At 62.7% G+C, this 230,023-nt stretch carries 200 protein-coding genes, 2 tRNA genes and 6 pseudogenes (2 of these 208 running past the window's edge); 112 read left to right on the forward strand and 96 right to left on the reverse strand.

Features of this window, described 5'->3' with window-relative positions:
• Window positions 1-247, forward strand: the 3' end of a protein-coding gene (locus tag ARC39_RS11470) for an ABC transporter substrate-binding protein (RefSeq protein WP_068114565.1). 581 nt of this gene lie to the left of the window's left edge; 247 of the gene's 828 nt are visible here — the last part of the coding sequence; its start codon lies beyond the left edge, outside the window; its stop codon occupies window positions 245-247.
• A 215-nt stretch (window positions 248-462) separates the two neighbouring features.
• On the opposite strand, the gene ARC39_RS11475 is transcribed toward ARC39_RS11470, so the two are convergent.
• The 4 genes from ARC39_RS11475 to ARC39_RS11490 are packed head-to-tail and all read right to left on the reverse strand — an operon-like array spanning window position 463 to window position 2,911.
• Window positions 463-939 carry a DUF6505 family protein gene (locus tag ARC39_RS11475; protein ID WP_068114567.1) on the reverse strand — a complete coding sequence of 159 codons (477 nt, stop codon included), beginning with the start codon at window positions 937-939 and terminating at the stop codon, window positions 463-465.
• Window positions 936-1,652 carry a biotin/lipoate--protein ligase family protein gene (locus ARC39_RS11480; RefSeq protein WP_068114568.1) on the reverse strand — a complete coding sequence of 239 codons (717 nt, stop codon included), beginning with the start codon at window positions 1,650-1,652 and terminating at the stop codon, window positions 936-938. Before ARC39_RS11480 ends, ARC39_RS11475 begins: the two co-directional genes overlap by 4 nt.
• Entirely contained in the window at window positions 1,649-2,716 is a 1,068-nt protein-coding gene (locus ARC39_RS11485) for an Mrp/NBP35 family ATP-binding protein (protein ID WP_068114571.1), read from the reverse strand. Before ARC39_RS11485 ends, ARC39_RS11480 begins: the two co-directional genes overlap by 4 nt.
• A gap of 3 nt (window positions 2,717-2,719) precedes the next feature.
• The gene (locus ARC39_RS11490) at window positions 2,720-2,911 is read right to left on the reverse strand and encodes a DUF6494 family protein (RefSeq protein ID WP_068114572.1); all 192 of its coding nucleotides are present in this window, start codon (window positions 2,909-2,911) and stop codon (window positions 2,720-2,722) included.
• 62 nt (window positions 2,912-2,973) lie between these two features.
• On the opposite strand from ARC39_RS11490, the gene ARC39_RS11495 reads away from it, so the two are divergent.
• Window positions 2,974-3,714, forward strand: a complete 741-nt coding sequence (locus ARC39_RS11495; RefSeq protein ID WP_236545245.1) for a c-type cytochrome — start codon at window positions 2,974-2,976, stop codon at window positions 3,712-3,714.
• Here the strand turns inward: ARC39_RS11495 and ARC39_RS11500 are convergent.
• Window positions 3,708-5,657, reverse strand: coding sequence for a 4Fe-4S binding protein (locus ARC39_RS11500; RefSeq protein WP_068114576.1), 1,950 nt, complete (start codon window positions 5,655-5,657; stop codon window positions 3,708-3,710). The two genes, ARC39_RS11495 and ARC39_RS11500, sit on opposite strands and share 7 nt — an antisense overlap.
• Before the next feature lie 372 nt (window positions 5,658-6,029).
• On the opposite strand from ARC39_RS11500, the gene ARC39_RS11505 reads away from it, so the two are divergent.
• The 10 genes and pseudogenes from ARC39_RS11505 (at window position 6,030) to ARC39_RS11545 (ending at window position 15,852) form a co-directional block, all read left to right on the forward strand.
• Window positions 6,030-6,563, forward strand: a complete 534-nt coding sequence (locus ARC39_RS11505) for a DUF3305 domain-containing protein (protein WP_068114578.1) — start codon at window positions 6,030-6,032, stop codon at window positions 6,561-6,563.
• A pseudogene (locus ARC39_RS11510) lies at window positions 6,542-7,207 on the forward strand (DUF3306 domain-containing protein); the annotation flags it as partial. The gene ARC39_RS11505 and the pseudogene ARC39_RS11510, both read left to right, overlap by 22 nt.
• A gap of 14 nt (window positions 7,208-7,221) precedes the next feature.
• Entirely contained in the window at window positions 7,222-7,827 is a 606-nt protein-coding gene (locus tag ARC39_RS11515; protein WP_149866418.1) for a TorD/DmsD family molecular chaperone, read from the forward strand.
• A gap of 55 nt (window positions 7,828-7,882) precedes the next feature.
• Window positions 7,883-8,074 (forward strand): twin-arginine translocation pathway signal protein, encoded by a 192-nt coding sequence (locus tag ARC39_RS11520; protein WP_068114583.1) that lies wholly within the window; start codon window positions 7,883-7,885, stop codon window positions 8,072-8,074.
• A gap of 116 nt (window positions 8,075-8,190) precedes the next feature.
• Window positions 8,191-11,088 carry a formate dehydrogenase subunit alpha gene (locus ARC39_RS11525; RefSeq protein WP_068114586.1) on the forward strand — a complete coding sequence of 966 codons (2,898 nt, stop codon included), beginning with the start codon at window positions 8,191-8,193 and terminating at the stop codon, window positions 11,086-11,088.
• 11 nt (window positions 11,089-11,099) lie between these two features.
• On the forward strand, window positions 11,100-11,693 hold the full coding sequence (gene fdh3B / locus ARC39_RS11530) for a formate dehydrogenase FDH3 subunit beta (protein WP_068114587.1): 594 nt from the start codon (window positions 11,100-11,102) through the stop codon (window positions 11,691-11,693).
• A 138-nt stretch (window positions 11,694-11,831) separates the two neighbouring features.
• Entirely contained in the window at window positions 11,832-13,067 is a 1,236-nt protein-coding gene (locus ARC39_RS11535; RefSeq protein WP_068114589.1) for a formate dehydrogenase subunit gamma, read from the forward strand.
• Between the two features lie 97 nt (window positions 13,068-13,164).
• Complete coding sequence (locus ARC39_RS11540) at window positions 13,165-14,343, forward strand: c-type cytochrome (protein WP_438273263.1); 1,179 nt, start codon at window positions 13,165-13,167, stop codon at window positions 14,341-14,343.
• Between the two features lies 1 nt (window position 14,344).
• Window positions 14,345-14,470 (forward strand): hypothetical protein, encoded by a 126-nt coding sequence (locus tag ARC39_RS26395; protein ID WP_268874336.1) that lies wholly within the window; start codon window positions 14,345-14,347, stop codon window positions 14,468-14,470.
• A 14-nt stretch (window positions 14,471-14,484) separates the two neighbouring features.
• Window positions 14,485-15,852 carry a sigma-54-dependent transcriptional regulator gene (locus ARC39_RS11545; protein WP_068114590.1) on the forward strand — a complete coding sequence of 456 codons (1,368 nt, stop codon included), beginning with the start codon at window positions 14,485-14,487 and terminating at the stop codon, window positions 15,850-15,852.
• A 408-nt stretch (window positions 15,853-16,260) separates the two neighbouring features.
• Here the strand turns inward: ARC39_RS11545 and ARC39_RS11550 are convergent, their stop codons facing one another.
• Together ARC39_RS11550 and ARC39_RS11555 are read right to left on the reverse strand one after the other, a co-directional pair.
• Complete coding sequence (locus ARC39_RS11550) at window positions 16,261-16,626, reverse strand: Rap1a/Tai family immunity protein (protein ID WP_068114593.1); 366 nt, start codon at window positions 16,624-16,626, stop codon at window positions 16,261-16,263.
• 74 nt (window positions 16,627-16,700) lie between these two features.
• Window positions 16,701-18,986, reverse strand: coding sequence for a hypothetical protein (locus ARC39_RS11555; RefSeq protein WP_201455746.1), 2,286 nt, complete (start codon window positions 18,984-18,986; stop codon window positions 16,701-16,703).
• Window positions 18,987-19,264: 278 nt separating this feature from the next.
• On the opposite strand from ARC39_RS11555, the gene ARC39_RS11560 reads away from it, so the two are divergent.
• The 4 genes from ARC39_RS11560 to ccmI are packed head-to-tail and all read left to right on the forward strand — an operon-like array spanning window position 19,265 to window position 23,979.
• Entirely contained in the window at window positions 19,265-20,044 is a 780-nt protein-coding gene (locus tag ARC39_RS11560; RefSeq protein ID WP_068114596.1) for a Crp/Fnr family transcriptional regulator, read from the forward strand.
• Window positions 20,041-22,020 (forward strand): heme lyase CcmF/NrfE family subunit, encoded by a 1,980-nt coding sequence (locus tag ARC39_RS11565; protein WP_068114598.1) that lies wholly within the window; start codon window positions 20,041-20,043, stop codon window positions 22,018-22,020. The genes ARC39_RS11560 and ARC39_RS11565 overlap by 4 nt, the downstream gene beginning before the upstream one ends.
• A gap of 10 nt (window positions 22,021-22,030) precedes the next feature.
• Window positions 22,031-22,549: a cytochrome c-type biogenesis protein gene (locus tag ARC39_RS11570; protein WP_078059243.1), complete on the forward strand. Its 519-nt coding sequence runs from the start codon at window positions 22,031-22,033 to the stop codon at window positions 22,547-22,549.
• Window positions 22,549-23,979: a c-type cytochrome biogenesis protein CcmI gene (ccmI, locus tag ARC39_RS11575; RefSeq protein ID WP_068114600.1), complete on the forward strand. Its 1,431-nt coding sequence runs from the start codon at window positions 22,549-22,551 to the stop codon at window positions 23,977-23,979. The genes ARC39_RS11570 and ccmI overlap by 1 nt, the downstream gene beginning before the upstream one ends.
• Before the next feature lie 15 nt (window positions 23,980-23,994).
• Here the strand turns inward: ccmI and selD are convergent, their stop codons facing one another.
• From selD to ARC39_RS11595, 4 genes are all read right to left on the reverse strand, one after another.
• Window positions 23,995-25,059: a selenide, water dikinase SelD gene (selD, locus tag ARC39_RS11580; protein ID WP_068114601.1), complete on the reverse strand. Its 1,065-nt coding sequence runs from the start codon at window positions 25,057-25,059 to the stop codon at window positions 23,995-23,997.
• A gap of 279 nt (window positions 25,060-25,338) precedes the next feature.
• Window positions 25,339-26,721, reverse strand: a complete 1,383-nt coding sequence (locus ARC39_RS11585; protein ID WP_068114603.1) for a DEAD/DEAH box helicase — start codon at window positions 26,719-26,721, stop codon at window positions 25,339-25,341.
• Window positions 26,722-26,953: 232 nt separating this feature from the next.
• A complete protein-coding gene (locus tag ARC39_RS11590; RefSeq protein ID WP_068114605.1) occupies window positions 26,954-28,879 on the reverse strand; it encodes a cation:proton antiporter domain-containing protein in 1,926 nt (641 codons plus the stop codon).
• Between the two features lie 212 nt (window positions 28,880-29,091).
• Window positions 29,092-32,103: a hypothetical protein gene (locus ARC39_RS11595; protein ID WP_068114607.1), complete on the reverse strand. Its 3,012-nt coding sequence runs from the start codon at window positions 32,101-32,103 to the stop codon at window positions 29,092-29,094.
• Window positions 32,104-32,269: 166 nt separating this feature from the next.
• Here ARC39_RS11595 and ARC39_RS11600 point away from each other — a divergent pair, with 166 nt between their 5' ends.
• Window positions 32,270-33,001, forward strand: a complete 732-nt coding sequence (locus ARC39_RS11600) for an SIMPL domain-containing protein (protein ID WP_068114609.1) — start codon at window positions 32,270-32,272, stop codon at window positions 32,999-33,001.
• Between the two features lie 89 nt (window positions 33,002-33,090).
• Window positions 33,091-34,293, forward strand: coding sequence for a hypothetical protein (locus ARC39_RS11605; RefSeq protein WP_068114611.1), 1,203 nt, complete (start codon window positions 33,091-33,093; stop codon window positions 34,291-34,293).
• A gap of 365 nt (window positions 34,294-34,658) precedes the next feature.
• On the opposite strand, the gene ARC39_RS11610 is transcribed toward ARC39_RS11605, so the two are convergent.
• The 6 genes from ARC39_RS11610 to ARC39_RS11635 form a co-directional block, all read right to left on the reverse strand.
• Window positions 34,659-35,951: an O-acetylhomoserine aminocarboxypropyltransferase/cysteine synthase family protein gene (locus tag ARC39_RS11610; RefSeq protein WP_068114613.1), complete on the reverse strand. Its 1,293-nt coding sequence runs from the start codon at window positions 35,949-35,951 to the stop codon at window positions 34,659-34,661.
• Window positions 35,952-36,079: 128 nt separating this feature from the next.
• The gene (locus ARC39_RS11615; RefSeq protein WP_068114615.1) at window positions 36,080-36,931 is read right to left on the reverse strand and encodes an ATP-binding protein; all 852 of its coding nucleotides are present in this window, start codon (window positions 36,929-36,931) and stop codon (window positions 36,080-36,082) included.
• Window positions 36,931-37,833 (reverse strand): twin-arginine translocase subunit TatC, encoded by a 903-nt coding sequence (tatC, locus tag ARC39_RS11620; RefSeq protein WP_068114617.1) that lies wholly within the window; start codon window positions 37,831-37,833, stop codon window positions 36,931-36,933. Before tatC ends, ARC39_RS11615 begins: the two co-directional genes overlap by 1 nt.
• Window positions 37,834-37,843: 10 nt before the next feature.
• A complete protein-coding gene (tatB, locus tag ARC39_RS11625) occupies window positions 37,844-38,347 on the reverse strand; it encodes a Sec-independent protein translocase protein TatB (protein ID WP_068114619.1) in 504 nt (167 codons plus the stop codon).
• Window positions 38,348-38,405: 58 nt separating this feature from the next.
• Window positions 38,406-38,630 carry a twin-arginine translocase TatA/TatE family subunit gene (locus ARC39_RS11630; RefSeq protein ID WP_068114621.1) on the reverse strand — a complete coding sequence of 75 codons (225 nt, stop codon included), beginning with the start codon at window positions 38,628-38,630 and terminating at the stop codon, window positions 38,406-38,408.
• A gap of 289 nt (window positions 38,631-38,919) precedes the next feature.
• Window positions 38,920-39,999 (reverse strand): ABC transporter ATP-binding protein, encoded by a 1,080-nt coding sequence (locus ARC39_RS11635; RefSeq protein WP_068114624.1) that lies wholly within the window; start codon window positions 39,997-39,999, stop codon window positions 38,920-38,922.
• A gap of 196 nt (window positions 40,000-40,195) precedes the next feature.
• On the opposite strand from ARC39_RS11635, the gene ARC39_RS11640 reads away from it, so the two are divergent.
• Window positions 40,196-42,016 (forward strand): ABCB family ABC transporter ATP-binding protein/permease, encoded by a 1,821-nt coding sequence (locus tag ARC39_RS11640; RefSeq protein ID WP_201455747.1) that lies wholly within the window; start codon window positions 40,196-40,198, stop codon window positions 42,014-42,016.
• Window positions 42,017-42,099: 83 nt separating this feature from the next.
• On the opposite strand, the gene ARC39_RS11645 is transcribed toward ARC39_RS11640, so the two are convergent.
• Both ARC39_RS11645 and ARC39_RS11650 read right to left on the reverse strand, forming a co-directional pair.
• Window positions 42,100-45,861 (reverse strand): efflux RND transporter permease subunit, encoded by a 3,762-nt coding sequence (locus ARC39_RS11645; RefSeq protein ID WP_078059216.1) that lies wholly within the window; start codon window positions 45,859-45,861, stop codon window positions 42,100-42,102.
• Between the two features lie 29 nt (window positions 45,862-45,890).
• Window positions 45,891-47,156 (reverse strand): efflux RND transporter periplasmic adaptor subunit, encoded by a 1,266-nt coding sequence (locus ARC39_RS11650; RefSeq protein WP_068114627.1) that lies wholly within the window; start codon window positions 47,154-47,156, stop codon window positions 45,891-45,893.
• Between the two features lie 291 nt (window positions 47,157-47,447).
• Between ARC39_RS11650 and ARC39_RS11655 the strand changes: the two genes are divergently transcribed.
• The 3 genes from ARC39_RS11655 (at window position 47,448) to der (ending at window position 51,524) form a co-directional block, all read left to right on the forward strand.
• Window positions 47,448-48,107 (forward strand): tetratricopeptide repeat protein, encoded by a 660-nt coding sequence (locus ARC39_RS11655; protein WP_068114628.1) that lies wholly within the window; start codon window positions 47,448-47,450, stop codon window positions 48,105-48,107.
• Between the two features lie 70 nt (window positions 48,108-48,177).
• Window positions 48,178-49,527: a PQQ-like beta-propeller repeat protein gene (locus ARC39_RS11660; protein WP_068114629.1), complete on the forward strand. Its 1,350-nt coding sequence runs from the start codon at window positions 48,178-48,180 to the stop codon at window positions 49,525-49,527.
• A 539-nt stretch (window positions 49,528-50,066) separates the two neighbouring features.
• Complete coding sequence (der, locus tag ARC39_RS11665; protein WP_068114631.1) at window positions 50,067-51,524, forward strand: ribosome biogenesis GTPase Der; 1,458 nt, start codon at window positions 50,067-50,069, stop codon at window positions 51,522-51,524.
• 25 nt (window positions 51,525-51,549) lie between these two features.
• Here der and ARC39_RS11670 read toward each other — a convergent pair whose 3' ends face one another.
• The 5 genes from ARC39_RS11670 to ARC39_RS11690 all read right to left on the reverse strand — a co-directional run bounded on the left by ARC39_RS11670 (window position 51,550) and on the right by ARC39_RS11690 (window position 56,397).
• Window positions 51,550-52,515, reverse strand: coding sequence for a homocysteine S-methyltransferase family protein (locus ARC39_RS11670; protein WP_068114633.1), 966 nt, complete (start codon window positions 52,513-52,515; stop codon window positions 51,550-51,552).
• Window positions 52,516-52,707: 192 nt separating this feature from the next.
• The gene (locus tag ARC39_RS11675) at window positions 52,708-53,448 is read right to left on the reverse strand and encodes a TspO-related membrane protein (protein ID WP_236545246.1); all 741 of its coding nucleotides are present in this window, start codon (window positions 53,446-53,448) and stop codon (window positions 52,708-52,710) included.
• Window positions 53,445-54,737 carry a serine--tRNA ligase gene (gene serS, locus ARC39_RS11680; protein ID WP_068114635.1) on the reverse strand — a complete coding sequence of 431 codons (1,293 nt, stop codon included), beginning with the start codon at window positions 54,735-54,737 and terminating at the stop codon, window positions 53,445-53,447. The genes ARC39_RS11675 and serS overlap by 4 nt, the downstream gene beginning before the upstream one ends.
• 120 nt (window positions 54,738-54,857) lie before the next feature.
• Window positions 54,858-55,589, reverse strand: coding sequence for a DUF6639 family protein (locus ARC39_RS11685; protein WP_068114637.1), 732 nt, complete (start codon window positions 55,587-55,589; stop codon window positions 54,858-54,860).
• A gap of 85 nt (window positions 55,590-55,674) precedes the next feature.
• Window positions 55,675-56,397: a trypsin-like serine peptidase gene (locus ARC39_RS11690; RefSeq protein ID WP_068114639.1), complete on the reverse strand. Its 723-nt coding sequence runs from the start codon at window positions 56,395-56,397 to the stop codon at window positions 55,675-55,677.
• Between the two features lie 183 nt (window positions 56,398-56,580).
• On the opposite strand from ARC39_RS11690, the gene yajC reads away from it, so the two are divergent.
• From yajC to ARC39_RS11745, 11 genes are all read left to right on the forward strand, one after another.
• The gene (gene yajC / locus ARC39_RS11695; RefSeq protein WP_068114641.1) at window positions 56,581-56,913 is read left to right on the forward strand and encodes a preprotein translocase subunit YajC; all 333 of its coding nucleotides are present in this window, start codon (window positions 56,581-56,583) and stop codon (window positions 56,911-56,913) included.
• Between the two features lie 24 nt (window positions 56,914-56,937).
• Window positions 56,938-58,599 carry a protein translocase subunit SecD gene (secD, locus tag ARC39_RS11700; protein ID WP_068114643.1) on the forward strand — a complete coding sequence of 554 codons (1,662 nt, stop codon included), beginning with the start codon at window positions 56,938-56,940 and terminating at the stop codon, window positions 58,597-58,599.
• Between the two features lies 1 nt (window position 58,600).
• Window positions 58,601-59,569 (forward strand): protein translocase subunit SecF, encoded by a 969-nt coding sequence (gene secF / locus ARC39_RS11705; protein ID WP_068114645.1) that lies wholly within the window; start codon window positions 58,601-58,603, stop codon window positions 59,567-59,569.
• Window positions 59,562-60,311 (forward strand): sulfite exporter TauE/SafE family protein, encoded by a 750-nt coding sequence (locus ARC39_RS11710; RefSeq protein WP_068114646.1) that lies wholly within the window; start codon window positions 59,562-59,564, stop codon window positions 60,309-60,311. The genes secF and ARC39_RS11710 overlap by 8 nt, the downstream gene beginning before the upstream one ends.
• Before the next feature lie 7 nt (window positions 60,312-60,318).
• Entirely contained in the window at window positions 60,319-60,672 is a 354-nt protein-coding gene (locus tag ARC39_RS11715) for an Mth938-like domain-containing protein (protein WP_068114648.1), read from the forward strand.
• Between the two features lie 98 nt (window positions 60,673-60,770).
• Entirely contained in the window at window positions 60,771-61,391 is a 621-nt protein-coding gene (gene ccmA, locus ARC39_RS11720) for a heme ABC exporter ATP-binding protein CcmA (RefSeq protein ID WP_068114650.1), read from the forward strand.
• Window positions 61,388-62,044, forward strand: a complete 657-nt coding sequence (gene ccmB, locus ARC39_RS11725; protein WP_068114652.1) for a heme exporter protein CcmB — start codon at window positions 61,388-61,390, stop codon at window positions 62,042-62,044. The genes ccmA and ccmB overlap by 4 nt, the downstream gene beginning before the upstream one ends.
• A 55-nt stretch (window positions 62,045-62,099) precedes the next feature.
• On the forward strand, window positions 62,100-62,828 hold the full coding sequence (locus ARC39_RS11730) for a heme ABC transporter permease (RefSeq protein WP_068114654.1): 729 nt from the start codon (window positions 62,100-62,102) through the stop codon (window positions 62,826-62,828).
• Entirely contained in the window at window positions 62,825-63,067 is a 243-nt protein-coding gene (locus ARC39_RS26490) for a heme exporter protein CcmD (protein ID WP_078059218.1), read from the forward strand. The genes ARC39_RS11730 and ARC39_RS26490 overlap by 4 nt, the downstream gene beginning before the upstream one ends.
• Window positions 63,060-63,608, forward strand: a complete 549-nt coding sequence (locus ARC39_RS11740) for a DsbE family thiol:disulfide interchange protein (RefSeq protein ID WP_078059219.1) — start codon at window positions 63,060-63,062, stop codon at window positions 63,606-63,608. Before ARC39_RS26490 ends, ARC39_RS11740 begins: the two co-directional genes overlap by 8 nt.
• Window positions 63,609-63,773: 165 nt before the next feature.
• On the forward strand, window positions 63,774-67,610 hold the full coding sequence (locus tag ARC39_RS11745) for a calcium-binding protein (protein WP_068114657.1): 3,837 nt from the start codon (window positions 63,774-63,776) through the stop codon (window positions 67,608-67,610).
• A 33-nt stretch (window positions 67,611-67,643) separates the two neighbouring features.
• On the opposite strand, the gene ilvN is transcribed toward ARC39_RS11745, so the two are convergent.
• The 4 genes from ilvN to ARC39_RS25605 all read right to left on the reverse strand — a co-directional run bounded on the left by ilvN (window position 67,644) and on the right by ARC39_RS25605 (window position 72,283).
• The gene (gene ilvN / locus ARC39_RS11750) at window positions 67,644-68,207 is read right to left on the reverse strand and encodes an acetolactate synthase small subunit (protein ID WP_068114659.1); all 564 of its coding nucleotides are present in this window, start codon (window positions 68,205-68,207) and stop codon (window positions 67,644-67,646) included.
• Between the two features lie 67 nt (window positions 68,208-68,274).
• Window positions 68,275-69,996 (reverse strand): tetratricopeptide repeat-containing sulfotransferase family protein, encoded by a 1,722-nt coding sequence (locus ARC39_RS11755; RefSeq protein WP_068114661.1) that lies wholly within the window; start codon window positions 69,994-69,996, stop codon window positions 68,275-68,277.
• Window positions 69,997-70,115: 119 nt separating this feature from the next.
• Complete coding sequence (locus tag ARC39_RS11760; RefSeq protein ID WP_068114663.1) at window positions 70,116-71,870, reverse strand: acetolactate synthase 3 large subunit; 1,755 nt, start codon at window positions 71,868-71,870, stop codon at window positions 70,116-70,118.
• A gap of 86 nt (window positions 71,871-71,956) precedes the next feature.
• Window positions 71,957-72,283 carry a hypothetical protein gene (locus ARC39_RS25605; protein WP_149866400.1) on the reverse strand — a complete coding sequence of 109 codons (327 nt, stop codon included), beginning with the start codon at window positions 72,281-72,283 and terminating at the stop codon, window positions 71,957-71,959.
• On the opposite strand from ARC39_RS25605, the gene ARC39_RS11765 reads away from it, so the two are divergent.
• Window positions 72,282-74,198 carry a DUF3604 domain-containing protein gene (locus ARC39_RS11765; RefSeq protein ID WP_068114666.1) on the forward strand — a complete coding sequence of 639 codons (1,917 nt, stop codon included), beginning with the start codon at window positions 72,282-72,284 and terminating at the stop codon, window positions 74,196-74,198. The two genes, ARC39_RS25605 and ARC39_RS11765, sit on opposite strands and share 2 nt — an antisense overlap.
• Window positions 74,199-74,460: 262 nt before the next feature.
• Window positions 74,461-75,507 (forward strand): cytochrome-c peroxidase, encoded by a 1,047-nt coding sequence (locus ARC39_RS11770; RefSeq protein WP_068114667.1) that lies wholly within the window; start codon window positions 74,461-74,463, stop codon window positions 75,505-75,507.
• A gap of 90 nt (window positions 75,508-75,597) precedes the next feature.
• Here the strand turns inward: ARC39_RS11770 and ARC39_RS11775 are convergent, their stop codons facing one another.
• The 4 genes from ARC39_RS11775 to ARC39_RS11790 form a co-directional block, all read right to left on the reverse strand.
• Window positions 75,598-75,990 (reverse strand): VOC family protein, encoded by a 393-nt coding sequence (locus ARC39_RS11775; RefSeq protein ID WP_068114669.1) that lies wholly within the window; start codon window positions 75,988-75,990, stop codon window positions 75,598-75,600.
• Window positions 75,991-75,992: 2 nt separating this feature from the next.
• On the reverse strand, window positions 75,993-76,838 hold the full coding sequence (locus ARC39_RS11780) for an arginyltransferase (RefSeq protein WP_068114671.1): 846 nt from the start codon (window positions 76,836-76,838) through the stop codon (window positions 75,993-75,995).
• A 103-nt stretch (window positions 76,839-76,941) separates the two neighbouring features.
• Window positions 76,942-77,394: an RDD family protein gene (locus ARC39_RS11785; RefSeq protein ID WP_078059244.1), complete on the reverse strand. Its 453-nt coding sequence runs from the start codon at window positions 77,392-77,394 to the stop codon at window positions 76,942-76,944.
• A 94-nt stretch (window positions 77,395-77,488) separates the two neighbouring features.
• Window positions 77,489-77,926 carry a DUF2852 domain-containing protein gene (locus tag ARC39_RS11790; protein WP_068114673.1) on the reverse strand — a complete coding sequence of 146 codons (438 nt, stop codon included), beginning with the start codon at window positions 77,924-77,926 and terminating at the stop codon, window positions 77,489-77,491.
• 467 nt (window positions 77,927-78,393) lie between these two features.
• Here ARC39_RS11790 and ARC39_RS11795 point away from each other — a divergent pair, with 467 nt between their 5' ends.
• A complete protein-coding gene (locus tag ARC39_RS11795) occupies window positions 78,394-79,044 on the forward strand; it encodes an outer membrane beta-barrel protein (protein ID WP_068114674.1) in 651 nt (216 codons plus the stop codon).
• Between the two features lie 4 nt (window positions 79,045-79,048).
• A complete protein-coding gene (locus ARC39_RS11800; RefSeq protein ID WP_068114676.1) occupies window positions 79,049-79,957 on the forward strand; it encodes a cytochrome c in 909 nt (302 codons plus the stop codon).
• A gap of 18 nt (window positions 79,958-79,975) precedes the next feature.
• On the opposite strand, the gene ARC39_RS11805 is transcribed toward ARC39_RS11800, so the two are convergent.
• The gene (locus ARC39_RS11805; RefSeq protein ID WP_161470958.1) at window positions 79,976-81,727 is read right to left on the reverse strand and encodes a PHA/PHB synthase family protein; all 1,752 of its coding nucleotides are present in this window, start codon (window positions 81,725-81,727) and stop codon (window positions 79,976-79,978) included.
• 284 nt (window positions 81,728-82,011) lie between these two features.
• On the opposite strand from ARC39_RS11805, the gene ARC39_RS11810 reads away from it, so the two are divergent.
• Together ARC39_RS11810 and ARC39_RS11815 are read left to right on the forward strand one after the other, a co-directional pair.
• Entirely contained in the window at window positions 82,012-83,154 is a 1,143-nt protein-coding gene (locus tag ARC39_RS11810) for an efflux RND transporter periplasmic adaptor subunit (RefSeq protein WP_161470959.1), read from the forward strand.
• Between the two features lie 4 nt (window positions 83,155-83,158).
• Window positions 83,159-86,299: an efflux RND transporter permease subunit gene (locus tag ARC39_RS11815; protein WP_068114680.1), complete on the forward strand. Its 3,141-nt coding sequence runs from the start codon at window positions 83,159-83,161 to the stop codon at window positions 86,297-86,299.
• A 133-nt stretch (window positions 86,300-86,432) separates the two neighbouring features.
• Here ARC39_RS11815 and ARC39_RS11820 read toward each other — a convergent pair whose 3' ends face one another.
• Window positions 86,433-86,855, reverse strand: coding sequence for a DoxX family protein (locus ARC39_RS11820; RefSeq protein ID WP_068114682.1), 423 nt, complete (start codon window positions 86,853-86,855; stop codon window positions 86,433-86,435).
• Window positions 86,856-87,001: 146 nt separating this feature from the next.
• On the opposite strand from ARC39_RS11820, the gene ARC39_RS11825 reads away from it, so the two are divergent.
• A complete protein-coding gene (locus tag ARC39_RS11825) occupies window positions 87,002-87,898 on the forward strand; it encodes a LysR family transcriptional regulator (RefSeq protein WP_068114684.1) in 897 nt (298 codons plus the stop codon).
• 275 nt (window positions 87,899-88,173) lie between these two features.
• Here ARC39_RS11825 and ARC39_RS11830 read toward each other — a convergent pair whose 3' ends face one another.
• The gene (locus ARC39_RS11830; protein ID WP_068114686.1) at window positions 88,174-89,634 is read right to left on the reverse strand and encodes an L-fucose/L-arabinose isomerase family protein; all 1,461 of its coding nucleotides are present in this window, start codon (window positions 89,632-89,634) and stop codon (window positions 88,174-88,176) included.
• A 430-nt stretch (window positions 89,635-90,064) separates the two neighbouring features.
• Here ARC39_RS11830 and ARC39_RS11835 point away from each other — a divergent pair, with 430 nt between their 5' ends.
• The 10 genes from ARC39_RS11835 (at window position 90,065) to ARC39_RS11880 (ending at window position 100,483) form a co-directional block, all read left to right on the forward strand.
• Window positions 90,065-90,508, forward strand: coding sequence for an RbsD/FucU family protein (locus tag ARC39_RS11835; RefSeq protein ID WP_068114688.1), 444 nt, complete (start codon window positions 90,065-90,067; stop codon window positions 90,506-90,508).
• A 570-nt stretch (window positions 90,509-91,078) separates the two neighbouring features.
• Window positions 91,079-91,462: a c-type cytochrome gene (locus ARC39_RS11840; protein ID WP_068114690.1), complete on the forward strand. Its 384-nt coding sequence runs from the start codon at window positions 91,079-91,081 to the stop codon at window positions 91,460-91,462.
• 637 nt (window positions 91,463-92,099) lie between these two features.
• Complete coding sequence (locus ARC39_RS11845) at window positions 92,100-93,140, forward strand: substrate-binding domain-containing protein (RefSeq protein ID WP_068114693.1); 1,041 nt, start codon at window positions 92,100-92,102, stop codon at window positions 93,138-93,140.
• A gap of 156 nt (window positions 93,141-93,296) precedes the next feature.
• Window positions 93,297-94,778, forward strand: a complete 1,482-nt coding sequence (gene pstC / locus ARC39_RS11850; RefSeq protein WP_068114695.1) for a phosphate ABC transporter permease subunit PstC — start codon at window positions 93,297-93,299, stop codon at window positions 94,776-94,778.
• On the forward strand, window positions 94,775-96,139 hold the full coding sequence (gene pstA, locus ARC39_RS11855) for a phosphate ABC transporter permease PstA (protein WP_068114697.1): 1,365 nt from the start codon (window positions 94,775-94,777) through the stop codon (window positions 96,137-96,139). The genes pstC and pstA overlap by 4 nt, the downstream gene beginning before the upstream one ends.
• A 14-nt stretch (window positions 96,140-96,153) precedes the next feature.
• Window positions 96,154-96,951, forward strand: a complete 798-nt coding sequence (pstB, locus tag ARC39_RS11860; protein ID WP_068114699.1) for a phosphate ABC transporter ATP-binding protein PstB — start codon at window positions 96,154-96,156, stop codon at window positions 96,949-96,951.
• A 14-nt stretch (window positions 96,952-96,965) separates the two neighbouring features.
• Window positions 96,966-97,685, forward strand: a complete 720-nt coding sequence (gene phoU / locus ARC39_RS11865) for a phosphate signaling complex protein PhoU (RefSeq protein ID WP_068114702.1) — start codon at window positions 96,966-96,968, stop codon at window positions 97,683-97,685.
• A 1-nt stretch (window position 97,686) separates the two neighbouring features.
• Window positions 97,687-98,379, forward strand: coding sequence for a phosphate regulon transcriptional regulator PhoB (gene phoB / locus ARC39_RS11870; RefSeq protein WP_068114704.1), 693 nt, complete (start codon window positions 97,687-97,689; stop codon window positions 98,377-98,379).
• 223 nt (window positions 98,380-98,602) lie between these two features.
• On the forward strand, window positions 98,603-99,094 hold the full coding sequence (locus ARC39_RS11875; RefSeq protein ID WP_068114705.1) for a CBS domain-containing protein: 492 nt from the start codon (window positions 98,603-98,605) through the stop codon (window positions 99,092-99,094).
• A gap of 24 nt (window positions 99,095-99,118) precedes the next feature.
• Window positions 99,119-100,483, forward strand: a complete 1,365-nt coding sequence (locus tag ARC39_RS11880) for an ArsB/NhaD family transporter (RefSeq protein WP_201455748.1) — start codon at window positions 99,119-99,121, stop codon at window positions 100,481-100,483.
• 207 nt (window positions 100,484-100,690) lie between these two features.
• Here ARC39_RS11880 and rquA read toward each other — a convergent pair whose 3' ends face one another.
• Window positions 100,691-101,446, reverse strand: coding sequence for a rhodoquinone biosynthesis methyltransferase RquA (gene rquA / locus ARC39_RS11885; protein WP_068114708.1), 756 nt, complete (start codon window positions 101,444-101,446; stop codon window positions 100,691-100,693).
• 398 nt (window positions 101,447-101,844) lie between these two features.
• On the opposite strand from rquA, the gene ARC39_RS11890 reads away from it, so the two are divergent.
• On the forward strand, window positions 101,845-102,681 hold the full coding sequence (locus ARC39_RS11890) for a helix-turn-helix transcriptional regulator (protein WP_078059223.1): 837 nt from the start codon (window positions 101,845-101,847) through the stop codon (window positions 102,679-102,681).
• 440 nt (window positions 102,682-103,121) lie between these two features.
• Here ARC39_RS11890 and tsf read toward each other — a convergent pair whose 3' ends face one another.
• Together tsf and rpsB are read right to left on the reverse strand one after the other, a co-directional pair.
• Complete coding sequence (gene tsf, locus ARC39_RS11895; RefSeq protein WP_068114709.1) at window positions 103,122-103,997, reverse strand: translation elongation factor Ts; 876 nt, start codon at window positions 103,995-103,997, stop codon at window positions 103,122-103,124.
• 90 nt (window positions 103,998-104,087) lie between these two features.
• Window positions 104,088-104,891, reverse strand: a complete 804-nt coding sequence (gene rpsB, locus ARC39_RS11900; protein ID WP_068114712.1) for a 30S ribosomal protein S2 — start codon at window positions 104,889-104,891, stop codon at window positions 104,088-104,090.
• Between the two features lie 220 nt (window positions 104,892-105,111).
• Between rpsB and ARC39_RS11905 the strand changes: the two genes are divergently transcribed.
• The 4 genes from ARC39_RS11905 (at window position 105,112) to ARC39_RS11920 (ending at window position 108,408) form a co-directional block, all read left to right on the forward strand.
• The gene (locus ARC39_RS11905; protein ID WP_068114713.1) at window positions 105,112-105,459 is read left to right on the forward strand and encodes a cupin domain-containing protein; all 348 of its coding nucleotides are present in this window, start codon (window positions 105,112-105,114) and stop codon (window positions 105,457-105,459) included.
• Between the two features lie 273 nt (window positions 105,460-105,732).
• Window positions 105,733-106,620 carry a PfkB family carbohydrate kinase gene (locus ARC39_RS11910; RefSeq protein ID WP_068114717.1) on the forward strand — a complete coding sequence of 296 codons (888 nt, stop codon included), beginning with the start codon at window positions 105,733-105,735 and terminating at the stop codon, window positions 106,618-106,620.
• A 1-nt stretch (window position 106,621) separates the two neighbouring features.
• Window positions 106,622-107,536, forward strand: a complete 915-nt coding sequence (locus ARC39_RS11915; protein ID WP_068114719.1) for a pseudouridine-5'-phosphate glycosidase — start codon at window positions 106,622-106,624, stop codon at window positions 107,534-107,536.
• Between the two features lie 86 nt (window positions 107,537-107,622).
• Window positions 107,623-108,408: a DUF502 domain-containing protein gene (locus ARC39_RS11920; protein ID WP_078059224.1), complete on the forward strand. Its 786-nt coding sequence runs from the start codon at window positions 107,623-107,625 to the stop codon at window positions 108,406-108,408.
• Between the two features lie 19 nt (window positions 108,409-108,427).
• Here the strand turns inward: ARC39_RS11920 and ARC39_RS11925 are convergent, their stop codons facing one another.
• Both ARC39_RS11925 and ARC39_RS11930 read right to left on the reverse strand, forming a co-directional pair.
• On the reverse strand, window positions 108,428-109,471 hold the full coding sequence (locus ARC39_RS11925; RefSeq protein WP_068114720.1) for a patatin-like phospholipase family protein: 1,044 nt from the start codon (window positions 109,469-109,471) through the stop codon (window positions 108,428-108,430).
• Between the two features lie 105 nt (window positions 109,472-109,576).
• A complete protein-coding gene (locus ARC39_RS11930) occupies window positions 109,577-110,350 on the reverse strand; it encodes a 3-hydroxybutyrate dehydrogenase (protein WP_068114722.1) in 774 nt (257 codons plus the stop codon).
• A gap of 365 nt (window positions 110,351-110,715) precedes the next feature.
• Between ARC39_RS11930 and ARC39_RS11935 the strand changes: the two genes are divergently transcribed.
• On the forward strand, window positions 110,716-112,539 hold the full coding sequence (locus ARC39_RS11935) for an extracellular solute-binding protein (protein ID WP_068114723.1): 1,824 nt from the start codon (window positions 110,716-110,718) through the stop codon (window positions 112,537-112,539).
• A 43-nt stretch (window positions 112,540-112,582) separates the two neighbouring features.
• Here ARC39_RS11935 and olsA read toward each other — a convergent pair whose 3' ends face one another.
• From olsA to ARC39_RS11950, 3 genes are all read right to left on the reverse strand, one after another.
• Window positions 112,583-113,428 carry a lyso-ornithine lipid O-acyltransferase gene (gene olsA, locus ARC39_RS11940; RefSeq protein ID WP_068114725.1) on the reverse strand — a complete coding sequence of 282 codons (846 nt, stop codon included), beginning with the start codon at window positions 113,426-113,428 and terminating at the stop codon, window positions 112,583-112,585.
• Window positions 113,425-114,201: an L-ornithine N(alpha)-acyltransferase gene (gene olsB, locus ARC39_RS11945; RefSeq protein ID WP_068114727.1), complete on the reverse strand. Its 777-nt coding sequence runs from the start codon at window positions 114,199-114,201 to the stop codon at window positions 113,425-113,427. Before olsB ends, olsA begins: the two co-directional genes overlap by 4 nt.
• Before the next feature lie 167 nt (window positions 114,202-114,368).
• Window positions 114,369-114,548: a DUF3553 domain-containing protein gene (locus ARC39_RS11950; protein ID WP_068115173.1), complete on the reverse strand. Its 180-nt coding sequence runs from the start codon at window positions 114,546-114,548 to the stop codon at window positions 114,369-114,371.
• 29 nt (window positions 114,549-114,577) lie between these two features.
• On the opposite strand from ARC39_RS11950, the gene ARC39_RS11955 reads away from it, so the two are divergent.
• Window positions 114,578-115,189, forward strand: coding sequence for a histidine phosphotransferase family protein (locus ARC39_RS11955; RefSeq protein WP_068114729.1), 612 nt, complete (start codon window positions 114,578-114,580; stop codon window positions 115,187-115,189).
• A gap of 2 nt (window positions 115,190-115,191) precedes the next feature.
• Here ARC39_RS11955 and ARC39_RS11960 read toward each other — a convergent pair whose 3' ends face one another.
• The 8 genes from ARC39_RS11960 to ARC39_RS12000 all read right to left on the reverse strand — a co-directional run bounded on the left by ARC39_RS11960 (window position 115,192) and on the right by ARC39_RS12000 (window position 124,181).
• Window positions 115,192-116,448: a glutamate-5-semialdehyde dehydrogenase gene (locus ARC39_RS11960; protein ID WP_068114731.1), complete on the reverse strand. Its 1,257-nt coding sequence runs from the start codon at window positions 116,446-116,448 to the stop codon at window positions 115,192-115,194.
• A 112-nt stretch (window positions 116,449-116,560) separates the two neighbouring features.
• A complete protein-coding gene (gene proB / locus ARC39_RS11965) occupies window positions 116,561-117,679 on the reverse strand; it encodes a glutamate 5-kinase (RefSeq protein WP_438273264.1) in 1,119 nt (372 codons plus the stop codon).
• Entirely contained in the window at window positions 117,676-118,725 is a 1,050-nt protein-coding gene (gene obgE / locus ARC39_RS11970) for a GTPase ObgE (RefSeq protein ID WP_068114734.1), read from the reverse strand. The genes proB and obgE overlap by 4 nt, the downstream gene beginning before the upstream one ends.
• A 231-nt stretch (window positions 118,726-118,956) precedes the next feature.
• The gene (locus ARC39_RS11975; protein WP_068114737.1) at window positions 118,957-119,499 is read right to left on the reverse strand and encodes a GNAT family N-acetyltransferase; all 543 of its coding nucleotides are present in this window, start codon (window positions 119,497-119,499) and stop codon (window positions 118,957-118,959) included.
• Window positions 119,500-119,972: 473 nt separating this feature from the next.
• Complete coding sequence (gene rpmA / locus ARC39_RS11985) at window positions 119,973-120,242, reverse strand: 50S ribosomal protein L27 (RefSeq protein ID WP_068114741.1); 270 nt, start codon at window positions 120,240-120,242, stop codon at window positions 119,973-119,975.
• Between the two features lie 19 nt (window positions 120,243-120,261).
• The gene (locus tag ARC39_RS11990; RefSeq protein ID WP_068114743.1) at window positions 120,262-120,936 is read right to left on the reverse strand and encodes a 50S ribosomal protein L21; all 675 of its coding nucleotides are present in this window, start codon (window positions 120,934-120,936) and stop codon (window positions 120,262-120,264) included.
• A gap of 162 nt (window positions 120,937-121,098) precedes the next feature.
• Window positions 121,099-123,153, reverse strand: a complete 2,055-nt coding sequence (locus tag ARC39_RS11995; protein ID WP_068114745.1) for an acyltransferase family protein — start codon at window positions 123,151-123,153, stop codon at window positions 121,099-121,101.
• 167 nt (window positions 123,154-123,320) lie between these two features.
• A complete protein-coding gene (locus ARC39_RS12000; RefSeq protein ID WP_068114746.1) occupies window positions 123,321-124,181 on the reverse strand; it encodes a DUF2059 domain-containing protein in 861 nt (286 codons plus the stop codon).
• Window positions 124,182-124,335: 154 nt separating this feature from the next.
• Between ARC39_RS12000 and ARC39_RS12005 the strand changes: the two genes are divergently transcribed.
• The 10 genes from ARC39_RS12005 to ARC39_RS12050 all read left to right on the forward strand — a co-directional run bounded on the left by ARC39_RS12005 (window position 124,336) and on the right by ARC39_RS12050 (window position 131,574).
• A tRNA-Ser gene (locus tag ARC39_RS12005) sits at window positions 124,336-124,425 on the forward strand.
• 679 nt (window positions 124,426-125,104) lie between these two features.
• A complete protein-coding gene (gene atpD / locus ARC39_RS12010) occupies window positions 125,105-126,514 on the forward strand; it encodes a F0F1 ATP synthase subunit beta (protein WP_149866403.1) in 1,410 nt (469 codons plus the stop codon).
• Window positions 126,511-126,978: a F0F1 ATP synthase subunit epsilon gene (locus tag ARC39_RS12015; RefSeq protein ID WP_068114750.1), complete on the forward strand. Its 468-nt coding sequence runs from the start codon at window positions 126,511-126,513 to the stop codon at window positions 126,976-126,978. Before atpD ends, ARC39_RS12015 begins: the two co-directional genes overlap by 4 nt.
• Window positions 126,975-127,259 carry an AtpZ/AtpI family protein gene (locus tag ARC39_RS12020; RefSeq protein ID WP_068114752.1) on the forward strand — a complete coding sequence of 95 codons (285 nt, stop codon included), beginning with the start codon at window positions 126,975-126,977 and terminating at the stop codon, window positions 127,257-127,259. Before ARC39_RS12015 ends, ARC39_RS12020 begins: the two co-directional genes overlap by 4 nt.
• Complete coding sequence (locus ARC39_RS12025; RefSeq protein WP_201455749.1) at window positions 127,256-127,528, forward strand: N-ATPase subunit AtpR; 273 nt, start codon at window positions 127,256-127,258, stop codon at window positions 127,526-127,528. The genes ARC39_RS12020 and ARC39_RS12025 overlap by 4 nt, the downstream gene beginning before the upstream one ends.
• Complete coding sequence (locus ARC39_RS12030) at window positions 127,525-128,226, forward strand: F0F1 ATP synthase subunit A (protein WP_201455750.1); 702 nt, start codon at window positions 127,525-127,527, stop codon at window positions 128,224-128,226. Before ARC39_RS12025 ends, ARC39_RS12030 begins: the two co-directional genes overlap by 4 nt.
• Window positions 128,223-128,471 (forward strand): F0F1 ATP synthase subunit C, encoded by a 249-nt coding sequence (locus ARC39_RS12035; RefSeq protein ID WP_068114755.1) that lies wholly within the window; start codon window positions 128,223-128,225, stop codon window positions 128,469-128,471. Before ARC39_RS12030 ends, ARC39_RS12035 begins: the two co-directional genes overlap by 4 nt.
• A 13-nt stretch (window positions 128,472-128,484) precedes the next feature.
• Complete coding sequence (locus tag ARC39_RS12040; RefSeq protein ID WP_068114756.1) at window positions 128,485-129,219, forward strand: F0F1 ATP synthase subunit B family protein; 735 nt, start codon at window positions 128,485-128,487, stop codon at window positions 129,217-129,219.
• Entirely contained in the window at window positions 129,212-130,729 is a 1,518-nt protein-coding gene (locus ARC39_RS12045; RefSeq protein WP_068114758.1) for a F0F1 ATP synthase subunit alpha, read from the forward strand. Before ARC39_RS12040 ends, ARC39_RS12045 begins: the two co-directional genes overlap by 8 nt.
• Complete coding sequence (locus ARC39_RS12050) at window positions 130,726-131,574, forward strand: F0F1 ATP synthase subunit gamma (RefSeq protein ID WP_068114760.1); 849 nt, start codon at window positions 130,726-130,728, stop codon at window positions 131,572-131,574. The genes ARC39_RS12045 and ARC39_RS12050 overlap by 4 nt, the downstream gene beginning before the upstream one ends.
• Window positions 131,575-132,406: 832 nt before the next feature.
• Here the strand turns inward: ARC39_RS12050 and ARC39_RS12055 are convergent.
• Entirely contained in the window at window positions 132,407-132,829 is a 423-nt protein-coding gene (locus tag ARC39_RS12055; RefSeq protein WP_068114762.1) for a hypothetical protein, read from the reverse strand.
• An 864-nt stretch (window positions 132,830-133,693) separates the two neighbouring features.
• Between ARC39_RS12055 and ARC39_RS25300 the strand changes: the two are divergent.
• Window positions 133,694-133,929, forward strand: a pseudogene (locus tag ARC39_RS25300) (transposase); the annotation flags it as partial.
• A gap of 66 nt (window positions 133,930-133,995) precedes the next feature.
• Here ARC39_RS25300 and ARC39_RS26400 read toward each other — a convergent pair.
• Window positions 133,996-134,127 (reverse strand): hypothetical protein, encoded by a 132-nt coding sequence (locus ARC39_RS26400; RefSeq protein ID WP_268874337.1) that lies wholly within the window; start codon window positions 134,125-134,127, stop codon window positions 133,996-133,998.
• Between the two features lie 24 nt (window positions 134,128-134,151).
• Window positions 134,152-134,319, reverse strand: a pseudogene (locus ARC39_RS26495) (transposase); the annotation flags it as partial.
• A gap of 656 nt (window positions 134,320-134,975) precedes the next feature.
• Between ARC39_RS26495 and ARC39_RS12060 the strand changes: the two are divergent.
• A complete protein-coding gene (locus tag ARC39_RS12060) occupies window positions 134,976-136,322 on the forward strand; it encodes an FG-GAP-like repeat-containing protein (RefSeq protein ID WP_268874338.1) in 1,347 nt (448 codons plus the stop codon).
• A gap of 365 nt (window positions 136,323-136,687) precedes the next feature.
• On the opposite strand, the gene ARC39_RS12065 is transcribed toward ARC39_RS12060, so the two are convergent.
• Window positions 136,688-136,918, reverse strand: coding sequence for a thermonuclease family protein (locus ARC39_RS12065; RefSeq protein ID WP_268874341.1), 231 nt, complete (start codon window positions 136,916-136,918; stop codon window positions 136,688-136,690).
• A gap of 80 nt (window positions 136,919-136,998) precedes the next feature.
• On the opposite strand from ARC39_RS12065, the pseudogene ARC39_RS26190 reads away from it, so the two are divergent.
• Window positions 136,999-137,598: pseudogene (locus tag ARC39_RS26190) on the forward strand (aldo/keto reductase); the annotation flags it as partial.
• A 78-nt stretch (window positions 137,599-137,676) separates the two neighbouring features.
• On the opposite strand, the gene ARC39_RS12075 reads toward ARC39_RS26190, so the two are convergent.
• The 4 genes from ARC39_RS12075 to ARC39_RS12090 all read right to left on the reverse strand — a co-directional run bounded on the left by ARC39_RS12075 (window position 137,677) and on the right by ARC39_RS12090 (window position 141,466).
• Window positions 137,677-138,495: an aldo/keto reductase gene (locus ARC39_RS12075; protein ID WP_068114770.1), complete on the reverse strand. Its 819-nt coding sequence runs from the start codon at window positions 138,493-138,495 to the stop codon at window positions 137,677-137,679.
• Window positions 138,496-138,562: 67 nt separating this feature from the next.
• Window positions 138,563-139,459 carry an NAD-dependent epimerase/dehydratase family protein gene (locus tag ARC39_RS12080; RefSeq protein ID WP_068114771.1) on the reverse strand — a complete coding sequence of 299 codons (897 nt, stop codon included), beginning with the start codon at window positions 139,457-139,459 and terminating at the stop codon, window positions 138,563-138,565.
• Between the two features lie 549 nt (window positions 139,460-140,008).
• Entirely contained in the window at window positions 140,009-140,239 is a 231-nt protein-coding gene (locus tag ARC39_RS26560) for a hypothetical protein (RefSeq protein WP_068114774.1), read from the reverse strand.
• A 540-nt stretch (window positions 140,240-140,779) separates the two neighbouring features.
• The gene (locus ARC39_RS12090) at window positions 140,780-141,466 is read right to left on the reverse strand and encodes a fumarylacetoacetate hydrolase family protein (protein ID WP_068114775.1); all 687 of its coding nucleotides are present in this window, start codon (window positions 141,464-141,466) and stop codon (window positions 140,780-140,782) included.
• Window positions 141,467-141,676: 210 nt separating this feature from the next.
• On the opposite strand from ARC39_RS12090, the gene ARC39_RS12095 reads away from it, so the two are divergent.
• The 8 genes from ARC39_RS12095 to ARC39_RS12130 all read left to right on the forward strand — a co-directional run bounded on the left by ARC39_RS12095 (window position 141,677) and on the right by ARC39_RS12130 (window position 150,233).
• Entirely contained in the window at window positions 141,677-142,324 is a 648-nt protein-coding gene (locus ARC39_RS12095) for a FadR/GntR family transcriptional regulator (protein WP_068114777.1), read from the forward strand.
• A gap of 87 nt (window positions 142,325-142,411) precedes the next feature.
• Window positions 142,412-143,377, forward strand: coding sequence for an ABC transporter substrate-binding protein (locus ARC39_RS12100; RefSeq protein ID WP_068114780.1), 966 nt, complete (start codon window positions 142,412-142,414; stop codon window positions 143,375-143,377).
• Window positions 143,378-143,451: 74 nt separating this feature from the next.
• A complete protein-coding gene (locus tag ARC39_RS12105; RefSeq protein WP_068114781.1) occupies window positions 143,452-144,213 on the forward strand; it encodes an ABC transporter permease in 762 nt (253 codons plus the stop codon).
• Window positions 144,200-145,000: an ABC transporter ATP-binding protein gene (locus tag ARC39_RS12110; protein ID WP_068114783.1), complete on the forward strand. Its 801-nt coding sequence runs from the start codon at window positions 144,200-144,202 to the stop codon at window positions 144,998-145,000. Before ARC39_RS12105 ends, ARC39_RS12110 begins: the two co-directional genes overlap by 14 nt.
• 3 nt (window positions 145,001-145,003) lie before the next feature.
• Window positions 145,004-145,756: an ABC transporter permease gene (locus ARC39_RS12115; RefSeq protein WP_068114785.1), complete on the forward strand. Its 753-nt coding sequence runs from the start codon at window positions 145,004-145,006 to the stop codon at window positions 145,754-145,756.
• Between the two features lie 884 nt (window positions 145,757-146,640).
• The gene (locus tag ARC39_RS12120; protein WP_068114787.1) at window positions 146,641-147,807 is read left to right on the forward strand and encodes a hypothetical protein; all 1,167 of its coding nucleotides are present in this window, start codon (window positions 146,641-146,643) and stop codon (window positions 147,805-147,807) included.
• 94 nt (window positions 147,808-147,901) lie between these two features.
• Window positions 147,902-149,608 carry a tetrathionate reductase family octaheme c-type cytochrome gene (locus ARC39_RS12125; RefSeq protein WP_068114790.1) on the forward strand — a complete coding sequence of 569 codons (1,707 nt, stop codon included), beginning with the start codon at window positions 147,902-147,904 and terminating at the stop codon, window positions 149,606-149,608.
• Window positions 149,601-150,233, forward strand: coding sequence for a cytochrome b/b6 domain-containing protein (locus ARC39_RS12130; protein ID WP_068114791.1), 633 nt, complete (start codon window positions 149,601-149,603; stop codon window positions 150,231-150,233). The genes ARC39_RS12125 and ARC39_RS12130 overlap by 8 nt, the downstream gene beginning before the upstream one ends.
• 458 nt (window positions 150,234-150,691) lie before the next feature.
• On the opposite strand, the gene ARC39_RS12135 is transcribed toward ARC39_RS12130, so the two are convergent.
• Window positions 150,692-151,051 (reverse strand): hypothetical protein, encoded by a 360-nt coding sequence (locus ARC39_RS12135; protein WP_068114794.1) that lies wholly within the window; start codon window positions 151,049-151,051, stop codon window positions 150,692-150,694.
• 1,707 nt (window positions 151,052-152,758) lie between these two features.
• On the opposite strand from ARC39_RS12135, the gene ARC39_RS12140 reads away from it, so the two are divergent.
• A complete protein-coding gene (locus ARC39_RS12140) occupies window positions 152,759-153,460 on the forward strand; it encodes an SDR family NAD(P)-dependent oxidoreductase (RefSeq protein WP_068114795.1) in 702 nt (233 codons plus the stop codon).
• 180 nt (window positions 153,461-153,640) lie between these two features.
• On the forward strand, window positions 153,641-154,837 hold the full coding sequence (locus tag ARC39_RS12145) for a winged helix-turn-helix domain-containing protein (RefSeq protein ID WP_068114797.1): 1,197 nt from the start codon (window positions 153,641-153,643) through the stop codon (window positions 154,835-154,837).
• Between the two features lie 128 nt (window positions 154,838-154,965).
• On the opposite strand, the pseudogene ARC39_RS26200 reads toward ARC39_RS12145, so the two are convergent.
• The 3 genes and pseudogenes from ARC39_RS26200 to ARC39_RS12155 all read right to left on the reverse strand — a co-directional run.
• A pseudogene (locus tag ARC39_RS26200) lies at window positions 154,966-155,232 on the reverse strand (DUF3604 domain-containing protein); the annotation flags it as partial.
• A pseudogene (locus ARC39_RS26205) lies at window positions 155,219-155,863 on the reverse strand (DUF3604 domain-containing protein); the annotation flags it as partial. The pseudogenes ARC39_RS26205 and ARC39_RS26200, both read right to left, overlap by 14 nt.
• 20 nt (window positions 155,864-155,883) lie before the next feature.
• On the reverse strand, window positions 155,884-156,498 hold the full coding sequence (locus ARC39_RS12155; protein WP_068115177.1) for a TetR/AcrR family transcriptional regulator: 615 nt from the start codon (window positions 156,496-156,498) through the stop codon (window positions 155,884-155,886).
• Between the two features lie 97 nt (window positions 156,499-156,595).
• Between ARC39_RS12155 and ARC39_RS12160 the strand changes: the two genes are divergently transcribed.
• Complete coding sequence (locus tag ARC39_RS12160; protein ID WP_161470961.1) at window positions 156,596-157,762, forward strand: efflux RND transporter periplasmic adaptor subunit; 1,167 nt, start codon at window positions 156,596-156,598, stop codon at window positions 157,760-157,762.
• A gap of 1 nt (window position 157,763) precedes the next feature.
• Window positions 157,764-160,904, forward strand: a complete 3,141-nt coding sequence (locus ARC39_RS12165; RefSeq protein ID WP_068114800.1) for an efflux RND transporter permease subunit — start codon at window positions 157,764-157,766, stop codon at window positions 160,902-160,904.
• 81 nt (window positions 160,905-160,985) lie between these two features.
• On the opposite strand, the gene ARC39_RS12170 is transcribed toward ARC39_RS12165, so the two are convergent.
• Complete coding sequence (locus ARC39_RS12170; protein WP_068114802.1) at window positions 160,986-161,750, reverse strand: SdiA-regulated/phytase-like domain-containing protein; 765 nt, start codon at window positions 161,748-161,750, stop codon at window positions 160,986-160,988.
• A gap of 1,145 nt (window positions 161,751-162,895) precedes the next feature.
• Between ARC39_RS12170 and ARC39_RS12180 the strand changes: the two genes are divergently transcribed.
• Window positions 162,896-164,107 carry a lytic murein transglycosylase gene (locus ARC39_RS12180; RefSeq protein ID WP_068115178.1) on the forward strand — a complete coding sequence of 404 codons (1,212 nt, stop codon included), beginning with the start codon at window positions 162,896-162,898 and terminating at the stop codon, window positions 164,105-164,107.
• 760 nt (window positions 164,108-164,867) lie between these two features.
• Window positions 164,868-165,209 (forward strand): hypothetical protein, encoded by a 342-nt coding sequence (locus tag ARC39_RS12185; RefSeq protein WP_149866405.1) that lies wholly within the window; start codon window positions 164,868-164,870, stop codon window positions 165,207-165,209.
• A 292-nt stretch (window positions 165,210-165,501) separates the two neighbouring features.
• On the opposite strand, the gene ARC39_RS12190 is transcribed toward ARC39_RS12185, so the two are convergent.
• The 4 genes from ARC39_RS12190 to ypfJ all read right to left on the reverse strand — a co-directional run bounded on the left by ARC39_RS12190 (window position 165,502) and on the right by ypfJ (window position 170,296).
• Window positions 165,502-167,283, reverse strand: a complete 1,782-nt coding sequence (locus ARC39_RS12190) for an SLC13 family permease (RefSeq protein ID WP_068114806.1) — start codon at window positions 167,281-167,283, stop codon at window positions 165,502-165,504.
• Window positions 167,284-167,754: 471 nt separating this feature from the next.
• A tRNA-Leu gene (locus ARC39_RS12195) sits at window positions 167,755-167,840 on the reverse strand.
• A 168-nt stretch (window positions 167,841-168,008) separates the two neighbouring features.
• Window positions 168,009-169,298: a flavin-dependent oxidoreductase gene (locus tag ARC39_RS12200; RefSeq protein ID WP_068114808.1), complete on the reverse strand. Its 1,290-nt coding sequence runs from the start codon at window positions 169,296-169,298 to the stop codon at window positions 168,009-168,011.
• A gap of 140 nt (window positions 169,299-169,438) precedes the next feature.
• Window positions 169,439-170,296, reverse strand: coding sequence for a KPN_02809 family neutral zinc metallopeptidase (gene ypfJ, locus ARC39_RS12205; protein ID WP_068114810.1), 858 nt, complete (start codon window positions 170,294-170,296; stop codon window positions 169,439-169,441).
• Between the two features lie 71 nt (window positions 170,297-170,367).
• Between ypfJ and ARC39_RS12210 the strand changes: the two genes are divergently transcribed.
• The gene (locus ARC39_RS12210) at window positions 170,368-170,946 is read left to right on the forward strand and encodes a YqaA family protein (protein ID WP_068114812.1); all 579 of its coding nucleotides are present in this window, start codon (window positions 170,368-170,370) and stop codon (window positions 170,944-170,946) included.
• Entirely contained in the window at window positions 170,943-171,407 is a 465-nt protein-coding gene (locus ARC39_RS12215) for a disulfide bond formation protein B (protein WP_068114813.1), read from the forward strand. Before ARC39_RS12210 ends, ARC39_RS12215 begins: the two co-directional genes overlap by 4 nt.
• Window positions 171,408-171,482: 75 nt before the next feature.
• Here the strand turns inward: ARC39_RS12215 and ARC39_RS12220 are convergent, their stop codons facing one another.
• Both ARC39_RS12220 and ARC39_RS12225 read right to left on the reverse strand, forming a co-directional pair.
• The gene (locus ARC39_RS12220) at window positions 171,483-171,917 is read right to left on the reverse strand and encodes a GNAT family N-acetyltransferase (RefSeq protein ID WP_161470962.1); all 435 of its coding nucleotides are present in this window, start codon (window positions 171,915-171,917) and stop codon (window positions 171,483-171,485) included.
• 160 nt (window positions 171,918-172,077) lie between these two features.
• Window positions 172,078-172,344 (reverse strand): usg protein, encoded by a 267-nt coding sequence (locus tag ARC39_RS12225; protein WP_068114817.1) that lies wholly within the window; start codon window positions 172,342-172,344, stop codon window positions 172,078-172,080.
• A gap of 191 nt (window positions 172,345-172,535) precedes the next feature.
• Here ARC39_RS12225 and gyrA point away from each other — a divergent pair, with 191 nt between their 5' ends.
• The 5 genes from gyrA (at window position 172,536) to gluQRS (ending at window position 178,929) form a co-directional block, all read left to right on the forward strand.
• A complete protein-coding gene (gene gyrA / locus ARC39_RS12230; RefSeq protein WP_068114819.1) occupies window positions 172,536-175,295 on the forward strand; it encodes a DNA gyrase subunit A in 2,760 nt (919 codons plus the stop codon).
• A 305-nt stretch (window positions 175,296-175,600) separates the two neighbouring features.
• Window positions 175,601-176,167: a hypothetical protein gene (locus tag ARC39_RS12235; RefSeq protein WP_149866406.1), complete on the forward strand. Its 567-nt coding sequence runs from the start codon at window positions 175,601-175,603 to the stop codon at window positions 176,165-176,167.
• A 188-nt stretch (window positions 176,168-176,355) separates the two neighbouring features.
• Window positions 176,356-177,738, forward strand: coding sequence for a methylenetetrahydrofolate--tRNA-(uracil(54)-C(5))-methyltransferase (FADH(2)-oxidizing) TrmFO (trmFO, locus tag ARC39_RS12240; RefSeq protein ID WP_068114823.1), 1,383 nt, complete (start codon window positions 176,356-176,358; stop codon window positions 177,736-177,738).
• Window positions 177,735-177,923: a hypothetical protein gene (locus tag ARC39_RS12245; protein WP_068114824.1), complete on the forward strand. Its 189-nt coding sequence runs from the start codon at window positions 177,735-177,737 to the stop codon at window positions 177,921-177,923. Before trmFO ends, ARC39_RS12245 begins: the two co-directional genes overlap by 4 nt.
• A gap of 154 nt (window positions 177,924-178,077) precedes the next feature.
• Window positions 178,078-178,929, forward strand: coding sequence for a tRNA glutamyl-Q(34) synthetase GluQRS (gene gluQRS / locus ARC39_RS12250; protein ID WP_068115180.1), 852 nt, complete (start codon window positions 178,078-178,080; stop codon window positions 178,927-178,929).
• A 31-nt stretch (window positions 178,930-178,960) separates the two neighbouring features.
• Here the strand turns inward: gluQRS and hisI are convergent, their stop codons facing one another.
• Complete coding sequence (gene hisI / locus ARC39_RS12255; protein ID WP_068114825.1) at window positions 178,961-179,320, reverse strand: phosphoribosyl-AMP cyclohydrolase; 360 nt, start codon at window positions 179,318-179,320, stop codon at window positions 178,961-178,963.
• A 66-nt stretch (window positions 179,321-179,386) separates the two neighbouring features.
• On the opposite strand from hisI, the gene ARC39_RS12260 reads away from it, so the two are divergent.
• The 4 genes from ARC39_RS12260 to ubiV all read left to right on the forward strand — a co-directional run bounded on the left by ARC39_RS12260 (window position 179,387) and on the right by ubiV (window position 182,496).
• Complete coding sequence (locus ARC39_RS12260; RefSeq protein WP_068114826.1) at window positions 179,387-179,833, forward strand: iron-sulfur cluster assembly scaffold protein; 447 nt, start codon at window positions 179,387-179,389, stop codon at window positions 179,831-179,833.
• A 194-nt stretch (window positions 179,834-180,027) separates the two neighbouring features.
• On the forward strand, window positions 180,028-180,549 hold the full coding sequence (gene ubiT, locus ARC39_RS12265; RefSeq protein WP_078059227.1) for a ubiquinone anaerobic biosynthesis accessory factor UbiT: 522 nt from the start codon (window positions 180,028-180,030) through the stop codon (window positions 180,547-180,549).
• A 20-nt stretch (window positions 180,550-180,569) separates the two neighbouring features.
• Window positions 180,570-181,568 (forward strand): ubiquinone anaerobic biosynthesis protein UbiU, encoded by a 999-nt coding sequence (ubiU, locus tag ARC39_RS12270; protein WP_068115182.1) that lies wholly within the window; start codon window positions 180,570-180,572, stop codon window positions 181,566-181,568.
• A gap of 4 nt (window positions 181,569-181,572) precedes the next feature.
• Window positions 181,573-182,496: a ubiquinone anaerobic biosynthesis protein UbiV gene (ubiV, locus tag ARC39_RS12275; protein ID WP_068114828.1), complete on the forward strand. Its 924-nt coding sequence runs from the start codon at window positions 181,573-181,575 to the stop codon at window positions 182,494-182,496.
• A gap of 129 nt (window positions 182,497-182,625) precedes the next feature.
• Here ubiV and guaB read toward each other — a convergent pair whose 3' ends face one another.
• A complete protein-coding gene (gene guaB / locus ARC39_RS12280; protein ID WP_068114830.1) occupies window positions 182,626-184,080 on the reverse strand; it encodes an IMP dehydrogenase in 1,455 nt (484 codons plus the stop codon).
• A gap of 359 nt (window positions 184,081-184,439) precedes the next feature.
• Between guaB and ARC39_RS12285 the strand changes: the two genes are divergently transcribed.
• The gene (locus tag ARC39_RS12285) at window positions 184,440-185,222 is read left to right on the forward strand and encodes an SHOCT domain-containing protein (RefSeq protein WP_068114832.1); all 783 of its coding nucleotides are present in this window, start codon (window positions 184,440-184,442) and stop codon (window positions 185,220-185,222) included.
• Window positions 185,223-185,250: 28 nt separating this feature from the next.
• Here the strand turns inward: ARC39_RS12285 and ARC39_RS12290 are convergent, their stop codons facing one another.
• From ARC39_RS12290 to ARC39_RS12310, 5 genes are all read right to left on the reverse strand, one after another.
• Window positions 185,251-186,345, reverse strand: a complete 1,095-nt coding sequence (locus ARC39_RS12290; RefSeq protein WP_068114834.1) for an ABC transporter ATP-binding protein — start codon at window positions 186,343-186,345, stop codon at window positions 185,251-185,253.
• An 18-nt stretch (window positions 186,346-186,363) separates the two neighbouring features.
• The gene (locus ARC39_RS12295; RefSeq protein WP_068114835.1) at window positions 186,364-188,034 is read right to left on the reverse strand and encodes an alpha-glucosidase family protein; all 1,671 of its coding nucleotides are present in this window, start codon (window positions 188,032-188,034) and stop codon (window positions 186,364-186,366) included.
• Window positions 188,035-188,054: 20 nt separating this feature from the next.
• Window positions 188,055-189,200, reverse strand: coding sequence for a carbohydrate ABC transporter permease (locus ARC39_RS12300; RefSeq protein ID WP_068114837.1), 1,146 nt, complete (start codon window positions 189,198-189,200; stop codon window positions 188,055-188,057).
• 11 nt (window positions 189,201-189,211) lie between these two features.
• A complete protein-coding gene (locus ARC39_RS12305) occupies window positions 189,212-190,417 on the reverse strand; it encodes a carbohydrate ABC transporter permease (protein ID WP_236545247.1) in 1,206 nt (401 codons plus the stop codon).
• A gap of 84 nt (window positions 190,418-190,501) precedes the next feature.
• The gene (locus tag ARC39_RS12310; RefSeq protein ID WP_068114838.1) at window positions 190,502-191,851 is read right to left on the reverse strand and encodes an ABC transporter substrate-binding protein; all 1,350 of its coding nucleotides are present in this window, start codon (window positions 191,849-191,851) and stop codon (window positions 190,502-190,504) included.
• Between the two features lie 261 nt (window positions 191,852-192,112).
• On the opposite strand from ARC39_RS12310, the gene ARC39_RS12315 reads away from it, so the two are divergent.
• From ARC39_RS12315 to ARC39_RS26580, 10 genes are all read left to right on the forward strand, one after another.
• Complete coding sequence (locus ARC39_RS12315; RefSeq protein ID WP_068114840.1) at window positions 192,113-193,144, forward strand: LacI family DNA-binding transcriptional regulator; 1,032 nt, start codon at window positions 192,113-192,115, stop codon at window positions 193,142-193,144.
• Window positions 193,145-193,154: 10 nt separating this feature from the next.
• Entirely contained in the window at window positions 193,155-194,474 is a 1,320-nt protein-coding gene (locus ARC39_RS12320; RefSeq protein WP_068114843.1) for a GH1 family beta-glucosidase, read from the forward strand.
• A gap of 9 nt (window positions 194,475-194,483) precedes the next feature.
• Entirely contained in the window at window positions 194,484-195,455 is a 972-nt protein-coding gene (locus ARC39_RS12325) for a glucokinase (protein ID WP_068114845.1), read from the forward strand.
• A 111-nt stretch (window positions 195,456-195,566) separates the two neighbouring features.
• Entirely contained in the window at window positions 195,567-195,848 is a 282-nt protein-coding gene (locus ARC39_RS12330) for an STAS domain-containing protein (protein WP_068115186.1), read from the forward strand.
• A gap of 4 nt (window positions 195,849-195,852) precedes the next feature.
• On the forward strand, window positions 195,853-196,233 hold the full coding sequence (locus tag ARC39_RS12335) for a response regulator (RefSeq protein WP_068114847.1): 381 nt from the start codon (window positions 195,853-195,855) through the stop codon (window positions 196,231-196,233).
• Window positions 196,230-198,425: a chemotaxis protein CheA gene (locus ARC39_RS12340; protein WP_078059228.1), complete on the forward strand. Its 2,196-nt coding sequence runs from the start codon at window positions 196,230-196,232 to the stop codon at window positions 198,423-198,425. The genes ARC39_RS12335 and ARC39_RS12340 overlap by 4 nt, the downstream gene beginning before the upstream one ends.
• Window positions 198,426-198,432: 7 nt before the next feature.
• Window positions 198,433-198,903 carry a chemotaxis protein CheW gene (locus tag ARC39_RS12345; RefSeq protein WP_068114849.1) on the forward strand — a complete coding sequence of 157 codons (471 nt, stop codon included), beginning with the start codon at window positions 198,433-198,435 and terminating at the stop codon, window positions 198,901-198,903.
• A complete protein-coding gene (locus ARC39_RS12350; RefSeq protein ID WP_068114851.1) occupies window positions 198,900-199,790 on the forward strand; it encodes a CheR family methyltransferase in 891 nt (296 codons plus the stop codon). Before ARC39_RS12345 ends, ARC39_RS12350 begins: the two co-directional genes overlap by 4 nt.
• 14 nt (window positions 199,791-199,804) lie before the next feature.
• Window positions 199,805-200,191, forward strand: a complete 387-nt coding sequence (locus ARC39_RS12355; protein WP_068114852.1) for a response regulator — start codon at window positions 199,805-199,807, stop codon at window positions 200,189-200,191.
• Window positions 200,188-200,589 carry a DUF8776 family protein gene (locus tag ARC39_RS26580; RefSeq protein WP_068114854.1) on the forward strand — a complete coding sequence of 134 codons (402 nt, stop codon included), beginning with the start codon at window positions 200,188-200,190 and terminating at the stop codon, window positions 200,587-200,589. Before ARC39_RS12355 ends, ARC39_RS26580 begins: the two co-directional genes overlap by 4 nt.
• Window positions 200,590-200,982: 393 nt before the next feature.
• On the opposite strand, the gene ARC39_RS12365 is transcribed toward ARC39_RS26580, so the two are convergent.
• From ARC39_RS12365 to rsxA, 18 genes are all read right to left on the reverse strand, one after another.
• Window positions 200,983-202,077: a PLP-dependent cysteine synthase family protein gene (locus ARC39_RS12365; RefSeq protein WP_068114855.1), complete on the reverse strand. Its 1,095-nt coding sequence runs from the start codon at window positions 202,075-202,077 to the stop codon at window positions 200,983-200,985.
• A 74-nt stretch (window positions 202,078-202,151) separates the two neighbouring features.
• Window positions 202,152-206,483: a M10 family metallopeptidase gene (locus ARC39_RS12370; protein WP_068114856.1), complete on the reverse strand. Its 4,332-nt coding sequence runs from the start codon at window positions 206,481-206,483 to the stop codon at window positions 202,152-202,154.
• A 250-nt stretch (window positions 206,484-206,733) separates the two neighbouring features.
• The gene (locus ARC39_RS12375) at window positions 206,734-208,167 is read right to left on the reverse strand and encodes a tetratricopeptide repeat protein (protein WP_068114857.1); all 1,434 of its coding nucleotides are present in this window, start codon (window positions 208,165-208,167) and stop codon (window positions 206,734-206,736) included.
• An 85-nt stretch (window positions 208,168-208,252) separates the two neighbouring features.
• On the reverse strand, window positions 208,253-209,089 hold the full coding sequence (locus ARC39_RS12380; protein ID WP_068114858.1) for a hypothetical protein: 837 nt from the start codon (window positions 209,087-209,089) through the stop codon (window positions 208,253-208,255).
• Window positions 209,090-209,115: 26 nt separating this feature from the next.
• Window positions 209,116-209,457: a hypothetical protein gene (locus ARC39_RS12385; protein WP_149866407.1), complete on the reverse strand. Its 342-nt coding sequence runs from the start codon at window positions 209,455-209,457 to the stop codon at window positions 209,116-209,118.
• Between the two features lie 139 nt (window positions 209,458-209,596).
• On the reverse strand, window positions 209,597-210,490 hold the full coding sequence (locus ARC39_RS12390) for a dynamin family protein (RefSeq protein WP_068114862.1): 894 nt from the start codon (window positions 210,488-210,490) through the stop codon (window positions 209,597-209,599).
• Entirely contained in the window at window positions 210,490-212,586 is a 2,097-nt protein-coding gene (locus ARC39_RS12395; RefSeq protein WP_161470963.1) for a dynamin family protein, read from the reverse strand. Before ARC39_RS12395 ends, ARC39_RS12390 begins: the two co-directional genes overlap by 1 nt.
• Before the next feature lie 228 nt (window positions 212,587-212,814).
• On the reverse strand, window positions 212,815-214,020 hold the full coding sequence (locus tag ARC39_RS12400) for a hypothetical protein (RefSeq protein WP_068114865.1): 1,206 nt from the start codon (window positions 214,018-214,020) through the stop codon (window positions 212,815-212,817).
• 11 nt (window positions 214,021-214,031) lie between these two features.
• On the reverse strand, window positions 214,032-214,973 hold the full coding sequence (locus ARC39_RS12405; RefSeq protein ID WP_068114868.1) for a PP2C family protein-serine/threonine phosphatase: 942 nt from the start codon (window positions 214,971-214,973) through the stop codon (window positions 214,032-214,034).
• Window positions 214,957-216,396 carry an FHA domain-containing protein gene (locus ARC39_RS26210; protein WP_068114870.1) on the reverse strand — a complete coding sequence of 480 codons (1,440 nt, stop codon included), beginning with the start codon at window positions 216,394-216,396 and terminating at the stop codon, window positions 214,957-214,959. The genes ARC39_RS12405 and ARC39_RS26210 overlap by 17 nt, the downstream gene beginning before the upstream one ends.
• Complete coding sequence (locus tag ARC39_RS12415) at window positions 216,393-217,820, reverse strand: serine/threonine protein kinase (protein WP_068114872.1); 1,428 nt, start codon at window positions 217,818-217,820, stop codon at window positions 216,393-216,395. The genes ARC39_RS26210 and ARC39_RS12415 overlap by 4 nt, the downstream gene beginning before the upstream one ends.
• A 1,064-nt stretch (window positions 217,821-218,884) precedes the next feature.
• Entirely contained in the window at window positions 218,885-219,142 is a 258-nt protein-coding gene (locus tag ARC39_RS12420; RefSeq protein ID WP_068114874.1) for an RnfH family protein, read from the reverse strand.
• Complete coding sequence (locus ARC39_RS12425) at window positions 219,139-219,873, reverse strand: electron transport complex subunit E (protein ID WP_068114876.1); 735 nt, start codon at window positions 219,871-219,873, stop codon at window positions 219,139-219,141. The genes ARC39_RS12420 and ARC39_RS12425 overlap by 4 nt, the downstream gene beginning before the upstream one ends.
• Window positions 219,870-220,550: an electron transport complex subunit RsxG gene (rsxG, locus tag ARC39_RS12430; protein WP_236545248.1), complete on the reverse strand. Its 681-nt coding sequence runs from the start codon at window positions 220,548-220,550 to the stop codon at window positions 219,870-219,872. The genes ARC39_RS12425 and rsxG overlap by 4 nt, the downstream gene beginning before the upstream one ends.
• Window positions 220,547-221,629 carry an RnfABCDGE type electron transport complex subunit D gene (locus ARC39_RS12435; RefSeq protein WP_068114877.1) on the reverse strand — a complete coding sequence of 361 codons (1,083 nt, stop codon included), beginning with the start codon at window positions 221,627-221,629 and terminating at the stop codon, window positions 220,547-220,549. The genes rsxG and ARC39_RS12435 overlap by 4 nt, the downstream gene beginning before the upstream one ends.
• On the reverse strand, window positions 221,626-223,221 hold the full coding sequence (gene rsxC, locus ARC39_RS12440; RefSeq protein WP_068114879.1) for an electron transport complex subunit RsxC: 1,596 nt from the start codon (window positions 223,219-223,221) through the stop codon (window positions 221,626-221,628). Before rsxC ends, ARC39_RS12435 begins: the two co-directional genes overlap by 4 nt.
• A gap of 12 nt (window positions 223,222-223,233) precedes the next feature.
• Window positions 223,234-223,788 (reverse strand): electron transport complex subunit RsxB, encoded by a 555-nt coding sequence (rsxB, locus tag ARC39_RS12445; RefSeq protein WP_068114881.1) that lies wholly within the window; start codon window positions 223,786-223,788, stop codon window positions 223,234-223,236.
• Window positions 223,789-223,806: 18 nt separating this feature from the next.
• Window positions 223,807-224,388, reverse strand: a complete 582-nt coding sequence (gene rsxA / locus ARC39_RS12450; protein WP_068114883.1) for an electron transport complex subunit RsxA — start codon at window positions 224,386-224,388, stop codon at window positions 223,807-223,809.
• Window positions 224,389-224,952: 564 nt separating this feature from the next.
• Here rsxA and ARC39_RS12455 point away from each other — a divergent pair.
• The 6 genes from ARC39_RS12455 (at window position 224,953) to ARC39_RS12480 (ending at window position 229,694) form a co-directional block, all read left to right on the forward strand.
• Window positions 224,953-226,260, forward strand: a complete 1,308-nt coding sequence (locus ARC39_RS12455; protein WP_497006548.1) for an FprA family A-type flavoprotein — start codon at window positions 224,953-224,955, stop codon at window positions 226,258-226,260.
• Between the two features lie 37 nt (window positions 226,261-226,297).
• Window positions 226,298-226,585: a 2Fe-2S iron-sulfur cluster-binding protein gene (locus ARC39_RS12460; RefSeq protein ID WP_068114884.1), complete on the forward strand. Its 288-nt coding sequence runs from the start codon at window positions 226,298-226,300 to the stop codon at window positions 226,583-226,585.
• 102 nt (window positions 226,586-226,687) lie between these two features.
• A complete protein-coding gene (locus ARC39_RS12465) occupies window positions 226,688-226,885 on the forward strand; it encodes a 4Fe-4S binding protein (protein ID WP_068114886.1) in 198 nt (65 codons plus the stop codon).
• Entirely contained in the window at window positions 226,864-227,391 is a 528-nt protein-coding gene (locus ARC39_RS12470) for a SoxR reducing system RseC family protein (RefSeq protein ID WP_161470964.1), read from the forward strand. Before ARC39_RS12465 ends, ARC39_RS12470 begins: the two co-directional genes overlap by 22 nt.
• On the forward strand, window positions 227,388-228,497 hold the full coding sequence (locus ARC39_RS12475) for an FAD:protein FMN transferase (RefSeq protein ID WP_068114890.1): 1,110 nt from the start codon (window positions 227,388-227,390) through the stop codon (window positions 228,495-228,497). The genes ARC39_RS12470 and ARC39_RS12475 overlap by 4 nt, the downstream gene beginning before the upstream one ends.
• A gap of 174 nt (window positions 228,498-228,671) precedes the next feature.
• Window positions 228,672-229,694 carry an FAD-dependent oxidoreductase gene (locus tag ARC39_RS12480; RefSeq protein ID WP_068114892.1) on the forward strand — a complete coding sequence of 341 codons (1,023 nt, stop codon included), beginning with the start codon at window positions 228,672-228,674 and terminating at the stop codon, window positions 229,692-229,694.
• An 81-nt stretch (window positions 229,695-229,775) separates the two neighbouring features.
• On the opposite strand, the gene ARC39_RS12485 is transcribed toward ARC39_RS12480, so the two are convergent.
• Window positions 229,776-230,023 carry the 3' portion of a 2Fe-2S iron-sulfur cluster-binding protein gene (locus ARC39_RS12485; protein WP_068115194.1) on the reverse strand. Its footprint extends 121 nt past the window's final position, so the window shows 248 of its 369 coding nt (coding positions 122-369); its start codon lies beyond the right edge, outside the window; its stop codon occupies window positions 229,776-229,778.

The raw sequence follows: 230,023 nt of genomic DNA on the forward strand, positions 1-230,023 counted from the left end.
GCTGAATTTCGGCAACAAGGGCGACCTGGCGCTGCTCTATTCGGGCGACCCGGTGCTCTTCAATCAATACGCCTTTCTTCCGGTCAATCCGGAGCGGCATGGCCATGTCAAGAATGACCTGGCGATGAAACTGGAGGGCTGGCTGACCTCGGACAAGGCCAAGGGCCTGATCGACACCTACAAGATCGGTGGCGAAACGCTGTTTGTCTTCAACGCGGCGCAGGTGCAGGCTGTCGCGGCCCAATAGCCGCTTTCCCGCGCGGCACAATGCCGTCTGGCCACCGCGCATCGCCGGTCCGCTCCGTCGGGCCGGCGGTTAGGTGCCGTCGGCGCAATGCTACCAGGATTTTCGGGGTGGAGGGATAAAGCTCTGCCGTCCGGAAGGCCTGCCGCCGCCCCGCGGACCGACCATGCGCCGCGCGCAGCCACGGCTTCACGCCATGGGCCGGACCTGCTTCTTCTCTATTCCAGCGAGCCGTGAATGGCGAATTGATCGAGCCCTGCGTCATCGGGTTTGATCACGCGATAGGCCTCCCGTACCCCTGCCGGCGTCAGTTCGCGCGCCACGGTCAGCAGCGTATTGGGGTCATGGTCTTCGCAGAGGTCGGCCATATGGGTGATCTCCTCTGCCGCCACCGGATGCGCGGCCTCCGCCGATGGCGCTCCGTAGAAGGTCACGAAATGCGCGGCCAGCAGATCGGTCAGCGTTTCCAACTCGGCCGGTTCGAGTGTCGTGACCGCGACAAAGGTCGCGCGGCCGCCGGTTTCAAGGCCGAACCAGCCGTTCGCGAAGGCCTGGCGTGCCTTTCCGGTCAGGTCGCCTTCGGTCCAGTTGGAAAACTCGAACCCGCCGGAGATGCACCACTCGCCAGTGCGGGCAGGGACGGCATAGACACGCTGGTCGCTCTCGTCGAAGTGGATCGCCCGGGCGAGTTTCATTGGCTCGTCTCCAACAGATAGGTGAGGGGTATGACTTGGGTCGTTTCGGTATCGCGCAGCAACATGCCGAAGTCTTCGTCCACGCCGAGAAACGTGCCGGACCGCCCTTCAAAGGTGACATCCTCACCAATTCCGTGTGCCAGCCCTCGCCATTCGGAATGAAGCGCCCGCGGCCCCTCGGATTCCCAGCGGGCGATCCAGTTCAGCGTGTGGCGTGCCCAGGCTTCCAGAAGATGGGGGGCGGATACATCGGCGCAGCCCTCGGCATAGAGTGCTGTTTGATCCGGGGTTTCCCCGGGATCGTCGCTGCCGGGTAACAGCGGCAGGGTGAATCCGACCACCATCCAGTCCGGTACGACTTCGGGATCATCGGTGGCCGCGCGGACATCGAAACCGCCACAACGCGCGCCGTTTATCCGGATGCCGCCGTGCCAATCCAGATGCACCGCGACCTCGGGCGGGGCGAGCGCCCCCAGGGCATTCTGGAGACTTACACCGCAGAGCGGCAACATCGCCATTGCACGCGCCAGCGGCACGTCTGGGGTCAGAACCAACGCCGCCTGCATGATTGACGCTTGAACGTTGTGGGCGATCAGCCCCGCCTCACAACCCAGCGTGGCCCGCATAACGGCGTGGTCCATCACGTCGTCGCGGGTGGCCTCGCCCCACAGCAGCGGCGGAAATGTCAGCTCCGCGGTCTCGGTCGATGTCATGCAACCTCCGCGTCGATCATCTGCCGGGCGATATCCGAAAACGCGCGCGCCTGGGCGCTGTCGGGCTGGCTCACGACAATCGGTGCGCCGCCGTCCCCCGCCAACCGGATCTGAAGGTCCAGCGGGATTTCGGACAGCAGCGGAACGCCAAGCTTCTCGGCCTCCGCAGCGACGCCACCATGGCCGAACACATGCTCCTCGTGCCCGCATTGGGAACAGATGTGGGTGCTCATGTTCTCGATCATCCCCAGGATGGGCACGTTCAGTTGCCGGAACATGTCGATTCCCTTGCGCGCGTCCAGTAGCGCCACGTCCTGCGGGGTGGAGACGATGATCGCCCCGTCCACCTGCGCTTTCTGGCTCAGGGTCATCTGCACGTCGCCGGTGCCCGGGGGCAGGTCGACGAGCAACACGTCCAGCGCGCCCCATTGCACCTGCATCATCATCTGCTGCAAGGCGCCCATCAGCATCGGCCCGCGCCAGACCACCGCCTGGTCCTCGTTGGTCATGAGCCCGATGGACATCATGGTGACGCCGTGGTTGCGCAGTGGCAGGATCGTCTTGCCATCCGGGCTGGCCGGGCGGCCCGAAACGCCCAGCATACGGGGCTGCGATGGCCCGTAGACATCGGCATCCAGCAGCCCCACACGCCGCCCCATCTGCGCGAGGGTGCAGGCGAGGTTGGCGGCGACGGTGGATTTCCCGACACCGCCCTTGCCGCTGGCAATGGCCACGATGTGGGCGACACCCGGGATCTTCTCGGGCCCCTTCGCTTCGGCTGGCCGCTGCGGGCGCAGATCCGGCGGCGCCTTCTCCGTATGGCCGGTCATGACGATCGACACCGCCGAGACCCCATCCAACGCGCCAAGCGCCGCCTCGGCCTCCGCCTTGGTACCGGCGTAGGCCTCCGCATTCTTCGGCGCGACCTCGAGCACGAACCGAACCGCTCCGTCCGGGGCCACGTTCAACGCCCGCACGATTCCGCTGGCGACGATGTCGGTACCGGCAACCGGATCGGCGATACGCTTGAGTGCTGCAAGCACCGTCTCTCTATCGGCTGTCACCGACTACCCCCGACCCGAGATTTCGCCGGACACCTCGTGAACCATTCCCAACTCCTCGATGGTCACAACAGCCTTTACCTTGAAACTCTTTCCGTCCGAGTCCGTGCCGCGCAGTGCGTCTTCTATGGCCTGCTGGGATGTGACACCGACCTGTTTCAGGAACTTTCTCATCGACATGTTGAAGTCGTCGCTCATGACCTTCTTCCTCTCACTAGATTGACGTGCAGAACCGCGGGGACCTAAGCTGACCCATGGGAATGCGTGTTCTGATCTTGATCATTCTGCTTTTCCTGCCGCCAGTCAAAGCGATGGCGCAGGAACGTAAGGTGCGCCTTCACGCACCGGAAACGCTCGTTGATACGGGGCTGATGCGGCATATCCTTCCGAGATTCTCGCTCAAGACACAGATCCGGGTCGAACTCGTCGACACGCCGGACCAAGCGGACATCGTGCTGGGCTCCACCGGAATACCGCTCTTCGAAGGGGCGGGGCAGGTGTGGCACCTGGAAATGCGCGCTTCGGACGACGGCCCGCCCACGCGGTTCTCCGACTGGCTGCAATCCGACGTCGGACAGCGAACGGTCATCGGCTTCGCGCCTGAGGGCGAGGCGCTTTTTGCCCCGCCAACGGCACAGGAGGCCGAGGCGGTGGTCGTTACACTTGACGGGGATGCCGCGCTCGGCCAGCGCGTATCGCGGCAGAAGTGCATCCGGTGCCACAGCGTCGACGACGAGACGCGGATGGCGGGCATCGGGTCGACGCCGAGCTTCTCGGTGCTTCGCAGCCTGTCTGACTGGCAGGACCGCTTCGCGGCCTTCTTCGCGCTCAATCCGCACCCGGCTTTTACAATTGTCGAGAACGTCACGCCGCCCTTCCCGGACAATCGCCCGCCGCCCATTGCCCCCATACGCCTCTCTCTCGAAGAGGTTGAAGCCGTCGTGGCGTATGTCGCGGCGATGGAGGCCGCGGATCTTGGGGCACCCTTGCAGCATCAGTGATCGCGGCGTTTCTTGATGTAGTCCGCAGTCGTTCTCGGGCGGGGCCGGGAGCCGAGGGTGAACGGGTTGTCGTCCGAATGGAACTGGGCATTCACCCGGCAATTGTCGCACATCTGGATCATGCGCAACTTGTCGCCGCCTGCGAACATCGAATGGCTCTCAAGCTGGGCGGTGATCCGGTCGATCGTGGATTTCACGCCAAACGGGGCGCCGCATTCGATACAGTTGAACGGCTCTTCCTCGTTGAGGATCTCCTGCCGCAAAGCACTGTCCGACAGGTTCATTTGCGGTGCGTAGGCGATGGCATCCTCCGGGCAGACCCTCGCGCAGAGACCGCATTGCAGGCAGGCATCCTCCTGGAAACGAAGCTGCGGCAGGTCCGGATTGTCGCCAAGCGCACCAGATGGGCAGAGCGAGACGCAGGAAAGGCAGAGAGTGCAGGCATCCGTATCCACGAGCACCGCGCCATAGGGTGCGCCCTCGGGCAGTGGGATCGTCTCCTTGCCGGGATGGAGTGCCTTCGCGGCCTGCCGTGCAATCTGCCGCCGCGTGCCCATGGGGCGAACGGGGGTTTCAAGCGGTGCCGGGGCCACCTCGGCATAGAGCGCATCGGACATCGCCTCGGGGTCGGAGGTGTCAAACAGTCTGACCTTCTCCTCTCCGGCAATCGCGCGCGCCAGCGCGAGTTGCGCTTCCATCGCGTCCCGGTCCGCGCCCGGCCCGGGCATGAGCGTCACGGAGGCGAAACCGGCGGCAAGCGCGGCAACGGCCTCCGCATGGCCGAAAGTGCCAATCGACGGGACGTTCAGCGGGATGACATCGGCGGGCAAACCGCGGCCGTAGCGGGCGGCAAGCTGGACCATCTCCTGCCCGTGGCCGTCATGCACCAGCAGGCGTGGCGCGGTGCCGCCGGCGTCCAGAAAGGCCTTGGCGAGCGTCTGGATCCGGCGGAACGTCAGGTCGACCGCCGGGGCGTCGTAAGAGATCGCGCCGGACGGGCAGGCAGCCGAACAGGCGCCGCATCCGGCGCAAACCATGGGATCGACCGTGACGTAATCTCCGTTGGGCGTGATTGCACCCGTGGGACAGAGGTCGAGACACCGCGTGCAACCCGTCTGTTCGGCGCGGGAATGTGCACAAAGGAGCGGCTCGGTGCGCACGTAGAGCGGTTTCTCGAACGTTCCGGTAAGATGCGAGGCGGCCAGCACAGCCGCCGCCACCGCAGCCGGATGTCCCGGATCCGCGCGCAGGTAGCCTTCGCGTTTCTCCGGCGCCGGGAAGAGCGCCGGTCCGCCGCGCAGATCTAGGATAATGTCGCATTCCGATTGCCCACCGTCGCGCGGCGCAGAGAGCGAATGCACACCGCGCCCGCCCGGTTCAATTTGCTGTAGGGCATCGATCACGACGTGAAACTGCCCCAACGCCCCGCTTGCGCGCCGCAGACGACCGACGATGACGTCGAAGTCGCGCGTGGTCGGAAGGTCGAAAGCGGTCTCCAGAAGGACTGTAACGCCAAGATGATCCTTCAACTGGTCTGCGGCCGACAGCGCGACATCCGGCGCGCCGATGATGAGACAAAGCCCTTCGGAAACGATGTCGATGGTCTTGTCCGGTGCAGCAGGAAGCAGCGACTCGGCGACGAGCGCGGACATTTTGGGCAACGCAGAGGCGGTGTCGGCGCTCCAACCCGCCCGGTCGCGCAGGTCCAGCTTCGGCGCCGGATCAACGTTCAATTCCAATGCCAACTCGTCGAAAACCCGGGCCTCCTGCTCGCAACAAAAAATTGCATCGCCGTTTGTCAATGCTGTAGCAGCGCGGTCGATCTGCGTGGTGCAAAGCGCCGTGCAGGGCCGTTTGACTTCCAGTCCGGTGGCCTCGGAAAGGCTGTCTGCATCGATTGGTGAAGAGCCCAGGCAATCGCATGTTATCAACGTCTTGGGCATCGTTCCTCCAGTGGCGCGGCAGGGTATTTGACCCCAAGCCTGGCTGCATTGCGCAGCTAGCCTAGCCGTGATTCGCGACGGACGACAACCGGTTTTGCGTCGACGGAGTCCCACAATGGGAAGGCCACGTTGTGGCCGCAGGGGCCGAATTGATTCGCGTTCACTGAGTGAGGAAAATCCGCACAAAAACACTCGGATTGGACATTTCGTCCCTGTGGGGCATTTGGTGCCATTCGTTGCGGGCAAAATGTCCTCTTCGCCCGAAAGTCGTGCGTTTCGTTGAGAAAAGTCTTTCCGCGGCGGCGGTTGCTGTCCCACTCTGAGGTGGGAGGACGAAGCCGCGTGTACAACAATCCGAGTCAGTATCGGACCATGCCACTTGGCGTGGTTGTTCGACGCTCACCCGGCGTCACGCGATGGGCGTCGTGGAACTGGACCGCGACATCCGTGCTGCCCGGTGCCGCTTCTGCATCGTGGCGCGAACTCCGCCGAGACGGCGATACCGTAGAATTCCACGCCGCAACCGTGCCGCTCGAACTCCACGGCGCGGAAACCGAGGCATACCTCCACGGGCTGACCGCCGCGGTGCCGAGCATCTACGTCGTTCTGCGCGAGACGTCCGGAGAATGGCCGATCGAAGTGCTTCTGGCGACGGCATCGCCCTACGAAGCCCAGGATTACACCGACAGTGGCGAAGAGATCGTCGAGAAAGTGCCCATGACCCGGGGTCTGACTGCCTGGGTTCGGGAGTTCGTGGACATGTTCCACGAGGACGAGGTCTTCGTGAAGCGGAAGCGCGACAAGGCTCGGATCGACCTGAAGGACGATGGCATCGGCGATCCGCGCATCGGCAAGCCAGCCGATGTCTACGCTTCGCCGGCGCTCAAGCGGAGGCGTCTGCAATGAGCGCTCGGGATTTCTGGAGCCGACGCAAGGCCGCTGTGGAGGCCGAGGGCCGCGCCGACGAAATCGCGGCTGACGCTGCGCGTGCCGACGCGTTGGAATCGGAATTCGCGGATCGGGACGACGACGAGATCCTTGCTGAGCTTGGGCTCGCGGAACCCGAAATGCTTGAGAGCGCGCAAGAGGTCCGGGCATTCATCGCCGAGGCCGTGCCGCAGCGGTTGCGGGCGAGGGCGTTGCGTCGGCTGTGGACGTTGAACCCGACGCTTGCCAACCTGGATGGTCTTGTCGATTACGGCGAAGATTTCACCGATGCGGCCACCGTCGTGGAAAACCTTCAGACGGTTTACCAGGTCGGGAAAGGGATGTTCGACCGCGTGGTGAATGAGACCGAGCCCGAGGCCGCGGAAGACGTGCCACCCGCCGCGACCGGCGGGCAGGCGTTGGCGCTGGAGGAAGATGCGCCGGAGGATGCCGGCGGAGACGAGAGCGGCACGGAGACATCCGTGCCTGATTTTCGCCCAGGGGAAGCGCCCCAAGAGCGGCAGGCGCAAGACGCCTTCGTGAACGAGATGACAGATGACGATGCCGGATTACTGCCGCCCGCGTCCCGACGGATGCGCTTTCGCTTCGAGGCCGCAGGATGATGGACAATAAGGGGATGGACGCAGTCTTGGAGCAGAACATTGCGGCGGAGGACCGGCTGCGGGCGGATCTCTACAATTTCCTCGGCGCGATTCTGTCTGCGCCCCCCGATGAGACGTTGTTGCAGCAAACCGCCGGGTTGACCGGTGAAAGCAGCGAGCTGGGGCAGGCGATCGACGCGCTGGCGCGGATTGCGAAGGTGACGAAACCCAAGAAAGCCGAGAGCGAATTCGGGCGCCTTTTCATTGGGCTGGGCCGCGGCGAGTTGCTGCCCTACGCGAGTTACTACCTCACCGGCTTTCTCAACGAAAAGCCGCTGGCGGCGTTGCGCCGGGACATGGTGGCGCGCGGCATGGCACGTTCGGAGAACGTGTTCGAGCCCGAAGACGGTATCGCGAGCCTGATGGAAATGATGGGAGCCATGATCGTGGGGCGCTTCGGCAATCCTGCGAACCTGTCAACGCAGAAAGATTTCTTCAACAAGCATGTCGGGCCCTGGGCCGGGCATTTCTTCACGGATTTGGAGGGTGCGAAGAACTCGGTCTTCTATGCGCCGGTCGGCACGGTCGGCCGGATCTTCATGGAGATCGAGGCGGAAGCCTTCCGGATGAGCGCGGCGTGAAACCCGCAAGCCCAAGGCGGCGCGCCGCCAAACAACCAAGGGAGGAGACGTATCCATGACACGGAAAACCGAGGAGACCGCGAGTCGCCGCGATTTCCTGAAACTGGCCGGGACGACCGCGCCAGTGGCCGCCATCGCCGTGGCGGCGGGCACGACCGGGGCCGAAGCGGCCGAACCCGACCTGTCATTGGAGAAGATGCAGGATACCGCGCATACCCGCGCCTATTACAGCAGCGCCCGGTTCTGACCGGACGGTGCCGACCCGGCTACGAGCAACTGGTTGCGTGACGCCCGACCGCCCGTGCCATCAACGATAATCCAAGCGAGCGGGGCAGTGGCCCGAGCAAGCAAGGGAGTGAAACCATGTTGAGGAAGAAGACCAACGGGGTTGCGAGACGCCCCCAGCGGACCACCCTCCTGACCGAGGCCGCAAATGCCTCCGTCGATCGCCGCGCGTTCCTGCGCGGATCCGGACTGGCAATCGGGGGCCTCTCGGCCATCGCCGCAACAGGCGGCACCGTCACCCAGGCCACGGCTCAGACCGCCACCCCGCGGCCCGTGGAACTCAAGAAATCCGTCTGCACCCATTGTTCGGTCGGCTGTACGGTCGTCGCCGAAGTGTCCGACGGTGTCTGGATCGGGCAGGAGCCCGGTTGGGACAGCCCGTTCAACCTCGGCGCACATTGTGCGAAGGGCGCGGCGGTGCGCGAACACGCGCACGGTGAACGCCGGCTCAAGTACCCGATGAAGAAAGAGGGCGGCGAGTGGAAGCGCATTTCCTGGGAAGAGGCGATCAACGAGATCGGCGACCAGATGATGACGATCCGCGACGAGAGCGGGCCTGACAGCGTCTACTGGCTCGGCTCGGCCAAGCACAACAATGAGCAGGCCTACCTGTTCCGCAAGTTCGCCGCCTACTGGGGCACGAACAACGTGGATCACCAGGCCCGGATCTGTCACTCCACCACTGTTGCCGGGGTTGCGAACACATGGGGCTACGGCGCCATGACCAATTCCTACAACGACATCCACAACTCCAAGGCGATCTTCATTATCGGCGGCAACCCGGCCGAGGCGCATCCCGTCTCCCTGTTGCACGTGCTGCGCGCCAAGGAGACCAACAATGCCCCGCTGATCGTCTGCGATCCACGTTTCACCCGCACCGCCGCCCATGCCGACGAATATGTCCGCTTCCGGCCCGGCAGCGACGTGGGCCTGATCTGGGGTATTCTCTGGCACATCTTCGACAATGGCTGGGAGGACAAGGAGTTCATCCGTACCCGTGTCTGGGGCATGGACCAGATCCGCGAGGAAGTGGCCCGCTGGACACCCGAGGAGACGGAGCGCGTTACCGGCGTGCCCGGCAGCCAGCTGCGTCGCGTGGCGCGGACCATGGCCAACAACCGGCCCGGCACGGTGATCTGGTGCATGGGCGGCACCCAACATACCAACGGCAACAACAACACCCGGGCTTATTGCGTGCTGCAGCTCGCGCTCGGCAACATGGGCGCGTCCGGCGGTGGCACCAACATTTTCCGTGGCCATGACAACGTGCAGGGCGCGACGGACCTGGGCGTGCTCAGCCATACACTGCCCGGCTATTATGGCCTTTCGGCCGGTGCCTGGGGCCACTGGGCACGCGTCTGGGAAGAGGACCCGGAGTGGCTGGCGGCACAATTCGCCAAGACCACGGGCGCCGACGGCAAGGAGAAGTCGCTCCAGAACCTCACCGGCATCCCGGTCAGCCGCTGGATCGACGGTGTGCTGGAAGACCCGGCGAACATGGACAACCCCGACAAGGTTCGGGCCATGGTGCTCTGGGGCCACGCGCCAAACTCCCAGACTCGGATGACCGAGATGAAGAAGGCCATGGAGATGCTGGACATGCTGGTCGTGATCGACCCGTATCCCACTGTGTCTGCCGTGCTTCATGACCGGACCGACGGCGTTTACCTGCTGCCGGCATGTACGCAGTTCGAGACCTACGGGTCCGTCACGGCCTCCAACCGTTCCATCCAGTGGCGCGAGAAGGTTGTCGAACCGCTCTTCGAGTCCAAGACCGATCACGAGATTATTGGCCTGTTCTCGCAGAAGTTCGGATTCCATGACAGGATCTTCCGCAACATCGCCCTGGAGGATGACGGCATAACGCCGAACATCGAAGACACGCTGCGCGAGATCAATCGCGGCATGTGGACGGTGGGGTATACCGGCCAGTCGCCGGAGCGGTTGAAACTCCACATGGAAAACCAGCACACCTTCGACCGCACGACTTTGCAGGCGGTTGGCGGTCCGGCGGATGGCGACTTCTACGGTCTGCCATGGCCTTGCTGGGGCACGGCGGAGATGGGCCATCCGGGTACACCGAACCTCTACGACATGTCCAAGCCTGTCGCTGAAGGTGGTCTCACCTTCCGTGCGCGCTTCGGCGTGGAGCGTGAGGGCCAGAACCTTCTGGCGGACGGCGTCTACTCGGTGGGGTCGGAGATCCAGGACGGGTATCCGGAATTCACCATGCAGATGCTGATGGACCTCGGCTGGGACGGTGACCTCACGGAAGACGAGCGCGCGGCTATCGACGCTGTGGCGGCCGAGAAGACCAACTGGAAGACCGACCTTTCGGGCGGTATCCAGCGGGTTGCCATCGAGCACGGGTGCGCACCCTTCGGTAACGCGAAGGCGCGGGCAGTGGTCTGGACGTTCCCGGATCCGATCCCGATACACCGCGAGCCGCTCTACACCAACCGCCGCGATCTCGTGGCCGACTACCCGACCTACGAGGACCGGAAGTTCTATCGTCTGCCGACGATGTATGCCTCGATCCAGAAGCAGGATTTCAGCAAGGACTATCCGATCATCCTCACCTCGGGACGCCTCGTCGAATACGAGGGCGGGGGCGACGAAACTCGTTCCAACCCATGGCTGGCCGAGTTGCAGCAGGACATGTTCGTCGAGATCAACCCAAGGGACGCCAACAACCTTGGCGTGCGGGACGGCGCACAGGTCTGGGTCGAAGGGCCCGAGGGCGGCAAGGTCAAGGTCATGGCGATGGTCACGCAGCGGGTTGGCGAGGGCGTTGCCTTCATGCCGTTCCACTTCGGCGGCCATTTCCAGGGCGAAGACCAGAGGTCGAAGTATCCGGATGGAGCGGATCCATACGTTCTCGGGGAATCGACCAATACCGCGCAGACCTATGGTTACGACTCGGTCACCCAGATGCAGGAGACCAAGGCGACCCTCTGCAAGATCATGCCAGCGTAAGGAGATAGAGAATGGCAAGAGCGAAATTTCTCTGCGACGCCGAGCGCTGCATCGAGTGCAACGCCTGCGTCACGGCCTGCAAGAACGAGCATGAGGTGCCATGGGGCATCAACCGCCGCCGCGTGGTGACCATCCAGGATGGTCAGCCCGGCGAACGGTCGATCTCGGTGGCCTGCATGCATTGCTCGGATGCGCCGTGTATGGCGGTCTGCCCGGTGGATTGCTTCTACCAGAACGAGGAAGGGGTGGTGCTCCACTCCAAGGACCTCTGCATTGGCTGCGGCTATTGCTTCTACGCGTGCCCCTTCGGCGCGCCGCAATATCCGCAGGCGGGCAACTTCGGCTCGCGCGGCAAGATGGACAAATGCACCTTCTGCGCCGGCGGTCCCGAGGAGACCCATTCCAACGCGGAATTCTCCAAGTACGGCCGCAATCGGATCGCAGAGGGCAAGCTGCCGCTTTGCGCCGAGATGTGCTCGACCAAGGCGCTGTTGGCGGGCGACGGTGACGTCGTCTCCGCGATCTACCGCGAACGTGTGGTGGCGCGCGGCTTCGGCTCCGGCGCCTGGGGGTGGGGCACCGCCTACGACCAGAAGGGCGGCTGACAGGTTTCGCGGCCATCGGGCTTCAAGTCCCAATGGCCGCGGCCCTGTAACCTCATGAACCGCAAGCCACCGGGGCACCAAGTCCCGGTGGTTTGGCAAAGGCACATCTAATCCCTTGCAAGGGTCGGGTAAGATACGATGAGTAATCGAAATTCCGGGTTCGGCGCATTTCTGGCACTGATACTGGTCGTCGTGATCGCCGCGCTTGTGTTTTCGCTGCGCGCGCCCGATCCGGATGGCGTAGACGAGACACAACTCGCTGAAGCTCGGGAAGCAACGGGCGGTGCGCAGACCCGTGAGGACATCATGGCGCGCCAGCGAGGGCTGAACATCGACGATACGTTCCGCAGCGGAGCGACGGGTGATCCCAACAGCGCAGCAGCTGCGAACGCGCAACTCGGAACGCTGGGCGGCGTCTCCGATGCCGAGATGTGGCGCGCATTGCGCTACGGATCGGCGAACACCAGCGCGACCTCACGTGGCCCGGCGGCCGACGTGCTGATCCAGGACGGCGGCATGAGCTGGCTCACGCTCCGCGACGCCCGCGTCGGCAAATGGGGGGGATGGCTCCTCCTCGGCATGATCGGTGTGCTGGCCTTCTTCTACCTCACCCGCGGCCGCGTGCCGATCGCCGGCGAAAAAACCGGGCGCAAGGTCCTGCGGTTCGGCAATATCGACCGGTTTGCCCACTGGATGACCGCCGGATCCTTCATCCTGCTGGCGGTGACCGGATTGATTTCCATGTACGGGCGACCCTACCTGATCGCGGTCATGGGCAAGGAGGCCCATGCGACACTCGCTTACTGGTCGAAACTCGTCCACAACAACGTGAGTTTCGCCTTCATGCTCGGCGTTCTGCTGATCTTCCTCAAATGGGTGCGTTTCAATATCCCGAACTGGAACGACGTCAAATGGCTTACGGTCATGGGCGGGCTTTTCGACGATTCCATTCATCCGCCTGCCGGCAAGTTCAACGCCGGGCAGAAGATCATCTTCTGGTCGGTGATGCTCATGTCGATTGGTGTGGTGGCGACCGGGTTTAGCCTGCTCCTGCCATTCCGCGTCGAGGTGTTCGGCGATATCTTCGCGTGGATCAACGGCCTCGGCGTGTTGTCCTGGTTTGGGATTGCCGACCTTCCCGTTGCGCTCTCCCCGCAAGAAGAAATGCAATATACCCAGCTCGTCCATGCCGGCTTCGCCTTCCTCTTCATTGCGATGATCATCGGCCACATCTACATCGGCACGCTCGGGATGGAGGGCGCGTTCGATGCCATGGGCACCGGATACGTGGAGGAGCAATGGGCACGCGAGCACCATTCGCTCTGGCTCGACGAGGTGAAGGCGCGGGACGGTGCGGCCAGTCCGGCGGAATAGGCTGTCCAAGCATGTCGCAGCCTTGGTTGTGACGGTCTGTGCCGGGGGCCTCTCGGCGCAGGAGTTCCAGACGTTGAAGGGGCACGGAGGCCCGATCATGGGAATCGCGGTCGCGCCCTCCGGCGAAGTCGCGACGGCGAGTTTCGACAATTCGGTCGGTGTCTGGAACGGTGCAGATCCAACCTGGCTGGAGGGGCACGATGCTGCGGTAACGGCCATAGCATTCGGTCCGAACGGCACGCTCGCGACGGGTGGCGACGACTTTGCCGTGCGGCTGTGGGGCGACGATCCCAAGCTGCTGGGCAGGCATCTGGGCAAGGTTACGGGCGTCGCGGTTGCGCCCGACGGGCATTCGGTTGCCAGCGGCAGTTGGGACGGAACCATCCTCATCTGGCCGCTCGACGAAGGCGAACCGCGCGAGCTTCCGGCGCCGGGAGCCGGCGTCAACGATGTCGCGTTCGACCGGAGCGGTGCGCGCCTCTTTGCCAGCACGACGGACGGCGTTCTGCTGCGCTATGATCCCGACGGCAGCGCGCCGGTGGCGTTGGCGCGGCACGGTTTTGGAATCAATTGCCTTGTTGTCGGAGACGGGTGGGTCGCTTATGGCGCCGTGGACGGCGGAACGCGGGTGATCGACGCGGAGACCGGGGCGCAGATTGCCGATTTCACGCTTGAGCGCCGCCCGATCCTCGCAATGGTCCATCATGCTGAGTCGGGTCAGATCGCGGTCGGCGATGGCCACGGTTACATCATGATCCTCGACACGGCGGACTGGCGGATCGCGCGGGATTTCCGCGCGACGCGGCAAGGGCCTGTCTGGGCGCTCGCCTATTCGTCGGACGGTTCTGTGGTCCACGCCGGCGGGCTGGACGATGTGGTGTATTCCTGGCCTGTCGCTCTGCTCGACGAATTCGATCCGGCAATGGGACAACAACGCAGCTTCCTGCAAGCGCCGGCGAGCATGCCCAATGGCGAACGCCAGTTCATGCGCAAATGCTCGATCTGTCATGCGCTGGATCCGGGACCGTCCCGGAAGGCCGGACCGACGTTGCACGGGTTGTTCGGGCGGGCCGCTGGAACGGTGCCGGAGTACCCCTATTCGTCGACCCTGCTTGGCTCCGATATCGTCTGGACCGAGGAAACGGTAAACCAGCTGTTCGACGATGGACCCGACCACTACATTCCGGGATCGAAAATGCCGATGCAGGTCATTGCCGGCGACGGCGACAGGGCCGACCTGATCGACTATCTTAAGACCGCGACAAGGGGAGACTGAAATGAAAGCGATGCTCGCAGGATTCGCGGCGGCGATCGTGATCGCCTTCGGCGCGTGGTATGCGCTGAACCATGTGGGGTTTTCCTCGCAGGAGACGTATTCCGGCCCGAACGTGCGGTTGGAATAGCTGGCGAGAGAGCTATGACGGCAAGTACACAGAGGGTGGCGGGCAGCACTGCTGACGAATTCGGAAGCAAGCTTTCCGGAGCGTCCGTCATCGTGATCGACGATGAGCCTGGCATGCGGAACTTTCTCACGAAAGTGCTGGCGTCCCGGGTCAAGCGGGTGGAGCAGGCCGGCTCGCCCCGGGAAGCGACGGAAAAGCTGGACGGGAAGCACTTCGACCTCGTGATCCTCGACAATATCATGCCGGGAATGAAGGGGCTCGACTGGATCAACGAGCAGCGTCGAAAGGGATTCTACGGAGATATCATCCTGATCACGGCCTATGCCGATCTCGAGACGGCCATCAGCGCGCTGCGCGCCGGTGTTGCAGACTTCGTGCTCAAGCCCTTCCGCGCGAACCAGATTATCGGAGCAATCGAACGGACGCTGGATCGCAAGTACTTGCGCCGGGAAAACGCGCTTCTTCGGCGGGAGTTATATGCGCGGCACGCGCGTGGAAAGCTCCTGGGGAAATCCGAAGCGCTCACGGCGGTACGTTCCATGTTGAAGAAACTGGCGCCATTGCCGACGCCGGTGTTGTTTCTTGGCGCGAGCGGCACCGGCAAGGAACTTGCCGCCGGTCATCTGCACGAGATGTCCGATCGGGCGAACGCGCCGTTTGTGGCAGTCAATTGCGCGGCAATAGACCCCGACCGCGTCGCAACGGAGCTCTTCGGCATCGTGGAGGAGGGCGGGCGGTTGAAGCCGGGGCTGATGTTGCTGGCCGACGGTGGCACGCTCTTTCTGGACGAAGTCGCGCAGATGCCGGAACGGCTGCAAACGGCCTTGTTGCGGGTCCTGGAGGACAAGAAGGTCCGGCCGGTCGGGGCGGAGCGCGAGATCCCTCTCGATCTGCGGTTTCTTTTCGCCACCAATGCCGATCTTCCTCAGGCAGTGGAGGAGGGGCGGTTCCGAATGGACCTGTTCCACCGCATAAACGTTATCACCATGGAACTCCCGCCGCTGCGCGAGCGATCGGAAGACATCGTCGAACTGGCGGCGCATTTCATGGAGCATTACTCGAACACGCTTGGGATGCCGTCGCTTGATCTGGACGAGGACACACTCCTGAAGCTTCGGCGGTACCATTGGCCGGGGAACGTGCGAGAGTTGAAGAACCTGATCGAACGCTCGGTGATCCTCGGGGCGTTTCCGGAGGAATTTGCGGGGGGCGGAACGGTCAAGGGACCCGAGGCGATCGAGAACCTCGATCTGGTCACGAAACGGCATATCCTGCATGTCCTGGACCTGTGCGAGGGCAACAGGTCGGAAGCCGCGCGGCGGCTGGGCGTTTCGCGCAAGACAATCGACCGGAAACTGGCATCCTGGGTCGTTCCGACATAGCCGCGCGAGTCCGGTTCGGACGAGGGGCAATTCCTGCGTACATGGATGGTCACCTGGGCCAAATCGGCACGAAGTGGAAGCGAACCGGCTGTAGGCATCGTTGGTTGTCGTCTTCTCGTACGTGATTGGGGCGGGTTCGCCGCGCGCTTGCGCGCGGCCCGGCCCAACCGCCGAAGCCCATCTTCGATGGGCACACGGTGGGCGGGAGTGCTCCCGCCCGGGCGCAGCGCTGACGCGCCTTGCCCGGTTGGGCGTGGCGCGCGCTTGAGCGCGCGGGGAGGGCGCCTGGACGTCCGCTTGGGGAGCTAACCTGTCGCACCGGCACGGGAACTGGATGGCATCGAGGTACGAACAAAAGCCGGCGAACCATTGGCGCGCCGGCTGTTGAGTCTGTGTGTGCCCTCCTGCCTATTCGCAGGGAAAGCTCTCCTGCAACGTGGCGAGCAGGGCTTCGTTCGCAAGCAACTTGGTGCGCTGGCTGTAGGAGCCGTGGACCCACCGCATGAAAGCCCAGCGAACCTCGTCGGCCGTGTTTAGATCCGGTGCGCAGATGCCGAGTTCTGCCTTGGCGTCGATCACCTTCAGGGCACCGACGAACCCCATGATGTACTGTTCGCATTCGGCCTCGGCCGCAGCGCCCCAGCGGGCGTCATTGTCGGCCTCCTGGCAGGGTGAGAGGAGATCGGCCGCGGAATAGCCGGCACCTTGTGCCAGTGCGGAGGATCCAGCCACGACGGTGGCCGCAAGAGAAGCGATGAGAAGAACGGATCGCATGGATATGGCTCCTTGTCTCGGGGCTGTCTGGAGAGCGGAGGCCCCGGCCGTGTGTGCGGCCGGGGCGTCCGGTGTCAGTTGCGGCCGGTTTCGGCCAGGGAGTGGATCGCCTGATCCATGACATCCTGGTGTTCTTCGTTGTTCACGAAGGCAGGCGTGTTGACCTTCTCCCAGAGCGCCTCGTCGGTCATGTTCTGGTGACAGCCCATGCACAGGCCGGTGCGCTCCATCTTCTCGCGCATCTCCTGCGGCAGCGGGCCGGTCAGCGGCCAGTGCGACCCGACCGTCACGAGCTGTTCACCGTCTTCGGTCACGATCCGGGAAAGATCGTGGTCGAGGCTCGGGACCGGCTGCGACTGAAGCTGGTGCTGCTGCGGGATGGTTTCGCCGAAGGCGGTTTCCAGATCCACTACGAAGCCATCGTCATAGCCGGCCATGAAGCGGCCCCCCATGATCCCGTAGCCAAGCGCCTTGGGATTGTTGTGGCAGCTTTCGCAGCTACGTGCCTCGCGGCCGGCGGTGTGCGGCTGCACGGCGGCATGGTCCAGGCCCTTGGTGCCGCCGGCATCCGGGGTCATCCAGGTCTCGTTATGGGCGACCGTGTTGCCGTCCTTGTCGATGACCGTGGTGATGACCTGGCAGCCCGGCATCAGCGGAGATACGCGACCCTCGCCATTGATGCCCAGCGTCGGCTCTTCCCACCGCAGGTAGGAGCGGGTTTCGGAGACCTTGCCAGCCGAGGTCAGGCCGTTGGTTCCCAGAACGTTGTCCGCCGTCAGGCCGTTCGGTTCACGCGCATTGGCGTTCGCGATCCAGTCGACGTCAGTCTTGCCCTCGGAATAATCCACGGTGATGTGGCAGCCATAGCACTGCGGTGCCCAGTCGGCGTGGCAGGCGTAGCATTCCATGCTCTCCATGTGCTTGCCGACAGACATCATGGCGACCTGGGCGTTCTGGTTCTTCCAGGTTCCATCGGTGGCGATTTGCTTCAGCACCGGGATCTCGAAATCGAGACCAGAGGCCGAGTGCAGCATCACCTTGTCACCGTCCTTGACGACGTTGCCGAACGGGTTGCCGCGCGCGGTCAACAGGAAGCCATCTTTCGCCTCGTAGTCGGTGGCGAACATGATGGTCTCGTCGGCTGCCTCCTCGGACAGGCCGCGCGGCGTGTCGGCGAGTTCTGTCTGGAACTCCTCGCCGTAACCCAGCGGCAGTTCCCACGGGTACTTGCTGACGGTGCCGTGGCAATCCTCGCACTCGATTTCCACCTGCGCGAGCGTGGTGCCGGGAAGGTTACCGTCGCCGTGCATGTCGATCGAGGTATGGCAATCCTGGCAGAGCATGCCGCCCTCCGGGTTGCCGTCGCGCGATTGCACGGAGTGATGCAGGTCGTCCTTGATGTAGAGATAGTTCTTGGTGTGCAGCTTGGGCTGCTTGCCACCTTTCTCGTCATAGGGCGAGCCGTAGGGGAACTCCATGATGCCCTGATAACTCACGCCGATCCGCTTGCCGCGGTTGTGGCAGGAGTTGCAGGTTTCCGATGGGATGCCGGAGTATTCCAGATCGCCGTGCTTCACGACGGATTTCCGGGTCGCCTGCAATTGGTGGGTCAGGAGTTTGCCGGGCTGATCCTTGGAAATCGTCGGGTCGCCGCCCTCGTAGAAGCCTTCGTTCGAATAGGGAACGTGGCAGGAGGAGCAGCCGGCGCCGCGGAAATCGCCGCGCTTCTCGCGGCCGGTAACGCCCACGTGGCAGCGCTGACACTGCTGGCGGCTGTAGGTGATGCCGGCGAGGTTCGGGTGTTCGGAAATCGCGTCAACATCGACTTCCGGCACCTGCTCCATGCTGTCGGGCATCTGGTCGGGGTGCGCCTCGGAGAAAGCGACCATGTATTCCTTGTAGGCCTCGGTGCCGACGCTCGGCACATTGCCGTCCTCGTCCACCAGGTCGTAGTTGCCGTAGACCGAGCGGTGGGTATCGATCACACCCCAGGACCACAGGTTGCCCTGCAATTTACCGGCTTCGGTGTTCATCAGCGACTTGATCTGACGGTCGGCATAGCCCTCGTGGCAGCCGGACTGGCCGCACGTCTTGTCGGCAATCCAAACGGCGCCGGGATCGGGGAAGAACATGTCCGGCCCGCCGTTCTCGATCATGTCGGGGTGCGCGCCAGCGTGGGCAAGTTCGGCGGTCGTGCCGCCGACGGTGCCGCCGTGGCACATCGTGCAGCCCTCGGGGTCGTTGTAGTCTTCACCGAAGGCCATGATGGTGTCCATCATCACACCTTCGGTGAATCGCTCGATCCCCTCGTGGCAAGACAGACAGCCCTTTTCGGCCGCAAGCTCTTCCGAGACCTGCATTGGTGTCTCTTGGGCCGAAGCTAGCGTTGCCGCGCCCAAGAGCAACGACAGAACGAGAAATAGGCGTCTCACTGCGTGCTCTCCCTGAAAAACGGAATTCGATTCCGGGTCAGGGTATGTGCGACGGCGGACCCGCCGCCCTGACATTTGTCAGAAAACCCTCGTTTCAAAACATGTACTTGCGATACGTATTCCGGGCTTGATCTGGCGCAAAGACAGTGCGCGCCCACCTGTGGATGTTGCCGCAAACCTTACAAACCCAGCGGGAACAGCCAGGCATGCAGCGATCAAAGACCGAGGCCCTTAAGGACCATGCGTTGTCCTGTATCGCTTGCAAATCAAGGCTATGCGCATTTGCGCGGGCCGCCCAAGACAGCGTCTCGCCCCGGATATTCGAGATCGCTCGCGGCGATCGCCTCGAATGCCTGAGTGGAAATTGTCTCAAGTTCTGGATCATTATCCGGGGCACTGCGGCAATCTGCACGGTGCTCGAAGACGGTCGGCGGCAGATCGTGTCGCTGCCGGGGGCGAGCGATGTGGTCTGCGGTCTGCTTGCCGACGGAGGCAATCCGCACTGGCTGGAGGCGCTGGATACCTGCGAGGTGTGCGAGATCGACTTCACGCCCTGTGCGGCCGAACTCGCACATGACCCGACCTTCATGCATGCGATGATGGATCTGTTGCACGCCCAGCTTGTGCGAACGTCGCAGCATCTGATCACGCTCGGCCGGCTGGACAGCACCGAACGCCTTATCTTCTTCCTGGCGCAGCTTTCGTTTCACCCATCCCAGGCGGACGGCGCCACCGCGCCGGTACAGCTGCCCATGTCGCGCGAGGATATCGCCGACTACCTTGGCCTCAACGCGGAGACTGTCAGCCGAATCCTCACCAAACTTCGCAAGAGCGGGTTGGTGAAGTTCCTCAACCGGTCGGAGTTCTACGTGCCGGACATGGCGGCGCTGCGCCGCCGGCTCCCGCTGCCGCTGTTGGGCGAAGACGCCGCCGTGATCGGGCAGTTTACCGGGAAGGATGCCGAGAGCGAGAGGGCACAAGCATGATCACCGAGTTCGGCCACTTTGCCCTTTGGATGGCGCTTGCGGCGGCATTGGTTCAATCCGTTGTTCCGCTCTGGGGGGTACGTAATGCGTCCGCTGCGGGGATGCGTGTGGCCGATACAGCTGCGCAGATCCAGTTTCTGGCTGTTGCGGTAGCCTTCGGGGCGCTTGTCCGCGCCTATGTCGTGTCGGATTTCTCGCTGGAGACGGTGGCTCTCAACTCCCATTCCAGCAAGCCGATGCTCTACAAGGTCACCGGCGTCTGGGCCAATCACGAAGGGTCAATGCTGCTGTGGGTGTTGATGCTGGCGCTGTTCGGGGTGCTGATCTCGCTCTTCGGGCGGATGATTCCGGTCGCCATGAGGGCGACGGTTCTCGCCGTGCAGGCGGTCGTCGGTGTTGGCTTCTACCTGTTCATACTGTTGACCTCGAACCCATTCATCCGGTTGGACAACCCGCCGCTTGACGGCCGCGGAATGAACCCGCTGCTGCAGGATCCGGGCGTCGCCTTTCATCCGCCACTGCTTTACCTGGGCTATGTTGGCTTCTCGACGGCCTTCGCTTTCGCACTGGCCGCCCTCATCACGGGCCGGGTCGACCCGGCCTGGGCGCGCTGGATGCGGCCGTGGGTGCTGATCGCGTGGTCTGGGCTCACCGCCGGCATTGGCTTGGGCTCCTGGTGGGCCTATTACGAGCTAGGCTGGGGGGGATTCTGGTTCTGGGACCCGGTGGAAAACGCTTCCTTCATGCCATGGCTGATCGGCACCGCACTGCTGCATTCGGCCATCGTGGTGGAGAAGCGAAACGCACTGCTGCAATGGACCATCCTGCTTGCGATCCTGACCTTCTCGCTCAGCCTGATCGGCACGTTCCTCGTGCGTTCCGGTATCCTTTCGTCGGTCCATGCTTTCGCCACCGATCCGGCGCGTGGCGTTTTCATCCTCGTCCTGCTCTGCCTCTACATTGGCGTGGCACTAATGCTCTTTGCCTGGCGGGCAGGGGAGTTGCGCGAAGGTGGTGTCTTCGCGCTCTGGTCGCGGGAGAGCGGCCTGCTGGTCAACAACGTGCTGCTCTCGGCAGCCACGGGCGTCGTTTTCGTGGGCACGCTCTACCCGCTGGTGTTGGAGTTGCTGACCGGGGACAAGATCACCGTCGGCGCCCCCTATTTCAACCAGACGTTCCTCCCGCTCTTCGGCGCAACAATGCTGGCTGCGGGCGTAGGGCCGTTTCTATCCTGGAAACGGGCGCGGCCCGCTGTGGTGCTGCGACGGGCGGCAGTTACGATGACCGTGAGTGTCGCGCTGACCATCGGGCTCGCCCTGACACTGACGCAGGCCGATCCGGCTGGTCTGTTCGGCGCATTTGTCGCGATTTTCCTCGCTACGGCGACGTTGCAGGATCTGGCTCTGCGCGCTGGAGTGCCCGGCGTGCGCGCCAGTGTCGCTCTGCGTCGGCTGCTGGGGCTGCCGCGGTCCGCCTGGGGGCTCTATCTCGGTCACACCGGGCTTGCCCTTGCCGCCGCTGGCGTTGTTGCCGTCTCCGTCTGGAAGGCGGAGGAGATCCGCTCGGTCGCACCCGGCACGGAAATGGCGGTGGGGCCCTATGCCTTCACGCTTGCCGAGATCGGTCAGGCGCAAGGACCGAACTACCAGACAACAATCGCCACGATCGAGGTGACGCGCGCGGGGCAGGCGGTTGCGACGTTGCAGCCGGAGCGGCGCTGGTACCCCGTCGAGGGGCGCCCGACGACGGAAGCGGGCATCCGTTCGCTCTGGCACGGGGATCTCTACGCGGTGTTGGGCGACCCAGACGGCACTGGGCGGCACGTCGTGCGCTACTACTACAACCCCGGCGTGCCGTGGATGTGGGCCGGTGCGGTGCTGATCGCATGCTCCGCGCTCATTTCGCTCACCGACAGACGGCTGCGTATCGGTGCACCGTCTCGGCGACGCGCGCCCACGATGCAACCGGCGGAATAGGACAATGGCGATGCGTGAAATACCCGATCCTCGCTCCCTCTTCCGGTCCGTTTGGCATGTATTGTGCGGCACATTCCTCCCCTGCCTGCTTGCGGTGGTGCTGACCGGAACCACGCCGCCGGCCCAGGCGCTCGACGCGGAAGAGATGTTCGAAGATCCGGCGCAGGAGGCTCGTGCCCGCGATATCGGCCGCCAGCTTCGCTGCCTTGTCTGCCAGAACGAGTCGATCTTCGATTCCAATGCCGGTCTTGCCCGCGATTTGCGCGTGGTCGTGCGGGAACGGATGGCGGAAGGGGACAGCGACGCCGAGGTCATCGCCTTCGTGTCCGACCGCTACGGCGACTACGTGCTGCTGAAACCACCTGTGGAGGGCCATACGCTCGTGCTCTGGCTCGCGCCGGTGCTGTTCCTCGGGATCGGCGGGATCGGGTTGCTGACCTACCACCGAAGCCGGGAGCGGCGCGTTGTTCCCGAACTGAGCGCGGCGGACAGGGCTGAGGCGCAGCACCTCCTGAACGGAGAACAATGATGGCGTTCTGGATACTCATTGTCATTTCCGCCGCGTTTGCAGGCCTTTGGGTCGCGCGCCCGTTCCTGAAGGGCGGTACGATTGAAATGGATGATAGCGACGGCGCGATATCCGTCTATCGAGACCAACTGGAGGAAGTCGAGCGCGACCTGTCGGCTGGCTTGATCTCACCGGAAGAGCGGGACCAGGCGCGCCGGGAAATCGAGCGTCGGGCGTTGCTCGCGGCGCGGAACATGGGCGGCGGCTTTTCCGTGTCGCAAAGGTCGGTGGCCGGAGCGGGCGTGCTGGCCGGTGTCGCGGCACTCATCGCGCTCGTAGGCTATGGTTGGAGCGGCATGCCCGCCGCCGAAGATCAGCCGCTCGCCGCGCGCCGCACGGATATTCTGGAACAACGCGCAGCGGCCGGAGACATGACCAGCCGGATCGCCTTGTTGATCGACAAGACGTCGGAGAACCCCCAATCCTTCGAAGATTGGTGGACGCTCGCCCAATCCTACGCCGCCATTGGTGACCATGCATCGTCGGTCGAGGCTTACCGCAAGGCGGCGGAACTCGATGGTGACAGCCCTGGCGTGCTGTCGGCTTATGCAGAGGCAATGACGCTGGCCAATGGCAACAAGGTGCCCGATGCCGCGCGGCTGATATTCGAGCAGGTCCTGAACCGCGGTCCGGACGTGCGCGCCCGCTATTACATCGCGCTCTCAAAGGCGCAGGCCCAGCAGTTCGAGGCAGCGCTGGAGGATTGGGCCGCACTCGCCCGGGACAGCCAACCCGACGCGCCCTGGATGCCGCTGGTGCGCCGTGACATGGTCAACATGGCGCGATTTGCCAAGGCGGACCTCGCGACCTACCTTCCCGATGCCACGCCGGAGGAAATCGCGGCCGCTGGCGGTCAAACGGTTTCGGTGGAAACCGCGGCAGAATCCGTGGCGCGACGGGAGTCTCTCGAGACGGCACTGGCCGGCGATCCGTTCGACTACAAGGGGTGGATCGAGCTTGCCGGTCTCCATGTGGCTGCCGGGGAGGACGACGCGGCAGCAGAGGCGCTGGCATCAGCGCGAGAGGCCTATGCCGCCGCCCCCTTCGTGCAGACCAAGATCGACGAGGCGGCACGCAGGCTTGGCCTCGACCTGATCGCGCAACCCGGCAGCGTCTCCGGCCCGTCTCCGGAGGATATCGCGGCAGCGGCCGATCTCAGCGAGGACGAGCGCGATGACATGATCGACGGAATGGTGGCCGGGCTCGCAGCAAAGCTGGAGGAGGTGCCGGACAATCCCGATGGCTGGATCATGCTGGTCCGCTCCTACGCGGTAATCGGCGCGCAGGACAAGGCACGCGCCGCGTTCGAAGAGGCGACCGCGCATTTCGCCGAGGATCCGACCGTTCTCTCCCGGTTGCGGCAGGAAGCTGCAACCGTACTGACGGAGTAACGGGCGGGGCCGTGCCTAGGCGACGTGCAGACGCGCCGTGCCCGGTTCCGACGTGACCGAGCCAATCTCCGCGGCGGCGGCAAAGCCGTGTTTGCGGAAAAGCGCCAGTACGCTGTCCGTCGCTTCTGGGGCACAGGCCACCAGGAGGCCGCCGGACGTTTGCGGATCGGTGAGGAGCGCCCGATCCAGGTCTGACAGCCCTCCGTCCAGGTCGATCTCGCTGCCGTAGCTTGACCAATTGCGCCCGGACGCTCCGGTTACGAAGCCTCGTTCGAGCAGCTCCGGAATGCCGTCCATCACCGGCACCGAGGCCCAGTCCAGCACTGCCGCAGTGCCGCCCGCGCGAAGCATCTCCAGCATATGCCCGCCCAGGCCGAAACCCGTAACATCGGTCAGCGCGTGAACGCCCGGCATTTCCGCGAGTTCCGGACCGGGCGTATTGAGTTGCGTCGTGGTCGCGATCATCTGTGCATAGCCCGATGCATCGAGGGCCTCGGCCTTGAGGGCCGCGGACATCACGCCCGCACCGAGCGGTTTTCCGAGCACGAGACGGTCGCCGGGGCGGGCGCCAGCGTTCTTCTTCACCAGCTCGGGTCGGACGAGACCGAGGGCGACGAGCCCGTAGATCGCTTCCACGGAATCGATGGAATGGCCGCCGACCACGGGAATGCCGGCGCCACGCGCCGCCGACGCCCCGCCTTCGAGAATCCGGCCGATGGTCTGCTTGGAAAGGACGTTGATCGGCATGCCGACCAGGGCCAGCGCCATGATCGGACGGGCGCCCATCGCATAAATATCGCTGAGTGCGTTGGTGGCGGCGATCCGGCCGAAGTCGAACGGGTCGTCGACGATCGGCATGAAGAAATCGGTCGTCGCGACGAGCGCCTGATCGTCGTTCAGTCGGTAGACGGCGGCATCGTCGGCGGTCTCGTTGCCGACGATAACTTCCTCGGGAAAGGTCATCGCCGTCGTCTCCCGCAGGATCTCCGAAAGGACGGCCGGTGCGATCTTGCAACCGCAACCGCCGCCGTGGGAGAGCGACGTCAGGCGGGGTTCGGCGGTCGTGGCGATCTGGGTCATTGGGCCTCTGGTAAGAGCGAATCCGCACGCGGGCGGCGTGAACGCCGCGGATCGTCGGGGTTGCGCGTGGAGCCTGGTTAGGCAGGTGTCAGAGGCCTCGGCGTAGCCCCCGGAACAGCCACTGTCAATGTGCCGCTGAAAAGGCCGACGGGTGGCTCTCCCGCCCGTCGTCTGGCATCGCAGATGCCCTCCTCCCGTTGGGCGGGGCACGCGTTCCGCGTGCCAGGCACACCGTGCTCGACGGCGCTCTCAGCCCATTCGCGTAGGAGGTCGTCGGGGCTAGCCGACCTTCGAATCTGCAAATGACCGCGTGAGGAAATCGGGGACGTGATCGCCCATGCCCACTACCGGGCCATCATCGCGCTCGCCCCTGCGGCCGCGTGACGACCGGCGGGGCGCGCGGGTCTCGCGGTCCTTACGTGGTTCTTCGGCCGTCTCGCGCGGCGTTTCACCCGTCGCGTCAGGTGCCTCGGGGTCCGCCGCCTTGCGGCCGGATCGCCGCTCCCGCTTGGGCAGGTCCGGCGCGTCGAGCCGCGGAATCTGCTGTTTGACCATGTCCTCGATCGCGGCGAGCGCCTTGTCGTCGGAGGGCGTCGCGATCATGAGCGCGGTTCCTTCGCGGCCGGCGCGGCCCGTGCGGCCGATCCGGTGGACATAATCTTCCGCGTGGTTCGGCACGTCGAAGTTGAAAACGTGGCTCACGTTGGGGATGTCGAGGCCACGCGCGGCGACATCCGAAGCCACAAGGAAGGTGATCGAGCCGTCGCGGAACCCCTCCAACGTGCGCATCCGGTGCGACTGGTCCAGGTCGCCGTGGATCGGCTCGGCGTTGAGCCCGTGTTTCTTCAGCGACTTGGCCACGATATCCACGTCGACCTTTCGGTTGCAGAAGATAATCGCGTTCCGGAACTTCTCGCCTTCGCGTTCGATCAGAGACCGCAGCACAGCCCTTTTTTCGCTCGCAGAGCGATCCCGGCGCGACGGTTTGAACTGCACGAGACCCTGGGTGATCGTGTCCGACGTGGTCGCCTGGCGCGCCACCTCGATCTTTGCCGGGGCATGCAGAAAGGTACTCGTCAGCCGCTCGATCTCCGGCGGCATGGTAGCCGAGAAAAAGAGGGTCTGGCGCGTGAACGGCGTAAGTTGGAAGATCCGCTCGATGTCCGGGATGAAGCCCATGTCGAGCATTCGGTCCGCTTCGTCCACCACCATGACCTGAACGCCGGTGAGCAGCAGCTTGCCGCGTTCGAAATGGTCGAGCAGGCGACCCGGCGTCGCGATCAGAACATCGACGCCCTTGTCGATCAGCTTGTCCTGTTCGCCGAAGGAAACACCGCCGATCAGCAGCGCTTTGGTGAGCTTGGTGTACTTGGCATAGGCATCGAAATTCTCCGCCACCTGCGCGGCCAGTTCCCGCGTCGGCGCCAGCACCAGCGAGCGGGGCATTCGGGCGCGGGCGCGGCCACGCCCCAGCAAGGTGATCATCGGCAGCGTGAAAGAGGCTGTCTTGCCGGTTCCGGTCTGGGCAATGCCGAGAACATCCTTGCCTTCAAGCGCGGGCGGAATGGCGCCGGCCTGAATCGGTGTCGGCGTTTCGTAGCCGGTTTCTTCGATGGCTTTCAGGACCTTGGGGTCCAGGGTCAAGTCAGAGAACTTTGTCATGTACGTCCAGTTTTGGCAGCCCCGGAAGGGCCGCGATTGATTGGGACGTAACGATCTGACGCCCCGGCGGCTTGGTTCCGCGCGGATCGCGGACGCCTGCCGTTTACAGCAGGCCGCCGCACGGGTCAACTTGGCGGCCGATTTGGCGGGGATTCTAGCCGCTTGGCGGTTATTTTGGGCACGAAATGGCGCGCCGCGCGCTGCGCAACAAAGGGATCTGGGGAGCGCGCGGTCAATCCACCGTCTTCGGAACGGTTGATACGTGCTCCTGGTTTTCCACGTCCTGGACTTCGAGTGCGGTCACAAGCGCGGTTTCCAGTACCTTGTTCAGTTCACGCGCACGCGCGAGGTATGCCGGGTTGTCCCGCAGCGTTTTTTCGGGGTCCCAGAGGGGGGCAAGTTCGCGCAGGGTCATGCGGTCGTGTTTGTAGAACGCCCGTTCGACCTCGCTCGCCTCGAACTCCGAGTAATCCATGTTTTCCAGCACGTAGCGGGCGGCACGCAGGGAACTGTCGAACATCTCGCGCACGATGTCATCGGCACCGGCCTGGTACAACTCGTAGACATGCACCCTGTCCTGGGCGCGGGCCACGATGTGGAGGTCCGGCCGTTGAGAGCGTGCGTAGCGGACCAATCGGCTTGTCGCCTGCTTGTCGTCGAGCGCGACGACGAGAACCCGCGCCGTGCCGAGACCCGCAGCATGAAGCAGGACGGGCCGGGTCGGATCTCCGTAGAAGGCCTTGAACCCGAAGTGGCGCATCAGTTCGATCGCCTGCAGATCGTGATCGAGCACGGTGCACTTCAACCCGGCCATCTCCACCATCCGGTTGACCACCTGTCCGAAGCGGCCGATCCCGGCGATGATGATCGGCGCCTGCTCGTCGATCTCGTCGTGGTGGCGGTGGACGTCGGTCGCCTCGGTATGTTCGCCGAGGCGGTGTGCGATCGTATCGTAGAGAATGAAGAGCAGCGGCGTCAGCAGCATGGACAGCGCAACCACGAGCAACAGGGTCTGTGAAAGCCGATCTGGAAGCACGTTTTCCTGTTGGCTGAATGACACCAGTACGAAGCCGAATTCACCGGCTTGGGCAAGGCTGAGGGTGAACAACCAGCGGTCGCGGCGACGCAGATCGAAGAGCTTGGCGAGCAGGATCAGAATGACGCCCTTTGTCAGCACCAGCAACAGCGTCAGACCGACCACCGTGCCGATATTGTCGATCATGATCCTGAAGTCGATGCCGGCGCCCACCGACATGAAGAAGAGCCCGAGCAGAAGGCCCTTGAAGGGCTCGACGTTGGCCTCGAGTTCGTGGCGGAACTCGCTGGAGGCCAGCACGACCCCGCCAAGAAAGGCGCCCAGTGCCGGCGACAAGCCGATCAGCGTCATCAGATAGGCGATGCCGAAGACGATCAGCAGCGCCGTCGCGGTGTGGATTTCCCGCATTTTCGCCATGTGGACGAACCGGAAGAGCAGGGGCGACACATAGGTGCCGCCGACAATGACGGCGGCGATAACGCCCATGATCGCAAGGGCCGCCTGCCAGCCGGGCAACCCCTCAAGCAGGGACAAATGGGCGGGCGCGTGCTCTTCGCCGTCCAGACCGGGACGAACGATCGCCCCCGATGCGTCGAGTTGCGGTAGTTCCGGCATGGCGAGCAACGGGATCAGCGCCAGCATGGGAATGACAGCGATGTCCTGTGTCAGCAGAACGGAGAAGGTCGCCTTGCCGCCGGGCGTTTTCATCAGCCCTTTCTCGGAAAGCGTCTGCAACACGATGGCGGTTGACGACAGCGCCAGAATGAGCCCGATGGCCAGCGACATGTTGAATGTTTCGCCCATGAGCATCGACAACGCCGTCACCGCCGCCGTCGTAAGCCCGATTTGAAGACCGCCCATGCCGACCAGCTTGTCGCGCATCTCCCAGAGGATTCGCGGCTCCAGTTCCAGCCCGATCAGGAACAGCATCATTACCACGCCGAACTCGGCGTAGTGGCGCAGGGTCTCCGCTTCGACGCCCAGAAGATGCAGGAGCGGGCCAATGGCAATTCCGGCGAGGAGGTAGCCAAGCACCGACCCCAGCCCAAGTCGCGCGGCCAGTGGCACCCCGATGACGGCGGCGCCCAGCAGGATCGTCGCCTCGTCGAAGAAGCCTTCCATATGCCGTTCCTTTCCGCACCCGCCGAGCCGCTAACACGGGCGCGGGCGGTATCTGTTCTACTTGCATACGGCCGGGCGAAACCCGCCGGATCTATTCTACCACGTCCAATGATCTTTCGCGCTAACAGCTACTCCGCGCAATTGTCCGCTGTCCATGTCAAGATGCCGCAGAACCACGATTTCAAGGACGATACATTGAGCCGCACAAATGCCTAGCCTTTGGGCATCTTCAGCGTGACGGAGCGACCGCCCTTGGAGTACTTCAGCTCGCTGGCGCTGATTGTGGCAACGCGCCCGCCGTCCAACCGGTCCCCTACCTTGACCTTCAGGTACTTGCCCGATGGTAGGCGGACCAGGGCCCGACGCTCGTTCGACGTTCCATAGACACCGATCAGAGAGACCCTGTTGAGGGCAACCGCGTTTTCCAGCGTCGCGCGCCGTGCGACCGCTGCCGGCGTGGGGCCGGTCGGGTTGGCCTTGTACCGGTTCGGGACTGCGGGTCCGACACGCGCCGACGCCGCTGCAGAAGCGGCGGCAGCTTCCGCGGCTGCCTGGCGTGCGCGTTCTGCGGCCTCTGCCTCCGCTTTCGCGACCGCTTCGGCCTTCGCCTTGGCTTCCGCCTCGGCGCGCAATGCCGCCTGCGCGATTTTCTCGCTGCGGGCCGCCTCGGCTTCCGCCGCGGCCTGTGCGGTGGCTTGCGCGATGACCTGCCGGTCGCGTTCCTGCTGTCGCAATGCACGATCGGCAATCTGCGAAATATTCGCCGGGCGCAGCCGCGGGACAGGCGAGGCTGGCACGGCGCGACGCGTCGCGCTGGCGAGATCCGCGGCAAGGGCGGCGTCCTCGGGAGAGACCTCGGTTCCGATGTCCTCGTTCGCGGCTATTTCCCCAGCGTCCTGCGCTGTAGCCGTTTCCGCGTCGGCCATTCGTTTCGCTGCATCGAGGCTTTCGGCGACCTCCTGTTCGGAGACAGGGCGGCTACGCGGCCGGAACCCCGAGAGTTCGGCCCGAGTGAGGCCCCCGAAAACAGCGCGCTCGGTGGTCTCCACAAGGTCGCCGGGGCGCCGCAGTGGCCTGAATTCAGCCAGCGGATCGTCTGCGACCGCACGTGCCACGACCGATTCCTCCAGCGATGCGGTGCGTCGCGGCGGCACGATAAAGGGGCGCCCGGAGTGGATCAGCACGCCGCCGGGCGAGAGCGTGCCGGCTTCGGTGGCGATCACGAGACCACCGGCACCGACTTCCGCTTTCGCGTCGGGGTGACGCGGGGGCGTTGGCAAGCGAGGGCCGCGGTCGATATCCGCCTCGATCTCCGGAAGGGCAAAGGCATCTTCATTGCGCACCACGGGATCGATTGCCGCGATTTCGAGCGTGTCGAGGGAATCCGCGTCAGGCTCGAAGCCCGGCTCGGGCGCACGCATCCAGATTCCCGTGGCGACATAGGTTTCCGCCGCAAATTGCAGACTGACCGGACCGGTCGCCGTTGCCTCTGGAGCCACGCTTCCCGGCACGTCAGCGGGCGCGACCGCGTCAGCGATGGCCGGATCGGGCATCGTGCGACGGAGGGGGTCGTCGGGCTCCTTCGCTTCCGGCGTCCCGTCCCGGGCCGGTCCGCTCGCGATCGGCTGGGGAGCGGGCGCGTTCGCGGTCGTTTCCGCGCTATCCGGGGAGGGGGCCAAAGGCTCCAGGGCATTTGATGGCGGTTCTGGCTGAACGGGGGCGATCGAGGCGGTGTCGGCTTCTGGCGCCGGTGCACCGGATGATTCCGTCAGATCGTCGGCCCCCTGCAAAGCGCCTTCAGAAGATGACGCGACAGGTACGCCGGGCGTAACGGTTACCTCCGGCGGAGCCACGGCCGTCTCAACTTCCGGAGACTCCTCGGGGTTGTCTGGTGCATCGAGCACGAGCGTCCAAAGCGCAGCGAACCCCAGCAATGCCGCTGCCCCGATGGCCAGACCGACCACTCGGCCGCGCGTGGCGGACCCGGCTTGCGGGGGTCGGCGTGCATTGAAATCGGGTGTTGCACGCTCAACACCGGATCGACGGCGGCGCGATGGGGCTTCGAGACTGGCTGCGGCGGCGGCGGCCAGTGCATCCACATCAACATCTTCCTCAGCGTCAACATTGGCCGGCGGTGCCTGCACGGCCCCATTTGCGACCACGCCAGCTGAAACGCCGGCCGGCGGTGCCGGCTTTGCTGCAACGGGCACGTCCGGCGCGGCGTGCCCGCGTTTGGACTTGAAGCTCGGCGAGGAAGCCGTGGACGTCTTCTCATCGGCATCCGCCGCCTCCCGAGTGAGCGGCGGGGCATCGTCTTCGAGCGGTATTTCTTCTGCGAACGGCGCTTCCCCGGGGTCCCGATCGGTCTCGTGGCGGAAATTGGAAAGGTCCGGCGGTTCTTCCGGGAGAATTGTTGCGGCGGCTTCGCTCAGGACGCGCTCCGTCGCGACGGTGGAAGCGGCGGCGTTTGAGCGCGCAAACGTCGGCGAAACGTCCGCATCGGAAGTGATCGGTGCATCCAGAATGGAAACTGTCGGCTCTTCCGCGGTATCGTCAATCGGCGGGGAGGCCGCGTCAGGCACCGCCGGACCCGGAGGGGGAGAAGCCGCCAACTCCTTTTCCGGTCCGGAATCACGATCAGTTTCGCGCGGATCGCTTGCGGTTTCCACGGCGGGGCCGGAAAGCACGCGCACCGGTGCGTTGTCGCGGCGCGGGGTCTCCCCGGTCGGCATCCATTGTGCCGCCTGTCCCGTGGGCCCGAAAAACGGCTCCGCTGGAAACCCGTCGTCGGGTGGAACCGCCACGAAACTCACGGGGTTGAAACGATGCAGGCTCGCAAAATCTTCGGCCTCCTCCAGCGTCTCCCGTGCCACCGCCGCGATGCAAAGCCCCTGTTCCGCCCAAGCCCAGTCGTAGGCCAGTTCTTCCAGTGCGTACGGGGTAGCGCCTTCGAGCGCTTTTGCCGCCCGCGCGGCGCCGTCCTGCCCGTCTCGGCCGCTTGCGGGTACTTGGGTATAAAGAATCTGGGAATTCGGGAGTACGAGCTTCGTGGCAAAGGGCACATCACCGGAAAGCGCCTCGCCGAGCGATCGCAATTCCATCAGCCGTGTCCCAAGGTCCGGATCGTCGATCCCAACGCTCCCGACCGGTTTCCAGCCCGCATCATCGCGTTTCAGCAGCGCGATTCCGTCGGAATCGAGAGTGAGGGCGAAGGTCGGGGTCATCACACCTTTCTGAAGCGGCTAAAAGGATGGCGCGGCCACGCACCGAAGGTGCCCCATTTGTATCGCAGGAAATTGCAGAGTGAAACACAATTGGCGCCAAGGTTCGACCTTCCGAGCGCGTCTGAACCTGTAGGTTTGCCGGGAATGGCACAAACGGAGAGTGAAGATGGGATACAGGCATATGACGGCGGCGGCGCTGGCCGTGGCAATCGGAATTGGGGCCGGCGCGGCGCTGGCACAGGAGAACACCGCAAAAGAGGCGCATCCGACCCTTACGGTCTCGGGAGAAGGCCGTGTGAACGTGGCGCCGGACATGGCCGTGCTGCGCTTGGGCGTGGTCGCATCGGACAAGGACGCCTCCGGTGCAGTCCGGGAAATGAGCGCCCGCATGGGAGCCGTCTTGGAACGGCTGCAATCCGCGGGAATAGCCGAGCGCGATATTCAGACCAGCAGCCTGACCGTGCGACCAAAGCCGCAACGCGATGCCACACGGAATGAAAACGGCGTCGACCTCGGCACCTTCGAAGCCTCCACCGAGGTTACGGTCCGGCTGCGAGACCTTGAGCGGCTTGGTAGCCTTCTCGACGCGGTCGCGCAGGATGGCGCGAACCTCTTTCGCGGTCTCAGCTTCGGCATTCAAGAGCCTGAAACTGTGAATGATTTCGCGCGCAGAAAGGCGGTAGAAGATGCCATGCGTAGGGCAGCGGTCTATGTCGATGCGGCTGGGGTTTCACTCGGGCCGATCTTGTCGATCGAGGAGCTGGGAGGACCCGTATCGCCGAGGATGATGCGCGCCGAAGCCGACGGTTTTTCCGGCGGTAGCGTTCCGGTCGCCGCAGGCGAATTGTCTGTGACATCGGCCGTGACGATCACCTACGCCTTGTCTCCGCGACAATGACAGTTTGGGCGGCAATCGTCGGATTGTCGCCCAACACGCGCCATCTTCTCCGAATAGCGTGATCGCCGAAGAAACACGGCGACATGACAATGAACGGCAAGATACTACTGTTCGTCTGCGGTACGGCACTCTGTGGCGCATACTTTCTTTCTGGCGGCGCAGGTGGTGTCGGGCAGCTTGGTTTTGGTCGGGAAGAGGCGCGCGCGCGTCCGGCGGAATCCGGCTACCTCCATGGCGAGAACGCGCCGAACCCGGTGCCGGGCGAGCGCAGCGAGGCAGATCTTACTCAAGGCGGTATCGGCCGCGAAGGTGCCCCCGCGCAGCTGGCGGCGACCGAGCGGCGCGGGAAGGTTCCCATCAGCGATGTTATCGCGAATTATCACCGCCCGTTGATGTCAGAAGTGCCTGGACAGATCCGCACGGCGGAGCCTGCGGAAGATTGCCGGTTCCGAGCGCCGATGTCTGGAAGCCGGGTCGTAGGCGTTTCCTCGAACGAAACTGCCTTCAAGGCGCCGTTCTACGCCTTCAAAGAGGCCGAACTGGACCTCTTGCTTGCTCGGCAAACCGCTGCGCCGGAACGTGTCGCGGAAACCTCCACAGGCACAGTCGGTGTGAACCGTGGCTTTCCCACGGCAGTTCTCGAAACCGCAAGCGTCGCGGCGCCGTTCCGGTATTCGGTGATGGATGTTGTCGTTACCGATACGGTCGTGCCGGTGCATCTTGTTTTGCAGGCCGATCACGGTCGCGTGCTATGGAACGTGCACTTGGCGCGGGGCGCAAAGGTGTCGGGTGTGTCGTTGCTGGGAGGGCATCTGCCGGCCGTCGCCAACCTGCCGCCACGCGTTCCCGTGCAGGCGATGGACAATGACGCGATCGCCGCCTGCGAATGGGCACGGGCCGGAATAGGCCAGCCGACCGATCTGGAAAAGACCTGGGCCGGGAGCGGAACGCTGCCAGCCGATAGTCCGCAGATTGATGGGCGTGCAGGGCAGATTTCGGACGCCGAAATGGCACGTTGGTTCGATGGGTCACTCGATCCGCACGTTGAAGGGCAGCGGATCGTGACCGGGGCCGATACGGTCATTGCGGTGGTGGGACCGGTTCCGGATGCGCCCGAAACGCGAGTGATGCATCATTCCTTGCGCCGGGCGCGGGTTGTCATGGCAGAGGCGGACGTCACCATTGCGAAGATGCCGAAACACGCCGACGTGCTGGTGAAGCGGCACATTCGGGACCGTGCGAAGATCTCCGCGTTGGATGACGTGGCGCCAGACAACCGTCAAGCGAACTGAGCGGAGACATCCATGCGCGCGCATCTGACCTATATTGTTTTGCGGGCGATTTTCGTTCTTGGCTGCCTGATGGCCGCGCTATTGGCGTGGCCAGGGCCCACAGGGGCAGGCGAGATGCCGGCTGGACCCAAGAACTGCCCGCTCCAGCAGCCGCTGGGTGAGGCATCGCCCCGCCTATGACCGCAGCACACCCATGGCTTTTTCCATAACCCGTCGCGATTGCCGATTGGGCAAACCAATCTGACGGTGAAACTTCAGAGCGCCTCGTCATTGGCGACGCTCCAGAAAGGAGGGGGCGGCTGTGCCGCCCCCGTCGTGAAAGTCTCTCGAGTGTTTGCAGCGCCCTGAACCGCGGCCGTCGGGTGTCAGGCCGTCGCCTTGGCAAGGGCCTGATCCAGATCGGCGATCAGATCCTCGGCATCCTCGATGCCAATCGACACGCGCACCATATCGGGTGCCGCCCCGGCGGCTTCCAGCTGCTCGGGCGTGAGTTGGCGGTGCGTGGTGGAGGCCGAGTGAATCACCAGTGACCTCGCATCCCCGAGGTTCGCCACATGGCTGAAAAGCTCCAGCGAATCCACGAGTTTCACACAGGCGTCGAAACCGCCCTTGACGGCAAAGGTGAACAACGCGCCGGCGCCTTTTGGACAGATGGTTGCAACGCGCTCGTAGTAGGGGGACGAAGGCAGGCCGGCATAGGTTACCGCCTCCACCCGCGGGTCTTGCTCCAGCCATTCGGCAACCTTGCGCGCGTTTTCCACGTGTTTTTCCATGCGCAGCGACAGGGTTTCGATCCCCATCAGAGTGTAATGTGCACCTTGGGGGTTCATCGTCATGCCAAGGTCGCGCAAGCCTACGGCGATGGAATGGAACGTGTAGGCCATGGCCCCGAGCGCCTCGTGGAAGACGAGGCCGTGATAGGCTGGTTCCGGCTGGCTCAGCGACGGAAACTTGCCAGACGCCGACCAGTCGAACTTGCCGGAATCCACCACGCACCCGCCCGTCACCGTGCCGTTACCGGTCAGGTACTTCGTCGTGGAATGCACCACGAGCGTCGCCCCGAGCGCGATCGGGTTGCAGAGGTAGGGCGTGGCGGAAGTGTTGTCGACGATCAGCGGAATACCGGCCGCGTCGGCAATGGCGGCCATTGCGGGGATATCGGTGATGTAGCCGCCGGGATTGGCGATGGACTCGCAGAAGATCGCGCGGGTGTTCTCGTCAATCGCGTTCTTGACCGCCTCGGCGTCCTCCGTGTCGACGAACCTCGCCGACCACCCGAAGCGTTTGATTGTCTGGGAGAACTGCGTGATCGTGCCACCGTAGAGCCGCGTGGAAGCAACGATGTTGAGCCCCGGTCCCATCAGCGGGAAGAGCGCCATGATCTGCGCCGCGTGACCAGACGAGCAGCAGATCGCGCCCGCACCGCCTTCCAAAGCGCAAATCCGGTCGGCCAGCGCTGCGACCGTGGGGTTGGTTAGGCGGGAATAGATGTAGCCCACTTCCTGAAGATTGAAGAGGGCGGCGGCATGGTCTGCATCGCGGAAGACATACGCCGTCGTTTGGTAGATCGGCGTTTGCCGGGCGCCGGTCGCCGGGTCGGGCGCAGCGCCCGCGTGGATCTGAAGGGTGTCGAAGCCGAGTTGGCGGCCGTCGGTCATGGGGATGTCCTCCGCTTGGGTCCCGTTTGGTCGCGCGGAGCCTAGGGGAAGGTTGTGGCCGGAGCAACGGGCGGATCGGGCTCGCAATGGCGCGCTACCGGCACGCATCCGGGCACGCGAGGTGCCGACTACCTCAGCACCACGCCGAGCCGTCCGGCAAGATCGGTGAAATACTGCCACGCGACGCGCCCTGAACGCGCACCGCGCGTGGCCTGCCATTCAATCGCCTCGGCCCGCAGGGTCTCTGCGTCGACCTCGATACCATGAGCCGCGCAATAGCCGGCGATCATGGCGAGGTATTCGTCCTGGCTGCAGGGATGGAAGCCGAGCCATAAGCCGAAACGGTCGCTGAGCGACACCTTTTCTTCCACCGCCTCCGAGGGATTGATCGCGGAGGATCGTTCGTTCTCGATCATGTCCCTCGGCATCAAGTGGCGCCGGTTCGACGTGGCGTAGAAGAGCACGTTATCGGGGCGGCCTTCGATCCCGCCATCAAGCACCGCCTTGAGCGATTTGTAGTGCTGATCGTCGTGGCTGAAGCTCAGATCGTCGCAAAAGAGGAGAAACCGATGCCTCGTTGCTACCCGAAGCAAACCAAGCAAACGTTGCAACGTCGGAAGGTCCTCGCGTTGCAATTCGACGATCTTCAAGTCTTCGCCCTGCCGACGAACCTCGGCATGGACCGCTTTGACAAGACTGGATTTTCCCATGCCGCGCGCGCCCCACAGAAGCGCGTTGTTCGCCGGAAGCCCCCGCGCGAACTGCAGCGTGTTCGCAAGCAGTGTGTCGCGGGCACGGTCGATCCCGAGCAGGAGCGAGAGGTCGACGCGATTGACCCGTTCCACCTGCGCCAGTCGGTCGGGCTGGGTTTGCCAGACGAAAGCCTCGGCGCTCGTGAAATCGGGTGCGGCTGTGGGGGCAGGTGCAATCCGTTCAAGGGCTGCGGCGATCCGGTCCAGTTCCTCGACGGTGAAGTCCATCAGGCGCCCTTGGCTGCTTCCGTGGTCTCGTCCGGCGCCTCTTCCTCGTCTTCGTCGAGGAGCCCCATCTCGCGAAGCTCCGCGTTTCGTTTCCGCTCAACCCGACCCACAAGAAGGATCGACAGTTCGTAGAGCGAGTAGACCACGACGAAGAGGATGACCTGCGTGATGACGTCCGGTGGCGTGACCAGAGCGGCCAGGGTGAGAATACCCACGATAGCGTATTTGCGAACGTTCCTGAGGCCGGCGACAGAGACCAGCCCGGCCTTTCCCATGAGGGTCAGCAAAACGGGCAACTGGAAGCACAGGCCAAAGGCGATGATGAACTTGAGGGTCAGATCAAGGCTTTCCCGGACCGAGCCGAGGAACACGGTGCGCAATTCCTCGCTTTGCACATCAGCCGGAATGTCCTCACCACTCAACATGGCCGCGAGTGCCGGAATGGCGTCAGAAAAGCCGATGAAAAAGTTCATCGCGAGTGGCGTTACCACGAAATGGGCAAAGGACGCGCCTGCAAGAAAGAGAATCGGTGAGGCGACCAGGAAGGGCAGGAACGCGTTCTTCTCCGATCGGTAGAGACCCGGTGCAACGAAGCGCCAAAGCTGGAAACCGACATAGGGGAACGAGATCGCGAGACCGAAAATCAACGAGATACGGATCAGAACGAAGAACTTCTCTTGCGGCGCGGTGAAGATAAGCTGTGGGTTCTCCCCACGGCTGCGCAAGATGTCCGCGATTGGTTCGACCAGGAAGTTGAGGATTGGCTCGGCGACGAAGAAACAGGCGACCATGGCGATGAAGAACGCCACCACGGAGCGGATCAACCGGGTCCGGAGTTCTGCCAGGTGTTCGATCAACGGCGCGGAGCTGTCTTCGATCTCGTCGTCGGGGCGGTCGCTCATGCCTGTCTGCTCACGTCTTGGAACTGTCTGAGGCCGCAGGCGGTTCTGCGCCGGCGTCGGAAACGGTTTCGGACGCCCGTGCCGCGGCCTCGGCATCCAGGCGCGCCGTGGCGCGGGCAGCCGCGCTTTCGCGGATCTTGCGGGCTGCGTCCTCCCGCTCTTCGGTCATTTTTTGGGTTTGCGGGCCGCGCGGCGCGGGACGGGCGGACGCTTCGTCGGCAACTTCGTCATCCTCGCCAAACGGGTCGAAATCGTCGAAGTCCGTGGCCTTTTTCAGGGCTTCCGCGCCCATCGCCCGCGGGTTGGTCGCATTCTTCAGGTCCCGCGCGACGTCCTTCACGCCGGCCTCGTCGGCGGCATCCTCCATCGCCCGGGTGAAATCGCGCGCCATTGACCGCAAGCGCGCGGTGAACTTGCCCAGAGTACGAAACATCATCGGCAGATCCTTCGGACCCACCACGATGAGGGCCACGATGCCGATCAGAAGCAGTTCACTCCATCCAAGGTCCAGCATGTCGGGTCAGCCTTGTATTGTGCCGAACGCCGGTTCGGCGCCGAGCTCGGACCTGGTCTCAGACCTTGTCTTTGTCGGAGCTTTCTTCGGGAGTAACGTCCCGCGCTGCTTCGGAAGATTTGTCCTCCAGTTCTTCCTTGCCCTCCGCGACGCCCTTCTTGAAGGCAGTGATACCCTTGCCGACCTCGCCCATCAGCGAGGAAACCTTTCCGCGCCCGAACAGAACCAGGACCACCACAGCGATCAGGATCAGGCCGGGGACACCGATATTTCCGATACCCATGTTTTTCTCCCTGTAAGGTCCGCTCGGTTTCCTCCGCGGGACCCGTGGTTGAAGATGTCCGGACATATCTATGAGTTTCGAGCGCCAGTTCAAAGCCCCAAACGCCAAGCGCGCCCGGAAATCCGAATGTGTGTCGGTTGGCCACCTTGGATTTGAGCGCGCGACGTGGGCGGTGCCGATGACGCACGGGAGCCGCCGCGCGCGTCAGGCGCGCGGCCCGGCCCAACTGGAGGAGGTGCATCGCTAGATGCGCCGACGACGGGCGGGAGACCGCTGCCCTAACCTGTGCTCACGCCGGGAAGACGAAACACCGGTCGCGGCGCAGCGTCAGCCAGAGCGGCGTGCCGGGCTTCGGAAGGAAGACAGCCGGGACAGTTGCCTTGAGCGTTGTGCCATCGTGGTCCATGCGAAACTCCACGAGGCTTTCGCGTCCCATGAAACGCGCGCGTTGCACGATACCGCGGGCGGCGACGCCGTCTGTCGATGTGGGGTTCGGACCGCGTCCCTCGCGGTCGAAGTCGATCCGGAGATGTTGTGGTCGAATGACAATTTCCACAGGCGCCCCGTCCGAATGGCCTGGGGTCAGGAACTGGCCAAAGGGTGTCTCCGTCAGCGCACCGTGAGATACGCCGCATACAATATTGATATCGCTGAAAAATGCAGCTGCAGCGCGATCCACGGGGTTGTTGTAGATGTGATAGGGCGCGCCTTGCTGCACGATCCGTCCGTCCCGCATCAGGGCGATCTCGTCGGCCATCCGCATCGCCTCGTCGGGTTCGTGTGTGACCAGCAGGACCGCTGTATTCTCCTCTTTCAGCACCTCCAGCGTACGGTCGCGGATATCGTCTCGCAGCCGGTTGTCCAGGCCCGAAAACGGCTCGTCCATGAGCATGATCGCCGGCTTCGGGGCGATTGCGCGCACCAGGGCCACGCGTTGCTGTTCGCCTCCAGAGAGTTGATGGGGGAAGGCGTCGATATGGCCGGCAAGGTCGACGCGGTCCAGCAAGTCGCGCACCCGTGGCCGGTTCCCTCGCAAGCCGCCGTCGAGGCCGAAGGAGACGTTTTCGCCAACGCTGAGGTGGGGGAAAAGGGCGAAGTCCTGGAACATCAGCCCAATTCCGCGCTGCTCGGGCGGCAGGTGGGACATGTCGTCGGACACACATTTCCCTTCGACAAGAACTTTGCCGGTGGTCTGTCGGTCGACGCCGGCGACAATGCGCAGCGTGGTTGACTTGCCACAGCCGGACGGCCCCAACAGGCAGGTCACCTGACCCGGTTCAACCGACAACGACACGCCGCCAACGACGTCACGACCGTCGAAGCGGCGTGTGATCGTGTCGATCTCGAGGCGGGGCGCGGCTCTAGGCAAGTCGGGATCTGGGTAAGTGTTTCTGTCAGATTTCCAGCAGGCGTATCAGTGCCCCGCCAGTCGGGCAAGAGGTCCGGGCATGTTTCGCGACCTGATTTGTCCGCCGATCGGGAGCACCCTCAGTAAATGCAACGGGTTGCTGGCCATTCAACGGCGCGCTCCCTAGGGTGACATGACGGCAGCGGAAGGCGACCTCATGGCAGACGCAATTCAGGAAGAAGAACGGCGGCGCGGGCTTGCGGTTCTGCGGGATGTGGCTCCGTATTTGTGGCCGGATGGCGAGCCGGGCACAAAGCTGCGTGTGGTTGCGGCGATGGCGGCGCTGGTTTTGGCAAAGCTGGTCGCAGTGACCACGCCGATGCTTTACAAGGGCGCCGTCGATGCGCTTGCCGGCGACAATCCCGACGGCGGTACGATGCTTGCGCTCGGCGCGGTGGGGCTCACGGTCGCCTACGGCACTGTGCGGCTGATGAATATCGCATTCCAGCAGTTGCGCGACGTCATCTTTGCGCGTGTCAGTCAGGGCGCGCTTCGAAAGCTCGCCTTGCGGACCTTCCGGCATATCCACGCGCTGTCCCTGCGCTACCACATCAGTCGGAAAACCGGTGCGCTCAGCCGGATCATGGAGCGCGGGGTGAAGGGGGTCTCCTTTCTGCTGCGATTTCTGCTGTTTTCCATTGCGCCGCTCATTCTGGAACTCCTTCTGGTCTGCGCGATCCTCGTTGCTGTCTTTGACTGGAGATTTCTGGCGGTACTGGCCGTCACCATCGCCCTCTACGTCTGGTTTACCTTCGCGATCACCGAGTGGCGTGTGCGGATTCGGCGCGAGATGAACGAACAGGACAACGAGGCCAATCAGCGGGCCATTGACTCACTGCTGAACTTCGAGACAGTGAAGTATTTCGGGGCCGACCGGCGGGAAGCGGAGCGATACGATCAGGCCATGGCGGGATACGAGGCCGCGGCGTTGAAGACAGCCTACTCCCTGGGCGCGATCAACCTCGGCCAGGCGATCGTCATCAACATCGGGTTGGTCGCTGTGATGGTGATGGCTGCCCGGGGCGTCTCGGCCGGTGATTATACGGTTGGGGACTTCGTCATGGTCAACGCCTACATGCTCCAGATCATCATGCCACTGAATTTCCTTGGCACTGTCTATCGAGAAATCCGCCAGAGCCTCGTGGACATGGGCGAAATGTTCGACCTGCTCGAACAGCCGGCCGAGGTGGTCGACAAGCCGGGGGCACCGGCGCTGAAGGTCGCCGGTGGAGAGGTCGTCTTCGACGATGTGGTGTTCGCCTATGAGTCCGACCGGCCGATTCTGCGTGGTGTGTCACTGAGCGTTCCCGCAGGGCGGTCACTGGCCATTGTTGGGCCGACAGGGTCTGGGAAGTCCACTATCGGGCGGCTGCTCTTCCGGTTCTATGACGTCGACGGAGGAAGCCTGCGGATCGATGGCCAGGACGTGCGCGACGTGACCCAGCAGTCGTTGCATTGTTCCATCGGTGTCGTGCCGCAGGACACGGTGCTGTTCAACGACTCGATCTACTACAACATCGCCTATGGCCGACCTGAGGCCAGTCGCGCGGAGGTCGAAGAGGCCGCGCGCACGGCGGAGATTCACGATTTCATCATGTCATTGCCCCGCGGGTACGACACACTTGTCGGTGAGCGCGGATTGAAGCTGTCAGGCGGCGAAAAGCAGCGCGTGGGCATCGCTCGAACGGTCCTGAAGGATCCGCCCATTCTTCTGCTGGACGAGGCGACATCGGCGCTCGACACGCGGACCGAACAGGGCATCCAGACTTCGCTGCGGCGCATGGGGCGTGGGCGAACGGTGATCACCATCGCGCATCGCCTGTCCACGATCGTCGATTCCGACGAGATCGTCGTGTTGGACGCCGGCGAGGTGGTGGAACGGGGCAGCCATTCGGACTTGCTGGCTCTGAACGGGCGATATGCAAGCATGTGGCTGACCCAGCGTGCCGAAAGCGACGATGGAGCGGATGCGGCCTGACGGAATGTGCCCCTCGCATGGGGCTGGCCGTTCCAATCGCGAGATCATCGTCCGGGACGGCCAGTCAAGCGTGGTGCGTTTGCCTACTCCGCCGCGCGCAGGGAATCATCGTCGGTATCGTTCGGCGGCGATTTCGGCGCAGTGTCCGGTGTTTCGTCCGACGGGGCGGATTCGACGCTCCCGTCCACGTCGCCGGGGACTTCCGGCGCCGACAGACGCGGCGGCGCTGCATCGGCTGCGAGGGTGGGGGGAATGTCCCAGATCAATTCGGGCGCGCGGACACGGTTGGCGGCTCGTGTCAGGGTCCAGTCCTGCGCAGCCCTGCTCCTGCGTCCGCCTGCGACAGCGCCAAAGAGGTGCAGCCCGCCGTAGGCGCCCTTCCAGAACCAGACGCGTGCAGCGAGCATCGCGGGCGTGAAGACCAGCGTCAGCACGGTGGCGATGCCCAGGCCGAATACAACGGCGGTGGCAAGTTGTTTCCACCAGAGCGCGGTGGGGCTGTCGATGGAGTAGCCGCCGTTGAAGAAATCGAGAGACAGGCCGAACATCATCGGCGTAAGGCCGGCCATCGTCGTCGACGTGGTCAGCAGAACCGGGCGCAGACGCTGTTCGGCGGTGCGCGCAATGGCCTCCAGTCGCGGCATGTACTGGCTGAACTCCTGATAGGTGTCGATCAGCACGATGTTGTTGTTCACCACGATCCCGGCCAGCGCCACGATGCCCGTACCGGTCATGATGATCGAGAACGGCTGATCCATCACGATCATCCCGATCAATACGCCGGTGGTAGAGAGTACCACGGCCAGCAGAACCAGCACCGCGTTGTAGAGGCTGTTGAACTGGGTCAGCAGGATCACGAACATCAAGCCGAGCGCGCCTGCGAAGGCGCTCATCAGGAAGGCCTGGCTCTCTTGCTGTTCCTCCTCGTCGCCGGTCCATTGCCAGCCCACGTCGTCGGGCAAGGGGAGTTCCGACTGCAGCCAGTTGGTGATTTCAGTTATCCTCTCGGTGGCATTGACCGGAACGACGGTCAGCCCATCGCGCGCAATCTGTTCGCGGATCGAGGGGCGTTCCTGTGTGTCCTCGGCGCGCACGACATCCACTATCGCGCCATCGCCGTCGACCAGTTTCACCAGTCCCGGAGCCACATCCGCGCGCAAGTCGTAGTAGCGTTGGGCGTCCACACGATCGATGCGGGCGAGTTTCGGGACCGGTTTGCGGGTGATGAAGTTGGAAAGCGGTACAAGCCCATCCATGGTGCGGACCTTGAGCGAATCGAGGGTCGACAGGAGCCTGTCTTCCTCCGGAAGCCGCACGCGGATGTCGATTTCCTCGTCTGAACTGTCCACGCGCATCGTGTCGAGCAGGATGCCGCGGGTGACGAGTTGTACCATTGCGCCCACGGTCGCAACGTCGGCGCCGTAGCGGCCAGCTTTCTCAACGTCCACGTCAATCTGCCAGTCGATGCCGGGCAGGGGAAGCGTATCGTCGATGTCGATCAATCCGGGCATCGACTCGAACTTCGCCCGCGCGATTGCGACCGCGTCGTCCAGACTGTCCCAATCGTCGCCCGTCAGCCGCAAGTGGACCGGCTTGCCGGAGCCCGGCCCCATGCTGAGATCCAGCGTTTCGGTGTAGATGCCGGGGATCTGGTCGAGTTTGGCCTGGATTCGCTCCAGTACCAGATCGCCATCGAGTTCGGGCCGGTCCTTGCGGTCCTCCCAGCGGACCAATTCGACCTGTACCTGTCCGATGGTGTCGCGCGGGCTCGACGCGCCACCGGTGTTGGCATTGAGCCCGCCTTCGCCGGCGAAGGCGAAGACACTGTCGACCCCGGGTTCGCCAAGGATGAGTTGCTCGACCTCACGCACCAACGCGTCCTTGTCGTCGAGGCTGAGGTTGCCGCGCGCACGCACGTAGACGATTGCCTGTTCGGGTTCCGATTCCACGAAGAATTCGACGCCGCGGTTGTGCTCGCCGAAGTATTGGAAAGTCGCCATGACGAAGAAGGCGACGCCGCCAATCACCACCAACGGCATGATCGGGTTCCCCGTCAGCATCCGGATGGCCCACCCGAAAGCGGTACGCTGGTAGCCCGCGCGAATGCGCTTGCGCCGCCACTGGACCTTCGCGGCGTCCATCGTGATGGACGATGCGAAAGCGCCAAGCACAAGGATAACGACGCCGACGATCCGGGCTGCCGCCCCGGCGGGCTCACCGTCCGCCGGGGCCGGGAGGATGTAGGTCGGGTTGAGGACCTGCATCGCGCCCACGAAGATCATGTACAGCGACACCGGTACGAGCGCGGCCTTGATGATCCAGGGCCAGGGCCGAATGCGCTCCGCGATGTGGTGGAACGTGCGGGCCAACCGGCCGGACACGCCGCCGATAACGGGCAGGAATACCAACGCAACGATGAGCGAGGCCGACAGCACGAAAATAAGCGTGATCGGCAGCATCTTCATGAATTCGCCGGAAACGCCCGGCCAGAAGAGCATCGGGAGGAAGGCGCACAGCGTCGTGGCGGTGGAACTGACGATGGGCCAGAACATCCGCTTGGACGCCTCGACATAGGCGTGCATCGGGCCGGTTCCGGCCTGAATTCGCTTGTCGGCGTATTCGACCACAACGATTGCCCCGTCGACCAGCATCCCCACTGAAAGGATCAGGCCGAACATCACCATGTTCGAGATCGCGACGTCCATGATGGCGAGGAAGCCGAAACACAGCAGGAAGGAAGTCGGAATGGCGAAACCAACCAGCAATGACGGTCGCGGGCCGAGGGCGGCCAGCACCACGATCATGACCAGTCCGATGGCGGTCAGTACCGAGCCCTCGAGTTGCGTCACCATCGAGTTGACCTGTACCGACTGGTCATTCGAGGTGCCGACGACGATGGCTTCCTGCAACTCCGGCGGCCATTTGGCCTTTTCCTGCTGCAACGTCTCCCGCACAAGGGCGGCCATGTCGATCACGTTGTAGCCCTTGCGCTTGACGACCTGCAGCGCGACGGTCTTTTCGCCGTTGAAACGGGCTGTTCCCTCACGGTCCTCGTAGGTCAGGGAGATGGTGGCAAGATCGCCCAGCGTGACGACGGAATCGCCGTTTACCTTCACCGGCAATCCGTAGATGTCGGTGGTGCTGTCGAAGGAGGAGGGGATTTTGACCGAGAAGGCGCCGCCTTCGGTTTCGATTTCGCCCGCAGCGATGAGCTGGTTGTTGTTGACGACCGCGTTGATCAGTTCGCCCGCTGTCACATTGTAGGATTCGAGCTTCAGCGGGTCGATGGTGACCTCAACCATCTCGTCGCGGTGACCGGCGAGCGCGGCCTCCAGGACCGGCTCCAGCCCTTCCAGCTTGTCCTGCAACTCGTTGGCGATGCGCAGCAACGTTCGTTCCGGAAGCGGGCCGGAGAGGTTCACGATGATGATCGGGAACTCGGAGAAGTTGAACTCGTCGACAGTGTAGTTTTCCGCGCCTTCGGGGAAATTCGCCTCCGCCTTGTTCATCGCGGCGCGCACGTCGGCAAGGGTCGCGGACTTGTCCCAGCCAAATTCGAACTCCAGCACGAGGTTCGCGTAACCTTCGACCGCTGTCCCGGTCATCCGGTCGAGCCCGTCGAGATCCGACATTTCGGTTTCCATCGGCTTGACGAGCAGTTTCTCGGCGTCCTCGGCAGAGATGCCCGGGAAGGGGACGGAAATGAAGACGGCCGGGATCTCGATATCCGGCTCGCCCTCCTTCGGCAGATTGATGTAGGTCATCGCACCGGCCACGATGGCCAGCAGGATGATCCCGATAATCATGCGCGTGTGATGCGAGGCCCAGTCGACGATCCCGGTCATTGCGCGCTCCCTGGTGGCAAATTCTTCGGCTAGTGAATGACGTTTTCGCGATAAGTTACGTCAAGCGGCACGCCTTCGGTCACATATTCCTGACCGACGACGATAATATCCAATGTCTCCGGCAGACCGGCGACCCATATCCCGTCCGCGGTGTCACGAAGGAACTCGACCGGCGAAAAGGCTGCCACCTTGCCGTCTCCTTCGGTTGCGGCCGCGGCGAATCTTACGCCGAGGCGGCCAGCATCGTCCAGTGTCAGAGACGAGCCCGGAACCAGATGCGCCGTAGAGCCGGCGGCGGCGATTGCAATATCGGCAGTCTGGCCGTCGCGGATACGCAGATCGGCGTTGGGAACCTGAATCTCAACGCGGAACGTCCGCGTGAGCGGGTCGGCCGAACGGGACAGGAACGTGACCGCGCCAGTGACCTGTTCGCCGGAGACCAGCGCAGCGGAGGCGGGTGCGCCAAGTTTCACCTGATCGACCTGCGTTTCCGGGACAAATCCAACAAGCTTGATCGGATCGAGTTGGATCACAGTGGCGCAAGAAGAACCGGGTTGCATCAACGCGCCAAGTTCGGCGGCGTCGGTCTCCAGCAGCCCATCGAATGGCGCTTCGATGGTCAACCTGTCGATCTCGCGTTCGGCGAGCGCCACGGCCGCGGCGGCGGCCTCGACTTGCGATGTCGCGGCTTCAAGACCGGACCGGGACGACTCCAGGCTCGCACGCGCCGAACTGACGGCCGCGCGGGTCGAGGCGACCCGTGTCTCGGATGCAAATCCACCTTCGATCAGTCGGTTGGCCGCGCGGTCGTTGATTTCGGCTTCCTCGAGAAGTGCTTCTGCCTCGACAACACGGGCTTCGGAGACAGGCAACCCGGCCTTGGCGGAGGCAAGTTGCGCGCGCGCTTCCGAAAGCTGCGCCAGGCGTGTACCGGGATCGATTTCGCAAAGAACCTGGCCCTTCTCGACGAAGGCGCCCTTGCGCAACGGATCGGAGACGATCTGGCCGGAAGTCTCGGCCATGGCGTCGACTTGCCGGGCGGCCTCCGTCCGACCGCGCACGAAGACCGCGCTGTCGACGGTCTGCGCGACGGAGGCCATCGCCACAACTGACACGCGCCCGGGCGTGTCGTCGGTGGCGTCGGTCGTTTCTCCTTCCGCGTCGGTCGCATCCTGAACGGGCGCGGGCGCTTCCGGGTCGATACCGGCAAAACGCAGCACGGTGTCCCGTTCCATCACGAGGAAATAGACCACCGCGGCGACGATGGCGGCTATAAGAACCGAAAACCACCTCATATCAATTCGCCCTTCATCGGATTGTAAGCTGTTTGAAACACTTCGGTGAAATGTGACTTCAGCACCGCAATAGCAAGAGTCAAAGCGCATTGAAACCGTGCGAAGGGAGTTGACGCTGGGTAAAAAGGTGCATTGGCCCAACGGTATACCCCGCGTTTGGGCGGCCGCAGGTTGCGGCTGTCCCACGTCCATTGTCCGGGGCTTGGCATTCGCGGAAACTTCGGGGTAAGAGAGGGGCGTTTTCCAGAGCGCCCGCAGGTCTGCTGACGGGTGCCGCAACAGGACGGACCCATGAGCCAGGCTGACAGTTTCATCGAAGAGGTCAACGAAGAGGTCCGCCGAGAGAAACTCTTCTCTCTCTTGCGCAAGTACGGCTGGATCGGGATCGCCGCCGTTGTGCTGCTTGTCGGTGGAGCCGGTTGGAACGAGTACCGCAAGGCATCCGACAAGGCGGCTGCCGAGGCGCTCGGCGACAGTGTACTTGCCGCCGTTGAGAAACCTGACGACGACGCCCGAATTGCCGCTTTGGGAGAGATTCCCGCCGATGGGGCGGCCGCTTCCGTGGTTGGGTTGCTGACGGCTGCCCAGCAATTGACTGCCGATGACCCGGCCGCCGCCGCTGAGATCCTTCGGCCGCTCGCGGCGGACACATCCCTTTCAGTCGTCTACAGCGACCTCGCGGCGCTGAAAATGGTCCTTCTCGGAGAGGCGGCATTCACGCCGGAGGATCGTGCGCAGGTGTTGGATCGGCTGGCACAGCCGGGCGCGCCGTACCGAAATCTCGCCCTTGAGCAGAAGGCGCTCGACCTTGCTGCGGCCGGAAAGACCGATGAAGCGGTTGCTGCAGCGCGGTCACTTCTCGAGGAGCCCGGTCTCACGCAAGGGTTGATGCAGCGCGTTGTGCAACTCATCGTGGCGCTTGGAGCGGATGTCGCCGAGGAAGCCGGCTGACCGGCGCGAGGTTGCGAGAGCATCCGCGTGGCAGATACGGTTGCCAGGAGAGGAAACGGGAGATCGAGCGGTGAAGACACTGGCGAAAACGGTCGGAGGTTTGGCGCTTGCCCTGGTTTTGGCGGGCTGCTCCAACGAGACTCCGCTTCCGGGGGAACGGCTCGAAATCCGCTCGCCGGAGGGGCTTACGGTCGGCGGTGAGGCCGCGCCGCGCATCGAAGGTGCAACGCCGGCTTCGGCGCTATCGCGCGACGTTCCCATTTCGCTCCCCGGGCAGGTCAACCACGCGGCATGGACGCACCGTGGTGGCTCCCCCGTGCACCGACTGCAGCATCCTGCGCTCGGTGCGGCGCAAACGTTGGTCTGGTCGGCCGATATCGGCGCGGGCGAGAGCCGCAAGCTGAAAATCACGGCAGATCCGGTCGTGGCGGATGGTCGTATCTTCACGCTCGACGCGCTCAGCCGGGTGAGCGGTCTTTCCACTGGCGGGGCGACGCTCTGGTCGCGGGATCTTACCCCGGCCTCCGACCGCTCGAAGGATTCCTCCGGTGGCGGGCTCGCGATCGGTGGCGGGCGGCTGTTCGTGACGACGGGCTTCGGCGAGTTGCACGCGCTCGACCCGGCCACCGGGCGCACGCTCTGGGTTCAGGGCTTCGACGCTCCGGTCGCAGGGGCGCCCACGGTCTATGGCGATCTCGTCTACGTCAGTAGCCGGGACAACCGGGCCTTTGCGGTGCGCGCTTCGGATGGCCGCTTGCGGTGGGAATTGCCGCTGGCGCCGACGCCCTCGGCTACCGTCAACGGCGCCGGGCCCGCGGTGACGAGCCGCGTTGCCGTCTTCCCCTTCGGCTCCGCCGAACTGGTGGCCGCGCTGCGGCAGGGCGGAGTCCGGGTTTGGAGCTCCACGGTTGCCGGCGAACGACGGGGGCGGGCCTATGCGGGGGTGAACGACATCTCCTCCGATCCGGTGGTCGTGGGGAACACGCTCTACGCCGGGTCGCCGTCGGGGCGGATCGCGGCCATCGACGTCAACAGCGGCGAGCGGATCTGGACGGCCACCGAGGGCGCGATGAGCCCGGTCGTGGTCGAAGGCGGCTCGGTCTTCGCGGTGACGGACATCCAGCAGCTCGTCCGGATCAACGCGGCCACGGGCGAGGTGATCTGGCGCACCGACCTGCCGGGGTTCAAGAACGAGCGCCCGCGCCGCTATCAGGCGGTCTACGCCCATTATGGCCCGGTCCTGGCGGGCGGCAAGCTGCTCGTGGCCTCCGACGACGGGGTCCTGCGCAGCTTCAGCCCGCAGAGCGGCGCGCTGCTCTCGCAGGTGGCCCTGCCGGCCGGCGCGACCACCAACCCGGTCGTGGTCAACCGGACGCTCTACCTGGTGACGACGAAGGGGCAGTTGGTCGCCTACCGGTAACCGGACGGCCCTGCAAAAGGGCGGTGTCTCACGCGTGAGACAGGAGCCCGGTGACGACTTTTCAATGGGTTACACGGACGAATTAATGAAGCGTTCATACATGGACGACGCTTGAGCGGCGCCGTGGAGAGCGCGACGCCAGCCGTTGACGGGGCGCGGGCATGCCGTCCGAGATGTGCGGACGCCACCTTCAGCGACTGAATGGTCATTCCGGGGCCCGGTTCCCTCAGCATCGCGTTGAGAAACGGAAGGCATGCCACTGTGTTTGTGCGTGTCATTGGGACGGTGTTGCTCCGGCGGGCACGGCGTGTTTGCCGCTGGCACGCGGTATCGCGGCGCGCGGGTTCGCGCGTTGCCGCCTCCGTTCAAGAGACCTACGACGCTGGCGCGGCCCACATGGTGCCCGGAGGTCTGCCGAGACATCGCGGGTGCCGCCCGGATACCTATGTCGGGAGGCCCTGCAAATCACACCTTTCGGCTGCGGCGCGCATGCGCTATGGGTCCGGGTCGGTTCAACCTCAAATTCGCGCGAGACAGCCATGAGTTTCACCCTGGCCCTGGTGGGCCGTCCCAATGTCGGCAAGTCCACGTTGTTCAACCGTCTGGTGGGCAAGCGTCTGGCGCTGGTGGACGATCAGCCCGGTGTGACCCGCGATTTGCGGGAGGGCGAGGCGCGGCTGGGCGACCTGCGGTTCACGGTGATCGACACCGCCGGGCTGGAGGAGGCCACCGACGAGAGCCTTCAGGGGCGGATGCGGCGGCTGACGGAGCGGGCGGTGGAGATGGCCGACGTGTGCCTCTTCATGCTGGACGCCCGTCAGGGCGTGACGCCAGCCGACGAGGTGTTCGCCGACATCCTGCGGCGCAAGTCGGCCCATGTGCTGCTGGCGGCCAACAAGGCGGAGAGCAACGCGAGCGACGCGGGGGTCTACGAAGCCTATGGGCTGGGCCTCGGCGATCCGATCCGGATTTCGGCGGAACACGGGGAGGGCATGGCGGACCTGCATGCGGCCCTGATGCCGCTGGCTGATGCCTTCGAGGCGCGTGCGCAGGCGGAAGCGCCTGCGGTGAATGTCGATCTGCCGGAGGACGGCGGTGGGGAGGCGGATGTGCCCACCCCGGCGAAACCCATGCAGGTGGCCGTGGTCGGCCGGCCGAACGCGGGGAAATCCACCCTGATCAACCGCATTCTGGGCGAGGACCGTTTGCTGACCGGGCCGGAAGCGGGCATTACCCGCGATGCGATCTCGCTGCCGATTGACTGGAACGGCACGCCGATGCGGATTTTCGACACGGCGGGGATGCGCAAGAAGGCGAAGGTGCAGGAGAAGCTGGAGAAGCTCTCCGTCTCCGACGGGCTCCGGGCGGTGAAATTCGCCGAGGTCGTGGTGGTGCTGCTGGACGTGGAAATCCCCTTCGAGCAGCAGGACCTGCGGATTGCCGACCTTGCGGAGCGCGAGGGGCGGGCCGTGGTGGTGGCGGTCAACAAGTGGGATCTGGAAGACGACAAGCAGGGCAAGTTGGCCGGTTTGAAGGAAGCCTTCGAGCGCCTGCTGCCGCAGCTCAAGGGCGCGCCGCTGATCACCGTGTCGGCCAAGACGGGCCGGGGGCTCGACCGGTTGCACGATGCAATCGTGCGGGCGCATGAGGTCTGGAACCGGCGTGTGCCCACGGCGCGGTTGAACCAGTGGCTGACCGGCATGCTGGAGGCCCATCCGCCGCCCGCGCCCGGCGGCAAGCGGGTGAAGCTGCGCTACATGACCCAGGTGAAGACGCGGCCGCCGGGATTCGTGGTGATGGCGTCTTTTCCGGAGAAGCTGCCGGATAGTTACAAACGGTATCTTATCAACGGGTTGCGGGAGGATTTTGATATGCCCGGCACGCCGATCCGGCTGACCTTCCGCAGCCAGGCCGACAAGAACCCGTACAAGGACCGGAAGAAATCCACGCCCTCGCGGCTGCGGAAGCATCTCGGGAAGCCAAGTCCGAAATCCTGATGGCACGGGAGGACCGGTTGAGCGCTCAGGCTGGCACGGGGGCTTGCCGGGCCTTTCGGACGTAGTGGGCGATGCGGTCGAAGTGCTTGTCCCAGGTGCCGCAGCAGCCGCCCCAGATGTCGGCGTCCGGGTAGCGGGCGGCGAGGTCTCCCATCATCTGCCCGAGTTCCTCGGGGTCGCCTTCTTCGATATGGCCGAGTTTGCAGAGGGACACCTTGTCCAGCTTCGCCGCGTTGGGGCGGAGGGAGCGGATGCGGGCGGTCCAGTCGCCCGGCTCCAGCGCCGGTTCGAACTCGACAGGGTGAGAGCAGTTGATTCCGTAGGAATCGGGGCGGGATGCGCCCGCCTCGGCGTCCGTCGCTTCAATCGCTTCGCGCAGGCTCGGACCCGACTTCAGCTTGTGCGTTCGGTCGAGGGTGAAGGACAGATTCAGCGGCAGGCCGGCGGCCGCAGCGGCCCGGCTGATGCCAACGGCCTCGGGAACATTGTTGATCGTGGCGGCCCAGACCATATCCGCGCCGCACTCCTTCAGCGTCTCCATCTGCGTCGCGTGGTAGTCTTCGGCTTCCGTGGCGGTGATGTCGTGGTTCTGGGCATAGGCATCGCCGCGCGGGCCGACGCATCCGGCCACGGCGATCCGTGGCAGCTGGCCCTGGTAGGGGCGGGCGACGTCGCGGAGAAAGTCGATGCAGAGGTGCTGCATTTCCCGCAGCCGTTCGGGGGAATATCCGAGCTTCGCCGCCCAATCCGGGCTCGCGCGGTAGTCGAACCCGGCCATCAGGGCCGCGAAACCGTGCCCGGCGGCGACGTCGAGGTAGCGGCGGTACATGTCGCTCAGATCGGTGCGGGCGGCGGGATTGGCCATCAGTTCGAACATCGCGAAGTCGCGCAGTTCGTACCCGTGGCGATACATGATCTCGGTTTCAACACCGCCCTCGGCGAGGTACAGGACACCGTCCTCGCGGGGAAAGAGCGTGCTTTCGACGGACATTGGGGCCTCCTGTTCGACGCGGTTCGGGAAAGCCTAGCAGATCGCGGCGCCTTTGACCTAACGGGAGGGGCCGGACGGTTCCGCGGGCCCGGGACGGGCGCATCTTGCCCGGCGCGGGACACGGCCGTCAGGCGCGCCGCGCATCGCCGGTCCGAGGCGTGGCGATGCGCGGTGTGCGTCGGGCGGGATCTCTTAGCCCGGTTTTCGGCTGGCGACCCAGGCGAGGGCGACGGCGACGACGCCGAGCAGGGCGAGGGCCGTCAGGGCCCAGTCCCGCCCGGCATTGGCGACGCCCACGGCGAGGAGGCCCCAGCCCACGGCGAGGGCGTATTCCGGCGTGCCGTTCAGGCGGTGCTGCACCCAGACGGCGAGACTGCCTGCTGCAAGGAGCGCCAGCCAGGCCCAGACGGTCGCGCCGGGGCCGATGCCGTAGCCGGACGCGACGATGGCGAGGCCGGCGAAGCTTGCCACGGTGAGCCAGCCGGCATAGAGCGCGATGGGGGCGCGGAGCCACCAGCGGTCGTAGCCGGGCAGGGTGGCGAAGAGCGCGGTGAGCGCGGCGGCGAGCATGCCGAAGATCAGGACGATCGACCAGACCGGGCTGAAATTCGCCACCGCCGTCCAGGGCGTGCCGAGCACGAGCGAGGCGATGAGCGGCCAGCGCGGCCTGTCCCATTGCGGGTCGTCGGCGCGGGTGCCCATGCCGTAGAAGGCATGGGCGAGAAGCCAGAGATAGATCACGCCCCAGATTGCGAAGGCGTAGCCCGCGGGCTGCACCGGCGGATCGATTTGCGGGACCGGGAAGGCCTCCGGCGCGAAGCCGCTGAAGGGCACCGTCAGCGACATCGTGGCAAAGGCCACCGCGGCGGTCACCAGCAGGACCGATTTCATCCGGCCCGGAGATTCGGCGCCGGGATCGTGGAAATCGCTCACTCCAGCGCGCCTTCGGCGGTGATCCGGGTCTTGCCGCCGAGCCACTGGTGCAGCACCTGCGGCAGCAGCACCGAGCCATCCGCCTGCTGGCCGTTCTCCAGCACCGCGATCAGGCAGCGTCCGACGGCGAGGCCGGAGCCGTTCAGCGTGTGCACGAATTCCGGCTTGCCGCCGCCGGTCGGGCGGAAGCGGGCGTTCATGCGGCGGGCCTGGAAATCGCCGCAGACCGAGACCGAGGAGATCTCGCGGTAGGTGTTCTGCCCCGGCAGCCAGACCTCGATGTCGTGCGTCTTGCGCGCGCCGAAGCCCATGTCACCGGTGCAGAGCACGACCGTGCGGTAGGGCAGGCCGAGCTTCTCAAGGATGGTTTCGGCGCAGCGGGTCATCCGCGCGTGCTCTTCGAGGCTCTCGTCGGGGTGGGTGATGGAGACCATCTCCACCTTCTCGAACTGGTGCTGGCGGAGCATGCCGGAGGTATCCTTGCCCGCGCTGCCCGCCTCGGAGCGGAAGCAGAGCGAATGCGCGGTGTAGCGGCGGGGCAGGTAGCTTTCCTCGACGATGCAGTCGTTGACGATGTTGGTCAGCGTCACCTCGGAGGTGGGGATCAGCCACCAGCCCTCGCGCAGCAGGTAGGAATCCTCGCCGAACTTGGGCAATTGCCCGGTGCCGAACATCATCTCCTCGCGCACCATGACCGGGCCGTTGACCTCGGTCAGGCCGTGTTCGCTCGTATGCGTGTCGAGCATGAACTGCGCAAGCGCCCGGTGCACGCGCGCCACCGCGCCCGACATGAGCACGAACCGGGAGCCGGCGAGCTTGGCGGCGGTCTCGAAATCCATGCCGTCCTGCACGGCGGCAAGCTCGTAGTGCTCCTTCGGGTCGAAATCGAAGGCGCGCGGCTCGCCCCAGCGGCGGATTTCCACGTTGTCGTTCTCGTCCGCGCCCTCGGGCACGTCGTCGTGCGGCAGGTTGGGCAAGCCGGCCAGCATGTCCCGCAGGCGGGAATCCTCGGTCTTGGCCTCGTCCTCGAGTCGCGCGATCTCGGCCTTCTTCTCGCCGACGAGCGCGCGCAGGCGTTCGAACTCGGCCTCGTCGCCCCTGGCCTTGGCGGCGCCGACCTCCTTGGAGGCGGCGTTGCGCTCGGCCAGCGCGGTCTCCGCTGCGGCGATCTTTTCGCGGCGGGCGGCGTCGAGGGCCAGGATATCGGAAGACACCGACGACAGCCCGAGCTTCGCCATGCCGGCGTCGAAGGTTTCGGGGTTTTCGCGAATGAAGCGAATGTCGTGCATCGGGTCTCTCCTTGGCCCCTGACTACAATTGTGCAGGGGCCTCATGCCGGAAAGCGGCGCAGGAGGGAAGGGGGCATGCGGGCGCGGGGGGGCCGAATTGGGAAATCTGCGGCGAGTGGATCAGCGTTCTTTTTCGAACGAATAGGTTCCGGCGACGATGCCCCGGATCGGGTCGCACCCTTGCAGATCGTGGTAGCGCCAGGCGGCGACGGCGAACTTTCGCGGCGCAATGAAGTAGATCCCGGCGCTTATGACGTCCGCCGACGGCGACCAGTCGATGTTGGATGCTTCCACCAGGGCGGTGCGGTCTTCCGGGGTCAGCGCGGCCAATTCGAGGGCGTTGGCGACGTATTCGTGGTCAACCAAGGGGATCGGGCAGCCCTTGCCAGTCTGGTGGAGCAAGGCGTGGGCCATCTCGTGAGTCAGAACGGAGCGGAAGAGAGCCTCCTTCGAAAGGCGCGAATAGGGGTCATCGGGACCGATCCGGCTTTGCATGATGTCGGGCCACAGAATCGAGATGCTGTTTACCCGGCAGTCGAACGCCGCAAGGCCCGGCCCGATTGGAAGCTCGACATGATCCACGGGTTTGACCAGGATCGCGGCGTCTTGCGAGATGCCGCATATGGTGACCGCGCGCATGGCCGCGATGGAATCCGCGCAGATACGGTCGAACGTCAATGGGTCCGGGGTGTCGACGAGGAGCATCGGATCATTGCAGGGCTGCGGGGCGGCAGCGGCAAGAACTGCCGCCAGGAATGTGCCGCTCAGGGCGCCCAGAACACGCGTCAGGAACGCGCGCCTCTTGCCCCCGGCACCACGCGAAACGCGTTCATATCCGGGGCTTGGTTTCATGCTCCATTATAACATTTACGCTAGGGAATGTCGCCCGGTAAATCGCCGCTTGAGCCACGAAAACCGGGGCGCGGGGCAGGTCCGGTTACTCCGGGCGCGGCTCTGCAAGCGGTGCGATCGTGCGGATGTTCGCGGCCCCGGAGAGGGCGGCCGACACCACCGCGACCACGCGCCAGCCGGTTCCGGATGCCCATAGGACAGGCGCCCCGGAAGCGCCGCTGATCACCGCGCAATCCAGCCCGATCTGGCCCGTGGCGCGGAAGGTCACCGCGCAGTCCCGCTGCACCGACGGGGCATGCGGCCTGTCCTGGCGGTAGCCGATGAGCGTGAGCGGCGGCGCGGCCGCCGGCAGCGGGGCCGGGGGGATGGCCGCGATTTCCTCCGGCGGGATCGCGCTTTGGAGCACCACGACCCCGGTATCGGCCGAGAGCCGCTGCGGCGAGGGCGGGGCGTCTGGGTCGTAGCGCGGGTCGATCCGCACCGCCTTGCCCGCCCGATGCGCCGCAAAGGCGCCGCCGCGCCATCCGGCAACGAAGTGAATGTCCTCGGGCCGGGCCGGGCGGCCGTCGCGGTAGAGGCAATGGGCCGCCGTCAGCACCCGGTCCGGCGCAATGAGCGTGCCGCTGCACATGCCGCGCCGCTTGAGCCCGGCGATATTCACCCGCCCGATGGCGTTCCACTGGGGCTGATCGACCTCGGGCAGGAGGATGGGCGCGCGCGGATCGGCCAGCGCGGGGACAGTCGCGAGGGCGGCGAGTGTGGCTGCGACGGCAAGCAGGTGTGGGAGAATCCGAAACCGGGAGACCATCCCCCCACCTAGCCAATGCGCCGTGCATCCTCAACTCCGGCGGTGATGGTGGGGCGTTCGGCCTTCGTGCGGGCGTTCGGGAACTCTTGCTACCGCACCTTCTTGCACTTGCCCCACCGCCCACATAGGTTGCGCGCCAGCGACGGGGGGAAGCCCCCCGCATGTCCAACCGAGGGGAGTCCCATGTTCGCATCGCCTGCCTATGCCCAGGCTGCCGGAGGCGCCGGTGGCGGCGCCATCATGCAGTTCCTGCCGCTGATCCTGATCTTCGCCATCATGTATTTCCTGCTGATCCGTCCGCAGCAGAAGAAGGTGAAGGAACATCAGAAGATGGTGAGCGAGCTGCGCCGGGGCGACCAGGTCGTGACCCAGGGCGGCGTGATTGCCAAGGTGTCCAAGGTGAAGGACGACAACGAGCTTGAGGTCGAAATTGCCGAGGGCGTCAAGGTGCGCGTCGTGCGCAGCACTGTGGCGCAGGTTCTGACCAAGACCGAACCGGCCGTCGAGAGCAAGTAAACGCGCTGAAGGGCGAGCCTTCCCATGCTGCACATCCCATTCTGGAAACGCCTCCTGATCTGGGGCGTTACGGCCGTGATTCTCTTCATGGCGGTGCCCAACCTGTTTTATGGCCGGGTCGAACTTCACAATGACGCGGTCAAGACCATCGAGGCCGCCGGCGAGACGCCGGAGCTGGCCGCCGATGCCGCGGGCTGGCCGGGGTGGATGCCCTCGGGGTTGGTGAACCTCGGGCTCGACCTGCGGGGCGGCGCCTACCTGCTGGCGGACGTGCAGGTGGCCGATGTCTATGCCGACCGGCTGGACGGCATGTGGCCTGATGTGCGCGACGCGCTGCGCGAGGAGCGCGACACGGTGGGTGCGATCCGGCGGATCGACGGGCCGGCAGACGAATTGCACGTGCGGATTGCCAATCCCGACGGCATGGCGCGGGCGCTGGAGGTCGTGCGCGGGCTTGCCCGGCCGACGCTGAGCCTGACCGGGGTCGGCTCGAACGACATCGAGGTGGCCGGGCAGGGCGACGTGCTGATCGTGACCCTGTCGGAGGCCGAGAAGCGCGCCACCGACGACCGCACGGTGCAGCAGAGCGTGGAGATCGTGCGCCGCCGGGTCGACGAGGTGGGCACGCGGGAGCCCTCGATCCAGCGCCAGGGCGAATCCCGGATCGTGATCCAGGTGCCGGGCATCGGTTCGGCCGACGAACTCAAGAGCCTGATCGGGACGACGGCGAAGCTGACCTTTCACCCGGTGGTGAGCCGCACCACTGACCCGGACGCCGACCCCGGTGCGCGGAACCTGCTGCTGCCGTCGATGGACGAGGAGGGCGTTTTCTACGTCGTCGAGCAGAGCCATGTGGTCTCCGGCGAGGAGTTGACCGACGCGCAGCCGAGTTTCGACCAGAACGGCCGGCCGGCAGTGAATTTCCGGTTCAACCCCACCGGCGCGCGGAAGTTCGGGGATTACACGCGCGACAACATCGGCTCGCCTTTCGCCATCGTGCTCGACAACGAGGTGATTTCCGCCCCGGTCATCCAGGATCACATTCCGGGCGGCTCCGGGATCATCACCGGCAATTTCACCGTCGAGGGCTCGAACGAGCTGGCCGTGCTGCTGCGCGCCGGTGCGCTGCCGGCGGAGATGATCTTCCTTCAGGAGCGGACCATCGGCCCGGAACTCGGGCAGGATTCCATCGAGGCAGGCCGGATCGCCACCATCGTCGCCTTCGCGGCGGTGCTGGTCTTCATGTTCCTCAGCTACGGGCTCTTCGGGATCTTCGCCAATATCGCGCTGATCATCAACGTGGGGCTGATCTTCGGCCTGCTGTCGATCATCGGGGCCACGCTGACGCTGCCCGGTATCGCGGGGATCGTGCTGACGGTGGGGATGGCGGTGGACGCCAACGTGCTGGTCTTCGAACGCATCCGCGAGGAACTCAAGACGGCGCGCGGCCCCAGCCGGGCCATCGAGCTTGGCTACGAGAAGGCGCTCAGCGCCATTATCGACGCCAATATCACCACCTTCATCACCGCGGTGATCCTGTTTGCGCTCGGCTCCGGCCCGGTGCGCGGCTTCTCGGTGACGCTGGCGCTCGGGATCATCACCTCGGTCTTCACCGCGATCTACGTGACGCGGTTGATCATCGTGACCTGGTACGACCGCCGCCGGCCCAAGACAATCGAGGTCTGAGATGCGCCTGAAACTCGTTCCCTCCGAAACCAAGTGGGATTTCTTCAAGTACGTGTCCGCCACTTTCGGCGCCTCGATGCTGGCGATGGTGGTCTCGGTGGTGCTGTTCTTCACCGTGGGGCTGAATTTCGGCATCGACTTCCTGGGCGGCACGACGATCCGCACCGAGAGTACGAACGCCGTGGACGTGGGGGCCTATCGCCAGGCGCTCACGCCGCTGGACCTGGGCGATGTCTCGATCACCGAGGTGTTCGACGCGACCTTCGAGGAAGATCAGAACGTCTCGCAGATCCGGATCCAGCAGCAGGAAGGCCACGAGGCGGTGACGCCGGAGACCATCCAGGCGATGGAGGCGGCGTTGCGGTCGGTGGACCCTGACATCACCTTCCCGTCGGTCGAGAGTGTCGGGCCGAAGGTGTCGGGCGAGCTGGTGCAGACGGCGATTCTCGCGGTGGTGCTCGCCATCGCGGCGGTGCTGTTCTACATCTGGCTGCGGTTCGAATGGCAGTTTTCGGTCGGCGCGGTCGTGGCGCTGATCCATGATATCACACTCACCATCGGCATTTTCTGCCTGCTGCAGATCCGTTTCGACCTGACCATCATCGCGGCGCTTCTGACCATCGTGGGCTATTCGCTCAACGACACGGTGGTCGTGTTCGACCGGGTGCGCGAAAACCTGCGCCGCTACAAGAAACTCGATCTCAAGCAGGTCCTGAACCTGTCGATCAACGAAACCCTGAGCCGGACGGTCATGACCTCCGTGACCACGCTGATCGCGCTGGTGTCGATGTATGTCCTGGGCGGCGACGTGATCCGGGGATTCGTCTTCGCGATGATCTGGGGCATCATCGTGGGTACCTATTCGTCGGTCTTCGTGGCCGCGCCGGTGCTGCTGCGCCTCGGGGTGAAGCGCGACTGGTCCAAGCCCAGCCAGGGCGGCGGCACGCAATTCGCAAACGTGGATGCCTGAGGCATTGTCGGCCGCCCTGGCGCAGCCGGGGCTGGGCTGGCTCATGCTCATCATCGCGATTGGCGGCGTCGTACGGGGGTTTGCCGGGTTCGGCGTCGGGCTCGTCTTCATCCCGCTAGCCGCCACCATCCTGCCGCCGATCTGGGTTCTGGTGGCGATCACCGTGGCGGATATCGTCGGGGCGCTGCCGCTCGTCCCGCGCGCCTTGCGGGACGGCAGCGGGCAGGATGTTGGCGTGATGGCGCTCGGATGCGTCGTTGTCTTTCCCTTCGCGATCCTGTTGCTGGAACAGATCGATCCGGACCTGTTCCGCCGCGTTGCCGCCGGCGTATCGCTCGGCTTGCTGACGATCCTGATCTCCGGCTGGCGCCATAGCATCACGTTCCGGCGGCCCGCGCTTGCTGGGATCGGCGGCGCGGCGGGGCTGATGGGCGGGCTGACGGGCCTGCCCGGGCCGCCGATGATCCTCGCCTTCATGAGCGGCCAGTACCGCCCCGAGCAGATTCGCGGCAACACGATCCTGTTCCTGCTGTGTTACGCGGGGATACTGGTTGTCACCTATCAGCTGCGCGGCCTGCTCGACCCGACCGCTGTCGCCATCGGGCTGTTGCTCATCCCGCCCTATGTTGCCGGGAGCCTGCTGGGCACGTGGTTCTTTGACCCCGCGCGTGCGCGCCTGTATCGGTTGAGCGCCTACGGGATTATCGCCGCCTCGGCGGTCCTGTCCCAGCTAGCCGGATGAGAGAGCCATGGAACTGAGCGAAGTCACCTATCCCGATGCCGTCCCGTTCGAAGGATACGGGCCGGGCTTTTTCCGCATTGGCGGCCAGGTGCACGAGGGCAATGTGCTCGCGGTTTCACAATCGGTGCGCGGCTGGGGCGGGTTTGACGACTCCGCGTCCGTCGCCGCGCTGGCAGCAGAGATCGACGTCGTGCTGGTGGGAACGGGGGCGGAGACGGTCCATGCGCCGGCCGCCTTCCGGTCCGCGCTGGAGGCGGTGGGTATTGGCGTGGAGGTCATGCCGACACCTTCGGCCTGCCGCACCTACAACGTGCTTCTCGGCGAGGGGCGGCGCGTCGCCGCGGCGGTGCTGGCGCTTTGAGCGGGAATCGCGGCCGGGAGACCGCCGACTGGCCGGCCGCCGCGCCGGGACGCGATGGCGCACTTTCTTCCCGGACGAGGCTGGGGTAAGGGCGGATCATGGAGTTGCGTGTCGAGGATCTTGCCGTCGTGCGGGGCGGAATGCGGGTGCTGGAGGGCGTGTGCTTCCAGGTGCCTGCCGGTCGTGCGCTGGTTCTGCGGGGGCCGAACGGAATCGGCAAGACGACGCTTCTGCGCACGCTCGCGGGGCTGCAACTCTCCGATGGCGGAGAGATGACACCGGGGCCAGAGGCGATGGCCTATGCCTCCCATGCCGATGGCAACAAGGCGACGCTGAGTGTCGAGGAGAACCTGACGTTCTGGGCGCGGCTTCACGGTATGCGGGAGGTCGAGGCGGCGTTGTCCGGGTTCAACCTCGCGTCCCTGCGGGAGCGGCCTGCGGGGAGCCTTTCTGCCGGGCAGAAACGGCGCCTCGGGCTGGCGCGGATGGCGGTGACCGGACGCTCCATCTGGCTTCTGGACGAGCCCACGGTTTCGCTCGACGCCGATAGCGTGGCGCTCTTCGCGGCCTCTGTCCGGCAGCATCTTGCCGCCGGTGGCAGCGCCGTGATCGCGACGCACATCGACCTTGGGCTGGAGGGGGCCGAAGTGCTGAACCTTGCCCCCTACAAGGCCGCGCCGCCGGAGCAGGACCACGATTTTCACGAGGCGTTCCTGTGATCGGGCTGTTGAAACGCGACCTTGCGCTCTCGGTGCGGGCGGGCGGCGGTTTCGGGCTGGCGCTGGCGTTCTTCCTGATCGTGGTGACGCTGACGCCCTTTGCGGTCGGGCCGGAACCGGCAAAGCTGGCGACCATCGCGGCAGGTATCCTGTGGCTCGGGGCGTTGCTCTCCTGCCTGCTGTCGCTGGATCGCATCCTGGCGCTCGATTACGAGGACGGTGCGCTGGAACTGCTGGCCACCGCGCCGATCCCGATGGAGGGGGTGGCGGCGGTCAAGGCCTTCGCGCATTGGCTGACCACCGGCCTGCCGCTGACGCTTGCGGCCCCGGCGCTCGGGGTGCTGCTCAACCTGCCGGCGGGCGGGTATTTCTGGCTCACCCTGTCGCTTGCTATCGGCACGCCGGCGCTGTCGGTGGTCGGCACATTCGGCGCGGCGTTGACCGTCGGGCTCAAGCGCGGCGGGTTGCTGCTGTCGCTCATCGTGTTGCCGCTCTACGTGCCGACGCTGATCTTCGGGGCGGAGGTGGCGCGGCGCGGCGCGGAGGGCATGGCCCTGTCGTCGCCGCTGGCGCTGCTGGCGGGGATCACGCTTGCCACGGTCGCGCTGCTGCCCTTCGCGTCGGCTGCGGCAATCCGCATCAACCTGCGGTGAAATCCTGCATGTAGGCTCGCTTGAGCAGATCGAATCGAAAGACTAGGTAGCCCCCATGTCACTCTGGGAATATGCGAACCCCCGCAAGTTCATGGCCCTGTCGGGCGCACTGCTGCCATTCGCGGTGGCGGGTACCGCGGCGGCGCTCGCAATCGGGTTGATCTGGGGGTACTTCTTCACGCCCGACGATTACCGGCAGGGGGCCACGGTCAAGATCATCTACATCCATGTGCCGGCGGCCATGGTGGCGATCAACTGTTGGCTGATGATGCTGATCGCCTCGCTGGTGTGGCTCATCCGGCGGCACCACGTGAGCGCGCTCGCGGCGAAGGCGGCGGCCCCGATCGGTGCAACGATGACGGTGATCGCCCTAGCGACCGGCGCAATCTGGGGGCAACCGATGTGGGGCACCTGGTGGGCCTGGGACCCGCGGCTGACCTCGTTCCTGATCCTCTTCCTGTTCTACCTCGGGTACATGGCGCTGTGGGCCGCGGTGGAGAACCCGGACACGGCGGCGGAGCTGACCTCGGTTCTGTGCATCGTGGGATCGGTCTTCGCGGTACTCAGCCGCTACGCGCTGGTGTTCTGGAACCAGGGGCTGCATCAGGGCGCGTCGCTGTCGCTCGACAAGGAAGAGAACGTTTCGGACGTGTTCTATTGGCCGCTGCTGATCTCGATTGCCGGGTTCGTCGGGCTCTTCGTGACGCTGCTGCTGCTGCGTACGCGCACCGAGGTGCGGGCGCGCCGCCTGAAGGCGTTGCTTGCGCGGGAGCGCATGGCATGATGCCGGACCTGGGAAAATACACCGTCGAAGTGCTGTCGGCCTATGCCGTGTCGCTGGGGCTGATTGCCGTGCTGGTGATCGTGTCGATCCGGCAGTCATCGCGGACACGTGCGTTGCTGCATGACGTGGAAGCGGCAAGACTGGCCGCAGCTACCGCCGCCGCCGCAGGCACCGACGCAGGCACTGACGCGGCAAACGGCGCTTCGGCGGAACCAAAGGAGACTGCGCAGAATGGCTAAGGTGTCGCCCCTGATGATCCTACCGCCGGCGATCTTCCTCGCGGTGGCCGGGCTGTTTTACGCGGGGATGCTTCGGGAAGACCCGGATTCCCTGCCGACGGCGCTCAAGGGAAAACCGGCGCCGGCGATGCAGCTGGAGCCCTTTGCGGACCGCCCGTTGCTCGACGATGCGGCGCTTCGGAATGGCGAGGTGACGCTGGTCAACTTCTGGGCCAGCTGGTGCGCCCCGTGCCGCGCCGAGCATCCTCAGCTCATGCAATTGTCAGAGGAGGGGGTCCAGGTTCACGGTGTGAACTACAAGGATACCGAGCCGAAGGCGCTTGGCTTCCTCGCCGGGCTGGGCGACCCATACGTTCTGTCGGGGGCCGATCCGGACGGGCGCACCGCCATCGACTGGGGCGTCTACGGCAGCCCGGAGACCTTCGTGCTCGCCCCCGACGGAACCGTCGTGCTGCGGTTCGCCGGGCCGATCACGCCGTCGATCCTGGAAAACAAGATCCGGCCCGCGATGGCGGAGGCCGCCGCGATCGGTGGGAGTTGACGGGAAGCCTCCGCAGGCGCGGAAGCGGCGCGTCGCCGGACGTGGCCAAGATTAAGAATATGGTAAACTCCCTTCGTTAACCAAAATCCGTAGAGCCACTGGGCTGCGACGGTGGGCCGGGCTTGCGCCAGCCGACCTCCCCCGACAGGTGAGAACGGACAGGGTATGGCGAGTTTTCCGCAGACGCTGACAGACGGCAGCGGTTTCGTCTGGGACATGTGGAACGACGGGCGGATCGGCGACGGGACCAACGACGCCTTCGACTCCGGTTTCGACCTGTTCTACATGCCGTATGCCTATACCTATGCGACCTCGGAGAGCGGGCGGCAGATCACGATTTCCGGCGCATCGACGCAATCGGGTGCGACGATCGCCTTCGAGCGCAGCCTCTACGTCCCCACGTTGTCCGGCTGGGCGCGATACGTCGACACGGCGACCAATACCGGCGCCAGCGTTCAGACGGTCACATTCTCCGTACGCACCGACCTGGGGTCGAACTACGCCACGGAGGTGGTTGCCACGTCATCGGGGGACGCGGCCTTCGGCACCGACGACACGACAATCGTCACCGACGACGGCGACGCGGCGGGCGATCCGATGGTCGGGATCGCATTCAGCGACGGAACGCGCGCGCCCGACTACACGCTTCTGAGCAACGACGACCTGATCTTCGAGTACACCGTGACGCTTGAACCGGGAGAGAGCGCCTCCATCGTCTATTTCGCCGTGCAATCCTACGACCTGTCGGAACTGCAATCGACGCTCGCCGTCCTCTCCGGCTCCTTGGCTTCGACGATGATGGTGGGCATCCCCGAGTCGCGCTTGTCGGGGATACTGAATTACACGTCGGGCATCGATGTCCCCACGCTCTATCACGGCGACGACGAGGACGATTTGCTCTCCGGGACGTCTAGGGACGACACGTTTTACGCCTACGAGGGGAATGACCTGATCTTTGGCGCCGGGGGCAACGACCTGGTGGAGGCCGGTGACGGCGACGATTTCGTGGACGGTGGCGCGGGGGCCGACCAGATCGACGCAGGCGCCGGGAACGACGTGGTGATCGGCGGTGACGGACGTGACACGATTGTCGGTGGAAGTGGTGACGACACGCTACGCGGTGACGGCGGCGACGACGTTCTGACCGGGGGAGCAGGCGACGACACCCTCATGGGGGATGCCGGGAACGATACGCTCACCGGGGGTGACAATGCCGACAGCCTCGTGGGCGGCGATGGCGACGACACGCTCGCGGGCGAGGCGGGAAACGACCTGCTTTCCGGCGGCGCGGGGGCGGACAGGCTCGATGGAGGCGACGGTACGGACCGCGTGAGCTACGCGGGTTCGGAAGACGGTGTCGAAATCGACCTTGCGGCGGGCACCGCGACCGGCGGAGATGCCGATGGCGACATCCTGATCCTGATCGAGGGACTTCTCGGCACCGCGTTCGACGACGTGCTGACCGGCAACGGGAGCGACAACTGGCTGCGGCCGGGCCACGGCGACGACAGCGTTGACGGCGGCGACGGGTTCGACAGGATCGATTACTCCGACGCCCCGGACGCCGTCACGGTGCAGGTCGGGGCGGCCTCGGCCACGCAGGACACGGGCGGATCCGGCAGCGATACGATCACCTCCATCGAGGGCGTGAGGGGCTCGCGGTTCGATGACGTCCTGACAGGCACCGCCGCCTACGAGTGGTTTCGCGGCGGAGCCGGCGCCGACAGGATCGTCAGCAACGGGGGCGGCGATCTGGTGCGCGGCAATGGCGGCGACGACGAATTGTTCGGCGGAGACGGGGCGGAGACGCTCTGGGGTGGCTATGGCGACGACACGATCCACGCCGGTGCCGGAGCAGACCTGATCATGGGCGACGCGGGCGACGACGTGGTCTTCGCCGGGGATGGCGACGACGAAGTGGATGGAAACGACGGTCAGGACACCATCGATGCCGGTGCCGGCATGGATGCGGTGTCTGGCGGCGCCGGAGACGATGCGTTGCAGGGCGGCGACGGGGACGACGCCCTGTCGGGCGACGACGGAGACGACGACCTGCGGGGCGGTGACGGCAACGACACGGTAACGGGCGGCGACGGGAACGACTCGTTGCGAGGCGGCAATGGCGCCGACACACTGACCGGCGGCGACGGGCGGGACACGATCTTCGGCGGGGCCGACGACGACCGGGTGGAGGGCGGCGCCGGCGATGACACGGTCGACGCGGGCGAGGGCGCGAATGTTGTGATCGGCGGCAGCGGCGACGATGTGATCGTGAGCGGTGCAGGCGACGACGACATCGACGGGGGGGCGGATGACGACACGATAGATGCCGGGGACGGGCGCAACGTCATCAAGGGCGGTTTCGGTGACGATTCCATCCTGTCCGGTTCCGGGGCCGATGACGTGGACGCCGGCGATGGCGCCGATGAGATCGATGCCGGGGACGGGGCCAACGAGATATCCGGCGGGTCGGGCGATGATCGAATCCGGAGCGGCGACGACGGTGACGTGATCGACGGCGGTTCCGGCGACGACGAGATTGACGCCGGCGGCGGTGACAACAACGTGACGGGCGGTGCTGGCGCAGATGTCATCGACACGTCGGGCGGCGACGACAGTATCGCTGGCGGCGACGGGCACGACATCATACGCGCCGGCAGTGGTGCGAACGTGATCGGCGGCGGTGCGGGAGACGACCAGATCACGTCCGGCGCCGGCGACGACGAGGTGGATGCCGGCGATGGGAACGATAGGGTTTCTGCAGGGGGCGGCGCCAATTCCATCCTCGGGGGAAATGGCGACGACACGCTGATCACGGCTGCGGGTGACGATTCGATCAACGGGGGCTGGGGGAATGACGATATCCAGGCGGGTGACGGCAGGAACACCGTCTGGGCCGGGGCCGGTGTGGACCGCGTCATCTGCGGTATCGGCCGTGACTGGATCGACGGCGGCGAGGATGACGATGTCATCGACGCTGGCGATGGCGACAACACGGTTCTGGGAGGCGCGGGAAACGACGAGATCGACACCGGCACGGGCAATGACGTGATCGATGGCGGCGGCGGAGACGACGTGATCCGCGCCGGCGATGGGACCAACGTGATCGGCGGTGGCGCGGGCGAAGACCGGATAACCACGGGCAGTGGCGACGACGATATCGACGGCGGCGCGGAGAACGACGTGATCGAGGCCGGCGAAGGGGAAAACACCGTCGTCGGCGGGGACGGTGCGGACGAGATCGGCACCGGGGCCGGGGCCGACGACATAGACGGCGGCGACGGCAATGACGTGATCCGTGCGGGCAACGGCGCCAACCGGGTCGAGGGCGGTGCCGGCGCGGACGAGATCACGCTCGGCTGGGGAAGCGATGTCGTGGACGGGGGCGCGGGCGACGACGTGATCCGCGCAGGCGGCGGCGCCAACACCGTGGATGGAGGCGCGGGAAAGGACGACATCGTCACAGGCGCCGGCAAGGATACGATCAGCGGCGGCGACGGCGCCGATACGGTCAAGGCAGGCAGCGGCAACGACAGGATCGACGGCGGGCGTCAGGCCGACACCGTGTTCGGCGGCGCCGGCGACGATGTCATCGACGGTAAGGCGGGCGCCGACCGGCTGGACGGCGGCGACGGGGAGGATTCGCTGAACGGCGGCAGCGGAAATGACGTGCTCGCCGGCGGCAAGGGGAACGACCTGCTGAACGGCGGGGCCGGCATGGACACTTTGGACGGCGCGCAGAAGAACGACCGGCTGATCGGCGGGCGCGATGCCGATACCTTCGTGTTCGCGACCGGGTACGGGCGGGACACCGTGGCGGATTTCGTGCCGGGGACCGACCGGCTCGATCTGAGCGGCGCATTGCTGACGGATTTCGCGGCCGTGGAGGCTGCGGCCAAAGACACGAGCGCCGGGTTGAGGATCACGTTGTCGACCGGCGACAAGCTCATCCTCGAAGGCGTGGAACTCGCCGATCTGAACGCGGGCGACGTGATGTTCTGAGCGCCCAGGACGCCGCCAGCACTTGCCCAGGCGCTACGCGGACCCGCGGGTCAGGGCGGCCACGCCGGTACGGGCGGTCTCCACCAGGCCGAGCGGGCGCATCAGCTCGATGAACGCGTCGATCTTCTCGGGCGATCCGGCAATGGAGAATACGAAGCTCTCGAGCGTGGAATCGACCGCATTCGCGCGGAAGATATCGGCCAGACGAAGCGCCTCGACCCGCTTGTCCCCGCTTCCCGTGACCTTCAGGAGGGCCAGCTCGCGCTCCACGGAGGGGCCCTCGGTGGTCAGGTCCTGCACCCGGTGGACCGGAACAAGCCGCCCCAGCTGCGCCTTGATCTGCTCGATGACTTCGGGCGTGCCGGTGGTGACGATCGTGATCCGCGAGCGGTGGCCGGTGTGGTCGACCTCCGCCACCGTCAGGCTTTCGATATTGTAGCCGCGGCCGGAAAAGAGCCCGATGACACGCGCCAGCACCCCGGCTTCGTTGTCCACGACAACGGCGAGGGTGTGGGTCTCGATGACTTCCGCATTGGGATTGCGCAGATCGTAGGCCGAGTGTTTCGACGAGCCCTGCTTGATCTTCAGTGGCGACATGTTCTTTCCTCGTCTGTGGCGCGCGTTGCGTGTATCGCGTCGGTGATGTGTTCTTCGGTCTGGCGGCTCATGCGTCATATCCCCAGCGCGCGATCCAGGGCTCCAACAGCGGCAGAACATCCTGCATCTGGCGTTGATAGCGGCGCCAGCGGTCGGTGATGACCTGCGGCCCCGCTCCGGCGGTTTGATCCGGCAAGCTCGCATCCCAGCTGACGCCAAGCGCTGCCAGCGCCGGTTCCATGGCGCTTCGCTGGTCCTCCAGGGCGGCGTCGAGGCGGATCTCCTCAACCGGCAGGTCCAGGAGTTCAACGGTTTCAGTCCAGAGTGTCATGAGCTGGTCGTAGACCCGCGCGGTTCCCTCGAGCGTCAGGAAATTGTCCGTGGCGCCATTGGAGCGGAAATGCTGCATGAAGGCGCTCAGGACGCAGTCGCAGGGGTGGCGCTGTGTGAACAGGAAGCGGGCCGTGGGAAACAGCCTGTGGATCAGCGCCGCCTCTCCGAGGTTGAGTGACATACCGTCGATCCGAATGCCCGCGGCTGGCGTCTTCGAAGCTGCGTCGAAGGCAGTGAAATAGGCCGCGCGCGCGGCGGCGATCCTGTCGTCGGTGAGTGCCGCGAGATCGGACAGCGCCGTGGTCGCCCCAAGAGACTGGCGGACCGGGCGCAACAGATCCTGCTTCTCGACAACCGTCACGTCCGGGTGCGCGCGCAGAACGCTGCGAACGAGACCGGTGTCGGAACACGGGAAGCCAACCAGAAAGACTGGCGGCGGGGTTCCGTTGCCAGCGGACGTGGGCCATGGCCGTCCGGATTGCGCGGCAACGTCGGCAATCCGCTGCTCCAGCGTGGCGAGATAGGGGTTGTCTGCGCCGGTTCCGGTCACGGCGGTTCGGGCCGCAATGGCATTCGCTTCGGAAAAGGCTTCGAAAGCCTCCGTGCTTTCGCCGAGCCGGTCATAGAGAGAACCCAGCAACTCGCTCCGGGTGGCGCGCATCTCCGGCGGCAGGGCTTCCGGGCGTATCCGCTGAAGCTCCTCGACGGCCGCATCGTCCGCGCCCTCCCGAGACAGGAGCTTTGCCCTGTGCAGGCGTATCGCGGGGTGCGGTGCGTCCATCGACGCCTCCGCCTGCTCGATGGCGCCTCGGTAGGCGGCAAGGTCTCCCGCCGACTCGTGGAGCCGGCATAATCCCTCGTGAGCGGCCAGAAGGCCGGGCGACGCGGCAAGTGCGGTTTCGTAGGCCTCGACGGCCTCTGCCTGCCGGCCGAGATCGGCGAGCACCTGGGCAAGCACCGTGCGGAACGCGGGGTTGGTCGGCGCAAGCGAGGTCGCTTGCCGGGCCGGGATCAACGCCATGTCCGGTTTTCCGGCCTGGCGCAGGGCGGTGGCGAGGTTGTTATGTGCCTCGGCGAACTCGGGGGCGATTTCCACGGCGCGGGCAAAGGCGTCGATTGCTTTTCCTCGGTGCCCCTGCTGTGCGTGAACGATGCCGAGCAGATTATGCGCAAGCGGAACCCGCGGACTGGCACGCAAGAGCGCTTCGAGCGCCGATTGCGCCTCCGGCCAGCGTGCCTTGTTCAACAGGGCACGGATTTCGTCCAGCTCCGCCTGGAGCCCGGAGGCCAGCGCATCGGACAGGCGGGCCAGTTCGCTGCGGGCTTCGGGATGGTCGGGCACACGCTTCAGGATGGCACGATAGATCGCAGCGGCTTCGGCATGGCCATCCGGCTTGCGGGAAAGCGCCTGCGCGCGTTTGAGCGCCTCGGGGAGGGAAAGGGTCTTTTGCGTCATAGGGTTTCTTCGCGCAAGCGGAGCGGGAAGGGAAGGCTTCAGGGGCCCAAAACGTACGACCGGCGCCACACGGCCGGCGTGGGCGGGCGCCGGTTGGCCGGCACCCCCCTTATCGCATGTCAGACCAGCACGGCACCGGACGATCCGATGGCATCCTTGGTGGATGCCTCGCCGAGCAGCATGTTGTTGTGCGGCTCTCCCGACGGGATCATCGGGAAGCAGTTCTCGTGCTTCTCGACCAGACAGTCGAAGATCACCGGGCCATCGTAGTTGATCATCTCCATGATCGCGTCGTCCAGGTCGGCGGGGTCGGAGATCTGGATCCCCTTGCCGCCGAAGGCCTCGGCCAGTTTGACGAAATCGGGCAGGGCCTCGGACCAGCTGTGCGAATAGCGCTCGCCATGCAGCAGTTCCTGCCACTGGCGCACCATGCCCAGACGCTCGTTGTTCAGAATGAACTGCTTCACGGGCAGGTCGTATTGCGCCGCCGTGCCCATCTCCTGCATGTTCATCAGCCAGCTTGCGTCGCCCGCCACGTTGATGACGAGGGCCTCGGGATGCGCCACCTGGACGCCAACGGAGGCAGGCAGGCCATAGCCCATCGTGCCCAAGCCGCCGCTGGTCATCCAGCGATGCGGATCCTCGAAGCCCATGAACTGCGCCGCCCACATCTGGTGCTGGCCGACCTCGGTGCAGATGTAGCGGTCGTGGCCCTTGGTCAGCGCTTCCAGACGCTGGATCGCGTACTGCGGCTTGATGATCTTGTCGGAGTTCTTGAAATAGAGGCAGTTGACCGCCTTCCATTCCTCGATCTGCGCCCACCACTTGGCCAGTCCGGCCTTGTTCACCTTGCGGCCGCGGGCCTTCCAGATCCGCAGGGCGTCCTCCAGCACATGCGCGATATCGCCGATGATCGGGAAATCGGTGCGGATCACCTTGTTGATCGAGCTTGGGTCGATGTCGATATGGGCCTTCACCGAATGGGGGCTGAAATCCGCGATGCGCCCGGTGATGCGGTCGTCGAACCGCGCACCGACATTGATCATCAGGTCGCAGCCGTGCATCGCCAGGTTGGCCTCGTAGAGGCCGTGCATCCCCAGCATCCCCAGCCAGTGCTCGCCGGAGGCCGGATAGGCGCCCAGGCCCATCAGCGTCGAGGTGATCGGGAAGCCCGTTGCCTCCACGAATTCGCGCAGCAGCTGGCTGGCAACCTTGCCGGAGTTGATCACCCCGCCGCCGGTATAGAAGATCGGGCGTTCCGCCGTCTCGATTGCCGCGACCAGATCGGTGATGATCTCGGTGTCGCCCTTGACGCGGGGCTGGTAGTGACCCGGCTTGATTTCATTCGGTCCGACGTAGGTGCCGGAGGCGAACTGGACATCCTTGGGGATGTCGATGAGCACCGGGCCCGGGCGGCCGGAGGTGGCGACGTGAAACGCCTGGTGGATCGTACCAGCCAGGTCCTCGGTGTCCTTGATCAGCCAGTTGTGCTTGGTGCAGGCACGGGTGATGCCGACGGTGTCGGCCTCCTGGAAGGCGTCCGAGCCGATCATGAAGGTGGGCACCTGGCCCGACAGGACGACCATCGGGATCGAATCCATCAGCGCATCGGTGATGCCGGTGACGGCATTGGTGGCGCCGGGGCCGGATGTGACCAGCACCACGCCGGGCTTGCCGGTGGAGCGTGCGTAGCCTTCCGCGGCATGGGCCGCGCCCTGTTCGTGGCGCACCAAGATATGCTTGATGCCCTGATCCTGGAAAATCTCGTCATAGATCGGAAGGACGGCGCCACCGGGATAGCCGAATACGACGTCCACGCCCTGGTCCTTCAGGGCCTGGACCACCATTCTTGCTCCGGTCATCTGCTGCGCCATCGTCTTTCTCCATCTTCAGGCATCGCGGCAATAAAAAACCCCCGTCCGTAGAACGAGGGCGCATGGGGTACCGTTATGGTCAACCGTTACCGGCCCATGCGCCTTTCTCCTACGAGTACAAGAATGCTGGCCATTCTCGGGGATTCCTTTCGTTTCGTGCGGGCGACCTTAGGTGCCTCTTCCGAGGGCGTCAACGGCTTTTGCGGATAAAGTGACGCAGGTGCTCCCCCGATTGGAATAATCTTTCGCAGCATGGGGGCCGCGATGGCGTCCGAGATCGCCGCAGCAGGCGGTCGAACCGGCGCGGCCGGAATGATTTTGTGAATGGCGGGGGCGCTGGTACCCTTGCCGAGGCGGCTTGTTTCTGCCGCCGCGAAACTTGGTTGCAGATGAACGATGGGGAGGTCGGTCATGCTCAAGTCTTTTTATGCAGCACAATTGATAACGGTGGGCGCATTCGCCCTTGCGGTGGGCCAGTCGCCTGCGACGGCAAACGAATTCGCCCACGATCAGGGCAAGGTCGAAGAAAACCTGTCAGACGATCATTTCTCGCCCTATGCAGGCAGGGATTTCCTGATGACCCCGCTGTGGGGGGATTCCCACCTTCACACGATGGTTTCCGTCGACGCGGGCACCATGACCCGGCTCTCGCAGGAGCAGGCCTTCCGCTTTGCTCGGGGCGAGGAGGTTACGACCACCCATGGGCTGAAGGCCAAGCTGTCGCGGCCGCTCGACTGGCTGGTGGTTTCGGATCATGCGGAGATGTATGGGCTCATGCCGCAATTGCTGGCCGGCGATCCCGAGGTGCTCTCAAGCGAGCAGGGGCGGGCCTGGTACGACGCCTTGACCGCCGGCGATCCGCAGCTGGCCTTCGATACCGCGATGGAGATCGTCGCGTCGCTGTCGGGGGACGTGGCTCCGATCGACAACCCCAGGGCAATCAGGCACGCCTGGGAGGATTACACGGCACTTGCCGACCGGTACAACGAACCCGGCGTCTTCAGCGCGATCATCGGGTACGAGTACACCACGGAGGGCGCGAACAACCTGCACCGCAACGTGCTGTTCCGCGATGACTCGATCCGGGCAAACCAGACCCGTCCGTTCTCCCAGTATGACAGCAAGAACCCCGAAGACCTGTGGACCTATCTGGCGGAATACGAGGCGCGGACAAGCGGCGAGGTTCTGGCAATCGCCCACAACGGCAACCTGTCGAACGGGCGCATGTTCTCCATGAATGCCTACGACGGCTCGCCGCTGACGGTCGAGATCGCAGAGGCGCGGGCGCGGTTCGAACCGCTCTACGAGGCGACCCAGATCAAGGGAGACGGCGAGGCGCATCCGTTCCTGTCGCCCGACGACGAATTCGCCGATTTCGATAGCTGGGATGCAGCCAACCTGAACGGGACCGAGGTGAAGGAGCCGGAAATGCTCGCCGGCGAATACGCGCGCGAGGCGTTGAAGCGTGGAATGAAGATCGAGCAGGAACTCGGTGTGAATCCGTTCAAATTCGGCATGGTCGGTGCGACCGATTCACATACGGGCATGGCGACGGCGGCCGAGGAAAACTTCTTTGGCAAGCACTCGGGCGTGGAGCCCGAGCCGAACCGCTGGGAGCACGTGGTGATCGAGGCGCCTGACCCCGACCTCACGATCTACGGCTGGAAGCAGGCGGCCGGCGGCCTCGGCGCGGTCTGGGCAAAGGAAAACACGCGGGCCGCGATCTTTGATGCGATGATGCGCCGCGAAACCTATGCGACCACGGGATCGCGGATGATCGTGCGGTTCTTCGGCGGCTGGGAGTTCACGGACGCGGATCTACAAACCCGCCTTCCGGCCGATGTGGGGTACCAGAAGGGCGTGCCGATGGGCGGGAACCTCCCCATGGCCGCCGAGGGCGGTGCGCCGACGTTCCTTGTCGCGGCCCTGCGGGACCAGTTTTCGGGCAATCTCGACCGCATACAGATCGTCAAGGGATGGGTCGATGCCGGCGGCGAGACGCAGGAAAAGGTCTACAACGTTGTCTGGTCGGGGGATCGCGCTCTGGACGCCGACGGGAAGCTTCCGGACGTTGGCAACACCGTGGATGTGGCCAATGCTGTCTGGACGAACACCATCGGGGCGCCGGAGCTGGTTGGCGTTTGGCAGGACCCGGAGTTCGATCCGGCGTTGCGGGCCTTTTACTATGCGCGTGTGATCGAGATACCGACTCCGCGGTGGACGGCGTACGAGGCAAAGCGCTTCGGCGTGACGATGCCGGACGAGGTGCCGATGACCACAACGGAACGTGCCTACACGGCGCCGATCTGGTACACGCCGGAGTCGTAATCCGCCCGGTTAAGGACGCGGCTGGTGCCGGAACGCAACGCGATTTCGGCACCGGCTGACGCACACGTCCCGTTCCATGCGATAGGCATGACGATGTTGGCTCTGGCTTCGCCGCCGACGCGTAGGGGAATGCGTATTCATGACAGATTTTATTATGTATATGAAATATGATTTATTACCCCCACAATGACACAGGTCAAAGTAACGCGAATTTTTATGGCTCAATGAGTGAACCTAGAACCACTCTAAATCGGAGCCAGAGATGCGACGTTTCCTCGTAGCCACCACCGCAATGACCTGTGTCCTGAGCGGACCGCTTGCCGCAAATGAATTGCGTGAGATGGCGCTGGAGTACTTCGAACCGTTGCCATCGACGTTGATGGCACCGGCGGACAACATCGTCACGCCGGAAAAGATCGACCTGGGCAAGGCGCTGTTCTTCGATCCGCGCATGTCGGCTTCGGGCGTGTTCTCCTGCAACTCGTGCCACAACCTGGCAACCGGTGGAGACGACAACCTTGAGACCTCGATTGGCCATGGCTGGCAGAAGGGGCCCCGCAATGCGCCGACCGTGTTGAACTCCGTCTTCAACGTCGCGCAGTTCTGGGACGGTCGCGCCGAGGATCTCAAGGCACAGGCGAAGGGACCGGTTCAGGCGGGCGTGGAGATGGCCAACACGCCGGAGAACGTGATTGCGACGCTGAAATCCATGCCGCAATACGTCGACTGGTTCGATGCGGCGTTCCCGGACGAGGAAGACCCCATCACCTTCGACAATTTCGCCAAGGCGATCGAGGCCTACGAGGTGACGCTGGTCACGCCGTCGCCGTTCGATTCCTTCCTGAACGGGAACGACGGTGCGCTCGACGAGACCGAACAGGCGGGGCTTGCGCTGTTTATGGATCACGGCTGCGTCGCATGCCACAACGGTGTGAACGTCGGTGGGCATGATTACTATCCGTTCGGCCTGATCGAGAAGCCGGGCGCGGACGTTCTGCCGGAAGGCGATGTCGGCCGCTTCGCCGTGACCGAGACGGCCGATGATGAGTACGTGTTCCGTGCCGCGCCGCTGCGCAACATTGACCAGACGGCGCCTTACTTCCACTCCGGCAAGGTCTGGGGATTGAAGGAAGCGGTGCAGATCATGTCCATGTCGCAGCTCGGGGCGGAAATGGAGGATGGCGACATCGAGAAGATCGTCGCGTTCCTCGGCACTCTGACGGGGGATATGCCAGAGGTCGTCTATCCGGTGCTACCGGCGGAGACGGGCGACACGCCAAAGCCCACCGGTCACGTCGTTCCGGAATGATGTCATAATAACAATACGCTATCCACAAAACTTCGCCGTCCGGATGAGCCTCCGGGCGGCGTTTTCGTTGTGCGGATGCCCGTGGTCGTTCTACTCGTGGGGCCGCGTGGGCTCGACGAGATCCCAGCGGTTGCCAAAGGGGTCTTCCCAGACGGCGACGGTTCCGTAGCTCTCCCGTCGTGGTTCTTCGCAAAAGCGGGCGCCAGCGGCTTCGAGACGGCGGCGATCCCTTTCGAAGTCGTCGGTTTGAAGAAACAGGCTCACCCGGCCTCCGGTTTGGTTGCCGATGGCCGCCTGCTGTGCCGGGGTGGCGGCGCGCGCCAGGACGAGACGGCATTGACCGCCCTCGGGTGCAACGGTGACCCAGCGCTTTCCGTCCTGGGGAATGTCTTCGAGCAGAGCCCAGCCGAGGCCATCCACGAAGAATGCAATCGCGGCGTCATAGTCCGGCACCACCAACGTGACGGCGGACAGGAATGGCATGGTCAGCCCTTGGTAGGGCGGCTGTCGGGCAGGGTGATCCGGGCAACCTGCTCGGCAATCGGGTCCACCGAGAGGGGATGGGTCTCTTCCATGTGGGTTTCCGGGTCGCCGATGGACTGCCAGCGGCCGCCCTTGTAGATCTCCAGCGCGTCGAAGCCGGCCTTGTACCCCATCTTCGGGCTGCCCGGCACCCAGTAGCCGAGATAGACATAGGGCAACCCGGCGGCGCGGGCGATCTCGATATGGTCGAGGATCAGGTAGGTTCCGAGCGAGCGCCGCGCGAGGCTCGGCTCGTAGAAGCTGTAGACCATGCTCAGCCCGTCATCGAGCACATCGGTCAGGCAGACGGCGGCGAGGTCTCCGGTGTCCAGATGGCCCTCCTTGACGAGTCCGGCATCGCGGTATTCCACCAGCCTTGACCGGACGGGGGTTTCCTCGACCATCGCCGCGAATTCGAAGATGTCCATGTCGGCCATGCCGCCATCGGCGTGACGGCTGTCGAGGTAGCGGCGGAAGAGCGCATATTGCGCCTCCGTCGCCCACGGAGACGTGGCGTTGCGCACCATCGAGCCGTTGCGGCGCAGCGTCTTGCGCTGACTCCGACTCGGGCTGAAATCGGCAACCCGGATTCGCGCCGAGAGGCAGGCGGTGCAATCGGCGCAAGAGGGGCGATAGAGCACGTTCTGGGACCGCCGGAATCCCTGTTTGGAAAGCGCGTCGTTCAGCTTCTCGGCATGTTCGCCCTGAAGGGCCGTGAACAGCTTCCGCTCCATACGGCCCTGAAGATAGGGGCAGGGTTGCGGCGCGGTCACGTAGAACTGCGGGGCGATGGGAAGCGTGTGACGCATGCAGCGGGGCCGGATCCGTTTCTGAACAGCGGAACGGTAACAGGGCTCGGCCATGTCGCCAAGCCCCGTTTAACCCCGTTTTACGACATCGGAAATTCTGCGCTCAACGGCTCCGGTTGAGCGCCGTGGAGCCCAGCACGAGGTCTGGAATTCCTTGCCCGCGCGCGCTGGTCATCATCAGGATTGCCGACACGAGCTGCGGGAAGAAAAACGAAAAGCAGATCATGTGCAGCGTGGTGTGGATCACCGCTTCGCCGAACGTGAGCCTTTCGTCCTGGGAATTGCGCAGCTCGATGGACATCAGCCGCATGCCAAGCGTCGAGGAACGCCCGGCGATCGTCAGGCTGCGGTACCAGAAGCTCACGAACAGCCAGACGAAGCCGTAGACGAAAAGGGCGGTGAACGCGGTGAACAGCAGGATGGGCAGTGTCAGCAGCAGGATCACCACGAAATCGACCATCCAGGCGATGGCCCGCTTCACCGGAACGTCGGCATAAAGGTCGGCGTGGAGATCGGGGTCGGGGAGGCCCCAGGAAGCGTCGGTCATGGTCATCATCTGTGCTTTCGTCGTCTCAAATACAATGTTGCGCGGCATGTGCCGCGCCGAAGGCAGAACGCCCCGCGATCCTGCGGGGCGCTGCGTTGACATGTTACGCGGGCTGGGCGTCCTGAACGGGCGCGTCGTTGTCGCCGTTGGTTGCCTTCGCCGCGTGGGCGCGTTCGTCCATGAAGGCGTCGAATTCTTGCTTGTCCTTGGCTTCGCGGAGGCGCTGCAGGAAGGCCTCGAACGCATCCTGCTCTTCTTCGAGCCGGCGCAGGGTCTCAGCCTTGTAGGCGTCGAATGCGGTGTTGCCGCTGGTCTTCATGGCGGCGTGATAGTGGCGGCGGGCCCCTCTGCGGGCGCTGCGGCAATTTCCATTGAACATGCGTTTGCTCCAGATCATGTAGGCGAGAAGGGCGAGGCCAACGGGCCAGAAAAAGATGAACCCCAGGATCATCACGGCGATCCAGGCGCCCTTGCCGCGGTCGTCCAGCCAAGCCTCGGTCCGGCCCAGCCAGGACAGGTTGGTTGCGTTAGCGGTCGTCATTTCGGTCTCCTCGTTTCAATTAATGTGAATGCCTTTCACATTGAGGAAGATGGGATGAAAGCGGCGGCCGTTCAAGACCTGATGTGAAAAGTTTTTACATTTTTTCGACGCAGGCTCCCGCGCGGTTCTGTGCAGGGAATCCCGGGGGAGGGGGCAGGATGCCGGTGGCCGGAACGGGCGTTCCGCGTCGGCGAGGGCGACCTAGTGCCGCTGTTTGCCCGTGCATGACCGATGGCGCTTGCCCGTCGCGAGCAAGAGAATAGAACATCGGCCGTCGGTAGCCCTGATCAGGGGTGGCCGGCCGGTATGTCCGGAGGTCTCCGCACGCGTTCGGAGCAACATATTCCGCGCCGGATTCCTTTGGGGCATGCGACGGATCAGTCAGAGCAGTGTCACGGAACAGGGCCGACATGGACATCACCTGCGACTCTTATGGGTCCCGAAAACCACGAAAATGGGCCGCCGCCATGGCCATGTCCGCGGCGTGTTTCGCCCAATCCGCCGGCCCGGCGGCGGCGGAACTGGTGCTTTCATTCTATCTTGGTGCGAACGCCTCACCCGATTCCACCGTGGAGTACGACTTCAAGGAAGGCGCGGGCGCGCAATCCACTGAGGTTTCTTGGGACGGCGAAGCGCTCAAGATGCCGCCCTATTTCGGCGTGCGGGCGACCTGGTGGTTCGACACCCGTCCGAACTGGGGTGTTGCCTTCGACAATGTGCACGCGAAGATCGCGGCCGATCCGATGCCCGAGGGGTTTTCCGCGCTGGAGTTCACCGACGGTGTCAACATGTACACCGGGAACGTGCAGTACCGTTGGCTGAATGACAGCCGTTTCACGCCCTATGCCGGTGTCGGTGTGGGTTTCACCACGCCGCATGTCGAGGTGCGCACGGAGGGCGGGTCCAGCGACACGTTCGAGTACCAGTTCGGCGGCGCGGCGGCGCAGGCCCTTGTCGGCGTCGATTACCGGATCAACGACCGCTGGAGTGCATTCGGAGAGGCCAAGCTCGCGAAATTCTGGCTCGACGTGGACCTGGAAAACGATGGTTGGCTCGAAACCGATGTGGTCAGCCGGCAGATCGCATTCGGTGTGAACTACACGCTCGGGCGGCGCTAGCGGGATGGCCGGGCAGGGCGGACGACACAAGCGCAGCGCCGCGCTGCTCTCGCTCGCGCTCGCGGGTTGCGACACCCCCTCAGTGCCGGACGATCAGATGGCCGATGCCCCGGCGGAGGTCTCGCGCGCGAACGGCGAGCAAGTGTTCTGGGCCGGCGGTTGCGCCTCGTGCCACGCGAGCGAGGGAGAGTTGACGGCCGAACGCCCGGCTCTCGGCGGCGGGCGCGAAATCGAAACCGTCTACGGCACGTTCACCCCTCCCAACATATCGCCGGACAGGACGGCCGGGATCGGTGGTTGGACGCTGGACGAGTTCGACCGCGCAATGCGCGGCGGCACCGCCCCGGACGGGCACACCTACTTCCCGGCCTTTCCCTACCCATCCTACGCCCGGATGACGCCGCAAGACATTTCGGATCTCTATGCCTTTCTGCAGACGCTGCCGGAGGTTTCCAGAGGTGCCGGTGGGAACGACCTCGCGTTTCCCGTAAGCCTGCCGGGCACGGCGCGACTGTGGCAGCGGGCGAATTTCCGCCCCGGTCCGGCTGTGGCCCTGACCGAGACATCGCCGGAGGTTGCGCGCGGGCAATACCTCGTCGACGGGCCGGGACATTGCGCAACGTGCCATACACCCCGAAACGCGCTCGGCGGCTTTCGCCGAAACCGATGGCTGGCCGGGGCGGAATTGCTCGACGGCGGCGGATATGCGCCAAACCTGACACCGCATTCCGACGGGCTGGGTGGCAGGAGCGCGGAGGATGTCCTGGACGCGCTTCATCCGCTGGGACCGCCGGAGGATACGGATACGGGCATGACGGCAGCACGCGTCAACCTCGCGCATTTGCCGGAGAGTGACCGGCGCGCAATCGTTGCCTACCTGATGGCACTGCCGCCGGTTGCGTCGGATTTCTGAGAGCGCGCGCAGGCGCCGTTATTTGGCACGCACGTAGCTGCCCGGCGCATCCTCGATCGGCTTGAGCTTTCCCTTGTCGGGATGCCGCGCCGGAACGGCTTCGTTGGTGTCATGCGCATCCATCCATTCCGACCAGACGGGCCACCAGGAGCCGGCCTCGAATTCCGCGCCCTCGAGCCAAGTATCCGGGTCCGTTGGATAGTCGTCCCGTGTCCAGTACCCGTATTTCGCCCGTTCCGCCGGCGGGTTGATCACGCCGGCAATATGCCCGGAGGCCCCGAGCACAAAGGTCACGTCTCCGCCCAGGAGACGCGTTGACGGGTAGATCGATTGCCAGGGGGCGATGTGATCTTCCTTGGTCGCGAGAACGAAAAACGGAACGTCGATCTTCGAAATGTCGATCGGGGTGCCGTCCATCGAAAGATGACCGCGCTGCCGCAGGCCGTTCTCGATGTAGATCTTTTCGAGGTACCAAAGCAGCATGGCCGCGGGCAGGCGGGTACTGTCGGAGTTCCAGTAGAGAAGATCGAACGCCGGCGGCTTCCGCCCCATCAGGTAATTCATCACGTGGAAGGACCAGACGAGGTCGTTCTCGCGGATCATCGAGAACATGTCCTGCAGGTGGTAATTCTCGAGGTACCCCTTCTCCTTCATGTGCTCGCGCAGGACCAGCAGCCTGTCGCGGTCGATGAAGACGCCAAGCTCGCCAACGTCGGTGAAATCCACCATCGTCGCCAGCGTCGTGGCCGTGGCGATGCGCTTGTCCTTTCGCGCGGCGAGCAGCGCCAGGGTGGCCGTGACGAGGATGCCGCCGATGCAGAATCCCAGAATGTCGAACTTCTTCTCGCCCGTGGCCTTCCCCATGGCATCGAGCGCCGCCAGCGGGCCGAGCTTCATGTAATCTTCGAAACTCATGTCGGCGTGGGCCTCGGTCGGGTTGACCCAGGAGATCAGGAAGACCGAATGCCCCTGCTGGAGCATGTATCGCACGAGGCTGTTTTCCGGTTTCAGATCGAAGATGTAGTATTTGTTGATCCACGGCGGCACGAAGAGCAGGGGACGCTTCTTCTGGGTTTCGGTGATCGGCTCGTAATGGATGAGTTGCATCAACTCGTTCTGGTAGATGACCTTTCCCGGGGTCGTCGCCAGGTCGCGGCCCACTTCGAAGGCGCTGGCATCGGTGGTGTTGATGTCGAGGCGGCCATCGCCGCGCTCGAGGTCCTCCACAAGGTTCCGGAAGCCGTCAAGAAGGCTCTCGCCATCCGTTTCCACGAAGCGCTCTCGCGCGGCGGGGTTGAGCATGAGGTTATTGGTCGGGGCGAGCGCGCTCAGGAACTGGCGGGTATAGAATTTCACCCGCAGGCTGTCCTTCGTGCCTTCGGGCAGGCGGGAGAGGAAATCCTCGGTTGCCGCCTCCAGCGCCAGATGCGAGTCGCGCAGGCCGCGGTTCAGCGGATCGGCATCCCAGCGCTTGTCGCGAAACCGCTTGTCCTTGGGGGCCTCGGTCTTGCCGAGCCAGGCATTTTGCCAGGCCGTTGCCCAGTCGAGCCACAGGCGTTGGGTGTACTGGGCCGCGACCATGGGATTCTGCAAGACCTCGGCCATCGCCTTGAGGTAGGCCTCCGACACCGATTTGGCGTCGACCACGGAAAACTCGCCCCCCGTGGCCTTTGCGACCATCTGCTCCTGGGAGCGTTGGGCGACGGCTTGCGCTCTGGCCATGAGTTCCAGCCATTCACCGGTCTGACCCAGCAGTTTGTCCCCGTTCATATGACGCTCCTCCCGCATCCGGTCTGACCGCAGGGCAAATTCCGTGCCCAGCATGACCCGCGCACCACAATGCCGCGCAGCATATGGGGCGCGTCAACAGGTCTTTTGCGCGCGCCGCCGTCATTGCGGCCGTTTGGGCGAGGGACGAATTGCGCCCGCGATGCGTGGTAATGAGGCATGTTCGGGCCGGTCGCGCGCGCGAGGCGAAACTCTCGATGCGGACGGTCGACGTGGTGGGAGGAATCAGGCAAGGTCGCGGCGGAAAATTCACGCAAGGTGTATTCATGTCCTGCAACGTAATTTCGTCGCCTCTATGGGCACTTGCGACGGTTCTGATGCTAACGAGCCCGTTGTCCGCAACCGCGCAGGACGCCGAAGGCGGAACGCCGGCGCCCGCCGTGACAGTCGTTCCCGCGTCAATGAAGACACTGGCTGACAGCGAGACCTTTTCGGGCCGCATTGAAGCGCAGGATCGTGTGGACCTTCTGGCACGGGTGCCCGGCTTCATCGAGGGGATTGGCTTCACCGATGGTGCGCGGGTCGCGGCGGGGACGGTGCTGGTCGAGATTGAGCCGGATTCCTACGAGGCGGCGATCACGCAGATCCAGGGTCAGATCGAGTCTGCAAAAGCGGAGAAGACGCTCGCGGACATAGAGGTGGACCGACAGCAGCAACTCTTTGACAAGGGCGACGTCGCGCTGACCGTGCTGCAACAGGCGCAGGCCGATCAGGGCAAGATCGACGGCCAGTTGCTGCAACTCGACGGCAGCTTGAAGGCGGCACAACTCAATCTCTCCTACACGAAGATCGCCGCACCGTTCGAAGGCCGGATCGGTCTGACCGACCTCGCGGTCGGCGCCTACGTAGGCCCCGAAACGGGACCTCTGGCCACGCTTGCGAGTATCGATCCGATCGACGTCGTCTTCCCGGTCAGCGAAGCGCAGTTGCTCGATTTTCGTGCCGCCTCGCAAAGCTCGTCGCAGAACACGTCGCTATCGCTGCGTCTGACGCTGGCAAATGGCGAGACTTACCCGCTGGACGGGGCGGCCAGCACGATCGACACCGAGGTACAGTCCGGCACGGACACGGTACTGGTGCGTGGAACATTCGGGAATCCTGACGGGCACCTGCTTGACGGCCAACTCGTGCGGGTCAGCGTTATCGCGGAATCCGACGCCCCCGTGCTGGTCGTGCCGACGGTAGCGCTGCAGCGGGACAAGGACGGTTTCTTCGTCCTGACGGTCGGCGACGACAGTGTCGTGGCGCGAACGCCGGTAACGGTGGCCCGTACGGTCGGCAGCGATGCGGTGGTTTCCGCGGGGCTCGCCGAGGGGGCAAGGGTGATTACAGTGGGGGCGCAGCGCGCCAAGGTGGGGGCGATGGTCGATGCCCAGCCGCCCGAGACGACCGCCACCGCGACGGAGTGACAGGATGATTTCGCAGGTTTTCATTCGGCGCCCGCGTTTTGCGCTCGTCATTTCGATTGTCGTGACCCTTGCGGGCCTGATTTCGCTCACGCAGCTTCCCGTGGAGCAACTGCCCGACGTGGTGCCGCCGGTGGTGAAGGTGACCGCCTACTATCCGGGCGCCGGGGCGGATGTGGTGGAATCAACCGTCGCACAGCCGATCGAGGAACAGGTCATCGGCGTGAGCGACATGCTCTACATGAAGTCCACCTCCGGTGCGGATGGCAGTTATTCCTTGTCTGTCACCTTCGAGACAGGCAGCGATCCGGATATCAACACGGTCAACGTGCAGAACCGGGTGGCGCAGGCGACCGCCTCGCTGCCGGAGGAGGTGGTGTCTGCCGGGATTACGACCAAGAAGCAATCCACCTCGTTGCTGCTCGCCATGGCGATCACGTCGGACAATCCGGAGCATGACACGCTCTACCTGTCGAACTTTGCGACGATCAACGTGCTCGACAGTATCAAACGGTCTGCGGGCGTGGGCGATGCGGTGATCTTCGGCGCGCAGGATTATTCCATGCGGGTTTGGCTCGATGTGGACCGGATGACGAGCCTGGATGTGTCGGTGGACGATGTCATTGCCGCGGTGAATGCGCAGAACGTGCAGGCAGCGGTGGGGCGTATCGGGTCGCAGCCCATGACCGACGATCCCACCTTCCAGCTCAATATCCAGACCCTCGGGCGGTTGAGTTCGGTCGAGGAATTCGAGGAAATCGTCGTGCGGGCCCGTCCGGACGGCTCATTCGTGCTGATCAGCGACATCGCGCGGGTGGAGCTTGGCGCGAAGACGCAGGATTCCTTTGCGAAATTCAACGGCGCGCCGACGGCGATGATCGCGGTCTACCTGTCGCCCGGCGCCAATGCGCTGGCGACCTCCGAAGCCGTTCAGGCCGCCGTGGAGGGGCTGGAAGGGTCCTTCCCGGAGGGTGTGAAATGGGAGGTTCCGTATAATTCCGTTGATTTCGTCGAGGCGAGTATCGAGGAAGTCATCGTTACGCTGTTCGAGGCCTTCGGTCTCGTGGTGATTGTCGTCTTCCTGTTCCTCGGTTCGCTGCGCATGGCGCTCATCCCGCTCATCGCGGTGCCGGTATCGCTGATCGGTGCGTTGGCTTTCATGCTCACGCTCGGCTTCACGATCAACACGGTGACGCTGCTGGCGCTGGTTCTGGCGATCGGCATCGTCGTGGACGACGCGATCGTGGTGATTGAGAACGTCGAGAAGGTCATGGCGGAGCGTCCCGAGGCGACGGTTGCCGAGGCCACGAGCGCGGCCATGAGCCAGATCACTGCGCCGATCCTGGCGATCACATTCGTGCTCCTGTCGGTCTTCGTTCCGGTCGGATTCCTGCCCGGCATTCCCGGGATCATGTTCCAGCAATTCGCGGTCGCGGTGTCCTTCTCGATGCTGATCTCGGCGCTGAACGCGCTGACGCTCAGCCCGGCGCTCTGCGTGCTGTTGCTGAAACCGCATCAGGGGCCCGCCCGTGGCCCGCTCGCCTGGGTCTCGGCGCAGATCGACGATGCCCGCGATGGCTATGCCCGCATTGCCGGCATCTTCGCCCGGCGCGCGGTTCTGGCGCTGGTATTCCTCGGCCTGGCGCTGGTGGGCACGGGGCTCCTGTTCAAGTCGACGCCGACGGGGTTCCTGCCGGTGGAGGACCAGGGCGCCTATTTCGTCGAGGTTCAACTCCCCGAAGGCGCCTCGGTGAACCGCACCGGCGCCGTGATGGAAGACGCGGAGCAGATCGTCAGCAGCGCGCCGGGCGTGGCGGACGTCTTGGCGGTGACCGGCTACAGCTTCGTGGACGGTCTGGTGAAGTCGAACGGCGGCTTCATGATCGGTATCATGGAACCGTTCGAGGAACGGACCGACCCGGCCAAGTCGGTGGATTCCGCACTCCTCTACGCGCGCAACCAGCTTGCCCAGCTGCGCTCGGCGGTCGGCATACCGTTCAACCTGCCTCCAATTCCCGGCCTCGGCACCGGTTCGGGTTTCGAGTTCCAGCTCCTGGACCTGCAAGGCGGCAGCATTCTCGACCTTGGGGCAATCGCGCGTGGCCTCGTGACGGCGGCCAATAGCGATAGCCAATTGTCGGGGGTCTACACCACGTTCTCCGCCCAGACGCCGAAGCTGGATTTCGATCTGGACCGGCAACGATTGCAGACGCTCGGTGTCGATGTCAGCGCGGTCTTCCGCGCCATGCAGGTGATCCTTGGCGGGTATCACGTCAACGACATGAACCTTTTCGGACGGTCCTGGCAGGTCAACCTGCAGGGCGAGGAGCGGTATCGCCGGAGCGTCTCGGATATCGGCCGGATCCACGTGCGGAATGCCGATGGCGAGATGGTTCCGGTCAATGCGGTGGCCGATGTGGAACTGGTGCAGGGCCCGCAATCCCTGGTGCGCTACAACAATTTCCGCTCGGTGACGGTGGCGGGCAATCCGGCGCCCGGCGTCTCCTCCGGTACCGCGATTGCAGCGATGGAACAGGTCGCCCGGGAATCCCTTCCGGCCGGCTACAGCTACCAGTGGACGGGCACCGCGCAGCAGGAGATCGAATCCGCCGGCAAGACGCCCATCGTGCTCGGGCTGGCCGTGCTGTTCGCCTACCTGTTCCTCGTGGCGCTCTACGAAAGCTGGACGATTCCCCTTTTCGTGCTGTTGTCGGTCTCCTTCGCAATGGTCGGCGCGATGCTTGCGCTGCGCATCGCGGGGCTGGACAACAACCTCTACGCCCAGATCGGGCTCGTGGTGCTCATCGCGCTGGCGGCCAAGAACGCGATCCTGATCGTGGAATTCGCGATGGAGCGGCGGGCCAGCGGCATGGACCTCGTGGATGCGGCGGTGGAAGGCGGCCGGGAACGGTTCCGCGCCGTGATGATGACGAGCTTCGCCTTCATCGCGGGTCTGCTGCCGCTTGTGGTCGCGACCGGGGCATCCATGCTGGCGCGCCGCGGCGTGGGCACACCCGTCTTCGGCGGCATGATCGCCGCGGCCCTTGTGGGGGTCTTCTTCATCCCGGCGCTCTATGTCGTAGCCCAGTGGATACGGGAACGGATTCACGGCGCAGGCGCCGCCGCCTCGACCGGCGAGGACGGCTGACGGCGTGACGCCATGGCATGGGCCGACCGGATTGCGGAGGAACTGGCAACGAAGCCGGCGCGCTTGGCGCCGGCTTCGTTTGGACAGGTTTCCGTGCGGCGACGCCGAGCGCGCCCACGTCGCGGGTTAGGGATCAGGCGAACTGGCCGAGCGTGCGCTGGAGTGCGGGCAGCTTCACCGCGAATGCGCCGTTTCCGAGCAGTGCTATCGCAGCCTGTGCCACGGCCCAGAACAGCGGGAATTCCCAACCACCGCCCTGGTTGCTGAAGGTCCAGCCATTGCCAGCGTGGGCCCAAAGCGCACCGAGCAGCACGCCAATCAGGGGCAGGGACACAAGGCGGGTTGCGACGCCCAGGATCAGGGCAAGACCGCCACCAACCTCGGCCAGAATGGTCAGGTAGGCGAAGATTGCCGGTAGGCCGAGGCTTTCGAAGTAGCCGACGGTGCCGGGGATGGTGAAAACGAAGACCTTCGTCAGCCCGTGGGCAAGGAAAAGGGCGCCGGACGTCACGCGGAGGGCGAAGGCTGCGTAGGGGGCGGTGGATTGGTCGATCATGGTTTCGGTCCTTCTTGAGCTGTGCCGCGCCATGGTCGAGGCGGGCTGTTGTTTCGTCTGATCTGAAACTAGCCCTTGCCGTTGAGGAACAAAATGGCGAATCTATTGATTGACTAAGTTCAAAATGTTCTCAATTGGGGCAAGCCATGGATCTTGTAGATGGGTTGAAAGCCTTCGTTGCCACGGCGCAGACCGGCTCTTTCACCGCCGCTGCGGAACAACTGGGCATATCCAACCGCCTGACATCGAAATACGTGGGTGAACTCGAAGCCCGTCTGGGCGTGCGCTTGTTCCAGAGGACGACCCGCAAGGTGGGCCTGACCGCGGCAGGGGAGGACCTGATCGCCCGCGCCCCGGCATTGATCGACGATCTGGACGATATGCTCGCAGAGGTGACGGAAGGCACGCGCGGCTACGCCGGTGTGATCCGAATCTCGGCACCGGTGACCTTCGGCGAAATCTATGTGAACGGGATGCTCGGCCGATTTGCCGCCAGGCATCCGGATCTGGTCATCGACCTGCGGTTGAGCGACAGTTTTTCGGATTTGGCAAGCGAGGGGATTGATCTGGCATTCCGGATCGGCAGGACCGAGATGCTGTCGGTCAAGTCCCGAAAACTCGGCGCGTTTCGGGGGATCGTCGCCGCAAATGCGCACTACCTCGCCGAGCAAGGGCGGCCGGACATGCCTCGGGATCTCGCCGATCACGCCTGTATCGTGGATACCAACCGCCGACATCCCACGCGCTGGACGTTCGGCGGCGCAGACGGCGAGGAGACCGTGAAGGTATCCGGGCGGTTCATGGTCAACTCGGCCCGCGCAGCGTGCGAACTGGCAGCGCAGGGGCAAGGGATCGTTTTCGCGCCACGTTTCGCATTGTGCGACGCGGTGGCGGACGGGCGTCTGGTGCCACTGTTGGAGGCTTACACTGGCGAGGAAAGCCCGGTGTCAGCCGTCTATCTGGAAGGACGGACGTTGCCGCGAAAGGTGCGGGCACTCATCGACTTCGCGCAGGAGGACATCAGGCAGGCAAACATCCTCTGAACCAGCGGCCGGGATCGCGTCCGATTCCCGCGCCAGCCTTTGTGGACAGCACTATGCGCCCGAGATGACCTGTCATGCCCCGATGTACCAGTGCTGCGGCGCAGGGCCCACGCGCATCCATGCGGCAACGCCGAATTCCGACAGTCAATCGGCACACGCAGTCCTGACCCCGCGCTGTTTGAAGGAGCGGATACAGGCGCCTTTCTTCCGGCATTGGGTGTCGTCACGGACGTGTCGTCGTCCATGACCTGCCAATGCGTCGCCGTCTCATCGTATCAGCGGACAGGCCATGCCAATTTCGGCACCGCCGGGCCGTTGTGGTGATAGATCGGCCAGCGCATGTAGCGGGTCACAGCCTCGGCCACCACGTCGGCGTAGTGGCCGCGGACCATCGCCACGTGATGTTCAAAACCGTTCTGGGTGACGAACCCCATGAGTTCGCGCAGGCGCGCGACACTGGCGACCGCGATGCCGCCATCCATGGGGAAGGGGTCGTCGGTGAAATCGCCCTCGCCGACGTAGGTCTTCAGCGTGCCGGCGCGGTCGTCGCTGGAGACGCGGAAATAGGTCATCGGGCCGGGTTGCACCTTGCCCTTCACCGCACCGAAGCACTTGGACCGGCCGATGGTCTCGCCAAGAACGTCAAGCTCCCCGACCTCCGGCGTCGCGCCGATGAATTGCTTGGGATAATTGCCGCAATGGGTGCAGACGCACTTGTCCACCTCGTCGGCGTAATTGTTGTTCCAGTCGAGAATCGCCGAAGGGGCCGCGGACGCCAGCGTCAGCGCATACATCGACAAGGCGCCCATGATGTCCACTTCGCAGGCCGAGGGCATGAGCTCCTCGCCCATCATCGACATCGTCAGGCAGGTGGCGCAGCCGAAATTGTCTTGCAGCGAGCGCCAGCACTGGATGGCGGAGGCGTCGCATTCGTTCTCGTCGATCCAGCGGTTGACCGCGAGGCTCCACTTTGCCTGGCGTAGGATCTGGTCCTTGGTGATGTGGCCCGGGATCGTGCCGTAGGCCTGGATCGCGGCCAGTTTCGATTGCAGATCGCCGTCGGTTTCCTCGATCGCGCCGGCGGCGGCGATGAGTTCCGACAGGTCCACCGTGACGACTGTGATCCCGGAATCCTGAAGTAGCTTTTCGCTGAAACGCATGGTCTGGAACGGCGATGTACGCGCGCCAATGGCGCCCAGACGGGCGTTGCGGAGACCGCGCACAGTCCGGCAAATGCGGGCGAAACGGTCGAGATCCGCTCCGAAGGCCTCACCGTCCGTGTCGCAGGTGTGTTCGGAGGTTTCCGTGAACGGGACGCTATATTGGTAGAAGTTGTTCGCCACCGACAGCTTGCCGCAAAACGCATCTCGGCGGGAATGGACGTCGACCTTGTCCACCTCGTCATTGCTTGCCTGCAGGAGGATCGGCACGTCGAGCTTCGCGCGGTTCACCAGTTCGGCTATGGCAATCTCGTCGCCGAAGTTGGGTAGGCAGATCACCAGACCGTCGATTTCGTCGCGATGCTGTTTGAAAAAGTCGGCGTACCGCTTCGCATCCTCGATGCTCTGCACGGCGCCATTCACGGTCGCCTCGAATGGGAGGGTCTTGCAGGCGATGCCGAGGCGTTCCATCTGCGCGAGGGTCTCATTCCGCGCCGCTTCGCACGGCGCACCATTGAAGAACGCACGACTCCCGATGACGAGACCGAGTGTCGTCGCTTGCTGACTGCTGTTCATAGGTCTTCCTCCGCTGCCTTGCCCGCGTTGCATTCGCGAAAAGGCGCATGCGGCGGTGACTCGGTTGCACTCCAAGCGATTGTGTTTGTGTAGATACGCGCGTCAGCCGTCGCAATTGCAATCTCGCCGAACCGCGTCGGCGGACGTGCTTGGAATGGCTGTCGTCAAGCTGTCGGTGCCGCCGATTCCGAAGGATCTGGAACAATAGGATCGAGACGGGCAGGGAGGCGCGAACAGGGGGCAATCGTCAGTGTCGTCACCATCGCCGTGAACGTCCCGGCCCAGCCTGGAGACCGGTGCGTGCGACCGGCGACGAATGCACGTTGACCACGCGTTTGGCCAGCGGTTTCGAGGGGCGAGGTATTGAGTTGCGCAGTGCCGGCTGACAATGTGTCGACCGACGCCCGCTGGTGTCTTACGGAGGTCTCAAATGCTTATCGGTATCAATCCCAACCTTTCGCCGGATCTGTTGTTCATCCTCGCGTCGATGGGCCACGGAGACGAGATTGCCATCGTCGACGCGAACTTCCCCGGCGCGAGTTGCGGGCAGCGCGTGGTGCGGCTCGATGGGTTGACCGCGCCGGACGTGGCGGAGGCGATCCTTTCGATCATGCCGCTGGACGATTTCGTCAAGGAGCCGGCACATGTGATGCAGGTTGTCGGCGACAGCACGGCGGTCCCCGAAGCGGTCGCTGAGTTTCAGCGCGTGATCGACACCACGGCTGACACTCCCGCCCCTCTGGCGTCGCTTGAGCGCTTCGATTTCTACGAACGTTCAAAATCGGCGTTCGCGGTCGTCCAGACGGGCGAGCGCCGTCTCTACGGCAACCTGATCCTGATGAAGGGCGTCGTTCGCCTGGACGGTGACGGCTGACGGCGCGTGACCGGGGCCGATCCGAACATGCGGCCCGTTCGAATGGCCCGTGTTTGGACCGAGCGCGCGACCTGAGAACTCGACCGCCGGTTTACCATGCGCAGGCCAGTCCACGAACGACGGTCCAAGGAGCAGGGCCGTCGACGTCACGCCCTGCGGCACTACGTTGCGCGAGGAGACACCGCCGCAGTCAGTTTCGCGGGTGGCGCGTATCAAGGGGGCGAGGGGCGTTTGACCGAGGTCATTTTTGTTGCGGGAGGCGCGCAATAGGATCGCGCAGACCGAGCGCGACTCCGGGGGGAAGATGTGAACGATTTAGGTATGTGACGGAAGGTACGGAGGGAACTATCCCGTCGCGAGCGTTGGGTGCCGGCTGTCGGTTTCGGCAAAAGGGCGGCCCGAGGGCCAAGAAAAACGCAATCAGCGACAACAAGACCATTCAACAGCCATAGCGAGAGAGTATGAATTGGACGCAGTCCCCGCGCGTTGGCGGGGTGATGGCGAACCGAGACCCGAAAACCAAAAAAACCTGAAACCCAGAAAACACGAAGCAAACCGAAAGGAAATGACATGAACAGTAGATTTGTCTGTCTCGCCACGGTCCTGGGGCTGCTGGCCGCAACGCCGGTGCTCGCCGAGGGCGACGCTGCCGAGGGGGAAAAAGTGTTCCGGAAGTGCAAGGCGTGCCATGCTGTCGGAGCGGATGCGAAGAACAAGGTCGGGCCGATGCTGAATGGCATCATCGGAAAACCGGCGGGGCAGGTTGCCGATTTCAAATACTCCGCCAATCTTCTGGAACTGGCAGAAGGCGGCCTGACCTGGGACGACGCGACGCTGTCAGCCTATCTGACCAAGCCGAAGGACGTGGTACCGAAGGGCAAGATGTCCTTCGCCGGTCTCAAGAAGGAAGACGACATCGTCAATGTGATCGCCTACCTCAACACGTTCGAATAACCCAATCCGATCTGCCGTCTTGGTGCCGCTCCCATGTCGGGAGCGGCATCCGCCCAAAGACCTGCCGGTTCTTGGCCCCACGAGTGTTGGGTGGCACACGACCTCGCTCTCTGGTCGGGGGTGGCTTGGCCACGGAAAGTCGCGCGGAGGTCCGGCAGCGGATTTGGTTCACCCTTGGTTAGTCTGACGGGTTTCGTCACAAGGCCGCCGTCCAATCAGACACCGTGACGGACTCGCCGAGGGAATAATATAGATATATATCAGATAATTACGCCACGTTTTTCGCGCAAATCAGAGCGGCGAATCGGTTTGGCGTTCGGCGTCAGCCGATTCTCTCTCGTGACCGGATGCACGCAAGTTGGATGGCGATTCCGACGTTTTTCGGAGTTCCCAACGAGCTAATCCCGAGTTGCCGTTTGGTAAGCTTGCGCCCCGATGCGGGTTTCGCCGGGGCGCCGAAGGTATTTTGCCCGCGTGTTCCGGGTCGCGCGCAAAAAAATGCTAGTATGGGAGCCATTCCGCAGCGGTTGTCATACAGCTGTTACAAAACCGACACAAAAGGCCAACGCGTGGCGCCTAACCACGCGCCAAGGCCGTCGGGGAGCGATGGCCCACAAACCACTGCATGGAGAACAACATGTCTCTCGTGAAGCTGACCGCCTCCACTCTGGCGATCGCCGCTGTTTCCGCCACCGCCGCCGCTGCCCGTGACAACGTGCAGGTCGCCGGTTCCTCGACCGTTCTGCCCTACGCTTCGATCGTTGCCGAAGCCTTCGGCGAGAACTTCGACTTCCCGACCCCGGTGGTCGAGTCCGGTGGTTCCTCCGCCGGCCTGAAGCGCTTCTGCGAGGGCGTGGGCGAAAACACCATCGACATCGCGAACGCTTCGCGCGCCATTCGTGAGAAAGAAATCGAAGCCTGCGCCGCGGCCGGCGTGACCGACATTGTCGAGGTTCGCATCGGTTACGATGGCATCGTCTTCGCCAGCCAGATCGATGGCCCGGCCTTCGACGCCCTGGAGCCGGCCGACCTTTTCAACGCGCTGAGCGACAAGGTTCTCAAGGACGGCGAGATCGTCGACAACCCCTATACCAAGTGGTCCGAGTTCAATGCCGACCTGCCGGATGTCGAGATCATCGCCTTCCCTCCGGGCACCAAGCACGGCACGCGTGAAGTCTTCGAAGAGAAGGTCATTCTGATCGGCTGCGAGGAATCCGGTGCCTTCGAAGCGATGGTTGCTGGCGGCATGTCCGAGGACGACGCCGAACGCGCCTGCATCTCGCTGCGTACCGATGGCAAGGCGGTCGACATCGACGGTGACTACACCGAGACCCTCGCCCGTATCGACGCCAACCCGAACGGTGTCGGCATCTTCGGTCTGGCATTCTACGAGAACAACCAGGACAAGCTGAAGGTCGCGACGATGAGTGGCATCGTTCCGTCCACCGAGTCGATCGCTTCCGGCGAGTACCCTGTCTCGCGTCCGCTGTACTTCTACATCAAGAAGGCCCACGTCGGCGTGATCCCCGGACTGCAGGAATACGCCTCGTTCTTCGTCGCCGACGAGATCGCAGGCCCGGACGGTCCGCTGTCCGCCTACGGCCTCGTCTCCGACCCGGAGCTGGCTGATACCCAGGGTCTGGTCGAGAACCTGACCACAATGGGCGAAGGCATGTAATCTTCGGCAATTGCCGGATCGGGAGGGGGGCCGCGCCCCCCTTTCACATGTACTGTACCTGGGCCTGACGGTGTCGAGCCGACGGGCGCAGGGGCGGCGCTGACGAACCGGGGGGGCCGGTTCACGGCGCGAAATCTGAACAGATGAGGTGGCACGATGCCGGTGCTCTGGATCTTCCTCGCAGTCTTGGGGCTGGGGCTGATCGCCTATTTCGCCGGGCGTTCCCGCGCGCTCGGGACTGCGGGCGGCGATACCCGCCAACTCCACTCGCTGCCGTCGTATTACGGCTGGCACGGGTTCATGCTGACTGTCGTTCCCGCGCTTCTGGTTCTCGCTGCCTGGCTATTGATCGCGCCGTCGATCATCGAATCCCGCGCTGCCTCGACGATCCCTGACAGCGCCATCGCCGAGCGCGGTAGCCGCAGCCTTGTGATGGCGGAAGTCCGACGCGCGGGCGAAGCGATCGACATGGCGGTGGAGCAGGGAAAAATGGATGCCGGGCTAGCCGCCAACCTGCGGGCGGACTTCACCGACGTGACCGCGCGGCTGAAGGAAACCGGCGCGATCATTACCTCGACGGTGACGCAGCCAGTATTGCGCGCGGCGCAGGAATACAGGGTGATGAGCAAGCGCTCGGGTCTCTTTATGAGCGTCGCGGTGCTTGGACTTGCCATCGTGGGATTTGCCTTCGCCGTCATGCGGACGCACAAGGATTTCCGCGCCCGCAACGTGGTGGAGCAGGGGATCAAGGTCATCCTCATCCTGGCGTCGACCATCGCCATCCTGACAACGGTCGGCATCGTTCTGTCGATGCTCTTCGAGACCGGGCATTTCTTCGACAAGTACCCCTGGCAGAGCTTCTTCTTCGGCACCACGTGGGCGCCGGATTTCCGCGGCAACTCCGAGCTTGGCATGCTGCCGCTCTTGTGGGGCACGCTCTATATCTCGCTCGTGGCACTTCTGGTGGCGGTTCCGGTCGGGCTTTTTGCCGCGATCTATCTGTCGGAATATGCTGGACCGAAACTGCGCGCGGTGGCCAAACCGATGATCGAGGTCCTCGCGGGCATCCCCACCATCGTCTACGGCCTTTTCGCGCTCATCACCGTGGGTCCACTGGTCCGCGACTGGATCGCGCAGCCGATCGGCCTCGGAAACTCCACCAACTCGGTCATGACCGCCGGCGTCGTGATGGGGATCATGTTGATCCCCTTCGTGTCTTCGCTGAGCGACGACATCATCAACGCGGTGCCTCAGGCGATGCGCGACGGCTCTTACGGTCTGGGTGCCACCCAGTCCGAAACGATCAAGCAGGTGGTGCTGCCAGCTGCCTTGCCGGGCATTGTCGGCGCCATCCTTCTGGCTGCATCACGGGCCATCGGTGAAACGATGATCGTGGTCATGGGGGCAGGGGCCGCAGCCGCACAGATGAGTGACGGCCTTGGGGCGATTATCAACCCGTTCCAGGCCATGACCACGGTGACGGTGAAGATCGTCTCGCAGCTGACCGGCGATACCGACTTCGCCAGCCCCGAGACCCTCGTGGCCTTCGCCCTGGGCCTGACCCTCTTCGTCATTACGCTGGGGCTCAACGTCCTGGCCCTCTATATCGTACGCAAGTACCGGGAGCAGTACGAATGACCGACGCAATCGCCCAAACCCCTGACGAGCCGCGCCGGGTCGATGTCGGGTCGCTCATGGCCCACGACGAGCGCACCCGCCGCCGAAACCGTGCCGAGCGGCGATTCCAGCTATATGGCCTGACCGCAATCGGAGTTGGACTGCTCGCACTCGTGGTGCTGCTCGTCTCGATCCTGAGCCAGGGTCTGCCGGCGTTCCAGCAGACATTCATCACCCTGGATGTCCACCTCGATGCCACGAAGCTCGACAAGAACGGCACCCGCGACATCGAGGAGATCAAGAAGGTCTCCACCTTCGGGTACGCGCCGCTCATCAAGGCGGCTGCAGAAGCGAAGATGGAAGAACTCGGCATCAATCCGGAGGAGTTCGGCGTGACCGGGAAGGACGCGCAGGCCATGATCTCCAAGGAGGCCGCTGCCCAGCTACGGCGCTTCGTCATCGCCAATCCCGACCGGATCGGCGACACTGTGGAGTTCGAGTTCCTCGCCAATGGCCGGATCGACGGCTATTACAAGGGCCGCGTCACGATGGAGAGCGCCGAACGCGACAGCAACGTCAGCCCCGGACAGCTTCAATTGGCAGATGCGCTGAAGCAGGGCGGGGCGCTGAGCAAGCATTTCAACTGGAGCTTCATCACGGCCGCCGATGCCTCGGAAAACCGCCCCGAAGCCGCCGGTATCGGCGTGGCGATCATCGGGTCGCTCTACATGATGATCGTGGTGTTGTGCCTGGCGCTGCCCATCGGCGTCGCGGCCTCGATCTACCTTGAGGAATTCGCACCGACGAACTGGTTCACCGACCTCATCGAGGTGAACATTTCCAACCTCGCCGCGGTGCCTTCCATCGTCTTCGGTATCCTCGGCCTCGCGATCTTCATCAACTACGCGGGCCTGCCGCAATCCGCGCCCATCGTCGGGGGGCTCGTGCTGACGCTGATGACGCTGCCCACAATCATCATCTCGACCCGCGCTTCGCTGAAATCGGTGCCGCCAAGCATCCGCGATGCCGCGCTCGGGGTAGGGGCCTCCAAGATGCAGTCGGTTTTCCACCATGTGTTGCCACTGGCCATGCCCGGCATTCTGACCGGCACGATCATCGGGCTTGCCCAGGCACTCGGAGAAACCGCGCCGTTGATGCTGATCGGCATGGTGGCCTTCGTTCGGGAATTCCCCTCGGCGCCGCCGGAAGGCTTCTTCGACCCCGCCTCGGCGCTGCCGGTGCAGGTCTACAACTGGACCCAACGTGCCGACCCCGCTTTCGTGGAGCGGGCGTCCGGTGCGATCATCGTCCTTCTTCTGTTCCTGCTCTGCATGAACATGATCGCAATTATCCTTCGCCGCCGCTTCGAGCGCCGGTGGTAAGAGGAGACAGAACCATGAACGATATGCGACCCGTGGAGCGAGCCGTGGATACGAACGAGATCAAATTCGATTGCAAGGACTGTCAGGTCTACTACGGCGAGAAGCACGCAATCATCGACGTTGACGTTAAGATCGAGGACAAGACCGTCACGGCTTTCATCGGCCCGTCCGGCTGCGGCAAGTCGACGTTCCTGCGCTGCCTGAACCGCATGAACGATACAATCGACATCTGCCGCGTCGAGGGCCAGTTCCTGCTGGACGGCGAGGAGATCTACGACAAGCGCGTGGACCCGGTCCAGCTACGGGCCAAGGTCGGCATGGTGTTCCAGCGCCCGAACCCCTTCCCGAAGTCGATCTATGACAATATCGCCTATGGACCGCGCATTCATGGATTGGCGAAGAACAAAGCGGAACTCGATGAAATCGTTGAGAAGTCTCTGCGTCGCGGAGCGATTTGGGACGAGGTGAAGGACCGCCTCGACGCACCCGGCACCGGCCTGTCCGGTGGTCAGCAGCAGCGTCTGTGTATCGCTCGCGCCGTCGCGACCGAGCCGGAAGTCCTGCTGATGGACGAACCTTGTTCGGCGCTCGATCCGATCGCAACCAGCCAGGTCGAGGAACTGATCGACGAATTGCGGGAGAATTACTCCGTGGTTATCGTGACCCACTCGATGCAGCAGGCGGCGCGCGTGAGTCAGAAGACCGCCTTCTTCCATCTGGGTAACCTGGTGGAATTCGGCGAGACCGGGCAGATCTTCACCAATCCGAAGGACCCCCGGACCGAGAGCTACATCACTGGCCGGATCGGCTAAGGGAGCATCACGAGATGAACGACAACGAACGGCACATCGTCAAATCCTACGACCGCACGCTTGAGGCGCTTCAGGCGCACATCATGAAAATGGGCGGATTGGTCGAGGAAGCGATCCTGGAAGCCGCCGAGGCGCTTGCGACCCGTGACGAGGAACTTGCGGACAAGGTCCGCAAGAAAGACGCGGCGATCGACGCCCTTGAGGCGCTGATCATGGACGAGGCGGCACTTACAATCGCGGAACGGCAGCCGATGGCGTCCGATTTGCGGGCCATTCTCGTCGCGATGAAAATCGCCGCGAATCTGGAGCGCATCGGCGACTACGCCAAGAACATGGCCAAGCGGACCGGAGTTCTGGTTCAGATGCGCCCGATCGAGGACGGGGGGCACGCGACTCGCCGCATGGCCAAGATGGTCGAGGTGATGCTGAAGGATGCGCTGGACGCGCTCGTTCAGCGCGATGTCGAACTGGCCGAGGACGTACGTCAGCGCGACCTGGAGGTCGACCAGATGTACAATTCGCTGTTCCGCAACTTCCTGACCTACATGATGGAAGACCCGCGCAATATCACGGCCTGCATGCATCTGCATTTCATCGCCAAGAACATCGAGCGCATGGGCGATCACGTGACGGCGATTTCCGAACAGGTGATCTACCTGTCGACCGGCGAGCTGCCGGACGATCCGCGCCCCAAGGGGGACCGCACCGCCGTGGAAACCGGCGAGGCCGTGTAGAATGTCACCCTCGGAACAACCGAGCGTTCTCGTGGTCGAGGACGAGCCCGCACAGCGGGAGGTCCTCGCCTATAACCTGGAGGCCGAGGGCTTCCGGGTCTACAAGGCGGAGAACGGAGAAGAGGCGCTGTTGCTGGTCGACGAGGACGCGCCGGACGTGATCGTACTCGACTGGATGCTGCCGAATGTCTCGGGGATCGAGATCTGCCGGCGCTTGAAGCTGCGGCCCGACACGCGGAACGTACCGATCATCATGCTCAGCGCCCGGTCGGAGGAAGTGGACCGGGTGAGGGGGCTTGAGACCGGCGCGGACGACTACGTGGTGAAACCGTATTCGGTGGTGGAACTGATGGCGCGGATCCGCGCGCAGCTTCGCCGGACGCGGCCGGCCAGTGTTGGTGAGCGGCTTGAATTCGATGACATCGTTCTGGACGCGGAAACCCACAAGGTGTTCCGGAACGAGAAGCTGCTGAAACTCGGGCCAACGGAATTTCGTCTGCTGACGACCTTCATGGAAAAGCCCGGGCGGGTCTGGAGTCGCGAACAGCTGCTGGATCGGGTCTGGGGCCGTGACATCTACGTCGATACCCGGACGGTGGACGTGCATATCGGCCGGCTGCGCAAGGCGCTCTGTCAGTACGGCGGCGGCGATCCCGTTCGCACGGTACGCGGTGCCGGATACGCGCTCGGATAGGGGCGCTCGACAGGGCAGGGTGAGGGTCGCGATGGCCGGGGCAACCTGCGACCATCGGACCACTCATCAAGGCTGGTAAACCCCGGCGCCACGTGGAATGAAGCCGGTGTCACGTGTGGTGTGCCATAGCCGCCGTGCACCCCCGCCGCGCGCAGTCGCGGTCGGAGGATGATGCTCCGATAGTCCGGCGGCCTGTACCGCCGCAACGCCCCCGAGGTCTACCATGGGTTTGACGTGCCGCGATGTCATGGTGTCGCCGGAATACCAGAGCACGATTCACCCCGATGAGAGCGTGGCCCTTGCGCTCGGCATCATCAAGAAGACCAAGGCGCGCTTCCTTCCGATTGTCGATGAGAACCAGCTCTATGTGGGTGTTTTCACGGCACCTACCTTGCTGAAACTGATCCTTCCCCGGGCCGCGCTCATTGGGATGGAGCACACGGGGCGGCGCCGTGGCCGCCTCGACAATCTCAGCTTCATGAGCCTAACGAAGGAGGATTTCGCCGCGCAGGTGGAACTCCTGAAGAAAGAAAAAGTGTCGGACAGCATGTCGAACCCGGCCAACATCCCGGTGGCTGCGCCCGATACACCAGTGATGGAAGGTATCTTCCTGATCCACAAATTCAAACGGCACGTGATCCTCGTCGAGCCGACTACCAATCGCTTCGTCGGGACAGTAAGCGCCAACTCGGTACTGGATCACGTCCTCAACTAACCTGGACAGACCGGACAAACGACATTGACCGACCATTCAACGATACACGGAGAGGCAAGACTCTCCGTTCCCGATCTGCTGGGCGTCGACCCATTGTGGATCGCCACGGCAATTCTCGTGCTGGTCTATGCGGTGCTGATCACCGAAAAGGTCAACCGCGCGGTCATTGCCATGCTGGGGGCATCGCTGATGGTGCTCTTCGGGATCATCAACCAGGAGCAGGCGGTGCAGGGGGTGGACGCAAACACCCTCGCGTTGCTGATCGGCATGATGGTCATCGTTGGCATAACGAGCAAAAGCGGATTGTTCCAATACGCTGCTATCAAGGCGGCGAAATCGGTGAGGGCGAGCCCGACCGGGATCCTGATCATGCTGACGCTCATTACCGCGGTGTTTTCAGCCTTGCTCGACAACGTGACCACGGTGCTGCTCATCGCGCCCATCACGCTGGTAATCACCGATGCACTGGAAACCCGCGTGTTTCCGTTTTTCGTCGCCGAGATTCTGGCCTCGAACATCGGTGGTACGGCCACCCTGGTGGGGGACCCGCCGAACATCATCATCGGGTCGGCTGCGGGGCTGAGTTTCAACGATTTCCTTCGCAATCTGGCGCCGATCTCGGCGATCTGTCTCGTGGTCGTGGTGATCATCATCTACCTGATGAACCGCAGAGAGCTGGCGACAATTCCGAAATCCGCGAGCGACCGGATCATGCGTTTCAGCGAGAACGATGCAATCACCGACGTTCGGCTGCTTGTGAAGTCGCTGGTCGTGCTCGCCCTGGTGCTGACCGGTTTCACGCTTGGGCACGGCTACGGCATCCAGCCCGGAACCTCGGCACTCGCAGGCGGTGCGCTGTTGATGCTGCTGGCCTATGGCCATCAGACCAGCGAGACGCAAACGGAATCCGTGCACCACATTTTCACGGAAGTGGAGTGGATCACGATCTTCTTCTTCGGCGGGCTCTTCGTCATTGTGGCCGGTGTCGAACACGTGGGCCTGCTGGAGATGTTCGCCCGCATGATCCTCGATTTCACCGAGGGCGACATGATGACGACCTCGTTCCTGATCTTCTGGGCGTCCGGAATCCTGTCAGCCATTCTCGACAACATTCCCTTCGTGGCAACGATGATCCCACTGATCGAATCCACCGCCGATACGTTCGGCGGCGCTGACGAGATCGAGCCGCTATGGTGGTCTCTGGCGCTTGGCGCTTGTCTGGGCGGCAACGGGACGCTGCTTGGCGCCAGCGCGAACCTGACGGTCGCGGCGTTCGCGGAAAAGGCGAAGCAGCCGATCAGGTTCATTGGCTTCATGAAGCTGGCGATGCCGATCACCATCCTGACACTGGCGATCTCCAACGTGTACCTCTGGCTGCGGTTTTTCTGAAAACCTTCGACAAGATCATGCGCGCGGTCACTGGCGCGCATTGCTGAACATCGCTGAAGTGAATGCAGGGGCGCACAGCTACGCAATACCACAAAACGCCGATAATCAGGATTATGTTAATATATTGGTGCGCGCCAATTGCTGTATTGCGGCCGATCCGCTTTGATCTCAGGACCGACCGCACATAGATCGCACTTCCGACGTGTATCAGGCGCGCTTGGTCCCCACGACTTTCTGATAGAGCCCGCCGAAGAAAGTCTCCTTTCGCCACTCGAACTGGTCTCCGTCGGCGACGTATTCTCGTAGCTCGTGTTTCCACAGCGTCTTTGCAAAAGGCTCCAGCCATTTGAAAACGAGCCAGATAATCGGACGCATGGGATGCAGGAATGCGGGTTCGTGGTAATCGACGAACATGAGCTTTCCGCCCGGTTTCACGCGCGATGCCAGGTTATTGGCGATGTCGTGTTTGTAGTCGTCAGGCACTTCGTGCATCAGGAAGTAACAGCACACGGTGTCGTAGAGCCCGTCGCCGGTTGTCCGGGCGTCGCTCAACGCACATCGGGCCTGCGGCAAATTCCCGATCTTGCGCTTCACGTGATCGATCTGCACCTTCTGAATGTCGGTGACGTGGTATTCCCCGGTTGGCCCGATCTTCTCGGCGAGATGACCAACCAGTTTCCCGTACACTGCGGCCGGTTGAAGAACGCGGCTTCCAGGTTCCAATTCGGCGCGTGCCGCGCGCATCAGCTTGTTCTGTTGCAGCCAAAGAATGGCTGCGACCACGAGTTCGCGGTCCAATAGGTCCACCATTTTCGGCGCAACGTAGGCCCAAGTGTAAACGTCCACCAAATAGTCAGGAAGCGCGGGAACCGAAGCGGAAGTGTCGGTCCAGATCGCCTGTTTTCCTGCAACAGCGACTGCCGCATTTTCCTGCTCGATTCCAAAGTCGACGCTGGCGTTCATTGGTATGCCTTTCATATGTCGTTGTTGTGCGCCGAGTCCGGGAGGATTGAGGATTGGGTGGCGCACCCAAGCGCGTGCATCCGTACGCCGCGACCTGCGCGTGCACGTATTGCATCGGCAATCGAGGCGAACATAGTCCCGTCGAATGACAACGAAAATGCGGCAAATCTCGCGGTTTACCGGCGTTGAACGCATTCCCGCCTGCCGGTGTGCGCAAGTCTGAGGTGACGATGCGTCGCTCGTCGCGATTGGCCCCGGCGAATTCGCTCGGATCAAGGCAGCCCTATTGGAGTTACGGGACATTCCAGACCAAACGAGGGAGGTAGTTCTACCGTATCGACAGGGATTACCCCCCTTTCTATGATCGTGTAACGGTTTGTTCTAACGGTTTGGCATTGATGCTCGAAGGGTTCGACGATCAGTTTTCTACCGGCAATCCATCCGAATTGCTGACCGACGGTTTTACCGGAGGAGAAAGCGCGACCCTTCTGGAGTACATCGAGCGTGTCACGTCGCTGCCGGAAATGCAGCAGGTCTGGGAATACCACAAGTCCGTGATGGGTCGGTTCGGTTTCAATCGGGTTCTCTACGGTTTCACGCGTTTCCGTACCGAACACTCGCTCGGCGACCCGCAGGATATGCTCATCCTGACCAATCACGACCGTTCCTATATTCGACCGTTCCTTGACGACCGCCTTTACCTGAGCGCACCGATGACGCTCTGGGCGCTCAGCAACGTCGGCGCAAGTTCGTGGCGGGAGACCGAGCGCAGGTTGCGCAATGGCGAACTCCCTGCCTCCGCCCAGAAGATCTGGTCGTTCAACAAGCGTCAGGGGTTCCTTGCCGGTTACACGATTAGTTTCCGGGCCAATTCGGCGCGTGCGAAAGGCGCGTTGAGCCTGACGTCGGTCCCTGCCCTGTCCTTCGACGAGGTCGACGAGATATGGGAGAAATACGGGCGCTTGATCGAGGCGATGAGCAATGTTCTCCATCTCCGCCTGATTTCATTGCCCAATCCCAGCCAGCGGCGCTCTCTGACCTCCCGTCAGAGGGAGGCATTGGAATGGGTTGGCGACGGAAAGACCACCGCGGAGATTGCCGCCATCATGGGATTGACGTCTGCAACCGTGGAAAAACACCTGCGTCTTGCCCGCGATGTTCTGGGTGTCGCCACCACGGCGCAGGCCGTGTTGAAAGCGTCGTTCCTGAATCAGATTTTCATTGTCAAGGACTGACGTCGCAGGATTTCTGCGGTGCAGAAATGACGTAGAATATTGAATTGTAGGTAGTTTTACCGATGACGATTTCGCGAGGTCAGGGATTCCGTACTAGCCTTACTTAACGTAATTATGCGATGTCAAACGTGTTCCGTGAGTGGTGGCTATTATTGCCAAGGAACAGCGAAAGGGCGGGTTGTCGTGATTCAGATGAGCGCCTGATTGCTCCGGGAAACCGGATGCCGGTCCGGCGGCTTATTTATCGGCCTGCCGGACCGGCGCTTATCCCTGCATGACCATCACCCGATTTCACCCGCGTACATTGCTTGGAAAGCCGTCGCCGGAGGATCGTCGGCCGCTTTAGAATGTGTGTCTAAGTGTAAGGTAAAAAAGGAAAACGCCGCCCCGGGGGCGGCGTTCGAGTGCTTTTCAATGCGTCGATGGCGCAGCAGGCGAACCTAGCCCTGCACGGCCTTGGCGATTTCTGCGGCGAAGTCTTCCTTCTCCACCTCGATCCCCTCGCCTACTTCCATTCGGACAAACCCGATGATCTCGGCACCGGCGTCCTTGGCGGCAGCCTCGACGGTCACGTCGGGGTTCACAACGAAGGCCTGACCGAGCAGGGTCACTTCGCTGAGGAATTTCTTCATCCGGCCGATGATCATCTTCTCGATCACGGCTTCGGGCTTGCCGGATTCGCGGGCAATGTCCATTTGAACCTGGCGTTCGTGCTCGACCACGGCCGGATCGAGGTCGGCCTCAGAGAGCGACGCCGGGCTGGAGGCAGCGATGTGCATCGCAACCTGCTTGCCAAATGCTTCGTCCCCGCCCTTCAGCGCAACCAGCACACCGATCTTTCCGAGACCGGGTGCGGTGGCGTTGTGGACGTAGGACACGACCGTGTCGCCCTCGACGGTGGCCATACGGCGCAGCGACATGTTCTCGCCGATCTTGGCGATCTTGTCGGTGATCAGGTCTTCGACCGCCTTGCCGTCGATTTCGGCCGACTTCAGTGCGTCCACATCGGCGACATTTGCCGCAGCGGCAGCGATAGCGCGTACCATCTCCTGGAATTCGGCATTCTTCGCGACGAAGTCGGTTTCGGAGTTCACTTCGACCACGACGCCCTTGCCACCGTCGACGGTAATGCCGACGAGGCCCTCAGCGGCCGTGCGGCCCGATTTCTTGGCGGCCTTCGCAAGCCCCTTGGTGCGCAGCCAATCAACAGCGGCATCCATGTCGCCGTCGGTTTCGGTCAGCGCCTTCTTGGCGTCCATCATGCCTGCGCCGGTCTTGTCGCGCAGTTCCTTCACCAGTTTCGCGGTGATCGCCATCTTTGGCTCTCCTCGATTGGGGGTCTTGTTGCGGCAGGCAATAGCCTGCCGCCTATGTCAGTTTGGTGACAGCGCCAGCTGCGGCCGATGTCAGGCCTCTGCCGGGGTCTCTTCGACGGCTTCCGGCGCGGCTTCTGCCGCTCCTTCGAGGGCCTCCTCGACAAGCGCTTCTTCCATCTCGCCCACGTCGATGCCGGCAGCGTCCATCTGGGCCGACATGCCGTCCAGCGCTGCACGCGAGATCAGGTCGCAGTAGAGCGCGATGGCGCGTGCGGCGTCGTCATTGCCGGGGATCACGAAATCCACACCCTCGGGCGAGCAGTTCGTATCGACGACGGCAACCACCGGAATGCCCAGCTTCTTGGCTTCGGCAATGGCGAGGTCTTCCTTCTTGACGTCGATGACGAAAAGAAGGTCGGGAATGCCGCCCATCTCGCGGATGCCGCCGAGCGAGGCCTGCAATTTGGCCTGATCGCGCTCCATGTGCAGGCGCTCTTTCTTGGTGAGACCCTCGGCACCCAATGCCATCTGCTCGTCAATCGCGCGCAGACGGTCGATCGACTGGGAGACGGTCTTCCAGTTGGTCAGCGTGCCGCCAAGCCAGCGGTGGTTCATGTAATACTGCGCGCAGCGTTCGGCGGCGTCGGCAATCGGTTTCTGCGCCTGGCGCTTGGTGCCGACGAACAGGATGCGCCCGCCCTTGGCGACGGTATCGCGCACTGCCATCAACGCCTGGTCCAGCATCGGGACGGTCTGCGTCAGGTCGAGGATGTGAATGCCATTGCGGTCGCCATAGATGTACTCGCCCATGCGGGGGTTCCACCGCTGGGTCTGGTGACCGAAGTGAACGCCAGCTTCAAGCAGCTGACGCAGAGTGAACTCAGGAAGCGCCATATCGTATCCTTTCCGGTTTCGCGTCCTCGGCGGGGTCATAACGGGCTGTCGCCCAACCGGCGGACCTCATGGGGATGTCTCCCCCAATTGGCCCAGGCCCCGCCTGTGAAGTGGCGCGCGGATACTCCATCCTGCGGCTGCTGGCAACCCCCTGCCCGGTTTTTCATGCCGTAAACCCGGACTGACTGCTATCAGGGTGGAAATGAGAGGAGACTCGCCGATGCCCCTTCCCGACTTCCTTATGGCGCTGCCCGCGCTCGATATACCTTTCGCGCCGGATGTGGTCGAGGGCCGGGCCATGCAGACCGAGGATGCGCTGCTAGTTTTCTTCGTCTTCCACGCGGACGTGGACCTGCCGCCGCACAGTCATGGCGCTCAATGGGGCACGCTTTTGCAGGGTGAGGTGGAGATCACAATTGCAGGTGAAACACGTCGCTACGGACCGGGGCAATCCTGGGACATTCCCGCCGGAGCCGTCCATTCCGCGCGCGTTCGCGCGGGGTCCATCGCGATCGACGCATTTGAGGAACCTGACAGATACCCGTTGTTTGGCCAGACCGCCGTGTGACCCCGAGGAGCGGGGCGCAGCCCTTGGTCGGTGTTGACCCGCGCGGGTACGGTCTGCGCGAAGGTGGCTGCGGTATCCGGTAAGCCGCTGGCTCAAGCCACGCGAGCCGCGCGCTTCCGAGTTGGGTGCGATGTGTCCGGTTGTCGATGACTTGACCGTATCGCTGCATATGTAGCGCCGGACACCTGCGTCACGGTGGAAAAACGCCGGGCGTCCGCGCCCTTGTTCAAACTGGGGCTTGCACCGGCTCGGTGCGCGGGGTCATGTGCGGGCATGGAGACTTCGACGGAAATCCTCTGTATCGGCTCGGTCCTGTGGGACGTGATCGGACGAACGCCGCGATCCATGGGGATTGGTCATGACGTTCCGGGGCGAATAACGCGCCTGCCGGGCGGCGTGGCCATGAACATCGCCATGGCGCTCGTTCGGGAAGGGTTGCAGCCTGCCCTCCTGACGGTTCTCGGAGAAGATGCCGCCGGCCGCGAGTTGGCACAGGCGGCGGCAGGTTTCGGGATGGAAATCGACCACATAACCTGGTCCGATACCCTGCCAACGGATCAGTACATGGCGATCGAGGCGGAAAACGGGCTGGTTGCCGCCGTTGCCGACGCGCACTCACTGGAGCGGGCGGGAGAGACGATCCTTTCGCCTCTTTCCGACGGCCGGTTGGGCTCGGCGGAGGATCCATTTGCCGGCATCGTTGCACTCGACGGGAACCTGACTGAGAGCCTTCTCTCAAGAATTGCCGATAGCCCATTGTTCTTGAATGCAGATCTTCGGATTGCGCCTGCCTCTCCCGGCAAGGCGTCGCGACTTGTGCCAATTCTGCGCCATCCCCGGGCGACGCTCTACGTGAACCGGATCGAGGCGGGGCTGATCTGCGACGACAAGTTCGCATCGGCAGAGAGTGCCGCAACCGCGCTCGTATCGCTCGGCGCGCGGCGCGTGCTGGTAACTGACGGCGGCGCGCAAATGGCCGAGGCCAGCGCATCCGGCGTTCTGACCGCGGTCCCGCCACCCGTGATCGTCACGCGCGTGACCGGCGCGGGCGATACTTTCATGGCGGCGCATATCGCGGCCGAGGCGCGAGGTCTGACAGGCGTCTTTGCCCTCGAAGCTGCCTTAGGCATAACCGCCGCCTATGTTTCGGAGACAAGCTGACATGACCGTCCCCCTGACCCTTTCGCCGGAAGTCGCCGCCGCATCCGCGGCGGGAAAGCCCATCGTGGCACTCGAAAGCACGATCATTACCCACGGGATGCCGTGGCCGCAAAACCTGGACACTGCGCAGCGCGTCGAAGCGGCTGTGCGCGATGCCGGGGCCGTGCCTGCTACCATTGCGGTTCTGGACGGGACCCTGCACGTGGGCCTATCGCCCGAACGGCTCGAAGCACTGGCTAAGGCCGACGACGTATCCAAACTAAGCCGTGCGGACCTTGCCGTGTGCCTCGCAACCGGCGGAACCGGCGCCACGACCGTCGCCGCGACGATGATATCGGCACATCTGGCCGGAATCTCCGTCTTTGCGACCGGTGGGATCGGCGGGGTACACAAAGGCGCCGAGCTGAGTTTCGATATCTCTGCCGATCTTCGCGAACTTGCGGAAACGCCCGTTACGGTGATCGGCGCCGGCGCCAAGGCGATCCTCGACCTTCCCAAGACGCTGGAGGTTCTGGAAACTCAAGGTGTGCCGGTGATTGCCGTCGGTCAGGACAACCTGCCCGCCTTCTGGTCTCAGGATTCGGGTCTACCGGCCCCCTTGCGGCTCGACACAGCCGCCGAAATCGCCGCTTCGCATCTCATGCGCCGAAAGCTGGGGCTTCACGGCGGCCAGTTCGTTGCAAATCCGATCCCGGTAGAGGACGAGATTCCGGCGGCAGAACTCGCCCCGATCATTGCGCGTGCACAGCAGCAAGCCGATGCACAAGGCATCGCGGCCAAGGCGGTCACGCCGTTCCTGCTGCAACGGATCTTCGAGTTGACCGAAGGACGCTCGCTGGAGGCAAACATCGCACTCGTGCTGAATAATGCGCGCCTGGCCGCCGAAATCGCCACCGAAATCGCCGCTCGGCAGTAGCGCATTTCTCGTCCCACGCGCCAACATGCTTGCGCGACGCCCCCCCGCTACATAGGTAGCTGATCAATCCTTCGGCGCGAAAACAGATGCATCACCTTTCGAACGACGACCCGGGGCGCGACCATCCCCCACACCACCCTCGCCGCAAGCCGGGGCTGCTAGCCAATTTGCGCTCTTCGTTTCTGACCGGTCTCGTCGTGATCGCGCCGGTCGGCCTGACCGTCTGGCTGATATGGACCGTCGTCGGCTGGGTCGACAGCTTCGTGTTGCCCTTCGTGCCCGATGCCTATCAACCGGAAACCTACTTCAAGCGGTATTTCGGCGAAGACACCACGATCAACGTGCGTGGTGTCGGCGTTGTGTTCTTCCTTGTGTTCACGGTCGTGATCGGGTGGATCGCCAAGGGCGTGATCGGCCGCTCGCTCATCGACTGGGCGGAGGGGTTGGTGGACCGCATGCCGATCGTGCGCTCCATTTACAACGGCGTGAAACAGATCGCCGAAACGGTTTTTGCCCAGACCGAAACGAATTTCGACAAGGCCTGCTTGATCCAGTACCCGCGACCGGGCCTCTGGGCCATCGCCTTCGTCTCAACCAGCGCCAAGGGAGAGATCGACCGGCAGGTGCCGCACACTGAACGGATCATGTCGGTCTTCCTGCCCACGACCCCGAACCCGACGTCCGGCTTCCTGCTCTTCGTACCGGAGGTGGATCTCATCTACCTGGACATGTCGGTGGAAGATGCCGCCAAACTGGTGATCTCCGCCGGGCTCGTCTATCCAGCGGATCGAACGTCGGACACGCCGCCGACCCCGGGCGGGATCCCGCTGGCGGTGGAGGCGGAACGACAGCGCGACAAGCTTGACGCCTGACACCGGGCGAAAGCAACGCTCACCCGAACATCGCCTGGAGATCGACGGTTTCACGTTCGTTGAGATCGGCTTTGTGGACGGTCAAGAACCGGTCAGCGGCTCCCCTGCCCGCTTCCTTCAGCCGCGACAGGATCACCGGCGAGGGAATGATCTTGGTCGCCACAGACAGATCGCGCATGAAATCGTCGTCGGCAATCATGTGTAGCAACGGATTTCGCATCTGGGCTGCGTCCATGATCCCCTGAGCGATCAGGTCGTGTACGAACTGGATTGCCCGGAGTTCGCGAAACAGCGATGAGTTGAAGCTGATCTCGTTTACGCGGTTGTGGATGTCGATTGCCGAACGCGGCACCTCCGGACGGCTCAGGGGATTGATATTCACGATCACGATGTCCGCAGGAAGATCGCGGCGAAACATCGGAAAGAGCGCCGGGTTGCCGGTATATCCACCATCCCAGTAGGCTTCGATTTGGCCGGTCTTTGGATCGTGGATTTCGACCGCCTTGAATATGGTTGGCAGACAGCCGGACGCCAGGATCGCCTCGGTGCCGATTTCGTCCCCCGAGAAGACCCGGATCTTGCCGGTCCGCACGTTCGTGGCTGACACGAAAAAGGCCGGGCCGGTATGCGCGCAGACCTTGTCATATTCGAAACGCTCGACCACGCGCTCCAGCGGGTTGGAATAGAGCACGCCATAATCATAAGGGCTCACCATGCGGCTCGCCATATCCATGAGACCGTAGAGCGGGGACGACTCCACGACCTGCGCATAGATCTCCGTCGGCGGCGCGAATGGCGCGAACCAATGGGTGAGGCGTAGATCCTGAACGCCGGCCACCTGTTGCCATAGCCAATTCAGGTTCGCGCGTGCGGCGTCGCGGTCATTGCCCTTGCCGTCTGAAACCAGCCCGGCCTTGAGGGCGGCTCCGTTCAGAGCGCCGGCCGATGTGCCGGAGATCCCGGCAATCTCGATCTCCTCGTCTTCCAGCAAACGATCCAGGACGCCCCACGTGAAGGCGCCATGTGCGCCGCCGCCCTGCAAGGCGAGATTAATCCGTTTCATGCACCCGTCCCTTCCGGCTCCCCGATGTGTAGAGGCGCGGCGCGTGGCCCGTTTGAGCCACGCCACCGATTGACGCTCACGGTTTTCGAGACTGGATGGCTGTCTCTAGAGGGCCGTCCAGCCGCCATCGATACTGATGGTCGTCCCCGTGATCTGGTCCGCGGCCGACGAGCAGAGGAAAACGCAGGTTCCGCCCATCTGCTCGACAGTCGCAAATTCCTTCGAGGGCTGGCGTTCCAGCATGACCTTCTTGATCACATCCTCGCGGCTCATGTCGTATTCCTTCATGGTGTCCGGGATCTGCGCCTCAACCAATGGGGTCAGCACGTAGCCGGGGCAGATCGCGTTTGCGGTTATCGGCTCCTGTGCCGTCTCCAGCGCTACGACCTTCGTCATGCCGACAACGCCGTGCTTGGCCGACACGTAAGCTGACTTGAACGGAGAGGCCGTCAAACCGTGGGCGGAGGCGATGTTGATCACCCGGCCCCAACCGGCCGCCCGCATCTTGGGCAGAGCGGCAGCCGTGGTATGGAATGCCGAGTTGAGGTTGATCGCGATGATCGCGTCCCACTTCTCTACCGGGAATTCGTCGATTCCGGCGACGAACTGGATACCCGCGTTATTGACCAGAATATCGCAGGCGCCCGCCTGCTCGATCAGGTCTCGGCATTCCACGCCCTTGGACATGTCGGCCTTGATGTAGCGTGCGGTTGTCCCGGTTTCCTTGCTGATCTCGTCAGCAAGTGCGTGGTCTTCATCGCGGTCGGTGAATGAGTTGAGCACCACGTCTGCGCCAGCCTTTGCCAGCTCCCAGGCAACGCCGAGGCCGATCCCCGAGTTCGAGCCCGTCACAACGGCGGTTTTTCCCTTTAGCGACATTCCAGTCTCCCATTGCTTGTCGTGTGCAGACTATCCGCTGCACTTGCAAAATGAAGACGTGACACGTCGGTTCCGCGACAAGAATGCAGGAAACGCGCATTGCGCGAAGGACTGCGAAGCAAATCACGCGATCGCACCGGAATCGGTATTGCCCCGAGACAAGAACTGGTGGAGTAAAAAAAACGCCCGCACAAGGCGGGCGTCAAGTCATTGAGGCAGGTTTCATACAGGCAAGAAACCTATCGAGCAGTGCCTTAGTTATACGCAATGGAAGCTCAGAGTCCAAGGTAAAAGTTTGAAATTCTTGACTTGCGAGACTACGCTCCGAGCCAAATAAACAAGGGCAGAGAGGGATTGTTGCCAAAATGCGACGGGATTTTTTCAGGGCTCTCCGGCCCTTAGCCTTCGGCGCCGTGTTAACGTCAACGGGGGGATTCGTGAATGCGGAGCCCGCACACGGCATAGCTATGTACGGCGACCCTGCCCTGCCACCGGATTTTGTGTCACTTCCCTATGTGAACCCGGATGCGCCGAAAGGTGGTCGGATCGTTCTGACCGAGGTCGGTGGGTACGACAGTCTCAATCCGTTTATCCTGAAGGGCAACGCCGTCTACGGTCATCGCAGCTACGGCTTCGAGAGCCTCATGGGGCGCAACTGGGATGAACCCTTCACGCTTTACGGGCTGCTCGCCGAATCGGTCGAGACCGGGCCGAATCGGGAGTGGATTGAGTTCACGATACGGCCGGAAGCCCATTTCTCCGATGGCTCGCCCGTGACGGTGGAAGATGTGCTCTGGTCGTTCGAGACCCTCGGCACCCTCGGCCACCCGCGCTACCGCGGCGCCTGGTCCAAGGTGGAGTCGGCCGAGGCGGTCGGTGAGCGGACTGTGCGCTTCACCTTCAACACCGAGGACCGGGAGTTGCCACTGATCCTCGGTCTCCGGCCGATCCTGAAAAAGGCCACCTATGACGGGCGCGCGTTCGATGAAAGCTCCCTTGAGCCGCCGGTCGGCTCGGGCCCCTACGTGGTCGGCGATTTCGAACCGGGCCGGTATCTCTCCCTCGTGAAGGATCCCGACTGGTGGGGCGCCGACCTGCCGTTCAATCGCGGGCAGCACAATATCGGCGAAATCCGCTACGAGTGGTACGGCGACGGTGACGTCGCCTTTGAGGCCTTCCGCGCCGGTGAGGTCTCCTCCTACCGTGAATTGAACCTCTCGAAATGGCAGACGGCCTACGATTTCCCCGCCGTGCAATCCGGCGAGATCGTCCTGTCGGAGATCCCCAATGAACGCCCATCGGGCATTCGTGGCTTTGTCATGAATAGCCGCCGCGCACCTTTCGACGACTGGCGGGTGCGCGATGCTTTGATTCACGCGTTTAACTTCGAGTTCGTCAATTCGGCCCTGACCGGTGGCGCAGAACCGCGGATCACATCCTACTTCTCCAATTCCGAACTCGGCATGACCGAGGGTCCCGCCGACGGCAAGGTACTGGACCTGCTCGAACCCTTTTCCGATGAGCTGCTACCGGGCGCGCTGGAGGGCTACAGCCTTCCCGCCTCGGACGGTAGCCCGGCCAACCGCCGGAACGTGCGGACCGCCATCGACAGGCTGTCAGAGGCGGGCTGGACGATCCAGGACGGTACAATGCGGAATGCAGATGGCGAGGCGCTCGAATTCGAGATCCTGCTGCGGTCTGGCGCGTTCTACGGTTTCGATGTGTCCAGCGTCGCCGAGCTCTACGTGGAACAACTAAAACGTATCGGGGTCAACGCGACGCTCGTCACTGTGGACAACGCCCAGTACAAGGAGCGCACGGACGCCTACGACTTCGACATGGCGTTCTACCTGCGCAGTATGTCGCTCAGCCCGGGCAACGAACAGCGGCTCTACTGGGGCAGCGACGGTGTCGAGACACCCGGCACGCGGAACTGGATGGGGATTTCGAGCCCCGCTGCCGAAGCGATGATCGACGCGATGGTGAATGCCCGCGACAAGGAAGATTTCGTGGCCGCCGTACGTGCGCTGGACCGGATTCTGACCACCGGGCGCTATGTTGTCCCGATCTGGTTCTCGCCCGTTGGACGCCTGGCGCACCAGGCCTCGCTCAAATTCCCGGAGGGCAAGACGCAGATCTATGGCGACTGGATCGGATTCCAACCGGACGTCTGGTGGGTCGAGGAGTAAGCACGGCAGCGCGTTGCCCCGCGAGGGGACGACCGCGCCCGTCCTACGCCGTTGGCGGCTTTGCCAGAGCCGCCTCGAGGCCGCCGCGAACGACCGCTTCGCTCGTAGCTGATATCTCCTTGCGTCCGCCGCTCGTGGCCACATGGATCGGCAGGTGGTAGATCACTTCAACGGAACCCTGCCGAGGCGCGGCCAATACCTTTAGCAGATGGTCGGCAAAATCCATATCACCCCACCAGCCGTAAAAGCGCGGGTCCTCGCCAGCTGGTGCATGATAGACAAGGCTGATCGGCTGAACCTCCAGCCCATCGACCAACCCATCGGTAAAAAACGCCTGAAAAAGTGTGGTCTTAAAGGGCAGAACGCGTTTGCCGTCTGTACTTGTGCCTTCGGGAAAGAACAACAATCGGTGCCCGGCCTTTAGCCGGTCGACCAGGAGCGTCTGCTGAACCTTCGCTTCCTTGCGGTCGCGATTGATGAAGACAGTGCCCGTGGCGCGGGCCAACCAACCGATCCCCGGCCAATTGGCCACTTCGGCCTTTGAGACAAAGTAGATCCGGTCGCCAGCGTTGAGCGCAAAGATATCGAGCCAGCTGGCATGGTTAGACACTGCTGCTCCGCGGCCGGCGAGCGGCGTTCCCCGCGTTTTCCGGTGGATTCCGGTCAGCACAAACGCGGCCCGGCAGACGAATTGGGTAATCCATGGCGTGATCGGCCGACGGAGGCCGAATGCCGGACGTTCGACCACCCGAACAAGCAGCAACAGGCCCAGACAGCCGAAAACGACAATGCCCAACGGGAGGCCGCGGCGCACCACGCGTAGCCAGTCACGGACACCAAGCGGCCGCGAGGGACCAGGCGCCTCGTCCGACCGCCAGGTCGTGCTCACGCCTGTCCGCCCGTGTAAAGGGACCGTTGCTTCGCAGAAATGCGGGCGGTGTCCATCACAAGGCATACATCCGTCGTATTGAACGGTCGATCGACGAAGGCCCCTTCCCCAACGTAGCCACCAAGCCGCAGGTAGCCCTTTATCAGTGCCGGGATGGCGCGCACCGCCGCCGGACGATCCACTTGGTCGGCCGGAAGTATATCCATCGGCGCGAAGTGCTGGTCGAGCGCACGCACGCGCAGCTCAGGCGGTGCAAGATGGGAGTGGTGCAAGAACGACAGCGGTTGCGCAAGTGCCTGCACATCGGTCCCGTGAAAGCTGGCCACGCCAAACAGCACTTCGATCTCGCGTTCCAAGATGTAACGCCCGAGACCATTCCAGATATGGAACATCGCGGCACCGCCCCGGTGGTCCTTGTGCAGACAGGATCGGCCGAGTTCCAGAAGCCGCCGCCCGGAGCGTTCCAAGACCTCGAGGTCGTACTCCCCCGCGCAGTAGAAGCCGCCGGCATCCGCTGCGCGCTCTCCCGGCATCAGTCGGTAGACGCCCACCACATGCTCAAGTGCAGCGGCGTCCCGGCGGCGATCTACGAGAATGAGGTAGTCGTAGTAGGGGTCAAAGCGATCGCGCTCCAGCCGCTCGGCGTGGTCCACCAACTCACCGTCGCCGCCAAGTTCCTCGACGAAAACCTCGTATCGCAACCGCTGGGCCGCAAGGCGATCCTGCTCCGTCTCGGCGAGGCGGATTTCGAAGTGGGAGTCGTCCGGAGTCATGCGGAGCGGTTGAGCGGGCCGTTCATCATGGTGGACCGTCTTAGGGACTCGCCCTTCGCTTGGCAAGTTCCCGGCTCCGACACGCTCCCCATATCCGGCGAATTGACCCTAGCGATGTGCTAGTTATGTTTCCCGCGTTTGTTAACGATTTCCAATGTTGGCGAGGTTCAGTCGAAGTCGGAAAGGAGCCCTATGATCCGTCCGTCAATCACGACCTTGCCCGCATGTTCAAAGTTCACCGTGATCCGATGCCCAATCATGGATTGCACCTGGCCCAAACCCCAGTCAGGGCGGTCGGGATGGCGAACAAGCGCGCCAGGCTCCAGGAATGGGTTAAGGTCATTCATGTCCGTCATACCTGCAGGATTCCGTGTTTATGTCCAGTGACCAGCCTTCACGGCCCATCGATATTCCGGCGCTCATCGGATCGCGCATCTGTCACGACCTGATCAGTCCAATCGGTGCGATCGGAAATGGCATCGAATTGCTGTCCATGTCCGGCGGTGGCGTCGGCCCCGAGCTTTCATTGATTTCCGAGAGCGTTGCCAATGCAAACGCCCGCATCCGCTTCTATCGGCTGGCCTATGGTCAATCGGGACGCGATCAGGCGACGAGCCGTACCGAGGTCATTTCGATCTTGCAGGACCTCTACGCGGGCTCGCGGCTCGACGTTGCCTGGACACTCAATGCCGATTGCCGCCGGACCGAGGCGAAGGCCGCCCTCCTTGCACTGCAATGCCTGGAAAGCGCCATGCCATTTGGTGGTCGTGCGGAGGTAAGTCGCGTTGACGGACGCTGGAAGGTCAGCGGTACGGCAGCCAAATTCCGGATAGACGCCGAGATATGGGCGCTCCTGGAAAAACGTCCAAGCGACACGGACGTGACGCCCGCACTGGTGCATTTCGCGCTACTGCCGGAGACGTTGACGCAAATGGGCCGCGTGCTCGAAGTTCAACGAAACGACCAGCGCGTTGTGCTCTCCTACTGACGTCAGGCGCGGGTCGTTCCCGCGCCTTCGACGAGATACTTGAAGCTTGTCAATTGTTCCGCGCCCACAGGACCACGCGCATGCATCTTGCCCGTGGCAATCCCTATTTCGGCGCCCATGCCAAACTCGCCGCCATCGGCAAATTGCGTGGAGGCGTTACGCATCAGAATCGCACTGTCGAGCCGCTGGAAGAAGCGCTCGGCCGCAGCATCGTCTTCGGTCAGGATCGCCTCGGTGTGGCTGGAGCCGTACGTACGAATATGCGCAATGGCATCGTCAATATCGTCAACGACTTTCGCGGCGATCTTCATATCCAGGAACTCGGTGCCGAAGTCGTCGTCCTTCGCATCCACTGTACCCGCAAGACCGCGCGCGCGCACTTCCACGCCTGCTGCCATCAGGTCATCGACGATTTGCTGTCCGAGACCCGCGGCGATATCGCGATGGACCAGCAGGCATTCAGCCGCGCCACAAATCCCCGTACGGCGGGTCTTGGCGTTCAAGACAACCGCGCGCGCCTTTTCCGGATCGGCGGCCTTGTCGACGTAGACGTGGCAGATGCCTTCGAGATGCGCAAAGACAGGCACCCGTGCCTCGCGCTGGACCAACCCGACAAGGCCCTTGCCCCCACGCGGTACGATCACGTCGATCGTGCCGGTCATGCGCAGCATCTCGGTCACCGCAGCCCGGTCGCGCGTGGGGACGCGTTGAATTGCGGCTTCGGGCAACCCGGCCGCCTTAAGGCCCTCTGCCAGGCAGTCGTGAATGGCCGATGAGGAGTGGAAGCTCTCCGATCCGCCACGAAGAATGACCGCATTCCCGGCCTTGAGGCAAAGCGCCCCGGCGTCTGCCGTAACATTCGGCCGGCTTTCGTAGATTACACCCACGACTCCGAGCGGCGTACGAACGCGCCGGATATGCAGACCCGACGGCATATCCCATTCTGCAATTGTCGCGCCCACCGGATCATCCTGTCCGGCGACCGCATGAAGACCGTCGACAATCCCCTGAATGCGGGATTCGTCCAGCTTCAGACGGTCCATCATGGCTTCCGTCAGGCCCTTCGCGCGTCCGTATTCGAGATCCTTGGCATTCGCTTCGATGATCGCAGCGCGACTGGACCAGACGGCTTCGGAGGCGGCATCCAGGGCTGCACGCTTTTGCGCGGCACTTGCAAAGGCCAGTTCGGCAGCGGCCGCACGTGCCCGGGATCCAATTTCAGCCATCAGGGCGGGGATGTTGTCTGTCAGGTCTTTCATCGGTCGGCTCCTTGCGGGTGGCCTTGCCTACTGCAATTTGTCGCTTCGCTCAACTGGCCAGCCGGGCTTTGCGAATAGGCTGCCATGCGGCCGTCACCACCGGTGCGTGAACTCAGATCGCCATGTCGTCGCGGTGGATCAGTGCCGCGCGTCCAGGGTATCCGAGAATCTCCTGGATGTCTCCGGAGCGGTGTCCGGCGATGGCGCGCGCCTCGGCCGACGTGTAGCGGCATAGCCCCTGCCCCAAGCGCCCCTCCGGACCGATAATGGCGACAGGTTCCCCCCGCCCGAACCGTCCTGACACGCCGGTCACACCCGCCGGAAGAAGTGACTTGCCGCCTTCCAACGCCCGGACAGCACCCCCGTCCACCGTGATCTCTCCACGGGGTTTCATGCTGGCGATCCAGCGCTTGCGTGCGACTTGCGGGTCGCCCTCGGTCAGAAACCACGTGCAGTTCGCACCGTTTTGCAGTGCCAGCAACGGACGTTCAACCGACCCCTCGGTTATTGCGAGCGCACATCCGGCCTTCGTGGCTGTCTTCGCCGCCATGAGCTTGGTTTTCATGCCTCCGCGAGACAGACCGGAGGCGGCGTCGCCCGCTTGTGCCTCGATCTCGGGCGTGATGTGCTCGACAATGTCGTAGCGCCGCGCGGCCGGCACTTCGGCCGGGTTGGCGTCGTAGAGACCGTCCACATCAGACAACAACACCAGTTGGTCCGCGCCGACCGTAACGGCAATCTGCGCGGCCAGCCGGTCGTTGTCTCCAAATCGTATCTCGTCGGTCGCTATCGTGTCGTTCTCGTTGACTATCGGAACAACTCCAAGGCCAAGCAAGGTTTCCAGCGTGGCGCGAACATTCAGATAGCGACGACGATCTTCGGAGTCTTCCAGGGTCACAAGGATCTGTGCGGCGGAAATGCCGTGCGGCGCGAGCGCGGATTGATAGGCGCGTGCAAGTTCGATCTGCCCCACCGCGGCCGCTGCCTGGGACTGCTCCAGTGGCAAATTACCTTCCGTCAGGCCGAGCGTGGACCGGCCGAGCGCGATGGATCCAGAAGACACGAGGATGACACCGGCGCCGCGCGCCTGTGCTTCGGCCACATCCTGAGCGAGACCGGTGAGCCAGGATTCCCGGAGTTTTCCGGTCTTCCTGTCGACAAGCAGCGCCGAGCCGATCTTGACAACAAGAAGCCGGGCATCGGTGAGCGCCGGGCACTCTCGACGCGTCAGGGTCGCCACGGCCCACCCTCCTCCGCCTCTGGATGTTCTTCGACACGTTCGTCCCGGCGCGCTGCATCAATTTCCGAGCGCAACGCCCGCAACACCGGCGTGAGCCCCTCGCCGCTTACCCCGGACATGGCATAGACGCGACCGCCACTCGCCTCTTCGAGCGCTGCCAATCGTTCCGCGCGCTCTTCCGCGTCCAATGCGTCGATCTTGTTCAGTGCCGTGATACGTGGCTTCTCCGCAAGGTGCCCGCCGTAGGCCTCCAACTCACCGATGATCGTGCCGTAGTCGGCTACTACGTCTGCGGCCGTACCATCCACGAGATGCAGCAATACCGCACAACGCTCAACGTGACCGAGGAAGCGGTCGCCGATCCCGCGCCCTTCGCTCGCGCCTTCAATCAGCCCGGGAATGTCCGCGGCAACGAATTCGGTATTGTCTATGCCAACAACGCCCAGATTGGGGTGCAACGTGGTGAACGGATAGTCGGCGATCTTGGGCCGCGCGTTCGATGTGGCCGCGAGGAAAGTGGACTTCCCGGCATTCGGCATCCCTAGCAGGCCGGCATCGGCGATGAGTTTCAGCCGTAGCCAGATCGTGCGCTCGACACCCGGTTGGCCGGGGTTCGCGCGGCGCGGCGCCTGGTTCGTCGACGTCTTGAAATGCAGGTTACCGAAGCCGCCGTTGCCGCCCCGGGCCAAAACCACCCGGTCACCCACACGCGCAAGATCTGCGATGACCGTCTCTTCGTCCTCGCCCAGAATCTCGGTTCCGGCGGGGACGCGCAGGACAATGTCTTTGCCATCGGCGCCCGTACGCTGTTTTCCCATTCCGGGGGTGCCGTTCTTAGCGAAGAAATGCTGCTGGTAGCGGAAGTCGATAAGCGTATTGAGCCCTTCGACAGCCTCTGCCACCACGTCGCCGCCCTTGCCGCCGTCGCCGCCGTCCGGCCCGCCGTACTCGATGTACTTCTCGCGCCGGAACGAAACCGCCCCGCCGCCGCCGCCGCCGGAGCGGATGTAGACTTTTGCGAGATCGAGAAACTTCATCTGCGTGCCTCAAAGCGGGATAAACCAGCCGATAGAGCGAAACCGTTTCAGTCTCAAGCTGGATTGGGCGCGAATGCCCCATACGTTCAGGAGTGCCGCTTCACGTTGAGCCACGGCGAGGAGCCGATCTGCCGGTTGAGGTCAGCGGATCACGCCGAGCGATGCTGTCTTGGCCGACACCGAATGAAAACGAGGCCTCTCCCCGTTTTCTTTCAATAGATCAAATGCTTGTCACAGCTTCTTGAGGTAGGTCCACGTGGGCACATTGCTCCCTCGTGCAAGCGAGAACACTTCGGCATCGCCAAGGTACTCGAACCCCGCGTGTGTCAGGATACGCGCCGAATAGGGGTTGTCCTGAAAGACCTCGGCAAAGATCGTCTCACATTCCTGCGGATTGGCTGCCAGCAATGCGCCGACCGCTTCAGACGCAAGGCCCGTGTGCCACATCAGCGGCGCAACCCAATAGCCAATCTCCGATTTTCCGGGCGCGTCTTCCATCCGAGACAGGCTGACCACACCGACCAACTCGCCCAGGCCGGATGCCGTGCCGTCCAGAGCCCAGACGTCGGCCTTGCGGTCTTTCGCATGGCTGCGATTGATGAACGCCTCAACGGCCCCCGGTGGCATCGGGTGCGGGATGGAACGTGTGTACCGCGCAATCCGTTCATCGCCCGCGTAGAGCTCCAGCAGGCCCTTGTCTGATTTTTGCAGCGGGCGCAACGTGATGCGCGCCGAAGGTATGACGGATTGTCCGATGATCTGGTTCAGTTCCATGTCGTTTCCCTCCTCCCGGGAAGCGTTACTCTCTCACAACCGATCTGCCACACCGCGGCCCCTCCTCCAGGAGCGTGGTGACGTGGCTTTGATCGCACGAAGTATGCCGAAGAAATGGCCATCAATGCGGCAACTTGCAAGGCAAGTAGCCCTTGGGGTGCCTGCGCCAAGGTTACGCCGAGCTTCAACGGCAGCATGAAGAGCCGATACGCCATACCCGGCACGCCCGTTGCAATCGCTTCCGGTTGAAAACGGACCTGACCGAGCCGGAACGCCGCCCAACTGATCCCGGCGACGGTCGCCCAGAAGGCAGCGCCGGCCAAAGGTCGAACAATCCGACGCTCGCCCGTTCCGCCACCATCTCGCATTTTCCGGATAGCGAAATTCATTCTTCGCCCTTCCTCAGAGAATCATCAGGGGGACCGGCTGTTTCGCCGATCCCCCCTAAGAATGTCTAAACACTCGGTTTCGGCTTACTCTGCGGCCTCCGCGACCGGGAGAACCGAAATGAATGTGCGGCCCTTGAGGCCCTTGTGGAATTTCACGGCGCCTTCGACGGTGGCGAAGATCGTGTGATCCTTGCCCTGGCCGACACCTTCGCCCGGCCACCATTTGTTGCCGCGCTGACGGACAATGATGTTTCCAGGGATCACGGCTTCGCCGCCGTATTTCTTCACACCAAGGCGGCGACCAATGGAGTCGCGACCGTTACGGGATGAACCGCCTGCTTTCTTATGTGCCATATCGCTTGCTCCTTCTGTCTCAGCCTTCGGCCACGATGGCTTTGGCTTGCTCGACCCAGCCCTCGCGCTCGATACGGCCCTTGAACGACAGCTTCTCGTCGAACTCGGCGATATCGGCCTCGGTCCATGAGGCGATCTGCGCGAAGCTGGTCACACCGGCCGCGAGCAGTTTCTTTTCCAGCGCCGGGCCGACACCCGACAGCTTCTTGAGATCGTCAGCGCCAGCGGACGCTTCGGCAGCCGGGGCTTCCTTGGCAGGTGCCTCGGCGGCGGCTTTGGCCTTCGGCGCAGCCTTTGCCTTCTTCGGCGCCGGCGCGGCTTCGGCGGCGGCTGCAACGCCAGCGACGGAGCCCGCACCCACGGCAGCTTTCACGCCCGATGCACCGGCACCGGTTTCGAGGATCTCGGTGATCCGGAGCACGGTGAGCTGCTGGCGATGGCCCTTGGTACGCTTGGAGCTGTGCTTCCGGCGACGCTTGACGAAGTTGATGGTCTTGACGCCCTTGATCTGGTCGAGGACCTCGGCCTGAACGGCCGCATCGTCGACGAGCGGCGCACCCACGGTGGAGCCGACCATCAGGACATCATTGAATTGAACGGTTTCGCCGGCAGTGGCCGCCAGCTTCTCGACGCGCAGCACGTCGCCCGATTGGACGCGGTATTGCTTGCCGCCGGTTTTCAGGACCGCAAACATGGGTCTTTCCTTTGCTCTCGACGCGTCCTTCTTGGTCCCCTCGCGGGCGTTTGCGCCGGTTTTCCGGCACCTCGGACAGCGCGCCCCTTGCGGGACGTGTTTCTTGGTTCCGGGCGATAATCCGCACCGGAGTGCGCGATATGGTCGAGAACGTCCTTGCTGTCAAGGCTTTGTTCGGCCGAGGGCGCGCTCCCCTGCCCCGCCGGAAAGCGCAGCTTGGGATCGTGTGTCACGCTCGGACCAGATACGTGCCAGAGCATCGCGCAGCAGGGTCTCCGATGCCGTGCGGGTGATATGGTCATCGTCTATGTAGAGAGGCACGCCTGCGGTGTCCCGGATCGAACAGGTATCGCTGGCGCAAAAGGCCGGCGTCAGGGGAATGTAGCGCACACCATCCTGCGCGGCGGCGTGTGTCTGGAGAATTGCCTCGGTGCGGGCGCTCCGCTGCTGAACGTCCTTCCGCGTAATCCCGGGTGGATCGGGGAGACCGAGCATCGCCCGGCGCGCGAGTTCGTTCGGGACATGCCAGCCAACTTCCGGAACCGAACCAACCAGCACGACTTCGCGACCGGTAGCACGGATCGCGGCAATCGTGCGCTCCAGACCCGCGTTAAGGATCGCTGCGTTGTCGCCTCCGGCAGGATGTGCCTCGGCGGCACCGACCCACTCAAGCCGCACGCGCCCGTTCCACTCACCCCGAAATCCCCTGCCCTCCACCCAAAGGGGCCAGCGCGCGGCAAGGATAACCAGCGGCAGGTCGCTGCGTTCTGCCAGAAGCGTGTGGATGGAGGCGTTCAAACGGGCGCAGGCGGGCAGACCCGGCAGTTCGCGAACGTCCCAGACCGGTGGGCAGGCTGTCTTGCCGGCGACCAGGCCGCGTTTTCCGGCGGCCTTCGCGGTGGCGTCCAAACCTGCCAGCATGACAACGGCATGGCTGTCGCCCCAGATCAGGAAATCCATCGGCGACGCGTCTGCCGCTGGCGCGCCGATCTCACAGAGTCCGTCGGCGGGCAACTTCTGGAAACAGGCAAGACTGCCGGGGCGAAGGTCCAGACGCGCATCTGCCAGCTTCCGGGCACTCTCCGGCATGCGATGCGGTGCGCCGTCCATGGCCCAGAATGTTCCACCGGCGACCACCATGGCGGCGATCCCTGCCAGCGAAAGCGCGAAGACCGGTTTGCGTCCAAACCCTTCCGGCGGTTTGCGCCGGAGGGGCCGTTCCACGTAGCGATAGGACAACCACGCGCAGAGGACGGAGGCGGCCACGGCGACCAATCCGACCTCGACGCTGAGAACCGCGCGTGCCGTAAGCACCCGCAGATAGACCATGATTGGCCAGTGCCACAGGTAGAGGGAGTAGGAAACAAGACCGACCCAGACAATCGGACGAAGGCTCAGAAGCCGGCTCACGGTGCTCCCGCCGGTCAATCCCCCGACATAGATAAGCCCGGCCGCACCGAGAACGGGCACAAGCGCGGCGAGCCCGGGAAACGGCGTGGTCGTATCGTAGGCGAAGACAGGCACGAGAATTGCCAGCAATCCCGCTCCGCCCAATGCCTCGCGCAGTGATCGAGATGCCACCACCGGTAGGCTTGCGAGCGCGAGCAACGCGCCGATCCCCAGCTCCCAGGCGCGGTAAAAGATCAGGAAAAACACTGCTGAGGGGCGCGAAGGCAAAAGGGCGACTGCAAAAGCCAGGGAGAGGAATGACAGCAGAACGACCACCTTGATTGCGGTGCGTCGGCCGCTGCGGCCGATCAAGAGCGCCAGTAGCGGTGGGAAGAACAGGTAGAACTGCTCCTCGACCGCCAGCGACCACGTGTGCAGAAGCGGAGCGAACTCCCCACCGTCGAAGTAGTTCAGCGTTTGCTGGAAGAAGACGTTTGACAGAAACAACGCGGCGGCCAGCGCCGAGCGCCCGAGGTCACGCAGCTCGCCCGGCAGCAGCAGAATCCACCCCATCGCCAGTGTCCCCGCGACAACTGCCGTCAGGGCCGGCAATATCCGCCGCGCCCGTCGCTCGTAGAAGCCTGTCAGGGAAAACGTCCCACGTGCGATCTCGTCCGCAACGATGCGTGTGATCAGAAACCCCGAGATGACAAAGAAGACGTCGACGCCAATGTAGCCGCCCGATGGCCCGGGTATGGCGGCGTGGTAAAAGACAACCGGCAACACCGCCACCGCACGCAATCCATCGATGTCGGGTCGATATCTCATGACCGGCGTTCAGGGGCCTCTCGAAGTGCGCCGGCAGATGGTTGGCGGCGAAGTCCCTTTATTCATTGGCAGCAGCAGATGCATGCCGCCACCGTCCGGTACGGTTCTGGTGAGCGATGCGCCTTTCTTGCCACAACGCTAAGCTGGCTAATGTGAACTCAACGAGACTACAAATCCTCGCCCGCCATGAACCGCGCGGCGGCCATGCCGAGGTCATAGGACAGCGCTTGGAACATATCGTCGAATGCGTGGAAAAGGTGGTTGTTGAGTTCCTGCCCGGCGTCCGTTTGCGAGAGAGATATATAGGCCCTCAAATCCTCATCAGACAGCGGTTGATAGGCCATTGCCAGGTAGGAAAACAACCATGTGTCCGTCTGTTCCCTGATTTCGGCTTCCTGTGACCAGATCTCGCGCAGCATATCCTCCTCGCCCATGAAATCCCCGAAGGCGCCGGCCCCGTTCAACCCGGTGTAGAAGGCGAAATTCGCGTTCAGCGCTCCGACGACGTTGCGCTCAATAAGATCGTTGGCCGCTGCGAATTCCTCCAACGTCTCAAGCCGAGCCGCGCCGGTCGCACGCATCTGGGCCAGAATGTCGGCGCTCGCTGCTTCCACGTCCGGGTCCAGCATCGCGCGGCGCGCACCAAGCTCCAACGCCACGATCTGCGTACCTGTCTCCGAGGTGAAGAAGTCGAGCAAGGGATCAATGTGCCAGGGATCCAGGTCGGCCCCGAGCCCGTCGCGCATCATCAACTCCATGCGCCCGGTCTCGTAGATATCTTCCACCATGCGGATCCAACCGTCGCCGCCGCGCCCCGGAAAGAGGTCCTCTTCCAACTCGTCGGCGTAACCGATGCCCTCTTCGCGGATGATTTCGAGCATTGCCGGCATCTGGAGTGCATCCATCAGCGGGCCAATACGCTCCCGCTCGGACGGGTCGGCCCGCAGCGTGGGCTGAACCGGCTGTGCGGAAAGAATCGTCGCGAACAAGCACGCGATCGTCGTGGCAATGAGCGGATGAAGTGACATGTTCGGTTCCCTTTCCAACTCAGGCTTAGCCCGGTTCGACGGCATTGCAACCCCTCGCCGGTCGCTGCGGTTGCCGCGGAGCATCCGGGCCAGAAAACCACTTGCGCCCCCTGCCCGCAGCCATTACACCGCGCGCACCCCGACCAGGGAGCGCGGAGAGGTGCCGGAGTGGTCGAACGGGGCGGTCTCGAAAACCGTTGTGGGTGCAAGCCCACCCAGGGTTCGAATCCCTGTCTCTCCGCCATAGAAACTTATATGTTTCTGTTTTTACACAATAATTTCACGCGACAGATTTCTCACCCCACAACTCGCGCCGGTGTGTATCTGGATTGTGTCGAGACAGTCTACGATCGACGTCGCTTGAGCACTGGCACCGACGGACGGTAACTCGCCGAGCTCTCCGTCTCTGGCAGGCGTGGCTTGTCAAAAGGTCTCTTGTAGGTGATTTGTCGTCTCCAACGTTTTCAAACGGAAGCAACGAGTAGTGTTTAGAGCGCTTGATTGAAGGGCCAAGGGCTTACCATTTCACAACGCCTGCTCCGTAGGCGGCAGGGATATTTCATGTGAGATGGGTCGTTGAGCGACGACCGGCAAACGGAAAGCGAAAGCATCGACAATCGTCTAGGTGGATTACAAGCGCCAACTGCGTCAAGCTGACGCCCGTTCGACCTGCAGCGCTCAAAATGCAGCGCAACGGGACCGACGTGATGGGCCAATACCCCGAACGTTATTAGTTGGCCCGCTGTGGCATGGCGCAGAAACTGCGGACATAAAATAATCCTGACCACCGGCCAACCGAAATGTCGTCGAACATGAGGTGCCGAGAGCAGTTTGACTTGGATCGTGTGAAGCCCAATCCCAATCGAGTATTATTTTGTCTCAGGCCGGTGATGGGAGTTCGATTGATCGTACCCGAAGCAGCCATGGATGGAAGGGTTGTCGCGATCCGCGGGGCAGTCGTGGATATCGCATTCACCCAGGGTTCGCTTCCGGCTATCAATGACGCCCTGATCATCGAAAACTCCGGCGAAAAGCCGACACTGGTCGAGGTGCAGGCGCATCTCGACGACGAAGTTTTGCGGGCGATCGCACTGCAAGCGACGATCGGGCTACGGCGGGGCGCGTCCGTCCGCAGAATGGGGGGAGCCGTCTTGGTCCCGGTGGGCGATGCGGTGTTGGGGCGGCTGCTGGACGTGACGGGCGCACCCGGAGACCGTCTTGGACCGCTGCCAGGCAACGTCCCCCGTCGTCCGATCCACCGCGCACCGCCGCCGTTCCGGGCGCAGGGGGCGGCATCGGAACTGTTCAGAACCGGCATCAAGGTGATCGACCTGCTCGCGCCGCATGCACGGGGCGGCAAGGCGGCGATGTTCGGCGGCGCGGGCGTTGGCAAGACAGTGCTGGTGATGGAGTTGATCCACGCAATGGTGGCGGGGTACCGGGGGATCTCGGTCTTTGCCGGGGTCGGCGAACGCTCGCGCGAAGGGCACGAGATGCTTCGCGACATGACCGAGGCCGGCGTTCTCGATCGCACCGTGCTTGTCTACGGACAGATGAACGAGCCCCCGGGCGCGCGCTGGCGAGTCCCCATGACGGCACTCGCGGTTGCAGAGTATTTCCGCGACGAGCAGAAGAAGAACGTACTTCTTCTCATGGACAACGTTTTCCGCTTTGTTCAGGCGGGCAGCGAGGTCTCGGGCTTACTTGGTCGCCTGCCCTCCCGCGTGGGTTATCAACCGACGCTTGCCACCGAGGTGGCGGAGCTTCAGGAGCGCATCGCTTCGGTGGGCGATGCCTCGGTCACCGCGATCGAGGCGGTTTACGTGCCGGCCGATGATTTCACCGACCCGGCGGTGATGACCATTGCTTCCCACGTGGATTCAATGGTGGTCCTCAGCCGCGCGATGGCCGCCGACGGCATGTACCCGGCCGTCGATCCGATCGCGTCCTCCTCGATCCTGCTCGATCCGCTGGTGGTGGGCGAGACCCATGTGTCGGTCGCCAATGCCGTTCGGAGCGCCATCGAACATTACCGGGAATTGCAGGATGTGATTGCGCTCCTCGGCATGGAGGAACTCGGCCGCGAAGACCGCCGGATCGTTGAACGCGCCCGCCGGCTGATGCGCTTTTTGACCCAGCCATTTGCCGTGACCGAAGCCTTCACAGGTATGTCGGGCCGCTCGGTAGCGCTGGAAGACACGCTCGCCGGGTGCCGCGCGATCCTCGATGGAGAGGCCGACGACTGGAACGAGTCTTCGCTCTACATGGTCGGCACGTTCGAAGAGGCCCGCGAGAAGGAGGAGGCTGCCCGAACCGGGCGGGACGCGGCATGAAGCGGGGGCTGTACCTTACCATCGCCACGCCCATGGATCTCCTGGTCGATGAGCCCGCGGCACTCTCGGTCCGGGCCGAGGACGAGAGCGGCGGCTTCGGCATCCTGCGGGGACATGCCGATTTCCTGACCGTCCTGCCGGCATCGGTCCTGCGATGGCGCGGAGCAGACGAAGCCGAGCATTTCTGCGCATTGCGGGCCGGGCTCATGACCGTCACCGGCGGCGAGCGGGTCGCCGTCGCCTGCCGGGAAGGCATCCTTGGCGACGATCTTGCCCGGCTGGAAGCCGAGGTGGGCCTCCTGCGCGCCGAAGAGGCGGATGCCGATCGCCGGGCGCGGGTCGAGCAGATGCGGCTTCACGCGCAGGCAGTGCGCCAACTCATGCGCTTTCTCAGGCCAGGAACGCCGGGAGGGCTGGACCATACGCCGCGTATGGCCACAGCCGCGAAGGGAGACGGGCCATGACCGAAGACCCTGACCGCACGGACCATCTCGCGGAAGCCGCGCGCCGCTCGGAAGAACGCGACAGGCTGGGGCGCGAAACCCCAGAACCGTCACTCGGTGCCCGTCTCGGCCAGATCGGTATTCTCGGCTGGGCGATCGTGACGCCAATTCTGCTCGGCGTTGTTCTGGGACGCCTCGCCGACAAGCAATTCGCGACCGGCATCACGCTGACCGCCGCGGCGATTTTCGTCGGCGCCGCAATTGGCCTGCATGCCGCATGGAAATGGATGCACCGGCAATGACCCAGGCACTTGTTCATTTCCTTCTCGGCTTTGGCCTCGGCGTTGCCGCGGGTTACGTGCATTTCGCCTCGCTCAAACGGGTGACGCGATTGTTCCTGGTTGGTGCGCATCTGTGGCGCGCCGTGGGCCTCCAACTTGCGCGCCTCGCGGCGTTAGCCGCACTCATGGTGGCGCTCGCCCTTCTCGGCGTCAGCGCGCTCCTCGCCGGGATGATCGGTGTCATCGTGGCGCGCGAGATCGTGCTGCGCCGCGTTCGAAAGGGACCATGATGGACAGCCCGCTTTCCCTCGACACGCTCTTCCACATCGGCCCGGTTCCGATCACCGCGCCGGTCTTGGTGAGTTGGGCGATCATCATCGCGCTCGGCCTCTTTTCCATCCTGTCGACACGGCATCTTTCGCTCCTGCCGGGGAAAACACAGACGGTTTTGGAGCTCTTCGTTTCCACCATCGACGCCCAGGTGCGCGACACCGTGAACCGCGATCCCGCGCCCTACCGGCCACTGATCGGCACGATCTTCCTGTTCGTCCTGATCGCCAATTGCAGCGCCCTTGTTCCCGGGATCGAACCTCCCACGGCGCATCTGGAAACCGACGCTGCCCTCGCCCTCGTCGTCTTCGCCGCCACCATCGCCTATGGCGTGTCGGGACGCGGGCTCAAAGGGTACCTCGCCACTTTCGCCGAGCCTTCCTGGGTGATGATCCCGCTCAACCTGGTCGAGCAGATCACCCGCACCTTTTCGCTCGTCGTGCGCCTCTTCGGTAATGTGATGAGCGGCGTCTTCGTCGTGGGCATCGTGCTCTCGCTGGCCGGGCTTTTCGTGCCGATCCCGCTGATGGCGCTCGATCTGCTCACCGGCGCGGTGCAGGCCTATATCTTCGCGGTGCTCGCCACCGTCTTCATCGGCGCTGCCGCCGGAGAAGCGCCAGGCGAAACACCGCCGTCCCAGGAGGAGAAATCCCCATGACCGAAAACCTTATCCCGATCGTCTCGATTCTCGCCGCCGCGCTCGCCGTGAGCTTCGGCGCCATCGGTCCCGCGCTTGCGGAGGGCCGCGCGGTGGCGGCCGCTATGGATGCCATTGCTCGCCAGCCCGAGGCGGCCGGCACGCTCAGCCGTACACTCTTCGTGGGCCTCGCGATGATCGAGACCATGGCCATCTATACCCTGGTGATCGCGTTACTCGTGCTCTTCGCCAACCCGTTCGTGTAAGGGACACATGCCCATGACCATCGATTGGTGGACACTGGGACTGCAAACCATCAATGTCCTGATCCTCATCTGGATCCTCGCTCGGTTCCTGTTCAGACCGGTAACAAAGATCATTGCCGACAGGCAGGCGGCGGCCCATGCGGCATTGGACGAGGCACAGCAGGTGCGCGATGCGGCAAGAGCAGCGCGCGATGAAGCAAACGCCGAGGCTGCCGAGATCTCGAGAACCCGGGCGGCGCTTCTGGAAAAGGCGCAGGACGAGGCGACGCAGGCTCGTGAGAAGTTGCTCGCCACGGTCCGAATCGAAGCCGAAAGGGCCCGTGCCGACACCCGTGCCGAACTGGAACAAATGCGCGGAACCGCGAAAACGGCGCTGGCCGAAGACGCCGCCGCGCTCGCAGCCGACATCGCCGCAAGGCTGATGGGGCGCCTTCCGGACACGGCCCGGGTCGACGGATTTGTCGACGGGCTGGCCAAAGCGGTCGCAGATCTGCCGGAGGCGACCCGAACGGGCATCGGCACCGGCGACCCGGTGCGCCTGCGCGCCGCCCGCGCCCTCACCGATGACGAGCAGTTGCGACTGGAGGCGCTGCTGATCGATGCTCTCGGCCATCCCATCAATCTCGAAATCGAGACTGACGCCGCCTTGATCGCCGGCCTCGAACTTGACGCGCCACATGCCATCATCCGCAACCACTTCCGCGCCGACCTCGACCGGATCATCGCAGAGGTCACCAGCCATGCCTGACCATCCGCTCGCTCCCGATTGGCTCGACAGGAGCCGCGCGCGCCTCGCTGCAACTGCACTTGCGCCCGAAGCGGAAGCGGTCGGCCGTGTCGTGCGCGTGGCCGACGGCATCGCCAGGGTGACCGGGCTTCCGGATGTCGCGCTCGGCGCACTGCTGCGCTTCGAAGGCGGACAACACGGTTTCGCCCAGGCCCTTGACCGCGATGCGTTCGACGTCGTGCTGCTCGATGATGCGAATGCCGTGGTGGCGGGCGACCGGCTGAGCGATACCGGTGCGGTGCTGCGCGTGCCGGTCGGTGAGGCACTGCTCGGCCGTGTCGTCGATCCGCTGGGCCGGCCCCTCGACGGCGGCCCTGCGATCGATTCCGCCGAGACGCGCCCGGTCGAACGCCCTGCGCCGTCGATCATCGAACGGGACCTGGTTTCGGCCCCGGTCGAGACCGGCGTGCTGGTGATCGACAGCCTGTTCGCGGTTGGGCGTGGTCAACGCGAACTCCTCGTCGGCGACCGCGCCACCGGCAAAACCGCCCTCGCGGTCGATACGATCATCAACCAGAAAAACTCCGACATCATCTCGGTCTATGTCGCAATCGGTCAGCGGGCGACCGCCGTCGAACGCGTGATCGCGGCAGTGCGGGAGCACGGCGATCCCGGCCGCTGCATCGTCGTCGTCGGTAGTGCGGCCGATGCGCCGGGCTTGCAGTGGATCGCGCCCTTCGCCGGCATGACGATGGCGGAGTATTTTCGGGACCGGGGCGGCCACGCGCTGATTGTACTGGACGATCTCTCCAAACATGCCGCGACCCACCGTGAACTGGCGCTGTTGACACGCGAACCGCCTGGGCGCGAAGCCTATCCGGGGGATATCTTCTACCTTCACGCGCGTCTGCTCGAACGGGCCGCGAAGCTGTCGTCCGAGTGTGGCGGCGGTTCGCTCACCGCGCTGCCCATCGCCGAAACCGATGCCGGCAACCTTTCTGCCTATATCCCCACCAACCTGATCTCGATCACCGATGGGCAGATCGTATTCGACACCCACCTATTCGCGGCTGGCCAGCGCCCTGCAGTCAATGTCGGCCTGTCGGTTAGCCGGGTTGGCGGCAAGGCCCAGGCACAAGCAATGCAGGCCGTGTCGGGCCGGGTCCGGCTCGACTACGCGCAGTTTCTCGAGCTCGAAATGTTCACGCGGTTCGGTGGCATCTCCAACGCGCGGGTGTCCGCCCAGATCGTGCGCGGCGAACGCGTCCGGGCATTGCTGAACCAGCCGCGCTACTGCGGGCTGAGGCTCGTCGACCAGGTTGCCCTGCTTGCCGCGCTCGCCGAGGGCGCTTTGGACGCAGAGATCCCCGGCAGGCTTCCGGCCCTGCGCACACGCCTGGCCACCTGGCTTGATGCCCATGCGCCCGACGCGGTCGCCGAGGTGCAGGCCGACGGGATGCTCAGGGACGAGGCCCGCGTGGCGCTGGTGAGCGCCGTTGCGGCGCTGGTCGCCGATGGGGGCATGTCATGAGCGGACGCCTTGCCGATATCGAAACCCGGATCGGCACGGTCCGGAAACTCGCCGCGGTCGTCGCGGCGATGCGTGGGATCGCCGCCTCGCGCGCACGGGAGGCGCGCGGCCATGTCGCTGGAATCCGCACCTTCGCCGACACGATCGGCGAGGCAATCTCGCAGTCGCTCGCACTTCTGCCCGACCAAGGTCGCGACGGTGATCGCGGCAACACGGGGCGTCGGGCAGTCGTGCTTCTGGCGGCCGAACAGGGCTTCGCTGGCGCGTTCAACGAGACCGTCTTCGACGCCGCGGCGCCGCTGCTCGGCGATCCGCATGAACTGATCCTCGCCGGCGATCGCGGATTGATTGTGGCCGAGGAACGCGGTCTCGATGTCGACTGGTCGGCACCGATGATCGCCCATGCAGGTCAGGCCACGAGCCTCGCCGTCCGGATCACGGAGGCGATATACGAACGCCTCGCAGCAGGGAATGTCACCTGCGTAACTGTCGTCCACGCCGCGCCCGACGGCCCGACAACTGGCGACGTGGTGGTCCGGCCGCTCGTTCCATTCGACTTTTCCCGCTTCCCTGCGCCCCTCCACGGAGCCGCGCCGCTAATCACCCTGCCCGCCGAAGACCTGCTTACCCGTCTGGCCGAGGAATATGTTTTTGCCGAGATCACCGAGGCAATCATGTTGTCCTTCGTCGCCGAGAACGAGGCGCGCACGCGAGCGATGATCGCGGCTCATGACAACGTAAGCAAATCGCTCGACCAACTCGTCGCTCAATCGCGCCTGTTGCGGCAGGAAGAGATCACGGACGAGATTACCGAACTTGCGACGTCAAGCCTGCCGATCCGTTGAACGGGCTGCGAAATACGAGGCCGGATAACGAAACACGAAGCCGGTTTCACCCGCGAAACCGACAAAAAAAACGTCGCTCGTCACGAACGACCGCTCTAGCGACGAACCATCAAAAACGTAGCCACTGCAGCGACCCTCCAACTCCTGCTGATGCAGTCGTGAATAGCCTATGGATTGGAGTAAAGCCTCTTTATTCCATATCGGTATTGGGGCCAGGAGGGTTTGGTTTATTGGCCGCGCTCATTCGGACCCGTTTGAACGTGTCACCAATCTGGTACTGGATGCCCACTGCCTGCACACGGGCCGGGTAGATTGCCTGCGCGATGCGCAGCACCTACAACCCGACCCGAGCAGCGGACCTGAGGTCATAGCCCCACGCCGTGCAGGTAGATCGTAAGGAACTCTTTCCCGCCATCCTCCATGTTCTCCATCTTGGATCTGAGTTATGCAGTCTGGGCCATCTTGAAGATGAAGGCCCAGAGAAACGTGGCGAACAATTAGCCGCGCTTGCACACCGCCATACGCACGTCAATGTATGGGGCGGGTGTTGTGGCACTGACGCCCGGCCTCTTCCGGACGCGAAACCATCATCCGAGCATTTCAATCAGTTGACCCTCATGTCGGCCAAACTTGCCGATCTCGGCCAGACTTGGCCGAGGCGGGTGGTTCGCTCGGTTTCCTGCGCAATGCGGCCGTTGGACCGACTTCACGTCACGCCCGTTGTTGTTTTGCTGCTCAGGTAGCGGTGTTCTGCGCCACACCAAAGCTGATCGCGCACGCAAGGTCTGTTCTCTTCGGGGTCAAACCTGCATACGGTAAAATCACCTACCGTCTAGTCCTCACGCAACCGGCGCCGGATTTCTCTGCGGAATGCGGCCGCCCGCTTCTGCTGCGCATTAAGCAGAACACCCATGAAGTAAGCCGTCAGTGCCGCTCCCATGAGGGCGACACCTCCTTCGAACACGATCTCTGAGATAAAGCTCTCAACACCTTGTCCCACCAGGTTTTCGAACGGCAGCCAAGACAAGAGCCTTGAGGCAGCGACCGCGAGTATCCCAAGCACCATGCCCACCCAAAGGAAAAACCTATGGACCCTTGTATTCGCGGTTACTTCGTCGATCTCCTCTGGATGCTCTCGAAAGTAGGCCATTGCCTGGTCGGACACCTCGACTCTCTCAGACGCAAGCATTTGTAGAAACAGGCTCTCGCGGTCCACCTCTCGATCAAGGCCGATTTTTCCGTCGCGTTTCGGCATCCTTGTCTCCAGAAGCCAGTTCACCAAATCTGTAGGCATACCGTACGAGGTGATCCCGGATGGATGCCAGTGAATGTTGGAGGGGCGTCCGCCATCGACCAAGACCATCGGTTCCAAGGGGCGCGGCCACCTCACGGGAGAGCCAAGCAAACGCTTTCTGGTTGGAATGAACGCGTTCGTCTTCGTGTTGCGGCGTTCGCGCTCCGCTCGCGGTGGGTGCCACAAACAGGGCAGTCATTCTCAGGCAATTACCAGAGACGCGACGGTAGCCGTTCCAGGTCTGGCCGAAGAAACGGCGCGTTTGAGATGTCTACCTCGTGCAGCTTGTGCTCCGTATTCGTTGAGGAATTTCCGGGTCCGGCGAACGGACTGTCCGGTTGCGTGGATCGGAGATATCGCGTTGAACGCCGTACTACCGAGCATGACCGCTTTATCGGCCAAGTTGCCGCGATGGGCGGATCAGAACCGATCCGCTGGTCATGTCGGCTCACTGCGTAAAGCAGTTGTTTGGCCGCTTGCGACCAAAGTCAGGTCTGCAGACCCCCCGGAAACTGAAGGGCTTTCCGCTTGCACGGCCCACCCGATGCCGATTGATGAACCCGACGTCTAGGACGCCTCCCGGGACCAGAAAGTCCGGACACTTTATGGAAGCCAGAGGCGCTACCGGCAGAGAACGGGATATTGGAATTGCTCGTCGTGTAGTCCAGTCGAGCAAGATGCTTGGTGCAGGTTGGAGGGGCCGTTAACGTGGGTTGCTGAGATTGGGCTTCCTCGCGGTTGGCTATCGCGATGAGTGCGTGCTGCTCTGTTGCACAACTCCGGCGAGGGTTTCATATCGTGAATCCAGCGTGGTCGCTGGGATGCATGAGCAGACCGACGCCCACGACCCACAGGACCAGGAACTGTCCGGGCGACAATGAGGCGCTCAAGCGCCGGGGCTCGCTGACGATTTGGTTCGACCCCGAGATGAGTTGGGATGCCGTGCCGACAGGCAGGCGCGGCCGCCAGCAGACTTACAGCGATGCCGCGATCCAAACGTGCCTTTCGGCGAAGGTGCTGTTTGGCATGGCGTTGCGACAGCGACCGGCTTCGTGGAGAGCCGGTCGTGCACCGGTTCGATCCCGGCAGTCCTTTTCCTCGTTGTCTCATAATCAGCGCCGAAGTTTTCAGGTGGCGGCGCGGTAGGGCTCACCACTTCGAAACACGGCCCAGATCGTCCGTGCGATCTTGTAGGAGACCGCAACCGTAGCTCGGTTGTAGCCTCGCCGCCCCCGAAGGTCGTTAACCCAGGCGTTCATCTGGTCGTTCTTGCTTGGCGCAGTCCGGACGACCGCTCTCGCTCCGTGGGCGAGCAACGTGCGGGGATGCGGGCTTCGTAGTTTCGAGATGCGCATAATGGTCCTCTTGTCGCCGTTAGAGTGCGGTCTGGGGAAAAGACCGAGCCAGGTGGCCCAATGTCTCCCGCTATGGAACTCCGTTCCGTCGCCGCTTGTGGCAACGGTCCGCTTTGAGCTCGCTGATCGTTAGTTGACTGCTACCGCAGTACAAAGGTCTTGAGATTTGACCTTTCTAACGCGGGTACAGAAAATGGCCGTTCGTTACCTACCCACCGAAGTCGGGTCGGAAATGGAAGGTTATGCGGACAACGCGTTTACGCGCTTTGGCCGGTCAAACATTCACTGCGGGCAAGACTCGCACCAATAGCTCGATCCAACCGCCAACCACACGAGACACGCCCAGTCCGACCCATTCCCCACGACCGGCATGGCCGACGGCATCGCGGAGCTTCGCTGCAACTGAAGTGTTTGCGACCCTGTTCACCCTGTGCGAGTGTATCGCAGATCTCAAGGGTATCGGACTTCCGTTGACCGGCCAGAAACGAGAAAGCGTCGTTCTTCGACGAGGTGCACAGATGGCCACGCCAGAACGCTCTTCTGGAAGGAACGCCCGGGTCAAAATGCATGGCCACACCTTCTCCAAATTGCTTAGAGGCATCGTCATCGCGGTAAGCGTACTGCTCGTAGAATCCGGGGTCGCACCCTTGATGGCGAAGGCTCCACACGGCGCGGACAATGCGCCAGAAACACGCGCAGGCCTGTATCCCACGAATCCGATGGTTTTTGAACTCGACGTTCCGATTGATCCAATGGGACTAGGGGCACTCTTCGCTCACGACCTTACCGGGGACGGCCAGATGGATTTCGTTGTCACATCCCCGGGCCATGTCGCGGCCTACTCCAGCGCGGGCGCGCAGCTCTGGCACGTCCGCGATGAAATCGCCCTCAACCGTGCGGACCGCGGATCCGGGTATCCGGGGCTCCACGCGCCCGGCGCGATCGCCGGCGATATGGATGGCGACGGTCGGGAAGAAGTGGCTTACTTGCTGTCAGACGGCATGTTGATTGTCCGGGATGCGCGGAACGGCAAGACTGAGCGGAGCTTCCACTTCCCTGGCGCCCTTGCCCTTGCCATCGCAGACTTTCGCGGAAAAGGCGAGCGCGACGCCGTGCTTCAATACAGCCAGCGCGAGCTTCGCGCGATAGATCTCGAGAATGGTCAAACACTCTGGCATGTCACGGATTGGTGGGGTGTCGAGCACAGCGTGGTCCGGACGATAGACCTCGATGGCGATGGCCATGACGAAGTCGTCGGGCCCATCCTTCTCGACCGAAACGGAACGCTTTTACAAACTGCCGCGCACGAAGGTACGCGGATGGACGCCTTCGACAGCCTCGCCGTCGGGGATATTCTGCCCGAGCCCGGGCTCGAGATCGCGCTCGCCGAGCAACATGGCAACGAAGAGACGATCGTTCTGAGTCCGTCGGGCGCGGGCTGGACTGCCCACCACGAACCGGGCGGCGTCTGGGCGATCGGCGAGTGCCGCTACAACCAAGATCCCGACAAGCTCGCTGTGGGCGACTTCGACACCGACCATCCGGGGCAAGAAGTCTTTGCACGGTCGTCTTGCGGCAACCACCCGTGGTTGATGAGTCGTGAGGGGGAGGTCATTGGGACCTGGTCGGTCGGCCGAAGTGCACCGCCTGGTTGGTGCCATGTCGGCGATTGCCGGGCCGAGTCAAAGGCCGGCGTTATCGAGCGGATTGTAGACTGGATTCGGGTCGATTTCCGCGGTGGTCGCAGTGCTCAGAGAGGAGAATACGGCATCGACATTGCGAGGCCGGTTCACTGGGACGGGACTGGCCGACAACTCCTCTTCGTGACTGAGCGTCATGTAGATGGCCAAATCGCGCTCGTCGATGCCCGGAACGGACTCTTCCTTCGCGTTTGGCCTGCCGAGGCGGCACGGACCTACGCCGCCGACGTAGCGGGAGATTTCCGCGAAGAGCTCATCGTACTGGAGGCACGTCGTGACGGGTCGGTTCTGAAGATCTTCTGGAACGACGCGGAGGCGACAGGACAACCGCGCGCGTCGCTATGGGACGATCAGCATTACCGCCGGACCCGGCAGAACTGGAACTACTACTCACCTTAACTGGGCGCTGAACAGCAACGGAACTCGTGTGGGAAGCATGGCTCGCAAGGCTTGCTAGCACCGGTGGGTGAACTCAATCGGTTGATTAGCGAATGGGCTTCTTGGATTCAATCTCCGCTCGGAAAAAACGATCCCTGCCCCGCCGGCCCCTTGGACAGCCGAAATCGTCTCTGACACTCCCCCCACATCACGCTACTTGGCGAGCGGCACGCCCGTATGAGAATTCGATGGGTACACGCTGGAGCTGAATGTGTGTCAGCAGATCAATTGTTGCGGCGCCAAGTCCATGGCATCTCGAACGTGGCACTCCAGATGCCAAGGTTTTCCCTCTTGGCTTGCTGTTGCTCGCCAACGTAGTCGCAGCTTTAGTCCGTGTAGGTCAACGCCCAGCCGTTGCGAACGAGCTGGGCGTTGGTGTGTTGGTTACCTTTCCCGCAAACGGCGACGAGCCGGCCATTGCGATCGACGTTCCGTAATTCGCAGTCGATCGATGGTCGAGCGACGTTGTCCGCCAGAGCGAACGCAGAATCCTTACCGCGTTTCCACGCGCTGCCGTCGTAGAGCATGAAATTCTGCCTGCTCTCGATTGCATCGATCTCTACGAGATGCCTGTCTGAGACGCGCTAACACCGATCGAGTAATCTCAACGCTTACTCGATAACGGGTCAGCGCGGGCAAGGTCGGCCACTACGGGTTTTGCAACTTTCTGGGGTGGCAACTCACCAAGGCCGTCTATGTCGCGAAGGCCGCCGGGTTCCGCGCGGCGGTCACCCTGCCGGCCCAATACAATCTGCTGGTCCGCGACATCGAATTCGAGATCGTGCCGGCAGCACTCGATGCCGGCATCGGCCTTCTGCCGTGGTCGCCTCTGGGTGGCGGCTGGCTCAGCGCCAAGTATCGGCGCGACGAGATGCCGAACGGCGCCAGCCGGTTGGGCGTACAGCCCTAGCGGGGCATGGAGGCCTGCACCCCGCGCAACGCCCAGGAAAGGACCTGGGCCGTCATCGAAGCCGTCAGGCAGGTCCCCGAGAGGCACAACCGCTCGTTGGCACAGGTGGCGCTGGCATGGCTGGCAGAAAGGCCGGTGGTCACGTCCGTCCTCGTCGGAGCACGCAACCAGACACAACTTGCGGACAATCTCGGGGTCGCCGATCTGCGACTGTCTACGGAGGATCTGGAATTCTTGAACGCCGTCAGCGCCCCGCAGCACAACGTCTATCCTTACGGTGACCAGGTAGACCAGCAACGACACCGGAAGATCTCCGGCGGCCGATAGTCTCCGCGCGGCGGCGCCCCCAATCTGACCTGACGCCAGATTTCCGGGCGTCTCGTCCATCTTTTTCCGGGAACGGCTTTACTCAGTGTCCCAGACCGGGCACCACGGCCCGTCGACCAGTCGGCGGCCTTCGTCGAGGCCACGGATCGTGACGATCTCGGAGTCAGTGAGAACGATGTCCTTCGCCGCGAAATTCTCGGCGATCCTTGCCGGGTTTCCGGAGGACGGGATCACGATGAATCCTTCGGCCATGAGGAAGGCGAGCGAGACCTGCGCTGCGGTGGCCCCGTGGGACATCGCAATCTCCTTCAATGCTGTGTTTTTGTTCACGCAGCCGCGCCCGAGCGGTGAATAGGCCGTCAGCGGAATTCCCTTCGCGCGGCAATATTCGACGATCGGGCCGTTCTGCATCAGCGGGTGGATTTCCACCTGGTTTGTGGCAATTGGCCGGTCGCCAAGCAGATTCAGCGCGCGGTCGATATAGCGTTTGGTGAAATTCGACACGCCGATCCGGTCGGCCAACCCCGCGTCGAAGACGTCGGCAAATTGCGCCATGTAATCCTCGATCTCGTATTCGTCCTGGATCGAGGGATAGTGGAGCAGCAGAAGGTCGACCTTCTCGACGCGCAGCTTCTCCAACGAGGTTCGGACGTGGGGCATGATCTGTCCCGGCCCGAAGCTCTCAGGGGCGACCTTGGTGGTCAGGAAAATCTCGTCGCGCGGGATTCCGCTGCCGGCAATTGCCGCGCCGACAAACTCCTCGTTGTTGTAGCCCTCGGCCGTATCGATGTGCCGGTAGCCCACATCGAGCGCCCGGCGCACCCCGTCATAGGCGTCCTGACCGTCACGGTTCCAGGTGCCGAAACCAACCTGGGGGATGCTGTCGAATGTTGTCATTTGTCACCTCTCCCGACTTCCGGACAGCGCTCGTTTGCGATGAAGTCGACCATCTTCCGTCCGTGTGTCATGTCCCGTCCTCAACGACGTACTTGCGCCAGTCGTGCTCCTCCTCGAAACCCAGCACTTCCCGGATCTTCCGGTTGGAATAGAGCGCTTCGTTTTCGCCGAGGTCTTCTGCCACCGGCACTCCAGGAAAGAAGCGCTCGGCAATCTCGCGTGCGGGCAGGTTGACCGAATTGGTATCATTGCCCGCATTGAAGATCTGGAACCCCAACCCGTTGGCCTTTAGGCATCGATCCACGATCTGCCCGAGGTCCCGCGCATCAATGTAGCCGAACATGTTCCGTCGCCGCACCGCCGGATCGGCAAAGAACCCGGGGAAGCGCGCGTATTCATGCGGCTCCATCACGTTGCCGATCCGAAGCCCGTAGATGTCGAAGCCGGAGCGGCGCTGGAAGGCGCGGCCGGTCTTTTCGTTGACCACCTTGGAGAGTCCGTAGCTGTCCATCGGGTTGGTGTCGTGGTCCTCATCCACGGGCAGGTAGTCGGGGTCTGCCACACCATCGGCGAAACAGACGCCATAGGTCGTCTCCGACGAGGCGAAGACGATCTTGCGGATGCCCAGTTTCACCGCCGCCTCGATCACGTTGTAGGTGCCGATCGTGTTTATTCGGAACGTCTCGTGATCGGGCTTGATCAAAATCCGCGGGACGGCCGCAAAATGAACAACCGCGTCAAAAACCGGCACGCCAATGCCGTTCTCCAGCTCGTCAAAATCGGCATAGCTCGTCATGACATTGAACATTGCACCGCTGTCAACAATGTCGGCGATCAGATTGTCGATGCCAGGTTCGTCGAGCGGTTTGAGGTCGACATTGACCACCCGGTGCCCCTGGTCCCTGAGATACCGACAGACGTGGCGGCCGGCCTTGCCCGACCCACCTGTGAACAGAATACGCATGGGTTGCCTCCTGGTGCGGGACGATCGCTGCTCGTCGCAAAGTCTCTAAAACAACGGTGCGCCCCCGAGCGCACCATTCATATGCAGAAGACGGCCTGTTTCAATAGTAATGAGGCGACGGACGGCGACATTGCCAAGGATCAAAGACTTCAACGAGCGGTGGCGTCAGAATACAAAGCGGCATAATGAAACAGCTGTGCCTCGCTGGTAAATGACGATGGTGGCTGTGTTCGATCTTCGGTTCAAAAGCGGCAATGGCCGCTAGTTATCGCTCTTGGCACTTGCAGTCTTGGCGTTCCCTGTCGTGTTGTGGCTCATCGGCTACTTGGGTGACGGCTTGGCAGGCTCTTCGGTCGCCTACTGCAACAAAATACCTGACTTCTTTGCGAGCGCTCTGTTCGCCTTCTACGTGTTCCTAGTTTTGAGTGGCTGGATCATTTTGGCAATACTCGTTGTTTCCGTAGTGGCAGTGCTTGTCCGTCGTCAGAGTTTTTCGGAGAGCGTGAGGCGTTTTCGTGGCCCGGGTTCCGGTTCGCTTTCTATTTGGGGTTATTCGGCGGCACTGTCGTGGTGCAAGCGGCGGGTCCGGATGGTCTGTTTCCTGATCTCCTCTCTCATGGACAGGATCTGAGCGCCTCGTCCGCGATAGACGTCAGCGGGTGCCAGGTTGCCCAGGCTCTCGGGGTCGCGGCGGTTGTTGTAGTTTTCGACGACGGCTTCGATTTTTCGTTCCCGGTCGCCGGGCAAATAGTAGTTTTCCAGCAGAATCCGGTTCGTCATGGTTTGGTGCCAGCGCTCGTTGGGTCGAGTGCTCTTGTCCCAGAACTCATCTGCGGCGCGGATGTCGACATGGGCTGGCGCGGTGATCCGGTCGGCGGCCTTGAAGATACGGTAAGCCGATGATTCTCACACAAAGTATTGCTTCTCGTCGGTGTATTTGACCGCCAGTTCCCGAGGTGTCAGGTCCTCGTGCTCCGGGGCGAACTCAACGGCATCTTCGCGGATATCGTCGGGAGTGCGATTCCACAGCCAGCACGACGCGGATCTTCTCTTCCGAGGAGTAATGCTTGCTGGTCTTTCGCTTGATCGATCTGAACAACCTGTCAGCGGCATCCTTCGATGTTCCGAGTGTCTTGTTCATCTTCGCCCCCTAGCGGCTTCGATGAACTCAAACCCTCCGTTGCTCAAACCGCTAATTCGCTCCGATGGGCGCCGACGTCAGACATGGGCGCGCTGAAACACAATTTCGAGCAAGCGCGGGCTTCGCCGATTGCACGGACGATGAGCTGGCCGTGCGGTTTCTCGACGTTTGAGAGAGCTTCAGGTTACTGAGAGCGACAGCGTACCGAGCCCTTCAACAGATGCTTCCATGGAATCGCCGCGTGCGACAGGGCCAACGCCCGAGGGGGTGCCCGACAGGATTACATCTCCCGCCGACAGTTCGAAGTATTCGGACAGATAGGAGATCATTTCCGGGACCTTCCAGATCATCTGGTTCAGGTCTCCCTCTTGCCGAACTTCTCCGTTTACCTTCAGCTGGACGAGACCCGAGGTTGGGTGCCCGACTGCCGAGACCGGGTAAACCGGGCCCGCCGGCGCGGACCGCTCAAAGGCTTTCCCGATCTCCCAAGGGCGGCCCATCTTCTTCATCTCGCCCTGCAGATCACGTCGCGTCATATCAAGCGCCACGCCGTAACCGTAGACATGATCGAGCGCGTCGCCGAGCTGGATGTTGCGCCCACCGGACTTGAGGGCGACGAGCATCTCGACCTCGTGGTGCACATCGTTGGAATGATCAGGGTACGGAAACTCACCGGACACATCGAGATTGTCGGGATTCTTCTGGAAAAAGAACGGAGGCTCCCGATCCGGATCGTGACCCATCTCGATGGCGTGCGCCGCATAGTTTCGTCCGATGCAATAGACGCGCCGCACGGGAAAACTGGCCTCGCTTCCTGCAACGGGAAGCGAGGCGACCGGTGGTGTTGGGATCACGAAATTCGGCATGGGTTCCTCCGGATTTTTGATGGACGGACAATATCTTTGCCTGCAACCAATAGGGAGATCAATTGCAACCAATCAAGCAGAAGTCAACAATTCCCTTGACTGGTCGCCGATTGGGTGGCGATATTTGCAACCAATATGAACAATCTCGCCAACCAATTATCCGACCGCACGGCCGACGTGGAACCGCCTACCCCGCGAGGAGAGGCGGAAATGAAACTGCGCAAGCTGATCGCGGACGGTGCCTACGCACCGGGGGACCGGCTTCCGCCGGAGCGGGAATTGATCGTAACACTGGGCCTGTCCCGCGCGCGGCTGCGCAAGGCGCTGGAGACACTGGAGAACGAAGGCCGGATCTGGCGCCACGTCGGCAAAGGCACTTTCGTTTCCAGCGAGGCCGAGGGTGCGGGCGTCGGCGTTCTGCATGAACTCGCCCGGCAGATTTCACCGTTCAAGATGATGCGCGCCCGAATGGCCATCGAACCGGCGATCGCCCGGGAAGCCGCGATGAACGCGTCGGCCAGCGCCCTGTCGCGGATCGACCATACGCGTGAAAAGGCGGTGAACGCCCCCACATGGGACGAATACGAGGAATTCGACGACTTGCTTCACCGCCAGATCGCGCTGGCGACGGACAACGCACTATTGGTTTCGATGTTCGATCAGCTCAATCAGGTGCGCCGCGCGGTCGCCTGGGGCAATGTCGTGCGCGCCTCCGTCCGTCCGCCGCAGGATCATACGAGCTTTGCGGAACACGACCGGATCGCCGAAGCCATCGCAGCGCGGGATCCGATTGCGGCACAGGACGCGATGCGCGCGCATCTCGCTTCGGTCGCGTCACGACTCTTCGGGGAGGTTTGAGACACCGAGCACAGGACCGGTCAACGAGGCGAAAGACCCCGGACGAGGCCGGCAAATGCAGACTGACATTTGTCAAGGGAGGACACCATGAGACATCTGCTCAAGCACGCTGCAATCGCCGCGTTTGCCGTAGGGATCGCGGCACCCGCCGCGCAGGCGGATACGATCCGTATCGCGCTTGCCGAGACACCATCAGACGAGTTGGCCGCCTTCTTCGTGGCGCTGGAACGTGCGAAGGCAAATGGCCTCGAATACGAATGGACAGCCTTTTCCGATGAAGAGCTGGCCATTCAGGCAGTGCTGAGCGGCCAGATGGATATCGGGTTCGGCACGCCCTACGCGGCCATGCAACGTTCCAAGGCACCGATCAGGATCGTTTTCCAGCTCTCGAAGCTGAAGTTCTTCCCGGTAACCTCTCAAAAATACGAAAAACTGGAGGATCTCGATGGCGAGCCGATCATGCTCCATTCGCGGGGCGGCGGTACGGATTCGATCGCCAACGTCATCGAGGGCAAATATGACATAACCTTCGGCGAACGCTCCTACGTGCCCGGATCAGCGAACCGGATCGTGGCCCTCATGGCCGGGCAGACCGACGCGACGATCGTGGATCTTTCCAACAAGAACAAGCTGATGAAACAGGCGGGCGACAAGTTCAACGTCCTGCCGATGTTCGAGGTAGAGGCGAGTGACGAGGCGCTCTTTGCCAATCTCGACTGGATCCAGAACAACGAGGAAGCGGTCAACACCTTCGTGGCGGCTTTGGCAAGTACCTGGAAGGATATGTCCGAGGACCCGACGATCATCAGCCGCGAAACCAACCCGGACGGTCCCATCGGCCAGCTTCCGGCGGAGATACTCGGCAACCTCGACACTTTCTACACCGATGCCGTCGAAGGCGGGCTCTATGACCCCGACGGTGGTGGCCGGAAGGCGGCCGAGGCCGACATGGAGTGGTACTCCGCAGCCGGTCAGCTTGAGGGCGACCCAGGCGACCTAAACATCGACGATTTCTGGTATATGGCGCCGCTCGACGCGGCGACCGGGAACTGACTCAGCATTGCAGCGGCCGGACCGGAACCCCGGGCCGGCCAATGCCGCATCACCCTTTACCGGAGGCATATCGGATGCTCACGCGCCCGACCCTTCTCAAGATCCTTTCCACGCTGATCCTGTTCGGCGCATGGGAGATCGCTGGCCGCATTCCGGTCAGCTACGCCTTCCCGACGTTCATCGAATCTATGCAGGCGCTGGCCCGCATGACCTTCGACGGGACGCTTTTTGTTGCCTACGGAGAAACGCTCAAACCGCTCGTCATCGGGATCCTGATCTCGACTGTTCTTGGCATAACCATCGGCCTTTTCATCGGGTTGAGTGGATGGTTCGACTGGCTGATGTCGCCCATCTTCATCGTCATGCAGGCTGCACCACTCGCTGCGCTTATCCCGCTTCTCGTCATGGCCTACGGGATCGGGCTGACGTCCAAGGTCTTTGTTGTCTGCATCATGGCGATGCCGGTAATCGTGCTGAACACGTCCAGTGCTGTCCGCAATACGCCGGGCTCGCTGAAGGAGATGGGGCGCTCCTACCTTGCCAGCGACACCGAGATCATCACCAAGATTATCATTCCCTCGGCATCGCCGCTCATCTTCTCCGGCTTGCGCCTGGGCATTTCCGCCGGGTTCATCGGGGCGATCCTTTCTGAGCTCAAGATCACCCCGACGGGCGTGGGCGACATCATCACTTTCAGTCGCTCAATTGCGGACTACCCGTCGATGTACGCGGCGATCTTCTCGATCATCCTGCTTGCAGTGCTTTTTCTTAATCTTCTGGAATCAATAGAAAACTACCTGTTCGAAGGGAACAACCGTGGATATGTCTCAGACTAAGAGCGCATTCGGGCAGGCTGCTTCGCTCGATACCGAGCACGCCGTCATTACGCGCAATATTTGCAAGAACTACGGGGCCGTCGAGGCTCTCAAGGACTTGTCTCTTGAGTTTCCGAGGGGGCAACTCACCTCCCTGCTCGGCCCGTCCGGTTGTGGCAAGACCACGTTGTTGAAGATCATTGCCGGGCTTCTGGAACCCACTTCCGGCGAGGTGGAGGTCAACGGGAGGCTGATCAACGGGCCTGGACCGAACCGCGCCTTCGTGTTTCAGGATTTCGCGCTGCTGCCCTGGGCCTCCGTCATGCGCAATGTCGCCTTCGGTCTGGAACTCCGCGGTATGCCGAAATCCGAACGTGAGGCGATTGCGGAGAATTACATTTCGGCCGTTGGTCTCTCGGGTTTCGAAAACAGCTATCCGCACGAGCTTTCCGGTGGAATGAGGCAGCGGGTCGGCCTCGCCCGGGCACTATCGGTCGATGCTAAGGTGCTGCTGATGGACGAGCCCTTCTCTGCCGTTGACGAACAGACCCGCCGCAAGTTTCAAGAGGACTTGCTGGGCCTCGTTCAAAACGAAAACAAGACATTCATCTTTGTGACACACTCGATCGAAGAGGCGGTCTATGTCTCCGACCAGATAGCGATCCTTTTGCCGCGACCGAGCCGTGTGAGCGAAATCATCCGACCCAGGGCGCTGCATGGAAAGGACGTTTCCAACATCCGCCGCGATCCGGAATATCTCGATATCGTCGACCAGATCTGGGCCTCGCTGCGCAGCTATGTGGAGTAAGTCATGAAAGTCGGAAATATCCAGCTTCCGGGCATGTCCTCGCTGCTCCTGTGGGGGCTGATCTGGGAAATCGTCGGCCGCTCCGGGCTCACCTTCTTCGTGCCCCCGTTGTCCGAGGTTATAGCGACCCTCTTTTCGGTAATCGGCACCCCGGCCTTCCTGACGGCATTGTCGGAAACCGCATATGCCTTCTTCCTCGGCGTCTTCTTTGCCATCGTCATCGGGGTGCCGGTGGGCATTCTGATGGGCAAGAACCGACTTGCGGACGAACTCCTATTGCCCTGGGTCAACATATTCCTGTCAGCACCACTGACCGCGCTGGTGCCGGTTCTCATGGTCCTCTTCGGCTTCGGCATGAAGTCCATCATTATCACCACCACGCTCTTTGCGATCTGGATCATCATCCTGAACGCACGCGCCGGTGTGAAGCAGATCAACCGGTCTCTGGTCGACATGGCGAAGAGTTTCCTTGCCACGCCGTGGGACGCATTCTTCAAGATCTACATCTGGGCGGCACTGCCGGAAATCCTCGGGGGCATCCGGATCGGGGTGATCCGTGCCGTGAAAGGGGTCATCATCGGCCAATTGCTGATCAGTATCGTCGGCTTCGGGGCGCTGTTCGAACTTTATTCCTCGAACTTCCTGATGGGGCACTTCTGGGCCGTGCTGATTGTCCTGTTCGCTATGGCCTTCGCGGTCTCCGAACTCCTGGCCTATCTTGAACGCAGAGTGTCTTACTACGCTGCCACAAGGTAGACCTGATCTTCAGAAACGACGGAGAACCACCACCCAAGTTATAGAAATAGTAACTGGCGGAGGGGACGGGCTTCGAACGTCAGATCCGGAAGCCGCTCCGGGCCCTTCTGCTGCGCGGCGGCCGGACGCGGGGAGCGCGGAGCTCCATGTTCCAGAAATTTCGAGGGGGGCGATCACTTCAGCGGACAGCAGAGACGACCTCCCGTGCCTTCGAACAACCGCCACTGACTTGGCTTGCGGCGAGACCCCGCACTCCGACGTTATGGATCATCTGCTTGGACCCTTCGACCATCGCGAACGGCCCACAGCTGCCATTCGTGCGAGCCGCACAAACGAGTGATTTGCCGACATTGCCGCCGTTTGTTGTAAACGCGAAGAGACAGATTGCGCGGAAGTGGTGGCGGTATCAACGTGGCGGGGAACTGAAGCCCGTTGGCGATAAGATGAACCGCTTCGTCCGCACAAGTTTGAGACACTCAGAGACGCACCATGGAAAGGCAACCAGTGTGGTGTGTTAGCCGAAGCCTCAAGTTCGAGCCGGCTATCGTTGATTGTTGGGAAGGTGGCGCCATTCCGTTGTGGGCGGCGCTAAGCTACGATTGTTTCTTTTCGCGAACTTCAAGCGAAAAACCAGCATCGAACCTACAGCAATGAAAGGCGGTACCCTGCGCGACCGTTAGGTGCAGACTTTTGACGGCCAGCCAATTGTGTATTCACAATTTATATTTTAAATACAGTTGCTTGCAAGGAGATTGTGCCGATTTGCCCACTATGTGGCGTGTCACATTCTTGTTACTTTCGTGTTATGGGATTTGAGAAACTCCCGGCGTGGACGCGCAGCGAGCGTACCGAGTCCCCCTGACACAACAACGGAAGGTGGACAGATGACACTTGTATTGCGTGCCACCGTTTTGGCGGCAGTTATCGCCGGCCTCGGCATGGTTGGCGGACTGACAGGTTCAAACGCTCAGGAGACTGAAATCACTCCGGCAACCCTGATGCCGGAAATCCCGGCACTGGAGGCCTGGCGGTCCTCACCCCACGCGGACATCACGAAGGAAGCCTTTCGCCATTGGGACGAGGAAGAAGACAAGCTTATCCCGGAGACCTGCGCCAAATGCCACTCGACGGCTGGCTACCTCGACTATCTCGGGGCGGACGGTACCGAGGCCGGCGTCGTGGATACAAAACATGCCACCGCTGCAGCCGAAGCGCCTGGTGTCGCCTGTATGGCGTGCCACAGTTCGGAGGCCCGAAATCGGACCGTCGTGACGTTCCCGTCCGGCGCCGCGCAGGAAGTCTTTACCCCAGATGTGCGCTGCATGACATGCCATGGCGGCCGTGCATCGACCGTTCAGGTCAACGCAAAGTTCGAGGAACTCGGTCTCACAGATGCCGATACCGGCCATGAGGAGCTTGGATTTATCAATGTGCACTACCGCCCCGCGGCCGCGACCCGTTTCGGTGGCGAGGTACAGGGCGGATACGAGTACGACGGCAAGGAATATGCGGGATTCTACTTCCACGATCGTGACTCGCAGACCTGCAACGACTGCCACTCTCCACATACGCTGAAGGTGAAGGTCGCGGCATGCACCGACTGCCATGACGAGGTCGATGCGGCAAATGCCGAGACAATGCGGCTCGTGCGCAGCTCCAAGGCGGACTATGATGCCGATGGCGACGTGGCCGAAGGTATCGATGCCGAAATCACCGCGCTTCAGGAACAACTCTATGCAGCGATCGTCGGATATGCGGACGGTGTCCTCGGCAAGCCCGTCGTCTTCAAAGGCACCAATTACCCGTATTTTTTCAACGACCTCAACGGGAACGGCGAGGCGGATGAGGATGAAGTGAAATATCCGAACCGCTATCAGTCCTGGACGCCCCGCATGCTGAAGGCCGCCTACAACTACAACTACGTCTCGAAGGACCCGGGGGCCTACACGCACAACCCGTTCTACTCGCTCCAGCTCAGCTACGACTCGGCCGTTGACCTGGCCGAGGGTGGTAGCGGTGTAGACGTGATTGGGGAGCGCCCGGAAGAGTAGAGAACCCCGGCATCCAAATCCCTGAGTTCCGCAACCGGCCGCGATACGCGGCCGGTTCCATCATTCGGATCACGATCTGCAAAGGACGACATCAATGGCTCTGCCATGGCTTCGCACCCTGATCCTTGCGCTCCTATTGGCAGGATTGACTGTGCCGGTTGCAATTTCCCAGACGGACATTGCAACGGTGTCCTCGTCGACGGCCGATCACAGCCAATTTGAAGACCTTCAGGGGCCGTTCAGGTCCGCCAGCGAGGTCAGCGACGCTTGCCTCGGATGCCACAACACCGGATCGGAGCAATTGCACGGGTCCATTCACTTCACCTGGACGGCACCGCAGGTGGAGAGCGACGCCCGGGACCTCGGAATGCTCCATGTGTCCAACGGGTTCCTGCTGTCCGTGCCGTCTAATCTTGACGCGTGTACCTCTTGCCATATTGCCGGAACACGGCTCGACGATATGGCGATGCTCGATGCGTCAAGCGATCCGGTGGCGCCGGTTGATTGCCTCACTTGCCACGAGCCTACAGGGCAGTGGACCGTTGCCAATTTTCACGAAAACGGCTCGGCCTGCACGATGTGCCACGATGAGAGGTTAAGGGGGGACACGCCCGAGGTGGAGGACCTTGCAGTGGCAGCCCGTTCTGTCGGTGCCACCACGCGCGCCGCTTGCGGGACCTGCCATTTCGACGCAGATGGAGGCCCGGGCGTCAAACATGGCGACCTGAACGCCGACCTGATCGCCCCTTCTGCGGACTTGGATGTCCACATGTCAGCCAAACCGGACGGCGCGGGTTTTACCTGCGCCACCTGCCATACAACGCGCGACCATGTCACGACCGGCAGCCGGTACACCGGGGCGCCGGGCGACAAACCCGATCGCCCTGCGCTGGCCGGTGCGGCGGCATCCTGCCAAAGCTGCCACAGCCCGACTCCCCATGCCGACCTCGGAAGTGGCGCGAGGCTCGACCGGCATATCGACAGCGTAGCCTGCGAGACTTGCCACATCCCCTCCTTTGCCCGTGGCGACACCCAGACTCGCGTGCTGTGGGACTGGTCGAGCGTGGGCGAATTGGACCGCCGTCGCCAGCCATATGTCGACAAGGAGAAGGACGGGACGGTCGCCTATGCCTCGGAGAAAGGCCACTTTGCGTGGGCGCGGGAAGTCGAACCGACGCTGATCTGGTCGGACGGAAAGCTTGTGACCCATCGGCCTGGGGACGTGGTGTCAGGCATTGCCACCGACGACGCGGACGAGCTTGATGATGACGCCCGCGAAGGGGATCTTGAGTCTATCGCAGCAGCCTTCGCCGAGGCCCCGTGGATCGCGCTTTATGGAGGCGAACCTGCTGCTGCGGACTCCCGTATCGCTCCGGTAAAAGTAATGAACTCGGTTATTCCGATCGACCAAGAAAGCCGCGCGCTTGTCTCCGTCCTGCTCGCCGGCCGCAGTCGCGACGCACTTTGGAACGACTTCCGCTGGGAAGATGCCGTCGAAGCTGGAATGGAAGAGGCCGATGCCCGGTTCAGCGGCGACGTGGCTTTTGCACGCGTCCGCCAGATGATCCCGGTCAATCACATGGTTGCCCCGGCAGAGCAAGCGCTCGAATGTGTGGACTGCCATGCCACAGACGGCGTTATCTCCGACCTTCCCGGCGGCTTTGTACCGGGGCGAGACCGCATTGGATGGCTGGACGCGGCAGGTTTGGCACTCATAGGCGCGACTTTGGCAGCGGCCTTCGTTCACCTGATCCTACGGCTCGGCTTCGGGCTCTTCCACAGGAAAAACCGTCATGGCTGACACGCGACAGCAGAGCGCTAAAGGCGTCTTTCTGTTTCCCCTGTTTGAACGATTCTGGCACTGGTCACAGGCAATGCTGATAATCGGCCTCATGGTCACCGGAGCCGAGATACGTGGTTACTGGGCCTTCGTCGGCTTCGAAAAGGCGTTGAACCTGCATATCATCGGCGCGTTTTCCCTGATCGTTCTGTGGACTTTTGCTATTTTCTGGCATGTCGTAACGGGCCAATGGCGCCACTACGTGCTTACCACCAAGGGTCTCTGGAAGGTTGTCCTGTTTTATGCGTCGGGAATATTCCTTGGCTCGCCGCATCCGTTCCGCCCTTCTCCCAAACGCAAGCACAACCCGATGCAGGCAATGGCATACCTGACGTTCCATCTGTTGATGGCTCCGGCAATCTGGATTTCGGGCGTGATCTTGTGGATCTACGGCAGGTACCCCGCGCTGTACCCCGACGCCGTTCCAGTTATCTGGATTAACGGCGTCCACGTCGCCGCGGCTTTCCTGATCGGGGCGTTCCTGGTCGCGCATCTCTACCTGATCACAACAGGAGAGACTGTCTTTGCACAACTTCGCGCAATGATCACTGGCTGGGACAATTTCGGAAAGGTCGAAGAAGACTGAACTGCCTGCAATCAGGGATCTGATTTCTTTTGAGGCAGGTTGAGAAAGAGGCGCACGGCTGCACTTGCGTCGATCCACACGCGGGAGTGCATCGCCTTAGTCAGTAGATCATCGCCGATGTCCTCGGCTCAGGTCATGCTGCACACACGAAATCACCGCGCATTTACGTTATCAGCAATGCGTAAGTCGCGGCCGCTCGCGATTTTTGTCGAATGACGGTAATGTCCGAAGTGCAGAACGCAGTACATTCCGCTGCGAATGGCAGAAATCCGCCCTTCCTGAAGACTTGAGCGTCCGCGAAGCGCAGCACTCCAGCCACCGGCAAGAACCACGGTGCATGGCACCAAGCCGCCATTCGTGGAGGATTCAGAGAACGGCCGTAGCCAACCAAGACCAATCGTTGCTCCCGAACGATCGACCAACCGCAAGACAACATAGTAAGGGGCCAGCTTAGCAGATTACTCGACCTCGACCTTCACGGCCACGACACGACCGGTGAATCGGGACTCCGCTTCAGCACCAATCTCCTCCACGACTGCTATTGCAAGGTCGATACCGACATCGGCGGTTTCGTCGGGCGAGAAGATCGTCGGTTGGGTCCGGTCTATCCGGCCCGTTGCGGGCGGGATGTCATCGACATAGAGCGCACCGTCGCCGCCATTTCCCGCCCTGCCGCCGTCATAGGCGAACTCGAAGCGGGTTTCGCGTGTACCTTCCGTGAGCGGTTCATTCGCTGCGACCGTGTAGCTTACGAAGCTCTCCTGTGGCCTCGATACCGGCGGGCCAATGGATCCCCATGCCGACCTTGGTGCCGCCAAAACCCGAGCCGACCTGATTCAACCATTTATGCGGCGTGTCGAAGGTCACAGCCCAACCCGCGACATAGCCACGGCAACAAGCGTTGACAGTATTGGCCTCATGCTCTCCTCCCTTCGCGGGACCTTTTTTGGGACGGTTGTTCCACTTGCGGTGCACCATGGCTCAAACGTGACAGCGCGCCTCTGGAACACCGGTGGCAATTCAGTCGTTGATGCGTATTGCAACGAAGGACCGGTATCCGCTCATCTTGGGATTGCCGCGCTCGCGAAGATCAACGTATCTCGCTCGCAGCGAAGCTCTGGTATTTCGGCAGGCCGGCCGATCGGGCCGTTGTACTCGATAGCGCCACCCGTAAGAGTCACCGCGGGTCGATACACTGGCATCACTCCAATTCGGGCTCCCCGAAGTTTTCTTGTCTGGAAGCAAACTTGGATGCCTATTGCCACCGGAGAGGCCTCACCCACTGGGGTCCTGGCACTGCAATCCCCCTGCCCGCCAATATGGGACAGCGTTTCGAGTATCACAGCTAAACCCCGCCTGGAGACGAGGGCGCCGACACGTCTGCCTGAGACGATCTCTGAGGTGGCAGGTCACTGATCGGCTTCTTGATCGCCCCACATTCGATCCCACGTTCGGGAGAATTGATCCGTCACACGCGTCCGTTTGGTTGATTTTTTGCTAGAAGGAGGTGTTGCCGCTAAAGCGAAGACCTTTAGGTATCTGATATTAAGCACTTGTTTTTACAATCCCACACCCCCATTGCCGAGAACCATTGGCCCCGGCGCGCGACCTCCTATTGGCACGAATACTCTCCATTGCGGGAAAAAAACTTCGGATGAGGGTATAGACGGGTTCGTGAGATCAGACCCGTAGACTATTGACCCGCCCCCTCCCATTTGCGGGGCGGCATTCAATGCTCGAGAGTTTCCCCGATGGAACGGATGGAAGACGAGTAGGCCAGTTTCCCATGGATCTCGCCGAGAACAGGCAGGGTCAATGCCATTATCCTACAAACTTTGCATATATCTTTTACTCTTAATGACTTGCCTAGTTCACCGGGCTTTGTGGAAATCTGGTCTTCCTGGTCTTCCTGGTCTTCCTGGTCTGCCCGTCATCCTCGCGGGTAGGACACGCGCCGAACGTCTCCCGCCCGACATTGGCTTAGGCCGCGCGCCACCCAGCCCGATGTCGCGCGTCCGACCCCGCATATTCACGGGAGTCAGGGAAACAAGAAGAAACAACAGGAACAGCTAATCATCGTATCCAATTGATAAGGCGACTAAATTGGAACCACATCAAACCGTCAGAAATACCGATTCGACGGGCTGTCTCTCCGCCATAAATCCTTGTCAGGCAACCGATCTTGATCAGAGAATTCTGCCGCCAGATCGAATACCCTACCCCCCTTACGCAACGTGCAAAAAACCAAACGACCGAAATTTGGGAGTTGGTCCGCTCGGATACGCACGCAATTCGTATCCATCTCGGCAGTGACGACCGGCGATTCGTCTTTTGGCAGATGACCGGCCGAAACGCACTGATCGCTGACCCTTCGGTACGGCTCCTCCATGCGGGACTAAACGGGTTGGATCGCGAACGCGTGTGTGTACGGTTATGCTCTTGCGACTACACAACGCCCGCTCAGCACGATACCACCAGTATACACCTGTTCCGGGAACAACGTTGGATTAGGATCGCAACAACTGATGACGATTTCCAAATCGCAAGCCGTAATCATCGGGGTCGGTGACGGGCTGTCCGCGTCCTTGGCGCGGGAGTTGATGGTCGACTACGACCTCACGCTGGCAGCGCGCAGCGGCGACAAGATGCAGTCCTTGGCCGAGGAGACCGGTGCGCGGACCGTTCTGCTGGATGCAACGGATGAAAGCGCGGTTTCGGCGCTCTTCAGCGAATTGTCCGAGCCACCGAGGGTGGTAATCTACAATCCTTCAGCGCGTGTTCGGGGGCCAATCACAGAATTGTCGCTCGACGATGTCCGCAGGGCCATCGAGGTCACGGCAATCGGGGCCTTCCTGGCTGGGAAGCATGCTGCAAGACGGATGTTGGATGCCGAACCGATCGATGGGAAACGCGGGACCATCCTGTTCACCGGGGCTTCCGCCGGGGTAAAGGGGTTTCCACAATCCGCGCCTTTTGCCATGGGCAAGTTCGCGCAGCGGGGCCTCGCCGAGAGCATGGCCCGTGAACTCCACCCGAAGGGTATCCACGTGGCGTGGGTCAACATCGATGGCGGGATTCTCAATCCCGGTCGCGTCGAACCGGAGGACAGTCCGGGTTCGATGCTCCGGCCGGAGGCGATTGCCCGAACGTATCGCCACCTGATCGAGCAGGACCGCAGCGCCTGGTCGAACGAGATTGCCGTGCGCCCCTGGGTCGAACGGTTCTAGGGACTTGGCTCAGTTCCTGCGAAGCGGATTTCGGCATGACCACCAGTGTGGCGACCGGTGCGCACTGGTGGCGCCTATTGGCGACACGCCTTCTGTTTGCGGTAGGTCTTCACCCCCTCGACGTGGCCCTGCGGAGCGCATTTCGGACGATCTCCGCGGCCTCGGCGACGGGGCGAATGGATGACGCGCCCGCTTTTGGATAATCAAACTGCCCGCCGCCTGTTTCTGGACCGGCACCTGCTGGTGCGCCCCGGATCGGGCCCCGGGAACAATGATGATCTGGACGGCGTGCTTCACGGACTCGGGTTCGTCCAGGTCGACAGCGTCAATACGCTCGCCCGCGCCCATGACCTGATCCTGTGGTCGCGCCGGGGCCGCTACCGGCCGGAGGCGCTCGAGCGTCTCGTCTCGCATCGTCGGACCGCATTCGAACATTGGACACACGACGCCGCGGTCATCCCGATGGAGTTCTACCCGATGTGGCGCCTGAAGTTCGCGCGCGACGAGGCACACATGCGGGCGCGCTGGCCGGCGGCGCGGCGCGACGGTTGGGAGGCCGAAACCGAATCCGTGCTTCGGCACATCGGCGACCATGGTCCGGCATGTTCAAACGATCTCGGCGGTGACGAGAAGAAGGGATCGTCGGGGTGGTGGGACTGGCATCCGTCCAAGACGGCGCTGGAATTCCTCTGGAGGTCCGGTCAGTTGGCGATCTGCCATCGCCGGGGGTTCCGCAAGTTCTACGACCTGACCGAGCGCGTCATCCCGGCAGATCAACTCACCCGGACACTTAGCGCTGGCGAAACCGTTGACTGGGCAATGTCGGAGGCGCTTCGGCGGCTTGGTTTTGGCACGAGCGGCGAGCTGGCGGCGTTCTTCGACATCGTGACGCGAGATGAAGCGAGAGACTGGTGCGCGCGGGCATTATCCGCCGGGCGCATCGTCGAGGCGGACATCGAAATGGCAGATGGCTCCCGGCGGCGCAGCTTCACGAGCGAGGCTCATCTCGACAGCGTACCCTCGCTTCCGGATCCATCGTCCCGCGCACGGCTTCTGTCGCCGTTCGATCCGGCTTTGCGGGACCGTGCACGCGCCGAACGCCTGTTTGGCTTCCATTTCCGGATCGAGATCTTCGTCCCGGAAGCCAAGCGCAGATATGGGTATTACGTCTTTCCGGTTCTGCAGGGCGATCGCATGATAGGGCGGCTTGACGCCAGGCGTGCCGGCAATGCTCTCGTCGTCAGCGCATTCTGGCCGGAACACGGCGTGCGGATGGGCAAGGGGCGGACGTCCGGCCTGATCGCCGAACTCCAACGGGTCAGGACCCTGGCCGGCGTCGATTCCGTCGAATTCGCAAATGGGTGGTTGCGGGCCTGATCCCCATGTCTGTCAATCAGAGCGCGTCCCGCGAACTGGATTGCGCCAAACCAAACGGTCTTTTGGCCCGGTGTGCACCAGATTTGCGAGGTATGGGCGCGTTCCTGCTGGCTTGCGTCCACGGTGTCCGGCGGGTCGATACCGAAAAAGACACACTCATACGTCGTCCAGCGCGACGTCGGTATCTCGAGCACGCGGACGTAGTAGAAGGCGCGCTGCGTGGGGTCGACCTCCGGGTCCTCCCAGAAAGCGTCGAGATACGGCGCGCCAATCGCGTTCGTGTAGATGGCCGTCTGCGGGTCCACCGCATTGCCCACCGGGGGGCAAGTTGCCGTCGGCGTCGGGCTGGCGATTGCCCGACCAAGCCACATCCAAGACGCGTTCCTGTTCCCCATCAGCCGATGTCCAGCCCTTCACCACTCGGATACGGTCGATATTGGCGCCGTCAGGGTCGCGTACCGCACGGATCAGCAGCCTTGGCGTGGCGCCCTTGGGCGGGGCGCTCAGATCAGCGCCCATTGGAACGCCCGCCTCGTAGCCGTGCGCAGCGAAGTCCGAGCGGGTCACGTCTGCTTCCTCGGACTCCCAGCCGGCGAAGACACGGACTCGTAGGCGCGTGCCCGTGGTCGCGAAAACCTCCTTTCGATTCATCGCATCCCAAAGCGCCTCGCGCGTGTTCTCCCGCGCCCAGACCGCCGCAATCCCGGAGGCGATCGCTTCGGCATGGATCAGGTCGTCGGAGGGGTCGTCCGGCGTCGCGCGGCCGGTGATCGTCTCCTCGTAGCGGATCGGATAGCCTGTCGGCTCGACGAGCGCGACCTTGCCGAAGAAGTTGTCCTCCACCGCGGTCGACAGACCCGTATGCGCGTCCGTGGAGCAGACCAGGCCGAATTTGAACGGGTTGCTACCAAGGTCTGCTTCGTCGGCAAGACCACGTTTCAAGGCGGAGCGGGCGTACTCCTTCGGCAACATCTCGGGTGTCTTCGGGTCGGGGCCGAAACTGCCCTTGAGCGTGACCGAAATCATCACCGGCAGGTAAAAGCGGGTCAGTTTTCCTGCATTACCCGAACGGCGACCTCTTCCAGCGCCGCTTCAATGTCCACACCCATGCACTCGAGGTTCTGTTTCTTGTCGATCAGCAGGAATGACAGGCCATGCACGAACGTCCACAGAAGGAATGCGCGGCGAACGACATCCTCGTCGATTTCCTCGCGCTTCAGGATGGCAGCGACCTCCCTCTCCACCACTTCGAGGGGCCGCAGTTCGCTGACGATTTCAGACTTCGTCTCGTCGAGTTCGCCTTTACTTCCGAAGATGAGTCGAAAGACGCCCGGCTCGCGCTGCGCGAAACCGACGTAAGTCCGCCCAAGGGCGCGAATCCGGTCGAGCGTCGCGGGTTCGTAGTCTTCGACGCTGGCGCGCATTGCATTGAAATGGCGCTGCATCCCATCGGCGAGCACCGCGGCGAGCATGTCGTCCTTGGTCTTGAAATGCCTGTAAGGCGCTGCGGTCGAGACGCCAGCGCGGCGGCAGGCCTCCGACACCGAAAAGTGATCGGGCCCGACCTCCTCTACAAGTTGTCTTGTAGCTTCAACGAGTTGCGCGCGGAGGTCTCCGTGATGGTACCGTTCCTTCCGGGGCAGATCTTTCGCGTTTTCCATGACCTGCGTCATGCCATTGAATGAGGGTCTTGTCAAAGTTAGAAGCTCTAACATATGTTAGAGGCTCTAACATTGAGAATCGGCCATGGAGTCCGGTATGTCAAAAATTTCCCGTCAAAGGCCTCTCCGCCGCAGATTGCTGACAGGTATTTCGTCCATCGCATTCACCGCGCTGACCTTTGCCGTCGCCGGAGTCGCAATCGTTCAGGGTGCCGACACGATAGCCCATCGCGCCGAAGCCGCCGCACCGCCACCCGTCGCGGAGGCGCTCCCGGTGACGGTTTCCTCCCTTCAGATCGAAACCGGGTACGAGACCGTCCGCAGTTTCGCTGGAAAAATCGAACCAGTTCAGGAAAGCGACCTGAGTTTCGAATTCGGCGGTCGCATAATCGAGATCCTCGTCGATGAAGGCGATCATGTCCGGGAAGGCGACGCTGTTGCCCGTCTCGACATTTCACTCCTTGAGGCAGAACTTGCACGTCTGAACGCAGCGCGTGACGCGCTGGAGGCGAACCTGTCTTTTGCAGCGCTTTCCGTGGAGCGGCGGCAGGCGTTGCAGGAACGTGGGTTTACGTCCATCGAGACCCTCGACCGCGCCCGCTTCGACCGCGATGTGCTTGCGGCGCAAATCTCGGAAACAGATGCGACCATACGGTCGGTGAAGCTCCGTATCGAGAAATCCGAGCTGCGGTCGCCATACAGCGGAACCGTAGGTGCCCGCACCATCGACGTCGGAACCTCGGTCGCGGCTGGTGTGCCGGTTGTTCGGCTCATGACGGATGGCGTGGCCAATGTGCGCGTCGGCGTGCCGCTCTGGCTGGAACCCGGTGAACTGCAGCGCGCGACACTGCACAGCGAGGGCCGCATGCTGCCCGCACGCCTGAACTCGGTCCGGCCGGACATCGATCCGTTGACCCGAACCCGCACCGCAATCTTCCGGGTCGAGTCGACCGACCTCCCCTTCGGCTCCACGACATCTGTGCGCGTTCCCCGCACGGTGTCGCAACGCGGCGCCTGGGTCGATGTCCGCGCCTTGCGCGAGGGGGCATCGGGCGTTTGGACCGTCCTTGTCATTGATGCAGAGGACCGCGCCCGGCATCTTGCCGTGGAAGTGCAGGAGGTTCAGGGGGATCGTGCTTTTGTGTCCGGGGACATCGCGCCCGGGCTTCGGTTCCTGACCGAAGGGCCGCAGCGTGTCGTGCCCGGACAGCTTGTCAGGCCGATCGAGGCAAATTCCATCCAGCTTTCGATGGGGGAGAAATGACATGCCCCGCTCTCTCGCCACACTGACCTTCCGCCAGCCGCGCCTCGTGGCGCTGATCCTGCTCGTCCTTGTCTCGGCGGGTTTGTCATCGCTGCTGTCACTCGGGCGGCAGGAAGACCCGACGATCACCAACCTCTTCGCGACCGTCACGACCAGTTTCCCCGGGGCCGATCCCGCCCGGGTGGAAGCGCTCGTTACTGCACGGATCGAGGACGAACTGCGGGAGATCGCTGAGGTCGACACGGTCTCCTCGGTCTCCGGGCAAGGCATCTCGGTGGTGTCGGTCGAACTGCTGGAGACGCTTGACGACACCACCATCCAACAGGTCTGGTCGGAGGCGCGCGACGCCGTGGCCGACGCCAGCCAATCCTTCCCGGCAGGGGTCGGGACGCCCGAATTCGATGCCGAAGGGATCTCCGCCTATTCTGCGGTGATCGGCGTCATCGCGGAAACCGAGGCAACCCCGACAACCGTACTCTCGCGCCACGCCGAAGCGCTCGCAGAAAGGCTGCGCAGCATTCCCCAAACCCGAGCAGTGGATTTGTTCGGCGCCCCGGAAGAGGAGGTGCACGTCACTCTGGATGCCATGGCGCTGGCCGCCGTCGGCATCACTGTGGACCAAGTGTCTGCCGCGATCACGGGAGCGGACGGCAAGGTCCAGGCCGGTCGCCTTCAGGATCGGGACACGAACCTTGCAATTGGTATTTCGGGCGAGGTCGAGGCCCTTGACCGCCTCCGTGGCATCCCGCTCCGCCAGGGAGCCGACGGGGCGGTCCTAAAACTGGGCGACGTGGCCGAGATCAGCCGCGGACCGCGTGCGCCGGCAGAAGAGCTGGCGCTCGTTGACGGACGTCCGGCGGTTCTGGTCGGTGTGCTGGCGCAGGACGGCGTGCAGATCGACCGCTGGTTGGCGTTCGTCCGGCAGGAACTTGCCGCGAGCGCCGATTCCGTACCGGTCGGCATCACGGAGACACTGCTCTTTGACCAGTCGACCTACACGCTCGACAGGTTGGCCGACGTCGGCACGAACATGGCAATCGGGGTCGCCATCGTCGTGGGCGTGCTGTTCCTCACCCTCGGCGTGCGCGCCGCCGCCATCGTCGCGATCGTGCTGCCCGTGGTGAGCCTGGCGACGCTTGCGACCATGAACATCATCGGCCTGCCGATCCACCAGATGTCCGTGACCGGGTTGATCGTCGCCCTCGGCCTGCTGGTTGACGCGGCAATCGTCATGACCGACGAGGTCCGCAAGCGGCTGGAGGGCGGGATGCCCCGCGCCAATGCAGTCGGCGATGCCGTGCAACGGCTCATCGCCCCTCTCATCGCCTCGACCGTGACGACGGCCCTTTCCTTCACGCCGATGATCCTGCTGCCTGGTCCGCCCGGTGACTTCGTCGGCGCGATTGCTATTGCGGTGGTTTTGATGCTGCTGTGGTCGCTTTTTGTTGCCCTGACCGTCACGCCGGCGCTGGCCGGGTGGCTGCTTTCGGCGCCTCGCTCCGAGCGGAAGTCGGTGCCATCCGGTGATGTTTTCGGTCGGATCTTTGCTGCCTCGCTTCGCTGGTCGGTGGCTCACCCGCTCAAGAGCATTGCCTTGTCGTTGATCCTTCCCCTTCTGGGCTTTGCCAGTTTTCCCACCCTGACCGCGCAGTTCTTTCCCGGCGTAGAACGCAACCAGTTCTACATCGAATTGGATATGCCGGCAGGCACCGCAATCGACGCCACCCACGCTGTCGCCAGGGAAATCGACGCGCAGCTTGCTGCCATTCCCGAAATCAGTAAGGCCTACTGGACGATCGGAAAGTCCGGCCCGGCGTTTTACTACAACATCACCGGGGGGCGCAGTCGCGAACCCGGATATGCGCAGGCGATGGTGACCACGACAACCGAAGAGGCCGCCGCACGCCTTGTGCCGATCCTCCAGCAGCGGCTGGACACGGATTTCACCGAAGCGCAGGTCATCGTGCGCGGCCTCGTGCAGGGCCCGCCGGTTGCGGCGCCGATCGAACTTCGTTTCGTCGGGCAGGATGTCGAGGTGCTGCGCCAGATCGGCGACGACGCCCGTGCGGTGATTGCAGGGCTCGACTTCACGACGCAGGTTCGCACGACCTCCAGCGGTGGTGCGCCGCGCCTGCGCTACGAGATCGACGAAATCAAAGCACGGCAATTCGGCGTCTCACTGACCGACATCGCCCGCCAGCTCGAGGTCGCGCTGGTCGGTGCCACCGGTGGGTCCATGGTCGAAGGCACAGAGACCCTACCGATCAGGGTCCGTTTCGATGCCCGTCTGCGCGGCGACACGCTGGGTATCTCGGACCTGCCCATCCTCCCGCCAAACGCGGCCGATCTTGCCGCTCAGGGCTCGTTTCCCGGCGTACCGCTTTCCGAGCTCGCGACGCTTCGCCTGGAACCCTCCGAGAGCCCAATTGTGCGGCGCAACGGAGAACGTACAAACACAGTGCAGGCGTTTCTCGTACCCGGCCTGCTGCCCGAAGAGGCGCTGCAGGGCGCCCTGGCCGCGCTTGACGCTTCCGGGTTCGACTTGCCCGCCGGCTACCGCCTCGAACTTGGCGGCGACAGCGATGCCCGGTCCAACACGGTCGGCAACCTCATGGCCTCCGTGGGGCTCATCGTGACCCTGACCATCGCCACCATTGCGCTGACCTTCAACAGCTTCCGCCTCACGGCTGCGGCTCTGGTCGTCTGCGTACTTTCCGCCGGGCTGTCCATCCTGTCGCTCGCGATCCTTCAGCATCCCTTCGGCATCACCGCGATCATCGGCGTGATCGGTTCTATCGGCGTGTCGATCAACGCCGCGATCATCATCCTGACCGGGTTACAGGGCGATAGGCGTGCGGCCGCGGGGGACCGCGCCGCGATGGCCGAGGTCGTCGCGAACTCGGCGCGGCACATCATTTCGACGACGGTGACTACTTGCGGTGGTTTCCTTCCGCTGATCCTCGAAGGCGGTGGTTTCTGGCCTCCGTTCGCAACCGCGATTGCCGGCGGCGTATTGCTCTCGACCGTGGTGTCCTTCTACTTCACACCGGCGCTTTTTGCCTTGATTTCCCGGCCGACCTCCGCCGCCGAGACAGGGCATACCCTGCCCTCCCCTGTGGCGTTACGCGTTGCGGCGGAATAGTCCGCCGACTCCGCCACGGGCCAATGCTCAAAGCCGCAAGGTCCCTGCCGGCGGTCGACGGATGGCAAAAAGCGCCGCCGGTCAGAACATCATGCAATCGGCCCCGGGGGGCAAAGGGGCCGACCCTTCGGGCAACGTGGGCGTGTAGTCGAAGCTCACTATCTGCGCATCGGTGTCGAAGGCAATGAAAAGCTGGTTCGACCCCGGACGAACTGCGACCCCTTCCGGGTCCAACCCGTATTCGTGCAGCGGCGCCGTCGCCAGCAGCTCGCCGTTTTCGTCGAATTCGTAAAGGCTATTCGTGCCCTCGAGGTCATCCACGATCAGCAAATGCCCGGTTCGTGGATCGCGGGCGATGCCCTGGGCCTCGCTCAGCGGTGGCGTCATCGTCATCGTGTCGATACGGCGCAGGATACGTCCATCAGGCGCGAGCCAGCTCAGGTATTCCGGATCGTCTTCCACGGTGATCAGGGAGCCATCCCGATCGATGGCAATGCCCTCCGTGTCGGCCCACCCGCCTTCGATTTGGAATGGCGCACCGACTTGCTCGCCGTTCTTGGTCAGACGCTGGAACATCCCTGCCCCATCGGCCACGAGCAACCCATCGCCTTCGATCGAGATGGCCTTGATCCTGTTGAGGGCAGAACCTATGCGCCTCAACTCGTCGCCTTCGAGCGTGACCAGTATGGCCTCGGGCCCCTCGTTGGCGATCCAGAGGCCGCAGAAAGTCGGATCGTAGTCGATGCTGGCCGGTCGATTCAGGAAATAGCTATTCGTCTTGCGAAGATCCAACGCCGAACCCGGCGAGGCGATCAGGACCAACAGTATTGGCAAAACTCGGTGCATGGCGCATCTCCGGTTGTCGCCGGCCGATTGTGGCATCAAGTGCGGCGTCGTCAAAGAAGTACGAGGTTCGTCCTTGGCGTCAAATGAGGAATCAAATGGCGTTCGTCAGTCTGGCGAGCCCTTGTGGATTGAGTTGGCGTTCCTTCGGTCGCCGTCAAACCAGCCAAGTCACCCTTAACGACAGGCTGCGGAGTTCCTCGAGGGGCTTGTGCGCCCCAAAAACCAATCCGGTAAAGTTGTTCACGACGGCATCACGCCGTCTCAAAGGCCCCTTCAGGTTTATCCACCTCCCACACTTCGCGCCTCAGAACGTGGTGACAGCCCTCGTCCCCATCTCGATTGCGCTAGCGAAGCATCGCCGCGATCGTACCACCCATTAATCGGGTGTTCGGTGGGGGGCGACCCTCCTCGCCATCCGCTCCGACCTGCGACCTGCGACCTGCGACCTGCGACCGTTCGTATCCTGCATACGCCCGTGATCTAGGTCGCGAACCAAAGAAATCGGGTCGCCAACCACGAGACTGCCAAGTTATGCCTTGCGAAAATGGAGATTGCCGCGTCGGCCCTCCATGTCGCGCACAAGACGTGCTGCGGGAAACACTGAACCCGGTTCTCCTCACGCCGCAGGAGCTTTGACTCTTCAAGCCAAGCCACAGCCGTCTTCGCTCTTGTGTCGTCCGTAGCGTCGTCCCGCTGGAAATCGCGGTCCTTCTCCCTCTTCAGGATCTCGCCCGGTGTCGCAACGATCTCACCGCTCTTCCGCGTTCGGGTATCTAGCCGCCGCAAGGCTTTCAGGATTGTCGCGATCTCGTGTCGGGAAAATCGAAACCGAGCACTCAGCCCAAACCGGCGATCCACGTCTTCCGTGTTGAGAGAAAGCACATACCTGGCTGGGCCCCGATCTCGACCGGCGCGGCGGGCTTCTCGAAAGTAGATTTCAAGCGAGCCAGTCACCTCGCCAATGCACATTCGAAGATCTGATCAACTAGCAGCCTTGGACGGCGTGGCATCGGCGGCTAGGGTCGGTTTGGCGAAACTCGGGGGTCGGAAACACCGGTGGCAAGACGAGGGGCACGCGAGAGATGACGGTTGGGAAGAATACGGCATGGTCCCGGTGGGTGGGTGTGTTGATCGCCATCGCATGTATGGCCGTTGTCTTCCCATTCGCCGCGCAGGCACAAGATCGAAGTGCCGTCGAGCGCCAGTTCCAGGCGTGGCTCGAAGCGACCGTCTGGCCGCGTGCACGGGCGGAAGGTGTCTCCCGCCGGACCTTCGATGCGGCGTTTTCCGGCGTGAGCCTGAATTGGGAACTGCCTGATCTCGTGCCGCCCGGCGCGCCCCGCAGAACGCCCAAGCAACAACGGCAGGCCGAGTTCGGATCGCCGGGCCGATACTTCAGTCGCGGCGGCATTGATGGCGCGACTTCTGTCGGACGAGCCATGGCGAAGCGCCATGCAACGACGCTGGCTGCCGTTGAGCGGAGCACTGGCGTACCTGCGCGGATCATCCTCGCGATCTGGGGGCGCGAAAGCGGGTATGGACGGGTGGACATTCCGCACAACGCCTTCGAGGTGCTCGGGACCAAGGGCTTCATGAGCACCCGAGCGGATTACTTCACCGGAGAACTTATTGCAGCTTTGGTGATTGCGGAGGCGCAGCATGTCCCCGCCGGGAGGATGAAAAGCAGTTGGGCCGGCGCTCTTGGTCAACCTCAGTTCATGCCTTCGAGTTTTCTGTCCTACGCGGCCGATGGTGACGGCGACGGTCATGCCGATATCTGGCGGTCGGACGCCGATACCATCGCGTCGATTGGAACCTACCTCGCGCGGCACGGCTGGGTGTCAGGCAGAGACTGGGGCTTCGAGGTGAGAGTGCCGGAAACGCTCTCTTGCGCGCTGGAGGGCCCGGATCAAGGCCGGCCAATCCGGGACTGGGAGGCAATGGGCTTTGCACGTGTGTCGGGCCGGCCATTTCCGGAGCACGAACGGGGTTCAGAAGGCTACCTCCTGATGCCGGCAGGACGCCACGGGCCGGCGTTTGTCGTCACGCCGAACTTCTACGTCCTGAAGGAATACAACATGAGCGATCTCTACGCGCTCTTCGTGGGTCACGTCGGAGATCGCATTCAGTTCGGGGTTGGAGATTTTGCACGGGGTTGGGACGACGTGGGACGTCTCTATCGTTCAGAAATCGCGACCATCCAGCAGGCGCTCGAGGCGACGGGGCATGACGTGGGCGGTGTCGACGGTCTCCCGGGCTTCAAGACCCGTCGCTCGATTGGACGTTGGCAGGAGGCAAATGGCCGACAACCGACATGTTTTCCGACGGCAAGCCTGGTTTCGGCTTTCTCGAAATGATCCACGATCTTGGAAGATTGGAAGCAAGTCGCCCCGCACGCAATTGAAACGAGCGGGTTGGCACGTACAGCCCCATCAAGCTGAACTCCCCATCGCCGAAACACTCGCATCGTTTCAAATATCGAACTGATCAGCCATTTTTTCCGATAGTGTTTCCAGACACTGAAACGACTGTTGATCATTCAACCAGGCCGCAGCACGCGTCGAGCCGGCGATCTTGCGTGGTTCTGCACGGAGGGCCACGTGCATTTTTCCGCCCGTCCCTGACTGCGGCGCGGCGCCTTGGCGACAAGCCGCGCTGCTGCAAAACGCGAAAGCCGTCGTTGCTTGCATTGCCGAGCATCAGTGCGACGGCGTTCCTTCGTGCATGACGTGATGCTGACAGCGACAGCCCACCCTTGGTCGCGAGCGGTGACTTCATCCGAGGCTCATTGGACGGACGAATCCGGATCGAACGTAGTTGAGGTCAGGTCGTCAGGTCGCCTCTGTAACGCACCGTTTCGGCGCGTCTGGTCGCCGTCTCGTCAAAGCTCAGAGGACCGCGAATCGTAGCTTGAGCCGGTGTCCGGTTTCTGGGTGTGTGGCTTAGAGAAACGATGGTGGTAATGCTCGTGAATTGTTCGAAATCACATGGAGAATTCGACACAAAATCTCCCTAAAATGATCGAAAATTAGGGTGACTAATTTTTCATTAGTATTTATGATGAGTGTGCAGGTAACGAGTATGTATGTTTCCGATTGTAGCGAAGAAGGGTGTGAGATGAGTGTTGTAACGAGTTTGGCCGCAGTGGCACAGTCTGTTCTTCCCGTGCCGCAAGGGGCGAGAGTTTTGATCCGTCCCACTGTTTACGAAGGATCCGAGGGCGCATGGAAGGCCGGGCTATGGTTTGTTGGCATACGGCGCATCCGGGCCGTTGTCATGCCGCTGGACGGCGGGAAACCAATTGCCCTGGCTCAGGATCTGTCGGACGCAAAGGAAGCATCCGACCTGGCAAGATCCTATGCACAAGTTGCCGCAGGAATTGACCTGCCGCCGGTAACTCCACCGACTCAAAATACCGAAACCCTCGTGGATCATTCCGAAGAAGCAGCGACGCACTGATTTAGTGATCCGCGGATGCAAGTCGTTTCGATTGCCCGGTCACGATTTGAGAAGCAGATTGCGGTATCGGTGTTCGCGCTTTTGAAGAGAGCCACAGCCCGGGCAACCACCGTATGGCGACCGGGTTTCGGGAGAAGAACCTGCCTTGTCTCGACAAGACGCCCGATCATGCCTCGTTTGGGCGTCGAATGGGGCTGAAGGAGATCTCTGGACGCGTCTTGTCCAGTATCCGCCGCCTTATCTGACTACTCTCGCGCCGCGAACCAGACCGTCTGGGACGTCCGGTATTAGCCTAGAGTGGCCATACGAGCAGGATCATCGGGACGCCGACAATGACGACGATGATTTCGAGCGGGAGTCCCATGCGCCAGTAGTCGCCGAAAGTATAGCCGCCCGGGCCGAGGATCAGCGTGTTGTTCTTGTGCCCGATTGGAGTCAGGAAGGCGCAAGAGGCAGCAACCGCGACGGCCATGAGGAAGGGGTCTGCGCTAACCCCCAGGCTGCTTGCCATCTGTATCCCCACCGGCGCAGCGACAACGGCCGTTGCGGTGTTGTTGAGCACGTCCGAGAGCGTCATGGTGACGATCATGAGCAGGGTCAGGAGCGCCCAGGCCGGCCATCCCAGCCCTATGCCGACAAGGGCATTCGCGATCAGTGCCGTACCGCCGGCACCGTCGAGCGCGGCGCCGAGCGGGATCATCGAGCCCAGCAACACCACGACGGGCCACTCGATGTGGTCATAGAGGTCCGAAACCGACAGGATTCCTGTCAGGACATAGGCGACGACGACAATGCCCAGAGCCACCGGGAGGTAGAGCAACCCAAGCGCCGCCAGCGCGACCGCCATGCCGAAAATACCGATGGCGAGCCAGATCTTGGTGAAATCCGTGACAAGGAGTCCCCGGTCGGCGAGCGGTAGAACGCCAATCCAGTCTGACACGGCTTCTTCGTCGCCATCAGGGGTCAGGAGAAGCAGGATGTCACCCGGGCGGACGACCGTCCGGCGCACCTCCTTGGTGATCCGGCGCCCCTCCCGCGAAATTCCAAGCAGGACCGTCCGTTGCCGCAAGGCAAGTCCGAGACTGCGGGCCGTCTTTCCGACGATGCGGGCGCTCTCGGGGACGACAGCCTCGACGATGGTCAGGCCCTCGCCCGCGATCCCAAGGCGTTGCCGTTCGTCGTCGTCAGTAAACTCCAGCGAAAGCGCCGCGCGAAATTCGTCGAGAGCTTCTGGACGCGCCTCGAGGACAATCGCGTCGCCCTGCTTCATCAATGTGTTCCGCTGCAATCCGTAGCGACGGTTGCCATCGCGGGTCAGCCCGAGAATGGCGACATCGTTCTTCTCCGCGGTCTCGTAGACCTCGAAAAGCCTCTTCCCCTCCAAATCTGAGCCGGCCGGAATCTTCAGTTCAGCCACGTAGTCCTTTACCCGCTCGCGCGCTTCGGCAAGAGCTCCGTCGCCGCTTGCCTTCGGAACCAACCGCCACCCGATCAGTGCCACGAAGCCCAACCCCGCAACGGCGATGACGCCGCCGACAGGCGCAAAGTCGAACATCCTGAAGCCTTCGCCTAATTGATCCCTGCGAATCCCGGCGATGATGATGTTGGGAGGCGTGCCAATGAGTGTCACCATGCCGCCCAGGATTGTGCAGAACGACAGAGGCATCAGCGACAGGCGCGCCGGGCGCCCGGCTTTCCTGGCTGTCTGGATGTCCACCGGCATCAGCAGCGCCAACGCCGCGACATTGTTCATGAACGCTGAGAGGACGGCCCCGATCCCTCCCATGAATGCGATGTGGCCCGCGAGGCCGCGCGAGGTATCGACAAGGTTCCGGGTAATGAGGAACACCGCGCCAGACCGGACCAGGCCCGCGGAAACAACCAGAACAAGAGCCACGACGACCGTGGCAGGATGACCGAAACCGGCAAAGGCGTCTTCTGCGGGAATAACTTGCAACACGACCGCGGCGAGGAGTGCCGAGAAGGCGACGAGATCGTAGCGAATACGCCCCCACAAAAGTAACGCGAAGACCGCGCCGAACAGGGCGAAGAGGATGGTCTGGTCGGCTGTCATCCGTAATTTCTATTTGTTTCCGGACGACTGGTCCACTGGAGGCTGCGAAGAACGGGACCAAGTGTTCTTTTCTGCGTCGGTTTCTTACGCGGCTGATATCGAGAAATTGCAAACACCGGCTGGCCGACCTCAGGCGTGGTAAGAGCAACCTTTGGGGTGCGACCGTTTCCGCAGTCTTTTGCCCGCCATGACCGAGTCCGCTAGTCAACTACGAGTGCTGGTCCATCGGTAAAATGCAGCAGTGTCGGGCGGCAGTGCGGAATCCGGAACATCCGGCGATGGTGGTCCGGAGTCATTCGTCTATCGCGACAAGGTGGCTCGTTTCTGAAGAGCAGAGTCCGATTGCGACCTTCGTTGAAAGATAGGCACATGGGCATGCGGTAGGTATGCCCGCGAGACGGGTTGGATTGGGGGAGTAGCCTCCGGCGCAAACGCGCGCACCCCATTGATAAATAAGTTCTTCTCTGAAGTTGGTGCCCGAGGAGAGACTCGAACTCTCACGCCCGTGAAGGCGGGGGATTTTGAATCCCCTGCGTCTACCATTCCGCCACTCGGGCCACCGGTGGCCTGTGTACCCGTCGTGGAACGGATATGCCAGCCCCATTCATACACTCGCCGCCGCCACGTCCGACCGATCGACAGGCAGGCAATGGCCCCGACATGCCGTCGCCAGAGACCGGACTCGACAATTCGCCGATGTGGCCGCTCCACGCGTATAGGCGCGCTCAGTCCCCGGCCGGTGCGATCACAGGTGCGTTGGAAACCGGACCGATAATGGACGGTTGGGCATTGATCTCTTCCACGGTCAAGCCGGTCGCCTTTTTGTAGCGATCGGAGAATTCGCGGCGCTCGGCTTCGCTCATCACGGTGTCGATATCGTCGAACCCATCCGGAGCGCGGTCTGCCACGGCATCGAGTACGGCGTCCGGCCCCTCGTTGCGGTTGGCGAGGATGATGCTGTTGACGGGGTTCCGGCGGATCCGGTCGTAGCTCCAGAGTGCGTCGGGAATTGCACCCATCTGACCGACCTCGCGCGCCAGAACGCGGGCGTCGAGGATACCCTGCGACGCGCCATTTGATCCGATGGGGTACATGGGATGCGCAGCGTCGCCCAGCAATGCGACCCGGCCCTCCGTCCAATGGGGCAGCGGGTCACGGTCCACCATTGGCCATTCCCAGACATCGGTTGTGCTGCCGATCAGCGCCGGTATGTCGAGCCAGTCGAATTTCCAGTCCGCGAAACTCGGAAGCACGTCGTCGATGCTACCTTTGCGGCTCCAGTCCTGGCTGTCGTAGTCGCGGTCAGGCGTTAGCGGAAGGTCCGCGATCCAGTGGACAAAGCTTTGTGTTTTACCCCTATCTCCAATTGGATACGCGACAAACTTCATTCCCTTCGTTCCGGAGATCGTCATTGTACGCCCGTCCAGGAACTTCATTGCCCGCGCCACGCCCCGCCACATCATCGACTTGCGCCAGTTTGCAGCGCCGGCATCGGGGAAGAGGACTTTCCGCGTATGGGACCGCGCGCCGTCGCTGGCAACCAGCAGGGAGCCCCGCAACCGGTCAATCTCGTAACCGTACTGCCGGTCGGTGAGCACAACTTCCAGCCCGCGGGGTGTTTCGGACCACTCAGATACCTTTGCACCGGCCAGGATAACCTTGGGGCCACAGCGCTCCACCAGGGTTTCATGCAGCATCATCTGCAATGCGCCCCGGTGCACCGATATCTGCGGATAGTCGTACCCCGCAGCGCGCCCGCGCGGTTCCGACCAGACTTCCTGACCTCGGTTATTGAAATAGCTGGTACGCTCCGTCAGGACCCCGCTGCGCTCCAACTTGTCTTTCAGGCCGAGGTCATAGAGCTCCCGCACAGCGTGCGGTTGCAGGTTGATCCCGAAGCCGAGCGGGCGAAGAACGGCAATGGCCTCGATGATCCGGAACGGCACGCCGACCTGGTGAAGAGACAACCCCAAGGTGAGGCCGGCAACGCCGGCGCCGCATATCAGGACTGTCATAGGTGATTTCCCCCAGTTGGTTTCATGCGTTCAACGCCTCCACCCTATGCGTTCGGCCTGCCCGAGATTGCAACCGCGGTTTGCGATTTTCTTCGCGAGGCATGAAGCAGGTGCATATCCGCTTCCGGATCAGTGGCGGCCTATAACCGATCCGTTCCAAACGTGTCGCATGCCGTCAAATCGCCGGTTTCGACACCAATGGCGAACCAGCGCTGGCGCTGCTCGGAGGTGCCATGTGTGAATGTATGGGGTCGTGGCACCCTGCCCGCTTCGCGTTGCAGCGTGTCATCCCCGATTTCGCGCGCCGCCACCAAAGCCTCCTGCAAATCGCCCCGTTCCAACGTACCCAGTTGTTCGTGAGCGGCCCGCGCCCACACGCCTGAATAGCAATCGGCCTGCAGTTCAATCCGAACCGAAATCGCATTCGACTCGGCCTGGCTGACTTGCGCGCGGATCTGGTTTGCCTGGCTGAGAATACCAAGTTCGTTCTGCACGTGGTGAGCGATCTCATGTGCCACGACATAGGCCGCTGCAAAATCACCGCTGGCGCCGAAACGATCGCGCAGCTCGGCGAAAAAAGCCGTGTCCAGGTAGGCCTTCTGATCGACCGGGCAATAGAACGGCCCGGTTGCGCCGGAGGCATTGCCGCAGGGCGATTGCGTCACGCCGGAGAACAGCACCAGCACAGGCGGCTGGTAAGGTGTTCCGACCTGCGTTTCGAAGATATGCGACCAGACTTGCTCGGTATCCGCCAGAACCACCGAAACAAACTGCGCTGCCGCCTCCTCTTCCGCGGAGCCGGTATAGCCGCCGGTCGTGCCCGGGTTCCCCTGGCCGGCCGGACCCACAAGTGCGGAGGTGTCGATGCCCAGAAGCCAGCCAATGCCGAGGATGAGCAGCAAGCCGATGCCACCAACGCCGCCAACCGTCCGGGCCGTGCCAGATCTGCCACGCCTGTCCTCAATATTGCGGCTTCCGCGCCGGCCTTGCCACTTCATAATACCTTCTCCCGCTTGACCCCGGGGACCACCCGTGATGTTTGCACATTGACTATAACAGGAACACGACTTTGCTTCGCGGATTATACGACTGGACGATCTCTCTCGCAGCCGGAAAACACGCGATGTGGGCCCTGGCAATCGTCGCTTTCATTGAAAGCTCCTTCTTTCCCATCCCTCCAGACGTGCTGATGATCCCCATGATCCTCGCCACGCCGCACAGGGCTTTCCGCATTGCGATGGTGGCGATGGTCGCCTCCGTGCTCGGCGGCATGCTCGGTTACGCCATTGGCGCATTTGCTTTCGAGCAGATCGGCAAACCGATTCTCGAGCATCTCGGCAAGGCGGACAAGATGGAAGCCTTCAACGAGCGATTCAACGACTTCGGATTCTGGGCAGTGCTGATCGCCGGGCTAACGCCATTCCCCTACAAGGTCATCACCATCATGTCGGGCTGGACCGGCCTGCCCTTCTGGACATTCATGGTAACTTCCATCATCGCGCGCGGAGGGCGGTTCTTCCTCGTGGCAGGTCTGCTGTGGAAGTTCGGTGAGCCAATCCGCGACTTCATCGAGAAGCGCCTCGGGCTGATGCTCACGCTGTTCGTCATCCTGTTGCTCGGCGGGTTCTATCTCGTGAAATACCTATGACGCGCCGGGGCTACCTGCTCGTTGCCCTCGCGGGATCGGTGCTCAGCCTCGCGGGTGCATTTTTCTTCCAGTACGTCATGGCGATCCTGCCATGCCATCTCTGTATTCTCCAACGCTGGCCCCACGCGGTCATGGTGGCAGTCGCAGCCGTGGCGCTCTTCCTGCCGAAGACGGTTTTCATGCTTGCCGGCGCGTTGGCGGCAGTGGTGAGTACCGCGTTGGCCATCTACCACAGTGGTGTCGAGCGCAAACTCTGGGCGGGTCCGAGCGATTGTACCGGCGGGCAGGACTTGTCGGGACTGACCGGCGCTGACCTCCTCAGCACCGATATAACCATCGGCGTGGTGCAATGTGACGAGATCTCCTATTCGATCCTTGGTCTCAGTTTCGCGAACTACAACATCCTTCTGTCGCTGGGCCTGGTGGTGATCTGGGGGCTCGCGGCCCGGTCCCGGGCATAGCCGAACGAGGCACCCGCTGCTTGCAGGCAAGGGCTTGCAGATGCTTCCAACCAGCCCTTTCCGAGGATGCTCCGGTTACGGGTCCATCGCGCCGTCCCAGTCGTAAACGACGATGTGCTCCGTCTCCCGACCGCCGATCCCCCGATAGAGCGCCCGTGCCGCTTCGTTCTCCATTTCTGTGGCAAGCCAGATGCCCTTGCACCCTCGATCCCGCGCGATCTCGATCAGACATTCGCACAGGGACGTACCGATCCCGCGGCGCCGCATATCCGCGTTCACACCCACTTCGTTGATAAAGAACGCGGGTTGCTTGTCCGGATGGAGGAGAACGTTTCCGGACGCGAACCCGACAACTTTGTCTCGGACCGTTGCGAAGACGAGCTCGTGACCCGGATCGTCCAGGAATGTCGCCAATTGCAGGTCGTCGACAGCGTTGTCGAAAACATCGGCGCCAAGCAATTGCGAAGCGTTTCCCTTGTTCAGAACGTGATATCGGATGGCATCAGTCATCTGCCACGCATAGCGGTCCATCCGTGGGCCTCGCAACCATTGCCCTTGCTCCCTGGGCGTTGTCTATTGGCCAGTGCGATCCACGTGAGGAGCGTTCCGGATGTCGGCGCTTTATCGGTACGCGCTGTCTTCGTTCCGGAGAAGCGCCAGCGGCGTCGCTTCAGTTCAACAGAAACTCGCCATGAACGTTGCGCCATTCGCCCGGTCCGATTTCTTTTCGATGAACGAAGCGAACGGAATGCAGTGGGCCTTCGATCTTCTCCTGCCAAAACTCTATGAAGCGAAATAGCCGCGGGTGATCGGGCGCTAGGTCATAGTCCTGCCAGATGAACGTGTTCAGCACGTTTCGGTAGTCCGGCATCCGGTAAAAGAATTCCGCTGTCGTCAGCCCGTATCCCGATAGCATGAGTTCGGTTTCGCGCGTCATTCGTGTACTCCTGTCATTGCCTGTGCCAAATAGGATGCAGCGACAAACATCTTTCCCAAAGAAAACAATCTGTTGGCACTCTCTTGCAATGGCTGATAGGGGATTTGCGCCGCCGCCATTGCACCCGATATGGCGGATCGGCTAAGATGCGCCAACAAGATATAGCGGTGCGCGCAAATCGCAGGCAGAGAATGACCGACACTCCGGAACCCCCTGAAAACCAAGAAGAAGATCGCCCAGAGCGCCCGGCATTCGATGGGCCGACGATTTCGATCTCCGATGAGATGAAAAACTCCTACCTCGATTACGCGATGAGCGTGATCGTGGCGCGCGCGATCCCGGATCTGCGCGACGGTCTCAAACCGGTGCATCGGCGCATCCTCTACGCGATGCACGAGACGGGAAACACGAGCGATAAGGCGTACCGGAAATCCGCGCGGCCGGTTGGCGACACCATGGGAAAATACCACCCACACGGCGACGGTGCGATCTATGACGCATTGGTGCGGATGGCGCAGGATTTCTCCATGTCGCTGCCGTTGCTCGATGGTCAGGGCAATTTCGGATCCATGGACGGCGACGCACCGGCAGCGATGCGTTATACCGAAGTCCGAATGGACAAGCCGGCCAATTTCCTGCTGGCCGACATCGACAAGGACACTGTCGATTTCCAGGACAACTACGACGGCAAGGACCAGGAACCCTCCGTCCTGCCGGCGCGGTTCCCCAACATGCTGGTCAATGGCGCTGGCGGTATTGCGGTGGGGATGGCGACCAATATTCCCCCCCACAACTTGGGCGAAGTCGTTGATGCAACACTCGCGCTGATCGAGGAGCCCGATCTCTCGACCGAAGACCTAATCCAGTACATTCCGGGGCCTGATTTTCCCACAGGCGGCGTCATGCTGGGCCGTTCCGGCGCTCGAAAAGCGTACCTGGAGGGGCGCGGCTCGGTGATCCTTCGGGCCAAGACGCGGGTGGAAGAGATCCGCAAGGATCGTTACGCTATCGTGCTGGACGAGATTCCCTATCAGGTCAACAAGGCCTCGATGATCGAGAAGATCGCGGAGATGGTCCGCGACAAGAAGATCGAGGGTATTTCCCATGTCGCGGACGAATCTGACCGCGTGGGGGTTCGCGTGGTCATCGAGTTAAAGCGGGATGCGACCCCGGACGTCGTGTTGAACCAACTCTGGCGTTTCACGCCGATGCAAACCTCCTTTGGCTGCAACATGCTAGCGCTGAATGGCGGCCGTCCTGAGCAACTTACGCTGCGCCAGTTCCTGACCGCCTTTGTCGACTTCCGCGAGGAGGTCGTTGCCCGCCGGACCGCGTTCGAACTACGCAAGGCACGAGAGCGCTCCCATATCCTTTGCGGCCTCGCCGTCGCTGTTTCCAACGTCGACGAAGTTGTGGCGACCATCCGGTCGTCGGCCGATCCGGCCGAGGCCCGCGAAAAGCTGATGACCCGGCGGTGGCCAGCCGAGGACATCGCGGATTACATCCGGCTGATCGACGATCCGACCCACAAGATGAACGAGGACGGGACCTACAACCTCTCCGAGACGCAGGCGCGCGCGATCCTGGAACTGCGGCTCCAGCGGCTCACGGCCATGGGGGTCAAGGAAGTCACCGACGAGTTGGAGGAACTGGCCGCGAAGATCGTCGATTATCTCGACATTCTGCGCTCGCGCGACCGGATCATGAAGATCATTTCAGACGAGTTGCGCGAGGTGCGCGAGCAGTTTGCCGTGCCGCGCCGCACCGAGATCGTCGACTGGTCCGGCGATATGGAGGATGAAGACCTCATCGAGCGCGAGGATATGGTCGTCACGGTGACGCAGTCCGGCTATATCAAGCGGACACCACTTACCGATTTCCGTGCGCAGAGGCGCGGCGGCAAGGGGCTCTCCGGCGGCGGGTTGAAGGACGACGACGTGGTCACCACGCTCTTCGTCGCCAACACGCATACGCAGCTCCTGTTCTTCACCACCGACGGGATGGCCTACAAGCTCAAGACCTGGCGCCTGCCCTCGGGCGGCCGTGCGGCGCGTGGAAAGGCCATCGTCAATATCCTGCCGATCCCCAATGGCGTCTCCGTGGCGGCCATCATGCCGGTGGACCGGGACGAGGAGGATTGGGACGATCTTCAGATTGTTTTCGCAACCTCCGCAGGGACGGTGCGTCGCAACAAGCTGTCGGATTTCACCAATGTCATGCGCAATGGCAAGATCGCGATGAAATTCGAAGGCGAGCACGAAGATACTCAGCTCATCGACGCCCGGATCTGCTCGGAAGACGATGACATCATGCTCGTCACCGACAGCGGCCGGGCGATCCGTTTCCCGACCACGGATGTTCGTGTGTTCAACAGCCGGGCGTCTGTAGGCGTGCGTGGGATCAAGCTCAACAACGGTGACCGCGTGGTTTCCATGTCGGTCATCCGCCACTTCGAGGCGAGCCCGCAGGAGCGCGCGGCTTATCTCAAGCAACGGCGTTTGGTTGCAGGCGCAACCGAGGAAGTCGAAGCGGACGAGGACGAGGCCGAGGTGGAAGCAGGTCAGCTTTCGCCGGAGAGATACGCGGAGATGTCGGCGTCCGAGGACCTGATCCTCACCATTACCGCCGGCGGCGCGGGCAAGACGAGTTCGAGCCACGACTACCCGGTGCGCGGACGCGGAGGTATGGGTGTGGCGGCTATGGACCGCGCAATGCGCGGCGGGCCGCTCGTCGCTTGTTTCCCAGTGGAGGTGGACGATCAGATCATGCTTGCCACGTCGACCGGGCAATCCATTCGCTGCCCGATCGATGGCATCTCCTTCCGCTCGCGCGGGGCTGGGGGCGTGCGTGTTTTCCACACCGCCGAAGGCGAACAGGTCGTCTCTGTTGCGCGGATCGCGGAACAGGGATCTGACGAGGATGCCTTGCCCGAAGACGATGCCGAAACCTGAGCAATCTGGGCCATTCGGGGGCGCAATTGTGCCCCCGAAGTAAACAGTCTGTACCGAGTTCCCTTAGAAATAGTGCGATTCTGCATCCCGGTCCGGTGGGGCGGAAACAGTTTGTCTCCAACCTCAACCACATTCATTGACCGGAAATTCCTCTTTTCATCCCCGTCATCGCCGCAGTTCGGCACAATCCTGTCACCGGACCGGAATTGTCGCTTCGGGGGTCGGATGTGCCATTCATGCGCAGCGAATGCCGCCACGCGACGGAATGCGGGAATGAATCGATGTACAACATTGCGAGGGATAGATTGGTACTGAGTTCTGCGGGGCAAAACCTGCTCCGGATCCTGATTGCATCCTATTTTCTGGCCGGAGCAATCGGAATAATCCCGGGAACGGATCTGACACCGATGTTCCTCCGTTTCCTGCCCATGCCCCTCGCCGGGCTTGCGAGCGGCAGCCTCGTTTTCCTGCTGTCTTACCTCGTGATGATCGGGGTCTGGCTCCGTGGTGCCGCTCTCACACTGGGAATTCTCACCTTCTGGTCGAGCTACCTGCGCATGCTGGATCTCGGCATCGTCGACGAACTCGGCGGGTTCTGGCGGGATCTGGCACTGATTGCAGCGCTTATGCTGACCTATGCCGAAACCGATCCGCGCAACCACGGCAAGCGCTCTCCCCTTCGGCGCAAGATCGCGCCGCGCACGGTCGACCCGCGGGCGGTCGTCATCCCGGAAGAGGACGAGAAGCAACCGCTCACCGCCCAACGGGCCCGGATCGCGGATCGCCGCCGGGAGCACATGCGCGAACCGGTATCGGTGGAAGAACTCGAGGACATTTTCCGCGAGGAATTCGAAATCGCTCGCTCGAACTGACCGCAACTGCGTTCGACATACGGGCACACAATGAAGAACCGGACCAGCATTGGTCCGGTTTTCTGCTTTCAGCGCGTACGGTGCGCAGGCACACGGGGCGCCATTCACCGAAAAGCGCATTGCCGGAACACGCGGAATCCACGACCCTGTGCCTTTTCAAACCGCAGGCTATCCCCTAGATCGCTTGCATGACACGCGCAATTCACATCGTCGGAGGCGGAATGGCCGGCTCCGAAGCCGCCTGGCAAGCCGCACAGGCCGGTGTTCCGGTCGTTCTGCATGAAATGCGGCCGAGCGTCGGCACATTTGCCCACCAGACCGGCAACCTTGCCGAGATGGTCTGTTCCAATTCCTTCCGCTCGGACGACGACGAGAACAATGCCGTCGGCCTGCTACACTGGGAGATGCGGGCGGCCGGCGGGCTCATCATGACAACCGCTGACGCACATGCCCTGCCCGCCGGTGGTGCGCTGGCGGTGGACCGCGATCCGTTCTCCGAGGAGGTTACGCGAAAGCTGCGCGCGCATCCGCTGGTGACGGTCAAGGAAGGTGAGGTCACCGCCCTGCCCGGCCCCGACGACGGCCCAGTCATCATCGCCACGGGCCCGCTCACGTCCGGCGCGTTGGCTGATGCGATTGCCGCGGAAACCGGCCAAGAGAGCCTCGCGTTTTTCGATGCCATCGCTCCCATCGTCTACTTTGACTCCGTTGACATGGGCACAGCCTGGATGCAGTCGCGCTACGACAAGGGCGAAACAGAGGAAGAGCGCACCGCCTACCTCAACTGCCCCATGACCCGCGACCAGTACGAGGCGTTTATCGACGCCCTGCTCGTCGCAGAGAAAACCGAGTTCCACGACGGTGAAACAGCTCGGTACTTCGACGGTTGTCTGCCAATCGAAGTGATGGCGGAGCGCGGCCGGGAGACACTGCGGCACGGGCCTATGAAGCCGGTCGGGCTTACCAACCGGCACAAACCGGACGAGAAGGCCTACGCGGTGGTCCAGCTCAGGCGCGACAATGCGCTCGGGACACTCTACAACATCGTGGGCTTTCAAACGAAGATGAAGTACGGCGCGCAAGCAACTGTATTCCGGATGATTCCCGGCCTGGAAAACGCGCGTTTTGCGCGTCTGGGTGGCATTCATCGAAATACATTCATCAATTCACCTACGCTGCTTGACGGTGAAATGCGCCTGCGCAGCAAACCCCATATTCGACTTGCCGGGCAAATCACCGGCGTAGAGGGGTACGTCGAAAGCGCCGCAATGGGCCTATTGGCCGGGCGCATGGCGGCGGCCGAAGTTCTGGGCCACGTCTTGCCGCCCGTGCCCGTCGACACCGCCATGGGCGCGCTGGTGACACATATCACCGGTGGCGCAGACGCTAAGACGTTCCAGCCGATGAACGTCAATTTCGGGCTTTTCCGCCCTGTGGAAGCCAAGGGCGGGCGGCGCGGTCGAAAGGTCCGTTACAAGCTCTACACAGACCGTGCGAAAGAGGCCTGGCGCAATTGGCTGGAAACCGTCACGCCGCCCGAATCCGCCGAACGAGAACCTGTAGCACCGTGAATTACGTTCTTGCCCTCCTGCTACCACCGCTTTCGATCATGCTGGCTGGACGTCCATTTGTCGGGATCATCGTCTTCCTGATCTGGGTGCCAGCGATCATTTTTTCCGGCGGGCTCACCCATCCCATGTTCATCTTGCTGGCCTGGCTGCTAATTCATCAGAGCAGCGTCGCGCGCGACCGCTGACGCATTCGCGGTTCCTGTTTCCGGTTCCATCCGGATTGAGGATTGGCTGATTCATGAAGAGTAGACATCCGGCGACGCCCCGCGACGACCGCTTCACGGCGAGGTTTCCCAGATCAACGTTGGCGAGCGCCCGATGTCGCGATACGAACACGGGATGATCACGCGTTTCGCACCTTCGCCGACAGGACCGCTCCACCTCGGCCACGCGTATTCAGCGGTTCTGGCCTATGAACTTGCGCGCGAAGCCGGTGGGACCTTTCTTTTGCGGATCGAAGACATCGACCGCAGCCGCGCGCGGCAGGAATGGGAGAGTTTGATCTATCGGGACCTTCATTGGCTTGGTCTCGACTGGCCGGTCCCCGTGCTCCGTCAATCCGAGCGCCAGCGTGCCTACCGCGACGCGCTGGACGGGCTTTGGCGACGCGGTCTTCTCTATCCGTGTCGCTGCCGCCGACGGGACATCGCCGAGGCAAGCCGGGCACCGCAGGAAGGCGCTGGCCCGATTGTCGGACCCGACGGGATCGTCTATCCCGGCACCTGCCGGAATCGCCCGCGCCGCGGTTTCCTGCCTGACGATGCGCTCCGTCTTGACATGGAAAAGGCCGTCGAAATCGTTGAAACTGTTTCATTCATTGAAGATGGGCGTGGAAGCCACGGGGAAACCGGCGCATTTTCGATTTCGGCGACACACTTGATCGAGCATATCGGCGATATCGTATTGGCTCGGCGCGACATGGGAACATCCTATCACCTCGCTGTCGTGCTCGACGATGCCGCTCAGGCGATCACCCACGTCGTGCGCGGAGAGGATCTGTTCCCGGCCACCGCAATCCACGTGCTATTGCAGAAGCTCATGAACCTTCCGACGCCCCGTTATCATCACCACCGCTTGATCCGTGACGATTCTGGCAAGCGGCTCGCCAAACGCGACGACGCGCGGGCAATATCGAAATACCGCGACGACGGAGTGTCGCCACTGGAGGTCCGCCACATGGTTGGCCTATAGGGCGTTGCGCCATTCGAGGCGCACTACCATCTCATGCCATCGGGGTGAGGATTTCGACCTCGTCACCCTCTCTGATCGCCGTGTAGAAGCAACTTCGGCGGTTGGTATGGCAAGCCGGCCCGGTTTGACGAACGATCACCAGAAGGCAGTCGCGGTCGCAGTCGACCCGCATCTCCACCAATTCCTGCACATGTCCGGAGGACTCCCCCTTGATCCAGAACGAACTTCTGGATCTGGACCAATACGTTACACGGCCGCTTGCAAGTGTCTTCTCAACGGCCTCGGCGTTCATCCACGCCATCATTAGCACCTCACCGGAGCCTTCTTGCTGCGCAATTGCGGGGATGAGCCCCTGTGCGTCAAAGCACAGGCTCTGCGGATCGAAGGCCATCGGATGCTCCTTTGCATTTGTAGCCGCACCGGATATGAAGAGATCTACCGCTCCGGAGGACAGGCAATGGCCGCCGAAACCGATCTCGTCAAGCTCTATTCCGGACGCATTCTTGCGTTGGCGGCCGACATCCCGCACCTCGGTCGGCTGGACGCCCCTTCTGCAACGGTTGTGAAGCGGGCGCCGCTCTGTGGTTCGACCGTTACGGTGGACCTTGTCGTGCGTGGCGGTCGCGTTGCCGAATTTGCCCAAGACGTGAAAGCCTGCGCACTCGGGCAGGCATCTGCGGCAATTCTTGGCTCTCAGGTGATCGGTCGAGACCGCGCCGAGATTGAACGTGCGAGAAACCAGTTGGCCGCCATGTTGCGGCAAGGTGGCCCCGTGCCGGACGCGCCTTTCAATGGGCTTGAAGTTCTGCTTCCGGCACGTGACTTCACGAACCGACATGCTTCTATCCTGCTGGCCTATGACGCAACGCTTGAGGCGCTGGTCGAAGCGGAGAAGGCGGCCTGAGGCCTGCACGGCGCCCAAGGCTGCCTTGCACGCCCGACTTCGCTGTTGCCGAGGTGCCTCCGCGGGCGTAGAGCGGGCACGATGGGGCTCGCCGCACGTGCGTGAACTTCCGGTCTACGACAGCGGCAAGTACGGCGACGGGTTCCGTTGACTTTGGTCAAGGTTGCCCCGCCCATGTGTGATAGCTGCGTGTCATGACGCCGACTGCCCCCGAAAACAGCGCCACGACAGACCAACGCGTGCCGTTCCGTCTTGCCGATGTTCCGGTGCCACTCCTGCCGTTGCAACCGATATTGTACCGCATTGTGCGGCGCATAGCGCGGATGCACCCGGAGGTCTTCGATCGGCTGGGGGCTCATCAACGCACGGATTTCGTGATCGACCTCACTGATTTGCCGCTGGCGCTGCACTTGCGGCCCAATCCTCGCGCGCTCGTCTTCCGGGCGGTTCGAAAAGACCGCCTTCCGCCTCACAAAGCGCATATCGCGGGCGACGTGCTGATGCTCCTTCGGATGCTGGATGCGGAAATCGACGGCGACGCGATTTTCTTTTCGCGCGATCTGCTGATCTCCGGCGACACGGAAGCAGTGGTGACGTTGCGCAATGCGCTCGACGACGTCGAAGGTTCGATTGCCGAGGATGTGGCCGACATGTTCGGCGCGCCAGGACGGCTCGCACTTCGACGACTACGCGCCTTGGCCGAAAACTCCGAGTGACAGAAACGAAGGCAATCGAAATGACGACAGGTGAACTCGTCTGCCCTGCTGGTACACCGGCCGCGCTGCGAACAGCGGTGGATGCCGGAGCGGACTCGATCTACTGCGGATTTCAGAACGCAACCAATGCACGAAATTTCCCAGGATTGAACTTCACGCCCCAAGAGCTTGGAAAGGCGGTCCAATATGCGCACGAGAAGGGTGCGAAGGTACTTCTCGCGCTCAACACCTACCCGCCCGAAGGTAAGTTCGGCCTGTGGCGCGAAGCGGCCGACCTGGGGGCCGACCTCGATGTGGATGCCTATATCGTGGCCGACATGGGTGTTGCCGCCTATGTCGCAGACAACCATCCGGACAAGCGGCTTCACCTGTCGGTGCAGGCGGCGGCCGCCAGCCCTGATGCGATCCGCTACTACGTGCGCGAATTCGGTGTAAGGCGGGTGGTGCTGCCGCGGATACTGACGATCCCTGAGATCCGCGAGATCAAGCAGGAGATCCCTTGCGAGATCGAAACCTTCATCTTTGGCAACCACGGGCTGATGGTGGAAGGCCGGTGTTCGCTGACCAATTACGCTACTGGCTTGTCGACCAACATGGACGGCGTCTGCTCCCCCGCGCATCTGGTCGAGTACCGCCGCGACGCCGAAGGAGGCATGGCGACGCGCCTTGGCCCCTTCACCATCGACCGCTTCGGACCGGACGAAAGCGCCGGCTACCCCACGATCTGCAAGGGGCGGTTCTGCAATTCGGAGCATCCTGAAGGATACTACGCCTTTGAAGAACCGATAAGCCTGAACCTCTCGCGCCTTTTGCCTGAACTGATGGACGCCGGCGTCAACGCGTTCAAGATCGAGGGCCGCCAACGCAGCCGCGCCTACGTGAAAAAGGTAGTCGCCGCATTCCGCGCGGCGGTGGACGATATCCGCGACGGCCTAGAGCCTGCCCTGTCCGATCTCGCGGCACTGACCGAGGGACAAAAGCAGACCGAAGGCGCGTACAAGACGAAGAAATGGCGGTAGCAGCATGACACCCGGACTGACGATCGGCCCGATCCACTACTTCTGGGCGGCGGAGAAGAAGCGCGATTTCTATGCCCGGATTGCCGACGAGGCGCCGGTCGACACGGTCTACCTGGGCGAGGTGATCTGCTCCAAGCGTCAGCCGTTTTTTGACCAGCATCTGCCCGAGGTGGCGGAGCGGCTGTCGCGTGCAGGCAAGCGGGTCGTATTCAGCGGGTTGGCCGAAGTCATGCTGAAGCGCGAACGCAAGGCCTGCGCCGAGCTGGCCGGACAAAACGAGTTGGAGATCGAGGTCAACAACGCAGCGGCGCTGTTCCATCTGCCACCTGGGCGCAGGCACCGCATTGGCCCGTTCATGATGGTCTACAACGGCGAAACCCTGGCCCATCTGGCGGAGCGCGGCGCAACCCATGTCACGGTTCCAGTGGAGATGCCCGCAACATCCGTGGCCGGCATGGCGCAGCGCGCGGCTGCACTCGGGGTTGGGCTGGAGGTGCAGGTCTTCGGCCGCGCTGGTCTCGCGACCTCGGCCCGCTGCTATCATGCGCGAGCCTATGGGCGCACGAAGGATAATTGCCAATTCGTTTGCGAAGAGCACTCCGATGGACTCCCGCTCGACACCCGCGATGGCGAGGCCTTCCTACGGGTAAACGGCATCCAGACCCTGTCGCATTCCTATGTGAACCTCTTTGCCGAAGTTCCCGCAATGGCGGAAATCGGTGTGACGGATCTGCGGCTGTTGCCGCAGGACACCGACATGGTCGCCGTCGCCAGCGTGTTCGACGACATACGGAATGCTCGCATTGACACGACGGAGGCCGAGGCGCGTTTCGACGAGATCCCGATAGAGGCGCCATTCTCGAACGGCTTCTGGTACGGGGAAGCCGGGCACCGCCGGATCGAAGCCAACGCACGCCCGCTGGCCTGAGACGGAACAGCCGACCGCGACCGCTCCCGCCCGTCGTGGGCGCATCCCAGATGCGCCTCCTTCCTTCGGGCCCGCCCGCGCGTGTTCCAAGCGCCTGCGAACGGTCAAGCCGGTGGTGTCTTCGTCACGTTATCCTAGCCGGTAATTCGGGCTTTCCCTCGTGATCTGGACATCGTGGACGTGGCTCTCCTTCAGGCCCGCGCCGGTAATCCGCACGAAATCGCACTTGCCCCGCATTTCATCCACCGTGGCCTTTCCGGTGTAGCCCATGGCCGCCCGAAGCCCCCCCACCAGTTGATGGATGACCGCACCCGCGGAGCCCTTGTAGGGTACCTGCCCCTCGATTCCTTCCGGCACCAGCTTGTCCGAAGCGGCGTCTTTCTGGAAATAGCGGTCGGCGGATCCGCGCGCCATGGCGCCGAGGCTGCCCATGCCGCGGTAGGATTTGAACGACCGTCCCTGGTAGAGGATAACCTCGCCCGGGCTCTCGTCCGTTCCCGCCAGCATTGAGCCAACCATCGCGCAGCTTGCGCCGGCGGCGATCGCCTTGGCGAAATCTCCGGAGAACTTGATGCCGCCGTCTGCGATCACCGGCACGTCGCGCTCGGAGGCCGCGGCAGCGCAATCGGCAATTGCCGTAAGCTGCGGCACACCCACGCCGGCGACCATGCGCGTTGTGCAAATCGAGCCCGGTCCGATCCCCACCTTGATGGCGTCGGCGCCGGCGTCGATCAGGGTCCGCGTGGCTGCGGCCGTGGCGACATTGCCGGCCACGATCTGCACCTCGTTGGAAAGAGCCTTGGCGCGCTCCACGGCGCGTGCAACTCCTTCAGAGTGCCCATGCGCCGTGTCGATTACGATCATGTCCACACCGGATTCCACGAGCGCCTGGCTGCGTTCGAAACCGGCGTCTCCCACGGTGGAGGCCGCGGCGACTCTCAGACGTCCGAGTGCGTCTTTGCAGGCTTGCGGGTTCAATACAGCCTGCTCGATGTCCTTCAATGTCAGTAGCCCGGTGAGCTTTCCTGCCTTGTCGGTCACGAGCAGTTTCTCGATCCGGCGTTCCCGCATCATGGCCCGTGCCTCGCCCAGATCCGCGGGCTCGGTGAGAATCGCGAGATCCGACGCGGTCATCATCGCCCGCACCGGGGTATCGTCGTTTTCGGCAAAGCGCATGTCCCGGTTGGTCACGATGCCGACGACAAGACCCCTGTCGTCCACCACCGGAAAGCCGGTGATGTTGTAGCGTTCCTGCAAGTCCTTTGCGTCCGCCAGCGTCTGCTCGGGCGTCAGGGTTACGGGATTGTAGACCACGCCGCTCTCGAACCGCTTCACACGCCGCACCTGCCGCGCCTGCTCGTCGATGCTCAGGTTACGGTGCAACACCCCCATGCCACCCGCCTGCGCCATGGCAATCGCCATCTTGGCTTCTGTCACCGTATCCATCGCCGAGCTTAGCAGTGGGATGTTCAAGCGGATCGAGCGGGTCACACGCGTGGATGTATCCGCCTGCGCCGGAAGTACGCGGCTCTCGGCGGGAACAAGCAGAACGTCATCGAAGGTCAGGGCCTCACGAATCTCCATCGCACTCTCCTGGTGGGGGTCGTTTGGCGTACCCCCTATACACGGATTCATCGGATGGGGAACCCCAGATAAGGGACAATCAGGCGCGACGATGGCAGATTTTGTGCCCGGCATGTCAGGCATGTCCCACGTAGATACCTCGGGTCGCCGCTACCTGCCGTCGCCGCCGCGCCGCTGGTCGTAAAGGCGTTGGTACACCGACGGTCTCGCGTGCCTCTGCGAAATCAAACCCTGTGCAGTCCGGCCAGAAATCGATGACCGCTATTTGTGCGCCCTGCCCAAAGTCCCGCCTCGCCACGGCGACGGCGGTATGACATAGGGTCGTCATTGACGTTGAATATTGCCGTAGAGGGCACCCAATGACGGATATCACCGACCACGGTCAAACCACGATCAACGCACTGGCCCAATCCCATGGCCTGTCGACGCAGGCGGTGGAGCAGATGGCGCGTGCTGTCGCCCAGGGAGGCGGCACCATGGCGCAGTTCAATATCCCCGAGTTGGGCGGCTCCGGCCAATGGATGGCTGGTGGCATGACCATGGTTGGAGATATGTTCAACAACGGTCTCAAGTACCAGGTCGAGACGCTGTGTAACGACCTCACAAACGCGATGTCCGTCGCGCCGTTTTTTGCCGTTCCGCAAACCATTGCCGGCAGCGCCTGGTGGCCGGCGGATCTGGGTCAACCGGCGTCGGTTGGCGGGCAGAACCAGGTGCGCTATGCCTATTTTCCGCAGGCGCGCCGCATCGCCTTCGACCCCGGCACGGGCGCACCCATCGTGTTGCTGGACACGCTGGATCATCAGATCGGCGGCTGGGGACAACAACAATCCGGTCCGGGAGATCCCTACGCTGGCATCAGCTTCTCCAGCCAGTATGGCCAGTTCGCACTCTCGTCTCTGCCGAAGGCTGGCGATACGCCCACTGCCGGTCCGGATGTTGGCACGCCTGTCGCGCAGCCTTCTGCTCCGCAACCGACGCAATACGTCGAACCAGCCGTTGAGGCGCCCTCCGGCGCGCCGAACACCGCAGGCGATGATCCGTTCGCACTGCTTGAAAAGCTCGGAAGCCTCAGGGACGCGGGGGTCCTGACAGACGAGGAATTCAATCAGAAGAAAGCCGAGATCTTGGCCCGCATCTGATCGGACAGACCGGGCCAACCGGCCTCATTTAACGGTAGAGCAGCGAGATCCCGTCGAGGAACACGTGCACCTTCTCGGGCGCCGCGGCGAGGTTCAGCGTCTGACCTTTCAACCCACGGTGGATGCCCGGAAGCTTGGCGATGACAGGCTCCATCCCCTCGGAGTCGGGCACGAAGAAGAGGAGCGTGACCTCGCCGAGGTTCTCCTGCACGTCGACCTTGCCGGAGTAGGACTCCACGGTCTCATCGGTCAGTTGCAGATCCTCTGGCCGGATACCGACATTGACCCGTGCGCCCATGTCGCCGGCTTTCGACGGATATGCGGATTGCACGATACCGTGCCCACCGTCGAGGCGTACCTTGGTGTGTTCGCCGGTCTCGACGATCTCCCCGGGGAAAAGGTTCATCGCCGGAGAGCCGATGAACTGGGCAACGAACTCGTTCTGTGGCTTTTCGTACAGCTCCAGCGGCGTGCCGACCTGGCTGATGCCCTTGTTCGCCAGGACCACGATGCGCGAGGCGAGCGTCATCGCTTCCACCTGGTCGTGGGTGACGTAGATCATCGTGCGGTCCGGCATGCTTTCCTTGAGCTGGGCAATCTCCAGCCGCGTGGCAACCCGCAGGGCCGCGTCGAGGTTGGAAAGGGGTTCGTCGAACAGGAACACCTTGGGATCGCGCACAATGCAGCGTCCGATCGCCACCCGTTGCCGTTGACCGCCCGAGAGCGCCTTGGGCAAGCGGTCGAGATAGGGGGTGAGTTGGAGGATGTCGGCGGCCTTGTTCACGGCCGTATCGATCTCCGCTTTGCTCATCTTGGCCAGCTTCAGGGCGAAGGCCATGTTGTCACGTACGGTCATGTGCGGATAGAGCGCGTAGGACTGGAACACCATCGCGATGCCACGTTGCGCTGGTGGGACGTCGTTCACGACCTGCCCATCGATCTGTAGCTCGCCGCCGGTAATTTTCTCCAGTCCGGCAATCATGCGCAGCAGCGTGGACTTGCCGCAACCCGAGGGTCCGACGAAGACGATCAACTCGCCTGCGTCGATGTCGAGGTTGATGTCCTTGAGCACGGAAACGTCGCCGTAGCTCTTCGCGACGTTGGTGAGTTTCAATCCGGCCATGTCCTGCGTCTCCCCTGCTCAAACGGTCCGTTCGACGGCAAAGGCCGCCTGGTAAGGCGGCAAGGTGATGCCGCCCGCATCGAATGTCGAGACGAAGGGTGCACCTTCGTCCTGGGCCCAATTCCCCGTCGGCAGAGCGACCTGCCGCTCGCCATCGGTGAGATTGAACGCGCAGAATACCCGCGTATTGCCATGGGTCCGAACGAACGACAGGAATGCCTCGTCGGCCTCGACCGTCTCGAAACTCCCCTTGGCCAATGCTTCGTGAGTCCGTCGGAAGCCGATCATTCGGCGGTAGAAGGCAAGCATGCTATCGCCGTCCACCTCCTGAAGGTTCACCGCATGGTTGAGGTGTTCGACCGAGACAGGCAGCCAGGGCTTGCCCTCCGTGAAGCCACCATTGAGATTGTCACGGTTCCACGGCATCGGCGTCCGACACCCGTCGCGACCACGGAACTTGGGCCAGAACCGCTTGCCGTACGGGTCCTGAAGTTCCTCGAATGCAACATAGACTTCTTCCAGTCCGAGTTCCTCGCCCTGATACAGGCAAACCGACCCGCGCATACACAGCAGCAGCGCTGCCAGCACCCGGTTCTGCTCCGACGTCAGCCCCCAGCGGGACACATAGCGTGGCACGTCGTGATTTGAGAACGCCCAGCATGCCCAACTGTCCGGTGCGATCTCATTGAACTTTTCAAGTGTCTCGGACACGAATGTTCCGGACGGAAAGGTGTTGGAAAGAAACGCAAAATCGTAGCACATGTGCAGCCGATCGGTACCGGCGGTATACTCCGCTTGCACTTCCATGCCACGTTGGCTTTCGCCCACTTCTCCGACCGAGGTAATGGCGTCGTACTGATCCATCAACGTGCGCAGCCGGGCGAGGAATGCCAGGTTCTCGGGCTGGGTCTTGTCGTAGAGATGATCCTGGAAGTTGTACGGGTTTACGGCCGGCGCGGTCTTGTCATTGATATCTTCGGGCGCCAGCGGAGGATTGTCCCGCAACGCCTTGTCGTGGACATAGAAATTCACCGTATCCAAGCGGAACCCATCGACCCCGCGATCGAGCCAGAAGCGCGCCACGTCGAGCAAGGCATCCTGAACGGCGGGTTCATGGAAATTGAGATCGGGCTGGTCGATCAGGAAGTTGTGCAAGTAGTACTGCATCCGCTCCCCATCCCATTCCCAGGCAGAGCCGCCAAAGATGGAAAGCCAGTTATTGGGCGGGGTCCCGTCGGGCTTGGGGTCGGCCCATACATACCAGTTGGCGCGCGCGTTTTCCCGGCTCTGACGGCTCTCCTGGAACCAGGGATGCTGCGAGGAGGTATGCGAAAGCACAAGGTCGATCAGTACCTTCAGTCCAAGTTCGTGCGCACGCTCGATCAGTGCATCGAAATCGCCAAGCGACCCGAACATCGGATCCACATCGCAGTAGTCCGAGACATCGTAGCCAAAATCCAACATCGGAGACCGGAAGAAGGGCGATATCCAGATCCCGTCCACGCCGAGCGACGCGATATGGGGCAGCCTGTGGATGATCCCGGCAAGGTCGCCGATCCCGTCGCCGTTCGTGTCCTGGTAGGAGCGCGGATAGATCTGGTAGATCACCGCGCCGCGCCACCAGTCGGGGTCGGTCGTCATGGCCCTCGGCGCTGCGGCGGCGTCGGGATGGGTGTCAACGAAGCTCATGTCGGCCTCTTGTATTCAGGCTACTTGACCGAACCGGCCAGCAGGCCGCGGACGAGATAGCGTTGCATGGCAAAGAACACGGCAATGGGGACGGCCATGGAGATGAAGGCCGCCGTCGCCAGGATTTCCCAGTTGCCGCCACGGGTGCCCAACAGTTCGACGATCTGCTTGGTCATAACGGTCGTTTCTCCCGTCGCGTCCACAAGGAACACCATGGCAACCAGCAGGTCGTTCCAGGTCCAGAGGAACTGGAAGATGGCAAAGGACGCGAGCGCCGGGAACGACAGTGGCAGGATGATCTTCACGAAGATCTGGAAGTCGGTCGCGCCGTCCACCTTTGCGTTCTCGATGATGTCGCGCGGAAGGCCGACCATGTAATTCCTGAGCAGATAGATCGCCAGCGGCAATCCGAAGCCCGTATGCGCGAACCACACGCCGAGGTACCCCTTTCCGATACCTATGGCATTGTGGAATTTCAGCAGCGGAATCAATGCAAGCTGCAAGGGCACCACGAGCAGCGCCACCACGGCCGCGATCAAAAGCGCGCGGCCCGGGAAATCCATCCAAGCCAGTGCATAGGCCGCGAAGGCGGCGATCAGGATTGGGATGATCGTGGAGGGAATCGTGACTGTGAGCGTGGAGAAAAACGCTTTCGACATGCCCTCCCGGTTGGACGGGTTAAAGAGCATGTTTTGGTAGTTTTCGGTGGTGAATTGCGGCGGCGTTGTCGCCGTCGCGAACACCCGTTGTCCGCGTGAGCCGGTAAATTCCTCCTCGCTCTCGAAGCGATATGTGCCGTCCGCTTGCACGGTTATGCGACCGTCCTTGATTTCGGCGGTTTCGCCCGGCTGATAGGCATCAATTGCACGCGACGACGTGCCCCACTGCGAGATATCGCCGGCGTCGAGGCCTTCGAAGAGGTCCCCCTCGAGAACGTAGAGCCCATCCTGCTGGACCTGTTCGGAGGGTGGTGCCGTCCGTACGACGAGGTTCTGCTCGGTTGCGAACATCGAGCGCCACCAGCCGGAGGACGCGATCTGGTCCGCCGTGCGGAACGAGGAGACGAAGAGCCCGACCGTTGGGAAGAGCCAAAGGATGACGAGGAACGCAACGGAGAGATGCACCGCCCAGGTCAGACCGGATTTCGTACCAGCGATATTGTCCATCTGCCTGCCCCCTACTTCATTTCCTTGCGCGCATTGCGCACGTTCCAGACCAGGATTGGCGTCACCAGCAGCATGATGATCATGGCAGAGGCCGAGCCCACGCCCCAATCGTTGGCGCGGAACAACTTGTCATACATGTAGTTGGCCAGAACCTGTGTGCCCCATTGACCGTTGGTCATGGCGTAGACGATGTCGAAGACCTTGAGCACGACGAGTGTGATCGTCGTCCAGACGACCACGATGGTCGGCATGATCTGGGGCACCTTGATCTTGAAGAAGATCGCAAATGGCCCCGCTCCGTCCACGATGGCAGCTTCGACCGTCTCTTCGGGGATGCCGCGCAGCGCAGCCGAGAGGATGACCATGGCAAAGCCAGTCTGGATCCAGATCAGTACCGCCATGAGGAAGAAGTTGTTCCAGAACGGCAGCGTCAGCCAGAGCTGTGGTTCGCCTCCGACACCGACCCAGAGCGCGTTCAGGATACCGATCTGGTCCTGATCCGCCGGACGGAAGTCATAGACCAGTTTCCAAATGACCGATGCACCCACAAAGGAAATCGCCATCGGCATGAAGATGAGCATCTTGGCGATGTTTCCCCAGGAAATGCGATCGGTCAGCTGCGCAACGATCAGGCCGAAGACGGTGGACATGGCCGGCACAACGATCAACCAGAACATGTTGTTCCGCATGGCTTCCCAGAACTTCGCCTCACCGAACATCTGAGTGTAGTTGTCGAAACCGACCCATTCATATCCGCCCGCAACCCGTTGCATCATCGACAGGCGCAGCGTTTCGAAGACCGGATAGGTCAGATAAAGGCCGAGCGCGACGATGGCCGGTAGCAGGAACAGCCAGGGCCGGATCATGTTTGCATGGGAGATGTTGTGCCCGGCAGACACCGCACCGGTGCCGTACATGAAATCCTTCAGGCGCCACAAACCGAAGATCAGCGCGGCGACGATCAAGAGCCAAAAAACGGCGGCAAGGCCGAAATCGTTCCTGGTGAAGTAAAGAAGGTACAGAGCCAGGATTACCAAGGCCGGAAGCGCGAAAACGAAAATCGTGCCACTTCGGCGCCGAACCGCCGCTTCCTCGGCAGAATACGCACGGGCGGGCAGCAAGAACCTGTCCAGAACGAAATTCGAGAAGAAAAAGTACCCGACGCAGCCGCCGACACCAATGATGATGGTCACAAGGCCCTGTAGTGCTGGATGCATCTTTCTCCCCTCTTCACAACGCGTTAACGGCAGTCGTTGATGCGGGCGGCCCTACGTGAGCCGCCCGCTTTGGTTCGGAAGACGTTATTTCAGCGAGTCCCAGGACTGCTGGATCTCATCGGCCACCGCCTGCGCATCCTTGCCGCCAGAATAGTCAACCATGCCGGTCCAGAAGGTGCCAGCGCCCACGCCGCCGGGCATCAGGTCCGAGCCGTCGAAACGGAAGACGTCAGCATTCAGGAGAATCTGGTTCATCTTCTTCAAAGTTGCATCGCCGAACACTTCCTGGTTCGCCGTTTTCAACGGTGTGAGGAAGCCGGTCTGCGCCATCCACACTTCATGAGCGATTTCCGATTGCAGGAACTTGATGAGTTCATGCGCGCCCGTGCTGTCCTTGGTGATACCGAAGAGCGTGCCGGCTCCAAGCACCGGATTGCCGAGATCCTTCTCCGCATAGGACGGGAAGTAGAAGAAATCAGCGTCCTCGGGGATCATCGTGCCTTCCGGGAAGAAGGACGGGATGAACGAGGCCATGCGGTGCATGTAGCACTGCGGTGGCGCGGAGAAGAGACCCTTCGGACTGTCACGGAAATCCGTTGCAGCGACAGCATCGGACCCGCCGGCAACGAAGTCGTTGTTCCGAGCGAACCAGCCGAATTCCTCGATCGCGGCGACGACCTTCTCGTCGTTGAACGGCAATTCGTTGGTCGTCCACTGGTCGTAGACCTCCGGCGTCTGGGTGCGGAGCATCATGTCCTCGACCCAGTCGGTGGCCGGCCAACCAGTTGCCCCTCCGGAACCAAGGCCAATGCACCAGGGCGTTTCGCCATCGGCGACGATCTGCTCGGTCAGAGCCTTGAGATCTTCCATCGTCTCGGGAATTTCGTAGCCGGCATCCTCGAAATTCTCTGGCACGTACCACACCAGCGATTTCACATCCGCCTTGTAGGGGAAGGCATAGAAATGCGATTCCCCATCGGCGCCGGGATAGGATCCGAGGTCCACCCAGGATTGCCCGGCCGCGTAGTTCTCGGCCATCCAGGCTGCCGCTTCGTCGCCAAGCGGTGTCAGGTGGCCGTTTTTGGCAAGGTCGGCGGCAAGGCCGGGTTGTGGGAAGATCGCGATGTTCGGCGGCGAACCGCCTTCCACATCCACCACGATCTGCTGTTCGAAGCTGTCAGAGCCGGAGTAGCGAACATCCGCGCCGGTGGCTTCACGGAAGTAGTCTAGAACGCTTTCGACAAGTTCCTGGTCCGGCCCCAGCCATGGCCCGAACACGGTGATCTGTTCGCCGGAAAGGTCGACGGACTTCAGAGCCTCGTAGCTGTCCCAATTGAAGTCGCCTTCGCCCGGCGCGAATTTGAGGTCTGCCGCACCTGCTGCTCCGGAAAGCAGTGCAACACTGGCCACGCTGGCCAAAAGTGGAAATCTCATGAATAGCCTCCCGAATTTGCCGCTCGGGACTTCAGCCCTTGCGGCGAAGTTTGCCCGCGCTAGGCGACTCTCACCCAAAGCGCTTTGGACACGACTCACCTAGCCGTTTGCCCCCATCGAGTCAATGCAGACAGCTTACGCTGATGTTTTCACATTCCGAGTGAAAATCGTCCGTGTATGGCACATTTTTTAGAACCAAAGCCCTTTGACTGGCTCGCGTTTGAGTCGTAACGTCGATTTCGAAACGTGGAAAACATCCCCATGAACCTCAAAGACCTCGCTGCGAGCCTTGGATTGAGCCAAACCACCGTCAGCCGCGCACTGAACGGATACCCTGAGGTCTCGGAGGCGACCCGTAAACGCGTGCGGGAGGCTGCGCGTGTTCACGGGTACCGACCCGACAGCCGTGCGCGCTCCCTCGCGACTGGCAAGGCGATGTGCATCGGGCTTGTGTTGCCGATCTCGGCCAAGCAGGAAATCGTGAACCCTGTCTTCGCGGACTTCGTCGCAGGCGCTGGCGAAACGCTGTCAGCACGCGGTTACGATATCATGCTGTCGCTGGTGAACGAGGAAGACCAGTCTTCGGTCTACCGCTCGATGCTGAAGAAAGGGCGCGTCGACGGGTTGATCATGCAAGCGCCACTCACCGGTGACGAGCGGATCGCACTGCTGCAAGACGTTGGTTTGCCGTTTGTCGTGCATGGGCGGGTGTCCGATCACGATGACACCTATTCATGGATGGACATCGACAACCGACACGCCTTCCACCGTGCGACCGATCACTTGTTGGATCTCGGGCACCGGAGAATCGCGCTGCTAAACGGAATCGAGGCCATGGATTTCGCGCACCGACGTCGCGATGGGTTTCTCGATGCCATCGCGTCGCGCGGTTTCAGGGCGGACGAAAACCTCATGGCGAGCGCGGCGATGACGGAGATCTACGGATACGAGGCGGCAGGCCGAATGCTCGACTTGCCCGAACCGCCAACGGCGTTTCTGGCGTCTTCCCTGCTGGTCGGAATGGGCGCTCATCGTGCAATCGAAGCGCGTGGCCAGCGTATGGGTCATGATATCTCTGTGGTGATCCATGACGACGGCTTGTCCTACCTACCCAACGGGTCCGACAACGTGCCGATCTTCACGGCCACGCACTCACCCGTTCGCGACGCCGGTCACATTTGCGCCGACATGCTGTTGCGCCTGATCCAAAACCCCAAGATCGGCCCGATTCAAACAAAACTCGAGGCTTCCCTGAGACTCGGCCCGTCGAGCGGGCCTGCCCCCAATCAGTAAGGATTCGCAGATGTATAAGCGCAGCGACTTTCCCGACGGTTTCACCTTCGGAGCCTCAACGGCCGCGTATCAGATTGAAGGGCATTCATTCGGCGGTGCCGGGCGTACCCATTGGGACGACTTCGCAGAAACGCCCGGAAACGTCATTCGCGCGGAGAATGGCGCGGTCGCATGCGACCATTACCATCACTGGCAGGAGGATCTGGACCTGATCCGCGATGCCGGTTTCGACGCCTACCGTTTCTCCGCGTCCTGGGCGCGGGTGCTTCCGGAAGGACGCGGCACGGTGAACCCCGAGGGGCTCGATTTCTATGATCGCCTCGTGGACGGAATGCTGGAACGTGGGATCAAGCCCATGGCCACGCTCTATCATTGGGAACTCCCATCGGCGCTTGCGGACCTTGGTGGCTGGCGAAACCCCGATATCGCCAAATGGTTCGCGGACTACTGCGAGATTCTGATGGACCGTATCGGCGAGCGGATCTGGAAAACGGCAACAATCAACGAACTATGGTGCGTGAGCTTTCTCAGCCACTTCCTGGGGCACCACGCGCCGGGGGTGCGCGACATCCGCGCTGCTGCGCGGGCGATGCATCATGTAATGTTGGCGCATGGAACAGCGACCCAGGCGTTGCGCGCCAAAGGCGTGAACCAGATCGGCGCAGTCTGCAACTTCACCTATTCCCAACCGGCCAGCAGAAGCCCCGAGGATATCGAGGCCGCAGCAACCTTCGACGATTACTACAACAACTTCTTCATGTCGGGATTCTTCAAGAAGGAATACCCCGAACGCATCGTCTCCGCGCTGGCCGACCACTTTCCGTCTGGTTGGCAGGACGACTTCGATGTGATCGGGACACCGGTCGACTGGCTTGGTGTCAACTACTACACGCGCGAGATCATCAAGGCGACGGACGGACCGTGGCCGGGGCATACGAGCATAGAAGGCCCACTGCCCAAGACCCAGATGGGGTGGGAGATTTATCCCGAGGGCCTCCTGCACTTCTTGCGCCGTTGCCATGTCGACTACACCGGCGATCTGCCGCTCTATGTGACCGAGAATGGTATGGCCAACCCTGACATCGTCGTCGACGGCACGGTCGACGATGTTGTCCGCATCGACTATCTCGCGCGCCATTTCGACGCGGCCAAACAAGCGATTGCGGAAGGCGTGCCGCTCAACGGCTATTTTGTCTGGTCGCTGATGGACAATTTCGAATGGGCCTTCGGATATGAGAAGCGGTTCGGTCTCGTCCATGTCGACTTCGAGACGTTGCAACGCACGCCGAAGGCGTCCTACATGGCCCTGAAGGCCGCACTAGCAAGCTGAGGTAGAACGATGTCCGCCCCGTCTCTGCTCGCCGACATCGGCGGTACGAATACCCGCGTAGCGCTCTCTCGCAATGGCGAGGTGGTGCAAGGCTCGGTGAGACACTTCCCCAACAAGGAGTACGACGCACTGGAGCCGGTGTTGCGAAAGTACCTCCAGGAGACAGGCACCCAGACACCGGCGGCCGCATGTCTGGCCATGGCCGGGCCGGTGCGCGAGGGGGTCGGACGGCTCACCAATCTAGACTGGTCATTGGACACAGCGACGCTGGCCCATGCAACTGGCGCCGGCACGGTAACCCTGCTCAACGATCTACAAGCCCAGGGCCACGCACTTGGGCATCTTCCGTCGGATGCCCTGTTCCCAGTCATCGCTGGCCCGCCGCCGCGGTTGGAAGCGGCCCAACTGGTGATCGGTATCGGCACCGGGTTCAACGCCGCCCCGGTTTTCAATACCAACGCCGGGCGGTTCGTACCGCCATCCGAAAGTGGACATGTCAGCCTCCCCCTGCGCACTGAAGAGGACATGCAGCTTGCGCGTTTCCTCGAGGAGGCGCATGGGTTTGCCGCTGTCGAAGATGCCCTTTCCGGGCGTGGGCTCGTCGCATTGCACCAATTTGTCTGCTCGCAGAATGATGTGCCCGAGAAAGCCGACCTGAAAGGCAGGCAGATCATGGCAGCGGTCGCAGAGGGCGATGCCGAGGCCCGCGGTGCGGCGGCCCTTTTCTCGCGCTTCCTCGGGGTCGTCGCGGGTGATTTGGCACTGACACAACTCCCCTTTGGCGGCATCTTCCTGATCGGGGGAATGGCCCGCGCAATGGCGCCTTACCTCGCAGATCTCGGTTTTGTGGGTGGCTTGCAAGACAAAGGCCGTTTCTCCGACTTCATGAAGCAATTCTCCGTCACGGTGATTTCCGACGACGATGCTGCCTTGATCGGGATGGCACGCCACCTTCAGGCACTGCTGGACTACCGGAAATAAAGTTCCCTTTCGCGGCAACCCGATCTTAACGGCTTGCCCCCTAGACATGTCGTCGCAAGACATCATGGGGCAAGTTGTGACCGTTCCAACCAGAATTATCCGGTGCCGCGGATGACCGCGCGCCTCTCTCTCCCCGCCCGCCTGGATCTGCCCGCTGCAGCGCCTTTGGCGCAGGAACTGCTTTCGCTTCGCGGGTCCCCTGTGACCCTGTGCGGCGACGAGGTAAGCCTTCTGGGGACGCCCTGCCTGCAGGTTTTGGTTTCGGCCCGACGCAGTTGGGACGCGGACGGGTTCTCCCTCACACTTACCGATCCGTCGCCGGCACTTACCGAACAACTGGCCGTTCTTGGCTTCACGCCAGCGGACCTCGAATCGACTCCAACGGAGCACTGACACGATGAGTCTGAGTATTCTTGCGGTCGATGACAGCCGAACAATCCGCGACATGCTTTCGCTCGCGCTGACCCAGGCAGGATTCTCGCCGAACCTGGCCGAAGATGGCGTTCACGGCCTCGAAGTTCTGAGCGGAATGCACCCTGATGCAATTATCACCGACATTAATATGCCGCGGATGGACGGATTCGGATTCATCGAAGCTGTTCGCGGGCAGGCAGCGCACCGCGCCACACCGATTCTGGTTCTGACAACGGAAAGCGCACCCGAATTGAAGGCGCGCGCGCGTGCCGCTGGCGCGACGGGCTGGATCGTCAAACCGTTCGATCCCGAAAAGCTCGTGCGTGCCTTGCATATGGTTGCAGGACCGGGAGCCGCCCGATGACAACACCCGACCCCATGGCCGAAATCCGCGCCTCTTTCTTCATTGAGTGCGAAGAACTCCTGGAAGCGCTACAGGACGGGCTTACCCAACTCGATAGCGGCGAGGCGGACGACGAAACCATCAACGTCTGCTTCCGGGCCGTCCACTCGATGAAGGGCGGCGCGGGCGCTTTCGGGTTGGAAGACCTCGTTCGATTTGCGCATCGCTATGAAACCGTGATGGATGAAGTGCGCGCCGGTCGTCTCATCCCCGACCATCAGGCGGTCCTGCTTTTCATGCGATCTGCGGACGTTCTCTCGGACATCGTACGATATTCCCGCGACGGTCAACCGATAGACACCGGAGCCGTAGAGCCAACATTGCGCGAACTGGAAGGACTCGTTGGCGGCCCGCCCGAAGAACTGGAGGAGGAGGTCACCGACTTCCAGCCACTGACGCTCGATCTTTCTAGCGGCGACACTAGCTGCGACACGTCTTTCGTGGTCGCATTCCGACCGGAACCGGAACTGTTTCGCTCCGGCAATGAACCGCTTCACCTGCTTCGTGCCCTAGGTGAACTTGGCGATGTTTCGACCGAGCCGGACGTCTCGAAGATACCGCTTCTTGACGAATTGGATCCCGAAAGCGCCTGCCTGTCCTGGCAGATCACTCTGGACTCAAACCGGTCCGTTGCCGACATCGAAGAAGTTTTCGAGTTCGTGGAGGGGCTGTGCAACCTTGAGATAGAGGTTCAAACCGGTCCGTCGGATGCAGGTTCGGTCGGGCTTCCTAGCGTTCCAGGTTTGCCTGACCTCATCCCGGATCTCGATGGCGGCGACGCACCGGAGCAAACGCCTTTTCCGGAGATGGACACGCCGCGACCGAGGTTGACCTTGACCGATCCGGAAACGGGTCAAACAGCTAGTTGCGTCGCGACCGATCCATTGTCTCAGGCGCAACCGCCCCGCTCCTCCGACGCACCGGTCCAATCGGCGGCGGCACCGAAAAAAACGACCGTCCGCGTCGACCTCGAACGCATCGAACGGCTCGTCAATCTTGTCGGCGAACTCGTTATCAACCAAGCGATGCTGTCGCAAAGCGTGGCCCGTGCAGGCCTGCCGTCGACATCGGCCGTCGTACAGGGGTTGGAAGAGTTCATGCAACTCACGCGCGACATTCAGGACGGTGTCATGATGATCCGCGCACAACCCGTCAAATCGCTGTTTCAGCGAATGGCAAGGATTGTCCGGGAGTCATCTGCGGCTGTCGAGAAGTCCGTCAGGTTCGCGACAGATGGTGAAGCGACGGAGGTCGACAAGACCGTCATCGAGCGGCTCGCGGACCCTCTGACCCATATGATCCGGAATGCTGTGGATCATGGCGTCGAGGACTCGGAGCGACGACTTGCCGCCGGCAAGCCAGCCGAAGGATGCATAACGCTCTCGGCCGCGCATCGTTCTGGCCGGGTCGTTATCGAGGTGACAGATGACGGCGGCGGTATCGACAGAGACAGGGTAAAAGCCATTGCAATCGAACGCGGGCTCATCGACCCCGACGTTGCCCTCTCGGATTCCGAAATCGACGACCTGCTCTTCCTCCCGGGGTTTTCGACGGCGGGACAGGTATCAAACCTGTCCGGGCGGGGCGTCGGCATGGACGTCGTGCGCAAGGCCATTGCCGATCTCGGTGGGCGCGTAAGCATCAGTTCGACGCCGGGCGAGGGAACGTGTTTCTCAATTTCACTGCCACTCACACTCGCAGTGCTTGACGGGATGGTGGTGAACGCCGCGGGAGAAGCGCTCGTAATGCCAATCAGCGCGATCGCAGAAACGATGGCTTATCGGGAAGAAGACGTGCGACCGCTGGGGCCCGAAACACAGGTACTTCATATCCGCGACAGCTTCGTTCCCCTTCTCGACCTTGGTGTGGAACTCGGCTTTCGCCCACCGAAACCAAGCTACGAGGGAAGTGTCGTCCTCCTCATCGCGAGCGAAAACGAGACCCGGGGAGCATTGATTGTCGACACAATTCACGAACAACGCCAGGTCGTCATCAAGGGTTTGCAGGAAAGCTATGGCCACGTTCCAGGTATCGCCGCCGCGACAATTCTTGGAGACGGCCAAGTCGCGCTCATCCTTGATCCCGTCGACATGATGGCGAATGCAGTCGGCCGGACACGCCCGGCCGTTTCAGAACTCCAGGCAGCAGGATAATCGACCCATGACCGAACGAGGCGCTCAAATCGCCGACGCCACCGAACGAGAATTGCTCTCTTTCCGCGTGGGCGGCCAGGAATACTGCGTGGACATCATGTCTGTCAGGGAGATTCGGGGGTGGACTCGACCGACACCGGTGCCACGCTCCGAGCTTTGGATCCGCGGTGTGATCAATCTTCGCGGAACCGTCCTGCCGATTGTCGATCTGGCTGGGCGCCTCGGCATTGCTGTGGAAGACGCCAGCGAGCGAAATGTCATCATCGTCGTACATGTCCGTCGCCAGACAGTGGGCCTTTTGGTGGATGCGGTATCTGACATTCTGGCCATCCCGGAAAGTGAGATGCGTCCGCAACCCGATGTCACGTCGAATACCAACGAGACCTTCATCAAGGCGCTGACCATCATTGACGACCGCATGCTGCGCGTTCTGGATCTCGAAGCGGTGTTGCCGGACTCCACTCGAGACGCAGCATGACCCCAGCGTTGACCATCACAAACGGCGAATTGGCTGGCAAGGACCGCAGGCATTTCGACGTGATCTCGACAATCGCACGAAGCGAGGCCGGACTTGTCATCCCGCCGGAAAAGGCTCCAATGGTCTTCGCCCGACTGGCCAAGCGGCTACGTAGCCTCGGTCTGTCCGATGCCGGGGCCTATTGCGAATTCATCACCGGGCCAGATGGAGATCGCGAGCGCCGACATTTGATCTCGGCATTGACGACCAATGTCACAAGCTTCTTTCGGGAGATGCATCATTTTGAGTACCTCAAGGCGCAGGTACTTCCCGAACTGCAGCGACGGGCCCGCCGCGGCGAACGCATTCGAATCTGGTCGGCCGGCTGTTCGAACGGATCGGAACCCTATTCGATCGCGATGACCGTGTTGGACGCATTTCCGGATGCCGCCGAGCACGACGTTCGGATTCTCGCCACCGACATCGATTCTCAGATCCTTGAAACGGCCCGCAAGGGTCATTTCGAGGAAGACCGGTTTGAACCAATCCCGACCGCCTATAGGATGAGATTCCTGAAATCCTGCGCTGACGCCGACGGGACCGCAAAACGACTACAAATCACAGATGAGCTCAGGCGCATCGTTCGCTTCCGGGAACTCAACCTGCTCGGCGACTGGCCAATGCGGCACCCGTTTGACGTGATTTTTTGCCGCAATGTCGTGATCTATTTCGATCAAGAAACCCAGGAACGGCTTTGGCCACGGTTCGAAGCGGCCTGCAAACCTAGCGCGCACTTGTTTCTAGGGCACTCCGAGCGGCTTCCACCTGCGTTTCATGGCACGCTTCGACCAGTCGCCACAACGACCTACCGCCGGCACATCCCGTCAAATTGTGCAACGCCAGCCTAGAAGGACCGACCCGAATGGCGCTACGAGATATGCTTCACGTCATGGTGGTTGACGATATGTCGACGAGCCGTGGTCTGATCCTGCAAGCCCTGGATTCTTTCGGCATTCGCAATGTCCGGCATTCCACGGATGGACCTTCGGCGCTTCAGGCGCTGACAGCGCAGCCGGCACACCTGGTGATCTCTGACTACAATATGCCGGGAATGGATGGTCTGCATTTGTTGCACGCACTGCGCCAAAGCCCGAATCTGAAGAAGGTCGGTTTCATCCTGATCACGGGGAAGGCCGAGCGTTCGATCATCGAGGCTGGAAAGAAGCTCGGGATGAACAACTTCATTCGAAAACCCTTCGAACCGAAGGACATGTTGACGTGCATCGAAGCAGTGGTGGGTCGCCTATGACCCCCCCTTTCGGATCGCCAATCCGCCGCTCCTCCGTCCAAGAGCGTTTGCCTGTCGAGGTCGTCGCGCGTGGTCTTGCCTCGGAGTTGCAGGCTCTAGCGGTGGACCTGGATCAATTCCAGCATGACTTGTCGGGTTTTCTCTGCGATGCTCATGTCTCGTCAGACCTCATGCTTAGAATTCAATCCCTTGACGCCGCAACGCAGGCGATTGATGCCCTCTCTCATGTTGCACAAGCGCTTGAACGTGGATGGGCCGGGCCCGAACCGGGTGTCGCAGCGGAAGAATTGAGTGAATTGGTCAAACTCGGTGACCTTCGCGAAAGGCTACTCGGAAAAACTGCCCGCACGAACACGCGAGGGGACGCGGCACCGACCGGAAACGTTAGCTTGTTTTGAACGGTGTTGGCGACGTTAAAGGTGGTACGCGCGACGTCCTGCACACGCAATCTCCCTGCCAACCAATCGGAGCAAAAAACTCAGTGGAAACCATCGGTCCGCTGACTAAGCGACCGTGGATACAAGCGGTGGCACCGGGCATGGTGTCGGCTGAAACTCTCCGCGCGGCGGCGTTTGCCCATCACCGCCGCGGCAAAACCTCCCGTGCGGCAGCGCTCTACACCAAGTACCTGATGCTCTAGCGTCCTGCCCGTGTTCGCACACCGACCTCTCATTGGATTGGGTGTAATCGCCAGGTTCGGCAAACGAACGCGCACCACCTATCGTCACGCGCGAAACGCATGAGGCAGCAGCAAGTGGCTTCCGGACGGGCTCAAGCCAACCGGGATTTCTTCATTCCATTTGGTAGCCCGGCGTCGAGGCCGCAATCTCCGCCTCGGCGTCGCTCATGCCGGTCGGTAGGTTCTCGAACAATGGTGTCGAAAGATACCGTTCCCCGGTGTCAGGCAACATGGCAAGTATGGTCGTGCCAGGATCCGACGCCTTGGCAACCTCCATTGCTATCGCAAATGTGGAGCCCCCGGAGACCCCCGTGAGAATGCCTTCCTTCGCAGCAAGTTGACGCGCCCAGTCCATTCCGTCGGCGCCCGCAACCGGACGGAGTTCGTCATAGTACCCACCGTCGATTGCTTCCTGCAGGACCAACGGAATGAAGTTCGGCGTCCACCCCTGAATTGGATGCGCCTCGAATGCAGGATGCCCCACGGCCGGGCCGCCAGAAGCCGTACGTTCCTGCGGAATTCCGGACCCCACGAGTTGCGCATTTGCGGGCTCGCTCAACACGATCTTCAGGTCTGGCCGCGCTTCTCGCAGAACACGGCCAAGTCCGGCCACGGTCCCGCCGGTGCCATAGCCCGTCACCACCGTATCGAGCCGACGTCCGTCGAAATCCGCCAAGATCTCACGGGCTGTCGTGTTCGCGTGGATCTTCGCATTGGCCGCGGTCTCGAACTGACCAGCCCAAAACCACCCATGCGCTTCCGCCAGTTCCAGCGCTTTCATGTACATTCCCGTTCCGCCAAGTGCCTTGGGCGTCAGAACGACCTTGGCGCCAAGCATGCGCATCAACTGGCGACGCTCCACCGAAAAGCTCTCCGCCATGGTGACAACGAGCGGATAACCTTTCGCTGCGCAGACCATGGCCAATCCGATGCCTGTGTTACCTGACGTCGCCTCGATGATCGTCTGGCCGGGTTTCAGAGTGCCGTCACGCTCGGCCTCCTCGATGATGGACACAGCAAGACGATCCTTGACCGACGCGCCCGGATTGAAGGCTTCTGCTTTGACGAAAAGCTCCACACCGTCCGGCGCGAGGTGATTGATGCGGATCGTGGGCGTGTTGCCGATCGTGTCCAATACGCTGTCGTATGTTCGGCCAAGCCCTTCGGTCGTTCTCGCCTGAGCCGAGGTCTCACTACCCTTGTCCATGATTAGCTCCTTCCTGTTGCTCGTTGTCCGACCGTCACGTCCCTCGGCGCATGCCGAACCCTCGGGCCGCGAAGTCAGCCCAGGAAGGCGAACACACCCTCCGTGAGATCGGCCACAGTCGTGTTCAGAACGATGATCTCGTCGTCCTCACCATAGGCGATCACCACGTTGGCGGCCGATTGCGACAATCTCAGATCGTCAAAGCCTCCCGCGCCGCTCTCAAACAGTATCTTATCCGCGCCTCTGCCAAAATCCATGATCTTGTCGATACCGTCTCCGGCGCGGAATCGAAACGTGTCCATCCCCTTCCCGCCAGTCAGGAGGTCGCGCCCGCCAGCCCCCCAGATGTCGTCGTCTCCCCGGCCACCGTCGAGCACGTTCCGCGCGCCGTTTCCAACAAGTACGTTGTCGGCGCCATTGCCGCTCCCGTGCAGGTTTTTCTTTCCGACCAGCGTTAGGTTTTCGACGTGCCGCCCGGAGGCCTGAAGGTCAAAGTCGAGATGGCTCACGACGGTGTCGGTACCCTTCCCGGCCTTTTCCACCACTCGGTCGCCAATGTCGTCCACGTAGTAGGTATCGTCGCCCTTCCAGCCGCGCATCAGGTCGGCGCCCTTCTTGTCGCGGAACGTGTCGTCCCCGCGACCGCCGCGCAGCACGTCGTCGCCCAAGTGACCGTCAAGAAGGTTGTCGCCGTTGTTGCCGGCAATCCGGTTGTCGGATCGATTGCCTACGCCGTCGATATCCGCATTGCCCCGGAGCTTGAGGATTTCGACATTCCTGCCGTTGTCGAACAACGTGAACGATACCGTGCTCAGCACCGTATCCGTGCCGTTGTCCGCGATTTCCACCACCCGGTCGGCGGCATGGTCCACCCGGTAGGAGTCGTTCCCTGCCTTGCCCACAAGGATGTCCTTGCCGGCGCCTCCATCAAGGAAGTTGTTGCCGTCATTGCCGACAATACGGTTCGCCAGCGCATTACCCGCTCCGTCGATGTCGGCCGACCCGGTGAGTTTCAGCACTTCAAGGTCACCGCCATGCGAAAGCAGTGAAAATGTAATCGCGCTGAGCACCGTGTCGCGCCCGCCCCCGGCTTTTTCGATCGCCCGGTCGGCAGCATCGTCGATCACATAGATGTCGCGGCCGCCACCACCGCGCATCTCGTCGCCCCCCGCTCCGCCGTCCAACCGGTCGTCGCCAGCTTTCCCCAGCAACGTGTCCGCTCCGTCTCCACCGGCCAGAACGTTTTTGCCGGCGTTTCCGGAGAGCCGATTGGCCAACGCGTTCCCCAACACGTCAATGTCGCGCTCTCCAGTCAGGACAAGGTCTTCGACGTTCGCCCCGTTGACTGCCATATCGAACGAAATCGACGCCTCGATCCGGTCACGTCCCTGCCCCGCCAACTCGACAATCACCTGTTCGGCGTTCCCGATGACATAGACGTCGTCTCCCGCGCCGCCTTCCATCCGGTCGGCGCCGGCGCCACCGGTCAGGACATCCTTTCCACCGCCGCCAAGCAACACATCCTTGCCGCCCCCGCCGAAGAGTTGATCATTCCCACCACCACCCCGCAACTCATCACGTCCACCCAGCCCAAAGAGCCTGTCCGAACCGCCTCCCGCGATGACCACGTTGGCCGCCATGGTCGCGATGATCTCGTCATCTCCGCCGCCCGTGGTTGCGTTTTCGAAGTTCAGGAAGGTTTTCCCGTCGAAGTTGGTTTTTCCCGTCGCGAGGTCGATTTCGTAGTCGTCATTCGTTGCCGTGGTGTCGAGCCGGTCGCGTCCGTCCCCGCCGTCAAGGAGTTCTTCGCGTGACCCGGCACCAGCGCGCAAGACATCGTCGCCGCTACCGCCGTAGTACTGTCCTCGGCCGTAAGATGTGATATCGTCGTCGCCCTCGCCGCCAAATGCGCGGTTGTCATCATCGGCGTCACCACCGTTTCGTAGGATGTCGTCGCCGTCGCCGCCATAGAGTGTGTCGGCGCTGTCGTCGCCGCCGAGCAACGTGTCGTCGCCGGCGTCGCCATAGAGAGTATCGACGTCCTCACCGCCACGCAGGGTATCGCGGCCTGCGCCCCCGTGAATCGTGTCGGCACCGGCCATCCCGTCCACGATGTCATCGCCGCCATTCGTGATGATCTCGTTGTCGTCAGACGTCGCCAGCACGGTGTCGTCCAACGCGCCCGTCGTGACGCTTTCAAAGTCGGTGTAGCGGTCTCCCGAGTTGATCGAGAGATTGGTCAAGCCGGTCGCGAGGTCAATCTCGTGAACGCCGCGCGCGCCCGTGAGGTCCAGATGATCGTGCCCACCGCCGCCGTCGAGCACTTCCGCCCCGCCAGTCCCATCGCTGGACGCAAAGGCGGTATCGGCCCCTTCCTCTCCGTAGTAGGTACCAAGACCGCCGGAATGCAATTCGTCGTCGCCACTGCCGCCGTACACGGTATCGAAACCGCCGCCGCCGTAGATCACATCATTGCCGCCGTTGCCGAATATCTGGTCGTCGCCGCCCTCGCCACTCAGCGCATCGGCGTCGCTGCCGCCCGACAACCAATCCGCCCCGCCGCCACCGAAAAGGCTGTCCTCGCCGGAACCGCCTTCAAGGGTGTTTTCGCCGTCGCTGCCACGCAGGACATCGTCTCCTGCACCGGCCAAGAGGTTCTCGATCTTGGTCAGCGTCAGAACGGTGAACTTTCCGGCTCCCCTGCCCGCCTCTAGGTCGATGTCCCATGCGACATCGTTGTCGGAAAGATCGAGCGTATCGGCACTGCTGCCGCCGTCCAGATCCTGTGTTCCGCCAAGATCTGATACGAAGAAGGTATCCTCTCCGGTTCCGCCGTAGGCCGAATTGCTCCCGGATTGTAGGACGAGCGTATCATTGCCGGCATTTCCATACAGGACGTCGTCGCCCGATCCGCTTTCGATCCGGTCTGCACCGCCATTTCCGTCCAGAACGTTCGCAATCGATGACCCGACTATCAGGTCGTCGCCGTCGCCTGCTACGACTTCCTCGATCGCCAGAAGCGGCAGGTCGGAGCCGAACGACCCGGTTACGTTGTTCAGCGTTCCCGCCCCGAGATCGACAGCTAGGGCAACGGCCATGTCGTGGAAGGAAATGCGGTCTCTTCCACCACCGCCGTCAAAGGCGTCGCCCGCATTCACGCCGCCATAGACGTAAATCTGATCGTCGCCGTCACCGCCGTGGAGGTCCTCGTTGTCGTCCGTGTCGTGCGAGTAGAGCCTGTCCGCTCCACCGCCACCGTCGGCATACCCACCGTCGGCCCCAACATAGAGGCTGTCGCTGCCCGCCCCGCCGTAGAGGCTGTCGTAGCCGCCGTAGCCGTAGAGCGTATCGACCCCGCCATTCCCGGACAGCCGGTTGGCCACGCCGTTGCCGTCGATCCGGTCATCGCCGTCACCGGTCTTGGCATTCTCGATCACGGTGCCCTGCGAGATGCTCATGTTGCCGCGTTTGCCGCCAATGTCGGAGGTCGTGCCTTCGGCCAGCGAGACGGTCTGATCCGCTACGTATCCAGAGAAATCCACCGTATCGACGCCGCCAGAGTCGATGATGTGGAACGCGTGGGAATCTGCGAAATCCGAAAGGACGTTCCAGATCACGGATACGTCGGCCGTGATCGTCGTGTTGAATCCGTAGGTCGTGTTACCGTCGAATGCCGCGGAAATGTCATAGGTATCGATGCCGTCCAGCGCGAGCCAGTCGGCGATCATTGGCGTCAGCAGATACGCCTTGTCCGCTCCGATCGTGGTGTTCTCGTCCTGGTCGAAGTACGACATGATCGACTTCTGCCAGCTGTCGTTCAGATAGACGTTGGAGTTGTTGCTGTAATCCGGATCGGTGGTTTCGGTGACGAAATTCGCCGCCCCGTCATAGGCTCCGGAATGGCCCAGTCCGAGCGCGTGGCCGATTTCGTGTATGTACGTCTGCAACGAATAGGTGCCGATGCCGGTACCGTGTTTCGTCAGCCAGTTCGTGCTGATGTTGACATAGGCATAGTCGACAAACGCACCGTTGGAGCCGGAGACCGTTTTGTAGCCTGCATAGGCACCGGAACTGTTGTCGCTGAAAAAGAGATCGACGTCGTCGCCGGTTGCGTCCGTCTCGATGAAGGTCACGTCCAGAACGGCGCCGTAGAGCTGCAGAGCTGCACGTGCCAGCGTCGCACCGGCGCTGGTCAGCCCGTCCGCGTCGTCGGTCCAACCCGACAGGTTGTAGTAGAGCACGCCATTGTTGGCACCAACCCCGCCCTCGCCGAGGTTGAACCCATGTGGTTTCTTCCCGAACCAACTCCAGAATCCAACACGCAGATAATCCGCTATCTCCTGGTCGGAATAGACCGGCAGATCGCTTTCCGTCGCTTCGGATGCCACTTCGCTCGAAATCGGCACCGAGAAATCTCCCCACTCTCCCGCGGGATGAGGTCAGCAAGGTATAGCGTCAACGCGCGCCGAACCGGCACGTGTTCTCGAAATCACGATATACAGCCTGATTTCCGGCAACCGACTTCGTCGTCCGGAAGAGCCCCCACCACAAACCTCAGTTGCTCTATCACGGTTGCCCGGGAACGGTAAAGGCGATGTGCTTCACGGTGAATCTGCGCAATATTCCGCCGACATCCCGCGCCAGCGCGCGTGACGCTCACTCTTGCGTGCCGACCAACCGCGAAAACAGATCTCGCCTGACCTGTGCAAAAACCCCGTCCCAATCCATTGGCCGACGTTGGCGATAGAGCCGCATGGAACGGTACCATGGCGTCCTGTCGCCATGATGTCCGTAGAGCCAGAAAGGATCCCAATGAAGCAGATTCCAGACCTCTTTGCCGAGCGATCCCGCAAGATGCGCGGTCGCCGTGTCGGCAGTGATCACGAGGTCCATCTGCTCAATTGTGGCCGCGCAATCGGCCAGATCTGCATCGTTGCTCGCCGTGTCGATCAGGACAGCGTTGCTGGCATCTTCGAAGTATTCCTTCAGAAGCGGCCCCTTGTAGAGCGAATAGAGGCGAACCCCGTCCAGATCGGCAAGCGGCAGAAAGGCTTCATGGCCGAACGCGCGCAGATGGTTGGCCTTGTAGGTGACCGACCCCGACCAGACGACACCAATGCGCAGGTCGTCGCCGGCATTGCTCAACAGGGCTTGCGCGCGGTCGCGACTGACCTGGGGAACATTGAATTCCGCAGGCGCGGGCGGCGCTGCTTCGGTGCGAAAGTAGTGCCTGGGTAGATCGAACATGCTGGTCCACATGTCATACCCGGACAGGTCGGGCACCTCGGTGCTGACGATGTCGGCAAGTCCGGAGTTCTCGAACAGTCGAAGGACTGGCGGCCGGCACACCATATGCACCCGCGCGCCCTGCTCGCGGAGCAGCGGCAGGAACCGGGCACATAACAGGCTGTCGCCCAGCCCCTGTTCCCGAAGAACAAGCAATGACTTTCCCGCCAGTGGCGCGCCGTTCCAACGCGGCAGATCGATGCGCGGGCGCGCCACGTCGCCAGTGGAAAAGCGCGCGTCGTAGTTCGCAAAGCCGGATCGGTAATCACCAGCGGCGAGTTGCGTGAGAGCCAGCTGAAGCCGAACCTGGGATTTGCCGCGAAAGCGCTTTCGCGCGGCCTGCAACACGTCGAGCGCCTCGTCATATCGGCCAAGTGCCCGCAAATGCCGGCCGAGATTCCAGCCGGCGTCCGGATCGTCCGGTGCTTCGTCCAGCAGCTCGCGGAAAAACGCTGCGGCCTCCTCGTTACGGCCAGAGTCGCCGAGGGCATTGGCGAGATTATTGCGTACGATCCGTAGATTTGGCGCCAGCCGATACGCACGTTGCTGGAACCGCAGCGATTGCTTCCTCTGTCCGCTTTGGCGCATGAGGACACCAAGGTTCGACCACACAGTCGCGTCGTCCGGCCGAAGCATCAGGTACTTGGTGTAGAGTGCCGCCGCACGGGAGGTTTCGCCGCGGCGGTGATGGGCAAGCGCCGCCGCACGGAGCGTTTCAGCCGACACCATTTCCGCAGCCGTTCCCGCCGCCTGGGGGGCGCCCCCGTCGGCCGCATTCTTGTCACCGGGACTGCTGCCTGGCATCTCTTGGACTCGTGGCTCACCGTGCCAAAAGGTATTGCGTTTCAGACAACAAACCCGAGGGGCGTGCGAAAGTCAAAGCGCGCGGTCAACCGCGCTGTGCAACTTGCGCGCTCGGCCAGCCGTGCAGAACCTCCTGCAAATCGTTGACCATGGCGTCAAGCCCGGCGGGACGAATGAGAAGCGTAAGCAGGATTCCGTCGAAGGAGGCAAGTATCACACCGTGACCGGACCCTCCGAAACGGTTGAGGGCAAACACACAGCGATCGCGAGACAGGTCAGGCAGGGCGCGCGACGCGGCGAATACATCGCGCTCAAGTTTGCGCGCCAATGCCTCGGCCTGCTCGAACAGGCCGGCATCGCCGCCGCAGTCGGTTTGCCCGTCAAAGCGACGTACCCAGCAGAGTATTGTGCCCCTGTGCCGGGCCAGGATCCCATCCAGCACATCGACCATTGGCAGCCGTCCGGACGGCGCCAATACGACCTCCCACGCATCGGCCAGTTTCTTCGCCGAGATGCCAAAACCATCCTCCGGCTGTTCGGCGGTCTGGGTCTCCTCCCAAACCTGAAGCGCGTCGCTTTCGGCAATGAACCCGTCCAGCAGGTCACGCAGAAACGAGATCGTTTCCGGGTCCCGCGTGTCTTCGGGTTGCCAGATGGTGCTCAACGCGCGACCGCAGAACTGCCTCGCACTGGGCGCGCGCACGCGGAGCACCCGCCGGTTGTGCACATCGAGAAGGAGTTCCCTCCCCTCGGCATTGGCCAGACGCAACGTCCGGGCAAGCACCGTCTCGTCGATTTCCTGGAGCACCGACGCCAAAAGTGTCCTGCCGCCGAACGCGCGCAATTGACGGCCCGCCGCCGAACTCGCCCCCGCCGCGGCCAGACGCTCGATCTTGTGTTGCAGGTCGTCGGGGAGTTTCATGGCTCGGTCCCTTCAGATGCTCTCGCTCAGAGGTCCAGTATCTCGACCGTGCGTCGCGCAATGCCGCGCGCTTGCTGGGACGGGGTTTCGGGCGGGAAGAAAAAGCACAGCGCCGTGCCGGCTTCCTGCGGGACATTCTGGAGCACCAGCAATTCGGTTACAGTGGCGAGCACTGCCTGTTCCGCGTTGTTTCCAACGTTCGAAAACGCCTCGCTCGCAACCCGGCACAGCCCATCGAGAACTTCTTGCGGGCGAGCCGCATGGCTGCTTGCACCAAGCACGGTGGTTGCCTTGAAATCCACGTAAACGACAGCGTCAATCGTCGCGTTCTGCAGGCGCAGTGAGTCCAGTCTCGATGATACGTTCACGTCCGATGCTCTGGTGGCCAAGTTCGTGTGCATACCATCACCCGAACATTGCTAGCACAACCCGCGGCATTGGTTTTCTCTCCGTATCCATAGTTAATTCCATGCGGTCCCGCTCCTCTGCCAGAACCGCAAGGTCGGTTCAGAACGCGGGCACATTCAGTGCGGAACGCGGCAGCCGCTCGCGACGGCTTTGACGATGATTTCCCGGGACAACCCGCTTCGGCGTGACGCTGACCTGGGCGACCGCCAGATGCGGTTCGGCTGCGCGCGGCTCGGACTTGGGTTGTTCCACCACGAGGGCATCTTCATGGACTCGCATATGCGGCGGCGAAAGAGAGTTCGTTTGCCGCGGTGGCAGATTGAACACCACATCGAGCAGTTTCTGTGTGAAGGCTTCCGCTCCGCTATCCTCCCATGCATTGCGGTCGTCTTCTGCCTCAGCCGCCTGAAGAAGCGAGATCGGGTAGACCCCTGCGAACAGCCCGTCGGTTTCACTCTCGACGCGGCTGAGAACCCGGCTCCGGTCCGTTTCCGTGAGGATCTTGTCAAATCGTGTCAGCAGAAGCAGGCTGTTCTGCTGAAGGATCACCGGCATTTCGCTCCAGGTTGCAGCCTCGCTTTGCCGCCATGCCTGAGTCGCGTGGCTACACCAGATCACGCTGTCGGCGTGGGGAATGATCTGCTCCCACGTCTTGGAGGAAAGGTTGGGATCGGAAATGCCGGGCATGTCGATGATGTCCATCAACTCCAACACATCAACTTCCAGGAACACCTTGATATAGGCCGTTTCGTCCACGGACACCCCGTCGAGCGCTCCAAGGTCGAGTTCAGTGGCGTTCCCATCATGATCCACGCTCAGCGCGTGGCCATCGCCGTGACTGTACCAGATCGGAGGCAATTGGGTCGCTGTCACGCGCACCGGCGAAACGCCCTCGCCGATCAAAAGGTTCGCCAGGGTGCTCTTGCCCGCGCTGAACTCGCCCATCAGCGCGACGACGGGTCGAGCGGGCACGGTATCAGGTGTTGTCTGCATCAGTGGGCCTCCGTGGTACTCGGTGCCAGATGCCGCATCAGCACCTGCTTCGCGGCGGAAAGTGCCGCGATCTTCTGTTTCGCGCCGTCCCCGAGCCCGGCATCTTCCAGGTCCTCGGGACAGACATCGCCTCGCATGGATAGATCGTTCAGGATCGTTCGCTGCGCCGAAATGAAATCCAGCAACGGCTTCATCGCGGCCTCTTGCGTCGCGCTGCCATAGTCGCTCTTCAGTGTTGCCACCATCGCATCTGTTTCCGACTTGATCAGATCACCGAAGTCCGCGGCATAGGCGCGATAGCCCCGCCGGCTCCGCCACCAGCGCTTCCACCATCCGGCATTCATGTCGAGCGCGATGGTTTGACCAAGGAAGACCGGCGGCGGCAAGACCGGAACTGCGGGTGGCTCTATGGAAAAACTGTCGGGATCCATGCCGAAGCCGCGCAGGTAGAGATCGCAGACCTCCTTCGCGCCTTCGTCGTAGACCTTGCGAATTGCGGCGGTGCTGCGCCGCGAGAACACCTGAAACGCGGTCCGCAACAGGATACGGAGGCCGGTGGGATCGTACGTCCAGACTGAAAGCTCACCATAGGTTTCCAGATGCTTGATCAGCGCACTGGTGGCCCGGTCAACGAAACCGACATTTGCGCGGTCCAGCCGTTCGTGGAACTCCGGTACGATCTTGGCGAAGTCATCCGCTATACGCTGCTTGCAGCGCTCTTCGATCCGGTCCAGTTCCGCCGGCAGCGCTTTGCGGTTCAGCGGAACGACATTCGAATCCCTCGGGGGCCCTTCGACGAGTTGCGCGGATGTCTCAAGGCTGGACGCGAGGTTGAGCGCGGAGCGCGCGACATAGTCAGAAACCTCGCGCCCGACGGTGTCGGACACGCGGCTCGAAAGCGCCTCGAACAACTTCGGGATACCCGAAAGCTCCCATACATCGGCCGACGAAAGCTCACCGGACGGATCCTCCGGCATTTCTCCGGTCTCTGCCTCCGCCCAGTTGATCAGCGCCTGGGTGCTTTCCGGGTCCATGTTCGAGACATTCCGGCGCAATGCGTGATTGGCCCAGTAGGCACTGCCGAAGATGATCTGCGCATCTTCCGGTCCATGATGATCCTTGATCGTCTGGCGAATGCTCTCCGCGATGGTGTTGGCCTGCCCGCCGGGATCCGCCAATTCGTCAATCCGGTTGACGAAGATGACAACGCTGCGCGACGGAATGTTTGCGATCAGCCGGATAAGCGCGAGATCCACCGAGGACATCGCCTGATGCGCCGACAGGACCACAACGCAGGACCGGCTCTCCCGGATTGCCCGCATGGTGATCTGCTCGCGCATCATGAAGGTGTCATTCACCCCCGGTGTGTCGCGGATACACAGGTCCACCGGATATTCCGGACGGTACATGTATAGGTCTGCCGACTTGGTGATATCGGCAAAGCGTCCGCGCGTCGTGGACGTATCGTGGTCCGTCTCGAAATCGTCACCAAGGCAGACGTATCGCTCCACCAGTTCGGCGTCGAGGAAACCGTATTTGTGCTCCTGCCCCATGAGCAGTTCGAATTTGTCGCCCAACCGGTAGAGCGACTTGGTTCGCATCGTCTCCAGTTGCGCTGCCACTTTCGCGAGGTCGTCGTCAGCCCCTGCCCGACCCGCCAGTTCACCCAACCGGCCGCCGCCCTGCATTAGCCGCTTCCATTCGTCCTCCTCGAAGAAGCGAAACACCGCGCGTGCACTGTCCACCAGCGGGCGCGAGGATAGATGGATCGAGGTCACGACCGAGGTCCAGGGGTTCACATCCGCCGGCAGCAGATCCGGGCAGCCGATCATCGCGTTGACCAATGACGTCTTGCCGGATTTCACCTGCCCGATCATCGTGACGCTCGGCTCGGCACGCCTCAGCCGCTGCTGGAGTTTGCGCGTGCTCGAAGAAATCGCCCGATCACCGATTTCGGCAATGGATTCTATCGCTTGCGACAGCTCATCAAGGTCGTTTGCGATGGGGGATAGCGCCGAGACCCCGCTTTCCAGCAGATCTGCGTTGATCGCCGGTTCCAACATCTCTGCGCGCTCGAATGTACGATCGATAATCATTCCGTGCCCTTGAAGACCACCCATGGGAAGACAAATTCACCGATCAAAGACACAGACCGGCAGCCACTTCTGCCGCATAGCTTCCCGCATGGGCAAAATTCGCCGAGCTTCGTGGCCATTGTAAGGCAGCAATCTGTCCAAAACGGTCGTTGACGCAGGCCGTTGCAAGGCGACGCAAATCAACTGCACCGTCGCCATTGCGGAAAAAGATAACACAAGAACAATGATTTACGCGGCGGCCCGTGTGTCGAGTTCCCGGCGGATTTGAAGCATGAGGCAGATACCGTCCATCTCTGGGCATCCCTCGCCTTCGATTTCCATCAGGACGAGAAGTTCATCTGCTTCCATGAGGACATCTGACAACTCCGCAAGATCGCCCTCTGCAACGGAGGTCTGGGAGTCGAGCAGTTCGGTGAGAAGTTCGATCGTCTCGCGGCAGTGGCTCATGACATCGGGGCCGGTCACCCCTTCGCCAGAGGTGTTGTCGCCAAGCAGAAGTCGCGCTCGCTCCCGAACAAGTGCTGCCGCCTCCTGGCAAAGCGCGGCAATCTCCGCGTTGCGGACAGGCGACGACGTGTCTTCGGAAGGTTCGTCCACCGTGTCCGGCACGCGAACCGATGCATGGTCCGTTTCTGGCGACGGCGCGAGACTCACAACCTCGTCGGGAACCTCGAAAGTTGTCTCGTACTTTTTCAGAAACAACAGCGCTGAATCGCTGTCGGCTTGCCGCCCGAGTTCCGCATGGCGCCCCAAGCCGTCCGACAGACGCGCGAGCCCAAGGTCTTTTGCACCTTGATCTGCGTCCAGATCCACAGGAATGACGTCGAGAAACGCCCTGTCCAGGCCGTTTCTTATCTGCGAGGCGCGCCCCTGTCGGCTATCCCCCCAGAGAGCGAGAAAGGCATGGTCCGTGAGGCGCTCATCTACACCCCGCCAGATCCTCTGTTCGGCATCTCCGAAGTCGCGGGAGCACCACACGAAAATGTCTGCCCGGCTCGAAACCCATTTCAGCGCCATCCGCATGTCGGCTTCGGATCCGCCGACACCCACATCGAGGAAGCAGGTGCGCTTGAGCAGAGGAACCGATCTTGCGAGGGAGAGAAATAGAATATCGTTCCCGAACTGGTCGGGAACGTCAGAAAGATCCTCGACCTTTCCGTCCGGTCGCGTCGCACGCGTGCTGTCCGTTTCGCTGAAACGCAATTCCAGCGGGGGCTTTCCTGGCGCCACCGGAACGACCGGCGCACCAAGGATATCATTGATCATCTCGCCACTACGGCCATCAGACGCCCCGACAAAGGCAATGCGCACGGGCGTTTCGAGCCGACGCAACAACCCCTCGGCATGGCGCCCCACGTTCGCCGGTAACGATCCGGAAGACTGGAGCGCCCGAAGCCGCTCGCAGACCAGATCGAAATTGCCGTGATGTGCCATGTCGGCGTGCCTCAGGGTGTGTCGCACTTCAACTGTCGCCGCCCCTTATGGGCACGCGCCTTTCCAGTGTCCACGGTCTTGAGTGCGAAGATGGACGTCGGACGCGCCGGCACCACGGGCCGCGGTGCCACATGCGGTCGATTTCCCCGAATTGCCGGGGTCTCGACCAACTGGATCTTCACCACGACAATCGACACATTGTCCTGATCGGGATCATCCAGCTTCTCGATCTCTCGCAGCAGTTGCGCCGCGATCTGGCCGCTCGACATCGTCGACCAGTCCGCCAGCACCGTTCGTATCCGTTCGTTGCTCAGGTACTCGATCCCATCGCTGGCAAAAACCAGCAGATCGCCGTTCAGCAGCCTGAAAGGCTCTTCGGGGCAGTCGATTTCGGCGATACCGCCGCCACCCACGACGGAGGTCAAGCAGTTCCGGTCAGGATGCTGCGCGGCATCCTCGCTCTCCATCAGGCCAGATGCGACCATCGAATCCATCGTATGTCCGAAGGAATGCTCCTCGTTCAGACGCTGCAGAACGCCGCCGCGAAAGAGATAGAGCGGAGAATCTCCGATGGAAATCCAATGAAGCGCATCGCCCTGGAGCACTCCGGCGACGAGTGTCGCCCCCATGCCAAGAGACTCGGGACGATCCTCGATATACGCGCGGATACAGTCGTTCGCCCCGCGCGCTGCCCGGGTCAGCACCCCGTGGTATCCAGTCTCCTGCGCCTCGGATGCGCCGGACTGAAGTTTCAACTCGCTGAAGACTTCCGTCAGAACGATCTTGCTGGCCACGTCACCCGCGGCATGCCCGCCCATCCCATCCGAGAGAACGACCAGCCCGGTGTCGCTGCCCAGCGGGCAATCGAACAGGACAGCGTCCTCCTGATAGGTGCGTTTACCGACGCTGACGGCCGAGGCCGCCTCGAAGAAGGGTTCAGAGTGTTGCTGCATCCCGGGCACCGGTTTCCTTACCTTCGTCCCAGGAAAAATCGGACCCGCACAGCGCGACGAACCGCAGTGTGGTTTCACCGATACGAATCTGGTCTCCACTGGTGAGGGGCTCAGTGCTGAGTACCGGCATTCCGTTCAACCGAACCAGGTTAGCTTTGCCCCCGTGGCCAATGAAGAACGTCTGCTGCTCGTCGTCGTATGCGATCGCCGCGTGGTTCTCGCGCGAAATGCTTGTGTCGCCGTGGTCCAGCGTCACGGCCTGGTCATCGGCCCGTCCAATTGTCGAGACCCCGTCGAACAGGGCGTATGACGCGCCTCGCCCCGGCCCCTTGACGACGACAAGCCAACCCACTGGGAAACGGGCGCTTTCGGCAGGCGCGGCGGGGCTCGGCCGCGCGAAGGGGTTGTTCTCGACCTCGTCCGGCCGATGGAAGCCGAGGAGCCGTGTCTTCACCCGGCCTGCACGCTGTTGACGAGGCCGCTCCTGAGCGGGCTCGGCGGTTGGTTCGGCAGCCACGCCAGGTACCGGTTCGGACTGCTGACGCAAGGAGGAGACGTTCGAAGGCGTCGATGGTACCGGCGGTTCGTCCTCCGCGGAATCCCGGACGTCTTCTTCACGGTCGAGGTCCCAAATGCGCAGCGTTTGCGCGATGTGTTCCATCGTCTCGTCGGAAGCCGCACCTGGCTGGGCCACTTCGGAGGGGACCTCCGATTCCTCGAGTTCTACCTCCGTAACGTCCCGCACATCATTGAGTTCGTGTTCATAATCTTCGTTTGAAGAATCTCCAGATACCTGAGTCTCCAGCGCTTCGTCCGCATCCTTTGATTCCGCTTCGTCAGCGGGGAAAGCCTGCAACGGGCTTTCGAAAGCCTTGTCGAGATTAACCGATGGAGTGGCCGGAACGTCTGCAACAACCTCTTCCGCATCGTCTTGCTCAAGCTCGCGGATGGAAATACCCTCTTCCGCGGGGTCTCTGTCCTCGGCGAAGTCAATGGCGTCTTCGGTTTCCTCGGGTGCTTCGTCCGCAGCGCGGAACTCGAAGTTCTGGGCCTCGTCTGCCATCCCGCATACCGATGCCGGCGCTACCTCTGGTACGTCCCATGCCCCATTTTCAATTGGCTCCGCGGCGTCCTCGGGGCGCAGCAGCAGTGGTTCAGGGCGAGTATCCCCCGCATCATCTCGCGGGGCGCATTCTGCTGGCGCGTCATCGAGTGACTCGTCTGCCATTGGATCCCGGAAGCGAACGCCCTCGTGGTGGCTGTCGCGCACTGACGCCATTGCGGTTTCCCTGATCTCCAACAGGTCAGGGCGGGCCATCCCGTGGCGTGCGACGCCGTGCGCGGCCGGCAGGGCCACCGCTTGCGCCGCAGCGGGCGTCGCATCGGAGCGTTTCTTTTCAATTAGTTCCGAGATGAATCTCATTGTTCAGCCCTTCCGGCAAGTTGGGTTGGGTCCTCTGCGAACAAAGGGCCGATCGTCCAGAGCGCTTTTTCCACGAGCGATTTGGTGACCGGCACAGGTTCCTGGGCCTCGCGCGCAAGCCGTTCTTGCTCCGCGCGCCGTTCTTCCGATCGCTTTGCGATCATCGCGATGTAATCCACGTATTCCGGAGCCTGCGGCGGAACCACTGTCTCAACCGGGGCCCGGCCAAAGGTTTCAATTTCCTGAGAGTCCGGCGTCGGATTCTGGACGTCTGGTAACGAGTCCGGAAACGGATACGCGCCGTCGACGCTCTCCTCTTTCACCGTCTCTGAGTTGCGAAGAAGCTCCGCCTCCTCTGCGCGCCGCGCCGCTTCCATTTCCTCGCGCTGCCGATCCTCTTCGAGGATGCGCGCGAGTTCGGTGTTTGTCTGGCGGGTCAGCTCGCTTACAAGCTGGTCGATCCGGGCGTCCTTGCGGGCGACCTCAAGCGCCTGCGACGTCTGCGAATGGTCATCGATTTCGAGCAACCACTCGTTCGCGCTCTGCATCCGGTCGCGCCCCAATACTGAAAGCGCCTTGTCCAGCGACGCCAGCAGCGGACGGTCGAAGCGCTCAATACGGGCTTCGAGTTTTTCGTAGGGGTCAGGCAATCCCTCGGCGACAGCGGCGAGGCGATCCGGACTCGGCGGCGGGGCCTCTCCCGTTATCGCGAAGTGGAAGGTGGCTGCGAGCGAATAGATGTCGCTCTCAGGCGAGTGTATTCCCCGGCTCTGATAAAACTCGTGCGGCGAGTATCCGTCCTTGACCGCCTGGAGCGCCGAGGCATCGCGCGCCGCCTGAGCGCGCGCAGCACCGAAATCGATCAGAACGGGGTTTCCGTTTTTCTCGATCAGGATGTTGTCCGGAGAGATGTCGCGATGAAGGATACCGCGCGCATGGATGTGAGAGATTGCGCTCAGAACCGTCACCATGAGCTCGCGGACGCGTGACGGACCGAAGTGCTCCCGGTCGTCCTCGATCAGCGATTGCAGGTCTTTGCCTTCGACGAAGTCGAGCGCCATATAGGCTGTCTTGTTGTCCGCAAAGACCTCGTGCACCCGAACGATATTGGGATGCTCCAACATCGCCAGCGCCCGCGCTTCCTTGCGAAAAAGGTCAAGCAACGCTTGGTAATCCTTGGCGTTTGCGTCGGAACGTACCCGAACGTTTTTCCCCGACCGGTAGCAAATGAAGCTCGGAAAGCACTCTTTGAGCACGACAAGCCGGTCCAGGCTGTTGCGCGCAAGGTAGGTGATTCCGAATCCGCCGGAGTTCAGATACCGCTCGATACGGTACTGGCCGCGCAGCAGCGTGGAGCCGACGGGCAGTTCGTCGCCCTGTTTTTTGTCCGTGTCCGGCTCTCTGCGCTCTGTGGCTGCGCTCATGCGAATTCCCTTTCGGCGAGTCTAGGGCGCCTGCCACGCAGACGTGCCTTCGCCATCATTTCGGAACGTGTCGGCAGAATGTGGCGGGAAAAAGGACAAAGCCGTGCCATCATGTGGCCACTGGGCCGGTTTTGCCGGGTCGCACACATGGATGGCAGTGTTTCGCGCGCATTTTGCAATGTGGCAGGAACCCGGCAACCGGACCGATCACAGTTGGAGATCATCGCAGAATCGACCGCCGCACGTGCCGAAATGCCCTCTGATCGTCTGGAAATGTCGAACAATATCAGCACACAAACTTCGATTGTTCAGGAAGTTAGCCCTGATTTGGAACATCCTGGCTTTTACCCGACAATCCGGTCGGCACTCCGGAAACCTCGACAAGTTTGGTTGGATCGGCCGCCTTAAACACTGGCGAATGCCGCAACGGCCCGCGAATAGTCGCCATACGGCGCGTCGCATCGGTTTTTGGATGCGCGAACAGGCTTACAGGTGTTGGACCGAGCCCTGTTGCGCGCGGTGAGAGTGTCCGACCGTTCGTCGCTTCAAGCTGCACCCGCGGGAGCGATCGCATCGCACAGTGGTACCGCTCTGCCTGAACTACCCTACGGGCGCAAACCTCGTCTGGTTGAGAGAGACTTCACACAAAGAGCGCACTGCGGCAGCATTGCGGTGCGGACTCCTCAACCGGAAATACCAAGTCATCCGGCAGTGACTTCGGATCTAAAAAACATGCTTGTGCGATAATTATCAATATGTTGAGCATCATAACTTCACTATTGCTTTAGCTACTGCCATAGCAACACTTCGAGCGTGCATCTGAGTGCCTCCCGGCCTTACTCCGCCGGATCTAGAATGGGTGAACGTCGTAAAATTGTTAAATTGCTTATAATTGAAGTGCGATCTTATGAAATCAGTTTAGGTACGCCGTTGCTCAAGCGTCAGCGTTTCATAAGCCGAGACCGAATACGAACGAGCCGCTGGCTGTCGTTGCCCGACCCAGCCCCCGGTCTCCATGTCACCATGCAGTTCGTCCGAGTTCAGCTGCAGCGGAGACGTCGCAACTAGCGTTTCCGATCCAGCAGTTCCGCCTCAGGGTAGATCGGCCGGTATATTTCGACCCGGTCCCCTTCCTTCACCGGTGCGGTGAGCTTTGCGACCGTTCCGAAGATGCCGACCTTGTTTTTTTCGAGGTCGATTTCCGGGAATTGCTGCAAGAATCCGGAACGCTCGATCACGTCGCGCACCGTGGATCCGTCCGGCACGTCGATCCGGATCCACATCTGGGAGGATTGCTTGGCGAATGCCACACCCACGTTCATGCTGCCCCATCTCCTTCGGTGCTCGGCTGCAGAACGCCTGCGGCTGTGAAAATCCTGCTGTGCGTTGGTTCACTTTCCGCGCCGCGTGGTTTGTTGCCCTGACGGGCGTCGATCATTGCCTTCAACGCCAGCAGGATGCCCAGCATGATGAATCCCCCCGGCGGCAGGACCAGCAAGAGGAACCCCGAGTATTCGGGGATCACGGAGACTTCCAGGAAGCCGAAGTGTTCGCCCAGAAGCAGTGGCGCGTTCGCGAATAATGTGCCGGAGCCGAGTACTTCCCGCGTTGCTCCCAGCACCACCAATGCCGCAGTGAACCCGACGCCCATCATCAGGCCGTCAAATGCTGCCGGCAGGACCTTCTGCCTCGACGCGAACGCCTCCGCGCGGCCGAGAATGGCGCAATTGGTGACGATGAGCGGGATGAAGAGACCAAGTTGCTTGTGCAGGTCGTGCAACCAGGCGTTCATCGACATGTCGACCACGGTCACGATACAGGCAATGATCAGGACGAACGCTGGAATGCGAATTTCCGGTGTGATCGCCTGCCGTAGCAGCGACACCACGACACCCGACAGAACCAAGACCACAAGCGACGCCAATCCCATGCCGAGACCGTTGGTCGCCGTTCCGGTGACAGCCAGAAGCGGGCAAAGCGCAAGGAGCTGGCCGAAGACGACATTGTTGTCCCATATCCCGTTTCGCGCGATCGATACATAATCCTGTGTCATTGGCTACCTGTCTCCTCGGCCGATAGGAGTGTGTCCCGATTGCGCGCGTAAAATTCGAGCCCGCGATGAATTGCGTCCACCACGGCGCGCGGCGTAATGGTCGCGCCGGAGAATTGGTCGAACTGGCCGCCGTCGCGCTTCACCTTCCACCCCTCCGGACCGGGGTTCGAGAGCGAGAGGCCTGCAAAGCCGTGAATCCAGTCCGACTTCGCCTCCTCGATCTTGTCGCCGAGTCCCGGCGTTTCGGCATGGGCCAGAACGCGCACGCCCAGTAACTCCCCGTTCGGGTCGATCCCGAGCAAAACACGGATCGCGCCACCGTATCCTTGCCCAGTCATCTCGAATGCCACGCCCGTCGGCGTGCCGGCACGGCGCGCGACGTAGACTGTCACGGCCCCGGCCTCCGCATCCGTGACGGTCATAGCGCCGTCGGTCATCGCATTGTCATGGATCTCGTCCGGAACAACCTGCGCGAGCGATGCATAGAGATCCTCTCTCCCACGGTCGGCGATCGGTCCGCGTGTGACAATGTCGACAAGCGAGAGTATCAACGCCGTGGCGAGGCAGAAGAGCGCGAGCAGGACGCCGTGTGCCGCCGGAGACTCGCGCAGAACCGAAGCCATACCATCCGTTCGGGGGTTTGTGTCGGTATTCAGCGTGGGCGAGTGATCGGTCATTGCCGCGCCCCTTTGGGAAGTTCCAGAGGCCGCCCCTTGCGGTCCCGCCCGAATATGCGTGGCCGCGTGTATGTATCAATGACCGGTGTGCAGGCGTTCATCAACAGCACCGCAAAGGCTGCGCCCTCGGGGAAGGCGCCCCAAGTGCGGATGATCACGATCAGAAGGCCCGTCCCGGCGCCGTATATCAACTGCCCCAGTCCCGAAACCGGCGATGTCACGTAATCGGTCGCGATAAAGAAGGCACAGAGCATCAACCCGCCGGAGGCGAGGTGCCAGAGCGGCGAGGGGTAACTCATGGGATCGAGCAGGTGCAGGGCAGCCGACAAGCCACCTGCGGACAGCAGCAGCGCAAAGGGCGTTTGCCAGCGGATCACGCGCATGGCGATCAAAAGGCAGCCGCCGAGGAACAACAAGAGCGCGCTCGTCTCGCCGAGGCTGCCCGGCACATGGCCGAATGCGAGGCTGCGCAGCGGGAAGGTCTCCGCCATAATGTCGGTCAGGTGGCGCCCACCGTCCAGTCCGGCCGCCACGAAACCGAGCGTCGTCGCCCCGCTCACCGCGTCGATGTCGCCGCTGCCGCCGAAGGTGATCGTCAGCGCCTCCCAAAACTCCGGCGCGCCCGGCTCTCCGAATGGCGGGGGCAGAACCCAGGTCGTCATCTGGACCGGCAAAGCCACGAGCAGCATCGCACGGGCGACCATCGCCGGGTTGAACATGTTCTGACCCAACCCGCCATAGACATGCTTTCCAAGCCCGATGGCAATGAAAGCCCCAACCGTTCCGACCCACCACGGCGCCCAGGGAGGCAGGGTCATCGCCAGCAGCCAGCCGGTGAGGATCGCGGAACCGTCGAAAAGGTAGATCGACACCGGACGCCGAGCCAGAAGAAGGCAAATTGCCTCGGCGATGAGCGCGCTTGCCACGGTTACGGCAAAAAGCAGGATCGCCGGCCAGCCGAACTGGTAGAAGCCGAGCGCCGTTGCCGGCGACAGGCACACCATGACCGAAACCATAGTCTGAGCGACGGAAAACTTGGAATGGGCATGGGGCCCGCTGACAATTGCACCGCCGGTCATTCGGCAGCCTCCTGCGGGGGCGGCCCCGCGGTCTGAGCATCCGTGCCGGCATTGGAGGTTTTCTCCGTTGCCGCTGCCTCGGCCTGCCGCGCTTTTTCTTCTGCCTGTCGCTTCTTCTTTGCTGCCTGTTCGGCCTTGCGCCTGGCCATGGCTTTCCGCTTGGCGTCCGCGATCGCTTCCATGCGCGCGGTACGTGCCTCTGCCAGGCGTTTGGCCTCCTCCTGCTGGTGCTTTTGGCTCTGCTTCGCCGCCAGACGCCCCTTGGCGTAGTTGAACCCCTGCACAAGCTGGATGTTCGACGGACAATTGAAGGAACAGGAGCCGCAGGAGACGCAGTCGAGCAAGCCTGTCTCCACCGCGCCATCGAGATCACCGGCATGGATGCGTGCGTGCATCTCCATGGGCATCAGGCCGCAGGGACAAACCTTGATACAGCCGCCGCAGCGGATACATGGCATGGCCTCATGTCGCCGGGTTTCGGCGGCCTCCAGCGCAAGGATGCCGTTGGTGCCCTTGATCACCGGCACACGCAGGCTCTGGATCGGCAGGCCCATCATCGGCCCGCCGAGGATCAGGCGGTCCGGCGTTCCGGTCAGGCCGCCGCAGTGATCGAGGATCTCCGAGACCGGCGTGCCAATCAGAACTTCCACATTGGCCGGGCGCTTCACGCCGAAACCGGAGACGGTGAGTACGCGGGAGATCAGCGGCTCGCCGTATCGTACCGCCTTGTGGACAGCATGTGCCGTCGCCGCGTTGTGCACAACGACCCCGAGTTCCGCAGTCAGGGCGCGCGCCGGAGTCTCAAGCCCCGTCACGGTCTGCACCAGGTGCTTTTCGGAGCCCATCGGATACAGCGTCGGCACTCGGACCACGCGCGCTTCCGGACCGACAGCAAAGATATGCCGCCGGATGGCCTCGATCGCCTGCGGCTTATTCCCCTCGATGGCGACGATCACCTTGGTGATGCCAAGGGCGCGCGCCATGATGCGGATACCATCCACGACCTCTTCACTCCGTTCGCGCAATAGCCGGTCGTCACAGGTGAGATAGGGTTCGCATTCGGCCCCGTTGATGATCAGCGTGTGCAGCGGATAGCGCTCCCGCAGAGTGAGCTTGACCGCCGCGGGGAATGTCGCCCCGCCCATGCCGACAATGCCGGCCTCCATCACCCGCTGGGCGATTTCGGCGGGATCGGCGTCCTCGGGGCGCATCCGCGGCATGTGTGGTCCCCAGCGATCTTCGCCGTCCGGACGGATCGTGATCGTTGCCACCGGCAGACCGGAGGGGTGCGGGGCCGCGAATTGTCCCACGGCGATCACCCGGCCCGATGTCGGCGCATGAACATGTGCCGAAACCGCTCCCCGCGCCTTTCCGATGAGCTGCCCCTTCAGCACCTGATCATCGCGTTTGACGAGCGGTACCGCCTCCGCGCCGATATGCTGCTGCAGCGGTACGCGGACAAGCGACGGGAGCGGCATGGTCTCGATGGCGCATTCGGCGGCCAGATACTTGCGGGTTTCCGGGTGGACGCCGCCACGGATGCCGAAGTTGCCACCGTAGCGTTTCAGGGAAGCGAGGGAGAACAATTGCATTGACGGGGTTCCTCAGGCAGCCGAACCGACGCTTGCATCCGGTTTTGGCCAGTGCCAGTTGCGCAATGTCCGGGGTTTGCTACGGAGGATGATCGCCTCCGTCGGGCAGACCTCCACGCAGGCGTCACACCCGATGCAAGCGTCGTTGATGACGGTATGGATCTGCTTCGCCGCGCCGATAATCGCGTCTGTCGGACATCGCTTGAAGCATTTTGTGCAGCCGGTGCAATGGTCTTCGAAGATGAAAGCCACGATCGGTTCCTCGTGCGCCTCCTCCATGCCCGACAGATCGGCCGCGGCGTCCGCGCCGACGATCTCCGCCAATTGCACGGCCACCTCGCGCCCGCCCGGAGGACACATCGTGACCGGCGCCGATCCGTCCGCCACCGCCTCGGCTGCACCGTGGCATCCCGCGAACCCGCATTGGCCGCAATTCGTGCCGGGCAGGACGGTTTCGATTTCATCGACGACCGGAGGGGTTTCCACGTGAAAGCGGCGCGCGGCAAACCCGAGGATCGTGCCGAAACCGAGCCCGAGAACGGTCATCGTGGCGATTGCGAAGATCACGAAAGCTCTCCCAAGGGGTTAGTTTGCGACGAGGCCGGCGAAGCCCATGAAGGCCATGGACAGAAGCCCGGCAGTGACGAAGGCGATAGGCGGCCCCTGAAACGGTCCCGGAACGGCGAGCCGGGCCATGCGCTCGCGCATCCCCGCGAACAGGACCATCACGAGGGTAAAGCCCAGGGCCGAGCCGAACCCGTAGAGCAGGCTCTCGGCGAAGGAGTGCTGTTCCTGGATGTTCAGCAACGCGACGCCCAGAACCGCGCAATTCGTGGTGATCAACGGCAAATATATCCCGAGAGCACGATAGAGCCCGGGCGAAACCTTGCGGATCAGGCTCTCGGTAAACTGCACGATGGTGGCGATCACGAGAATGAAGCTGAGTATCCGCAGGAACTCCAAGCCCAGCGGCATCAGGATCAGCACCTCGACGGCCCAGCTCGTTGCGGCGGCCAGTGTCAGGACGAAGGTCGTGGCGAGCCCCATGCCAACGGCGGCATCCACCTTGCGTGAAACGCCCATGAAGGGGCAAAGACCCAGGAATTTGACCAACACCACGTTGTTCACCAGAGCTGTGCCCAGGAGGATGACGAGGTAGTGTTCCATTCCGTTTCTACGCTCCGATTTCGTCATGGCGTTCATGCCCCGAGCATTTGAGACGCGGCTACAGGGCAATGGGGACGGTCAGTCCAAGCAATCGCCGTGCCATCCGCTCCAGCCCCCCGGCCTGCGGATAGTCGCGCCTCAGCCTTTTCAGGCCAGCGCCCTCTGGCGAGCGCTGTCGCAGCTCACATGACCCTGATACCGCGAAGCTTGCTCACCCATGCCACCGCGCCCGCGCATATGCTGAAGCGCGCCGGCCTCCCGGTGCGTGGTCGAATGGCGTGCGCCATTTCCGCTTTGCCAAGAAGGGTCGGCCGCGCCGCACGCCCTCAGGGTCGCATTTCCGACAATTGTCGGAATGCCGTCATGCCCGTGGAGGGCGCCAGCCCCGCGTTGCTGCCCGACCTGCATGAATTTCGTTCATTGGAGCGTTGACGCGCGCCTGGCGTGAGCCCGATTGATGCCCGCGCTTGGCACGCTCCTTGCTTGGTCACTCAAAGTAACGGTGGGTACGAAACCGCACCGAACAGACGGACCAGAAACCCGACGCAGGACAGGACGCTGCCATTGCCGCCGCTCACTACCTCCGACCGACAGGCGCTCGGCAACCCGAGATCGACAGCTTCTCCCCTGCCGGTATCCGTTACCGACCGCGTACAGTGGATCGGCGCGCTCGACCCGCAGCTTCGTAACTTCGACATCATCCTGCGCACGGCCAATGGAACCAGCTACAATGCCTATGCCGTGCGCGGCAGCAACGGTGTGGCAGTGATCGATACGGTCAAACAGGAGTTCACGGAAGCGTTTCTAGCCCGGCTCGAGGCCGCCGCTGGCTACGACGAGATCACGACGCTCGTGCTCAATCACCTTGAGCCGGACCATACCGGCGCGGTTCCGGAGTTGCTGGAACGCGCGCCCCATGTCGAAATCTGCGTCTCGCCGCGTGGCGTGCAAGTCCTGCGCGCTTTGCTGAAGGACCGTTTCGACGAGTATTCGGTCAGGGTTGTCCGCACTGGGGACACGATTTCACTGGGCGACCGGACCCTGCGGTTCCTGACCACGCCCTACGTGCACTGGCCTGACACCCAATGCACCTATCTCGAAGAGCAGGACCTTCTATTCACCTGCGATCTCTTCGGCTGCCATTTCTGCGACGAGCGGCTCTTCAACGACCAGGTCGGCGATTTTCGCTTCTCGTTCGAATATTACTTCGAACACATCATGCGGCCATTCAAGCGCTACGTGATCGAAGCGCTGGACCTGATCGAACCGCTCGACATCGCGATGATTGCGCCCAGCCACGGGCCAATTCTGCGCTCTCATCCGCGCGAATACATCACCCACTACCGGCGCCTCGTTAAGAAACGGCTGGCGAGCGAAGTCGGAGAACAGAAATCGCTCCTGATCTTCTACGTCAGCGCTTACGGGGCAACTGCTCAAATGGCCTATGCGGTTTATGCCGGTGCGGCAGAGAACGCGGGCGTTCGGGTGTCGCTTTTCGACCTTCAGGTTGGCGAAGTCACCCCCTTCGTTGACCTGATCGAAGAGGCCGATGGGCTGGCCTTTGGCACGCCAACGATCAATGGAGATGCGGTCAAGACTGTCTGGGATCTGCTGGCAGGCCTGGTGGACATTGACACGAAAGGCAAGCTCGGCGCGGCCTTCGGCTCCTACGGATGGACCGGCGAGGCGGTGGCGATGGTCGAAGCCCGGATGCAGGGGCTGAAGATGCGCGTTCCCGAGAAGGGCCTCAAGATCAAGCTGCACCCAACGGAAGAGGAGCTGGAGTGTTGCCGAGACTTCGGTCGTCGGCTCGCAGCACAGCTGACCGGCACGGCCGAGCCACGGGAAATCGACTTCGCGGATCTCACATGAATTTCCTCACCCAGTCCGCCACCGAAAGGAGCCAGACATGGCCCACGCAAAACTGACCTTCGCCGACGTCTCGCTGACAGTAAATGTGCCCTCGGGCACCCGCATCATCGAGATTTCGGAAAAGGTGGGCGCCGGCATCACGTATGGTTGTCGCGAGGGCGAATGCGGCACCTGCCTGACGCGGATCGAGGACGGCGCGGAGAACCTCTCCGAACCCTCGGTTCTGGAACAGCGCGTCCTGAAGGAAAACCTCGCCGGACGAAACGACCGCCTGGCCTGCCAGTGTCAGGTGCTGTCCGGCGAGATCAGGGTCCGACCAGCCTAGAGCGGCAGTTCAATTCTCCCCCGCGCCTCGGGCGATTTGCCCGCCGCGCGCCTCCCACCAGCCAGACACGGCTCCGGCCGTCCCCAGCGAAAGGAAATTCCCATGGCTATGCAAATTGTCGGCGATCTCTGCACCTCTTGCGGCGATTGCGAACCGGTCTGCCCGACCAGCGCAATCATCCCGCAGAAGGGCGTTTTCTTCATAAAGGCGGATATCTGCACGGAATGCGAACCGGACCACGACATCCCCCAATGCCTGAGTGTCTGTCTGGAAGACGGATGCATCATTCCCGCCGAATGAGCCAGGTGCCGCACCCCGAAGCCGAAACCGGCGCCACTTGTGGGACCCTCTCCCCGCAGGACGGCGTGCTGCGGCAGCGACTTCGCGTGGCAGACGTCACCGACCGCGAGATCTTGCTCGCGGGGGTGCGGACGACCGGCTGTTCCGGTTGCGCGGCGCGCACGGGGTGCGGTGCGGCGGCTTTGGCCGATGCGCTTGACGCAGACAACCGGATTCGCTTGCCGCGCTCCGTGCCCGTCGCCGTCGGCGACGAGGTGGTCGTCGCAATGCATGGCCGTGCCTTTCTTGGTGCGGCCGCACGGGCCTACCTGCTGCCGTCATGCGCATTGGCCGGAGCGGCTGCAATAGCTGTCGTGTTCAACTTGCCGGACGCCGCAACGGCAGCACTTTGCCTGCCTGCGCTCGCGCTTTCCTTGCTTCCCCTCCATCTGGCCGACCGGCGAGAACGGAGCAATTCCGCGCTCTGGATCGAAAAGGCCGTCGACGCTCCGGACGGCCAGGGATGACGCCGGCCCCGATCCGCGGGCCGTGGCTTGCCCCGGCAGCCGTGTTGCTATGCCTTTCCATAGGTCTTGCCAGCGTGTTCCTCCCGCGCCGCGGCCCCGTGGTTCACAGTGAAACGCTCTTTGTTTTCGGGACGCTGGTCGAAGTCGTAATCTACGGCGAGACACCAGACCGGGCCAAAGCGGCAACTGCCGCTCTGGATCGCGCGTTCCGGCGGTATCACCAGGATTGGCACGCCTGGCGGCCGGGGGAGCTCGGTCGGCTCAACGCAGCAATTGCGCGCGGTGAATCGCAGGTTGTCTCCCCGGAGCTGGCCGCGCTGCTACGGCGCGGCCAAGCCCTGTCGACCGCCAGCGGCGGGCTTTTCGAACCCGCGATTGGCAGGTTGATCGCCCTCTGGGGCTTTCATGACGACACCCTCCCAACGGGCCCACTGCCCGATCCGGCCGCCATCGACCGGCTGGTGCAGGCGACGCCGCGCATAGCGGACCTCCGTTTCGACGGAAATCTCGTCCGCTCGCTCAATCCGGCGGTGCAACTGGATCTTGGAGGTTACGCCAAGGGGGCAGCGCTGGATCTGGCGGCTGATGCGCTTGCGCGGGCGGGCATCCACGACGCGGTGCTCAACGCGGGTGGCGACCTCAACGTCCTGGGTACCCGCGGGGCGCGGGAATGGCGCGTGGCGATCCGCGACCCCTACGGTTGGGGCGCGGTGGCTGCGCTGAACGTTCACCCCGGCGAAGTCGTCTACACTTCTGGCAATTACGAGCGGTTTCTGGAGCAGGATGGTGCGCGCTACTCTCATATTCTGGACCCGCGCACCGGATGGCCGGTGCAGGAGATCGTCTCGGCCACCGTGCTCGACACCGATGGGGCGCGCGCCGATGCCGCGGCCACCGCGCTCAGCGTCGCCGGCCGGGACGCATGGATGGATGTGGCGCGCGCGATGGGTGTGAAAATGGCCCTGTTGATCGACGCCGACGGACGCCTTCTGGCAACGCCGGCCATGGCGGAGCGGCTGGAAGCCACGTCCCCCGCCCAGAGCGACGGGCGCGCGGCCCTTCCAACCACAACCGTGGCGCTTTCGGGCGCGCCCGCGTGGAACTGATTAACTGCGCGGCATTGCGTCGTCGCTTTTCCGACCGCCCTGCGTGTCGGTATGCGCGGTCAATTGGCGGAACCGAGGGAGCGGCCAACCGACCGTGGCGGCACACTAATTGCTGGGAAAAACCCAGCGATCCGACACCCGCGACCGAGACAGACGTCCAAACACGAGGTTTCCATGCACACGCCCAGCCGCCGCCGCTTCCTGCAATACTCACTCGGTGCGATGGCACCGCTCGCTGGCGCGACGTTCGCGACACGCGCGCTTGCGTCCACGCCCTGTGTGATCATCGGTAGCGGTCCGGCGGGAGCCGCAGCGGCTCTGGCGTTGCGGGCCGCGGCGCCCGGGACCCCTGTTACGATGGTCGAACGCGATCCCAGACGGCTTATGGCGCGCGGCGAGACGCAATCCTCCCCGTTTCATCGCCCGGCTCCGTCCGTGCGCCATCTGGACCTCCAGACTGCCGGTGTCGAGTTGCTGCTCGACGAAGTCGCGACCGTGGATTGGTCCGCAGGACAGGTCGCCTTGCTGTCCGGCCGCCGGCTTGACTTCGAGCGTCTTGTTCTTGCAACCGGAAGCGCGCCACGCCCGGAGGCGATTGCCGGTTACGACCGCCGCACCCCGCATCTTTGGCCGGCCGCATGGGGGAGCGCCCGCGAAGCCCGGCGATTGACCGCGCAACTCGCCGCCCTGCCCCCACGCGGCCATGTGGTGCTCCGCCTGCCCGCCGATGCCGCCGGCGCACCGGAGGTCGCCGCCGCGCGTGCGCTGGTCCTGGCACGGTATCTTGCGCGGCACAAACCCTCTGCACGACTGACCGTTCTGGACGCCGCAAAGAACTCGGCCACGGCCCGGATCGTTTCGGCGCACCGGCAGCCCGAAGACCGGATGGATTGGTTTGGACCGGGTGCCGGCGGGAGCGTACGCGCCATTGATGCCCCCCGCGGTCTGATCGAGACCGATGCCGGCGCGCTGCGGGCCGATGCGGTCAACTTCGTCGTTCCGCAACGAGCCGCCGATGTGGCACGAAACGCCGGACTGGTCGACTCCAGCGGATGGTGCCCCTGTGAACCCGATGGCCGTTCGGTACTGAACCCGGCCGCAATCGTTCTGGGCGACGCGCGGAAATCTGCCCGCCGTACGCTCGCCGACGCCGTCGCACAGGGGCAGACCGCCGCGCGGGCCATACTTGCCGCGTGAGTGCACCGACGAAAAACACGAAAGGCATAGCCGCCTTTCGTGTTGCTGCATCACGTCGCTTGACCGGTTTTCACGTCAGCGTCAGGAGCCTCCGGGCGTGCCAGTGAAGCTGACACGAACATCCTCGTGGCGGGCGATGTATTGGCACGCCAAACGAAAGCGCGGCGGCATATCGCGGACTTCGGCATCCTCGATCTCTTCGGCGCTCAGCACTTGCAGTTCTTTCAGCCGCGCCTTCTCTTTCTCCGTCAAAGCCATGCCCATCTTCGGCTTGTCTTCGACGTAGCTGACCTCGATCAGGCAGGAGCCGCAATTCCCGTCCCGGCACT

It is taken from the genome of Tropicimonas marinistellae (assembly GCF_001509585.1).
Taxonomy (GTDB): domain Bacteria; phylum Pseudomonadota; class Alphaproteobacteria; order Rhodobacterales; family Rhodobacteraceae; genus Tropicimonas; species Tropicimonas marinistellae.

Bases quoted from the DNA above. Each gene is read 5' to 3' on its own strand.
- ARC39_RS11475 (WP_068114567.1), bottom strand. From the start codon at position 939: ATGAAACTCGCCCGGGCGATCCACTTCGACGAGAGCGACCAGCGTGTC.
- ARC39_RS11480 (WP_068114568.1), bottom strand. From the start codon at position 1,652: ATGACATCGACCGAGACCGCGGAGCTGACATTTCCGCCGCTGCTGTGG.
- ARC39_RS11490 (WP_068114572.1), bottom strand. From the start codon at position 2,911: ATGAGCGACGACTTCAACATGTCGATGAGAAAGTTCCTGAAACAGGTC.
- ARC39_RS11495 (WP_236545245.1), top strand. From the start codon at position 2,974: ATGCGTGTTCTGATCTTGATCATTCTGCTTTTCCTGCCGCCAGTCAAA.
- ARC39_RS11500 (WP_068114576.1), bottom strand. From the start codon at position 5,657: ATGCCCAAGACGTTGATAACATGCGATTGCCTGGGCTCTTCACCAATC.
- ARC39_RS11505 (WP_068114578.1), top strand. From the start codon at position 6,030: ATGCCACTTGGCGTGGTTGTTCGACGCTCACCCGGCGTCACGCGATGG.
- ARC39_RS11515 (WP_149866418.1), top strand. From the start codon at position 7,222: ATGGACGCAGTCTTGGAGCAGAACATTGCGGCGGAGGACCGGCTGCGG.
- ARC39_RS11520 (WP_068114583.1), top strand. From the start codon at position 7,883: ATGACACGGAAAACCGAGGAGACCGCGAGTCGCCGCGATTTCCTGAAA.
- ARC39_RS11525 (WP_068114586.1), top strand. From the start codon at position 8,191: ATGTTGAGGAAGAAGACCAACGGGGTTGCGAGACGCCCCCAGCGGACC.
- fdh3B (WP_068114587.1), top strand. From the start codon at position 11,100: ATGGCAAGAGCGAAATTTCTCTGCGACGCCGAGCGCTGCATCGAGTGC.
- ARC39_RS11535 (WP_068114589.1), top strand. From the start codon at position 11,832: ATGAGTAATCGAAATTCCGGGTTCGGCGCATTTCTGGCACTGATACTG.
- ARC39_RS11540 (WP_438273263.1), top strand. From the start codon at position 13,165: ATGGGAATCGCGGTCGCGCCCTCCGGCGAAGTCGCGACGGCGAGTTTC.
- ARC39_RS26395 (WP_268874336.1), top strand. From the start codon at position 14,345: ATGAAAGCGATGCTCGCAGGATTCGCGGCGGCGATCGTGATCGCCTTC.
- ARC39_RS11545 (WP_068114590.1), top strand. From the start codon at position 14,485: ATGACGGCAAGTACACAGAGGGTGGCGGGCAGCACTGCTGACGAATTC.
- ARC39_RS11550 (WP_068114593.1), bottom strand. From the start codon at position 16,626: ATGCGATCCGTTCTTCTCATCGCTTCTCTTGCGGCCACCGTCGTGGCT.
- ARC39_RS11555 (WP_201455746.1), bottom strand. From the start codon at position 18,986: ATGCAGGTCTCGGAAGAGCTTGCGGCCGAAAAGGGCTGTCTGTCTTGC.
- ARC39_RS11560 (WP_068114596.1), top strand. From the start codon at position 19,265: ATGCAGCGATCAAAGACCGAGGCCCTTAAGGACCATGCGTTGTCCTGT.
- ARC39_RS11565 (WP_068114598.1), top strand. From the start codon at position 20,041: ATGATCACCGAGTTCGGCCACTTTGCCCTTTGGATGGCGCTTGCGGCG.
- ARC39_RS11570 (WP_078059243.1), top strand. From the start codon at position 22,031: ATGCGTGAAATACCCGATCCTCGCTCCCTCTTCCGGTCCGTTTGGCAT.
- ccmI (WP_068114600.1), top strand. From the start codon at position 22,549: ATGGCGTTCTGGATACTCATTGTCATTTCCGCCGCGTTTGCAGGCCTT.
- selD (WP_068114601.1), bottom strand. From the start codon at position 25,059: ATGACCCAGATCGCCACGACCGCCGAACCCCGCCTGACGTCGCTCTCC.
- ARC39_RS11585 (WP_068114603.1), bottom strand. From the start codon at position 26,721: ATGACAAAGTTCTCTGACTTGACCCTGGACCCCAAGGTCCTGAAAGCC.
- ARC39_RS11590 (WP_068114605.1), bottom strand. From the start codon at position 28,879: ATGGAAGGCTTCTTCGACGAGGCGACGATCCTGCTGGGCGCCGCCGTC.
- ARC39_RS11595 (WP_068114607.1), bottom strand. From the start codon at position 32,103: ATGACCCCGACCTTCGCCCTCACTCTCGATTCCGACGGAATCGCGCTG.
- ARC39_RS11600 (WP_068114609.1), top strand. From the start codon at position 32,270: ATGGGATACAGGCATATGACGGCGGCGGCGCTGGCCGTGGCAATCGGA.
- ARC39_RS11605 (WP_068114611.1), top strand. From the start codon at position 33,091: ATGAACGGCAAGATACTACTGTTCGTCTGCGGTACGGCACTCTGTGGC.
- ARC39_RS11610 (WP_068114613.1), bottom strand. From the start codon at position 35,951: ATGACCGACGGCCGCCAACTCGGCTTCGACACCCTTCAGATCCACGCG.
- ARC39_RS11615 (WP_068114615.1), bottom strand. From the start codon at position 36,931: ATGGACTTCACCGTCGAGGAACTGGACCGGATCGCCGCAGCCCTTGAA.
- tatC (WP_068114617.1), bottom strand. From the start codon at position 37,833: ATGAGCGACCGCCCCGACGACGAGATCGAAGACAGCTCCGCGCCGTTG.
- tatB (WP_068114619.1), bottom strand. From the start codon at position 38,347: ATGCTGGACCTTGGATGGAGTGAACTGCTTCTGATCGGCATCGTGGCC.
- ARC39_RS11630 (WP_068114621.1), bottom strand. From the start codon at position 38,630: ATGGGTATCGGAAATATCGGTGTCCCCGGCCTGATCCTGATCGCTGTG.
- ARC39_RS11640 (WP_201455747.1), top strand. From the start codon at position 40,196: ATGGCAGACGCAATTCAGGAAGAAGAACGGCGGCGCGGGCTTGCGGTT.
- ARC39_RS11645 (WP_078059216.1), bottom strand. From the start codon at position 45,861: ATGACCGGGATCGTCGACTGGGCCTCGCATCACACGCGCATGATTATC.
- ARC39_RS11650 (WP_068114627.1), bottom strand. From the start codon at position 47,156: ATGAGGTGGTTTTCGGTTCTTATAGCCGCCATCGTCGCCGCGGTGGTC.
- ARC39_RS11655 (WP_068114628.1), top strand. From the start codon at position 47,448: ATGAGCCAGGCTGACAGTTTCATCGAAGAGGTCAACGAAGAGGTCCGC.
- der (WP_068114631.1), top strand. From the start codon at position 50,067: ATGAGTTTCACCCTGGCCCTGGTGGGCCGTCCCAATGTCGGCAAGTCC.
- ARC39_RS11670 (WP_068114633.1), bottom strand. From the start codon at position 52,515: ATGTCCGTCGAAAGCACGCTCTTTCCCCGCGAGGACGGTGTCCTGTAC.
- serS (WP_068114635.1), bottom strand. From the start codon at position 54,737: ATGCACGACATTCGCTTCATTCGCGAAAACCCCGAAACCTTCGACGCC.
- ARC39_RS11685 (WP_068114637.1), bottom strand. From the start codon at position 55,589: ATGAAACCAAGCCCCGGATATGAACGCGTTTCGCGTGGTGCCGGGGGC.
- ARC39_RS11690 (WP_068114639.1), bottom strand. From the start codon at position 56,397: ATGGTCTCCCGGTTTCGGATTCTCCCACACCTGCTTGCCGTCGCAGCC.
- yajC (WP_068114641.1), top strand. From the start codon at position 56,581: ATGTTCGCATCGCCTGCCTATGCCCAGGCTGCCGGAGGCGCCGGTGGC.
- secD (WP_068114643.1), top strand. From the start codon at position 56,938: ATGCTGCACATCCCATTCTGGAAACGCCTCCTGATCTGGGGCGTTACG.
- secF (WP_068114645.1), top strand. From the start codon at position 58,601: ATGCGCCTGAAACTCGTTCCCTCCGAAACCAAGTGGGATTTCTTCAAG.
- ARC39_RS11710 (WP_068114646.1), top strand. From the start codon at position 59,562: ATGCCTGAGGCATTGTCGGCCGCCCTGGCGCAGCCGGGGCTGGGCTGG.
- ARC39_RS11715 (WP_068114648.1), top strand. From the start codon at position 60,319: ATGGAACTGAGCGAAGTCACCTATCCCGATGCCGTCCCGTTCGAAGGA.
- ccmA (WP_068114650.1), top strand. From the start codon at position 60,771: ATGGAGTTGCGTGTCGAGGATCTTGCCGTCGTGCGGGGCGGAATGCGG.
- ARC39_RS11730 (WP_068114654.1), top strand. From the start codon at position 62,100: ATGTCACTCTGGGAATATGCGAACCCCCGCAAGTTCATGGCCCTGTCG.
- ARC39_RS26490 (WP_078059218.1), top strand. From the start codon at position 62,825: ATGATGCCGGACCTGGGAAAATACACCGTCGAAGTGCTGTCGGCCTAT.
- ARC39_RS11740 (WP_078059219.1), top strand. From the start codon at position 63,060: ATGGCTAAGGTGTCGCCCCTGATGATCCTACCGCCGGCGATCTTCCTC.
- ARC39_RS11745 (WP_068114657.1), top strand. From the start codon at position 63,774: ATGGCGAGTTTTCCGCAGACGCTGACAGACGGCAGCGGTTTCGTCTGG.
- ilvN (WP_068114659.1), bottom strand. From the start codon at position 68,207: ATGTCGCCACTGAAGATCAAGCAGGGCTCGTCGAAACACTCGGCCTAC.
- ARC39_RS11755 (WP_068114661.1), bottom strand. From the start codon at position 69,996: ATGACGCAAAAGACCCTTTCCCTCCCCGAGGCGCTCAAACGCGCGCAG.
- ARC39_RS11760 (WP_068114663.1), bottom strand. From the start codon at position 71,870: ATGGCGCAGCAGATGACCGGAGCAAGAATGGTGGTCCAGGCCCTGAAG.
- ARC39_RS11765 (WP_068114666.1), top strand. From the start codon at position 72,282: ATGCTCAAGTCTTTTTATGCAGCACAATTGATAACGGTGGGCGCATTC.
- ARC39_RS25605 (WP_149866400.1), bottom strand. From the start codon at position 72,283: ATGACCGACCTCCCCATCGTTCATCTGCAACCAAGTTTCGCGGCGGCA.
- ARC39_RS11770 (WP_068114667.1), top strand. From the start codon at position 74,461: ATGCGACGTTTCCTCGTAGCCACCACCGCAATGACCTGTGTCCTGAGC.
- ARC39_RS11775 (WP_068114669.1), bottom strand. From the start codon at position 75,990: ATGCCATTCCTGTCCGCCGTCACGTTGGTGGTGCCGGACTATGACGCC.
- ARC39_RS11780 (WP_068114671.1), bottom strand. From the start codon at position 76,838: ATGCGTCACACGCTTCCCATCGCCCCGCAGTTCTACGTGACCGCGCCG.
- ARC39_RS11785 (WP_078059244.1), bottom strand. From the start codon at position 77,394: ATGATGACCATGACCGACGCTTCCTGGGGCCTCCCCGACCCCGATCTC.
- ARC39_RS11790 (WP_068114673.1), bottom strand. From the start codon at position 77,926: ATGACGACCGCTAACGCAACCAACCTGTCCTGGCTGGGCCGGACCGAG.
- ARC39_RS11795 (WP_068114674.1), top strand. From the start codon at position 78,394: ATGGCCATGTCCGCGGCGTGTTTCGCCCAATCCGCCGGCCCGGCGGCG.
- ARC39_RS11800 (WP_068114676.1), top strand. From the start codon at position 79,049: ATGGCCGGGCAGGGCGGACGACACAAGCGCAGCGCCGCGCTGCTCTCG.
- ARC39_RS11805 (WP_161470958.1), bottom strand. From the start codon at position 81,727: ATGAACGGGGACAAACTGCTGGGTCAGACCGGTGAATGGCTGGAACTC.
- ARC39_RS11810 (WP_161470959.1), top strand. From the start codon at position 82,012: ATGTCCTGCAACGTAATTTCGTCGCCTCTATGGGCACTTGCGACGGTT.
- ARC39_RS11815 (WP_068114680.1), top strand. From the start codon at position 83,159: ATGATTTCGCAGGTTTTCATTCGGCGCCCGCGTTTTGCGCTCGTCATT.
- ARC39_RS11820 (WP_068114682.1), bottom strand. From the start codon at position 86,855: ATGATCGACCAATCCACCGCCCCCTACGCAGCCTTCGCCCTCCGCGTG.
- ARC39_RS11825 (WP_068114684.1), top strand. From the start codon at position 87,002: ATGGATCTTGTAGATGGGTTGAAAGCCTTCGTTGCCACGGCGCAGACC.
- ARC39_RS11830 (WP_068114686.1), bottom strand. From the start codon at position 89,634: ATGAACAGCAGTCAGCAAGCGACGACACTCGGTCTCGTCATCGGGAGT.
- ARC39_RS11835 (WP_068114688.1), top strand. From the start codon at position 90,065: ATGCTTATCGGTATCAATCCCAACCTTTCGCCGGATCTGTTGTTCATC.
- ARC39_RS11840 (WP_068114690.1), top strand. From the start codon at position 91,079: ATGAACAGTAGATTTGTCTGTCTCGCCACGGTCCTGGGGCTGCTGGCC.
- ARC39_RS11845 (WP_068114693.1), top strand. From the start codon at position 92,100: ATGTCTCTCGTGAAGCTGACCGCCTCCACTCTGGCGATCGCCGCTGTT.
- pstC (WP_068114695.1), top strand. From the start codon at position 93,297: ATGCCGGTGCTCTGGATCTTCCTCGCAGTCTTGGGGCTGGGGCTGATC.
- pstA (WP_068114697.1), top strand. From the start codon at position 94,775: ATGACCGACGCAATCGCCCAAACCCCTGACGAGCCGCGCCGGGTCGAT.
- pstB (WP_068114699.1), top strand. From the start codon at position 96,154: ATGAACGATATGCGACCCGTGGAGCGAGCCGTGGATACGAACGAGATC.
- phoU (WP_068114702.1), top strand. From the start codon at position 96,966: ATGAACGACAACGAACGGCACATCGTCAAATCCTACGACCGCACGCTT.
- phoB (WP_068114704.1), top strand. From the start codon at position 97,687: ATGTCACCCTCGGAACAACCGAGCGTTCTCGTGGTCGAGGACGAGCCC.
- ARC39_RS11875 (WP_068114705.1), top strand. From the start codon at position 98,603: ATGGGTTTGACGTGCCGCGATGTCATGGTGTCGCCGGAATACCAGAGC.
- rquA (WP_068114708.1), bottom strand. From the start codon at position 101,446: ATGAACGCCAGCGTCGACTTTGGAATCGAGCAGGAAAATGCGGCAGTC.
- ARC39_RS11890 (WP_078059223.1), top strand. From the start codon at position 101,845: ATGCTCGAAGGGTTCGACGATCAGTTTTCTACCGGCAATCCATCCGAA.
- tsf (WP_068114709.1), bottom strand. From the start codon at position 103,997: ATGGCGATCACCGCGAAACTGGTGAAGGAACTGCGCGACAAGACCGGC.
- rpsB (WP_068114712.1), bottom strand. From the start codon at position 104,891: ATGGCGCTTCCTGAGTTCACTCTGCGTCAGCTGCTTGAAGCTGGCGTT.
- ARC39_RS11905 (WP_068114713.1), top strand. From the start codon at position 105,112: ATGCCCCTTCCCGACTTCCTTATGGCGCTGCCCGCGCTCGATATACCT.
- ARC39_RS11910 (WP_068114717.1), top strand. From the start codon at position 105,733: ATGGAGACTTCGACGGAAATCCTCTGTATCGGCTCGGTCCTGTGGGAC.
- ARC39_RS11915 (WP_068114719.1), top strand. From the start codon at position 106,622: ATGACCGTCCCCCTGACCCTTTCGCCGGAAGTCGCCGCCGCATCCGCG.
- ARC39_RS11920 (WP_078059224.1), top strand. From the start codon at position 107,623: ATGCATCACCTTTCGAACGACGACCCGGGGCGCGACCATCCCCCACAC.
- ARC39_RS11925 (WP_068114720.1), bottom strand. From the start codon at position 109,471: ATGAAACGGATTAATCTCGCCTTGCAGGGCGGCGGCGCACATGGCGCC.
- ARC39_RS11930 (WP_068114722.1), bottom strand. From the start codon at position 110,350: ATGTCGCTAAAGGGAAAAACCGCCGTTGTGACGGGCTCGAACTCGGGG.
- ARC39_RS11935 (WP_068114723.1), top strand. From the start codon at position 110,716: ATGCGACGGGATTTTTTCAGGGCTCTCCGGCCCTTAGCCTTCGGCGCC.
- olsB (WP_068114727.1), bottom strand. From the start codon at position 114,201: ATGACTCCGGACGACTCCCACTTCGAAATCCGCCTCGCCGAGACGGAG.
- ARC39_RS11950 (WP_068115173.1), bottom strand. From the start codon at position 114,548: ATGAATGACCTTAACCCATTCCTGGAGCCTGGCGCGCTTGTTCGCCAT.
- ARC39_RS11955 (WP_068114729.1), top strand. From the start codon at position 114,578: ATGTCCAGTGACCAGCCTTCACGGCCCATCGATATTCCGGCGCTCATC.
- ARC39_RS11960 (WP_068114731.1), bottom strand. From the start codon at position 116,448: ATGAAAGACCTGACAGACAACATCCCCGCCCTGATGGCTGAAATTGGA.
- obgE (WP_068114734.1), bottom strand. From the start codon at position 118,725: ATGAAGTTTCTCGATCTCGCAAAAGTCTACATCCGCTCCGGCGGCGGC.
- ARC39_RS11975 (WP_068114737.1), bottom strand. From the start codon at position 119,499: ATGGAACTGAACCAGATCATCGGACAATCCGTCATACCTTCGGCGCGC.
- rpmA (WP_068114741.1), bottom strand. From the start codon at position 120,242: ATGGCACATAAGAAAGCAGGCGGTTCATCCCGTAACGGTCGCGACTCC.
- ARC39_RS11990 (WP_068114743.1), bottom strand. From the start codon at position 120,936: ATGTTTGCGGTCCTGAAAACCGGCGGCAAGCAATACCGCGTCCAATCG.
- ARC39_RS11995 (WP_068114745.1), bottom strand. From the start codon at position 123,153: ATGAGATATCGACCCGACATCGATGGATTGCGTGCGGTGGCGGTGTTG.
- ARC39_RS12000 (WP_068114746.1), bottom strand. From the start codon at position 124,181: ATGTCACTTCATCCGCTCATTGCCACGACGATCGCGTGCTTGTTCGCG.
- atpD (WP_149866403.1), top strand. From the start codon at position 125,105: ATGGATGGAAGGGTTGTCGCGATCCGCGGGGCAGTCGTGGATATCGCA.
- ARC39_RS12015 (WP_068114750.1), top strand. From the start codon at position 126,511: ATGAAGCGGGGGCTGTACCTTACCATCGCCACGCCCATGGATCTCCTG.
- ARC39_RS12020 (WP_068114752.1), top strand. From the start codon at position 126,975: ATGACCGAAGACCCTGACCGCACGGACCATCTCGCGGAAGCCGCGCGC.
- ARC39_RS12025 (WP_201455749.1), top strand. From the start codon at position 127,256: ATGACCCAGGCACTTGTTCATTTCCTTCTCGGCTTTGGCCTCGGCGTT.
- ARC39_RS12030 (WP_201455750.1), top strand. From the start codon at position 127,525: ATGATGGACAGCCCGCTTTCCCTCGACACGCTCTTCCACATCGGCCCG.
- ARC39_RS12035 (WP_068114755.1), top strand. From the start codon at position 128,223: ATGACCGAAAACCTTATCCCGATCGTCTCGATTCTCGCCGCCGCGCTC.
- ARC39_RS12040 (WP_068114756.1), top strand. From the start codon at position 128,485: ATGACCATCGATTGGTGGACACTGGGACTGCAAACCATCAATGTCCTG.
- ARC39_RS12045 (WP_068114758.1), top strand. From the start codon at position 129,212: ATGCCTGACCATCCGCTCGCTCCCGATTGGCTCGACAGGAGCCGCGCG.
- ARC39_RS12050 (WP_068114760.1), top strand. From the start codon at position 130,726: ATGAGCGGACGCCTTGCCGATATCGAAACCCGGATCGGCACGGTCCGG.
- ARC39_RS12055 (WP_068114762.1), bottom strand. From the start codon at position 132,829: ATGCCGAAACGCGACGGAAAAATCGGCCTTGATCGAGAGGTGGACCGC.
- ARC39_RS26400 (WP_268874337.1), bottom strand. From the start codon at position 134,127: ATGAACGCCTGGGTTAACGACCTTCGGGGGCGGCGAGGCTACAACCGA.
- ARC39_RS12060 (WP_268874338.1), top strand. From the start codon at position 134,976: ATGGGACTAGGGGCACTCTTCGCTCACGACCTTACCGGGGACGGCCAG.
- ARC39_RS12075 (WP_068114770.1), bottom strand. From the start codon at position 138,495: ATGACAACATTCGACAGCATCCCCCAGGTTGGTTTCGGCACCTGGAAC.
- ARC39_RS12080 (WP_068114771.1), bottom strand. From the start codon at position 139,459: ATGCGTATTCTGTTCACAGGTGGGTCGGGCAAGGCCGGCCGCCACGTC.
- ARC39_RS26560 (WP_068114774.1), bottom strand. From the start codon at position 140,239: ATGACGAACCGGATTCTGCTGGAAAACTACTATTTGCCCGGCGACCGG.
- ARC39_RS12090 (WP_068114775.1), bottom strand. From the start codon at position 141,466: ATGCCGAATTTCGTGATCCCAACACCACCGGTCGCCTCGCTTCCCGTT.
- ARC39_RS12095 (WP_068114777.1), top strand. From the start codon at position 141,677: ATGAAACTGCGCAAGCTGATCGCGGACGGTGCCTACGCACCGGGGGAC.
- ARC39_RS12100 (WP_068114780.1), top strand. From the start codon at position 142,412: ATGAGACATCTGCTCAAGCACGCTGCAATCGCCGCGTTTGCCGTAGGG.
- ARC39_RS12105 (WP_068114781.1), top strand. From the start codon at position 143,452: ATGCTCACGCGCCCGACCCTTCTCAAGATCCTTTCCACGCTGATCCTG.
- ARC39_RS12110 (WP_068114783.1), top strand. From the start codon at position 144,200: ATGTCTCAGACTAAGAGCGCATTCGGGCAGGCTGCTTCGCTCGATACC.
- ARC39_RS12115 (WP_068114785.1), top strand. From the start codon at position 145,004: ATGAAAGTCGGAAATATCCAGCTTCCGGGCATGTCCTCGCTGCTCCTG.
- ARC39_RS12120 (WP_068114787.1), top strand. From the start codon at position 146,641: ATGACACTTGTATTGCGTGCCACCGTTTTGGCGGCAGTTATCGCCGGC.
- ARC39_RS12125 (WP_068114790.1), top strand. From the start codon at position 147,902: ATGGCTCTGCCATGGCTTCGCACCCTGATCCTTGCGCTCCTATTGGCA.
- ARC39_RS12130 (WP_068114791.1), top strand. From the start codon at position 149,601: ATGGCTGACACGCGACAGCAGAGCGCTAAAGGCGTCTTTCTGTTTCCC.
- ARC39_RS12140 (WP_068114795.1), top strand. From the start codon at position 152,759: ATGACGATTTCCAAATCGCAAGCCGTAATCATCGGGGTCGGTGACGGG.
- ARC39_RS12145 (WP_068114797.1), top strand. From the start codon at position 153,641: ATGACGCGCCCGCTTTTGGATAATCAAACTGCCCGCCGCCTGTTTCTG.
- ARC39_RS12155 (WP_068115177.1), bottom strand. From the start codon at position 156,498: ATGGAAAACGCGAAAGATCTGCCCCGGAAGGAACGGTACCATCACGGA.
- ARC39_RS12160 (WP_161470961.1), top strand. From the start codon at position 156,596: ATGTCAAAAATTTCCCGTCAAAGGCCTCTCCGCCGCAGATTGCTGACA.
- ARC39_RS12165 (WP_068114800.1), top strand. From the start codon at position 157,764: ATGCCCCGCTCTCTCGCCACACTGACCTTCCGCCAGCCGCGCCTCGTG.
- ARC39_RS12170 (WP_068114802.1), bottom strand. From the start codon at position 161,750: ATGCACCGAGTTTTGCCAATACTGTTGGTCCTGATCGCCTCGCCGGGT.
- ARC39_RS12180 (WP_068115178.1), top strand. From the start codon at position 162,896: ATGGCCGTTGTCTTCCCATTCGCCGCGCAGGCACAAGATCGAAGTGCC.
- ARC39_RS12185 (WP_149866405.1), top strand. From the start codon at position 164,868: ATGAGTGTTGTAACGAGTTTGGCCGCAGTGGCACAGTCTGTTCTTCCC.
- ARC39_RS12190 (WP_068114806.1), bottom strand. From the start codon at position 167,283: ATGACAGCCGACCAGACCATCCTCTTCGCCCTGTTCGGCGCGGTCTTC.
- ARC39_RS12200 (WP_068114808.1), bottom strand. From the start codon at position 169,298: ATGACAGTCCTGATATGCGGCGCCGGCGTTGCCGGCCTCACCTTGGGG.
- ypfJ (WP_068114810.1), bottom strand. From the start codon at position 170,296: ATGAAGTGGCAAGGCCGGCGCGGAAGCCGCAATATTGAGGACAGGCGT.
- ARC39_RS12215 (WP_068114813.1), top strand. From the start codon at position 170,943: ATGACGCGCCGGGGCTACCTGCTCGTTGCCCTCGCGGGATCGGTGCTC.
- ARC39_RS12220 (WP_161470962.1), bottom strand. From the start codon at position 171,917: ATGACTGATGCCATCCGATATCACGTTCTGAACAAGGGAAACGCTTCG.
- ARC39_RS12225 (WP_068114817.1), bottom strand. From the start codon at position 172,344: ATGACGCGCGAAACCGAACTCATGCTATCGGGATACGGGCTGACGACA.
- gyrA (WP_068114819.1), top strand. From the start codon at position 172,536: ATGACCGACACTCCGGAACCCCCTGAAAACCAAGAAGAAGATCGCCCA.
- trmFO (WP_068114823.1), top strand. From the start codon at position 176,356: ATGACACGCGCAATTCACATCGTCGGAGGCGGAATGGCCGGCTCCGAA.
- gluQRS (WP_068115180.1), top strand. From the start codon at position 178,078: ATGATCACGCGTTTCGCACCTTCGCCGACAGGACCGCTCCACCTCGGC.
- hisI (WP_068114825.1), bottom strand. From the start codon at position 179,320: ATGGCCTTCGATCCGCAGAGCCTGTGCTTTGACGCACAGGGGCTCATC.
- ARC39_RS12260 (WP_068114826.1), top strand. From the start codon at position 179,387: ATGGCCGCCGAAACCGATCTCGTCAAGCTCTATTCCGGACGCATTCTT.
- ubiT (WP_078059227.1), top strand. From the start codon at position 180,028: ATGACGCCGACTGCCCCCGAAAACAGCGCCACGACAGACCAACGCGTG.
- ubiU (WP_068115182.1), top strand. From the start codon at position 180,570: ATGACGACAGGTGAACTCGTCTGCCCTGCTGGTACACCGGCCGCGCTG.
- ubiV (WP_068114828.1), top strand. From the start codon at position 181,573: ATGACACCCGGACTGACGATCGGCCCGATCCACTACTTCTGGGCGGCG.
- guaB (WP_068114830.1), bottom strand. From the start codon at position 184,080: ATGGAGATTCGTGAGGCCCTGACCTTCGATGACGTTCTGCTTGTTCCC.
- ARC39_RS12285 (WP_068114832.1), top strand. From the start codon at position 184,440: ATGACGGATATCACCGACCACGGTCAAACCACGATCAACGCACTGGCC.
- ARC39_RS12290 (WP_068114834.1), bottom strand. From the start codon at position 186,345: ATGGCCGGATTGAAACTCACCAACGTCGCGAAGAGCTACGGCGACGTT.
- ARC39_RS12295 (WP_068114835.1), bottom strand. From the start codon at position 188,034: ATGAGCTTCGTTGACACCCATCCCGACGCCGCCGCAGCGCCGAGGGCC.
- ARC39_RS12300 (WP_068114837.1), bottom strand. From the start codon at position 189,200: ATGGACAATATCGCTGGTACGAAATCCGGTCTGACCTGGGCGGTGCAT.
- ARC39_RS12305 (WP_236545247.1), bottom strand. From the start codon at position 190,417: ATGCATCCAGCACTACAGGGCCTTGTGACCATCATCATTGGTGTCGGC.
- ARC39_RS12310 (WP_068114838.1), bottom strand. From the start codon at position 191,851: ATGAGATTTCCACTTTTGGCCAGCGTGGCCAGTGTTGCACTGCTTTCC.
- ARC39_RS12315 (WP_068114840.1), top strand. From the start codon at position 192,113: ATGAACCTCAAAGACCTCGCTGCGAGCCTTGGATTGAGCCAAACCACC.
- ARC39_RS12320 (WP_068114843.1), top strand. From the start codon at position 193,155: ATGTATAAGCGCAGCGACTTTCCCGACGGTTTCACCTTCGGAGCCTCA.
- ARC39_RS12325 (WP_068114845.1), top strand. From the start codon at position 194,484: ATGTCCGCCCCGTCTCTGCTCGCCGACATCGGCGGTACGAATACCCGC.
- ARC39_RS12330 (WP_068115186.1), top strand. From the start codon at position 195,567: ATGACCGCGCGCCTCTCTCTCCCCGCCCGCCTGGATCTGCCCGCTGCA.
- ARC39_RS12335 (WP_068114847.1), top strand. From the start codon at position 195,853: ATGAGTCTGAGTATTCTTGCGGTCGATGACAGCCGAACAATCCGCGAC.
- ARC39_RS12340 (WP_078059228.1), top strand. From the start codon at position 196,230: ATGACAACACCCGACCCCATGGCCGAAATCCGCGCCTCTTTCTTCATT.
- ARC39_RS12345 (WP_068114849.1), top strand. From the start codon at position 198,433: ATGACCGAACGAGGCGCTCAAATCGCCGACGCCACCGAACGAGAATTG.
- ARC39_RS12350 (WP_068114851.1), top strand. From the start codon at position 198,900: ATGACCCCAGCGTTGACCATCACAAACGGCGAATTGGCTGGCAAGGAC.
- ARC39_RS12355 (WP_068114852.1), top strand. From the start codon at position 199,805: ATGGCGCTACGAGATATGCTTCACGTCATGGTGGTTGACGATATGTCG.
- ARC39_RS26580 (WP_068114854.1), top strand. From the start codon at position 200,188: ATGACCCCCCCTTTCGGATCGCCAATCCGCCGCTCCTCCGTCCAAGAG.
- ARC39_RS12365 (WP_068114855.1), bottom strand. From the start codon at position 202,077: ATGGACAAGGGTAGTGAGACCTCGGCTCAGGCGAGAACGACCGAAGGG.
- ARC39_RS12375 (WP_068114857.1), bottom strand. From the start codon at position 208,167: ATGCCAGGCAGCAGTCCCGGTGACAAGAATGCGGCCGACGGGGGCGCC.
- ARC39_RS12380 (WP_068114858.1), bottom strand. From the start codon at position 209,089: ATGAAACTCCCCGACGACCTGCAACACAAGATCGAGCGTCTGGCCGCG.
- ARC39_RS12390 (WP_068114862.1), bottom strand. From the start codon at position 210,490: ATGCAGACAACACCTGATACCGTGCCCGCTCGACCCGTCGTCGCGCTG.
- ARC39_RS12395 (WP_161470963.1), bottom strand. From the start codon at position 212,586: ATGATTATCGATCGTACATTCGAGCGCGCAGAGATGTTGGAACCGGCG.
- ARC39_RS12400 (WP_068114865.1), bottom strand. From the start codon at position 214,020: ATGGCACATCACGGCAATTTCGATCTGGTCTGCGAGCGGCTTCGGGCG.
- ARC39_RS12405 (WP_068114868.1), bottom strand. From the start codon at position 214,973: ATGCAGCAACACTCTGAACCCTTCTTCGAGGCGGCCTCGGCCGTCAGC.
- ARC39_RS26210 (WP_068114870.1), bottom strand. From the start codon at position 216,396: ATGAGATTCATCTCGGAACTAATTGAAAAGAAACGCTCCGATGCGACG.
- ARC39_RS12415 (WP_068114872.1), bottom strand. From the start codon at position 217,820: ATGAGCGCAGCCACAGAGCGCAGAGAGCCGGACACGGACAAAAAACAG.
- ARC39_RS12420 (WP_068114874.1), bottom strand. From the start codon at position 219,142: ATGAACGTGGGTGTGGCATTCGCCAAGCAATCCTCCCAGATGTGGATC.
- ARC39_RS12425 (WP_068114876.1), bottom strand. From the start codon at position 219,873: ATGACACAGGATTATGTATCGATCGCGCGAAACGGGATATGGGACAAC.
- rsxG (WP_236545248.1), bottom strand. From the start codon at position 220,550: ATGACCGATCACTCGCCCACGCTGAATACCGACACAAACCCCCGAACG.
- ARC39_RS12435 (WP_068114877.1), bottom strand. From the start codon at position 221,629: ATGACCGGCGGTGCAATTGTCAGCGGGCCCCATGCCCATTCCAAGTTT.
- rsxC (WP_068114879.1), bottom strand. From the start codon at position 223,221: ATGCAATTGTTCTCCCTCGCTTCCCTGAAACGCTACGGTGGCAACTTC.
- rsxA (WP_068114883.1), bottom strand. From the start codon at position 224,388: ATGGAACACTACCTCGTCATCCTCCTGGGCACAGCTCTGGTGAACAAC.
- ARC39_RS12460 (WP_068114884.1), top strand. From the start codon at position 226,298: ATGGCCCACGCAAAACTGACCTTCGCCGACGTCTCGCTGACAGTAAAT.
- ARC39_RS12465 (WP_068114886.1), top strand. From the start codon at position 226,688: ATGGCTATGCAAATTGTCGGCGATCTCTGCACCTCTTGCGGCGATTGC.
- ARC39_RS12470 (WP_161470964.1), top strand. From the start codon at position 226,864: ATGCATCATTCCCGCCGAATGAGCCAGGTGCCGCACCCCGAAGCCGAA.
- ARC39_RS12475 (WP_068114890.1), top strand. From the start codon at position 227,388: ATGACGCCGGCCCCGATCCGCGGGCCGTGGCTTGCCCCGGCAGCCGTG.
- ARC39_RS12480 (WP_068114892.1), top strand. From the start codon at position 228,672: ATGCACACGCCCAGCCGCCGCCGCTTCCTGCAATACTCACTCGGTGCG.